The following is a 230,064-nucleotide window of genomic DNA, read 5'->3' on the forward strand; positions in this document are numbered from 1 at the left end:
ACCTGGGGGCTTATAAACTTCAAGCCGTCACCTCGCATTAATGTGAATTTGCAAAAATGAAGCTGAATAAAAAAGCCCTCTCTCTACTGACAGCCTCTTCATTCTTGATGTTGGAAAATGCGTCGGCAATAGAGTTTGATACTTCGCTATTGGCCGGCTCTTCGCGCGAGTCCGATCTTTCGCGTTTTTATATCAACAGCGATATGCCTGCGGGAACGCAGGAAGTTGATATTTATGTCAACAATAATTGGAAGGGGCGTTATTCACTGAATTTTGGTGAAACGAGAGATGACATAAACATCAGCTATCAAGATGCCGCGTTGCTGGGAATCGACATGGCGGATCTGCCCGCGCCTGAAAATGAGCGCGCCATGCTGCCGATCGCGAGCCTGGTTCGAGGCGGGAGAACCGAGCTGGACGTCGGCAGCCTGAGCTTAAGGCTGACGGTGCCGCAATCCCATGTGTTGCGTTCGGAAGCCGGTTATGTCGATCCCAAATTTTGGGATCGTGGCGTATCAGCATTGATGCTGGGTTACAACACGACCTACTACCGCGTGAAATCAAAGCAGGGCGGCAAAGAGGCCACCGACGATTTTTATACCGGGCTGGAGTCCGGCGTCAACCTCGCAGGCTGGCAATTCAGGGACAACAGTTCGTATCGCAAAGCGTCGGGCCAGGACGGCAAGTGGCAAAACAATACCCGTTATGTGCAGAAGGGGTTTGCCGGCATCAAATCCAATTTTACCGCCGGTGACTTTTATTCGCCGGGCGAGCTGTTTGATTCAGTGCGGATGCGTGGCGTGTCATTGGCTTCCGACATCAATATGCGGCCAAACTCGCAGCAGGGTTTTTCGCCGGTGGTGCACGGCGTCGCGCAAACCAACGCCTTGGTGAAAGTCATACAGAGCGGCAACGTGGTCTATCAAGAAAACGTGCCGCCGGGCGCGTTCGTCCTCGACAATATTCAGCCCACGGGTTCCGCGGGCGATCTGTTGGTGGTGGTAAAAGAGGCTGATGGCAGAGAACAGTCTTTCACCGTGCCTTTTTCCGCCGTGCCAAACATGCTCAAACAGGGCGTGAACAAATACAGCCTGCTGGTTGGTGAAGTGAAGCAGTCCAATACCGATTATCAGCCAGGCTTTGTGCAGGGCACGCTGCAATACGGTTTCAATAATCTGGTCACCGGTTACGCCGGGGGCATTATCAGCGATGATTACCGTTCTTACCTGCTGGGCAGCGGCTGGAATCTGCCGATCGGCGCGGTGTCGCTGGACGTCACCCATGCCAATACTTCCCTGAAAGATCGCCGCGAAAGCGGGCAAAGTTTCCGCATTGCCTACAGCAAATTCCTCGATGCTACCGCCACCAACTTTACTCTCGCGGCGTATCGTTATTCGACCAAGGGTTATTACAGTTTCAGCGACGCGATTTATGCGCATGAGGGATATCGCCAGTTCGAGACGCGCTTTAATGAGCTGCGGGAAAATGAAGAGGGCGGCGAGAGCGCCGATCTGGATATGAATACCTGGGATGCGCTGCGTTCCGCTCGGCCTCGCAACACCTTTAACCTGAACCTGAATCAGCGGTTGGATGACGGCTGGGGCACGGTCTATTTTTCCGGCACACAGCGTGATTATTGGACGCAAAACGGCAAAAGCCGGGAATATCAGCTTGGTTATTCCAATGCCTACGGCAAGGTGAGCTACAACGTTTCCGCCAGCCGGGTTCGGAATGCTTCGCGACAGGAAGAGACGCGTTACTATTTTTCGGTCAGCTTGCCGTTGGCGATATTCGACACCCCGGCGTACCTCAGCAGCGGAATGACGGCGACCAACTCCCGTTATCAACAGAGCAATATCAGCCTGAGCGGCAATGCGTTGGAGTCGAATCGCTTAAGTTACGCCGTTGCCGCCAGCAATCAGCGCGGCGGCAACAATATGGGCAGCGCCAACGTGGCATATCGCACGAGTTTCTCTACCTTGGGCGCATCATACAGTGAGTCTTCCGGCTATCGGCAGGCGGGTTTGAGCGGCCGCGGCAGCCTGGTGGCGATTCCCTGGCACGTGCTGGCATCCAATGAGTTCGGCAACACCATGACGGTGGTGGAAGCGCCAAAGGCCGCCGGCCTGATGGTCAACGGCGATGAAAGCATCGTCACCAACAGCGCGGGGTTGGCGCTGGTACCGTACGCCACTCCATACCGGGAAAACTCGGTGACGCTGTCGGACACCGGCAACAGCAGCGGCGCGGAGATCATCGGCAATATCGCCAACAGCGTGCCTTACGCCGGTGCGGTTAACTACCTGCGGTTTGAAACCGACCAGCGTCAGTCCTATACGCTGCGCGCTTATAAACACGATGACAAGCCACTGCCGTTCGGCGCGGAAGTGCTGGATGACGCTGGGGAATCCATCGGCTATGTCGGCCAGGCCAGCATGCTGTACCTGCGCGCCGATCGCGAGCCGAAAGCGTTGACAGTGCGCTTGCGCAACGGCAGCTGCCGGATAGAGCGGCCTGCGCTGGCGCCGGATGCCGCACCTGGCGTATGCCAATAACACGGGATATGGACGATGAAATTCAGAAGCGTTGCTTTGTTGCTGCTGTCCGGGCTGTTTTGCAATTACGGCTATGCAGCTTGCTATGAAAAAACCAGCATGGGATACGGTACGCCGATATCTATCGACTTGTCGGACAAGCTGAGTGCAAAAAATCCGGTCTGGCAAGGCGAATACGCCACCCAATATGTCGGGAGCTTTAAGTGTTCGGGAGGCCTTTTCCAAAATTATGAGTTCGCCTATACCTCACTGTTGCCTACCGGCTCTAAAAACCCAGTGATTATCGGGTTTAACAATGGCAAGCAGTGGGTGCGCGCCGAAATTGTCAATGAGATAGACGGCGTAAAGTTAAAAGGAGCCGGAACTTATTCGGCCAGCGAGTTGAACCAGCCGATGACGTTGCGTTTCTCGTTGGTCGACAAGAAGGGCACCGCCGTGCCCGGCGACACCAAACAGTTTGATAGCGCACTGCTGGTTTCCGACGTGACCGGTATTGGTCCTTTGACCTGGATTATCAAAATGACGGGCAAGCTGCTCACTTGGATCCTGAGCGGGTTTCAGGATTGGCCCATTGATGAGCGCGATATGTATGCCCAACCGCTCATTCTGCGCTACGCGCCCAAAATGACCACCTGCAGTTTTGACAATGCCGGGCTGCAGGTCATGCTGCCAAAAACCGGCATCGCCCAATTGGGGAAAAATGCTCAGGCCGGCTATACCCCGTTTACGTTGAACATGAGCTGCGAGAACATGCATCAAGCGGGTATCGCCGATCGCGGCGTCGACATGTTTTTATCCAGCAACAACCTGTTGCCTGCCGATGGCACGGTGCTGACCGATAAGAATCCTGGCGCTGCGCAAGGGGTGGGTATTCGGCTGGTGCAGGCTGATAAGCCGGGCTCGCCGGTCATGCTTTCGACCTCTCCGAACGATCGCGGCAATGCAACGTCCTTATTTAATGTGGCGGTCGGCCAGGCATTGGCAAGCCATTTCTCTATTCGTATGGGCGCTTATTATTATCCTTATGATATTTCCGGCGCCACTCAAGGGGAAATTAATGCTTCGGCGACGCTGAACATTATTTACGACTGAAATGGAGACGCGCCGCTGCGCGCCTTCAGTGGTTGTTTCGATGATGCATTGTTAATGTGATGGTGAGCGGTAATAGTTGTATGCGTGTAACGGTTCTTAGCGATGACTATTTTTTTTCGTTGGGTATGAAAGTGATGTTGAGCCGTGAATACGGCAATGAGTTGTTTGTGCAGGGGCGGCATTTGCCGCGCTATGGACAGATTAGGCCCGCATATTTTCAAGCTGGCTTGTTTATACTCTCTTTCTCTTCGATAGGGCGAGTGTTGGAAATACTCTCTATCGCGCGGAATCCTGAATTTAAGGCGCTGATATTTACGCCGCTTCGTTGTGGCCAGCTGCTCAATGTTAATTGCATCGAGAAAAATGCCGGCATGGCGGAGATAGTGAAGGAGATCGATCGGGTTTTGGCTCGTAATTGGGGGACTTCGATGTCGCCAAGAGAGTTTCTTGTATTATCGCTGCTGTTGAAGGGGGCAACGATGGCGACGATTGCCAACGTGCTGGCGATCAGTGAAAAAACGGTGAGCCAGCATAAAATGAATGGGCTGCGCAAGCTGGGATTCGAACGGCTGGGGCAGCTTATTTAGGTGAAAGCCGCTACGGCCAGGCGGGAGAACGGCGCTGACGACATACGGTCTTTCGGCGGCGGGCACCGAGTGCATGATGTTTCTGGGTGGGGATTTTCCCGCCTTTTTTATTGCGGCCAATTGGGCGTCGCGCAGGACGATCAATCCTCCTCTGCTTTAAGCGCCCGGCGGCTATGCCCGTTAGGGCGCGTCGGCCTTTTCCACTGCGGCTTCCAGCCGTAATTTCATATCACCGCCGCCGTAACGGTGCGGCCTTTCACCGTATTTCATCGTGAAAAAACACGGTGTTCGGCGTTCTTTGCTGGTGAGTAAAATGGCGATCTTCCCGCTTCATAGGGGGATTTTGCCTGAAAATAAAGAATTTACATTCTACGGTTTTATAACTCATTGTATTTTATTGTTTATTTTATAGGGTGAATCTTAATTAACACGTGAGGCTAAGCTGGTCGATTATTGCTCTAAAAATGAGAATTTTTTAAGTTTCTCGACCTATTCTTTATTCTCGCGCTTATAAGTAATTTATCGCTATAGGAATTTTAAAATATATTTTATTCCTTTGTTTTATGTATTGTTTTGTCTTTTTGTGTAAATGGATTTATGTTCTGAAAAATAATCAATGTATAGATTTTAAATCTTATAAATAGTTATATTTCAAATCAATATATTATAATTTTGCGATTTTTGGTTTTAAAGTCTATTTGTGGGTGGTGTTTTTCAAGAGGTTGCGGTTGTTGCATTTATATATATATTTAGCCTCGTGAAAGGCTTTCATATCACTAGCGAACATAAATTTTTATTTGCTGTATATGCGCCGAATTCCTCATGGCAGAGAATTGGCGATGGTGCTTTCATTTCACAGCCGGGGCGATATGCGAAGGGGCAAGAATAAACCTTTGCAGTGCTTTGGTTTCGATCATATGCCAAATGTATTTTTGGATTCTATTCATTTGCTCTTTAGCCACTGGAGGCTATTGGCATATGTCATCAGTTATATAAGGAGAATCACCTATGGCATCTTTAAACTTTCAAAAAGAAGCCGTTGCCCTTACATACGCGGTGCTCGGCGTAAAACTCGATGCTGCGACTTATGACTCCGTCGGCAGCAGCATTGAGAAAAATCAACTGTCGGCCGAAGACTATGTCGGCGCATTGCTGAAATCTCCCGCTGGCGCCGAGAAGTACGCAGGCCAAAGTGATTTGGATATTTTGAGCAGCATTTACGCCGATACCTACGGTAAACCGGCGCCGGAAGGTTATCTGGACGACATGCTGGCGCAAAATGGCCTGGAAGGCGCGATCGCATCGGTCATCACCGACCTGCTGAACTACAATGGCGTCGACGCCGACATGTTGGCGACTCAGGAGCATTACGACCAGCAGCTGGATGAGATCCTTTATCCGTCTTATACCGTCGCCGGCGGCGCTGATGGCGTCTCCGACATTCTGGCGCTGTACTACCTGGTCGGCATCGACCCGGTGATGGGCACCGTCAATTCGCTGGGCAGCCAAATCAATAGTGGCGCCCTGACGTTTGAACAGGCGGCGTCCAAGTTCATCAACGATCGCCCGGCGCTGTCGTCGATGGCGAACGACGCGTTCGTCAACACACTGTTCGCCGAAGCCTACGGCCGCGAGCCGACTGCGGCAGAGTTTGAACAGTACACGACGTACCTGAACAACGGCGGCGATAAAGGCCAGGTGCTGGTCGATATGATCAACGATCTGCGCGGTACCGTCTCCTCTGACGACGCGGCGGCGCAGCAGCAGTTCCTGAACGACACCACCCCGCATGCGCCGGGCGAGATCGCCGATCTGGCGACGCTGGAAATCGTGGCGTCGATCTTCCTGGCGATCCCGCAGCGCAACGTTGACGCGCAGGGCCTGGACGACTGGAGCAGTTACCTGGAACGCGAAGGCAACTCGATGAGCTCGCTGACGGCGAAGCTGATCACCTCCGCCGAGTTCCAGAAAAAAGGCGCCTCGCTGAACGGCGACGAGTTCATTCAGCACGTGTACACTGCGGTGCACGGCGTGCCGGCCAATGCATCCCAGCTGCAGAAGTACGCGCAGTTCGGTTCCGACAAGACGAAAATCACCGTCTCTATCATCAACGATCTGCGCAACTCGACCGCGACCGATAACGCGACCGTGAGCCAGCAGCATGCGTTTGAGCACGATATCGGCACCAGCCTGGCGTATAAAACCTCGGCTCTGCTGTCCGCTTCTTCAACGGACGGCAACGCCACCGGCACCGTCAACACCGGCAAGGGCCACGTGCTGAGCAATGCGGAAACCGCGGTGCTGGTGAATGCGGTGTTGGACGCCAACGCGGACACCACCGTCAACCTGAAGTTCGCCGATCATCTGGCTAACCTGACCATCAACGGCGGCAACGCCACCACGGTCAACCTGTCGGACAACGGCGTCAATAAGGGTGTGGACATCATCGTCAACAACGGCAATGTGATCCTGAACGCCGGCTCAGGCGACGATCACGTGCTGGTGACCTCCGTGGCCAACATCGCCGAAGGCACCGGGAAATTCAACCTGGGCGCCGGCAACGACGTGCTGAAATGGGCCGGCAACGCCACCAATGGCGTAAACGTGGTCAGCAAAGACATTAGCGCCAACGGCGGCGACGGCGTGGACACCATCTCCGCCAACTTCATCACCAAACAGCTGACCACCACCTCCAGCTCCAACTGGCTGGGAACGTCTTACAAAACCACCATCACCACCAACGCCGGCCAGTTCAGCAACTTTGAGAAGATCGATCTGGGCGGCTATGTCGGCGGTACCGGCGCGACGCTGAACGGCGGTTATGTGGGCGTTGATACCGGCCACCAGTTCGATTTCGGCGTGATCAACGGCAAGGCGACGGCGGATGAGATCAAGAACGTTGGCAAGCTGACCAACGTTTCCGCTTCTTCATCACTAGGCACGCAGGGCTTCGTGCTGTCGAGCATGGCGGACAACGTCAGGGTGATTAACATCGCCAGCACCAAAGGCGGCAACGCGGCGCAGCTGGAAGTGACCGGCAACGCCACCGCCGCCAGCAGCCTGGGCTTTACGTTCCTGGAGAATGCGACCAGCAAGTTCGACATTAACTTCACCGCTAAAAGCGACAGCGATGTCAACGCCGGCTCCATCTCGCTGAACAGCAGCAGCAGCTTGCTGTTCGGCACGGCGCTGGAGACGGTGAACATTAACTCCAGCGGCACCGGCGATTTCAGCAACATCCTGAACCTGGCGAGCAGCAATCAGGTGAAGACGGTGAAAATTTCCGGCGATCACTATCTGGATCTGCACGTCAGCGCCGATAACGGCAGCTTGCGTAACATCGATGCGTCTTCCAACTCAGCTGGGGTGACCATCACCTCCGAAGTGGCGGGAACGGGCCAGGGCTTCATTCTGGACTTCCTGGATCTGCTGCCGTTCAGCTCGCTGACCAAGACGATCGCCGCGATGTTTGGCCTGAAGCGGGATGACGTGCATGTCACTGGCTCCAGTCAGGACGACGTGATCAGCGTGATGGGCAACACCAACGTGACCGGCGGCGCGGGGCATGACACCTTCAAACTGCTCAGTAGCACCACCGAGGCGGCGGTGACTATCAAGGACTTCAACATGTATGAAGATACCCTGGTGGATACGCAGTCCGGCATGACGATGTCCGGCAAGGGCGACATCAACGCCAACAACGGCACCCAGGTGGCGGATTACGGTTCCGTGTCCGGCGCGGCCAGCTGGATTGCCGGCATTCTGGGCGGCATCATTACCGGCGCCATTGTGGGCGTGACCAACATCATCAACCAGATCCTGGGGCTGGATAAGCAGCCGTTGTCAGAGGTCGGCATCGTCAGCGCGGACGGCGGCAGCTATGTGATCGTCGATAAGAATGGCGACGGCAAGCTGGATAAAGGCGATACCTTCGTCTTCCTGGATGGCGTTGATCATAATGAAGCGATGAAGCTGTACTACGCGAATGACATCAGCCTCAACGGCGTGGCATCTCAGTCAACCGAATTTGCCTGATAGTTCATTGCGTTATTCTACAAGGCAGGGATTTCCCTGCCTTTTTTCTTGTCCGCTAGTGAGCCCTGGATGATTGTTTGCTTACGCGAAGGGGCTATTACTTCTTACGTCCGCTATTAATGCGCGCCGCTGCGGCGTCTTATCGCTCCTTTCCACTATGATCTGACCTTTCTGCGACGTTTACGAGCTGGTGGCAATCCTACGACGATATTCATTAGTAACCGTTACTTTTCTACGCTGGGGATATCGGCGGGATAAAGGGTGGGGCAACGGCAGCTGCCGGGAAGGGGAGATAAAAAAGCCCTATATAGATAGGGCAAAGACACACAACAACACCAGGGAAACTTTCCAACATCTTATATTATAGCTGCCTATATATACAGACAATTTTGTCCTAAATGTGTAAGCGATTCTTATTATGCCGAATGGTTTTTCACTCTGCCGGCTCCGTCGGCCATCTGATCCCCAGCCTGTTTTTCGCACCGGCGTGCACGCCGAATCTGCACGCGGCAGCCGGCAGCGTGGCGTTAATCATCGACAGTGGTCTTCAGCTTCCTGAAGAGAGGGAAAGATAGTTGTAAAATGGGAATACAGCACTGATAGACAGCGCCCTGCGGATGGCATGTGAGGCGCGGGGCAACCACATGATGTCATGTTCCATAGCGATCAGTGAGGTCAGCATACAGGACTGAGATATCAACAACTTTTATGTCGTGACAGAATAAAACAAAGCGTCACTAGACGGGGAAACTGCTGGGGTAATAGCCCTATGAAACGCAGCTTCCGCAGTCTGAAAACAGAATGGGTGCCTACGAATGATTACGCAGAAAAGGGCGAGTCCCCGCAGCAAATTAATGATTATATATTGAACTACTGTAATAGAATCAGACCTCACCATGATAACGGTGGGCTGACACCGGAAGAGTCGGAGAACAGATGCCATTTTTACTGTAACACCGCGGCCAAGATGATTTGACCACTACATTCGCAAGGGACTTGATGTGGGGGAGAGTTGAGTAGATTTGTGTTGAATGGAACGATTCGAGATGTGTGATTTTATGCGGGCTGATAATGCAAAAACGGACCTCCGTGGAGGTCCGTTGATATGAATAGGATGCCCGGACTCGGACAACCGGCGCTGGCGCCGCGTTGAACAGCGCTTTAGCGCTGGCCCGCAGGGTGAGGCCGTAAGATCGAATAATCGAACGCAGTTCGATGGAGAGTCCGTACCCCAGAAAGCGAAAAACCCGCCATAGGCGGGTTATTCTAAATATGGTGCCCGGACTCGGAATCGAACCAAGGACACGGGGATTTTCAATCCCCTGCTCTACCGACTGAGCTATCCGGGCAACGGGGCGCATTAAACCGTATTGGCCGGATGGCGTCAATCGCTTTCTGTCACAAAGCCGATCGGTTGCTCTATTTTCAGGCAGCAAGCCCGGAGGGGCGGGGGACGGGGGGATATCCGCATTCAATAAATATGCATATAAAACGTGTATTTATACCATCTTAAAACGCGCGATTTTTGGTTTTTCAATTAAATAACAATGAATTATGCTTTAATCAATGGACGTTCAATCAAGGCGATTCTCGCTTGAACCCTGCAACGAATCATGCAATCATTGCGCAAATTTTAGCACTCTCCGTTCCCTGACGGTGTTTCCGCTTCTTATAAGCCAGAGGGTTATTGGCATGACTGGTTTTGTTGCTCAAGCGCTGCTGCGCACCAGACATCTGACACCGCCACCGTTCCGCCGTTGTTTCCTCCGCACGTCATCCGCCCGAATACGCCTGCCGGCCATGCGGTAAGGCCGCCTGACGCTCGCTGTTAGGCATGCGTAAAGCCAGCGCTGCGGCCCTGATTTTACTGATGCCTGTCGGACGCTGCCAAGACCAGTTCCCCCGATAGCCGCCTGATGATCCCCGATCATGAGCCGGTCACGCACGCCGCTTATGCTGCCGTGCCCGGGTATCGCTTTTACCGGGATAACCGCGTTATCTCATTACCGTGCCGGTGGCACACCCTCATCCTTCACCGTTTGAGAGTCAGCATGATGAAAGAATTGAAAATCGCGACCAGCGCCAGCCTGGTCGCCACCATTGAGACGCTGCGCCAGATCGTGCGCGTAGAGCAGACGGACTACACTGACGTGGCGGCGGCGGTGGTGTCGGTCGCCGACGTGAACGCCGGCATTCTGGCGCGCTTGCAGGCGACGGGGTTCGACATTCCGACCTTCGTGGCGGTGGAAGGGGACGAGCATCTCTCGCCGGACTATCTGCCGTTTGTCAGTGGGGTTTTCGCGCTGCTGGCCGGCGCCAGCAAGCCGTTCTACATGGCGCAGCTGGAGGCCGCCGCCGACGCCTACGAGCAGGCGCTGCTGCCGCCGTTCTTCAAAACGCTGAAGACCTACGTCGAGATGGAAAACTCAACCTTCGCCTGCCCGGGGCATCAGGGCGGCGAGTTCTTCCGCAAACACCCGGCCGGCCGGCAGTTTTTCGATTTCTACGGCGAGACCCTGTTCCGTTCCGATATGTGCAACGCCGACGTCAAGCTGGGCGATTTGCTGATCCACGAAGGCTCGGCCAAGGATGCGCAAAAGCACGCGGCGCGGGTGTTCAACGCCGATAAAACCTACTTCGTGCTCAACGGCACCTCGGCGGCCAACAAGGTGGTGACCAACGCGCTGCTGACCCGCGGCGATCTGGTGCTGTTCGATCGCAACAACCACAAATCCAACCACCATGGGGCGCTGATCCAGGCCGGCGCCACGCCGATCTATCTGGAAACCGCCCGCAACCCGTTCGGCTTTATCGGCGGCATCGATGCGCACTGCTTCGACGAACGCTATCTGCGCGAGCAGATCCGCGAGGTGACGCCGGAGAAAGCCGCGGCGGCGCGGCCGTTCCGGCTGGCGATCATTCAGCTCGGCACTTACGACGGCACGATTTACAACGCTCGCCAGGTGATCGACACCATCGGCCACCTGTGCGATTACATTCTGTTCGACTCCGCCTGGGTGGGTTACGAAGGCTTTATTCCGATGCTGAAAGAGTGCTCGCCGCTGCTGCTGGAGCTGGACGAGCACGATCCGGGCATTTTCGTCACCCAGTCGGTGCATAAACAGCAGGCAGGGTTCTCGCAGACCTCGCAGATCCATAAGAAAGACGACCATATCAAAGGGCAAAAGCGCCACTGCAACCACAAGCACCTGAACAACGCGTTCATGCTGCATGCGTCGACCAGCCCGTTCTATCCGCTGTTCGCCGCGCTGGACGTCAACGCCAAGATGCACGCCGGCCCCGCCGGGCGCCGCATGTGGATGGACTGCGTCAAGCTGGGCATCGAGACGCGCAAACAGCTGCTCACGCGCTGCTCGCAGCTGAAGCCGTTTATTCCGCAGCAGGTGGCGGGCAAAGACTGGCAGGATCACGATACCGATCTGATCGCCAACGACGCGCGCTTCTTCACCTTCGTGCCGGGGGAGACGTGGCACGGCTTCGAAGGCTATGCCCAGGATCAGTATCTGGTGGATCCGTGCAAGCTGCTGCTGACCACGCCGGGGATTGACGCCGCGACCGGCCAATACACCGAGTTCGGCGTGCCGGCCACCATTCTGGCCAACTTCCTGCGCGAGAACGGCATCGTGCCGGAGAAGTGCGATCTCAACTCGATCCTGTTCCTGCTGACCCCGGCGGAGAACCCGGCCAAGATGGAACAGCTGGTGGAGATGCTGGCGCAGTTCGAACGCTATGTCGAAGAGGATGCGCCGCTGAGCGTGGTGCTGCCGACGGTGTACCGCAAGAACGAGCAGCGTTACCGCGGCTACAGCATCCGCCGGCTGTGTCAGGAGATGCACGATCTGTACGTCAGCTTTGACGTCAAGCAGCTGCAAAAGGAGATGTTCCGTCAGGATCATTTCCCGCCGGTGGTGATGAACCCGCAGGACGCCAACGTGGAGTTTATCCGCGACAACGTCGAGCTGGTGCCGATCGGCCAGGCGGAAGGGCGCATCGCGGCGGAAGGGGCCCTGCCGTATCCGCCGGGCGTGCTGTGCGTGGTGCCGGGCGAAGTGTGGGGCGGCGCGGTGCAGCGCTACTTCCTGGCGCTGGAGGAGGGTATCAACCGCCTGCCGGGCTTCTCGCCGGAGCTGCAGGGGGTCTACATCGAGAAAAAAGATCACGGCTGGAAGCGCATCTTTGGCTATATGATCAAGCAGTAAAAAAAGGGCCGGTTCGCACCGGCCCTTCTCCTATCCACGCGGGAAGCGCTACTTTCTGCGGTAGCTCTTCTGTGCGGTATTCACTTTCACCAGATAGCGGCGCGACTCGGCGGCCGGGTGCTTGGTGGTCAGCGTTTGGTACACGTCGCCCGGCTGCATGCCGTTGATGATGCCCACCGCGCGCGTCCTGTCGCTGGAGAACACCCGCAGCACGCTGCCGGCGCCGCCGTTGTAGGCGGTGATCACCGCATAACGGCGCGAGGTCGGGTTCTGAATGCCACCCAGGTAGTTGTTCTGCAGGATCGCCAGGTAGGCGGTGCCGGTGTCGATGTTGTTCTCCGGATCGAACAGGTAGCTGCGGCTCGGGGTGCCCCATTTGCCGCGCATCTGGAACACATCCTTACCGGCGGTGTGCTGCACCACCTGCATCAGGCCCAGCGCGTCCGAACCGCTCACCGCATAGGGGTTGAAGCTCGATTCGGTCTGCATGATCGCCAGAATCAGCGACTCGTCCACGCCGTATTTTTCCGACGCCTTGCGCACCATCGGCAGATATTTATGCGCACGTTTGTCCAGGTGGTTTGGCACCAGCTGGATGGTGACCGAGTAGATGACGTGCAGGCCGGAGGTGCGTTTTTGCAGCTTGGTCTGCAGCAGGTAATCGGCGAAGTGCGCCGCGCGCCATTCCCAGCGGATCGGCGCGCCTTTGTTATCCAGCACCTGGCCGTACAGGAACGGCTCTTTGCTGATCTGGATATCGTTGGCGTCGGAATAGAGATCGATGGAACCCGGATCGTCACCCATCAGCAGCGTGCTGATGATCGCCTGGCGCAGGTGCGCGGCCGGATCGGTGGTGGCGATGGTTTCGATGGTGATGGCACCGGTGTCGAAGTTGATGTGGCTGCGGGTTTGGTATTGGTCGGTATATTTGACGTAGTCTTTCGGCCCGGCGATCAGAACTTCGTTCAGACCCCAGATGTTCTCGATGTTGTGAGCGAATTGCCCCATCAGAATGTCGAAGCCGTTGGTGTCTTTGATCCAGGCTTCGTTGATTTCTTCACTTTTTTTGCCGGAACAGGAGATCAGCAAAGGCGCTATTACGAGCAAAGCTAAAATTTTCTTCATCTTAAAGCCGTTTGGAAGAAGTATAAGAGGATTGAAGCGGGCCAGCGCCTGGCCCCAACAGCGTTATTCGCTCGGCGGCGTATAGCCTTCGATGTGCACGTCGTGCCCTTCGAACAGGAATTTGATCATTTCCTCTTCCAGCAGTTTGCGATCATCCACGTTCATCATGTTCAGCTTCTTCTCGTTGATCAGCATGGTCTGCTTCTTCATCCACTCGCCCCAGGCTTCCTTGGAGATCTCGTTGTAGATGCGCTTGCCGACGTCGCCGGGATAAAGCTGGAAGTCCTGGCCCTCGGCGTCGCGCTGCAGGAAAGTACAAAAAATGGTGCGGCTCATGCTAATTCCTCGTCGATGGCGCTATCGCCATATAAGTTTTGTTGGATCGGGGGCTGCTTCGCCAGCTGTTGCAACAGGCGATCCACCGGCGCTGCCAGCCCGACCGACGGCGGCTGCGCTAAGTTATACCAGAGACCCGCGCCCTCATCCATGCCGCTGCCCGCCGCGTCGAGCGACAGCCACATCGGCACGATATCGAGATGGAAATGGCTGAACGTGTGGCGAAACGCGGTCAGCTGTTCCAGGCGCTTGCCTTTCAGACCGCGCTGCTGCAGCCAGAGTTCCAAATCCACGCGCGCGCTGAACTGTGGGAAGCAGAACAGGCCGCCCCACAGGCCCACCGCCGGGCGCTGCTCCAGCCACACGCGGTCGCCGTGCTGCAGCAATAAGAAGTAGGCGGTTTTTTCCGGCAGGGTCTGTTTGGGTTTCTTGCCGGGGTAGTTGGCCCAGCTGTGATTGGCGTAAGACAGGCAGCCGACGTTGAGCGGGCAGAGTTCACACTTGGGCTTGGAACGAGTGCAAACCATGGCGCCCAGATCCATCATCGCCTGGTTGAACTGGCCGACGCCCTGCGCCGGGGTGACCTCTTCGCTGATTTTCCACAGTCGGTTTTCGACTTCTTTCTTCCCCGGCCAGCCTTCCACCGCGTAGCAGCGAGCCAGCACGCGCTTCACGTTGCCGTCGAGGATCGGATAGTGTTGGCCCAGCGCCAACGACAGCACCGCGCCGGCGGTGGAGCGGCCGACGCCCGGTAAATCGGCGATTTCTGCGAAGGTTGTCGGGAACTCGCCGCCGTGCTGTGCGACAATGGTCTGCGCCGCCTTGTGCAGGTTGCGGGCGCGGGCGTAATAGCCGAGGCCGGTCCACAGATGCAGCACTTCGTCCAGCGGAGCCTCCGCCAGCGCGCGCACGTTGGGAAAACGGGTCATAAAGCGCTGAAAATAAGGAATGACGGTGGCAACCTGAGTCTGTTGCAACATCACCTCGGAGAGCCATACTTGATAGGCGGTTTTCTCCAGCTGCCACGGCAGGGTCTTGCGACCGTAGCGCTGGTACCAGTCAAGCACCACCTGTGCGAATTGTTGTGCTTGCATCATGAGCAGCGTCGTTATCCGGCAGAAAATGAAGCGAGATTGCAGCATAGAGTCATGATGCTGTAAACCGGAACTTTCCGACGCCGCACGGCGGGTACAGAAGATGAACACTTGCTAAACCAATGTATCTTTGCATAATGCGCGTTTCCCTAATTGGCAGCCAAACAGACAGAAAGCACTATGATTAATGACGTCATCTCCCCGGAATTTGATGAGAACGGCCGCGCGATGCGCCGTATCCGCAGTTTTGTCCGCCGCCAGGGGCGGCTGACCAAAGGCCAGCAGCACGCGCTGGAGAACTATTGGCCGGTGATGGGCGTGGAGTATCAGGCTGACGCTGTCGATCTCGCCGCGCTGTTCGGCCGCGAAGCGCCGACGGTACTGGAGATCGGTTTTGGCATGGGCGCCTCGCTGGTGACCATGGCGGGCAACAATCCGCAGCAGAACTTTTTAGGGATCGAAGTACACTCGCCGGGCGTGGGCGCCTGCCTGGCCGACGCCCACGAGGCGAAGCTGAGCAACCTGCGCGTGATGTGCCACGATGCGGTTGAAGTGCTGGAAAACATGATCCCGGACGGCTCGCTGGACATGGTGCAGCTGTTCTTCCCCGATCCGTGGCACAAGGCGCGCCACAACAAGCGCCGCATCGTGCAAACGCCGTTTGTCGAACTGGTGCTGCGCAAGCTGAAGACCGGCGGGGTCTTCCACATGGCTACCGATTGGCAACCCTATGCGGAACATATGTTAGAGGTTATGAACGGGGTCGCAGGCTACCGTAATCTTTCCAGCGATAATGATTACGTGCCGCGTCCGGATTCGCGCCCGCTGACGAAATTTGAATTACGCGGCCAGCGCCTGGGACATGGCGTTTGGGACTTGATGTTTGAGAGGAAAGAATAATGGCTAAGAACCGCAGTCGTCGTTTACGTAAAAAGTTGCACATTGAAGAATTTCAGGAACTGGGTTTCTCCGTAGCCTGGCGCTTTGCCGAAGGCACGTCGGTGGAAGACATCGACAGCACGCTGGATACCTTCATCGATGAAGTGATCGAGCCGAACGGCCTGGCGTTTGACGGCAGCGGCTACCTGCAGTGGGAAGGTCTGATCTGCCTGCAGAAGATCGGCCACTGCACCGACGAGCATCGCGAACTGGTGAAAAACTGGCTGGAAGCGCGCAAACTGACTGACGTTAAGGTCAGCGATCTGTTCGATATCTGGTGGGATTGATCGCGCTTGCCCGATGAGTGCGGCTTCGCGCCGCGCCGTTTTATTGATCTAAGGTGCCTTAACGGCGCCTTTGTTTTGCCCGGAGTGTGACCGAGGTGGTAACAACATTGGATAACGCGTTGCTGGAGGAGATCCTGCAACAGGTGCGCCCGCTGATTGGCCTGGGGAAAGTGGCCGACTACATCCCGGCGTTGGCGGAAGTGCCCGCCGACCGGTTGGCGATCGCCGTGTGCACGGTGGACGGCGAACTGTTCCAGGCCGGCGACGCCGCGGAGCGCTTCTCCATCCAGTCGATCTCCAAAGTGCTGAGCCTGACGCTGGCGCTGACGCGCTATCAGGAGCCTGAGATCTGGCGGCGCGTCGGCAAAGAGCCTTCTGGCCTGCCGTTCAATTCGCTGCTGCAGCTGGAGATGGAGCAGGGCAAACCGCGCAATCCGTTTATCAACCCCGGCGCGCTGGTGGTGTGCGACATGCTGCAAACCCGGCTCAGCGCCCCCAAACAGCGCATGCTGGAGGTGGTGCGTCAGCTGGCCGGCGAAGACGATCTGGCCTATGACCTGCGGGTGGCGCGTTCCGAATTCGAACACTCCGATCGCAATGCGGCCATCGCCTATCTGATGAAGTCGTTCGGCAACTTCGAAAACGACGTCATCACCGTGCTGCAAACCTATTTCCATTACTGCGCGCTGCGCATGAGCTGCGTGGAGCTGGCGCGCAGCTTCGTCTATCTGGCCAATCACGGCCGCGATCTCAGCGGCGAGGCGGTGATTAGCCCGCTACAGGCCCGGCAGATCAACGCCCTGATGATGACCAGCGGCATGTACGACGGCGCCGGCGAATTCGCCTATCGGGTGGGAATGCCGGGCAAGTCCGGCGTGGGCGGCGGCATCGTGGCCATCGTGCCGGACGAGCTGTCGATCGTCGTCTGGTCGCCGGAGCTGGATGCTTCCGGCAACTCGCTGGCGGGAACTGCGGCGCTGGAACTGTTGTCTCAACGTATCGGTCGTTCGATTTTTTAATCCCAGTCTGGATGGGAGTCAGGAGAAGCTATGTTGAAGAAAACCGGGTTAGCCTTACTGCTGCTGGCGGCGACTGCCGCGCAGGCCCACGCCGAGTACCAATGCAGCGTTAAACCCCAGGACGATGTGATCATCAGCCCGCAGAGCGTGCAGGTGAAAGGCGCCAGCGGCGACCTGCAAATTTCGCCGGATGGCGACGTGATCCGCAACGGCCAGGCGCTGAGCCTGAACGATAGTCAGCGGCAGAAAGCCTTCAGTTACCAGAGCGCCTTGCGCAAGCAACTGCCGTGGATCGACGACGGCGCGCAGAAACACCTGGAGAAAGCCCGCGCAGCGCTGGATAAAGTGATCGTCAAAGAGCTGGGCAGCAACAGCAACGTGCGCAACCGGCTGACCACCCTAAACGGCCAGCTGAAACAGCAGATGAACCGCATCATCGAGCACCGCAGCGACGGCCTGACCTTCCACCACAAGGCGATCGACCAGGTGGAACAGGATGGCCGCAACATCGTGCAGCAGAGCATGGGCGGCGTGCTGCAGGACAGCCTGAACGAAATGGGCGTCAAACAGGCCGCCAACAGCGGCGGTAACCCGCTGCAGGCGATCATGGGCAACCTGGGCGGCTTGCAGAAGGCGATCCAGAACGAATGGAACAACCAGGAGCAGGACTTCCAGAACTTCGGCCATGATGTGTGCAACCGCGTCACCGCACTGGAAACCCAGCGCAAGGATCTGCTGAAAGCGTTGAAGTAACGGATAGGCGTAGCCGCCGTGCGTTTTTGACCTCACGACGGCTATCTGACAAACTGGCTAAACTATAATCAATCGGCAAAAGGATTTTGCATTGATGCCAGTGATATTCCGTTATAAAGGCTACAGGTTCTTTTTTTATTCCAACGAGGGTGACCCGCTTGAGCCGCCGCATGTTCATATCAGAGACGCTGAGGCTGAAGCGAAATTCTGGTTGGTTCCTGGCGTGCAGTTGGCGCGTAATGACGGCTTTAACGCCAGAACGCTAAAAGAGCTGGCGGGTCTGGTTGATACCTATCAGGCATTGTTTTTGGAGGCTTGGCATGAGTATTTCGGCTAAACGCGTCAGCTTTGACGATGCGACGATGTGGGTCGAACTGAGCGACGCCCGAATTATTGGCGTGCCACTGGCCTGGTTTCCGCGTTTGTTGAATGCGACGCAAGAACAGCGGGCAGAGTATGAACTCAGCGCTCGCGGCATCCATTGGGATGCGTTGGACGAGGATGTTTCCGTTGAGGGATTGCTGAAGGGGCGTGGCGACGTGACGCATCGCCCTCATAATGCCGCCTGAACATGAAAAAAAGCGCTGATTATTCAGCGCTTTTTTTTACTCGTCGTCCGCCAGGAACAGTTCCAGCAGCGAGTTGAGGAACAGTTTGCCCTTCTCGGTGATCTGCCAGTGCTCTGCGGTTTCTTCCAGATAGCCTTTGGCCAGCGCCTCGTCCAACTGCGGGCGAATGACGCTTTCCGCCAGCCCGGTGTAGTTGACGAAGTCGGCGCGCGGCGCGGCTTCCAGCAAGCGGAAGCGGTTCATGAAGAACTCGAACGGCCGATCCGCCGCCGCCACCTCATGCTGCTTGTCCATGTAGTCGCCGCGCATAAAGCCGCGTGGGTGCTTGGTCTTGGCGGTGCGCAGGATGCGTCCGTCGCTGAAGGTCACCTTGCCGTGCGCGCCGCAGCCGATCCCCAGATAGTCGCCGAAGCGCCAGTAGTTGAGGTTGTGCTGGCATTGGTAGCCCGGCTTGGCGTAGGCCGAGGTTTCATACTGCTGATAGCCGGCGGCGCTCAGCAACTGGTGGCCGCGCTCGAAGATGTCCCACAGCGCATCGTCGTCCGGCAAAACCGGCGGGCGCGAACTGAACAGGGTGTTCGGTTCGATGGTCAGCTGATACCACGACAGGTGCGGCGGATTGAGGGCGATCGCCTGGCGCAAATCGTCCAGCGCCTCTTCCAGCGACTGATCCGGCAGGCCGTGCATCAGATCGAGGTTAAAGCTGCGCAGGCCAAGGCCGGTCGCCAGCGTCGCCGCGCGTTTGGCCTCTTCCGGGCCGTGGATGCGCCCCAGACGGTTCAGCTTCTCGGCGCTGAAGCTCTGCACCCCGATGGAGATGCGGTTGACGCCGGCGCGCTGGTAGCCGCTGAAGCGATCGGCCTCCACGGTGCCGGGATTGGCCTCCATGGTGATTTCGGCGTCGTCGGCGACGCGAATGCGCGCCCGCACCCCATCCAGCAAGGCCTGCATCGCCTCGGCGCTCAGCAGGCTGGGGGTGCCGCCGCCGATAAAGATAGTGCTGATTTCCCGGCCGCCGGCCAGCGGCAGGTCGGCATCCAGATCCGCTAACAGATGATCGACATACTCCTGATGCGGCACGTCACCCTTCAGCGCATGGGAGTTGAAGTCGCAGTACGGGCATTTCTGCACGCACCACGGGATATGGATGTAGAGACTCAGCGGGGGCAGCTTAAGCATTGCGCATGGCTTCCAACATCAGCTTCAGCGCCTTGCCGCGGTGCGAAATCGCCCGCTTCTCGTCGCGGCTCAGCTCGGCGGCGGTGCGGCCCAGCTCCGGCACGTAGAAGACAGGATCGTAACCGAAGCCGCCTTCACCGGCGGCCTGCTCGGTGATTTCGCCGGCCCAACTGCCGTGGAACACCAGCGGCGTCGGGTCTGCCGCATGGCGCAGATAGACCAGCACGCAATGGAATTGCGCGCCGCGCTGGCCCGGCGCCACGTCTTTCAACGCCGCCAGCAGCTTGTCGAGGTTCTGCCGATCGTCGGCATCTTCACCGGCATAGCGCGCGGAGTAGATACCCGGCGCGCCGCCCAGCGCGTCCACTGCCAGGCCGGAGTCGTCGGCGATCGCCGGCAGGCCGGTGACCTGTGCCGCATGGCGCGCTTTCAGAATGGCGTTTTCGATAAACGTCAGGCCGGTCTCTTCGGCGGACTCCACGCCCAGATCGGTTTGTGCGACCACGTCCAGGCCGAAATCGGCCAACAGGTCGGCGAGTTCGCGCACTTTGCCCGGGTTACCGGTGGCAAGAACGACTTTTTGCATAAATGACTACCTTGAAAATTATTCGATGAGCGCCGCGACCACGGCGGGGATCTGTTGCGGATTCACGATGCGTAACTGTTTATGCCGCCCCAGTTCGCCTTTCTCGATGGTGACGTTGCTTTTCGCCACTTTGAACTGCTTGGCGATAAACTTGATCAAATGGGCGTTGGCTTGGCCGTCGACCGGCGGGGCGGTGATGGCGACTTTCAGTTCGTCGCCATGCAAGCCGATAATTTGGTCGCGGCTGGCTTTCGGCTGAATATATAGCCTGATCGCCAGCCCGTCCAGCACCGGAGTGACTGCACTCACAGCAGGAACCAGATCTCACCGAACAGATCCATGCCCAGGTAGTTGATCAGATAGAGGATCAGGATCACCACCATGGCGGAAAAGTCGATGCCGCCCATCGCCGGGATGATGCGACGGATCGGCGCCATCAAGGGTTCGGTCAGTTGGTACATCACGTAGTCGATCGGGCTGCGGCCCTGGCTTACCCAGCTCATCAGCGCACGAATGATCATCACCCAGAAGATCAGGTAGCCGGCGGACTTCACCAGCGAGATCAGGCCGAACAGCAGGTTATACGGGCTGAGCGACATCGCGCCGCCCTGAATCAGCAGCAGCAGCGGGTACTTGATGGTCATCAGCAGGAACGCCAGCAGCAGCGAAGCGCTGTCGATGGGCCCCAGTGACGGGATGATGCGGCGCAGTGGGCTGACCACCGGCTGGGTGATCTTCACCACAAACTGTGAGAACGGGTTGTAAAAATCGGTGCGCGCCCACTGCATCCAAATGCGCAGCAACAGCACCATCACGTACAGATCAATAACGGTCTTGACCAGGAAAGTCAGCGTTAGCATGAAGTGGTCCTTCTCCTTAACTCGCGGTTATTTAAAATAATTTTTCCATCTCTTGGGCACGGGAAACGGCGGCCTGCATCGCTTGCGCCACGGTTTCCGGCAGTTGGCGTTCGTTGAACACCCGCAGCGCTTCGGCGGTGGTGCCGCCTTTGGAGGTCACCTGCTCGCGCAGCGTGCCCAACGGCGTATCCGGGTTGGCTTCAACCAGCGCGGCGGCGCCGGAAGCGGCCTGTTGTACCAGATCGCGCGCGGTCTGGCTGTCGAAGCCCATGCGCTCGGCCTCTTTTTGCATCGCTTCCATAAACAGGAAGAAATAGGCCGGGGCGCTGCCCGCGGCGGCGATCACGCCGTTGATGCCATTTTCGTCATCGACCCAGCAAACTTTACCGACCGACGCCATTAAATCGCCGGTGTAATCGCGATCCCGCTGGCTGACCTGCGCCGGCGCGTACAGCCCGCTCATGCCTTTGCCGACCAGCGACGGAGTGTTGGGCATGATGCGCACGATGTCCAGCTTGTCGCCGAGCAGCTGATAGAAACGGCTGACCTGAATACCGGCTGCGATCGACAGCACCAGCTTGCCGCTGAAGTCGACCTGTTCGCGCAGCGGCTGACACACGTCGGCCATCATCTGCGGTTTGACCGCCAGCACCACCACTTCGGCTTCACGCGCGCAGGCGACGTTGTCGCCGCTGCTGACGATGCCGTAGTCTGCAGCCAGCGCATCACGGTTTTTCGGCGAAGGGGCGCAGACGCTGATGGATTTGGCTGGATAGCCGCCCGCCACCAGGCCGGCGATGATTGCACGCGCCATGTTGCCGGCGCCGATAAAGGTAATCTTGCGATGTTGCATCAAATCCCTCGTCTGTGTGTCAGGCCTGCGAGTAGTCGCGGGCGCCAAAAATTGCGGTGCCGATGCGCACCAGGGTGCTGCCGGCAGCGATCGCCGCCGCCATATCGTCCGTCATGCCCATCGACAGCGTATCGGCCTGCGGATAACGCTGACGCAGGGCGAGAAATGCGTCGTTCATCCGGCTGAATACCGCCAGCTGCCGCTGATAATCCGCTTCCGGCGCCGGAATAGCCATCAGGCCGCGCAGCGTCAGGTTCGGCAGCGCGGCGATCGCTTCGGCCAACGCCGGCAGCTCGGCCAACGCAATGCCGGATTTGCTTTGCTCGTCGCTGATGTTGATTTGAATCAGCACGTTGAGCGGCGGCATGTCGGCCGGGCGCTGATCGCTCAAGCGCTGGGCGATGCGCAGCCGATCCACGGTATGGCACCAGGCGAAGTGTTCCGCCACCAGCCGACTCTTATTGGATTGCAGCGGGCCGATAAAGTGCCACACCAACTCGCCGCTTTGCGGCGACTCGGCGAAATGCCGGATCTTGTCTACCCCTTCCTGCACGTAGTTCTCGCCGAAGGCGCGCTGGCCAGCGGCGATGGCTTCTTCGATCGCCGCCACAGGTTTGGTTTTGCTGACGGCAAGCAGGGCAACTTCTTCTGGCGCCCGCGCGCAGTTTCGCGCGGCGGCCGCAATGCGGTTTCTGACATCCTGCAGGTTCTGTTGGATAGTGCTCATTATTGACCCGGGAGAGTGATATGGATATCGATGAATTCGTGGCCCTTAGTGTAAAGCATAATGCTTCCGATCTGCACCTTTGTGCCGGTCATCCGCCGATGTTGCGCATCGACGGTGAACTGCAGCCGCTGGCGGCGGCGCCAACGCTGACGGCGCAAGGCGTGCAGGCCCTTTGCAACGGATTGCTGAATGCGCAGCAGCGCGAGAGCCTGCGGCGGCTGGGGCAGGTCGATCTGGCGTTGCACCGGCCGAGCGGGGAGCGGCTGCGGGCCAACGTTTTTCAGCAAAGCGCGGGAATTTCTCTCGCGTTGCGGCGTATCGCCGGGCAGTCGCCTTCGCTTGCCGCGCTGGCGGCGCCGGCCATCGTCCCGGCGTTGCTGCGGCGCGCCGACGGATTGATCCTGGTCACCGGCGCCACCGGCAGCGGCAAGTCCACCACGCTGGCGGCGATGATCGACGAGATCAACCGGCACCAGTCGCGGCACGTTTTGACGCTGGAGGATCCGATCGAATTCCTGCACCGCAGCCGGCGATCGCTGATCCAGCAGCGGGAGATCGGCCGCGACAGCCACAGCTTCGATGCGGCGTTGCGCGCCGCGCTGCGCGAAGATCCGGATGTGATCCTGCTGGGCGAGCTGCGCGATACCGCCACCATCCGGCTGGCGCTCACTGCGGCGGAGACCGGCCACCTGGTGCTGACGACGCTGCACACCCGCAGCGCGCCGCAGGCGGTGGAACGGCTGGTGGACGTGTTTCCGGCGTAAGAAAAACCCTATGTGCGCGCCCAGCTGGCGGGCAGCCTGCAAGCGGTGATCGCGCAAAAGCTGATGAGGCGCCCTGGCGGCGGACGCGTGGCGATCTTTGAAGTGCTGACGGCGACGGCGGCGGTCAGCAACCTGATCCGCGAAGGGAAAACGCATCAGTTGGCGAGCGTGTTGCAAACCGGCGCGCAGTCCGGCATGCAAACCTTTGAGCAGGGTTTGCAGCAGCGGATCGACGCCGGTGTGTTGGGGGAGTGCGCGGGGGAGGGAACGGGCGTTTAGCCCAGCTGCCGTTCGAACCAGCTTTCGAGGATCACCACCGCGGAGGCGGAATCCACGCTGCCTTTATCAAGCGCGCGGAAGCCGCCGCGATCGAACAGGTTGGCGCGCGCCTCCACGGTGCTCAGGCGCTCGTCATGCAGATCGATCTGGATGCCGAAGCGACCGTGCAGGCGGTTGGCGAACTTGCGCGCCTGGGCGGTAACGGGCTGTTCGGTGCCGTCCATGTTCAGCGGCAGGCCGACCACCACCAAATCCGGCTGCCACTCCTTCAGCAGTTTTTCGATTTTCAGCCAGTCCGGCGAACCGTCCTGCGCTTTGAAAGCCGGCAGGGCGCGGGCGCTGCCGGTCAACTCCTGGCCAACGGCCGCGCCGATGCTTTTGGTGCCAAAGTCGAAGGCGATAATGGTGCGGTTACTCATCAGGCGTGTCCTGCGGGGTTGGCGATGCTGCGAATGTCGATACCCAAAAGGTTCCCCGCCTCGCGCCAGCGGCTGGCGATCGGCGTGCGGAACAAAATATCGGTGTTGGCTTCGATGGTCAGCCAGGCGTTTTCCAACACTTCCTGCTCCAACTGACCCTTTTCCCAACCCGCATAACCCAGCGCCACCAGCACGTCGTCCGGTTGCTCCGGCGTGCCGAGCGTTTCCAGCACATCTTTCGAGGTGGTGATCATGGTGTTGGGGGAAATTTGAATGCTGGCGCCGAAGCCGTGGCGCGGCGTATGCAGGATAAACCCGCGATCGTCCGCCAGGGGGCCGCCGGCGAACACCGGCTTGTCCAGGCTGATGGCCGGATCGCGCGCAGGCGGCATGATCTTCAGCTTGCTCAGCACCGTGGCTACCGTGAACTGCTCCACCGGTTTATTGATCACCAAACCCATGGCGCCTTCTTCATTGTGCTCGCAAATGTAAATCACCGAGCGTTTGAAGCGAGGATCCTGCAGCGTTGGCATGGCGATCAGAAAATGGTGCTGTAAATTCATGGCGTTAGTATAAGGTAATCAATGGGTGAGAAAATAAACAGCCGCCAGTATGCGGCTATACCCGCCGCCTTTCAAGCCGCGCGCAAAGGCGAGCTTTGGCGGGCGCGATGCAGAACAGCGGGCGGCATGCCGCCCGCATTGCGCATTACTTCGCCGCCAGGCGCTTTTCAATCGCGTCCATCAGCATGCCGGTAATCGAAATCGGGAATGCCGCCTCGATCTCGCGCGCGCAGGTTGGGCTGGTGACGTTGATCTCGGTCAGGCGATCGCCGATCACGTCCAGGCCGACGAAGATCAGCCCTTTCTCTTTCAGCGTCGGGGCGACGGCGCGGGCGATTTTCCAGTCGCTTTCGCTCAGCGGGCGCGCTTCGCCGCGGCCGCCGGCCGCCAGGTTGCCGCGGGTCTCGCCCTGCGCCGGAATGCGCGCCAGGCAGTAAGGCACCGGTTCGCCGTCCACCACCAGGATGCGCTTGTCGCCGTCCTTGATCGCCGGCAGGAAGTTCTGCGCCATGCAGAAACGGCTGCCGTGTTCGGTCAGGGTTTCGATGATCACCGACAGGTTAGGATCGTCCTGCTTCACGCGGAAGATAGACGCGCCGCCCATGCCGTCCAGCGGTTTCAGGATGATGTCGCCGTGCTGCTGGTGGAATTTGCGGATGTGCGCGGCGCTGCGGCTGACCAGCGTATCCGGCGTCAGTTCCGAGAACCAGGCGGTGAACAGCTTCTCGTTGCAGTCGCGCAGGCTTTGCGGCTTGTTGACCACCAGCGTGCCTTTAACTTCGGCGCGTTCCAGAATGTAGGTCGCGTAGATATATTCGGTATCGAACGGCGGATCCTTGCGCATCAGGATCACGTCCAGCTCGTGCAGCGCCAGATCCTGCTCGGCGCCGAAGCTGAACCAGCTCTCCTTGTCTTCCTTCACGCTCAGCAGGCGGGTGCGTGCGCGCCCGTCGCCGGCATGCAGATAGAGATCGTTCATCTCCATGTAGTGCAATTCGTAACCGCGGCGCTGCGCTTCGAGCAGCATGGCGAAGCTGGTGTCTTTCTTGATGTTGATGGAATCGATAGGATCCATCACGATGCCGAGCTTAATCATCTTTTCTCCTTTAACCCAGGTCGCCGAAGCGGACCTGCAGAGCGGTAATGGCGGTGAGCGCTGTGGTTTCGGTACGCAGCACGCGTGGTCCCAGCAGAATATCAGTAAATCCGTGGTCGGTGGTCATGGCGATTTCGTCGGCGGATAAACCGCCTTCCGGGCCGATCAGCAGGCGAACATGATCCACCGGCTGCGGCAGCGTGTTGATGCTATGGCTGGCGCGCGGGTGCAGGTTGAGTTTCAGGCTGCCGTCCTGCTCGGCGCACCAGGCCTCCAGCGACATCGCCTCGCGGATTTCGGGAATGCGGTTGCGGCCGCACTGTTCGCAGGCGGCGATGGCGATCTTTTGCCATTGCTGGATTTTCTTCGCCAGACGCTCGCCGTCCAACTTGACGCCGCAGCGCTCGGAAAACAGCGGGGTGATGACGTTGACGCCCAGCTCGATGGATTTCTGGATGGTGAACTCCATCTTCTCGCCGCGCGAGATCACCTGGCCCAGGTGCAGGTTGAGCGGCGATTCGATGTCATCCACGCGGCCGTCGCCGAGGCGCACCAGCACGCTCTTTTTGTCCACCCGGATTATTTCGGCGTCGAACACCTGGTTGCTGCCATCGAACAGTTGCAGCGCCTGGCCGGCGCTCATGCGCAGCACGCGCCCGACGTGGTTGGCGGCGTCCTCGCTGAGGGCGATCTCCGCCCGGTCGGTCAACGGCTGCGGATGGTAAATGCGGGGTATGCGCATGGGTAGTCTGATCCTGACGAAACGGCGCCGCGGGTTGGCGGCGCCATGAAAGATAAAGGCTATAGTAGGTTAGCTTTTCCGCTGCTGACAAGCCTGTTGAATATAGGGGTTGTGGTTGCCCTGCACCTTGGCGATACGTGCTTCGCGCTGACATTCCCATTGGCTCACCGGATATTGCCGGTTCCACACTTCAAACAGCTGGGTTTGCTGGCGTGACAGCCGCAGCTGGTAGCGATCGCGCATGTAGAAGTAGGTGCGGGCAATGGCGCCGCGGGCGCGGGCGGGCGGCTCCGCCTGTTTATTCTTGAAGTCCACCTTCATTGGGCACTGCCCGTACTGGCCTGCGCCGCCGTTCCATTGGCTGTACATGAAGTTGTTGCGGTCGCCGTTCACTTCGCCGATCGCCGGCTGCAGGTTGTGCAGATCGGTTTCTATCTGGCGATAGGTGGCGTCTTTGTTGCAGTTTTTGCGCCCGCCGTCTTGCCAGCACTGCAGCTGGTGGCCGAACTGCCAGGCCGGCACCACGTGTTCCCATTCAATGCGCTGCGCGCGTTGGGCGTTTTTACGCACCTGATAGCCGCAGCCGGCGAGATCGGGAATGCCCTTCTTGCCTTGCCACTCGATGCGGCAGCCGCAGTAAAAACTGCCCGGCGCATCCTGGTTAATCTTGGCCGCCGCCGTCTTGGCCTGAGAGAAGTTATTGATGCCGTGCGCCTGTGCGGCGCCTGCGGCGAAAACCGCCATAAACAAAATTCTGCGAAGCATATTCCAAAACAGCTCAAAATTGGAAAAGCAGGCAGGGTAACGGAACTTGTCGGCAGTGGCAAATGGCGATATTTACTTGTTTTAACGTATAAATCGTTTAACTAAAGGTTCTCGCTAGCAAGAAATTTCAGTTTTTCACCGCACCGGCGGCAGCGGTATTCGCTTTCGCCGCGCAGCACGCGGTTATGGCGGCGAATGGTGAGCTGGTGCTGCCCGCAGCCGCAGCGGTAGGGGAAGGTTTTGCTTTGCACCGAGGCGGTTTCGAAACGATGAGTGCGGCTGGCGGGCGTCAGCAGCACGCTTTCCATCATCCAGCGCCATTCGCGGCCGTGCGGCGCCACCCGGCCGAATTGGCGAAACACCAGCAGGTGCGCCAGTTCGTGCGGCACCACTTCATCGATAAACGGCTGTTGGTTTTCCAGCAGCAGCACCGGGTTCAGACGGATTTCCCAGCTTTGCAGCCAGGCGGTGCCCGCGCTGGTGCCGCGTTGCTGATAGACGATGCTGGGTTCGGGGAACTCGACGGCAAAATGCTGGCGGGCCAACTGCAGCTTTTCTCGCAGGCAGCGCATCACCGCTTGTTGCAGCGCGATGGGGATTCTCGGTTTGTTCATTGCGGCTAGCTTAAGCAATGGCGCGGCGGCTGACAATATGCCCCGGCGCAAATCCGCATCCGGCGCTTTTTCACCACATTGATAAGACGATCGCTGCCGATGGATTGTAATCAATGTGTTAACTGCGGGATAATAAAGCGTGCATGATGAGCCTGTACCCGCAGTTCTCACCGAGCAAGGTTGAAACGCCGCCTGTGGTAATTCCTTACGCAAAGAGCGGTTATTTTGCGATTTGGCGCAATAACTGACTGATTAAAAATACGTAAGGTGGAGGCAGTTTTTTGACAAGGCGCCGTGTCGCGCGCCGCAAGTGTGAATTTAACGCAGCTGATGTTGCAAGTGAGAGATCAATGTCGAATAAACCGTTCCACTATCAAGATCCGTTCCCGCTGAAGAAAGACGATACCGAATATTACCTGCTGAGCCGCGACCATGTTTCCGTGAGCGAATTTGAAGGCCAGGAAATTCTGAAAGTTGCCCCTGAAGCGTTAACCCTGCTTGCCCAGCATGCGTTCCACGACGCCTCGTTCATGCTGCGCCCGGCGCACCAACAGCAGGTGGCCGATATCCTCAAAGATCCGGACGCCAGCGAAAACGACAAGTACGTTGCGCTGCAATTTCTGCGTAACTCAGAAATCGCCGCCAAGGGTATTTTACCGACCTGCCAAGACACCGGCACGGCGATCATCGTCGGCAAAAAGGGCCAGCGCGTCTGGACCGGCGGCGGCGATGAAGAGGCGCTGTCGCGCGGGGTTTATAACACCTACATCGAAGAGAACCTGCGCTATTCGCAGAACGCCGCGCTGGATATGTACAAAGAGGTCAATACCGGCAGCAACCTGCCGGCGCAGATCGATCTCTACAGCGTGGACGGCGAAGAGTACAAATTCCTGTGCATCGCCAAGGGCGGCGGCTCCGCCAACAAAACCTATCTGTATCAGGAAACCAAGGCGCTGCTGTCGCCGGGCAAGCTGAAAAACTACCTGGTCGACAAGATGCGTACTCTGGGCACCGCGGCTTGCCCGCCGTACCATGTGGCGTTCGTCATCGGCGGCACCTCGGCGGAAGCGACGCTGAAAACCGTCAAACTGGCCTCGACCAAGTATTACGATGGCCTGCCGACGGAAGGTAACGAGCATGGCCAGGCATTCCGCGATCTGGAACTCGAAGCGGAACTGCTGCAAGAAGCGCAAAACCTGGGGCTGGGCGCACAGTTCGGCGGCAAATACTTCGCACATGATATCCGCGTCGTGCGCCTGCCGCGCCACGGCGCCTCCTGCCCGGTTGGCATGGGCGTCTCCTGCTCGGCGGACCGCAACATCAAAGGCAAGATCAACCGCGACGGCATCTGGCTGGAAAAACTGGAGCACAATCCGGGTAAATTCATTCCTCAGGAGCTGCGCCAGGCCGGGGAGGGCGAGGCGATCAAGGTCGATCTCAACCGCCCGATGGCCGAGATCCTCAAACAGCTGTCGCAGTATCCGGTTTCCACCCGCCTGTCGCTGAGCGGCACCATCATCGTTGGCCGCGATATCGCGCACGCCAAGCTGAAAGAGCGCCTGGATCGCGGTGAAGGCCTGCCGCAGTACGTCAAGGATCACCCGATCTACTACGCCGGCCCGGCTAAAACGCCGGAAGGCTATGCGTCCGGTTCCTTGGGGCCGACCACCGCCGGGCGTATGGATTCCTACGTCGACCTGCTGCAATCCCACGGCGGCAGCATGATCATGCTGGCGAAAGGCAACCGCAGCCAGCAGGTGACGGATGCCTGCCACAAGCACGGCGGCTTCTACCTCGGCAGCATCGGCGGCCCGGCGGCGGTGCTGGCGCAGCAGAGCATCAAGAGCCTGGAGTGCGTGGAGTACCCTGAGCTGGGCATGGAAGCGATCTGGAAAATCGAAGTGGAAGATTTCCCGGCGTTTATCCTGGTGGATGACAAAGGCAATGACTTCTTCCAGAAGATCCAGGCCGGTCAGTGTTCCAGCTGCCTGAAATAATCGCCTCTCCCCCTCCACCGCCCGCGGGCGGTGGAGGGGGTTGTGTAAAGTCCTGTAGCTTGCTGGACGCCGAGTTTTAACCTGTATACCCTACGCGAATAGCACTAAAATTCGACTAATGGAATATCGGCAACAGAAGGTTTCAGCAAGCACATGGGAACGCAGGAAAATCATATCAGGGAACTGCTGGTCTGGATTGAAGATAACCTGACCAATCCGCTGTCGTTGGATATCGTTTCCGCCAAGTCAGGCTATACGAAATGGTACCTGCAGCGCATGTTCAAGAAGCAGACCGGATTATCGTTAGCTTCCTACATTCGCGCTCGCCGCCTCTACATCGCCGCCTTCGCCTTGCGTTTCACGCAGAAGAGCATCCTCGATATTTCGGTCGAGTATCAATTCGATAACCAGCAGACGTTCTCGCGCTGTTTCAAGAAACACTTCGCCGAATCGCCCAGCGTGTATCGTCATGCCCGCAAACAGGACTTCAGCAATCTGGTGCGTTCGCTGGCGGCCAGCCAGCCTGGCGATATTCAGGTCGAACGCGTCAGCATCGCCAGAGGGCAATACGCCTTTCACGGCAAACAGTACGCTTATCACCTGGATATCGAAAAGTTGGATAAGTCGCATCTGCCGCAGCGCAGCGCGCTGCGGGCGCAGTTCTACACTTTGTTGGGCGAGCGTCCGGCGCAAATCTATTCGTTTACCCAACTGGTGCCGGACGGCGAGCGGGTCAGGGTCGACTATACCCTGGGCGTGACGGCGGACTACCCGCTGCGTGAAGGCGTGGCGCTGGAGCCGCTGCCGGAGATCCACGGCGAGTTTTGCCGTTTTCGCTATTCCGGCAAGCCGGTGGCGCTCAATGATCACATCATTCAAATCTACACGCAGGTGCTGCCCGAAATGGGGCTGGCCCGCGGCGACGGGCCGGACATGACGGTGTTCAGCTATTCGCTGAGCGGGAAAGAGGAGCTGCACCTGGAGCTGCAGCATCTGGTGCCGGTGGTGCCGCTGCACTGATCCCGTCGGCGGCCGGCAGCCGGTTTTTTTGCTGCACGATCGCCGCCATCACCGCCAGGGCGATTTCCGCCGGGGTTTTGCTGCCGAGCGGCAGGCCGATCGGCGCATGGATGCGTTCCAGATCCTGCGGCGTGAACTCGGCGATCTGCTGCAACCGCTGGCGCCGGCGCGCGCTGTTTCTGAGCGAGCCCATGGCGCCGATATAAAACGCCGGGGTGTGGATCGCTTCCATCAGCGTCAGATCGTCCATACGCGGATCGTGGGTCAGCGCCACGACGGCGGTATTGGCGTGGCAGCCCCCCTCTTCGATGAACTTGGCCGGAAACTGGCGCAGCAGCGTCACGCCGGGCTTCAGCTCGGCGGCGAAGTTGTCCAGCGCCTCCGGGCGGTTCTCGCACACCAGCACCTCAAACCCCAGCGCCACGGCGAAATCGGCGCAGTACAGCGCCACGCTGGACAGCCCGGCGATCAGCAGGCGCGGCGCGGCCGCGATGTGCAGGGTAATCTGCTCGAGCCGGCGTTCGACCTGAGTGGCGCTGGTGAAGTGGCTTTGCTCGAGGCTGTGGCAGGCGTTGGGCAGCGTCAGGCGTTTGAGCAACGCATGATGCCCTTCCAGCGCGCCGGCGATGCGCTGCAGGTAAGCGACGCTGGCTTCTCCCGCCGGCAGATACTCGATCAGCACGTCCAGCACGCCGCCGCACGGCAGCGCCACGTTGGGCGTCATGCCGCCTTCGCCGTAACGAATCACCTGGCTGGCCGCCTGATACTCCCCGGCGGCCACGCGCCGCAGAAAGTCCTCCTCCACGCACCCGCCCGACAATGAGCCGCTGTAGCGGCCGTCGCGGGTCGCCGCCATCAACGCGCCCGGCGAGCGCGGCGAAGAGCCATAGGTGCTGAGCACGGTGCATAACCAAACCGGCTGTTGTTGCAGCCAGCTTATCGCCTGGCTGACCACGGTGACATCAAGATGTTGCATAGGTGAATTTACTCGCTGGCCGGGAGTTGCGATGGAAGATCAATATCCCGCACGACGCCGGGGTGCTCAAGCGGCAGCAGGTGGACTGCCGCGCCTTGCAGCAGTTCACGCGCGCCATTATCGCCGCGCAGTTGGCAAAGTGGTTTGCGCAATCGGGCGGAAAAGCCGACCGGGTGACCGGGCTGTTGCGCATAACAGGGGCGCACGATCGGGTGCTGCCGTAAGGCATCCGCCACCCGTCGGAAAACGTCGGCGCCGACGAATGGCATATCGGCCAGGTGGATCAGCCAGCCCTGCCAGTGCGGCGTGGCCGCAACGCCTGCTGCGATCGAGTCGCCGAGGCCCGCGCTGGCGAGCAGGGTGACCGGCACCTGGTTGGCGGCGCAGGCTGCCAGTACCGGCAGATTATCCGGCCGGGTCACCACCTGTACCGGCAGGCCGGAGGCCAGCGCCTGGCATAGGGTGTGCTCGAACAGCGAACGCCGCTCGCCCGCCGCATCGGCAAACCCGGCGTTCAATTTGTTGCCCTGGCCGCCGGCCTGAATAAAGCGCTCTCCGCGTCCGGCGGCGGTAATGACAATGCCCGTGGTCATGGTTGAAGTCCGCGTTTGCGCAAATTATTTATTAGCCTACAAACTACCTGTGTTTTGTAAATGTTTTTTTGTTGAAAACAGCCTGTTAATCATCACATAATTTTAGTTATAAGCATATGCTTATGACGTCTACGGCAAGGTCGTCAGCGTTTGCGCAACAACACCGCGCACAAAAACCAATTACAAGAAAGACGTGAAGGACTTACTTATGAGCAATTTCAACCCGTCGCGGCGCCGCTTTATCAAAAGCGCCGTGATTGCGGGGGTCTCCGTGTACCTCGCCCCCCTGTACAGCCGCGCCTACGCCGCGCTGTTCGAGCAAAAAATCCTCCAGTCACCCAACTGGGATCCGCAGGCCAAGCGCGTCCGTTTCCGTATCGACGGCCGCGCCAAGGTCATGGGGCAGAAGGTGTTCGCACGCGATATCCGCGCGGTGGACATGCCGCACTGGCCGCAGAAACAGGCGCACGCCTTCATTCTGCGCGTGACCAAAGCCGACCGGCTGTTCGAAGGGGTCGATCTGTCGCTGCTGGGGGACGATCTGCAGCCCGATCGCCTGGTGACGGCGGAAGATCTGGCGCGCGATGGCCTGGCCTTTCCGGCGTTCTACGGTGACGACATGCTGCTGCCGAACGGCAAAACCCCTGCCTATCTCGGCCAGGCGGTGGCGATCCTGATCTATCACGACTTCGCCCGTTTCCGCTTCGCCAAGGACAAGCTGAAATTCCGTGAGGAAACCATCAAATACGGCGCGGTCACCGGCCCGCTGGAGCGCGATCCCTGGGGCAGTTTCCGTTACGTGCGGGTGGGGGGAGAACAGCCGTTCGACGACGATCGCTTCTCCAGCCTGAAGGATACGCCGATCTTCCCGGTATCGATGAAAAAACACCTGCCGGTGTGGCCGGAAGGGCGCGAGGGCGGCAAGCTGGATCAGGAAGGCATGCGCTATGCGGGCCTGATCGCCGACGAGTTGGCGAATCCGCCGGCCGACTGGCTGGTAATGTCGCGCCGCTACACCACGCAGTCGATCGACACCTCGGCGTTGGAGCCGGACAACGCCAACGGCTGGTTCGACGCGCAGACGCAAACCCTGCATCTGGTGGTGCCGACTCAGTCGCCGCAGGAAGTGGCCGACGAGATGCCGCGCATGCTGGCCAAGCGCAATCCGCCGGTGAAACAGCTGATCCTGCACCCGTGCTACACCGTGGGCTACGGCTCGAAAGATCACTATAACTTCCCGTATTACGGCGCGGTGGCGGCGATGTACGGCGACGGCCACCCGGTGCGCCTGGCCAATGACCGCTTCGAGCAGTTCCAGACGGCGCTGAAGCGCCATGCGTTCGACATGAACTACCGCATCGCGGTGAATAAGCAAACCGGCGTCATGCAGTCGTTCCTCGGTGACATGACCGCGGACGGCGGCGGCCGCAGCAACTTTACCCCTTCGGTGGTGATGGTCGGCGCAACCGCCGCCCAGTCGATTTACTACTTCCCGAAAAGCGATCTGTCGTCGGTCGGGCTGGCCTCACGCGCCATCGACGCCGGCTCGGCGCGCGGTTACGGCACGCTACAGAGCATGGCCGCCACCGAGATGATGGTGGATGAGCTGGCCGCCGAGCTGAAGATCGACCCGATCGAGTTTCGCCTGCGCAACGTGCTGAAATCCGGCATGAAAAACACCCAGGGGGCGATCCCGGCCGGTGCGATCCGCGCCGATGAAGTGCTGGAGAAGGCGGCGAAGCACGAGATGTGGCTCAAGCGCGCCGAACGCAAGGCCGAGTTTGAGAGCAGCCATCCCGGCAAGCGCTATGGCGTCGGCTTCGGCTGCGTGCAGAAAGATTTCGGCACCGGGGCGGAAACCTCGTTCGCCCGGGTGGAGCTGAGCGAAGATGGCCGCATCACGCTGCATCACAGCGGCGCGGAGATGGGCACCGGCATGTCGACCTCGCAGTCGGTATTGTGCGCGCAGTGGCTGGGCAAACCGGCCGACGAAGCCCACTTCTCGGTCACCGACTGGTCGGTATTGCCGATGGTCACCAGCGGCGATCCTTACCTGATGTCGCAGGAGGAGCAGGACAAGCTGCAAACCAACCCCAACTGGACGCCGAGCTACTGTTCGCCGTCGAGCGCCAGCAATTCGGCCTATTACTTCTCGCACAGCACCCGCGAAGCGGCGCGCCTGATCTTCGATCACGGCCTGTGGCCGGCGGCGATGGCGCTGTGGCAGGCCGGTATCGGCGGCGGCCAGGCAGCGCCGCTGGTGGTGCGGCGCGAAGATGCGCGTTGGGTCGAAGGCGGCCTGACGGCGGCGGGCATGTCGGTGCTGAGCCTCGAACTGCTGGCCAAGACGGCTTATCAGATGGGCGGCGTCACCGGCGCGGCGGTGCACGTCTTCAACCGCTGGCAGTGGGCGGAGGCCGATTTCACGTTGAACGGCAAAAGCGAACGCCTGCCGATCGACGGCATGGCGCTGCGCAACGCCAACGGTGAATTCAAGCCGCTGGCGCGCGGGCAGGTCTACTACCCGCCGACCCAGCGCAACAATGCGGCGGTGACCTACTACAGCGCCGTCGGCACGCTGGCGGAAGTGGCGGTGGATATCGCCACCGGCCAGGTGGAGTTGCTGAATCACCACTCGATCATGGAGTGCGGCAACCTGATCGTGCCGGAACTGGTTTCCGGCCAGCTGCAGGGCGGGCTGGCGATGGGCATCGGCCATGCGCTGCACGAATATTTACCGCTGTACGAAGACGGCCCGGGCAACGGCACCTGGAACTTCAACCGTTACCACCTGCCGCGCGCCAGCGACGTGGCGGTGTGGAAACAGAGCGGCGACATCCTGCCGGCGCTGTCGGAAACCGATCCGCCGAAAGGCATGGCGGAGGTGGTGATGATCCCGATCGTGGCCGCACTGGTCAACGCCATTGCCGACGCCACCGGCCACCGTTTCCGTGATTTGCCCGTTCGTGCAGAAAATATTCGTGAGGTATTACAATGAGCATTAAAACCCAGCCGATTTCCCTGACCATCAACGAGAAACAGTACGGCCCGATCGAGGTGCCGGAAGGCTTGATGATGATCGATTTCCTGCACGAGTATCTCGATTTGACCGGTTCGCGCCTCGGCTGCGGGCAGGGCATTTGCCATGCCTGCGTGGCGATTGTCGATCACCCGAGCGGCACCAGCGAAGAGGTGCGCACCTGCATCACCGGCGCGCATTTCTTCAACGGCAAGAAAGTGCGCACCGTCGAAGGCCACGCCAGGGTGGACGAACAGGGGGAGGTGGTTGAGCTGTCGCCGATCCAGCAGGCGTTTCTGGAGCACTACAGCTTCCAGTGCGGCTACTGCACGCCGGGCTTCGTCAACGCCGCCACCATTTTCGTGGAAAAGCTCAAGCGTGAGCCGATCGCCCGCGATCAGCTGGAGAACGCCATCGAGCAGGCGCTGGACAGCCACATCTGCCGCTGCACCGGCTACGTGCGCTACTACGAAGCGGTGCGCGACGTGGTGCTGAAAACGCCGGGCCTGCTGAAGGAGACGGCGCAATGAAAAAACGTCTCGCAGTGTTGATTGTGCTGGTGGCGATCGTGGTGATCGCGCTGCTGTGGTGGCGGGAAAACCGCCGTTACGACGGCCCGGTGCAGCAGGTGACCGCCAGCGCCGAACAGATCGCCCGCGGCCGCTATCTGGCGCAGGCCGCCGACTGTGCCGCCTGCCATACCGCCAGCGGCGGGGCGCCGTTGGCCGGCGGCTATCCGTTGGAAACGCCGTTCGGCACGATTTACGGCAGCAACCTGACGCCGTCGGCCGACCACGGCATCGGGCGCTGGAGCAAGGACGACTTCTTCCTGGCGCTGACGCAGGGCGTGGCGCCGGGCGGGCGGCACCTGTACCCGGCGATGCCTTACACCTCGTACAAGGGCATGTCGCGTCAGGACGCCGATGACATCTACGCTTACCTGATGACGCGCCCGGCGGTGGACGTGGCCATTCCGGCCAACGAGATGCCGTTCCCGTTCAACCAGCGCATGGCGCTGATCGGCTGGAACCTGCTGTTCCGCAGCCAGGATCCGCTGCCGGCCAGCTCGCAGGGCAGCTCGCCGCAATGGCAGCGCGGCCGCTATCTGGCCGATGTGCTGGGCCACTGTGGCGAATGTCACACGCCGCGCGGCGCGCTGGGGCAGATGGATCTCGGCAAGCCGATGCAGGGCGGCGATCTCGGCCGCTTCATGGCGCCGGACATTACGCCGCACGGTCTGGCGCAGCGCGGCTGGACGCCGCAGGACGTCAGCCGCTTCCTCGGCACCGGCCTTGCGCCGCAGGGTTCGGCCTTCAGTGAGATGCATATGGTGGTGGATCTCAGCACCCGTCATTTGACGCCGGAAGACCATCAGGCGCTGGCGCTGTATCTGATGGGCGAGCAGCCGCCGGCGGCGGTACCGGTGAAAATGGGCCAAGGCAGCGATGCCGGGCGCATGGCCTATCTGGATCAGTGCGCCGGCTGCCACGCGCGCGAAGGCGAGGGCAAACCGCACGTCGCGCCGGCGATGCGCGATAACGCCACGCTGCGCCAGGCGGACGGCAAGAATCTGATCGTGTCGGTGCTGGACGGCCTGCCGGCCCAGCAGTTCCCGAACGGTGAAAGCATGCAGAGCATGCCGGGCTTCGGCGAGCGTTTGAGCGATGCCGACGTGGCGGAACTGGTAAATTACCTGCGGGTGACCTGGGGCGGTTTGCCGGCGGACATCACCGCCGAGCAGGTGAAAGCGCTGCGCAAGTAAGCGGCGTTCAGGCAAAAAAATGGCCCGCATCTGCGGGCCGTTTTGTTTACTGCGCGGTCACGGGATTCAACGGCTGGTGACGCCGTCGACGCGCTGGCTGCGCTGTTTGATGGCGTAACCGACGGCCAGGATCGCCACCCACACCGGGATCAGCAGCACCGAGATTTGAATACCCGGCGTCAGGTACATGATCACCAGGATGCCGGCCATGAACAGCAGGCACAGGTAGTTGCTGAACGGGTACCAGAACGCTTTGAACTTCGGCACCACGCCTTCGCGGTTTTTGACGGCGCGGAACTTCAGGTGCGCCAGGCTGATCATCGCCCAGTTGATCACCAGCGCCGACACCACCAGCGCCATCAGCAGTTCGAAGGCGCGGCCCGGGATCAGGTAGTTAATCAGCACGCACAGCGCGGTAGCGAGGGCGGAGATGCCGATGGCCACCACCGGCACGCCGCGGCCATCGACCTTCAGCAGGCTTTTCGGGCCGTTGCCCTGCTGCGCCAGGCCGTACAGCATGCGGCTGTTGCAGTAGACGCAGCTGTTGTAGACCGACAGCGCGGCGGTGAGCACCACGATGTTCAGCACGGTCGCTACCAGGTTGCTGTTCAGCGCGTGGAAGATCAGCACGAACGGGCTGCCGCCTTCGACCACTTTGCCCCACGGGTACAGCGACAGCAGAATGGCCAGTGAACCGATATAGAAGATCAGGATGCGGTAGATCACCTGATTGGTGGCTTTCGGAATGCTTTTTTGCGGGTTGTCGGCTTCGGCGGCGGTGATGCCGACCAGCTCGAGGCCGCCGAAGGAGAACATGATCACCGCCATCGCCATCACCAGGCCCATGACGCCGTTCGGGAAGAACCCGCCCTGCGCCCACAGGTTGGTGACGGTGGCTTCCGGGCCGCCCATGCCGCTGAACAGCAGGTAGGCGCCGAACACGATCATGCCGATAATCGCCACCACTTTGATGATGGCGAACCAGAACTCCATCTCGCCGTAAACTTTGACGTTGGCCAGGTTGATGGCGTTGATCGCCAGGAAGAATACCGCGGCGGAAACCCAGGTGGGGATCTCCGGCCACCAGTACTGCACGTAGATGCCGACCGCGGTCAGCTCCGCCATCGCCACCAGGACATACAGCACCCAGTAGTTCCAGCCGGAGGCGAAGCCGGCGAAGTTGCCCCAGTATTTGTAGGCGAAGTGGCTGAAGGAGCCGGCGACCGGCTCTTCCACCACCATTTCCCCCAGCTGGCGCATGATCAGAAACGCGATGAAGCCGCCGATGGCGTAGCCGAGGAGCACTGACGGGCCGGCCATTTTTATTGTTTGAGCGATACCGAGAAATAACCCGGTGCCGATTGCGCCACCTAAGGCGATGAGCTGAATATGGCGGTTTTTCAGGCCGCGCTTCAGCTGGTCACCATGCTGTTGACCATCCATCAATCTAACCCTCTGTCGTTGTGAATGCCCACCTGCCTGTAAAGCAGTGGTTACGATGTGTGTTTTGTTTTATTTACGGCGTTATAGCTATTAATTCCACGGCGCCGCTACCGTTTGGCAGAGAATAATGTTATGCGCGTCGGTTTGCACCTGCTTTGTCGTGTGAGTGATTAAGATTGCAGCAGTTTAGGAAACAAAATGCGGGTTGTGTGACGGCAGGGGGGATTCAGTGCATGAAATAAGCAACAAATCACATAATGCGCAAAAATAACGTAGATCTGAACGGTGGGTCGCGTTCAAATAATGAACGAATCGCCGTTGCGCTGCTCGCCAAATAGCCATTCATTAAAGCGTAATAACCATGCAATAAAACTCGGGCAAAAAGTTTGCACTCTGCCTTGCGTAAGGTTTGGTAAAAGTTAAATCCCCAACCCGCCGCGTAAATGGTAATACCATCACGGCGTTACCGGTTTGCAGCGGGGTTTTCAGCGGGGTGTTAAAATGTGCGGGTAACCTGATTTCGATCAAGGCCCGTATGGACAGGAGGTGAATACTTTGTTACTTTACCGTCACGTTTTTGAAATTGGTATTACCAATTGACTCCGCGCCATTCGCAGAGAAGAATTCACTCATGGCCTACAGCAAAATCCGCCAACCCAAGTTGTCAGATGTTATCGAGCAACAGCTCGAATACCTGATCCTCGAGGGGACACTGCGCCCAGGCGAAAAACTGCCTCCGGAGCGCGAGCTGGCGAAACAATTTGATGTCTCCCGTCCTTCTCTGAGAGAGGCCATTCAGCGCCTTGAAGCGAAAGGGCTGCTCCTGCGCCGTCAGGGCGGCGGCACCTTCGTGCAAACTAATCTGTGGCAGAGCTTCAGCGATCCGCTGGCCGAGCTGCTGGCCGACCATCCCGAATCACAGTTCGATCTGCTGGAAACCCGTCACGCGCTGGAAGGCATTGCCGCCTATTACGCGGCGCTGCGCGGCACCGATGAAGATCTGGCGCGCATCCGCGACTGCCACATCGTGATTCAACAGGCTCAAGACAGCGGCGATCTCGACGCCGAAGCCGATGCGGTCATGCAGTATCAAATCGCCGTGACCGAAGCCGCTCACAACGTTGTGTTACTTCACCTGCTACGCTGCATGGGGCCGATGCTGGAACAGAACGTGCGTCAGAACTTTGAATTGCTCTACTCGCGCCGTGAGATGTTGGCAAAAGTGAGCAGCCACCGCGCCGGAATTTTTGAGGCGATTGTGGCACGCGAGCCGGAAAAGGCCCGTGAAGCCTCGCATCGCCACTTGGCGTTTATCGAGGAAATCTTGCTGGATCTCAGCCGGGAGCATACTCGGCGCGAGAGATCGCTGCGGCGTCTCCAGCAACGCAAGGATTAAGAGCTGTCCTCTTCAGGGTACACCAGCCTGCGGGGGTTAAGTTCGAGGTACTTAGTTAAGTACTTAAGCGGCAACTAAACTGATGGGCCTGTCTTCGTGTGTTTTGGCACAGAACACAGGAAGACAGGCTCCAAACAAACCATTAGACAGATAAGGAATACCACCATGTCAGAACGTTTAAACAATGACGTGGATCCGATCGAAACCCGCGACTGGCTGCAGGCGATCGAATCGGTCATCCGTGAAGAGGGTGTTGAGCGAGCTCAGTTTCTGATTGATCAGGTATTGGGAGAAGCCCGCAAAGGCGGCGTTAACGTTGCGGCCGGTGCTGCGGCGCACAACTACGTCAACACCATCGCGGTAGAAGACGAACCGGCTTACCCAGGCAACCTGGATCTGGAACGCCGCATTCGCTCTGCGATCCGTTGGAACGCGATCATGACCGTTCTGCGCGCATCCAAGAAAGACCTGGAGCTGGGCGGCCACATGGCTTCCTTCCAGTCTTCCGCGACCTTCTATGAAGTCTGCTTTAACCACTTCTTCCGCGCACGCAACGAGAAAGACGGCGGCGACCTGGTCTACTTCCAGGGCCACATCTCTCCGGGCGTTTACGCGCGCGCCTTCCTTGAAGGCCGCCTGACCGAAGAACAGATGAACAACTTCCGTCAGGAAGTGCACGGCAACGGCCTGTCCTCTTACCCGCATCCTAAGCTGATGCCGGAATTCTGGCAGTTCCCGACCGTATCCATGGGCCTGGGCCCAATCAGCGCCATCTATCAGGCGAAGTTCCTGAAATACCTGGAACACCGCGGCCTGAAAGACACCTCTGAGCAGACCGTTTACGCCTTCCTGGGCGACGGCGAGATGGATGAGCCGGAATCCAAAGGCGCCATCACCATCGCCACCCGCGAGAAGCTGGACAACCTGGTGTTCGTCATCAACTGCAACCTGCAGCGCCTGGACGGCCCGGTCACCGGTAACGGCAAGATCATCAACGAACTGGAAGGCATCTTCTCCGGCGCAGGCTGGCAGGTGCTGAAAGTGATCTGGGGCGGCCGTTGGGACGAGCTGCTGCGCAAAGACACCAGCGGTAAACTGGTTCAGCTGATGAACGAGACCCTGGACGGCGACTACCAGACCTTCAAATCCAAAGACGGCGCTTACGTGCGCGAGCACTTCTTCGGCCGTTACCCGGAAACCGCGGCGCTGGTCAAAGACATGACCGACGACGAAATCTGGGCGCTGAACCGTGGTGGTCACGATCCGAAGAAAATCTTCGCTGCACTGAAAAAAGCGCAGGACACCAAAGGCAAACCGACCGTTATCCTGGCCCACACCATCAAAGGTTACGGCATGGGTGAAACCGCGGAAGGTAAAAACATCGCTCACCAGGTGAAGAAAATGAACATGGAAGGGGTTCACCACTTCCGCGATCGTTTCAACGTGCCGGTTGCCGATGCTGACATCGAAAAACTGCCGTACATCACCTTCGAGAAAGATTCCGAAGAGTACAAATACCTGCACGAACGTCGCCAGGCGCTGAAAGGCTACGTGCCTACCCGTCTGCCGGAGTTCACCCAGAAGCTGGAAATGCCGGCGCTGGAAGATTTCAGCTCGCTGCTGGAAGAGCAGAACAAAGAGATCTCCACCACTATCGCCTTCGTGCGTGCCCTGAACGTGATGCTGAAGAACAAGTCGATCAAAGATCGCCTGGTGCCAATCATCGCCGACGAAGCGCGTACCTTCGGTATGGAAGGTCTGTTCCGTCAGATCGGTATCTACAGCCCGAACGGCCAGCAGTACACCCCGCAGGACCGTGAGCAGGTTGCTTACTACAAAGAAGACGAGAAAGGCCAAATCCTGCAGGAAGGCATCAACGAACTGGGCGCAGCCTCTTCCTGGCTGGCCGCAGCGACCTCCTACAGCACCAACGATCTGCCGATGATTCCGTTCTACATCTACTACTCGATGTTCGGTTTCCAACGTATCGGCGACCTGTGCTGGGCAGCGGGCGACCAACAGGCGCGCGGCTTCCTGATCGGCGGGACCTCGGGCCGTACTACCCTGAACGGCGAAGGTCTGCAGCACGAAGATGGCCACAGCCACATTCAGTCTCTGACCATCCCTAACTGCATCTCTTACGATCCAGCTTACGCGTACGAAGTGGCGGTGATCATGCACGACGGTCTGGTGCGCATGTATGGCGACAACCCGGAAAACGTGTACTACTACCTGACCACGCTGAACGAAAACTACCACATGCCTGCGATGCCGCAGGGTGCGGAAGAAGGTATCCGCAAGGGTATCTACAAGCTGGAAACGCTGGAAGGCAGCAAAGGCAAGGTGCAGCTGCTGGGCTCCGGCGCCATCCTGCGCCACGTGCGCGAAGCTGCGCAAATCCTGGCGAAGGACTACGGCGTGGGTTCCGACACCTACAGCGTGACCTCGTTCACCGAACTGGCGCGCGACGGCCAGGATTGCGAGCGCTGGAACATGCTGCACCCAACCGAAGCGCCACGCGTGCCTTACATCGCTCAGGTGATGAACGACGCGCCTGCGGTAGCCTCTACCGACTACATGAAACTGTTCGCCGAACAGGTTCGTACTTATGTGCCGGCCAGCGATTATCGCGTACTGGGCACTGACGGCTTCGGTCGTTCGGACAGCCGCGAAAACCTGCGTCACCACTTCGAAGTCGATGCATCCTACGTGGTGGTTGCTGCTCTGGGTGAACTGGCTAAACGCGGTGAGATCGAAGCTTCTGTGGTTGCTGACGCAATCAAGAAATTCGACATCAACCCGGAAAAAGTTAACCCGCGTCTGGCCTAAGAGGTACTGAATAATGTCTATCGAAATCAACGTACCGGACATCGGTGCAGATGAAGTCGAAATCACCGAGATTCTGGTGAAGGTCGGCGATAAAGTTGAAGCGGAACAATCGCTGATCACCGTGGAAGGCGACAAGGCTTCCATGGAAGTGCCCTCCCCGCAGGCGGGCGTGGTGAAAGAGATCAAAGTGGCGGTCGGCGATAAAACCGAAACCGGCAAACTGATCATGATCTTCGAAGCGGCAGGCGCAGCGGAAGCTGCTCCGGCGGCGAAAGCGGAAGAAAAACCGGCGGCGGCAGCAGCTGCTCCGGCTGCCTCTGCTGCCAAAGACGTTGCCGTGCCTGACATCGGCGCCGACGAAGTCGAAGTGACCGAGATCCTGGTGAAAGTGGGCGACAAGGTGGAAGCCGAGCAGTCCCTGATCACTGTGGAAGGCGACAAGGCTTCCATGGAAGTCCCTGCGCCGTTCGCGGGTACCGTGAAAGAGATCAAGATCGCGACCGGCGACAAAGTGAAAACCGGTTCCCTGATCATGGTGTTCGAAGTGGCCGGCGCCGCTTCCGCTGCCGCCCCGGCTGCGGCTGAAGCACCGGCTGCCGCTGCAGCGCCTGCGGCCTCTGCGGCCAAAGACGTCGCCGTGCCGGACATCGGCGGTGACGAAGTCGAAGTGACCGAAGTGATGGTCAAGGTAGGCGACAAGGTTGCCGCCGAGCAGTCTCTGATCACCGTGGAAGGCGACAAGGCCTCTATGGAAGTGCCAGCGCCGTTCGCGGGCACCGTGAAAGAGATCAAGATCGCGACCGGCGACAAAGTGAAAACCGGCTCCCTGATCATGGTGTTCGAAGTGGAAGGCGCTGCGCCTGCCGCTGCCGCCGCGCCAGCCGCTAAAGCGGACGCTGCGCCGGCGCCGGCCGCCGCTAAAGCCGCCGCTCCGGCTGCGAAAGCTGAAGACAAAGGCGAGTTCGCCGAGAACGCGGCCTACGTGCACGCGACTCCGGTCATTCGTCGTCTGGCGCGTGAATTCGGCGTTAACCTGGCGAAAGTGAAAGGCACCGGTCGTAAAGGCCGCATCCTGCGCGAAGACGTTCAGGCTTACGTGAAAGACGCGGTGAAACGCGCTGAAGCGGCCCCGGCTGCTGCCGGCGGCGGTCTGCCGGGCATGCTGCCATGGCCGAAAGTGGACTTCAGCAAGTTCGGCGAGATCGAAGAAGTCGAAATGGGCCGCATCCAGAAGATCTCTGGCGCGAACCTGAGCCGCAACTGGGTGATGATCCCGCACGTGACTCACTTCGACAAAACCGACATCACCGATCTGGAAGCGTTCCGCAAGCAGCAGAACGAAGAAGCGGCCAAGCGCAAGCTGGACGTGAAGTTCACGCCTGTCGTGTTCATCATGAAAGCCGTTGCTGCCGCTCTGGAGCAGATGCCGCGCTTCAACAGCTCGCTGTCCGAAGATGGCCAGAAGCTGACGCTGAAGAAATACATCAACATCGGCGTGGCGGTAGATACCCCGAACGGCCTGGTGGTTCCGGTGTTCAAGGACGTGAACAAGAAGAGCATCACCGAGCTGTCTCGCGAGCTGATGACCATCTCCAAGAAAGCGCGCGACGGCAAGCTGACCGCGGGCGAGATGCAGGGCGGCTGCTTCACCATCTCCAGCCTGGGCGGTATCGGGACGACTCACTTCGCGCCGATCGTCAACGCGCCGGAAGTGGCTATCCTGGGCGTCTCCAAGTCTGCGATGGAGCCGGTCTGGAACGGTAAAGAGTTCATGCCGCGCCTGATGATGCCGATGTCGCTGTCCTTCGACCACCGCGTTATCGACGGTGCCGATGGTGCGCGCTTCATCACCATCATCAACAACATGTTGTCCGACATTCGCCGTCTGGTGATGTAATGCAAAAGGGGCGCAGCATGCTGCGCCCCTGACGATTCTGTAGCAGTTTTGTCGGATTTTGCATAACTCGACAAAATTGTTGAGACACGGGTCACTCGAACACGCTTTGCAGATTATTAACAATTCTGTAAACTGCTCGCGGTGTAAGCGTCCCGGTGGATGAAGGGCGTTATGAGATCGATTAGCAATAAAAATGACGTCTGACCCGCCGGACAATCAATTAAGAGGTCATGATGAGTACTGAAATTAAAACTCAGGTCGTGGTACTTGGGGCGGGCCCGGCAGGTTACTCTGCAGCCTTTCGTTGCGCTGACTTAGGTCTTGAAACCGTTCTGGTTGAACGTTATTCCACTCTGGGCGGGGTTTGCCTGAACGTGGGATGTATCCCTTCCAAAGCACTGCTGCACGTTGCCAAAGTGATCGAAGAAGCCAAAGCGCTGGCCGAACACGGCATCGTTTTCGGCGAGCCGAAAACCGACATCGACAAAGTGCGCGTCTGGAAAGAAAAAGTCATCACTCAGCTGACCGGCGGTCTGGCTGGCATGGCCAAAGGCCGTAAAGTGAAAGTGGTCAACGGCCTGGGCAAGTTCACCGGCGCTAACACCCTGGTTGTGGAAGGCGAAAACGGCCCAACCACCATCAACTTCGACAACGCCATCATCGCCGCAGGTTCTCGTCCGATCCAACTGCCATTCATTCCTCATGAAGATCCACGCGTGTGGGATTCTACCGATGCGCTGGAACTGAAAACCGTCCCAGAGCGTCTGCTGGTTATGGGCGGCGGCATCATCGGCCTGGAAATGGGCACCGTATACCATGCGCTGGGTTCACAGATCGACGTGGTTGAAATGTTCGATCAGGTTATCCCGGCGGCAGATAAAGACGTGGTGAAAGTCTTCACCAAACGTATCAGCAAGCAGTTCAACCTGATGCTGGAAACCAAAGTGACCGCGGTAGAAGCCAAAGAAGACGGCATCTACGTCACGATGGAAGGTAAAAAAGCGCCGGCAGAACCACAGCGTTACGACGCGGTGCTGGTGGCGATCGGCCGCGTGCCGAACGGCAAACTGCTGGATGCCGGCAAAGCCGGTGTTGAAGTTGACGAGCGTGGCTTTATCAACGTCGACAAACAGCTGCGCACCAACGTGCCGCACATCTTCGCCATCGGCGACATCGTCGGCCAGCCGATGCTGGCGCACAAAGGCGTGCACGAAGGCCACGTCGCCGCAGAAGTTATCGCCGGCATGAAGCACTACTTCGATCCGAAAGTGATCCCATCCATCGCTTACACCGAGCCGGAAGTGGCGTGGGTGGGTCTGACCGAGAAAGAAGCGAAAGAGAAAGGCATCAGCTACGAAACCTCCACCTTCCCGTGGGCGGCTTCCGGCCGTGCGATCGCTTCCGACTGTGCAGACGGCATGACCAAACTGATCTTCGACAAAGAAACTCACCGCATCATCGGTGGCGCGATTGTCGGCACCAACGGCGGCGAGCTGCTGGGTGAAATCGGTCTGGCTATCGAGATGGGCTGCGACGCGGAAGACATCGCGCTGACCATCCACGCTCACCCGACCCTGCACGAATCCGTGGGCCTGGCGGCGGAAATCTACGAAGGCAGCATCACCGATCTGCCTAACCCGAAAGCCAAGAAGAAGTAATTCTGCTGGTTTGACCGGTCATCAAGCGGCTCCTGAAAAGGGGCCGTTTTTTTTGCTCAGATGCAGAACGCGGTTTTTTGTGGCCGCTGCGCCAAATTCCGATTCTTATGCTTATATCCACTCTAATTATATGGATATAATGTCCTGCTAGTCCGGCAGCCGATTACGCTGCGCTCAACGATTCAGCAAAGATTTAATGTTGCTTTTATGTGAACGAATTAACAACCGTTTCAAATCCTGATATGCTGGCTGAGCGGAACCGGGCACTGTACCTTACAGTCCAGGACATCGACAGCAGTGCCCCGTCAGGATAGATGGCATCAATATCGCCGTGCGCTCTACCCATCAGTCTTTCATGCTGTAACGCTGTTTGACCGTGCTTGTTTGCCCCAATCACCGTTTCGGGGCCTTTACGGGCCGATCGCCTAGCCACAGAGTGAAACCCAAAGGGTATAAACCCGGTTTGCATATACGCCAGGCACAATAAATGACAATGAGAGCGAGGAGAACGTCGTGCTAGAAGAATACCGTAAGCACGTAGCCGAGCGTGCTGCTGAGGGCATCGCCCCTAAGCCGCTAGACGCCACCCAAATGGCCGCGCTGGTCGAACTACTGAAGAATCCGCCAAAAGGCGAAGAAGAATTCCTGTTAGACCTGCTGATTAACCGTGTTCCACCGGGCGTCGACGAAGCCGCCTACGTCAAAGCAGGTTTCCTGGCGGCCATCGCCAAAGGTGAAGCGACATCCCCCCTGGTTACCCCCGAGAAAGCCATTGAACTGTTAGGCACCATGCAGGGTGGCTATAACATTCATCCGCTGATCGAAGCGCTGGACAACGAGAAGCTGGCGCCGATCGCCGCCAAAGCGCTGTCCCACACGCTGCTGATGTTCGACAACTTCTACGACGTGGAAGAGAAGGCCAAGGCCGGTAACCCGCACGCCAAACAGATCATGCAGTCCTGGGCCGACGCCGAATGGTACCTGTCGCGCCCGGAGCTGGCGGAAAAGATCACCGTCACCGTGTTCAAAGTCACCGGCGAAACCAACACCGACGACCTGTCTCCGGCGCCGGACGCCTGGTCGCGCCCGGACATCCCGCTGCACGCGCTGGCGATGCTGAAAAACGAACGTGAAGGCATCGTGCCGGATCAGCCTGGCAGCGTCGGCCCGATCAAACAGATCGAGCTGCTGAACAAGAAAGGCTTCCCGCTGGCCTACGTCGGCGACGTGGTCGGCACCGGCTCCTCCCGTAAATCCGCCACCAACTCGGTGCTGTGGTTCATGGGCGACGACATCCCGCACGTGCCGAACAAGCGCGGCGGCGGCGTGGTGCTGGGCGGCAAGATTGCGCCTATCTTCTTCAACACCATGGAAGATGCCGGCGCTTTGCCGATCGAAGTGGACGTGTCCGAGCTGAACATGGGCGACGTGATTGACGTTTACCCGTACAAAGGTGAAGTGCGCAACCACGAAACCGGCGCGCTGATCGCCAACTTCGAGCTGAAAACCGACGTGCTGCTGGATGAAGTGCGCGCCGGCGGCCGTATCCCGCTGATCATCGGCCGCGGCCTGACCACCAAGGCGCGCGAAGCGCTGGGCCTGCCGCACAGCGACGTGTTCCGCATCGCCAAACCGGTTGCCGCCAGCAGCAAAGGCTTCTCGCTGGCGCAGAAAATGGTCGGCCGCGCCTGCGGCGTCGCCGGCATTCGCCCTGGCGAATACTGCGAACCGAAGATGACCTCCGTCGGCTCTCAGGACACCACTGGCCCGATGACCCGCGATGAGCTGAAAGACCTGGCCTGCCTCGGCTTCTCCGCCGATCTGGTCATGCAGTCGTTCTGCCACACCGCTGCGTACCCGAAACCGGTCGACGTGACCACGCACCACACGCTGCCTGATTTCATCATGAACCGCGGCGGCGTCTCGCTGCGCCCGGGCGACGGCGTGATCCACTCCTGGCTGAACCGCATGCTGCTGCCTGACACCGTCGGCACCGGCGGCGATTCCCACACCCGCTTCCCGATCGGCATCTCCTTCCCGGCCGGTTCCGGCCTGGTGGCGTTTGCCGCCGCGACCGGCGTGATGCCGCTGGATATGCCTGAGTCGGTGCTGGTGCGCTTCAAAGGCAAAATGCAGCCGGGCATCACCCTGCGCGATTTGGTGCACGCCATCCCTTACTACGCGATCCAGCAAGGTCTGCTGACCGTCGAGAAGAAGGGCAAGAAAAACATCTTCTCCGGCCGCATTCTGGAGATCGAAGGCCTGCCGGATCTGAAGGTCGAGCAGGCGTTTGAGCTGACTGATGCGTCCGCCGAACGTTCCGCCGCCGGTTGTACCATCAAGCTGGACAAGGCGCCGATCGAAGAGTACCTGAACTCCAACATCGTGCTGCTGAAGTGGATGATCTCCGAAGGCTACGGCGATCGCCGTACGCTGGAGCGCCGTATTCAGGGCATGGAAAAATGGCTGGCGGATCCGCAACTGCTGGAAGGCGATGCGGATGCGGAATACGCAGCGGTGATCGACATCGATCTGAACGAGATCAAAGAGCCGATCCTGTGTGCGCCGAACGATCCTGACGACGCACGCCTGCTGTCCGACGTGGCCAACAGCAAGATCGATGAAGTGTTCATCGGCTCTTGCATGACCAACATCGGCCACTTCCGCGCGGCCGGCAAGCTGCTGGATCAGCACAAGGGCCAGTTGCCGACCCGTCTGTGGGTGGCGCCGCCAACCAAGATGGATGCGGCTCAGCTGACCGAAGAAGGCTACTACAGCGTCTTCGGCAAGAGCGGCGCGCGTATCGAGATCCCGGGCTGCTCACTGTGCATGGGCAACCAGGCGCGCGTGGCGGACGGCGCGACGGTGGTTTCCACCTCAACCCGTAACTTCCCGAACCGTCTGGGCACCGGCGCTAACGTCTATCTGGCGTCTGCCGAACTGGCCGCGGTAGCGTCCCTGCTGGGCCGCCTGCCGACGCCGGACGAGTACCAGACCTATATGGCGCAGGTCGACAAGACGGCGGCGGATACCTACCGCTACCTGAACTTTGACCAGCTGGGGCAGTACACCGAAAAAGCCGACGGCGTGATCTTCCAAACCGCCGTTTAAGCCGCTATATTGCGCAACTGTTTAACGGGAGGCCTTGGCCTCCCGTTTTATTTTGCTCAGTTGCCAACTTTGCGAGCGCTCACTGAGTTAGTCCGCCATTTATGTTTACACTAAGAAAAAGGGCTCAGGAGGGCATGCTATGGATTACGAATTTCTGCGTGACGTCACCGGTCAGGTGATCGTCAGATTTTCGATGGGGCATGAGGCGATTGGCCACTGGATCAACGAAGAAGTCAAAGGCGATTTCAACCTGCTGGACCGCATTGAAGCCGGTGCGGCCGAGGTCAAAGGCAGCGAGCGTCAATGGCAGCTGGAAGGCCATGAATATACGCTGCTGATGGATGGTGAAGAAGTGATGATCCGCGCCAATCAGCTGGAGTTCGAGGGCGATGAAATGGAAGAGGGGATGAACTATTACGACGAAGAAAGCCTCTCATTCTGCGGCGTTGAGGATTTCCTGCTGGTGTTGAAAGCCTATCGTTCTTTCATGCTGAAGTACTAAGCATCAGGGCGCGGCGTGCCGCGCCCTTTCCATCACAGATGCGGAATATTGCGGCCGTAATAGATTTCCTGCATCTCTTTCCATAACAGATCGGTGATCTGCTTGCGTTCGGCGGCGCTCAACGCCTCCGGCTCCGCGTTAAACAGGTAGTGCTTCAGATCGAAGTCCTTCAGCAACATCTTGGTATGGAAGATATTTTCCTGGTAAACGTTCACGTCCATCATGTGGTACAGCGCCTTGATGTCTTCCGACATAAAGTTCTGGATCGAATTGATCTCATGATCGATGTAATGTTTCACGCCGTTCACGTCGCGGGTAAAACCGCGCACGCGATAGTCCATGGTGACGATGTCGGATTCCAACTGGTGAATTAAGTAGTTCAGCGCCTTGAGGGGCGAAATGACGCCGCAGGTCGAGACCTCGATATCGGCGCGGAAGGTGCACAACCCGCCTTCCGGATGGCTTTCCGGGTAGGTGTGCACGCAGATATGGCTCTTGTCCAGGTGCGCGACGACCGTATTCGGCAGTGGACCGGGGTGTTCCGACGTATCGACGTCTTTCGGATCGATCGGCTCTTCGCTGACCAGGATGGTGACGCTGGCGCCCTGCGGCTCGTAGTCCTGACGCGCGATGTTCAGAATATTGGCGCCGATGATCGAGCAGGTTTCGCTCAGGATCTCGGTTAACCGGTTGGCGTTATATTGTTCGTCTATGTAGGCGATATAGCCGTCGCGATCGTCCGCGGTTTTGGCGTAACAAATATCGTAAATACAAAAACTCAGGCTCTTGGTCAGGTTGTTGAAGCCGTGCAGTTTTAGCTTATGCAATTTGGGCCACCTCCTTTATCTTCTCGCTTAACGTGTTACGTTCAGGGCATTGAGCAAATATTGCGGCAGGGCAAAGCTGCCGACGTGAATTGCCGGGTTGTAATAACGGCAGTGTAGGCCGCTTTGGTTAAAGCGCTGTTGCAGGGCAGGCAGATCGCGCTGGCGCAGCGCCGGGTCCTGGCTCGCCCAGGCAAAGGTCATGATGCCGCCGTAATAGGTCGGGATCGCCGCCTGATAGAAGCTGACGTCGCTAAAGTAGCGGCTCAGTTTGGCGTGGCTGTTGACCGCCTCGTCCTGCTGCAGGAAACAGACGCCGTTCTGCGCGACGAAAATGCCGCCCTCATTCAGGCAGCGGGCGCAGCCTTCATAAAACGCCGAGGTGAACAGGCTTTCGCCGGGGCCGATCGGATCGGTGCAGTCGGAGATGATCACATCGAACGTTTCGTCGGTTTGATTCACGAAGTTGACGCCGTCGTCGATCACCAGCTTGAAGCGCGGATCGTCATAGGCGCCGGCGCTGTGGTTGGGCAGGTATTGGCGGCAGAACTCGACGACGCCGGCGTCGATCTCGACCATGGTGATCTGCTCCACGCCAGGGTGCCGGCTGACTTCGCGCAGCATGCCGCCGTCGCCGCCGCCGATGATCAGCACTTTCTTCGCCCGGCCGTGCGCCAGCAGCGGCACGTGGGTCAGCATTTCGTGATAGATGAACTCGTCACGCTCGGTGGTTTGCACCACGCCGTCTAGCGCCATCACGCGCCCCAGCTCCGGGTTCTCGAAGATCACCAGATCCTGATGATCGGTCTTCTCGCGGTACAGCACCTTCTCTACCGAGAAGTACTGGCCGAAGCCCGTATGCAGCGTTTCGTACCAAATTTCTTTCTGGGTCATGTGCGGGAAACTCCGTAATAACAGCCATGAAAAATCGGCGCAACATCATAGCTAACTCTGCCTGGCGATGCACGGTTGAATTTCAGACAGAGAGAGCGTTAAGCGGATGGGAGAAGGGGAAAGAATTAATTGGCGTAGGCCAGCAGGCTCAACGAGTCGCGCGCCAGCGATTTGCACTTCTTGGGCGTTGGAATGGCGATGCCGCTGAGATCGCGATAGCTGTCTTCGCCCAGCGCCTTCATATTGAAACTGTTGTAGTTGCTCAAATCCCAGCGGTTTTGTTGCGCGAAATAGACAATGGCGCGTTTGATTTGCGCGTTTGGCAAATCGTTGTAGCCGCAATCATTTTTCAAATAAATAAATACCGCCGTCAGATCGGCCAGATCTTCCGCCTCGGATTCATTCAGCGCCAGACTGGCGTTGGAGAAGCCCAGCATCGCCAGCAACAGCATCGATAACGTTGTTTTTTTCATCATGAAATAGGCCTGTTTGTCGTCTGCTGACGTTACCACACTTGTCTGTAAAGGCACCAAATTTTATTGCCGGCGGGCCGGCGTCGCGCTTGCCAGTCACACTCTCTTGATTGTGAGGCATAGCTTAAAATACCGCCAGGAAAGGCTTGACCTTCCGCCAGGGGGAAGGTTTAGGCTGGCGGCATTGAGTTATGTCACTGAGAAAAGGGAGTCAGCGATGTTACGCCGTGATTTTATTAAATTAACCGCCGCGCTGGGCGCGGCGAGCGCATTGCCGTTATGGAGCCGAGCCGCCTGGGCGGCCGATAGGCCGGCCCTGCCGGTACCGCCGTTGTTGACGCCCGACGCGCAGGGAAAGATTGCGCTGGCGCTGCAGGCGGGGGAAACCCGCTGGTTGCCCGGCGCCGCCACCAAAACCTGGGGATTCAACGGCGCGCTGCTCGGGCCGGCGGTGAAGCTGCAGCGTGGCCAGCCGGTGACGGTCGATATCAAAAACCGCCTGGCGGAGGCCAGTACCGTCCACTGGCACGGCCTGGAAATTCCCGGCGACGTCGATGGCGGCCCGCAGGCGCTGATCCATCCTGGCGCGACGCGCACGGTGAATTTCACCGTTGATCAACCGGCGGCCACCTGCTGGTTCCACCCGCATACGCACGGTAAAACCGGCAGCCAGGTGATGATGGGGCTGGCGGGGCTGGTGCTGCTGGAAGACGACGAAAGCGCCAAACTGCCGCTGCCGAAAACCTGGGGGCAGGATGATATTCCGGTGATCCTGCAGGATAAGCGGCTGGGCAAAGACGCGCAGATCGAATACCGCCTGGACGTGATGAGCGCGGCGGTGGGCTGGTTTGGCGATCGCATGTTTACCAACGGCGCGCAGTATCCGCAACATCTGGCGCCGCGCGGTTGGCTGCGTTTGCGTTTCCTCAACGGTTGCAACGCCCGTTCGCTGAATCTGGCGGCCAGTGACAACCGTCCGCTGTACGTCATCGCCAGCGACGGCGGTTTCCTGGCGGAGCCGGTGAAGCTGACCGAGCTGCCGATGCTGATGGGCGAACGCTTTGAAGTACTGGTCGATGCCTCCGACGGGAAAGCATTCGATATCGTGACGCTGCCGGTGAAGCAGATGGGCATGACGCTGGCGCCGTTCGATCAACCGCTGCCGGTGCTGCGCATTCAGCCCTCGCTGGCGCAGGGCATTAAAGCCATGCCGGACAGCCTGGTGAAGCTGCCGACATTGCCTGCCACTGCCGGCATCCAGGAGCGTTGGCTGCAGCTGATGATGGATCCGCAGCTGGATATGCTGGGTATGCAGGCGCTGATGGATCGCTATGGCCACCAGGCGATGGCCGGCATGAGCATGAATCATGGCGCGACGGGTGGCGCAGACATGCAAGGCATGGACCACGGTAACATGAAAGGCATGGAAAAGGGCGGCATGCAGGGCATGGATCACGGCAACATGAAAGGCATGGATCATGGCAAGATGGCCGGGATGGATCACGGCGGCGCGCAGGGCAAAGCCAAACCGTTCGACTTCAGCCACGGCAACATGATCAATGGCAAGGCCTTCGACATGACCAAGCCGATGTTCGCCGCCAAACGCGGCCAGTATGAGAAATGGACCATTTCCGGCGAGGGCGACATGATGTTGCATCCGTTCCACATTCACGGCACCCAGTTCCGTATCCTGTCGGAAAACGGTAAACCGCCGGCGGCGCATCGCAGCGGCTGGAAGGACACGGTGCGCGTCGAAGGGTGGCGCAGCGAAGTGCTGGTGCGCTTCGATCATCCGGCCAGCAGCGAACATGCGTATATGGCCCACTGCCACCTGCTGGAACACGAAGATACCGGCATGATGATGGGCTTTACCGTCGACGAATGATCGCGGCCCGGCGCTCATGTGGCGGCGCGCTCGCGTCGCCACCGGCGAAAGGCTATGCTAAACTCTGCGCCTTTCTTCCGGCAACTGACCTGAATACTATGAAACACACTGTAGACGTAATGATTTCCGAGCAGGAAGTTAAGACCCGTATCGCCGAACTTGGCCGCCAGATCACCGAGCATTACCGCGACAGCGGCAGCGACATGGTGCTGGTCGGGCTGCTGCGCGGCTCCTTCATGTTCATGGCCGATCTGTGCCGCGCGATCGACGTGCCGCACGAAGTCGACTTTATGACCGCCTCCAGCTACGGCAGCGGCATGTCCACCACCCGCGACGTGAAGATCCTCAAGGATCTGGACGAAGACATTCGCGGCAAAGACGTGCTGATCGTGGAAGACATCATCGATTCCGGTAACACGCTGAACAAAGTGCGCGAGATTTTGGCGCTGCGCGGGCCGAAGTCGCTGGCGATTTGCACCTTGCTGGACAAACCTGAGCGCCGTGAAGTGCAGGTGCCGGTTGAATATGTCGGCTTCTCGATCCCGGATGAGTTCGTGGTGGGGTATGGCATCGACTACGCTCAGCGTTATCGTCACCTGCCGTACGTCGGCAAAGTGGTGCTGCTGGACGAGTAATTGGATGTGGGGCGCGGCAAGCCGCGCCCGCGGCGGGGTTATACGCCTTTATCCTGCTTCAGTTTGGCTATCGCTTTGCGGTAGCCCATCTCCAGGCTCTCGCGGCTGGTCGCCAGCACTTCCATATCGCGCAGGCGGCCGTCCTGAATGCCGTACACCCAACCGTGGATCATCACCTTCTGGCCGCGCTTCCAGGCCGATTGCATGATGGTGGAGTGGCCCAGGTTGTACACCTGTTCAATGACGTTGATCTCGCACAGCATGTCGAAACGCTGTTCCGGCGGCAGCTCGCCCAGCAGCGAGCTGTGCTTGTACCACAGATCGCGAATGTGCAGCAGCCAGTTGTCGATCAAACCCAGCTCCGGGTTTTCCACCGCCGCCTGCACGCCGCCGCAGCCCAGGTGGCCACAGATGATGATGTGTTCGACTTCCAGCACATCTACCGCATACTGCACCACCGACAGGCAGTTAAGATCGGTGTGGATAACGAGGTTCGCCACGTTGCGATGGACGAACAGTTCACCCGGCTCGAGGCCGGTCAGGCGTTCTGCGGGAACGCGGCTGTCAGAGCAACCAATCCATAAGAAGCGGGGCTTTTGCGCCTGGGCTAAACGTTCAAAAAAATCCGGGTCTTCCTGACTGATATTGGCCGACCAGGCCTGGTTGTTGGCGATAAGCTCTTCGATTTCTTTCATGGAGGTGATTGACCCGTAACGGACAGATTGCGTTGGGGTAATATAGGGTAAGCGTCACAATTTGGAAATCGGAACAGTGGTGCAGCCTCATTTAGCGCACGGATTCGACGCAGTGAAAACGTCGCCGATGCTAGGATTATCGTTAGTGTTTCAAGCCTCGCAAACAGGGGAGTGGCGGCATACTCATCGTTATAAGGTACTATTTTACATATGAATTATGCACTGGAATTAGCGCAGCTGACCAAGACTTACGCCGGTGGCGTCAAGGCGCTGCGCGGCATCGACCTGAGCGTCGAAGCGGGGGACTTTTATGCCCTGCTGGGGCCAAACGGCGCCGGAAAGTCCACCACCATCGGCATCATCAGCTCGCTGGTGAACAAAACGGCCGGCAGCGTACGGGTATTCGGTTACGACATCGATAAAGACATCGTCAACGCCAAGCGCCAGCTCGGCCTGGTGCCGCAGGAGTTCAACTTCAATCCGTTTGAGACCGTGTTGCAGATCGTGGTGAATCAGGCGGGCTACTACGGCGTCACGCGGCGTGAAGCGATGGCGCGCGCCGAAAAATACCTCAATCAGCTGGATCTGTGGGGCAAGCGCAACGAGCGTGCCCGCATGCTGTCCGGCGGCATGAAGCGCCGCCTGATGATCGCCCGCGCGCTGATGCATCAGCCGAAGCTACTGATCCTCGATGAGCCGACCGCCGGGGTGGATATTGAGCTGCGTCGCTCGATGTGGGGCTTCCTGAAAGATCTGAACGCCCAGGGCACCACCATTATCCTCACCACCCACTATCTGGAAGAGGCGGAAATGCTGTGCCGCAACATCGGCATCATCCAGAACGGGGAACTGGTGGAAAACACCTCGATGAAGGGGCTGCTGGCCAAGCTGAAGTCGGAAACCTTCATCCTCGATCTGGCGGCGAAGAGCCCGCTGCCGAAGCTGGACGGTTACCACAGCCGCCTGACGGATACCTCGACGCTGGAAGTGGAGGTGATGCGCGAGCAGGGGCTGAACGGCCTGTTCGCCCAGCTGAGCGCGCAGGGCGTGCAGGTGCTGAGCATGCGCAATAAGGCGAACCGCCTGGAAGAGCTGTTTGTCACCCTGGTTAACGGCAATGGAGAGAAAGCATGACGCGTTTGTATTGGGTGGCCTTACAGAGCATCTGGGCCAAAGAGGTAAACCGGTTCGCGCGCATCTGGATCCAGACCCTGGTGCCGCCGGTGATCACCATGACGCTGTACTTCATCATCTTCGGTAACCTGATCGGCTCGCGCATTGGCGATATGCACGGCTTCAGCTACATGCAGTTCATCGTGCCCGGCCTTATCATGATGGCGGTGATCACCAACTCCTATGCCAACGTCGCCTCGTCGTTCTTCAGCGCCAAGTTTCAGCGCAACATTGAGGAACTGCTGGTGGCGCCGGTGCCGACCCACGTGGTGATCGCCGGCTATGTCGGCGGCGGCGTGGCGCGCGGCATCTGCGTCGGCGTACTGGTGACCATCATCTCACTGTTCTTCGTGCCGCTGCAGGTGCACGCCTGGTGGGTGATTGCGCTGACGCTGCTGCTGACGGCGATCCTGTTCTCGCTGGCGGGGCTGATCAATGCGGTGTTCGCCACTACTTTCGACGACATCAGCCTGATCCCGACCTTCGTGCTGACGCCGCTGACTTACCTGGGCGGGGTGTTCTACTCGTTGTCGCTGCTGCCGCCATTCTGGCAGGCGGTGTCCAAGCTGAACCCCATCGTTTATATGATCAGCGGCTTCCGCTACGGTTTCCTCGGCATCAACGACGTGCCGCTGGCGTTCACCATGGCGGTGTTGGTGGCGTTTATCGCGGTGTTTTACCTGCTGTCCTGGTACCTGATCGAGCGCGGCCGCGGCCTGCGCAGCTGATCGTATCGCGCCCTCGCTTTCCCGGCGGGGGCGCTTTTCTTGATTTGGCGCAGGCGGCGCGTAAATCAATAGAATTGCTCAAATAACCGCTAGTTCCCCGCTGTTCAAATCGTGCTATGCTGGCGCTCCACATTTCCTCCACTTTTGTCATTACGCACTCGTAAGCAGAACATCATCATGCGGTCTCAATACACGTTAACGGCTGGGTTGCTCGGCATTCTGATGTCGTTGGTTTCCCCTGTGAGCCTGGCTAGTCTGCTGTCGGAAGACAGCGCGGTTAAATCTGAATACATGGAAGCGCAGCGCGATAGCGAAGTCTATGCGTTGGTGGGCGAGCATGTGATCCCGGTAGGGGAAGTGAAGCGCGGGCAACTGCTCCAAGTCTTCCCGGCGGATGCGGAATACTACGAATTCAAATTCGGGCACGGTACCGGCTTTATCGATAAAGACGACGTGCGTGAATTGAAGAAGTCGCGCAAGGTGCAAGACGATCTGGGCGAGCTGAACAAACCGCTGACCAACCAGAATCTGATCACGCAAAAAACGATCGACGTATACACCGCAGCGGACAAGGACAGCGAGGTATTGGGCACGCTGGAAGGCAACCTGCGCTATCCGATCATCGGCAAGCTGAAGGATCGCCTGAACAACACCTGGTACGAAGTCAACATCGGCGAGCGGCTGGGGTTCATTAATGAGTTGGACTGCGAGATCGATAACGGCATACCGGTGCTGACTTACCACCACCTGCTGAAAAACGAAGAGAACAAACGCTTCCGCCACACCTCGACCACCACTTCAGACGTGGCGTTCAGCAACCAGATGACCTACCTGAAGCAGGCGGGCTACGACACCATTTCGCTGTACCAGCTGGAAGCTTACCTGAAAAATCAGATCAACCTGCCGGGCAAGGCGGTCGTGCTGACCTTCGACGACGGGCTGAAATCGGTGTATCGCTACGCTTACCCGGTATTGAAGGATTACGGTTTCCGCGCCACGGCGTTCATCATCTCTTCGCGCATCAAACGCCATCCGCAGAAATGGAACCCGGACTCGCTGCAGTTTATGAGCGTCTCGGAGCTCAAGCAGATTCAGGACGTGTTCGACGTGCAGTCGCATACCCATTTCCTGCACCGCACCGACGGTAATCGCCAGCCGATTTTGCTGAGCCGTTCGCTGCACAATATCGAGTTTGATTTTGAGCGCTCACGCCGCGCGCTGTCGCAGTTCAATCCGCACGTGCTGTATCTGTCTTACCCGTTCGGCGGCTATAACCAACGGGCGATTCAGGCGGCGCAGGACGCCGGTTTCCATCTGGCGGTGACCACGGTGCAGGGCAAGGTAAAGCCGGGGGATAACCCCTATACGCTAAAGCGGCTGTATATTCTGCGCACCGACTCGATCCAGACCATGGCGGATCGGATAGCCAACAAGCCGGGCACGGTGGTGGTGCAATAAGGAAGAACGGGCGCGCAAGGCGCCCGTTTTATTGTCAGGCGACCTGAACCGGCACGGCTTTCGCCTTGCGCTGCAGGTTGTTGTCACCTTCGAAATAGGCGACTTTCGGGTGGTGTTGGCGGGCGTCGGCGTCGGTCATTTGCACATAGGAGCAGATGATCAGTTTGTCGCCGACGCAGGCGCAGCGCGCGGCGGCGCCGTTGACCGAAATGATGCGCGAACCGCGCTCGGCGGCGATGGCGTAGGTGGAGAAGCGCTGGCCGTTATCCACGTTGTAAATATCGATCGCTTCATATTCCAGAATGCCGGCGGCCTCCAGGAAATCCTGGTCGATGGCGCAGGAGCCTTCATAGTGCAAGTCAGCCTGAGTGACTTTGACGCGATGCAGCTTGCCTTGCAGCATAGTACGTATCATAGCTTTACCTAACTGAATATCGGCCTTCACAGGCGCTGGGGTTGAACATCTCTCCTGCATCCCTGCAATCTCTATCGTCACCGATTGCTCCGCCATTGTCTACCAATGGTCAGGCATTCTGGGTGACGATAGTATAAAAAACGGCTTACAGCGTCAGGTCGACCTGCTGGTTGTCGATAAGACGCGCCTTGCCCAGCCAGGCTGCCATCAGCACCACCGCTCGCCGGCTGTCCACCGTCAGCGGCTGCAGGCTGTCGGCGTCGCGAATAAACAGCTCATCCGGCGTAAAGCCGGCGGCGCGCAGCTGCTCGGCGGTCTGCTCCAGCAGCGCTTCGATCTGGCGCTCGCCATTGGCCAGCTGTTGCGCCAGCGCGTTCATGATCTTGCTTAGCTGCGGCGCTACCTTGCGCTCTTCGGCGGTCAGGTAGCCGTTGCGCGAGCTGAGGGCCAGGCCGTCTTTGGCGCGCACGGTCGGCACGCCGACGATATCGATGTCGTAACCCATGTCCGCCACCATTTTGCGGATCAACGCCAGCTGTTGGTAATCCTTCTCGCCGAAACAGGCCAAATCAGGCTGCACCAGGTTGAACAGCTTGCTGACGATGGTGGAAACGCCGCGGAAGTGGCCCGGCCGGCTGGCGCCTTCCAGGATGGTGGAGATGCCCGGCACGTCGACGTAGGTCTGCTGCTCCAGGCCCTGCGGATAAACCGCGGCCGGGGCCGGCGCGAACACCAGATCGACGCCGCGGCGGGTCAGCTTTTCGCTGTCTTCCTGCAGCGTGCGCGGGTAGCGCGCCAGATCGTCCGGGCGATCGAACTGCATCGGGTTAACGAAGATGCTCACCACCACCACGTCGGCGCGGGCGCGCGCTTCATCGACCAGCGTCATGTGGCCGTCGTGCAGGTTGCCCATGGTCGGCACCAGCGCGATGCGTTTGCCTTCCTGGCGCCAGCGGCGGATCTGCTGACGCAGCATCGGCAGGGTTTCGATAATAATCATTGGGTGACTCCTGGAACCATCGCTTAGTTAAAAGAGTGTTCAGCCGCCGGGTAGAGGCCTTGCTCCACTTCCTGAATGTAGTGCTGCACCGCCGTGCGGATATCGCCGCTCTGCGCCAGGAAGTTCTTGGCGAACTTCGGCGTGTGGCCGCCGGTGATGCCGAAGGCGTCGTGCATCACCAGGATCTGGCCGTCGGTGCCGTTGCCGGCGCCGATGCCGATGACCGGAATGGACAGCGCTTCGGTGATCTGGCGCGCCAGCTCGGTCGGCACGCATTCCAGCACCAGCAGCTGAATGCCGGCCAGTTCCAGATTCTGCGCGTCCTGCAACAGCTGCTTGGCGGCCAGTTCGTCGCGCCCTTGCACCTTATAACCGCCGAACACGTTGACCGACTGCGGCGTCAGGCCCAGGTGGCCGCATACCGGCACCGCGCGCTCGGCGAGCATTTTCACCGTGTCGCACAACCAGCTGCCGCCTTCCAGTTTCACCATGTTGGCGCCGGCGCGCATCAGCTCGGCGGCGTTGGCGAAGGTCTGTTCCGGGGTGGCGTAACTCATGAACGGCAGATCGGCCAACAGCAGGCAGGCCGGCGCGCCGCGGCGCACGGCGCGCGTGTGATAGGCCACGTCGGCGACGGTGACCGGCAGCGTGGAGTCGTGGCCCTGCAGCGTCATGCCCAGCGAATCGCCCACCAACAGGACTTTGATGCCTTGCTCTTCAAACAGTTTGGCAAAGCTGGCATCGTAGGCGGTAAGGGTAGCAAACTTGCGTTGCTCCTGTTTCCACTGGCGCAAGTGGGTCACGGTGGTGGGTTTCATCACAACGTCTCCTGAAACGGGCCGTGCGGCGTACGCAGGCCCAGGCTGCAAAAAAGTGCAGTCATTCTACTGTAACCCGATCGGGGTGGGTAGCGCGGATCGCCATGCTTAAGCGGTTCTTAAGAACCTTGTGGTGCAATGGCGCCAAGACTCAAAAGGGATACTCATGCGAATTCTGTTGATCGAAGATGACAAACTGATCGGGGACGGCATCAAGGCCGGGCTGACCAAACTCGGCTTCAATCTGGACTGGTTCACCGACGGCGCCGTCGGCAAAAATGCGCTGGACAGCGCGCCGTACGACGCGGTGATCCTCGATCTCAGCCTGCCGGGCCTCGACGGCCTGGATCTGCTGCGCCAGTGGCGCCAGGCCGGGCAGGACGTGCCGGTGCTGATCCTCACCGCCCGCGATGCGCTGGAGCAGCGGGTCAGCGGGCTGCAAAGCGGCGCCGACGATTATCTGTGCAAGCCGTTCGCGCTGGCCGAAGTGGCGGCGCGCCTGCAGGCGCTGATCCGCCGTCGCCACGGCCAACTGATGCCGCAGCTGACGCACGGCAACGTGGTGTTCGACAGCGCCACCCGCAGCGTGAGCTGCAACGGCGAACCGGTGACGCTGACGCCGCGCGAATTGGCGGTGCTGGAGCTGTTTTTGCACAACAAAGGGCGGGTGCTGGCGCGGCCGTTGATTCAGGAGAAACTGTACAACTGGGACGACGAAGTGAGCAGTAACGCGGTGGAGGTGCATATTCACCACCTGCGGCGCAAGCTGGGTAACGGCTTCATCCGTACCATCCACGGCGTGGGTTACACGCTGGGGGATGCGCCGTGAAGCGTCTCAGCCTGCGGCTGCGTCTGATCCTGATCTTCAGCCTGCTGGCGCTGCTGACCTGGTGCACCGCCAGCGTGGTGGCCTGGGTGATGTCGCGCAACACCATCAACGAAGTGTTCGACACCCAGCAGATGCTGTTCGCCAAACGGCTGGCGACCGCCAACCTCGGCGATCTGTTGGCCGATGAAAGCGCGCGCAGCCTGCCGAAAACCAAGAAGCTGGTGCATCACGGCAAGCGCGGCGAACAGGACGACGACGCGCTGGCGTTCGCCATCTTCGATCGCCAGGGCAAGATGCTGCTCAACGACGGCGAGAACGGTGCCGACTTCCTGTTTGACGGGGAGCGTGAGGGTTTTACCGACGGCGAGCGCAAAGGCGATGACGACAGCTGGCGCCTGGTGTGGCTGACCAGCCCGGACGGGCGCTATCGCATCGTGGTCGGCCAGGAGTGGGATTACCGGCGCGATATGGCGCTGGGCATGGTGACCGGCCAACTGGTGCCCTGGCTGGCGACGCTGCCGGTGCTGATGCTGCTGATCGCGCTGATGGTCGGGCGCGAGCTGCGGCCGTTGCGCACGGTAGCCGCCGGTTTGCGCCGGCGCGCGCCCGATGATGCGACGCCGCTGGACGCGCGCCAGGTGCCGCCCGAGGTGCGCCCGCTGGTGGATGCGCTCAATGCGCTGTTTGCCCGCATCAACGCTTTGCTGGTGCGGGAGCGACGCTTCACCTCCGATGCCGCGCACGAGTTGCGCAGCCCGCTGGCGGCGCTGCGGGTGCAGACCGAAGTGGTGCAGCTGGCGGGGGACGATGCGCCGATGCGCGAGCACGCGCTGGACAATCTGACGCTCGGCATCGATCGCGCCACCCGGCTGGTGGATCAGCTGTTGACGCTGTCGCGGCTGGATTCGCTGTCGGATCTGGCCGAACTGGCGCCGATCGACTGGAACAATCTGGTGACGATGACCCTGGCGGAACAGGATCGGCAGGCGCATGCGGCGGGCGTGACGCTACGCTATGAACATCGGGGAACGCCGCCGCCGCGTCAGGGAGAAACCTTGCTGCTGTCGCTGCTGTTGCGCAATCTGCTGGACAACGCGGTGCGCTATACCCCGCAGGGCGGCGTCGTCACCGTGACGTTGAGCGAACGTTCGCTGACGGTGGAGGACGACGGTCCGGGTGTCACCACGGAGCATCTGGCGCGGCTCGGAGAGCGCTTCTATCGCCCGCCGGGGCAGGAACAGACCGGCAGCGGGCTGGGGCTCTCGATCGTACAGCGTATTGCCGGCTTGCATGGTTTACAGATCAGTTTCGCCAATCGCCCGGCGGGGGGATTTGTCGCGCGGTTGGCGCTGTAGGCGGGTCAGGATTTCGGTTTTGCGAGTGCCACAGCGCCATGCCGTTTTCCGGCACGCGCTTGAGGCAGCTGGCGAGCGGTTCGCCATCGGGGAAAATCAGATCGGGGGCGATTTCCGCCAGCGGGTAGAGCATGAATTCGCGCTCTTTCAGGCCGTAATGCGGCACCGTCAGGCGATCGGTATGGATCACCTTGTCGCCGTACAGCATGATGTCCAGATCGAGCGTGCGCGGCCCCCAGCGTTCATCCTTGCGCACGCGCCCCTGATTGCGTTCTATCGCCTGGGTATGGTCGAGCAGCTGTTCGGGCGGCAACAGGGTATCCAGCGCCACCACCGCATTGAGAAAGTCCGGCTGGTTTTGCGGCCCCAGCGGCTTGGTGCGGTAAAACGAAGAACAGGTGACCAGCCGGGTGCGCGGGAGATGCTCCAGCGCCTCCAGCGCGGCGTTAACCTGTTGCAGCGGCTGCGCCAGGTTGCTGCCCAGCGCGATATAAACGCGGATCATTATGCCCCTTCTTTACGCGGTGCCCGGCGGCGAGGGCGGCGTTGGCGCGCGCGACGCGGCGCCGGATCGTCACCCAGGGTGCTCAGCATGGCTTTCTGCCGCGCCGGCGTGGCGTCCTGGAACTCGCCCCACCACTCGGCCAGACGCAGCATTTCCTGATTGTCTTCCACTTCCGCACGCAGCGCCAGCAAATCATAGGCGGCGCGGAATTTCGGATGTTCCATCAGTTTGTGCGCGCGTTTGCCCTGGCGGCGGGACAGGCGCAGCTGCAGCTGCCAGATATCGCGCACCAGCGTGGTGATGCGTTTCGGGATGGCCAGCGAGCGGCACTGCTCGTCTAGTACGTCGTTCATTGCCAGCGCGAAGGCGTCGTAGTAGGCTAGGCCGCTTTCCTGCGCCAGCTTCTGCGCGTGCTCCAGCAGCGGGTACCACAGCATGGCGGCGAACAGGAACGCCGGGTTGACGCGCATGTCGTTCTGCAGACGGTGATCGGTGTTCTTCAGCACCTGCACCAGAATGCGCTCCATCGGCGTATCGTGGTTCGGCGTGAAGTTACGGGCGATCAGCGGGAACAGCGGTTGGAACAGCTGGTATTCGCACAGCTTCAGGTAGGTCTGGAAACCGTAACCCGCCTGCAGCAGCTTGAGGGATTCTTCGAACAGACGCGCCGGCGGGATCTCATGCAGCAGCGAGGCCAGGCGCGGGATCGGCTCGGCGGTCTCTTCGCTGATGCGCATGTCCAGCTTGGCGGCGAAGCGCACCGCGCGCAGCATACGCACCGGATCTTCGCGGTAGCGAGTTTCCGGATCGCCGATCAGGCGGATCACGCCTTGCTTCAGATCGTTCAGGCCGCCGACGTAATCGCGCAGGGTGAAATCCGCCACGCCGTAGTACAGGCTGTTGATGGTGAAATCACGGCGCTGGGCGTCTTCCTCGATCGAACCGAAGATATTGTCGCGCAGCAGCATGCCGTTTTGCGCCTGCTGGGAGGAATTCTTGTCGGATTCCTGATTCTGTTCGTGGTGACCGCGGAAGGTGGCCACTTCGATGATCTCCGGCCCGAACATCACGTGCGCCAGGCGGAAACGGCGGCCGACCAGGCGGCAGTTGCGGAACAGCTTGCGCACTTGCTCCGGCGTGGCGTTGGTGGTGATGTCGAAGTCTTTCGGCTTTTTGCCGAGCAACAGATCGCGCACCCCGCCGCCGACCAGATAAGCCTCGTAGCCGGACTTGTTCAGGCGATAAAGCACTTTCAGCGCATTTTCGCTGATGTCTTTACGGGAGATCGCGTGCTGTTCGCGCGGGATCACGGTCATCGAGTCGTTGCTCTCGGCGATAGGAAAAGGCGGACGCTTGCGCGGCGTTGAGCGGCGGGCAGGGGCGTTGCTGCCGTTATCGGCGGCGCGCGGCTGCGGCGCAGGGCGGCTTGGCGCCGCGGCACGCTCTTCGCGGACTACGTTTTTATCGCCGGCCGCCGCGTCGTCGCGGGGCAGCTTGTCATCGCGGGTCAGTACCTTACGACAGAAGTTGGCTACTCGGGTAAAAATGGTACACCTCGATAGTGACTGATAAAAATGGAGCTAACAAAAAATAGCGGCTAATCATAGCTCACCATGGCTCCTTTGAGAATGCCGGCGTGTTTTCATCCAGAGGGATAGCCTCCTGACGCGGCACGTTTTCCAACCGCCAGTGTTCGATCGCCCAGCTCAATAATAATGGCAGGTCAAGATCTTGCCAGCTTTCCGGCAGCGGTTGGCGCAGAAATTTCAGCGCGGCGATCAGCACCGGGCGCGGATCGCCGGCGGGCAACGCCGGCGCATGATTTTGCTTCGACAGCTTGATGCCGTTGGCGCCCAGAGCCAGCGGCAGATGCACATAGGCGGGCACCGGCACCTGCAGCTGGCGGTAGAGGGCAATTTGGCGCACCGTCGGTTCGATCAGATCGGCGCCGCGGACAATCTCGGTCACTCCCTGAAAATGGTCGTCGATCACCACCGCCAGGTTGTAGGCGAACAGCCCATCGCGGCGGCGAATGATAAAGTCTTCCCCCGCCAGCGCCGGATCGGCGTGCAATTCTCCCTGCAGGCGATCGTTGAACCGGTAAACGGGGGCGGTCTGACGCAAGCGGATAGCGGCACCCTGCGGGCCGAGCTGCAAATCGCGGCAGTGGCCGTCGTACAATCCGCCGATGTGCTGGATGCGGCTGCGGGTGCAGGTGCAGTAATAGCTGAGCCCCTGGCGCTGCAACAGATCCAGCGCGGCGCGATAGGCGTCGTGACGTTGGGATTGATAGATGACCTGGCCGTCCCAGTGGAGACCATAATGTTCCAGCGCGGACAGGATGCGAGCGGCGGCGCCGGGGACTTCGCGCGGCGGGTCGATATCTTCGATGCGAACCAGCCACTGCCCACGTTGGGCGCGAGCCTGAAGGTAGCTTCCCAGAGCGGCAATCAGCGAACCGAAATGCAGATCCCCGGAAGGCGATGGGGCAAAGCGCCCCACATAATGACTTTCTTGCATATCAGAGGGGAGAGGTTCCCTTTTCTCTGTGCGGCGCACGCGGGTGCGCACGCCGCAGCGATAACAACGGTATTAGCCGGCCATCTGCTTTTCGCGGATCTCAGCCAGCGTCTTGCAGTCGATGCACAGATCGGCGGTCGGACGCGCTTCGAGGCGACGAATACCGATCTCCACGCCACAAGATTCGCAGTAGCCGAAATCATCGTCTTCCACTTTCTTCAGCGTTTTTTCGATCTTTTTGATCAGTTTGCGTTCACGGTCACGGTTACGCAGTTCAAGGCTGAACTCTTCTTCCTGAGTGGCACGGTCGGCCGGATCAGGGAAGTTGGCTGCCTCTTCTTGCATATGCGATACAGTACGGTCCACTTCGTCCCTGAGCTGGTTGCGCCACGCTTCAAGAATGCGCTTGAAATGCGACAACTGGGCGTCGTTCATGTACTCTTCGCCCGGCTTCTCTTGGTACGGCTCCACCCCAGCGATGGCGAGAATGCTCAAGGACGAGGTTTTACGGTTTTGCCCTTCTTGCATGTTGCTTCTCCTACATACACACGCACTATCGAATCCCCAATGCGGGGGAAAAACAGGCCGCTATAAATAACAGAAGGAAGGTAGGTTGGCAATTATTCCTGTCGCCCGCTTGACAATCGTGTGAAGGAGGGCGTATTTGGCGATCGTGCTGGCCGGTTGTCTATTTATAGGGACCCGACTGCGCTAATCGATAAAAAACGGCAGCTTATCGCAGAGATAAATACCGTCAGGTGATAACTTTGCCCCGTAGCAAACCACTTCCACTCCCAACTGCCGGACCTGTGCCAACAGCGCCGCATAGCGCTCATCTATATGATGTGCCGGTGCGACCTGCTCAATACCGCTGTGTAACACGGCAAAGAACAACACCGCCCGTTGCCCGCTTTCAACCACGCTGAGCAACTCACGCAGGTGCTTTTGCCCTCTGAGCGTTACCGCATCAGGAAAGTAACCACGTTGTTGTTGCAGTAATGTGACTGACTTAACTTCAATATAGCAGTTAACCCGATTTTCTGCCTGTAATAACAAATCGATACGGCTGTTTTCACCGCCGTATTTCACCTCGCCGCTGATTTTACTGTAACCGGATAATTCATTGATTAAATTATGTTCAATCGCCTCGCGCACCAGCGCGTTGGCGCGCAGGGTATTGACGCAGATCCAGTGCCCTTGTTGGGTATGGGTCAACTCCCAACTGTGGGCGTATTTGCGCTTGGGATTGTCCGAGGTGGAGTACCAAACGGTATCGCCGGGCGTGGCGCAGCCGGTCATGGCGCCGGTATTGGCGCAGTGCAGCGTAAAGGTTTCCCCTTCCGGGGTGATCACGTCCGCCAGAAAGCGTTTGTAACGTTTGATCAGCGTAGCGGAACGCAGCGGTGGAGAGAAAATCATGCGGATGCCTGTTTGGCCAGCGGCCACTGTTCGAGGTGTTGATAGCGGGTGCGGCCGTTTTCGAACACCGACTCATATAAGGAAAAGGCGTCGGCGCTGAACGCCCAGCCCGGCGTCGCCGGCGGGAGCGCCACCGGCTGAGTGGCGGCGCGCAGCAGCGTGATGTGCGGATGGAACGGCAGCGCGCTTTGATGGCAGCCGTTGCGGGCGGCCTGCGAACGCAGCAGCTCGGCCAGCTGCAGCAGCCCGCGCGGCGCGCGGCGGGTGCCGAGCCAGACCACGCCGGGGCGCGGCCAATGGCCGAGATCGTCGAGCCGCATGCTGAAGCCGGGTTGCACGATGCGGCCGGCCAGTTTGCGCAGCGCCAGTTCTTTCTGCGCGCTGACCTCGCCGAGAAACGCCAGCGTCAGGTGCAAATTGGCCGCCGCCACCGGCCGGCCGGCCCCCGGCGCAAACGCCTCGGCGCGCCAGCGGATCACCTGCTGTTGCAGGGCGTCAGGCAAGGACAGGGCGAAAAACAGGCGGCGCGAATTGGACATAAGGACTCGGCAAATGCATGACAAAACGGTCGGGAACAGCGGTAAACGTTACTGGTAGCGGCCCCGCGAGCGGCGCGGCGCACGAATGAGCTCCGTACTATAGCTAACGACGCCGCAGTTTGAAAGGCTACGGGGACAAAGCTAATGCTACACTGTACGCCGTTTAACGCTAACCACTACGGAGAATTCAGTGTCTTCATTGCCCGTCAGCGCAGTGCTCGATGAGTTGCTGGCTGCGCTGCAGTCTGCCCCGCAGGTGCTGTTGCACGCCCCGACCGGCGCCGGTAAATCCACCTGGTTGCCGCTGCAGATCCTGGCTAAGGCCGGGTTGCCGGGGCGCATTATCATGTTGGAGCCGCGGCGGCTGGCGGCGAAAAACGTCGCCTATCGCCTGGCGCAGCAACTGGGGGAGGAGCCTGGTCAGACCGTGGGCTACCGCATGCGCGCCGAAAGCAAAAGCGGGCCGCAAACCCGACTGGAAGTGGTGACGGAAGGCATTCTCACCCGCATGCTGCAGCAGGATGCCGAGCTGCAGGGCGTGTCGTTGGTGATCCTCGATGAGTTCCATGAACGCAGCCTGCAGGCCGATTTGGCGCTGGCGTTGCTGCTCGACGTGCAGCAAGGGCTGCGCGACGATCTGAAACTGCTGATCATGTCGGCCACCTTGGATAACGCTCGCCTGTCGCAGTTGCTGCCGGAAGCGCCGGTAGTGGTGTCTGAGGGGCGCAGTTTCCCGGTTGAACGCCTGTATCAGCCGTTGGCCAGCCATCAGCGGCTGGAGGACGGCGTAGCGGCGGCGGTGAAGCGGTTGCTGGCCGAACAGCCGGGATCTTTGCTGCTGTTCCTGCCGGGCGTGGCGGAGATCAATCGGGTGCTGGAGCGATTGACCGGCGAGGTGGAGAGCGATACCGATCTTTGCCCGCTGTATGGTGCCTTGCCTCTGGCGCAACAGCAAAAAGCGATTCAGCCGGCGGCGCCTGGCCGCCGCAAGGTGGTGCTGGCGACCAACATCGCCGAAACCAGCCTGACGATCGAGGGCATTCGGCTGGTGGTGGACAGCGGCCTGGAGCGCGTGGCGCGTTACGACGTGCGCAACGGTTTGACACGGCTGGCGACGCAGCGCATCAGTCAGGCCTCGATGGTGCAGCGCGCCGGGCGCGCCGGGCGCCTGGAGCCAGGCCTTTGCTGGCATCTGTTCGTCAAAGAACAGGCGGAACGCGCGGCGGAACATGCCGAACCGGATATTTTACAGAGCGATCTCACCGGCTTCTGGCTCGAACTGTTGCAGTGGGGTTGCCACGATCCGGCGCAGCTGACCTGGCTTGATGCGCCGCCGGCGGCGGCATTGGCGGCGGCCAGGGCGCTGTTGCGCCGGTTGGGGGCTACGGATGACGGCGACAAACTCACCGCGCCGGGGCGCCAGATGGCCGCGTTGGGGTGCGAGCCTCGGCTGGCGGCGATGCTGGTTGCCGGCGCGACGCTGAGCGCCGACGGCCTGGCGGCGGCGGCGTTGTTGGCGGCGTTGCTGGAAGAACCGCCGCGCGGCGGGCAGATGGATATCGGTTATTGGCTGAGCCGCCCGCAAGCGAACTGGCGGCAGCGCGCGGCGCAGTTGGCCAAACGCCTGCCGCAACGTGCGGGGCAAGTCGACGTCGAGTTGGCGCCGCGCCTGTTGGCGTCGGCATTTGCCGATCGCATCGCCCAGCGCCGTGGCCAGGACGGCCGCTACTTGCTGGCTAACGGCATGGGGGCGGCGATGAACCAGGATGAGGCGCTGTCGCGCGCGCCCTGGCTGATCGTCCCCAGCCTGTTGCAGGGCCACAACAGCCCCGATGCGCGTATCCTGTTGGCGTTGCCGGTGGACATCGAAGCGCTGGCGGCGCAGCTGCCGGCGATCGTCACGCCGCGTACGGCGGTGGAGTGGGATGAAGAGAAGGGCACGCTGCGCGCCTGGAAGCGCCAGCAGATCGGCCGTCTGACGCTGCGTGCCCAGCCGCTGGCCAAACCGGCGGACGAAGAGCTGCAGCAGGCGCTGCTCGATTGGGTGCGCGCGCAGGGGCTGGCGGTGCTCAACTGGGAGGGCGCCGCCGAACAATTGCGGGTGCGCCTGCAGTGCGCGCAAGCCTGGCTGCCGGAGGCGGAGTGGCCGGCGATGGATGAAGAGCCGCTGCTGGCGGCGCTGGATCAGTGGCTGCTGCCGTCGCTGAATGGCGTGCGCGATCTGCGCGGCTTGAAGCAGGTCAACATCGCCGAGGCGCTATCCCGCCTGCTGGACTGGCAGCAAAAGCAGCGGCTGGATAATGCGCTACCCACTCATTACACTGTGCCGACCGGCAGCCGCCTGCCGATCCGTTATGAGGCCGGCAAACCGCCGGCGCTGGCGGTGCGTTTGCAGGAGATGTTCGGCGAGCAGCGCAGCCCGATGTTGGCGGAGGGTCGCATCCCGGTGGTGCTTGAGTTACTCTCACCGGCGCACCGGCCGTTGCAAATCACCGGCGATCTGGCGGCCTTCTGGCAAGGCGCCTACCGCGAGGTGCAAAAAGAGATGAAGGGCCGCTACCCGAAACACGTGTGGCCGGACGATCCGGCCACGGCGGTACCGACGCGCCGAACGAAGAAATATCAGTAGGTCGCGATCATTCAAGGTTTGGAATTCAGATGTTTCTTCTGGTCAGCGCTGCGGCGTCGGCACAGATTAAGCGACTAATCACGGCCGGCAGTGTCGGCAAGCTCGGAGAACAACAGCCATGGCTGGGGATGACCGCGAGCCCATCGGGCGCAAAGGAAAACAACCAAAAAGCACCGCGTCGCGCAAGCCGCCGCGCCGTCGCCGAGACGACGATTATGACGATTACGAAGAAGACGAGTATGACGATGATGAGTATGAAGAGGAGGAGGAACGCATGCCGCGTAAGGTAAAAGCGACTCCGCCGCGTAAAAAACGCCGCTGGCTCGGCCTGATTATCAAACTGATCCTGGTGCTCGCCGTCCTGTTGGCGATCTACGGCGTCTATTTGGATTCCCAGATCCGCAGCCGCATCGACGGCAAAGTCTGGCAATTGCCGGCGGCGGTGTACGGCCGCATGGTCAACCTGGAACCGGGCATGCCGTACAGCAAGAAGGAGATGGTCAACCTGCTGGAAGGCATGCAGTATCGCCAGGTCAGCCGCATGACGCGTCCGGGCGAGTTTACCGTACAGGCCAACAGTATCGAGATGCTGCGCCGCCCGTTCGACTTCCCGGATGGTAAAGAAGGGCAGATCCGCGCCCGCCTCGATTTCCAGAACAACCGCCTGGCGAAGATCGAAAACCTGGACAGCGGCCGCAGCTTCGGCTTCTTCCGCCTCGATCCGCGTCTTATCACCATGCTGCAGTCGCCGAACGGTGAACAGCGCCTGTTCGTGCCGCGCTCCGGTTTCCCGGATCTGTTAGTGGATACGCTGATTGCCACGGAAGACCGCCACTTCTATGAGCATGACGGCATCAGCCCGTACTCCATCGGCCGCGCGGTGCTGGCCAACCTGACCGCCGGCCGTGCGGTGCAGGGCGGCAGTACCCTGACGCAGCAGCTGGTGAAGAACCTGTTCCTGACCAACGAACGTTCGTTGTGGCGTAAGGCCAACGAAGCCTATATGGCGCTGTTGGTCGATTACCGTTACAGCAAAGACCGCATCCTGGAGCTGTATCTGAACGAGGTGTACCTCGGCCAGAGCGGCAGCGACCAGATCCGCGGCTTCCCGCTGGCCAGCCTGTATTACTTCGGCCGCCCGGTGGACGAGCTGAGCCTCGATCAACAGGCGCTGCTGGTCGGCATGGTCAAGGGCGCGTCACTGTACAACCCGTGGCGTAACCCGAAACTGGCGCTGGAACGCCGCAACCTGGTGCTCAAACTGCTGCAGAACCAGGGTGTGATCGACGGCGAGCTGTATGACATGCTGAGCGCGCGTCCGCTGGGCGTACAGCCGAAAGGCGGCGTCATTACGCCACAGCCGGCGTTTATGCAGATGGTGCGTCAGGAACTGCAAACCAGGCTGGGCGATAAAGTGAATGACTTGTCCGGGGTGAAGATCTTCACCACGCTGGATCCGGTGTCGCAAGACGCGGCGGAAAAAGCGGTCGAAGACGGCATCCCGGCGCTGCGCGCCGCGCGTCACCTGCAGGATCTGGAGGCGGCGATGGTGATCGTCGATCGCTTCAGCGGTGAAGTGCGCGCCATGGTCGGCGGCGCCAACCCGCAGTTCGCCGGTTTCAACCGCGCCATGCAGGCGCGCCGTCTGGTCGGCTCGTTGGCCAAGCCGCCGACGTATCTGACCGCGCTGTCCGAACCGGATAAATACCGCCTCAACACCTGGCTGGCGGATGCGCCGCTGTCGCTGAAACAGCCGAACGGCGCCGTCTGGCAGCCGAACAACTATGATCGCAAATTCCGCGGTCAGGTGATGCTGGTGGATGCGTTGGCCAACTCGCTGAACGTGCCGACGGTGAACCTCGGCCTGTCGGTCGGGCTGGATCAGATCAGCGCCACGCTGCAACGCCTGGGCATCCCGAAAGCGGAGATCAACCCGGTGCCTTCGATGCTGCTGGGGGCGATCGGCCTGACGCCGATGGAAGTGGCGCAGGAGTACCAGACCATCGCCAGCGGCGGTAACCGTGCGCCGCTGTCGGCGGTGCGTTCGGTGATCGCCGAAGACGGCACGGTGCTGTACCAGAGCTTCCCGCAGGCGGAGCGCATGGTGCCGGCGCAGGCCGCTTACCTGACGCTGTACGCGATGCAGCAGGGCGTGGCGCGCGGGACCTCCCGCTCGCTGTCGGTGAAGTTCCCGAACTACAACCTGGCGGCGAAAACCGGTACCACTAACGATCTGCGCGACAGCTGGTTCGCCGGCATCGACGGCAAGGAAGTGGCGATCGCCTGGGTCGGGCGCGATAACAACGGCCCGGCCAAGCTGACCGGCGCCAACGGCGCGTTGACCCTGTATCGCCGCTATCTGGAAAACCAGACGCCGCTGCCGCTGATGCTGCAGCCGCCGGAAGGCATTAACCAGATGAGCATCGACTCTGCCGGCAACTTTATCTGCGGCGGCGGCAGTTGGCGCACCATCCCGGTCTGGACCGACAATCCGCAGGGATTGTGCCAGGCCAGCCAGGCGGCGGTGCAGCAACAGCAGCAACAGCAACAACCGGCGGCGGGTGAGCAAAAAGATGGCGATGGCGTCGCCGGCTGGATCAAGGATATGTTCGGCCAGTAATCGCTACCGGGGCGTCGGCCCCGGTGAAAGTTTTTTCTTTGTTATTAAGCCCGTAACCTTGGTTGCGGGCTTTTTTATTTTTCCGCTCGTTTTATTTCCCTGTTAACCGCAAGGCTAAGCGCCTAATCCTTAACCTATTTGCCCTATGAATTCGGCTTGCAGTTTAATTTGGCTTCTGCATAAAATGCGACGCTTATAATAATTATTATCGTTTACATTCGTCATTTAATAATTCATCAGAGAAATAAATCATGCTTACCAAGCGTCTTTCATCATCCGCGGCCAAGCAGGGCCGTCTCCCCGTCAACGCGTTAGCGATCACCGTCGCTGCGGCGTTGGGCACGCTGGCGATGCCGGCTTTTTCCGCCGACGCCAAGCCGGCCGCCAAGGAAGACACGATTACCGTTGTGGGCGGTAGCAACACCGCCCAGCAGGAAAGCGCCTGGGGGCCGGTCGGCACCTATGTCGCCAAGCGCAGCGCCACCGGCACCAAAACCGATACGCCGATCGAGAAGAACCCGCAGTCCGTTTCCGTGGTAACGCGTGAAGAGATGGACATGCGCCAACCGGATACGGTGAAGGGCGCACTGGCCTATGCGCCGGGCGTATTCGCCAGCCGTGGCAGCTCCACGACCTATGACGCGGTGGCAATCCGCGGCTTCCCGGCCACCAACACCACCCAGTATCTGGATGGCCTGCGGTTGCTGGGCGACAACTACAGCGAAGCGTCCATCGATCCTTATTTCCTCGAACGCGCCGAACTGCTGCGCGGCCCGGTCTCGGTGCTGTACGGCAAAAGCAACCCGGGCGGTTTGGTCTCGATGGTCAGCAAGCGGCCAACCACCGAGCCGCTGCGCGAAATCCAGTTCAAGATGGGCAGCGACAACCTGTTCCAGACCGGTTTCGATTTCAGCGACGCGCTGGACGATCAGGGCATCTATTCCTATCGCCTGACCGGTCTGGCGAAAGACAGCGATACGCAGCAAAACATGAGCAAAGAGAAGCGCTATGCGATCGCGCCGTCCTTTAGCTGGCGCCCGGATGACAAAACCAACTTCACGCTGCTGGCCAACATTCAAAACGATCCCTATACCGGTTATTACGGCTGGCTGCCGAAGCAGGGCACGCTGATCCCGTTGCCGGACGGCAGCAAACTGCCGACCGATTTCAACGAAGGTGAAGCCAGCAACTATATGGCGCGCAAGCAGCGGATGATTGGGTACAGTTTCGAACACGCCTTCAACGATACCTGGGCGGTGCGCCAGAACCTGCGTTATATGCAGGTGGACACCGATATGAAGAGCATCTACGGATTTGGCTTGTCATCACCGACGACGATCAATCGCGCTTATGTTCAGTCGAAAGAGCACCTGAACAATTTTGCGGTTGATACTCAGGCGCAGGCGAAGGTGAAAACCGGCGATATCGACCATACGCTGTTGTTTGGCGTAGATTATTCGCGTATGCGCAACGATATCAATTCCGACTATGGTTCCGCAGACGGCCTGAGCATGACCCAGCCGCAGTATGGCAATGATGTGGTCAATATCAACTTCCCATACAAGTATTTGAACCGTCAGGAGCAAACCGGCCTGTATGTGCAGGAGCAAGGGGAGTGGAACCAGTGGCTGTTGACGCTGGGCGGGCGCTATGACTGGGCGAAAACGTCGGCCAATAACCGCGTTCTCGGGTACACCAACGAACGCTCCGATGGGCAGTTTACCTGGCGCGGCGGATTGAATTACCTGTTCGACAACGGCGTGACGCCGTATTTCAGCTACAGCGAGTCGTTTGAACCAACCCTCGATACGTCAATCAACGGCCAGACCTTTAAGCCCTCTATCGGCAAACAGTATGAGGCCGGTGTGAAATACGTGCCGAAGGATCGCCCAATCGTGCTGACCGGCGCGCTGTACCAACTGACTAAGAACAACAACCTGACGCCGGATCCGGATAACGCGCAGTTCAGCGTGCAGAGCGGCGAGATCCGCTCGCGCGGCGTGGAGCTGGAAGCCAAGGCGGCGTTGAACGCCAACGTCAACCTGATCGCCTCCTATACCTATACCGATGCGAAGTACACCAAGGACAACACTTACCAGGGTAAACCGACCGTCGAGGTGCCGAAACACATGGCTTCGCTGTGGGCGGATTATACCTTCCACGAAACGGCGGTGAGCGGCCTGACGCTGGGCTCCGGCGTGCGTTATGTGGGTTCCAGCTCGAGCTTCAACAGCGATAACTCCGCCTTTAAGGTGCCGGATTACACGCTGGTGGACGCTACCATTAAATACGATCTGGCGCGCTTTGGCCTGCCGGGTTCGTCCGTGGGCGTCAACATCAACAACCTGTTCGACAAGACCTACGTGTCGAGCTGCTACCGCGACTACGCCTGCTACTGGGGCGCAGAACGCCAGGTGGTCGCCACCGCAACCTTCCGTTTCTAACCGGATAGCCGGGGCGGCGCCGCGTCGCCCCGGACAAAGCAGGATCTATGCAGGACAAACTTCTTAATCCCGGCGCGACCTTCGCGCTGGATAACGCCAGTTTCGCCGTCCCCGGCCGGGTGCTGCTGCAACCGCTGTCGCTCAGTTTTCCCCAGGGCAAAGTCTGTGGCCTGATCGGCCATAACGGTTCCGGTAAATCCACCCTGTTGAAACTGCTCGGGCGGCACCATGCGCCCAGCGGCGGCCAGGTCTTGCTCAATCAGCAGCCGTTGGTGCAGTGGGACAGCAAATCCTTCGCCCGCCAGGTGGCCTACCTGCCGCAGCAGTTGCCGGCGGCGGAAGGCATGACGGTGCGCGAGCTGGTGGCCGTCGGCCGTTATCCGTGGCATGGCGCGCTGGGGCGTTTTGGCGCCAACGATCGTCAACAGGTGGAAGAGGCCATCGCGCTGGTGGGCTTGAAGCCGTTCGCCAACCGGCTGGTGGACAGCCTTTCCGGCGGCGAGCGCCAACGCGCCTGGCTGGCGATGATGGTGGCGCAGGACAGCCGCTGCCTGCTGCTCGACGAGCCGACTTCGGCGCTGGATATCGCGCACCAGGTCGAGGTGCTGGCGCTGATCCAGCGCTTGAGCCGCGAACGCGATCTTACGGTGATCGCCGTACTGCACGACATCAACATGGCGGCGCGCTACTGCGACCATTTGGTGGCGCTGCGCGGCGGTGAAATGATCGCCCAGGGCGGCCCGCTGGAGCTGATGCAGGGGCCGGTGCTGGAGCAAATTTACGGTATTCCTATGGGCACGTTGCCGCATCCGAGCGGCGGCGCGCCGGTGAGTTTTGTCTACTGATGTCCTCTGCATTCACTTCTTCTCACGATCCGCTGCGCCGCCGTTTGTTGATGGCGCTGGCGCTGTCGCCGCTGTTGGGTTCGTTGCCCGGCCGAGCGGCGGATGCGCCGCCGGATATCGCGCGCGTTGCGGCGCTGGAATGGTTGCCGATCGAGCTGCTGTTGGCATTGGGCGTGACGCCGCTGGCGGTGGCCGATGTGCATAACTATAACCTGTGGGTGGCGGAGCCAAAGCTGCCGGCGACGGTGGTCGACGTCGGCCAGCGCACCGAACCGAACCTCGAACTGCTGCAGCAACTGCAGCCTTCGCTGGTGTTGTTGTCGCAAGGCTATGGCCCGACGCCGCGCAAAATCCAACCCATCGCGCCAACCATGAGCTTCGGCTTCAACGACGGCAGCGGCAAACCGCTGACCGTCGCCCGCCAGTCGCTGCTGGCGCTGGGTCAGCGGTTGGGCATAGAAAGCCGGGCGGTAAACCACCTGGCGCAGTTCGACAGCTTTATGCAGGACGCGCGTCAGCGCCTGCAAAGCTACACCCGGCAACCGCTGCTGTTGTTTTCTCTGATCGACACGCGCCATGCGCTGATCATCGGCCAGAAAAGTCTGTTCCAGGAAGCGATGGATCAACTCGGCATTCGCAATGCCTGGCAGGAGCCAACCGACTTTTGGGGCACGGCGGTGGTGGGGATTGAACGATTGGCCACGGTGCGTAACGCCCGGGTCATTTATCTCGATCACGGCAATCAGGCGATGATGGACAAGGTCAGCGCGACGCCGCTGTGGCAGTCGTTGCCCTTCGTGCGGCAAAACCAGCTGCGGCAGGTGCCGGCGGTGTGGTTCTATGGCGCTACGCTGTCGACGATGCGGTTTTGCCGCCTGTTGGCGCAGGCTCAGGAGAGTGCGTCATGAATGCGGGCATCCGGAAATTGCCGCTGACGCTGATCTTGCTGTTGCTGGCGGCGGCAGGCGGTTTGACGATATATAACCTGGTGCAGCAGCTGCCGCCGGCGCAATGGGTGCGGGCGCTCAGCGCGCCGGACATCGACGACGTGCGGCAAATGCTGTTCCATTACAGCCTGCTGCCGCGGTTGACGGTGTCGCTGTTGGCCGGCGCCGGTCTGGGGTTGGTTGGCGTGCTGTTCCAGCAGGTGTTGCGCAATCCGTTGGCGGAACCGTCGACGCTCGGCGTGGCCGCCGGCGCGCAGCTCGGCCTGACCATCGCCACGCTGTGGGTGCTGCCGGGGGGCGAGTTCACCCGCCAGTTGGCCGCTATGATGGGGGCGATTGTGGTGGGCGGGCTGGTGTTCGGCGTCGCCTGGGGCAAGCGGATGTCGCCGGTGACGCTGATTCTGGCCGGGCTGGTGCTGGGACTTTACTGCGGCGCGGTCAACAGCCTGCTGGCGCTGTTTCATTACGATCAACTGCAGGGCATGTTCCTGTGGGGCACCGGCGCGCTGAACCAACAGGACTGGAGCGCGGTGCAGTTCCTCCTGCCGCGTTTGCTGGTGGCCGGTGCGCTGGCGGCGCTATTGCTGCGCCCGCTGACGCTGCTGGGACTGGACGACGGCGTGGCGCGCAACCTGGGCCTGGGGCTGTCGATGGCGCGCTTCTGCGCCCTGGGGCTGGCCATTATCTTCAGCGCCATGCTGGTGAGCGCGGTGGGCGTTATCGGCTTTATCGGCCTGTTTGCGCCGCTGATGGCGAAGATGCTGGGCGCGCGCCGTCTGGCGCACCGCATGATGCTGGCGCCGTTGCTGGGGGCGCTGTTGCTGTGGCTGACCGATCAGGTGATGCTCGGGGTGACGCAGGTGTGGCGCGAGATCCCGACCGGTGCGGCCACCGCGCTGTTCGGCGCACCGCTGCTGTTGTGGCTGTTGCCGCGTTTGCGCAGCGCCGCCACGCCGCCGCCGATGAACCTTGGCGACAAGGTGCCTGCCGAGCGCGGGAATCTGCCCGGCTGGATCCTGCTGGGTGGCCTCGTATTGCTGATCGGCCTGACGCTGGCGCTGATGCTGGGTAAAAATGCCGGCGGCTGGCACTGGAGCCTGGGGGCAGAACTGGACTCCCTGCTGCCGTGGCGCTGGCCGCGGGTGCTGTCGGCGTTGGCGGCGGGCATGATGCTGGCGGTCGCCGGCACGCTGATCCAGAAGCTGACCGGCAACCCGATGGCCAGCCCGGAAGTGTTGGGCATCAGTTCCGGCGCCGCTTTTGGCGTCGTGATGATGTTGTTTATGGTGCCGGGCGACGCCTTCGTTTGGCTGCTGCCCGCCGGCAGTCTGGGGGCGGCCGTTACGCTGCTGATCATCATGATCGCCGCAGGCCGCGGCGGTTTCTCGACGGAACGCATGCTGCTGGCCGGCATCGCGCTCAGCACCGCCTTTACCACCGTCATCTTCCTGCTGTTGGCGAGCGGCGATCCGCGTATGGGGGGCTTGCTGACCTGGCTCTCCGGCTCGACCTATTCGGTGGAGCCAGCGCAGGCGCTGCGCACCGCGCTGGTGGCCGCCGGCCTGATGGTATTGGCGCCGCTGTGCCGCCGTTGGCTGACCATCCTGCCGCTCGGCGGCGCTACCGCTCGTTCGGTGGGGATCGCCTTGACACCTGCGCGATTGACCATCCTGTTGCTGGCCGCCACGCTGACCGCCATGGCGACTCTGACCGTGGGGCCGCTGAGCTTTGTCGGGCTGATGGCGCCGCATATGGCGCGCATGCTGGGCTTCCGCCGCGCGCTGCCGCAGATGGTGATCGCCGCGCTGCTGGGCGGCTTGCTGATGGTGTTTGCCGACTGGTGCGGGCGGATGCTGCTGTTCCCGTATCAGATCCCCGCCGGGTTGCTGGCGACCTTTATCGGCGCGCCGTACTTCGTTTATCTGTTGCGCAAGCAGACGTCGTAATCGGCATCTCGGCCGTGCTTTTTCTGCCATCAAGGGCTCAGCGGCGCTGAGCCTTTTTTTATTTTTCATGGTGTTGTAAGGCGCTGCGAGCGGCTGCGCAAAAATGATATTGCGTGCGAAAAGGAACACGAGGCGTGGTGGTGAGATGAATATACTGCGGGCGGGTGCTCTGGATCTTTGTCTCTGGAGCCCGAGCGAAAGATACAAAGAGAAAAGCCCCGAGTCGATATTCATCAACCCGAGGCCTACTCTAACGCATCACAACGTTAAGTTAGCCTCTTACCCGCCGCGAGGCAAGGAGAAGAAGGCATGATGCCGAACAAACGGAGCCTGTTAAAATTGGTGGTTATTTGTGCCACGGTAATATCACTGGCATGGATAACCCGCAGCTCGCTGTGTGAGCTGCGGATCCGATCGGGCACTACGGAGGTTGCGGCCATTTTGGCTTACGAATCCGAACGGTAAGGCAACCCGGCGGCGGGGGCTTTGCCTCCGCTTGCTGGCAGTCGATGCGTTGATCCGGGAGCACCCATCCGCTCAAAAAAAAACGGCGAGACTTGGCTCGCCGTTTTTCATGTTGATGTCGGGGCTTATTTCAGGCCGGCGGCATCGCGCAGCAGCTCAGCCTTGTCGGTCGCTTCCCACGGGAAGTGCTCGCGGCCGAAGTGGCCGTAGGCGGCGGTTTCGCGGTAGATCGGCTGCAGCAGATCCATCATCTGGATCAGGCCGTATGGGCGCAGATCGAAGAATTCGCGCACCAGCAGCGTCAGCTGTTCGGTTGGCACTTTCTCGGTACCGAAGGTTTCCACCATGATGGAAGTCGGTTCCGCTACGCCGATAGCGTAAGAAACCTGGATCTCGCAGCGATCGGCCAGGCCGGCGGCGACGATGTTTTTCGCCACGTAGCGCGCCGCGTAAGCCGCGGAACGGTCAACCTTGGACGGATCCTTACCGGAGAAGGCGCCGCCGCCGTGGCGAGCCATGCCGCCGTAGGTGTCGACGATGATCTTACGGCCGGTCAGGCCGCAGTCGCCCATCGGGCCGCCGATAACGAAACGGCCGGTCGGGTTGATGTGGTATTTGGTGCCCGCCGTCAGCCATTCAGCCGGCAGTACCGGCTTGATGATCTCTTCCATCACCGCTTCTTGCAGATCTTTCAGCGCGATGTCTTCGGAATGCTGAGTGGACAGCACCACGGCGTCGATGCCGATGATTTTGCCGTCGTCGTATTGGAAGGTCACCTGGCTCTTCGCGTCCGGGCGCAGCCACGGCAGGGTGCCGTTTTTACGCACTTCGGACTGGCGCTGCACCAGACGGTGCGCGTAGGTGACAGGCGCAGGCATCAGCACGTCGGTTTCGTTGGTGGCGTAGCCAAACATCAAGCCCTGATCGCCGGCGCCCTGCTCGAGAGGATCGGTACGGTCAACGCCCTGATTGATATCCGGGGATTGCTTGCCGATGGCGCTCAATACTGCGCAGGAGTTGGCGTCAAAGCCCATGTCCGAATGAACGTAGCCGATCTCGCGCACGGTCTTGCGGGTGATCTCTTCGATATCGACCCAGGCGCTGGTGGTGATTTCACCGCCGACCAGGACCATGCCGGTTTTCACGTAGGTTTCGCAGGCGACGCGCGCCTTCGGATCTTGTTCCAGGATGGCGTCGAGGACGGCATCGGAGATCTGATCGGCGATTTTATCGGGATGCCCTTCGGAGACGGATTCGGACGTGAAGAGGTGTTTAGCCATTGTGTTCTTTACCTTGCATAAGACGGGTTAGAAATTACTGCACAGCGCTGGAGATCCGGCATCGAAGCGAAGGGTCTTCCGCTGATGGCGCGAGATGCATCCTGCAACGCCCCTCAGGCAAAGCCGTTAAGCAGTTTATCAGTTAACCAGTATAGATGGATTAACATCTGGACGTCTATTTTAGGTCAGGGTTTAGCCAGATTGCCAGTAATTTTTTGCGCTTTCGCTCTTTTGCGCAAACGGGTTGGCGCCATTTTCATCGCTTGAAACAGTTTTCGGCGAATTTTCATTTTGCTTTTTCACCTGCTTACCGGTATAAACTGCGCGCGCGGTTCATTTGCTGCACAGTACGGCGGTCTGGCGTGGGGGAAGGTACGATAAACTTCCGCTTTGCATTCGCCGGCATTGCGCTATTATCCGTCGCGGGCGTTCGCCATGGCGCCGCCGCTTCATCGAACGGTCACGTTCTTACACTATTTTAGAGGCTGGGTCGTTCACTCCGAACGGCGCGCGTGGAGGTGGTTGGATTAATGATCCGTTGTCTACCGGTTGTTGGTTCCCAACAGCAGTGCCGTTCTGGCGCACATTCTTCTGCTATTTCCCGTCTTGTCTCTCTGTCACTTACCAGGTGCGATAAACACTTGGCCGCTACTCAGGATTCTCGGGCCGGCTAACGGTCGTCTGAAGAACTGAACAAGGGTAGCCTGCAGCCTTCCTGTGGGATGTTTCTTGGCCCGATTCACGAGGTTTGAACAGGGTGTCTTACAATTATATGAGTGATAAACCGATCGCTGACCGCGAACGGCAGTTCTCTTCGCTGCCGCCGGCGCGGCTTGTTGGGTTGTTCTCGCGGGTTGTAGCTGCGATAGTGGCTGACGGTTTCGTCAGTACGGAATGTGAGGCGAACCATGTCTGATGATCTGTTGATTCACCGTCCGCCGGTTGCGGGCGAGTCTTTATCTTTGCGCTCCATGCAGGAGGTTGCCATGAATGATCGTAATGCCAGCAAGATGCTGCGTACTTATAACGTCGCCTACTGGGGCAACAATTACTATGACGTCAACGAGCTGGGCCATATCAGCGTGTGCCCGGATCCGGATGTCCCGCAGGCGCGCGTCGATCTGGCAGAACTGGTGAAAACGCGCCAGCAAGATGGCCAACGTCTGCCGGCGCTGTTCTGCTTCCCGCAGATCCTTCAGCATCGCCTGCGTTCGATCAACGCCGCGTTCAAACGCGCGCGCGAGTCCTTCGGTTACCAGGGCGGCTATTTCCTGGTGTATCCGATCAAGGTGAACCAACATCGCCGCGTGATTGAATCGCTGGTGAATTCCGGCGAACCGCTGGGGCTGGAAGCCGGCTCCAAGGCCGAGCTGATGGCGGTGCTGGCGCATGCCGGCATGACCCGCTCGGTGATCGTCTGTAACGGTTATAAAGATCGTGAATACATTCGCCTGGCGCTGATCGGGGAAAAACTGGGGCACAAGGTGTACCTGGTGATCGAAAAGATGTCCGAGATCAACCTGGTGCTGGAAGAAGCCGAACGCTTGAACGTCATACCGCGCCTGGGCGTGCGTGCGCGTCTGGCGTCGCAAGGCTCCGGCAAATGGCAGTCGAGCGGCGGCGAAAAGTCCAAATTCGGTCTGGCGGCGGTGCAGGTGCTGAAGCTGGTGGAGACCCTGCGCGAAGCGGGCCGTCTCGACAGCCTGCAGTTGCTGCACTTCCACCTGGGCTCGCAGCTGGCCAACATTCGCGATATCGCCACCGGCGTGCGCGAATCGGCGCGCTTCTACGTTGAGCTGCACAAGCTGGGCGTCAACATTCAGTGCTTCGACGTGGGCGGCGGTTTGGGCGTCGACTACGAAGGCACCCGTTCGCAGTCCGATTGCTCGGTCAACTACGGCCTGAACGAATACGCCAACAACGTGATTTGGGGCATCGGCGACGCCTGTAACGAACACGGCCTGCCGCACCCGACGGTGATCACCGAGTCCGGCCGCGCCGTGACCGCGCACCACACGGTGCTGGTCTCCAATGTGATCGGCGTAGAGCGCAACGAATTCAGCGAACCGCAGCCGCCGGAAGCCGATGCGCCGCGCGCGCTGGAAAGCATGTGGGAAACCTGGCTGGAAATGAACGAGCCGGAAAACCGCCGCTCGCTGCGCGAATGGTTGCACGACAGCCAGATGGATCTGCACGACGTGCATACCCAATACGCGCACGGCATGCTGGACCTGACCAAGCGCGCCTGGGCCGAGCAGCTGTATCTGAACATCTGCAACAAGATCCAGCAGCAGCTCGATCCGAGCAACCGCGCGCACCGCCCGATCATCGACGAATTGCAAGAGCGCATGGCGGACAAGTTCTACGTCAACTTCTCGCTGTTCCAGTCGATGCCGGATGCCTGGGGTATCGATCAACTGTTCCCGGTGCTGCCGCTGGAAGGGCTGGATAAGCCGCCGGAAGGCCGTGCGGTGCTGCTCGACATCACCTGCGATTCCGACGGCACCATCGACCATTACGTCGACGGCGACGGCGTGGCGACCACCATGCCGATGCCGCCGTACGATCCGGAGAACCCGCCGGCGCTGGGCTTCTTCATGGTCGGTGCGTATCAGGAGATCCTCGGCAACATGCACAACCTGTTCGGCGACACCGCCTCGGTTGACGTGTACGTGTTCCCGGACGGCAGCGTCGAGACCGAATTGTCCGACGAGGGCGACACCGTGGCGGACATGCTGGAGTACGTGCAGCTCGATCCGAGCGCGCTGCTGTCCAAATTCCGCGATCAGGTCAAAGAAACCGATCTGGACAGCGAGCTGCAGGCGCAGTTCCTGGAAGAGTTTGAAGCCGGCCTGTACGGCTACACGTATCTGGAAGACGAGTAACCGCCCTCTTCAGGGGGGCGATGTCGGCCCCCTTGAAGCACGAACAAAATGCGGCCATAATCTGCCGTATCGGTAGCACCGAAACACACATCGAATAAATCCCTTTCTCGTCGGGCTAACGACGCGGGAGGGATTTTTTTTTGTAACGGCCCGGCGTCTGCGCCCGGCAACTTGTTGAACTACGAGGGTTTACTATGAGCACCTTAGGCCATCAGTCCGATAATTCATTAGTGTCCAACGCCTTTGGTTTCCTGCGCTTTCCGCTGAACTTCATGCCTTACGACAGCGATGCAGAGTGGGTCATCACCGGCATTCCGTTTGACATGGCGACCTCCGGCCGCGCCGGCGGCCGTCATGGCCCGGCGGCCATCCGTCAGGTGTCCACCAACCTGGCCTGGGAAGGCAATCGTTGGCCGTGGAGCTTCGATCTGCGCGATCGCCTGAATGTGGTTGACTGCGGCGACATCGTGTTCAACTTCGGCGATGCGCAGGACATGAGCGACAAGCTGCAGGCGCACGCGGAGAAACTGCTGAAGGCCGGTAAGCGGATGCTCTCGTTCGGCGGCGACCACTTCGTCACCCTGCCGCTGCTGCGCGCGCACGCCAAGCATTTCGGCAAGCTGGCGCTGGTGCACTTCGACGCCCATACCGATACCTACGCCAACGGCAGCAAGTTCGACCATGGCACCATGTTCTATCATGCGCCGAACGAAGGCCTGATCGATCCGCATCACTCGGTGCAGATCGGCATTCGCACCGAGTTCGATCATGACAACGGCTTTACCGTACTGGACGCCGCGCAGGTGAACGATCGCAGCGTGGACGACCTGCTGACGCAGATCAAAGGCATCGTCGGCGATATGCCGGTGTACCTGACCTTCGATATCGACTGTCTGGATCCGGCGTTCGCACCGGGCACCGGCACGCCGGTGATCGGCGGGCTGACCTCCGATCGCGCGCTGAAACTGGTGCGCGGCATGCAGTCGCTGAACATTGTCGGCATGGACGTAGTGGAAGTGGCGCCGGCTTATGACCAGTCCGAGATCACCGCGCTGGCCGCGGCGACGTTGGGTCTGGAGATGCTGTACCTGCAGGCGGCCAAGAAACACGCCTGACGCCAGGCCACGCCTCGCTGAAAAAGCGGCTCCCATCGAATTGGGGCCGCTTTTTTTATTTCGTTTGTCGCCATCCGCGCGGCGATTTTCAGCCTGTTGCAACGCCTTTGCGCAATCCTGCGCAGAAATGAAAAAGAGTCAGGAAAAAGGGAGCCGGGATAGCGGGGTGGATGAATATACTGCGCGCGGGTGCTCTGGATCTTTGTATCTGGAGCCTGCGTGAAAGGTACAAAGAGAAAAGCCCCGAGTGATATCCATCAACCCGAGGCCTACTCTAACGCCCAACAACGTTAAGTTAGCCTCTTACCCGCCGCGAGGCAAGGAGAAGAAGGCATGATGCCGAACAAACGGAGCCTGTTAAAATTGGTGGTTATTTGTGCCACGGTAATATCACTGGCATGGATAACCCGCAGCACGCTGTGTGAGCTGCGGATCCGATCGGGCACTACGGAGGTTGCGGCCATTTTGGCTTACGAATCCGAACGGTAAGGCAACCCGGCGACGGGGGATGTCCCCCGTCTGCTGGTTGTTGGCGTCCAGATCCCTGAGCACCCTCTCAACGCTTTCGGTTTTTCCTCCCTTGCGGTCATCAACAGAAAGTTAATAAATTAATTTTATTTGTTTTTTATACGTTTCTCTGTGCAAGCCCAGCAATGGCATGAGGTTTGTCATCAATCTCCGCTTTTTTTATTTCGTTTGTCGCCATCCGCACTGCGATTTTCAGCCTGTTGCAACGCCTTTGCGCAATCCTGCGCAGAAATGAAAAAGAGTCAGGAAAAAGGGAGCCGGGATAGCGGGGTGGATGAATATACTGCGCGCGGGTGCTCTGGATCTTTGTCTCTGGAGCTTCTGCGAAAGATACAAAGAGAAAAGCCCCGAGTCGATATTCATCAACCCGAGGCCAACTCTAACGCCAGACAACGTTAAGTTAGCCTCTTACCCGCCGCGAGGCAAGGAGAAGAAGGCATGATGCCGAACAAACGGAGCCTGTTAAAATTGGTGGTTATTTGTGCCACGGTAATATCACTGGCATGGATAACGCGCAGCACGCTGTGTGAACTGCGTATCCGATCGGGCACTACGGAGGTTGCGGCCATTTTGGCTTACGAATCCGAACGGTAAGGCAACCCGGCGACGGGGGATGTCCCCCGTCTGCTGGTTGTTGGCGTCCAGATCCCTGAGCACCCACTTAAAGCATTCGGTTTTCCGCTACGGAGGAGAGGGGAACGGGGTTATGCCCGCTTCACCTGCCGCGCCAGCAACATGCGGCCAAACAACACGCCGCCGGCCAGCAGCGTCAGCAGCTGCGAAGCGATCAGCACCGCAAAGCCTGAAGACACCTTACCCTGGCTGGCCATCACCATGCCCATCACCATCGGCACAAACGCCGAGAACAGATTGCCGATGCCGTTGATCAGCCCATAGGCGCTGCCGACCGCCTCCGGCCGCGCATAATGCTGCAGCAGCGTGGGGATCGCCGCGCCCTGCACGCCCCAACAGGCGTTGGCCGCCAGCAGAAAGAAGGCGATCCAGCCAAGCTGATGGCTGTTCATTACGCCATAGATGCACAGTGCGGTCGCCGCGCCGCCAAAGACGAAGATCAGCGGCGCCTGATAAGGACGGATGCGATCGAGCAACGCGCCGCCGAGGTATTTGGAGGCGATGCTGACGATGAAAGGCAGCGCGGCCATCCAGCCCATTTGCTTGATGGAGAACCCCTTTTCATCGGTCAGGTAAGCCGGCAGCCAGGCGCTGGAGCCCCACAGGTAACTGAGCGTGGCGATCTCGATCAGCAGGATCCAGCCGAGCATCGGCGTGCGCCAGGCCAGCGCAAAGGTGTGCCAGACGCGGCTTAGCACCGGTTGCGGATCGGCGGGGCGTGAAGATGAAGATAAGGCGAGCGGATGAACGAACAACCGCACCAGCGCCAGGCCCAGCAGCAGGTTGAGCAGCGCCAGCAGGTGAAACGACATCGCCCAGCCGAAGTGCGCCATCAGAAAACTCACCAGCGGAAAGCCGATCACCAGCCCCAACGAGACGCCCAGCGCGCTGACCGCGTTGGGCTTGCCGCGCTCGTCGGCGGCGAAATGATCGCTGATGTACATGGTTTTCAGCGAGAACAGCGGCCCTTCGCTGACGCCAAGCAGCGCGCGCACCACGCACAGCAACAGCAGCGATCCCGCCAGCGGCGAGGCGGCGGTGAGCAGCGCCCACAGCACCACGCTCAGCGTCAGCGCACGGCGGTAACCCATCAGCGTTTCCAGAAACGGCGTCAGCAACATGGCGGAGAGGCCGTAACCGAGTAAAAACACCGTCATCAGTGTGCCCTGGTGAGCGCGGTCACCGCCGAGTTGAAAGTGTTGCAGGAAGTCGGGATTGACCAACATCACGGCGATATTAACTCGATCCGCATAGGCGATAACGATCAGAAACAGCAGGGCGATCACCCCAAACCAGCGTTGACGTTGTTGCACGGCGCGTTCCTCAGTGCGAGCGGTTGACGAATTCAGGCAGCAGTAAACTCACCCGAGGATGCCATTTGGCGCAAACGCGGGGATGGGGCTGATTGATGTAAATTTATTGTTATCAAATAGGGTGTAAAAGACAGAGAGAAAACACTTTTACGCGCAATACGCCGCCGGGATCAACGCATTTTTTGCCATAAATTAGCGAGGGAGCGCACAACTGACATAGGTTTTTCATATCGGTGCATGATTTCGTGATCTTTCCCGCATTTGTCATTTTTAAACAACCTTTCATTAACATTTGCTGTTCCGCTCGCTTGACGAAAGTTTCGCCAGACTTATAGTGGCTGTATTAAATAAGAAACTGAGTTTCATATATGAAACAATCAGATAGAGGATAAAAGCAATGAGCTGGAAGAATGTGTGCGAAGTGTCTCAGGTGAAAGAAGATTTTCCTTTCTCCGGCAAAGTGGAAGGAAAGGAGATCGGGGTGTACCTGCTCGACGGTAACTACTACGCGCTGGAAGACGTCTGCCCGCATGCTTATGCCTTGCTCAGCCAGGGGTTTGTAGACGACGGCAAGGTTGAGTGCCCGCTGCACGAAGCGCTGTTTGACGTGCGTACCGGCCAGTGCCTGCGCGAGCCGGGCGGCCGCGATCTGCAAACCTATCCCACCCGGGTGGTCGACAACCAAATCCAGATCACTTTTATCGCGGAGGAGTAATCATGCAGCACATCACCGATTTCAATCCCTGGCTGCCGGACACCCAACAGGTGACGCCGGCCCGCGAAGGCGGCAACGGTCAAATCCATCAGCCGGGCCAGTTCCGCAATGTCATCTGGCAAAACCGCGCCCGGGTGCCGGACGGCTTCGAAACCGCCCTGGTGGCGGCGCTGGAAACGATCTTCGGTCAGGGGGCGGAAGAGCTGGAGCAGATCGTCAGCGCGTTGAATCAGCGTCGTCTGTTCGATCGCAGCGGCCAGCCGTGGAATGAGGCGACGTTCCGCGAATTCCTTCACGTTAACGGTTTCTGAGCGACACCCGGGAGAAGACAATGACAGCAAACACAACATCCTCCGAACAGAGCTTGCAGGACTATCTTGACCAGGGGCTGCGCGGCATGTGGTATCCGGTGCTGGCCAGCTGGGAAGTGGGCAACAACCCGGTTGGTATCACCCGCCTGGAGCAGCAAATCGTGGTGTGGCGCGACGCTGAAGGCCAGATCCATGCGCTGGAAGACCGCTGCCCGCACCGTGGCGCGCGGCTTTCCATGGGGTGGAACCTCGGCGATCGCATCGCCTGTTGGTATCACGGGGTGGAAGTCGGCGGCGACGGGACGGTGAAAGACGTGCCGGCGGTGGATCGCTGCCCGCTGGTGGGGCAAAAATGCCTGCGATCTTACCCGGCCAAAGAAGCCTATGGCGCGGTGTTCCTCTATTTCGGCGTGACGGCGGATGAAGCGCCGGCGGAGCTGACTTTCCCGCAAGAGCTGGCGGACGAAGCGTCGTACAGTCATTTTCTGTGCACCGCCAGCTGGAACTGCAACTACCAGTACGCCCTGGAAAACGTGATGGATCCGATGCACGGCACCTACCTGCACTCCTCTTCACACTCGATGGCGGAAGGGGATCGCAAGGCGGACATGGCGCTGGAGCCGACCGACAGCGGCTTCATCTTCAAGAAAAACGGCCAGATCGGCGTCAACTTCGACTGGGTGGAATTCGGCAACAGCGGCGCGTATTGGATGCGCCTGTCGATCCCGTACAAGAAGCGCTTCGGGCCGGGCGGTCACTTCTGGATCATCGGCATGGTGGTGCCGGAGGACAAGGATCACTGCCGGGTATTCTTCTGGCGCATTCGTAAGGTCAAGGACTGGCAGCGCGACATGTGGCGCTTCATGTACCGCAATCGTCTGGAATCGTTGCATTGGGACGTGCTCGAGCAGGATCGCATCGTGCTTGAGAACATGGCGCCTAACGCCCGCGGCCGCGAATATCTGTACCAGCACGACGTCGGTCTTTCTCGTCTGCGCCGCCTGATGCAGAAAGAGGCGCAAAAACAGCTGGCGACGCTGCGCGAGCGGGAGGCGGCGCAGTGAACGGCCTGCTGAACGGTAAACGCATCGTGGTCACCGGCGCGGCGCGCGGCCTGGGCTACAGCTTCGCCACCGCCATCGCCGCTGCCGGCGCGCAGGTGGTGATGTGCGATATTTTGGCGGATGAGCTGGCGGCGAGCGGCGCCGCGCTGCGTGAGCAGGGCGCTCAGGTGGAAACGCAAACCATCGATCTGGCGTCACCGGATTCGATCCGTTCGGCGTTCGAGAAGATCGCCGGCGGCGGCGGGATCGACGGCCTGGTGAACAACGCGGCGCTGGCGACCGGCGTCGGCGGCAAAACCATGATGGAATACGATATCGAACTGTGGGATCGGGTGATGCAGGTCAATGTGCGCGGCACCTGGCTGGTGAGCCAGGCGGCGGTGCCGCTGCTGGCGCGCAACCCGCACGCCAAGATCGTCAACGTGGCGTCGGACACCGCGCTGTGGGGCGCGCCGCGCCTGATGGCCTATGTTGCCAGCAAAGGCGCGCTGATCGCGATGACCCGATCGATGGCGCGTGAGCTGGGTCCGCAGGGCATCTGCGTCAACGCCATCGCGCCGGGCCTGACGCGGGTGGAAGCTACCGAGTATGTCCCCGCCGAGCGCCACCAGCTGTACGAGCAGGGGCGCGCGTTGGCCGGGGCGCAGCACCCGGACGATGTGAACGGTACGGTGCTTTATCTGCTGTCGCCGCTGGCGGATTTCGTCACCGGTCAACTGCTGCCGGTCAACGGCGGCTTCGTATTCAACTGACGGCCCGCAGGGCAGGCGCACAGCGCAGGAGCGAGAGATGGCGGACGAGCAAGCATGTAAATATCTGATCCCGGGGCTGGATCGCGGGTTGCAGTTGCTGCTGGCGTTTGGCGAGCAGCATAAGGAGATGACTTTCGCCGAGTTGCATCGCCTGGTCGATATGCCGAAGGCCACCGCTTATCGCGTGGTGCAGACGCTCGAACACCTGGGCTTTCTGGAGCGCAATCCGCGCACCAACACCTTTGCGCTCGGCATCAAGGTGCTGCGCCTCGGCTTCGAATATATCGCGTCGCTGGACGTGGCGCAGGCCGGCCAGCCGGTGATCGAGCAGCTGCGCGATCGCAGCCAGTGCAGCAGCCATCTGGCGATCCGCGACGGGCGTGACGTGATCTATATCGCCCGCGTCAGCGCCGCCGGTTCGCAGATCAATCAGGTCAGCGTCGGCACCCGCTTGCCGGTGCACCAAACCTCGCTCGGCCGCATGTTGTTGACCAGCGCGACTCGCAGCGAGTTCGAACAACTGTATCCAGACGCGCAGCTGCCGGGCAATGCGCCGGGCACTCCGGCGGATCGCGAAACGCTGTGGCAGATGGTGCAGCAAGACAAGGCGCGCGGCTATGTGATCGGCGAATCGTTCTTCCGCCACGGCATCTCCTCGATTGTCTACCCGATCTTCAACCGCGAGCAGCGGGTCGAGGCGGTGGTCAGCATCATGGTGCCGTCCGATGAGATCCCGAAAGCGGATCGCGAGCGGCTGCGCATGGAAGTGCGCGACGCGGCGGAGAAAATTTCCGGCTTCCTCGGCGCGCCGCCGCAGGCCAACGTCGGCTAACCGACAGGACCGACTCTTTTACTCAGGCAGGGACAAGGCCCGTAGCAAACAGGGGCCGGGGTTCACTCATGCCTGAAAACCGTATGCAGCGAGAACGTGAGGCTGAACAATGAGCGTAATCGGAATCGAAAAACTGGAATTTGGCGTCGAAGATCTGCCAACCTGCGAAAAATTCATGCAAGACTTCGGCCTGCAGTCCGCCACGCAACATTGGGGCGAAGCGCAGCGCGAATTCACTACCCTGAGCGGGGCGCGGGTTGTCCTGCATCCGCTGCAAAGCGCGGCGCTGCCTGCGGCGTTTGAAGGCGGTTCCACCCTGCGCCGCATGACCTGGGGCGTGGCCTCGCCCGCCGATCTGGCGCGCCTGCAGCCGCGTTTGGCGCTGATGCCCGGCTTCCGTCAGGTGGGAGAAGAGCTGGAGTGCCTCGATCCCAACGGCATGACGCTGCGCTTCGTCGTCAGCCGCCAGCAGGCGGTCGAGGTGCCGGTCACGCCGATCAACCAATGGGGCGACGTGCGCCGCATCGATCAACCCAGCCCGGTCTATTCGCAGGCGCAGCCGATCAACATTGGCCACGTGGTGTTCTTCGTTGAAGATCTGGCGGCGACCGAGCGTTTCTACCGCGAGCTGTTGGATTTCCAGGTTTCCGATCGCTATATCGATCGCGCCGTCTTCCTGCGCACCCAGGCGCGCGGCGGCCACCATAACCTGTTCCTGCTGAAGCTGCCGAACCGCCCACGCGGCCTGAACCACGTGGCGTTCACCGTGCGCGATATCCACGAAGTGATCGGCGGCGGCATTGCCATGAACAAAGAGCAGTGGAGCACCTTTATCGGCCCCGGCCGTCACCCGATCTCCTCGGCCTATTTCTGGTACGTCAACAGCCCGACCGGCGGCGCGTTCGAGTACTACACCAACGACGATTATCTGACGGAAAACTGGCAGCCGCGCGAGCTGGAACATTCGCTGGTCTCCTTCACCGAATGGGCGGTAGAGGGCGGCATCGATCACGACACGCGCCGCCAGCATAAAAAGGCGGAGGCTTTATGAACCGGCCGGAGCAGGCGGGCATCGTCATCGTCGGCGGCGGCCAGGCCGGCGGTTGGGCGGCCAAGACGCTGCGCGACCGGGGTTACAGCGGCCGGCTGACGGTTGTCAGCGACGAACCCTACGATTTTTACGAGCGGCCGCCGCTGTCGAAAGCGGCGCTGCTGGATGCCGCGGCGCCCCTCAGCCGGCTGTTCAGCGAACAGACGGTGGCGGAGCTGAATATCGACTGGCGCCGCCCGCTGCGCGCCGAGTCCATCGACGCTGAACAGCAAATCGTTACGCTCAGCGACGGGCAACGGCTGCAGTTCGAGCAGTTGCTGATCGCCACCGGCGGGCGGCCGCGTTTGCCGAGCGCTGCCTGGGCGCAGCACCCGCGCGTGATGACGCTGCGTTCCTGGGACGATGCGGCCCGGTTGCGGCAGGGGCTGCAGGGCTGCCGTCGCCTGGCTATCGTCGGCGGCGGTTGGATCGGGCTGGAGATCGCCGCTTCCGCGCGGCGTCTCGGCGCCGAGGTGACGGTGTTTGAACGCCAGCCTGCGCTGTGCATGCGCAGCGTCGGCGCCGATGTCTCACAGGCGTTGCTCGAACTGCATCGCCGGCAGGGCGTCACGGTGCTGTGCGGCTGCGGCGAGATCTCGCTGGAAGATCGCGACGGCGCCGCCTGGATCGGCAGCGAAGTCAGCGATCCGCAGGTCTTCGATCTGGTGGTGGTGGGGATCGGCGTCGAGCTGAATCTCGAACTGGCGCGCAGCGCCGGGCTGGCGATCGAGTCCGGCATTGTGGTCGACGGCCAGGGGCGCACCAGCCATCCGGCGATCTTCGCCGCGGGCGATGTGGCGCGTCACCCGACGCTTGGCCTGTGCCTGCAGTCCTGGGCCTACGCGCAAAATCAGGCCATCAGCACCGCCTGCGCGATGCTCGACGCCTTCGCCGCCCCGTATGACGACGTGGCCTGGCTGTGGTCGGATCAATATGACGTCAATATCCAGATCCTCGGCGTGCCGAGCGGCGGTGTGCACCATGTGGTGCGCCGCACGCCGCAGTCGCAGGTGTTCTTCACGCTGAACGCCGATCGGCAGCTGGTGCAGATGGTGGCGTTCAACGACGCGCGTACCATCAAGCTCGGCAAGCGTTGGTTGGCGAGTGGCCGGGTGCTGGATCCGCAGCAACTGGCGGATGCGGAGTTTTCTTTGATGGCGTTGAAATAACGCCCGAACCTCGGGAGCGTTTTATGACTACGCAAGACATTGACGCCCGCGCTGGACGGGTGGGGGAAACCGTTGCCGAAAATCCGCAGCAGCGGGTGCGCTGGTCGGTACCGATCGCGCTGTTTGCCTGCGTGCTGCTGGCTTTTTTCGACAAGATCAGCATCGCGGCGCTGTTTTCCGACGCCGAGTTTCAGCAGGCGTTGGGCATCGGTTTTGACCCGGCGCGGCTGGGCTTGCTGATGAGCGCGTTTCTGTTCTCCTACGGCATTTCCTCCATGCTGCTCAGCGGCATCGGCGATCGGCTTAATCCGGTCAAGGTATTGATTGGCATGATGGTGGTGTGGGGCGTGCTGATGGTGTTGATGGGGCTGGTGCGTTCCTATCACGCCATGATGACGCTGCGCATTCTGCTCGGCATCGCCGAAGGGCCGCTGCTGCCGATGGCCTACGCCATTATTCGTCAGGCTTTCCCGCCGCAGCTGCAGGCGCGCGCCACCATGCTGTGGTTGCTCGGCACGCCGCTGGGGGCCGCGCTCGGCTTCCCGGTCACCCTGTACATCCTCAATACCTTCGACTGGCAGGCCACCTTCTTTTTTATGGCGTTTCTGACGCTGCCGGTGATGTTGCTGGTGCTGTTCGGCATGCGCCACCTGAACGTCGCGCGTCCGGCGGCGGCGGCCAAGCCGGCGGTGTCCGAACGCAAACAGCACCGCCGCGAGCTGTTGCGCAGTCCGCATTTCTGGATGATTTGCCTGTTCAACATCGCCTTCCTGACCTACCTGTGGGGCATGAACGGCTGGCTGCCGAGCTACCTGATCAAGGGCAAAGGCATTCATCTGGAGCATGCCGGTTACCTCTCTTCGCTGCCGTTCATCGCCATGCTGCTCGGCGAAGTTCTGGGCGCCTGGCTGTCGGACAAGCTGGATCGCCGCGCGCTGGCCTGCTTCCTGTCGCTGTGCGGCGCCGGCCTCGGTCTGGCGGTGGTGTTGCACCTGCAGGGCACCTACAGCGTGATCGCCGCCATGGCCTTCAGCACCTTTATGTGGGGCGCCGGCGCGCCGAATATTTTCGCGCTGTTGGCGAAGGCCACCAGCAGCAAGGTGAGCGCCACCGCCGGCGGCATCTTCAACGGGTTGGGCAATTTTGCCGGTGCGCTGGCGCCGGTGCTGATGGGGGCGTTGATCGCCGCCACCGGCAATATGGATAACGGCCTGCTGTTCCTGGTGGTGATGGCGTTCGTCGGCTGCCTCATTCTGCTGCCGTTGCTGAGAAAGTACTGATTAATCAATCGATTCAACAGAGGAGTGACAACATGTCTCAGGTTGAGAACAAAGCCGGCGTCAAGCCGCAGGATCTGTCGATGGAAAACTGGGTGGAGTCGCGCATCGCCCGTTTCGAGGGCCGCAAATATGACTGGAACGCGCTGAAATTCCAGGCCGACTTCGACCCGAAATACCGCCGCGCGCAGATGCGTTACATCGGCACCGGCGCTACCGGCGTGGCCAGCGATGCCAACACCATTCCGGCAGGCAACTTCACCTTCTCCACCATGGTGTTGCCTTCGAAGTGCGAGGGCCCGCTGCACCTGCATGACGACGTGGAAGAAGTGTTCTTCATGCTGAAAGGCAGCATCACGCTGATGATTCAGGATGGCGAAGAGTATTACGAAACCAGGCTGAAAGAGCGCGATCTGATCTCGGTGCCGGCGGGGGTGTATCGCGGCCTGTTCAACCACGGCGAGGAAGAGGCGCTGATGTGCGTGATGCTCGGCACCGCCAAGCCGGAGATCCCGACCTATCCGGCGGATCACCCGCTGTCCAAAGTGAAGCGCAACTGATGAACGGCCTGGCGCAACGCCAACGGGCGCGCTGCGGGGCGTACACCCTTAGCTGGCGCGAGGCCGGGCAGGGGCGGCCGGTGGTGTTGCTGCATGGCATCAGCTCCGGATCCGCCTCGTGGATCAAGCAGTTCAACGATAACGGCCTGACGGACGGCCACCGTCTGGTGGCGTGGGATGCGCCGGGCTACGGCGGCAGCCTGCCGTTGGCGGATCCGCAGGCCGATGCCGCCGGTTATGCGGCGGCGTTGGCGGCGCTGATTGATGAGCTGCAGCTGGTGCAGCCGCTGATCGTCGGCCATTCGCTGGGGGCGCTGATCGGCAGCGCCTATGCCGCCGGCTATCCGGATGGGCTGTGCGGGCTGGTGTTGGCGGATCCGGCGCAGGGCTATGCCACGGCGCCGGAGGAAAAGCGTCGGCAGGTGTACGGCCAGCGCCAGCAGATGATAGAGACGCTGGGGCCGGTGGGCTACGGCGAGCAGCGGGCGGCGGCCTTGCTGCGTGAAGGGGCGGATCCGCAGGATATCGCCTGGGTGCGCAACGGCATGCAGCAGCTCGATCCCGACGGTTTTCTGAGTGCCGCCTGGATGCTGGCCAACGATGATATCGGCCGCTATCTGGCGCGCTATCGCGGCCCGCTGGAGGTGTGGTGCGGCGAACAGGATCGCATTACGCCACCGGAGAAGGCGGCCGAGCTGGCGGGTGAACAGGACGCGGCGCTGCGTCTGATCGCCACCGCCGGTCATGCCAGCTACCTCGATGCGCCGGCGTGTTTCAACCGCTATCTGCGGGACTTTACGGGAGCAATCCAACGATGAATTTTCAGCTTGAGGATCGGGTGGCGGTGGTGACCGGCGGCTCGTCGGGCATCGGTTTCGAAACCCTGAAGCTGCTGCTGGCCGAAGGGGCGAAAGTGGCGTTCTGCGGCCGCGATCCGGACAAACTGGCCGGCGCAGCAGCCAGCCTGCGCGCGGACTTCCCGCAGGCGGATATCCTGGCGCTGCGCTGTGACGTACTGGACGCGCAGCAGGTGGCGCAGTTCGCCGCTCAGGTGACGGCGCATTTCGGCGGCGTGGATCTGCTGATCAACAACGCCGGTCAGGGCTTCGTCGCCCATTTTGACCAGACGCCGCGCGAGGCCTGGCTGCATGAGGCCGAGCTGAAGCTGTTCGGCGTGATCAACCCGGTGCAGGCGTTCTTACCGGCGCTGGAACGATCGGCGATCGCGTCTATCACCTGCGTCAACTCGCTGCTGGCGCTGCAGCCGGAAGAGCACATGATCGCCACCTCGGCGGCGCGTGCCGCGCTGCTCAACATGACGCTGACGCTGTCGAAAGAGTTGGTGGGCAAAGGCATTCGCGTTAACTCGATCTTGCTGGGGATGGTGGAGTCGGGCCAGTGGCGCCGCCGTTTCGACGATCGCAGCGATAAAGATCAAAGCTGGGAGCAGTGGACGGCGGCGATCGCCGAACGCCGCGGCATCCCGATGAAGCGCCTCGGCAAGCCGCAGGAGCCGGCGCAGGCGCTGCTGTTCCTCGCTTCACCGCTGGCTTCCTTTACCACCGGCGCGGCGCTGGACGTTTCCGGCGGTTTTAACCGCCATGTGTAGCAAGGGCCGAGAAAGATGAAGAAGATCATGATGATTGGTTACGGCGCAATGGCGAAGGAAGTGATCGCCCGTTTGCCTGAAGGCGTGGAGGTCGGCTGGATCCTGGCGCGCGCAGCTCATCATGCGGCGATCGCCGAGGCCTTCGGCGGGCGGGTGCAGGCGCTGACCCATCCGGAGCAGTGTTCGCAGCGGCCGGATTTGGTGCTGGAGTGCGCCAGCCAGCAGGCGGTGGCGGAGTTTGGCGAGGCGGTGCTGCAGCGCGGTTGGCCGCTGGCGGTGATCTCGACCGGCGCGCTGGCGGACGCCGCATTGCAACAGCGGCTGCAGCAGGTTTGCCGCAGGCATCACGGGCAACTGATCGTGCTGTCCGGCGCGGTGGCGGGGATGGACGGGCTGGCGTCGGCGCGTGAAGGCGGGTTGGAGAGCGTGACCTATCAGGCCAGCAAGAGCCCGGCCAGCTGGCGCGGCAGCCCGGCGGAGCAACTGATCGACCTCGATGCGGTGCGCGAGGCGCAGGTATTTTTTGAAGGCTCGGCGCGCGAAGCGGCGCGTTTGTTCCCGACCAATGCCAACGTGGCGGCCACTATTGCGCTCAACGGTCTGGGGATGGACGCCACCCGGGTGCGCCTGCAGGTCGATCCCGCCACCCGGCGCAATACCCATCGCCTGCAGGTGTGCGGCGACTTTGGCGAGTTTCACATTGAGCTGAGCGGTAACCCGCTGGCGAGCAATCCCAAAACATCAACCCTGGCGGCGCTGAGCGCGGTACAAGCCTGCCGCCGTCTGGTGGACGGCGGTTTTATTGCCTGAACGGCAGGAGCGGAGCATGGAACGATTGAATATTTTTGTCGCCGGGCGCTGGCGTGAAGGGCGTGGCGAAGAGATGGCTTCGGTATTCCCGGCCGATGGCAGCGTCAACGCGCGGCTGCGCGCCGCTAACGTCGAGGACGTGAACGAGGCGGTGGAAGCGGCGGAACGCGCCTGGCGCGCGCCGGAGTGGCGCGGACTGGTGCCGCACCAACGCGCCTCGATTCTCTACCGCGTCAGCAACCTGATCCTGGCGCAGCAGGAACAGCTGGCCGAGCTACAGACTCGCGACAACGGCAAACCGCTGGCGGAAACCCGCGGCCTGGTGGCCAGCGCGGCGGCGACCGCGCGCTATTTCGCCGCCGCCTGCGAGGTGTTGGAAGGCGAGCTGCCGACCCCGCGCAGCGCCGAGGTGATGACCCTCAGCCAGTATCAACCGATGGGAGTGATCGCCGCCATTACGCCGTGGAACTCACCGATCGCCAGCGAAATGCAGAAGGTGGCGCCGGCGCTGGCGGCGGGCAACGCGGTGGTGCTCAAACCGGCCGAAGCCACGCCGCTGATGGCGCTGAAGCTGGCCGAGCTGTTCGAACAGGCGGGACTGCCGGCCGGGCTGCTCAGCGTGTTGCCGGGCAAAGGTTCGGTGATCGGCGAGGCGTTGGCGCGCCATCCGCTGGTGAAGAAGATTTCCTTTACCGGCGGGACCAGCACCGGGCGCCATTTGGCGCACATCGCCGCCGACAAGCTGATCCCCACCTCGCTGGAGCTGGGGGGCAAATCGCCGACCATCGTGCTGGAGGACGCCGATCTGGAACAGGCGGCGCGCGGCATCTGCTACGGCATTTTCAGCTCCGCCGGCCAGGCGTGCATCGCCGGCTCGCGCCTGTTCGTACACCGTTCGCTGTATCAGCCGCTGCTGGCGCGCTTGACCGAACTGAGCGCGGGATTGCGCATCGGCAACCCGCTGGTGCCGGGCGTGCATCTTGGCCCGCTGATCAGCGCCAAACATCGGCAAAGCGTGGCGGACTACGTGGCGCTGGCGCGGCAGGAGGGCGGCCGGGTGGTCATCGGCGGCGAAGCGCCGGCCGATCCGCAACTGGCGAGCGGCAGCTATTACCTGCCGACCATTATTGAAGGCTTGAACAACGACGCCCGCGTTTGCCAGGAAGAGATCTTCGGCCCGGTGCTGGTGGCGCTGCCGTTCGACGACGAGCAACAGCTGATCGAACAGGCCAACGACTCGGTGTATGGCCTGGCGGCCGGCATCTGGAGCCGCGACTTCCCTCGCGCGATGGCGCTGGCGGAGCGGCTGGAAACCGGCACCGTCTGGGTCAATACCTACAAAACGTTCTCGATTTCCACGCCGTTCGGCGGTTTCAAGGAGAGCGGGTTGGGCCGCGAAAAGGGCCTGAACGGCATCAAGGCCTACATGCAGCAGAAAAGCGTGTATCTGGCGCTGAGCCATCAGGTGAACCGCTGGAGCGACTAGGCCGACACCTCTACGCATAACCCTAATAACGATTACCCTAAGAAGGCAGATGATGAGCGATAAAATCACGGTTGGCGAGGCGATAGCCCGGACTCTGGAACAGTACGCGGTGTCGGCGATGTACGGCATCATTTCGATTCATAATCTGCCGATCGCCGATGCGGTGGGGCAGCGCGATAAAATTCGCTTCGTGCCGGCGCGCGGCGAAGCGGGGGCGGTCACCATGGCCGACGCGCACGGGCGCTTCTCCGGCCTGGGCGTGGCGTTGACCAGCACCGGCGCCGGCGCCGGCAACGCGGTGGGGGCGATGATTGAGGCGCTCAACGCCAACACGCCGCTGTTGCATATCACCGGCCAGGTGGAAAAAGCCTATCTGGATGCCGACGCCGGTTTTATTCATGAAACCCGCGATCAGCTCGGCTTCCTGCGCGCCTGCTCCAAGCGCGCTTACCGTGTCAATTCGCCGGAGCAGGCGGTGGCGGTGATCCAGCGAGCGATCCTGGATGCGCAAACCGTGCCCTGCGGCCCGGTGGCGGTCGAGATCCCGATCGATATTCAAAGCAGCCTGGTGTCCCGTTCGGTGCTGACCGAGCCGTTGGCGCCGGCGCCATTGCCGAAGGCGGACGATGCGGCGGTGGAACGGCTGCATCAGCGGCTGAAACAGGCCAAGCGTCCGCTGCTTTGGTTAGGCGGCGGCGCCTTGGCCTGCGGCGATGCGGTGCGCAAGCTGGCGGACGCCGGCGTGGCGGTGATCTCCAGCACCCACGGGCGCGGCATTCTGCCGGACAGCCATCCGCGCAGCCTGCGGGCGTTCCACAACTCGCCGAGCATCGAGGCGATCCTGACGCAGTGCGATCTGACGCTGGTGGCCGGTTCACGGCTGCGCAGTAATGAAACCCGCACCTGGACGCTGCCGCTGCCGCGCCCGCTGGTGCAGATTGACATCGATCCGGCGGCGGCCAACCGCAACTACCTGGCCGATGAGCAGATCAACGGCGACTGCGCGGCGCTGCTGGCGGCGCTGGCGGCGCGGTTGGCCCCCGGCGAAAAGGTCAACGCCGAGTGGGATGCCGAAATCGCGGGGGCGGTGCAGCAGGCGGAGAGCGCGCTGCGCCAGCAGTCCGGTGAATACGCCAAACTCAATGACGCCATCGACGCCGCACTGCCGCAGGACGGATTGCTGGTGCGCGATATCACCGTTTCCGGCAGCGTCTGGGGCAGCCGTCTGTTCCGTGCGATCTCGCCGCTGTGCAACATTCACTCGCTGGCCGGCGCTATCGGCATGGGGCTGCCGATGGCGATTGGCACCGCGATTGCCAACCCGCAGCGCAAGGTGGTGGGGCTGGTGGGCGATGGCGGTTTGGCGCTGGGCCTGGGGGAACTGGCGACCATGGCGCAGGAACAGGTGAACATCACCCTGCTGATCATGAACGACGGCGGCTATGGCGTGATGCGTGGCATTCAGGACAAGTATTTCGCCGGGCGCCAGTATTACAACGAGCTGCATACGCCGGCCTTTACCCAGATCGCCGAAGCGATGGGGTTGAAAGCCTGGAAGGTGGACGCGGCGTCGCAGTTCAACGGCGTGCTGGCCGAGGCGATCAATTACCCGGGACCGTCGGTGGTCGAGGTGGACATGAAGCAGGTCGGGCCGCTGACCTTCGCCGGGCCGCCGCAGAAAACGCTGTATTGAGACGATAAAAAAACGCCCGGCGGTTGCCGGGCGTTCTCGTGGTTATTTCTCTGCCGCGATGCGATCGCGAATGTGCTGCGCGCGCGCTTGGGAAGACGGGTGATCGTCGAACATGCTGCTCTGACGACCGGCTTCCATTTGGGCCAGTTTTTCGAAGCTGGTGGCCAGGCCGTTCGGATCGATACCGCGTTTTTTCAGCAGATCGAACGAGTAATCATCCGCTTCGCTTTCCTGCTTCTGCGAGAACTGGGCGCTGACCAGCTTCTCGCCGATATCCGCCAGCTGCGACTGCGACAGCGAGCCGATGACGCCGCCGGCGGAGGACGCCGCGGTGCGCAGCGCCACGGTGCCGTAAGCCACCTGCATCGCTTTACGGGTGTGGCCCAGCGCCACGTGGCCCATTTCGTGGCCCAGCACGCCTTCCACTTCGTTGTCGTTCATGATGTCCATCAGGCCGCTGTAGACGCGAATGCAGCCGTTGGCCATCGCCCAGGCGTTGACGTCTTTGGTCACGTAGACCTTGTAGTTGGCCGGGGTGCCGTTGATGTTGTCGCCCAGTGCCGCAGCGATTTTGTTGAGGCGCTTGGCATAGGTGCTGTCGGCCGGCGCGATTTGTGCCTTGCTGTCCATCTCGGCGCAGGATTTATCACTCAGGGCCTTAACGTCGTTGTTGCTCAGGGTCGCCGCCTGGAACGCCTGCGCGCCGGACTGCATCAGGGTTTCGGTATTCAGGTTTTGACAGCCGGTTGCCAGGGTGGCAATGCCCAACGCAATCAAAGAGGTACGAATTTTCATAACGCCATCTTCCTGTGAAGGTAACAAGGTAAAAGAGTCATTTTGCCTGGAGGAAATCGTGTCGCAAGAGCCTAGTGTACGCCAGCCGGAGCGAGAATAGTGTTATTCCGAAAAAGCGTCCAATCGTGCTAATAAGTGGTGAACTCGCTCTCATTTGGCATTAGGGATTGCCGTTGTGATGTGGAGTCTGAGAAAATAGGGAACTTGACTGCTTTTTTTATCCGACCTGGAGTAAAACATGTCCTCTCGTAAAGAGCTTGCCAACGCTATCCGCGCACTCAGCATGGACGCCGTACAAAAAGCAAATTCCGGCCACCCGGGGGCCCCTATGGGCATGGCGGACATCGCCGAAGTCCTGTGGCGTGACTACCTCAACCACAACCCGACTAACCCGCACTGGGCTGACCGCGACCGTTTCGTGCTCTCCAACGGCCACGGCTCCATGTTGATTTACAGCCTCCTGCACCTCACCGGCTACGACCTGCCGATGCGCGAGCTGGAAAACTTCCGTCAGCTGCATTCCAAAACCCCGGGCCACCCGGAGTACGGCTACACCCCGGGCGTTGAAACCACCACCGGCCCGCTGGGCCAGGGCATCGCCAACGCCGTCGGCTTCGCCATCGCCGAACGCACCCTGGCGGCGCAGTTCAACCGCCCCGGCCATGACATTGTCGACCACCACACCTACGCCTTCATGGGCGACGGCTGCATGATGGAAGGCATCTCGCACGAAGTCTGCTCCCTGGCCGGCACCCTCAAGCTCGGCAAACTGACCGCCTTCTACGATGACAACGGCATCTCCATCGACGGCCACGTCGACGGCTGGTTCACCGACGACACCGCCCTGCGCTTCGAAGCCTACGGCTGGCACGTGGTGCGCAATGTCGACGGCCACAACCCGGACGCCATCAAGGCGGCGATTGAAGAAGCGCGCAAGGTGACCGACAAGCCGTCGCTGCTGATGTGCAAGACCGTTATCGGCTTCGGTTCGCCGAACAAGGCCGGCACCCATGACGTGCACGGCGCCGCGCTGGGCGCCGCCGAAGTGGCCGCCACCCGCGAAGCACTGGGCTGGAAATACGCCGCCTTTGAAATCCCGCAGGACATCTACGCCCAGTGGGACGCCAAAGAAGCCGGTCAGGCCAAAGAAGCGGCCTGGAACGACAAGTTCGCCGCCTACGCCAGGGCCTTCCCGGAACTGGCCGCCGAGTTCAAGCGCCGCATGAACGGCGAGCTGCCGGCCGACTGGAAAGCCGACGCCAAGGCGTTCGTGGAAAAACTGCAGGCCAACCCGGCCAACATCGCCAGCCGCAAGGCGTCGCAGAACGCGCTGGAAGCGTTCGGCAAGGTGCTGCCGGAGTTCCTGGGCGGCTCCGCCGACCTGGCGCCGAGCAACCTGACCCTATGGTCCGGCTCGAAAGCGCTGAACGTTGACCCGGCGGGCAACTACATTCATTACGGCGTGCGCGAGTTCGGCATGACCGCCATCACCAACGGCATCGCGCTGCACGGCGGCTTCCTGCCGTACTCGGCGACCTTCCTGATGTTCGTGGAATACGCCCGCAACGCGGTGCGCATGGCGGCGCTGATGAAGCTGCGCAACGTGTTCGTCTACACCCACGACTCCATCGGTCTGGGCGAAGACGGCCCGACCCACCAGCCGGTGGAGCAGCTGGCGAGCCTGCGCGTGACCCCGAACATGAGCACCTGGCGCCCGTGCGACCAGGTGGAATCGGCGGTGGCGTGGCAGTACGGCATCGAGCGTAACGACGGCCCGACCACGCTGGTGTTCTCGCGCCAGAACCTGACCCAGCAGCCGCGCACCGCAGAGCAGCTGGCGAACGTGTACCGCGGCGGCTACGTGCTGAAAGACTGCGCGGGCACGCCGGACGTCATCCTGATCGCCACCGGCTCCGAAGTGGGCATCACGGTGGAGGCGGCGGACAAACTGACCGCGGCGGGCCGCAAGGTGCGCGTGGTGTCGATGCCGTCGACCGACGCGTTCGACAAGCAGGATGCGGCGTACCGCGAGTCGGTGCTGCCGGCGGCGGTAACGGCGCGCGTGGCGGTGGAAGCGGGTATCGCGGACTACTGGTACAAGTACGTGGGCCTGAACGGCGCCATCGTGGGCATGACCACCTTCGGTGAGTCGGCGCCGGCGGAGCAGCTGTTCGCCGAGTTCGGCTTCACCGTGGACAACGTGGTGGCGAAGGCGCAGGCGCTGCTGAAGTAAGCCGCCGGGCGCAAGCCGATAAAAAAGCCGGTCATCATGACCGGCTTTTTTTATGGGCGGAAATCGCGATTACGACGCGGCCTTGACGCTTTCGGCGCTGCGCAACCGGTCGTAAGCCGCCGCCAGCAACAGCACCAACAGCGTAGGCTGCAGCCAGACCAGACCCTGCTCGGCCAGCGGCAGCTTATCGAACCAGGCGGGCAGCAGGCCGCTGAAGCTTGAAGCCTTCAGGCCATCGGCCAAGCCGAACACCAGGCTGGTGGCGATCACCGGCGCGAAGACGCGCCTGGCGCTGCGCCAGCGGTTCTGGCTGAAGCTGAGCAACACCAGCGCGATGCAGGGCGGGTAGATCGCCGTCAGCACCGGCAGTGAGACGCGGATCAGATTGGCCAGCCCCATGTTGGAAACCAGCATGGCGAAGAGGGCGAGGATGACCACCAGCGCGCGATAAGAGAGCGGCAGGTAGCGTGAGAAAAAGTCCGCGCAGGCGCAGGTCATGCCAACCGCCGTTACCAGGCAGGCGATGAACATCAGCACCGCCATAAAGACGCTGCCCAGATCGCCGAAGGTGTGCTGTACATAGGCGTGCAGGATTGCCGCGCCATCCTGAGCGCCATTCTCGATCAGGCTGCCGCTGCCGGCGCCGAGTTTGAACATGCAGATATAGACCAGCGTCAGGCCGACGCCGGCGATCAGGCTGGCCCACAGCGTATAACGCAGCAGCAACCCGCTGTCGCTGACGCCGCGCGAGCGGGCGGCGGTAACGATAATCGAACCGAACATCAGCGCCGACAGCGTGTCCATGGTTTGATAACCCTGCACGAAGCCGGTGGAAAACGCCGCGGCCTGATAGCTGCCGACGGCGGAGAGCGGCGCGCCTGCGGGCCAGATCAGGGCGGCGATGCCGAGCGCGGCCAGCGCCAGAATTTTCAGCGGCGCCAGAATATGGCCGACGTTATCGAGCAAGCGGCCGGGATACAGCGACACGAGCATCGCCAGGGTAAAGAACAGCAGGCTGTAGATGAACTGCGGCAGGGCGCCGTCGCCGGTGAAAGGCGCAATGCCGAGGGCGAAAGAGACATTGGCGGTTCGCGGCGTGGCGAACAGCGGGCCGAGCGCCAGATAGCAGACGGTCGCCAGCAGCAGGCCGGCGGTGCGGCCGATGGGGCCGGTAAGCAGGCTGATGCTGCCGCCGACGCGCGCCAACGCGATCACGGCGATCACCGGCAGGGCGACGGCGGTCACCATAAACCCGAGGGCGGCCGGCCACAGATGTTCGCCGGACTGCAGCCCCACCAGCGGCGGGAAAATGATGTTGCCGGCGCCGACAAACAGGGCAAAGGTCATAAAGCCCAGGGCGATAATGTCTTTCGGGGATAAACTCTTGGTCATAACGGTATGGCACTGCCTGTATTCATGAAATAAACGGCCCGCCTGCAGAGGGCTGGCGCGTGGGGCAGCGAGCGCCCGCAAAAATTTTCGTCCGGCAGGATATAATAATTCGGCGACAAAAACCTGATTAATCCAGCGCTGTTTATCCTGGCGTGAACCGGCCGCACAGAGGGATCATGGCGGCCGGCCCGGCAGCGCGTTAGCTCGCGCGCGCCACCATGTCTATCGACAGCGGGATTTCGATATGCGGCTTGAAAGAGTCATACGCGAAGGAGACGTGGCCGTCTTCGACCGGTTTACGGGTGAAAAAGATCAGCATATCGCGGGTTGAATCCTTACGTTTGTCCTGCGCTTTTACCGGAGAGAGGCTGTGTTTGCGCTCGTGGTCGACAATCAGCAGGGTGTCGAGGAAATGCCGATGCTGTATTTCGCCCAAAACCCATTCGGGCCGGGCCCGATCGAATTTGATCCCGCTGGTTTCGCGCATATCGTGAATAAAGGTCTTGGCGCTGTCATCGGTCATGTTGTCGCAGCCGAGGAAGGTTGTCATGGTGTGGTCGACGCCGTCGCTGTGCACGCCTTCCAGCGCCGGTTCGCCCAGCATCTGCGGCGTGGTGACGGTGCGCAGGTTGAATACGGTGCAGACGAACTTGTTGATCTTCTGATTAAGCCGGGGGCGCGGCGCCACGCCCACGCCATCGATCACGTAGGCTTTGAATTTCATCAGCGCCTGAAAGGCCGTATTCAACTGCAGATCGTCGTTGATGCCGCGGAAATGGCGCACCTTTCCCGAATCGTAGCGGATGAAGTCTTCCTCGACCGAGAGCACGAAAGGCTGGAACTCCAGCCGCTCAATCCGGGCGCGATCGAAGTCGAAACAGAAGCGGCCGTTTCTGGACTTGCGGAAAGGCAGCGTGGGATCATCCGCCAGATTGGCGCTGACCTGCTGCAGCCTGGCGAAATCTTCCGGCCGCGCGCCCAGCGCCAGCAGGATTGCCTGCATGGTAGCGCCGGGGATAAAGGCTGAACGGTGTTCCTGGTATGCCTTCTTAACTTCATCAAGCAGAGATAACTGTCGCATTTCTCGGTGGCCTCACGAATGATGGGGCGGTTATAAAATCTTGCTGCCGATCTCCACGTCGAAATCGGGTTTCAGCAAGACGGTGCCTTGATCCCTGGTGACCGCGGCAAGAACCAGCACTTCGGATTTAAATCCGGCAACCCGCCTGGCGGGGAAATTAACGACGGAGATGACTTTTCTGCCAAGCAGGTCATCTTCCTGATAGTTTTCGCATAATTGTGCCGAGCTGTTTTTAATGCCAATTTCCTCGCCGAAATCAATGCGCAGCTTATAGGCGGGTTTTAACGCCTTGTCGTTATATTCCACGGAAATAATTTCGCCAATACGCATATCCAGTTTCATAAAGTCAGTGATTTCGGCCATGAGTCAGTCCCGTTAATTAAATGGCTTCAGAAAGGCTAGCAAAGGGGAATTATCCCGACAATGTCGCCAAGAGGGGAATATTTATACCCGATGTAGCAATTAATTTACATTGTCGTAACGTAGCGTAATTAATTATAAGCTTGATGAATTATATGAAATTGAAACTTCATTATTCACCGGTAATTATGTGCACCATCTGAACTTGGGCGTCCGCTCGGCACTGTTAAGCCCGTGTTAAATTGGTTAGTATGCCTTTATTCATCAACCGCATTTTTTCAGGTAGTGATATGGAAATAACCCCGCGTGAAAAACGCGATCGGCGAAAGGCATTTATCGCGCCGTTTTTCCTGATATTAATTTGGTCGACGGGTTTTATTGCCGCGCGGGCGGTGGCGGATCATGCCGATCCCAACCTTTTCCTGACCTTTCGCTTTTTGATCGCCGCCGCGGTATTCGCTTTGCTGGCATTGCATTGCGCCTGGCCCAAGGGGCGGCAGTTCGTGATGCACCTGCTGACCGGCATGTTGATGAATGGCGTTTATCTCGCTGCAAGCTGGTGGGCGGTAGCGAACGGCCTGGCGGCCGGGGTGATGTCGCTGATCGGCGGCTTGCAGCCGCTGTTCACCGCGCTGATTTTCGCGTTGGTGCTGCGCAAATCGATAGGGTTGCGCTCCTGGGCCGGGCTGGCGATCGGCTTTATCGGCGTTGCGCTGGTGCTTTCTCCCCGGCTGACCGGCATTGATGTCGGCAATATGGCGCTGTTGCCGATCCTGATGGGGTTTGGCAGCATCGTCGCGCTGACGATCGGCATCATGGTGCAGAAGTCTTCGCTGGCGGCGGCCGATCTGCGGGCGGCGGGCGCCATTCAGCACCTCGGCGCGGCGATCGTGACCGGCGCGTTGGCGGCCGTGATGGGCTCCGGCGCCTGGGACAATTCGCCGACGCTGTGGTTCTCGCTGCTGTGGTCGGCCGGCGTGTTGTCGCTGGGCGGCACCGCGCTGTTCATCTGGATGGTGCGCCACGGTGATTTGACTCGCATTACCGCGCTGATGCTGCTGGTGCCGCCGGCGGCAGCGCTGCAGGCTTATGCGCTGTTTGGCGAGGCGCTGTCGCTGGTGCAGTTGGCGGGGTTTGCCCTGACCCTGCTGGGGGTAGCCATCGTACAGCGAATTCGTCTGCTGCGGCGTTCTCGCCTGGCCGAATAGTTTGCGACTGGAAGCGCCGTAAAGCCCGCGCTGCCGGGCTTTTTATTGGCTGAAAAACGTCCAACCTCACAAAACCGAAAGATAACAAAGCAACGCCGTTGCCTCGTCACAGTTATTAACTATATGTTAATTTTTGGTTTATTAAATGTGATCAGGGGATGGATGATGATGATGAAAAAAATCAGCGCGACCGTAGCGGCAATCACCTTGCTGGGCTCCGTTTCCGCCTATGCGGCCTTCCCGGCGGGCTACCCCGCCGACTATCAGAAACTGGTCGACGGCGCGAAGAAAGAAGGCAAGGTGGTGATTTACTCGACCACCGACACCAAGGCGGCGGCGCCGTTGATCCAGGGGTTTGAGGCGTTGTATCCGGGCATCAAGGTCGAATACAACGACATGAACAGCACCGAACTGTATAACCGCTTTATCAGCGAGCAGGCGGCCGGCGGCACCAGCGGCGACGTGGTGTGGAGCTCGTCGATGGACACCATTTTGAAACTGGCGGGCGATTACGCGCAGGAATATGCCTCCCCCGAGCAGGCTCAGCTGCCGAAATGGGCGGTATGGCAAGAGAAGGTGTATGGCACCACCTACGAGCCGGTGGTGTTTATCTATAACAAACGCCTGATCCCGCAAGGCGATGTGCCGGATTCGCATGCGGCGCTGGCCAAGCTGATCGCCGGCCAGACGGACAAATTCAAGAAGAAAGTCACCACCTACGACATCGAAAAATCCGGCGTCGGCTTCATGCTGTCGGTGCAGGACTTCAAGGCCGATCCTAACTACTTCAAAACGCTGGCCGATGTGGCCAAGGGCGGGTTGGCGGTGCAATCCTCCACCGGCACCATGATGGAACGCGTTTCCTCCGGTGAAAACCTGATCGGCTTCAATATCCTCGGTTCATACGCCGAGGCCCGCGCCAAGAGCGACCCGTCGCTCGGCATTGTCTATCCGAAAGACTATACCCTGGTGCTGTCGCGCGTGAGCTTCATCAGCAAAGAGGCCGGCAACCCTAACGCCGCCAAGCTGTGGTTCGACTACGTGCTGTCGGAGAAAGGGCAAAATATTCTCGCCAATCAGGCGGATATCCCCTCGATCCGCAACGACATCGAAGGCAAGAACGACATCGATGGCATGACCAAGCTGTTGGGTAACGCGCTCAAGCCGATCCCGGTCGATGACAGCCTGCTGGAATATCTGCAGCCGGCCAAGCGTCTCGACTACATCAAACAATGGCGCGCCGCCGCGGCGAAATAACAGGGACTGCATTCGGACGCGCGCCTGTCGCACGGGCGCGCGCCCTTTGGTCGTCGTTTACAACCATAGGGAGCATTTATGCAAGCATGGCGCAGAAAGTGGCAGAGCCTGCCGCGCGGCCTGGTGGTGTTGATAACCGCGCTGGTTATCTATGTCCCCCTGTCGTTTATCATCATTCAAAGCTTCCTCTCGGCACCGTTTTTCTCTCCTTCCAAGGTCTTCAGCCTTGAGGCCTTCGAGTTCATCTTTACCGACCCGGATTTCTACAAGGCGCTGAAAAGCGGTTTTATTCTGGCATTCGGCCTGGTGATTATCGCCATCCCGCTCGGTGGTATTTTGGCCTTCCTGATGGTGCGCACCGATCTGCCGGGGCGGCGAATCATCGAACCGCTGATTCTGGTGCCGATCTTCGTGTCGCCGATGGTGCTGGGTTTCGGTTACGTGGTGGCGGCGGGGCCGGTAGGCTTCTTCTCGCTGTGGGCGGAGGCGCTGCTGGGCTTCGTGCCGTGGAACATCTACTCAATGGCCAGCATCGTGGTGATAGCCGGATTGACGCACGTGCCCCACGCGTATCTGTACATCTCCTCGGCGCTGCGCAGCGTGGGCTCCGACGTTGAAGAAGCGGCGCGCACCGCCGGCGCCACGCCGCTGCAGGTGATGACCGCCGTCAGTCTGCCGATGGTGCGGCCGTCTATCTTGTACGCCGGGGTGCTGCTGTTCTTCCTCGGGCTGGAAGTGTTCGGCCTGATGCTGGTGCTGGGCGATCCGGAAGGCAACCTGGTGCTGGCGACCTACCTGTACCAGTTGACCAACAAGCTGGGCACGCCGTCTTACCATCTGATGGCGGCGGTGGCGGTGGTGCTGATTTGCATCACTATTCCGTTGGTGATGCTGCAGCGCCGGCTGATGCGCACTGCCAACCGCTTTGTCACCGTCAAGGGCAAAGCCTCGCAGGCCCGCGCTCTGCCGCTGGGTAAATGGCGCTGGGTGGCCGGCGCGGTGGTGGTGTTCTGGCTGACCGTGACCATCGGCGTGCCGCTGATCGGCGTGGTGCTGCGCGCCTTTATCTCCAACTGGGGCGTGGGCGTGTCTGTCTGGGACGAACTGTCGATCAACACCTTTCGCACTATCTGGGCGCAGCCCAACCTGCTGCGCGCCATCGTCAACTCGATGGCGATCGGGGTGATCGGCGGAGCGCTGGCGGTGGCGTGCTACCTGTTTATCGGCATCGCGATGCACCGCAAGCCGGATGGCGCCACGCGCTTCCTCGACTACAGCGTGCTGGTGCCGCGCGCGGTGCCGGGGCTGCTGGCCGGTCTGGCATTCCTGTGGGTGTTCCTGTTCCTGCCGATGTGGCTGGACAAATCGCTCAAGGAAGGCTGGCTGTCGGCGTTGCCGATGGCCGAATGGCTGCGTGCTAACTGGATTGTCTGGCTGCGTTCGCTGCGCAGCACCATATTCAGCGTCTGGCTGGCCTACACCGTGGTGTGGATGGCCTACGGCCTGCGGCTGATCTCTTCCACGTTGCTGCAGGTGGGGCCGGAGCTGGAAGAGGCGGCGCGCAGCGCCGGCGCCAGCCGCGGCCAGATCACCCGCCACGTCACCATTCCGCTGTCGCGCTATGGCCTGATCGGCTCCTGGCTGCTGATGTTCCTGATTTTTGAACGCGAATATTCCACCGGGGTGTATCTGCTGTCTCCGGGCACGGAAACCATCGGCTCGATGCTGGTTTCTCTGTGGGCCGCGGGCGCTATCGATATCGTCGCCGCGCTGTCGTTCATCAATATTCTGCTGGTGGTGCTGGGGCTGGGGATCGCCTTGCGCTTTGGAGTGAAATTACATGATTGAACTTTCGGTAGAGAATCTGCATTTGACCTATGGCGACAACCCGGTGCTGAAAGGGGTGTCGATGGATCTGAAACGGGGCGAAGTGGTCTCGCTGCTGGGCCCGTCGGGCAGTGGCAAAACCACGCTGCTGCGGGCGGTGGCCGGGCTGGAGAAACCGAGCCAGGGGCGGATCGTCATCGGCAACAGCGCGGTGTACAACGGCAGCGCGCGCAGCGAAATTCCCGCCGAAGAGCGCAACCTGGGGCTGGTGTTTCAGTCCTATGCCCTGTGGCCGCATAAAACGGTGTTTGAGAACGTCGCTTACCCGCTGAAGCTGCGTAAGACCGGCTCGGCGGAAATCGCCCAGCGGGTACAGGCGGTGCTGGATCAGCTCGGGCTGGGGCATTTAGCCAAGCGGCACCCGCACCAGCTTTCCGGCGGCCAGCAGCAGCGCGTGGCGATCGGGCGTGCGCTGGTCTACAACCCGCCGGTGATCCTGCTGGATGAGCCGCTGTCCAATCTCGACGCCAAGCTGCGCGAAGAGGCACGGGTATTCCTGCGCGAGCTGATCATCAAGCTCGGTCTGTCGGCGCTGATGGTGACCCACGATCAGAACGAGGCGATGGCCATTTCCGATCGCATCCTGCTGCTCAATAACGGCAAAATCGAACAGCAGGGCACGCCGCAGGAGATGTACGGCTCGCCCACCACGCTGTTCACCGCCGAGTTCATGGGCAGCAACAACCGCTTGCCGGGCAAGGTTGTCGCGCTGGAAGGCGACCGGGCGCGCATCGAAGGCAAGGATTGGGCTCTGTGGGGCAAAGCGGGCGCAGGCGTGCAGGTCGGGCAGGAGGGCACGGCGGTGATCCGCGTGGAGCGCGTGCAGTTGGGCGAAGATCCGCAGGGCAACCAGCTTGAGCTGCCGTTGTTGACCAGCATGTATCTCGGCGATCGTTGGGAATACCTGTTCCGCACCGTGGCCGAAGACTTCGTGGTGCGCGCCTATGGCCACGAGGCGCGCGATCGGGCGCTGTGCCGGCTCTCCCTGCCGGCCGAGCATCTGTGGATATTCCCGAAAGCCTAACCAGGACGCCCGCCGATGCGGGCGCTTCGTTTACAAATCCAGCACCAGCCGGCTGCCTTTGGCGCGCGAGCAGCAGATCAACAGGGTTTGCTGCGCCGCGCGTTCTTCGTCGCTGAGATACTGATCGCGGTGGTCGGCTTCCCCCTCGACGATGCGGGTTTCGCAGGTGCCGCAAATGCCTTCGCGGCACAGGCACTCGACCCTGGCTGCCTTGCTGTTTTCCAGCGCCTGCAGGATGGTCATGTCTTCCGCCACTTCAAGTTCAATACCCGACCGGGCCAGCACCAGCGTAAAGGCACCGCCCGCCGTGTCTTCGGCGGCAAAGGCTTCGCTGTGTAAACGCGCGGCGTCGATACCCCGTTCGGCGGCGATCCGGTAGACCGCTTCGTTCAGCGCCGCCGGGCCGCAGACGTAGATATGGGCGCCGGGTTCCACGTCGGCCAGCGTGCGCGCCAGATCCAACCGGCCGCCAAGGCTGGAGACATGGCAACTGACGTGGTCGGCGAACGGCGCTTGCGTCAGCTGCTGCTGGAAGGCATTGTGCTCTTCACTGTGGAAGCAGTAGTGCAGATGGTAGCGGTGGCCGCTGCGTTGCAGCTCATGCAGATGGGCCATAAACGGCGTGATGCCGATGCCGCCGGCGATCAGCACGTGATGCCGTGCCTCCGGCGCCAGCGCGAACAGGTTATTCGGGGTGCTGATGGTCAGCGTATCACCGATCGCCAGCCGATCGTGCATGAAGTCGGAACCGCCTTTGGAAGGGGACTCACGGCGCACGGCGATCTGGTAACGGTCGAGCTCGAACGGTGAACTGAGCAGCGAATAAGCGTTGCTGTAGCGCCGCTCGCCGTCCTGCATTTGCACGATGATGTGGCTGCCGCCGCTGAAGGCGGGCAGTGGCCGGCCTTGCGGATCCGCCAGGGTAAAGCGCTTGACCTGTGCGGTGACGGTTTCGATGTCGACGACGCGAACATCAAGCATCTGATAGCTGGTCATTCATTGGCTCCAAAGCGCGGGCGTCCCCGCGCATAAAAAAGTTATACCGCCTGGCACAGGTATTTGAGCTCCAGATAGTCTTCGATGCCGTATTCGGAGCCTTCACGCCCCAGGCCTGACTGTTTCACTCCGCCGAACGGCGCCACCTCGTTGGAGATAAGCCCGGTATTGATGCCGACCATGCCGTACTCCAGCCGCTCCGAAACGCGCCAGATGCGCGCCGCATCGCGGGTGTAGAAGTAGGCGGCCAAGCCGTAGATGGTATCGTTGGCCTGGCGGATCGCCTCGGCTTCGTCATCGAACACCACCAGCGGCGCGACCGGGCCGAAGATCTCTTCCTCCAGCAGCAGCGAGCCGGGCTGCACGTCGCCCAGCACCGTCGGGGTGAAGAAGTTGCCGCCCAGCGCGTGCGGCGTGGCGCCGGTCAGCACCTGGGCGCCTTTGCTCAGCGCATCATCGAGCAGCTCCAGCACCTTGTCGCGCGCCTTGCGGTTGATCAGCGGGCCTATTTGCACGCCCGGTTCGAAGCCGTTGCCGACCTGCAGCGCCGCTACCCGGGTGACAAATTTTTCGGCGAACTGGGCGTAAACGCCGCGTTGTATGTAGAACCGGTTGACGCACACGCAGGTCTGCCCGGCGTTGCGGTATTTGGCGATCAGCGCGCCTTCCACCGCGGCATCGATGTCCGCATCGTCAAACACGATGAACGGCGCGTTGCCGCCCAGTTCCAGCGACACCTTCTTGATGGTGTCCGAGCTCTGGCGCATCAGCAGCCTGCCCACCGGCGTGGAGCCGGTAAAGCTGAGTTTGCGCACCTGCGGGTGGCGGGTCAGCTCGGCGCCGATCGCCTGCGAGTTGCCGGTCACCACGTTGAACACCCCGGCGGGAATGCCGGCGCGCTCGGCCAACTCGGCCATCGCCAGCGCCGAGTAAGGGGTCTCGTTGGCGGGTTTGACCACCAGCGTACAGCCGGCCGCCAGCGCCGGCGCGGCCTTGCGGGTTATCATCGCCGCCGGGAAGTTCCACGGCGTGATCGCCGCGCACACGCCGATGCCCTGCTTCAGCACCATCAGGCGTTTATCGCTGCTCGGCGAAGGAATGATGTCGCCGTTGGTGCGCTTGGCCTGTTCGGCGAACCATTCGATAAAGGAAGCGGCGTAGCGGATCTCGCCCAGCGATTCCGCCAGCGGTTTGCCTTGCTCCAGCGTCATCAGGCTGGCCAAATCCTGCTGGTGTTCCAGCATCAGTTCGAACCAGCGGCGCAGCAGCTGCGCGCGCTGTTGCGCCGGCAGCGCGCGCCAGCCTTCCAGCGCCTGCTGGGCGGCGTCGATCGCCGATTGGGTTTCGGCCGTCGCCATGTTGGGCACGCTGCCGATGAGTTGGCCGGTGGCGGGATCGCTCACCGGCAGGGTTTCCTGGTTGTCGGCGTCGCGCCATTGGCCGTTGATGTAGGCCTGTTGGCGGAATAGCGCCCGATCGGAAATATTCACGAGAACCTCACAAGTCAGGGGAAGGGGCCCTTGGGCCCCGTCGCATCAGGGTTGATAAACCTGCGCCAGCAGGTTGTGGAAGTGGGCGATGCCGTGCTCGCTGACGCCGCTGCCGGCGCCGTCGGCCATGATGCGCCCCTGCCCGCGATAGCCGCGCGATTTGAGGCCTTTTTGCACGCTCTCCACCAGCCGCAAATCTTCCGGGCGGAACACGTCGCGGTACCAGTCGATCAGTTTGAGCTGTTCGTCGCTCAAATCGGCGTTGGTGAAGTAAATGTCGTAGTGCTGCAGGGTGGTTTCCGCATCGACCGGGAACTCATAGATCACCGTCATCATGCCTTCCAGCGGCGGCATGTTGAACATGGTGCACGGCCACAGCCAGATGCCGTGGAAGCTGGCTTCTTTACCCTCTTCAAACTTGAACGACTGCTCGGAAGGGCGGGCGTAGCCGAACTGCAGCGTCCAGTTGCCGTGCAGGGTGTGCCAGTAGCGGTCGAACTGCACCGAATCGGCGAAGCCGGGGTGCGCCGGGCCGCAGTGGTAGCACTCGAGGTAGTTGTCGACGATGTTCTTCCAGTTGGCCGGAGTGCGGGTGACGAAGCGCGCCGCCAGCTTGAGATCGTCGACCTGTGGGCAGGCCTCGCGCACTTTGGCGCCGAGGCCCGGCAGCTGGTCTTCCACCGTGCCGGCCTGCGAGTCCAGATTGACGTAAATAAACCCGGCATACTCTTCGACCCGCACCGGCACCAGATGCGAGTTTTCCTTATCGAAGTTCTGCACGTTTTCGCAGTTGCGCGCGTGCGCCAGTTCGCCGTCCAGCTTGAACGCCCAGGCGTGATAAGGGCAGGTGATGACGTTTTTCGCCCGGCCGTCGCCCACCAGCAGCTGGTGGCCGCGGTGCGGGCAAACGTTGTAAAAGGCGCGCAGCACTTTGTCGCGGCCGCGCACCACCAGAATGTTTTCACCGATGATCTCACGGGTGATGTAGTCGTTCGGTTGGGCGAGCTCGCTGCGGTGCGCTACGCAGATCCAACTGGTGGCGAACACCTGCTCTTTCTCGTGTTCGAACGCCGCCTGGTGGGTATAGAACCGGGCCGGAATGGTGTAAGCCTCGCGGGCGTCGGCGCAGAAATCTTTCGGTAAGGTAAATTCAGGGATCAGAGTGCTCATAAGTTAACCTTCCTCTTTTCTTATTGTCATTTCGCCATAGGGCGCGGTTGATACGACGATGGAGCGGAGAGTTCGGCGGCCGGCGGCGCGTCTGGCAGCGCCGGTGGGCTGCTTTCGATCAGGTGCGCCGGGATGGCCGCGTAGTCCTGTTTCAGCCAGCGGGCAAAGCCGTAGGTTTTCACCAGCAGCACCAGCAGGAACGGCAGCGCGGTCAGGATCACTGTGGTTTTCATGGTGTCCAGCGAGGCGCCGGTAAACAGGATCGACAGCGGGATCAGGGTGATCACCACGCACCAGAACAGGCGCAGCATCGGGCTGGGATCTTGCCCCTCCTGCAGGTTGCGGGTGCTGGTGGCGGCCATGGTGTAGGCCACGGCGTCCATGTGCGAGGCCAGGAAAATGATCATGATGAACAGATAGGCGGCCAGGAACAGCTTGCCGAGCGGCAGCGCCGTCAGCAGCATCTGCACGGCGGTTTCGCCGCCCTGGGTGCTGAGGATCTCCGGCACGTTGAGCTGCCCGCTGATGAACTGGTGCATGGCGTAGCTTTCCAGCGAACCGAAGAAGAACCAGCAGCCGAGGGTGCTGCCGAGCAGCAGCGCCCAGATCACTTCTTTAATCTTGCGGCCGCGCGAGACGCGGGTGACGAACATCGCCACGCCCGGGGTATAGGAGATCCACCACAGCCAGTAGAACACCGTCCAGCTGCGGCTGAAGCTGCCGTCGCCCATCGGATCGGTGAACAGGCTCATCTGCAGGAAGTTTTGCGCCGTCAGGCCGATGGCGTTGATGGTGTTGTTGATGGTGAACTCGGTGGGGCCGACCAGCAGCACCAGCCCGGCGAAGGCGAAAGCGCCCCAGCCGACCATTTTGCTCAGGCGCTGCATGCCGCCGTCGATGCCGATGTAAGAGCTGAGACAGAAGATCACCGCCGCCAGCAGGATCACCGTCGCCTGTACCGTGAAGTTATCCGGGATGCCGGTCAATGCCGTCAGCCCGCGGGTAAAGGTGGAGGCGGTCAGCACCAGCGAAATGGTGAGGGCGCCGACGGTGGCGACCAGGAAAATCAGATCCACCAACCGCCCGATCGGGCCGTTGGCGCGCACGCCGGTGATGGCGGCAATGATCCCCGACAGGCTGAGCCCTTTGTTCTTACGCACGTGGAAGTGGTAGGCCATGATCAGCGAGGCGAGGGCGTAGGTCGCCCAGGCGCTCAGGCCCCAGTGGAAGAAGGAGTAGCTGATGCTGTATTCCAGCGCCTTTGGGGTGCGCGGCGCGATGTTCAGCCCCGGCGTCTGGTAATAATACGCCCATTCCATCACCCCCCAGTACAGGGTGGACGAGCCCAGACCGGCGCAGATGAACATGAACAGCCAGGCCAGCGTGGAGTATTGCGGTTTGCCTTCGCCGAGGCGGATGTTGCCGTATTTGCTCAACGCCAGATACAGCACCACCAGCAGGGCGATCAGCACCAGGATTTGAATGGTTGAACCGAACAGCCGGGTGACGCCGTTGAAAATGGTGTTGGCAATAAGCGCGGATTGAGCCGGAAAGAGCATCAGGCAAATGGCGATCAGCGCAATACTGCACAGACTGATGGCGATGAGCGTGACATCCTTTTTAGGGGTGCTCTGCATGGGAGTGAACTCCTGTTATCGGTGGTGGGCCGGTGCGCGAAGCGTAGGGTGCGCCCGGGCCTTGTTGGTTTGAACCCTTTGTTTTGTTACACCGCGAGGAGCAAACGCCCCGACAGAACGCCACCGGAAATGTTTACTCTTCATTAACATTTTTGAGTGTGCACAAATTACAGGAGGGCCACAATTGGGGCATCTGTAAAAGGATAAAACACAGTATGTAAACAATTTGTTGTGATCTTGACCGGGGTATTGGCGTGCTTTCTGCGGTGATTTTCAGCGGATTTGCGGCGGCGATCGAAGCGGAAAAACGGACGTGGCGAAGCAGGGCGCGAAAGAGCGCCCTGCGCGGGAAAATCAACGGCGTTTAGCGTTGCAGCAGGGCGGCGATCGCCTGGCCGACTTGCTGGGTGGAGGCGTCGCCGCGCATGTCCGGCGTGCGCGGCCCATCGGCGATGATGCGTTCGATCGCCTGCAGGATGCCATCGTGCGCCTGGCGGTAGCGGGCATCGCCGTCGCCGAGGAAGTCCAGCATCATCGCGCCGCTCCAGATCATGGCGATCGGGTTGGCGATGTTCTTGCCGAAAATGTCCGGCGCCGAGCCGTGCACCGGCTCGAACAGCGACGGGAAATTGCGTTCCGGGTTCAGGTTGGCCGACGGCGCGATGCCGATGGTGCCGGTACAGGCCGGGCCGAGATCCGACAGGATATCGCCGAACAGGTTGGAAGCCACCACCACGTCGAAGCGTTCGGGGTTCAGCACGAAGCGCGCGCACAGAATATCGATGTGCTGTTTGTCCCAGGCGATATCAGGGTATTGGCGCGCCATCTCCGCCACGCGCTCATCCCAGTACGGCATGCTGATGGCCATGCCGTTGGACTTGGTGGCGGCGGTCAGGCGTTTGCGCGGGCGCTGTTGCGCCAGCTCAAAGGCGTACTTGAGGATGCGGTCCACGCCCTGACGGGTGAACACCGATTCCTGGATCACCATCTCGCGTTCGGTGCCTTCGAACATCCGTCCGCCGAGCGAGGAGTATTCCCCTTCGGTATTTTCGCGCACCACGTAGAAATCGATGTCTCCCGGCTGCTTGTTCGCCAGCGGGCAGGGCACGCCGGGAAACAGTCGCACCGGGCGCAGGTTGACGTATTGCTCGAAGTCGCGGCGAAATTTCAGCAGTGAACCCCACAGCGAAATGTGGTCGGGCACCGTATCCGGCCAGCCGACGGCGCCGAAATAGATGGCGTCGAAGCCCTTGAGCTGCTCAAACCAATTGTCCGGCATCATCTGGCCGTGGTGCTGGTAGTAGTCGCAGCTGGCCCACTCGAAGGTGTCGAATTCCAACGACAGATCCCAGCGCGCCGCCGCCGCCTGCAATACCCGTATGCCTTCCGGCAACACTTCCCGTCCGATACCGTCCCCGGGGATAGCGGCAATCTTGTAAGTTTTGCTCATACAGAGGTCTCATTTGTAGGTAGGGGAGATTGACAACACTCTTATCCTATAATTGACTAACTGTTAATCAATCGCGAAAACGGTGAAACATAAAACACGAATCATGAACAATATGCCGATCCTGAGTGACCTGCGCGTGTTCGTGCTGGTGGCGCGCCGCGCCGGGTTCGCCGCCGCCGCTGAAGAGCTGGGCGTTTCGCCTGCCTTTATCAGCAAGCGCATCGCGCTGTTGGAGAAGGCGCTGGACGTGTCGTTGCTGCACCGCACCACGCGGCGGGTGGCGATCACCGAAGACGGCGAACGCATCTACGAATGGGCGCAGCGCATTCTCAACGATGTCGATCAGATGATGGACGAACTGTCCGAGGTGCGCCAGGCGCCGCAGGGCATGCTGCGCGTGGTCAGCAGCTTCGGCTTCGGCCGGCGTTTCGTGGCGCCGGCGCTGTCGGCGCTGGCGCGGCAGTACCCGCAGCTGGAACTGCGGCTCGACGTGTCCGATCGGCTGGTGGATCTGGTCAGCGAAGGATTCGATCTGGATATCCGCATCGGCGACGATATCGCCCCCAATTTGATTGCGCGCAAGCTGGCGGACAATCAGCGCATCCTGTGCGCTTCGCCGGCGTACCTGCAGCGCCACGGCGTGCCGAAAAATCCGGCTGAGCTGGCGGGCCGTTCCTGTCTGGTGATCAAGGAACGCGATCACCCGTTCGGGCTGTGGCGGCTGCAGGGGCCGGGCGGCGAAGAGACGGTGAAGGTGACGGGGGCGCTGGCGTCGAACCACGGCGAAATCGTGCACCAGTGGTGCCTGGACGGGCAGGGCGTCGCGCTGCGTTCCGCCTGGGACGTGAAAGAGAACATCGACAGCGGCAGGCTGGTGCACATCCTGCCGGAGTATTATCAGCCAGCCAATATCTGGGCGGTGTACGTTTCCCGGCTGGCAACGTCGGCGAAAGTGCGGGTGACGGTCGAATTTTTGCGCGACTATTTTCGTGAGCACTATGGCGAAACGGGGCCGGCGAGCGAAAATCCGTCGCGGTCTTGAGGCCAAAAATGTGCGCCAGATCATCTTATGCTCGTAAAACTCCCCTCCGTTACCTGAGGAACTGTTGCACCTGTTCCTTTTGCCAAAACTTTGGTTTATGCTCAGCTGAAGCGTTTCAGTTGAAGCACTCTTCAACAGAAATGCCGATGTGACGGCGGTGAAAAACCGCTGAAGCGCGGGAATAATGCAAACTCGGCGATTCACAGCGGGCGGTACGATCCACTACTCTATGCGGGTTAGTGAGACAACCAGTCAGCGCCGGGCGGCGCCGGTGAGTCACCCGGCGTGGACGGCCCTTTTTCAGGAGCAGCATGACCATCCGCATAGCGATAAACGGCTTTGGCCGCATCGGCCGCAGCGTATTGCGCGCACTGTACGAATCGGGACGACGGGCGGAAATCTCCGTGGTGGCGATCAACGAGCTGGCGAACGCCGAAGGCATGGCCCATCTGCTGAAGTACGATTCCAGCCACGGCCGCTTCGCCTGGGATGTGCGGCAGGAGTGCGACACGCTGAGCGTCGGAGACGACGCGATTCGCCTGTTGCACCAGCCGGCGGTGGAGCAGTTGCCCTGGGGCGAGCTGGGCGTCGACGTGGTGCTGGACTGCAGCGGCGTGTACGGCAGCCGGGCGGATGGCGAAGCCCATCTGGTGGCGGGGGCGAAGAAAGTGCTGTTCGCCCACCCGGGCGGCAACGATCTGGACGCCACCATCGTGTTCGGCGTCAACCATCAGACGCTGCTGGCGGAACATCGCATCGTGTCCAACGCCTCGTGCACCACCAATTGCATTATTCCGGTGATCAAGCTGCTGGACGACGCCTACAGCATCGAATCCGGCACCGTGACCACCATTCACTCGGCGATGAACGATCAGCCGGTGATCGACGCGTATCACGCGGATTTGCGGCGCACCCGCGCGGCGAGCCAGTCGATCATTCCGGTCGATACCAAGCTGGCCGCGGGCATCACCCGTATCTTCCCGCAGTTTTGCGATCGCTTCGAGGCTATCTCGGTGCGCGTGCCGACCATTAACGTGACGGCTATCGATCTGAGCGTCAGCGTGAGCGCCGCGGTGAAGGTGGCGGAGGTCAACCAGCTGTTGCAAAAGGCCGCACGGGAATCATTTCGTGGTATAGTTGACTACACGGAATTACCATTGGTCTCGATTGATTTTAACCATGACCCGCACAGCGCTATCGTCGACGGTACGCAGACCCGGGTCAGCGGGCAGCACCTGATAAAGACCTTGGTCTGGTGCGACAATGAATGGGGCTTTGCCAATCGGATGTTGGATACAACACGGGCAATGGCCGCCAGCGGTTTCTAGTACGGCGGCGCCGGCGTGATTGGCGCGCTGCTCAGGCAATTTTATAGAGATTCAATAAAGAGGGTTCACCATGTCTGTAATTAAGATGACCGATCTGGATCTGGCGGGTAAACGCGTACTGATCCGCTCCGATCTGAACGTGCCGGTAAAAGACGGTAAAGTGACTTCCGACGCGCGTATCCGCGCTTCCCTGCCGACTATCGAAGCTGCGCTGAAGCAAGGCGCCCGCGTGATGGTAACCTCCCACCTGGGTCGTCCTACCGAAGGCGAGTACAACGAAGAATTCTCCCTGCTGCCTGTGGTCAACTACCTGAAAGACCACCTGAAATCCCCAGTGCGTCTGGCGAAGGATTATCTGGATGGCGTCGACGTCGCCGAAGGCGAACTGGTGGTGCTGGAAAACGTCCGCTTCAATAAGGGCGAGAAGAAAGACGACGAAACCCTGTCCAAGAAATACGCGGCGCTGTGCGACGTGTACGTGATGGACGCATTCGGCACCGCGCACCGCGCGCAGGCTTCCACCCACGGCGTGGGCAAGTTCGCGCCTGTCGCCTGTGCCGGCCCGCTGCTGTCCGCCGAACTGGAAGCGCTGGGCAAAGCGCTGGGCAACCCGGCCCGTCCGATGGTCGCCATCGTGGGCGGTTCTAAAGTGTCCACCAAACTGACCGTGCTGGATTCCCTGTCCAAAATCGCCGATCAGCTGATCGTCGGCGGCGGCATCGCCAACACCTTCGTGGCGGCGCAGGGCAACAACGTGGGCCAGTCCCTGTACGAACCTGACCTGATCCCGAACGCGCAGAAACTGCTGGAAACCTGCGACATTCCGGTGCCGACCGATGTGCGCGTAGCGACCGAGTTCTCCGAAACCGCAACCGCGACCGTGAAGCCGGCGAGCGAGATCCAGGACAACGAGCAAATTCTGGATATGGGCGACGTCTCTGCCGAGCGTCTGGCCGTTATCCTGAAGAACGCCAAGACCATTCTGTGGAATGGCCCGGTTGGCGTATTCGAGTTCCCTAACTTCCGTAAGGGCACCGAAATTGTCGCCCGCGCGATCGCCGATAGCGACGCTTTCTCTATCGCTGGCGGCGGCGACACTCTGGCAGCCATCGATCTGTTCGGTATCGCTGACAAAATTTCCTACATCTCCACCGGCGGTGGCGCATTCCTGGAATTCGTTGAAGGGAAACCGCTGCCTGCAGTCGTGATGCTGGAAGAGCGCGCTAAGCAGTAATTCAGACAACGGGAGGCGAAAGCCGCCCGTTTGTTTTATACCGCGCGGCTAACGCTGCGCGGCGTGAAAACATCGATTTACATCCATCTACGGCCGACGAAACAGGACAAAGTAACATGTCTAAAATTTTTGATTTCGTAAAACCGGGTGTCATCACGGGTGATGACGTTCAGAAAGTCTTCGCAGTTGCTAAAGAGAACAACTTTGCGCTGCCAGCGGTAAACTGCGTGGGTACCGACTCCATCAACGCAGTGCTGGAAGCCGCGGCTAAAGTGCGCGCGCCGGTCATCGTTCAGTTCTCCAACGGCGGCGCAGCGTTTATCGCCGGCAAAGGCGTGAAGACCGATGTGCCTCAGGGCGCTGCGATTCTGGGCGCTATCTCCGGCGCACACCACGTTCACCAGATGGCTGAACACTACGGCGTGCCGGTGATCCTGCACACCGACCACTGCGCGAAGAAACTGCTGCCATGGCTGGACGGCCTGCTGGACGCCGGCGAGAAGCACTTCGCCGCTACCGGCAAACCGCTGTTCTCTTCCCACATGATCGATCTGTCTGAAGAATCTCTGGAAGAAAACATCGAGATCTGCAGCGCCTACCTGAAGCGCATGGCCAAAATCGGCATGACGCTGGAAATCGAACTGGGCTGCACCGGCGGTGAAGAAGACGGCGTGGACAACAGCCATATGGACGCTTCCGCGCTGTACACCCAGCCGGAAGACGTGGCTTACGCGTACGAAAAACTGAACGCCATCAGCCCACGCTTCACCATCGCAGCCTCGTTCGGTAACGTGCACGGCGTGTACAAGCCAGGTAACGTTAAGCTGACTCCGACCATCCTGCGCGATTCTCAGAAATACGTTTCCGAGAAATTCAACCTGCCGCATAACAGCCTGAACTTCGTGTTCCACGGCGGTTCCGGTTCCAGCGATGCGGAAATCAAAGAGTCCGTCAGCTACGGCGTGATCAAGATGAACATCGACACCGACACCCAATGGGCGACCTGGGACGGCATCCTGCAGTACTACAAAGCGAACGAAGCTTACCTGCAGGGCCAGCTGGGCAACCCGAAAGGCGCCGATCAGCCGAACAAGAAATACTACGATCCACGCGTCTGGCTGCGCGCAGCACAGACCAGCATGGTGACGCGTCTGGAGCAGGCCTTCAAAGATCTGAACGCGGTAGACGTTCTGTAATCTTCGCCAGCTGTTGCACGATGCAAAAGGCTCCCTGCGGGGAGCCTTGTTGTTTATGACAAGCCTGATGGCGTTGCCTGGCTCGCCGTTGGCAAAATATAAAAAATAAGGAAAATCAATTTATTGATTTTCGGCTGATGATCACAAAGGAGGAAAAACCACGTTTTTTCCTCCTTTGTTTGTGATTAAAAGGCTCCCTGCGGGGAGCCTTTTTCGTTTTCAGCTCAGCAAGCCGGCGCCGACGTTGATAGACAGGCCCAGGATCAGCATGTTGAACGCGAAGGAGATCACCGACTGCAACAGGGTGATCTTGCGCACCTCTGCCGCGCCGACCGCCACATCGGCGGTCTGCGACGCGACCGCGATGGTGAAGGAGAAGTAGGCGAAATCCAGATAGGTCGGCTCGGTGAGGTTGCCGGGGAACAGCAGCGGCAAAGGATCCTGCTGTGCGCCCTGGCGATAAAACTGATGAGCATAGTGCATGGTGAAGGCGGTCGGCAGCAGCAGCCAGGAAACCGCCAGCGTTCCGCCGGTTAGTGCCAGATGCAGGGTTTTCAGCGAGTCGCTGGCCTGTTTGGCGCTGCTCAATTCGAACAGGATCGCCAGAATGCTCACCAGACAACCGAAACTGACCAGCGCCAACACCGTGCTGGCGCTTTCGTCCTGCCGCCGGGCGATCTGGCGAATGTGCTGCGGCGTGCTGACCAACATCAGCCGCCAGAGAAACAGCAGATAGAGCCAGGCCAGCGTATTCCAGCCGATCATCAAACGCTGCAACAACGAGAGCTGGGCGGGCAGCAGCAGGAAGCACAACAGCCCGGCGCCGACGGAAAACAGCAGCCTGGGCCGCACTTGCCAATAGTGTTTAAGCGAAGAGCGAATGTGCATGAAGAACGGATCTCTTGTCGTGAAATGGCCAACGCGCTGTTTTCAGCATAGAAGAAGCGGCGGGCGGTTTCGGCTATTTTTAACGCTGACGGTTGGCATGAGCCTTTAATGTTGGTTACCCTTAGGCGGTGGTTTCCTACTGGCTGCCGAAGCCAGTGTATTTTTGCGAGTTTCTCCCGTTAGGGACTGAGTTAGGACGACACGAATGAAAGATTTGAATGTAGTAGACGGCATCAACGGTGCCGGCGACTGGTTGGTGAAGAACCAGGATCTGTTGATCCAGTATGCGGTGAATATTGTCGCCGCCATCGTTATCCTGATCATCGGTTCGATCGTGGCCCGCGTGGTCGGCAATGCGCTGAACCGCGTAATGAAGCTGCGCGGCATCGACGCCACGGTGGCGGACTTCCTGTCGGCGATCGTACGTTACGGCGTGCTGGCGTTCACCTTCATCGCGGTGCTGGGGCGCGTCGGCGTGCAGACCACCTCGGTGATCGCCGTGCTGGGTGCCGCCGGTTTGGCCGTCGGCCTGGCGCTGCAAGGCTCGCTGTCGAACTTCGCCGCCGGCGTGCTGCTGGTGATCTTCCGCCCGCTGCGCGTGGGGGAGTATGTCGATCTGGGCGGCGTGGCCGGTACCGTCGATCAGGTGCAGATTTTCTCCACCACCCTGCGTACCGCAGACAACAAAACCATCGTGGTGCCGAACGGTAAAATCATCGCCGGCAACATCATCAACTACTCCCGCGAACCGAACCGCCGCGTGGACATCGTGGTAGGCGTGGCCTACAACGCCGATATCGATGTGGTGAAGAAGGTGTTGGGCGACGTGATCGCCGCCGACAAGCGCATCATGCACGCCAAAGGCGTGACCGTGCGTCTGAACGAGATGGCGCCGTCCTCTCTGAACTTCGTGACCCGTTCCTGGACCACCAACGCGGAATACTGGAATGTGTACTTCGATCTGATGGAAAACTTCAAGCGCGCGCTGGATGCCCACAACATCGGCATTCCGTTCCCGCAAATGGACGTGCACCTGTATCGCACCGAAGACGCTTCCGCCAAGGCGGAATAACGCAGAAGGGGGCCTTGGCCCCCTTTTTGATTGCAGGCCGAGACGTCACTGATGGCGTCTCGGCCTTTTATTTTCCGCGAGTTCAGATGCCGGCCGCCGGTTCGGTGAGTGGCGCGCGGCGGCGCAGGCTGAGGCGATAAAGCAGGAAGATGGCGACTGCGCCCAGCAGCGCCGGCAGCGCCAGCCAGAGGAAGAACACTTCCGGCGAACCGGCGGCGGTCATCATCCAGGCGCCGAGCATCGAGCCGACGATCGAGCCGAAGCGGCCATTGGCCATGGCCCAGCTGACGCCGGTCACGCGGGCTGCGGTCGGGTAAAGGGTGGCGGAAACCAGATTCAGGCCGTTTTGCGCGCCGGCCACGCCGAAGCCTATCAGGAACACGACGGCGGCCAGCGTGTATGCGTCGCCCATCAGGTAACCGGTAGCGCCGATCACCAGCGCGGCGCCCAGGTAGGAGAAGGCCAGCACGCGATAGGGCCCGACCCGATCCATCAGCAGCGCCATCAGGATGGCGCCCAGGGTGCCGCCGAGCGGCACCATCGCGCCGATGCGCGAGGCGTGGGCGATATCGAAACCGGCGTCTTTGAGGATCGTCGGCAGCCAACTGGTGAGCAGGTAGAACACGAACAGCGAACAGAAGAATGCCGCCCACAGCAGCAGGGTGCGCACGGCGCGCCCTTCGATAAACAGGTGCGAGATCGGCGACCTGGCCTGCGCCGGGCGCTCGTCATCGAAAATGGATCCCCCCGTCCAACGCTGGCCGGTGATACGCTCGACCACCCGGCGCAGCCGATCGGCATGTTTGGCGCTGGCGGCCATAAAGCGCACCGACTCGGGCATCTGCCAGGCCAACAGCGGCAGCAGCGCCAACGGTGCAATGCCGCCGACCAGCAGCAGGCCGCGCCAGCCGAACGCTGGAATGATCTGCCCGGCCAGCAGGCCGCCCAGGGCCAATCCGGCGGTAAAGCCGCTCCAGCTGAGGGTGACCAGCAGCATGCGGCGGCGCGCCGGTGAGTACTCCGAGCTGAGGGTAATGCAGGTCGGTATCGCGCCCCCGAGGCCAATGCCGGTGATGAAGCGCAACCAGGTCAGGGATTCTATCGATTGCGTATAGGCCGAAGCCAGGGTGCAGCCGCCAAACACCAGCACCGCGACGAGCAGCACGCGTTTGCGGCCTATGGCGTCGGCGATCGGCCCGAACAGCAGGCTGCCGATCAGCAGGCCGAACAGCCCCGCGCCGAAGGCGGGAGAAAGCTGCGAGGGTTGCAGGCCCCACTCTTCACGCAGCGCCGGAGCGATATAGCCGATGATGGCGGTATCGAAGCCGTCCAGCAGGGCGATCAGGAAACACAGGGTAAGGATGAGGATTTGATAAGGCGAGATCCTGGCGCGATCGATAATTTCGCTGATGCGAGCGGTATCTGGGCTCATGAGGGTTCCACTGTTATTAAGCTGTTGTGGGCTGGCTGAGGGGCCGTTCAGGCCGCTGTGGCTGGCATCGCGTAGAAACCCGAGTATACACCAGAGGGGGGACGTTGCGGGGAGAGGGAGTCGATGATCATCGCCCACCACAGGAGGCTCCTGCGGCGGGCGCTGGCGCGGTTATTTGGCCAGCAGTTCCCGGCGCACGATCTCGGCGCCCGCACTCAAGGCATTCAGCTTGCCGCTGGCGACCTGACGAGGCAGAGGAGCCATGCCGCAGTTGGTCGACGGGTAGAGCTTGTCGGCATCGACAAACTGCAGCGCTTTGCGCAGCGTAGCGGCCACTTCTTCCGGCGTCTCAACGGTATGGTTCGCCACATCAATGGCGCCAACCATCACTTTCTTACCGCGAATCAGTTCAAGCAGATCCATCGGGACGTGCGAGTTATGGCACTCAAGCGAGATGATATCGATAGTAGACGTTTGCAGCTTGGGAAACGCCTCTTCATATTGCCGCCACTCCGAGCCCAGCGTCTTTTTCCAGTCGGTATTGGCCTTAATGCCGTATCCATAGCAGATATGTACGGCCGTTTCACACTTAAGCCCCTCAACGGCCCTTTCCAGGGCGGCGATGCCCCAGTCATTCACCTCGTCAAAGAACACGTTAAATGCGGGCTCATCAAACTGAATAATGTCGACGCCGGCGGCCTCGAGCTCTTTGGCTTCCTGATTGAGGATCTTGGCGAATTCCCAAGCCAATTTTTCGCGGCTTTTATAGTGGTTGTCATAGAGCGTGTCGATCATGGTCATCGGCCCCGGCAGGGCCCATTTAATCGGCTGCTTGGTCAGCTGGCGTAAAAATTTGGCGTCTTCAACGAAAACGGGCTTTTGACGCGAGACCGCCCCCACCACGGTTGGCACGCTCGCCTCATAGCGATTGCGGATTTTAACCACTTCGCGTTTCTCGAAATCGACGCCGCTGAGGTGCTCGATAAACGTCGTGACGAAGTGCTGGCGCGTTTGCTCGCCATCGCTGACGATATCGATGCCGGCCTGTTGTTGCTCTGCCAGCGACAAACGCAGAGCGTCCTGTTTCCCTTCGATTAATTCTTCATTCTGCAATTTCCAGGGCGACCACAGGGTTTCCGGCTGGGCCAGCCAGGAAGGTTTAGGCAAGCTGCCGGCGGTCGAGGTAGGGAGCAATATTTTCATAATAGATGACCTGTATTTAAGTGAATCAAAGCGCGTAGTGAGCAGACCATTGCTCAAGAATGGGCTTGTAGGGCTTGATAAATTGCTCTTCCGTAAATTTCCCCTGCTCAATCGCTAACCGGCTACGCTCTTCGCGATCGTAAACAATCTTGGTTAATGAATGATCCTGGTTATTCAGGCTTGGCTGATAGCATTGCCCTGCCGCCGAGTTGGCATTGTAAATTTCAGGCCGATAGATTTTTTGGAAGGTCTCCATCGTGCTGATGGTGCCAATCAGCTCCAGATCGGTGTAATCGCTCAGCAAATCCCCAGGGAAATAAAACGCCAGGGGCGCGACGCTATTTTTCGGCATGAAATAGCGCACCTGCAGGCCCATTTTTTTAAAATACCGGTCGGTCAGCGAAGCGCCGTCTTGCCGATACTCGTCGCCCAAGACCGGGTGTTGATTGCCCGTCCGATGATAGGTGTCTTTGCTGGACACGCTGAGGCAGATCACCGGCGGTTTGCTGAAATTCTCATGGTATTCGTTTGAATTGACGAAGTGCTTAAAGATATTGCCGTGCAAATCGCCGAAATCATCCGGAATGGTAAATTCCGCCGTGTTTTTATTGTGCGCCGGCAGCAAGACGCTAAAGTCGTAATCGCGCACGTAAGAGGAGAAATTGTTCCCGACGATGCCCTCGATACGCGTTTGCGTTTTTTTATCAAGGATGTTGGTTTTCAGGATTTCTATTACCGGGAAGCTGGCGCTGTGATCTTCAATGCGCATCTCAACCGAAATGATTTCAAGCTCGACCGCATAGCGATCGGCCTTGGGGTTATCCCAATGCGCCAACGAATTGAAGCGGTTGTTAATCATCACCAGCGTGTTGCGCAGGTTCTCCCGGCGGTTTTCCCCTCTGGCCAAATTGGCGAAGTTGGTGGTGATACGCGTATTTTCAGAAGGGTTATAATCTTCATCGAAAGAACTGCTCTTAATCGTAAAGGTAAAGTCTCTATTCATCGTCTTATAGCATCCTGTTATATGATATGAGGGCTGGGTTTATCCATTTATTTCAATGGCTTGTTTTTCTATTTTTTCATTCAGCCGATTTCATATTGTCTGTCGTTAATGAGGTCTATTTTTGCCAGAGTCCCGGTGGGAGTGAAAGAGACTTAATTTCATTACCACATGAGCCACATTCATGATCTGGGGTTCAGGTGGGGTTGCCGCCGTTGCCCTGCGTTGCAAGCCGCCCGGCAAGCTGGTGCAGCCTGAAAAATTACGGGTATAATCCCACCATGACCCCACGGCTTCAGACACGAACATGACAAAACTCACCTTACAAGAGCAGATGCTCAAAGCGGGCTTGGTAACCAGCAAGAAAATGGCCAAAGTCCAGAGAACGGCTAAAAAATCACGCGTTCAGGCGCGCGAGGCCAGAGAGGCGGTGGAAGAGAATAAAAAGGCGCAGCTTGAGCGCGATAAGCAATTGAGCGAGCAGCAAAAGCAGGCCGCGCTGTCCAAAGAATACAAGGCGCAGGTGAAGCAGTTGATCGAGATGAACCGCATCGTCCTGGCGAAAGGCGATATCGGTTTCAACTTCACCGACGGTAACCTGATCAAGAAAATCCTGGTGGATAAAGCGACCCAGACGCAGCTGATCAATGGCCGCCTCGCCATTGCCCGCTTGGTTGTCGAGAGCCGCGAAGAGTGTGAATACGCGATTATCCCCGCGAGCGTCGCCGATAAAATCGCGCAGCGCGATGCGGCCAGCATAGTGCTGCACAGTGCGCTGAGTCAGGAAGAGCAGGATGAAGACGATCCGTACGCCGACTTTAAAGTGCCCGACGATTTGATGTGGTAAGCCGCGTTCAGAACGGCGCGGCGTGACGAGCGGCTATCCGCTCTCCGCTGATGGGGTGCACAAAGTCCAGCTCGCTGGCGTGCAGCATCAGCCGCGGTGTCTGCTCGGTACCCGGCAGCAGGCGCCCGCCATACAGATCGCAACCTAAAATAGGATGGCCCAATTGCCGGCTGTGAATACGCAGCTGGTGGGTGCGTCCGGTCTCCGGGGTGAGCTGCACCCGCGTCAGCGGCAGCGAGATCCCGCCTTCCGTTTCACGATAAAAACGTTCGACGACCCGATAGCGGGAGCGGGCGGGCTTGCCGTGGAGGGCGCAAATCGACATCAGCGGGAAAAGCGCCGGATCTTTGGCGATCGCCGCGTCTATTACCCCTTCGTTATCCGCCAGATGGCCGCAGAGCAGCGCGCTGTACACTTTACCGACGGTGCGCTCGCTGAACTGCCGGCAGAGCGCGGCGTTGACGGCCTTATTGCGGGCCACCACCATCAACCCGGACGTGCCGAAATCCAGGCGGTGCGCCAGGGCGCAGCCGGGGAACAGCTGTACCAGCCGGTGGTGTACCGAATCGAGATTCTGCGGATTCTTGCCCGAGAGGCTGAGCAGCCCGGCCGGCTTATTGATCAGCGCCAGATGATCGTCCTGATAGAGGATCTCTATCTGGTTATGGCATGGCGGGGCGATAAAGGTATCGGTGATCGTAGACATCGGGCGGCCGGCTGGAGGGTGGGGGCGGATGATAGCGAATTTCGCGTCGATGAGCGAATTTGACGGCGCAATCCCGCCGCTTGGAGTATTAGTGCTTCTGATACTGGATTAGAAACATCAATTTCACCTAATGATCGCTTCCTCGTATGATGCGCGTGTTGACCGATACGCGCCCACGTCCGGCGCCTTTTATCATTCGAGGAATTTCCCATGTTAGCCGTCTTCCTGCAGGGTTTTGCCCTGAGCGCCGCCATGATCCTGCCGCTGGGCCCGCAGAACGTATTCGTGATGAATCAGGGCATTCGCCGTCAGTACCATTTGATGATCGCCTCATTGTGCGCACTGAGCGATATCGTGCTGATCTGCGCCGGTATTTTCGGCGGCAGCGCGTTGCTGACCCGCTCGCCGCTGCTGTTGGCGCTAGTCACCTGGGGCGGTGTGGCGTTTCTGCTTTGGTACGGCTGGGGCGCGTTCCGCTCCGCCTTCAGCCCGCAACCGGCGCAGGCCGCGGCGCAGGAGCTGGCGCAGAGCCGCTGGCGCATCGTGGTCACCATGCTGGCGGTCACCTGGCTGAATCCGCACGTCTATCTGGACACTTTCGTGGTGCTCGGCAGCCTGGGCGGACAGCTGACGGCGGACGTGCGTTCCTGGTTCGCGCTTGGCGCGGTCAGCGCGTCGGCGGTGTGGTTCTTCGGCCTGGCGCTGCTGGCCTCCTGGCTGGCGCCGTGGCTGAATACGCAGCGGGCGCAGCGCATCATCAATGCGCTGGTCGGTCTGGTGATGTGGGGCATCGCGCTGCAGCTGGCCTGGCAGGGGGCAAATTTATAAGAATTTGTCACTAATCCGAATTCAAAACGCCGTGCGATATGCTACGTTTGATGCCAGGAATCCGGCGGTTCTCGCAGGGAAAAGCCGGCGATCAGAGACAGCCTGTCATTAAGGAGACACTGTGAAGCTAAAAGCATTGGCTATGGCCGCAATGGTCGGATTAGGGACGCTACCGATGGCGCTGCAGGCGGCTGAATTGCCTGAAGGGCCGCACGTCGTCACCTCCGGCACCGCCAGCGTGGACGCCACGCCGGATATCGCCACCCTGGCGATCGAGGTAAGCGTTTCCTCCAAAGACGCCGCCCAGGCGAAGAAGCAGGTAGACGAGCGCGTGGCGCAGTACTTTGATTTCCTGCAGAAAAACAACATCGAGAAGAAAGACATCAGCGCCGCCAACCTGCGCACTCAGCCGGAATACGACTACCTGAAAACCGGCGAGTCGGTGCTGAAGGGCTACCGGGCGGTGCGCCAGGTGCAGGTCACCCTGCGCCAGTTGGACAAGCTGAACGAGCTGCTGGACGGCGCGCTGAAATCCGGCCTGAACGAGATCCGCGCGGTGGAGCTGGGCGTCGCCAAGCCGGACGTGTATCGCGAGCAGGCGCGGCAAAAAGCGATCGAGAACGCGACTCAGCAGGCAGAATCCCTGGCCAAGGGCTTCCACGCCAAGCTGGGGCCGGTGTACAGCATTCGCTACCGGGTCGCCAACTACCAGCCGATGCCGGTGGCGCGGATGTATAAGGCGGCCGGCGCGGCGGCGGAAAACGACGCGGCGCAAACCTATGAACAGCAAAGCATTCACTTCGACGATCAGGTGGATGTGGTGTTCGAGCTGCAGCGTAACGCCGCGCAGTAAGGGTGTGGTATTGAAGAAAAGGTTCGCCGCGGGCGAACCTTTTTTCGTTTTAATCCTGGCGCAGCACCTGGTGACCGTGCTCCAGCAACGCGTCGGTCACTTTACGCATCATGCGGCTCTCCGGCGCGAAGCGGTGCCAGTACAGCATGCGGCGCTGGTACAGCCCCGGCGTCAGATCGATCAGTTCACCGGATGCCAGCTCCTTTTCGATCTGCAGATGCGGGATCATACAGCAGGTGGTGCCCTGACGCGCCAGCTGCACGAAGGCTTCCGATGAGTTCACGATGTGGCAGGGCACGCTGCCCGGCGACAGATCGAAGTTCTGCTGCAGGAATGCCTGGTGCATGTCGTCGAGATGGTCGAAGGCCACCGCCGGCGCTTTCAGCAGTGCGGAACGGGTGACGCCGTTCGGGAAATAGCGCTCGGCGAAGCCGCTGGAGGCCACAAACAGGTAGTCCAGCGCCCCCAGCCGATCCACCAGGCAGCTCGGCAGCGGCTGCGGCTGAATACTCACCGCGCCCACCACTTCACCGCGGCGCAGCCGCTCCTGGGTGCGGGTTTCATCTTCCACCTGCAGATTCAGGCGAATGGGGGAGTCCGCCAGCACCGGTTTCAGCGCCGGCAGCAGCCAGGTCGCCAGACTGTCGGCGTTGACCGCCAGCGACAGCAGCAGCGGCGTATCGACGCCGGTGTCGTTGCCCAGCCACTCTTCTTCCAGCAGCTCCACCTGATGCAGCAACGCCAGCAGCTTTTGCCCCTGTTCGGTCGGGCGCGGCGGCACGGTGCGGACCAGCAGCGGTTGGCCGAACAGGTTTTCCAGCTGTTTGATGCGTTGGGATACCGCCGATTGCGTGATGCAGAGTTTTTGCGCGGCGCGCTCGAAGCCGCGCTCACGGATCACCGCGTCCAGCGCTTGCAGCGTACGATAGTCTGGGCGTTTCATCGGAAAGATATCCCTTAAATTAGAATGATACCGGCACTATGCCACATTTTGCGCGCGGCGCAGGTGGAAAAATCACGCCACCAACTCGCCGCCAAGCGGGTAAAAATGCGGGCTGCGGTAAATAAGTGTGATCCTGCCGGCGTGAAAAACAGCGTTTTACCCTATAATACGCACACGTTTTCGTACAGAGGCAAGGGACATATTATGACGCAGGACGAACTGAAAAAAGCGGTAGGCTGGGCGGCGCTGGAATACGTGACGCCGGGCACCATCGTCGGGGTCGGCACCGGCTCTACCGCTGCCCACTTTATTGACGCGCTGGGCTCCATCAAGCACCAGATTGAAGGCGCGGTGTCCAGCTCCGACGCCTCCACCGCCAAGCTGAAAAGCCTCGGCATCCATGTGTTCGACAGCAACGAAGTGGACTCGCTCGATATCTACGTGGACGGCGCGGACGAAATCAACGGCCACATGCAGATGATCAAAGGCGGCGGCGCGGCGCTGACGCGCGAGAAGATCATCGCCGCCATCGCCAAGAAATTCATCTGCATCGTCGACGCCAGCAAGCAGGTGGATGTGCTGGGCAAGTTCCCGCTGCCGGTGGAAGTGATCCCGATGGCCCGCTCCTATGTGGCGCGCGAGCTGGTGAAACTCGGCGGCCTGCCGGAGTATCGCCAGAACGTGGTGACCGACAACGGCAACGTGATCCTCGATGTGCATAACCTGAGCATCACCGACGCCATCGCTTTGGAGAACAAGATCAACGGCATCGCCGGCGTGGTGACCGTGGGGCTGTTCGCCAACCGTGGCGCGGACGTGGCGCTGGTCGGCACCCCGGAAGGCGTGAAAGTGGTCAAATAAGCTTCTGCCGTTTGTGGCCCGGCGGTGCCGGGCCGCATAATTCTTCGGTTAAAATATCTTTTCTGAAAAACGGCAAATTTGGTGACTTATGTCACATTGTGAAAACTGACTCCCCAAAGCTTCTGCCGAAAACTTTCCCTATGGCATTTTCTGCCGTAAACCGCCATCAACGCTGCGCCTTGTCCTGCCGGGCAGGCAATCGTTTGTATTGCCGCCCGCGTTATTTTTGTTATGTTGGATGGGAGCTGTGTCGTCACAGCCGCTTCTGAAGTCTGAACATAGGGTCGGGTAAATGGCAAAAGTATCATTGGAGAAAGACAGGATTAAATTCCTGTTGGTGGAAGGGGTTCATCAGAGCACGGTCGATAATTTGCGTGCCGCCGGTTATACCAACATCGAATACCACAAGGGTGCGTTAGACACCGAATCGTTGAAGGCATCCATCCGCGATGCACACTTCGTCGGCATCCGATCGCGTACGCATCTGACTGAAGAGGTGTTCGCCGCCGCAGAAAAACTGGTGGCGGTGGGCTGCTTCTGCATCGGCACCAACCAGGTTGATCTGAAAGCGGCGACCAAACGCGGTATTCCGGTCTTCAACGCCCCCTTCTCCAATACCCGATCCGTGGCCGAAATGGTGCTGGGCGAGCTGCTGTTGATGCTGCGCGGCATTCCGGCCGCCAACGCCAAGGCGCACCGCGGCGTGTGGCACAAACTGGCCGTGGGCTCCTATGAGGCGCGCGGCAAAAAGCTGGGCATCATCGGCTACGGCCATATCGGCACCCAACTGGGCATTCTGGCCGAAGGGCTGGGCATGAAGGTGTTCTTCTACGACATCGAGAACAAGCTGCCGCTGGGCAATGCGCAGCAGGTGCGCCATCTGTCCGATCTGCTCAATATGAGCGACGTGGTGACGCTGCACGTGCCGGAAACGCCATCGACCAAAAATATGATGGGGGCGGAAGAACTGGCGCTGATGAAACCGGGCGCCATTCTGATCAACGCCTCGCGCGGCACCGTGGTGGATATTCCCGCGCTGTGCGACGCGCTGGCCAGCAATCACCTGGCGGGCGCGGCGATCGACGTCTTCCCGGAAGAGCCGGCGACCAACAGCGATCCGTTCAACTCGCCGCTGTGTGAGTTCGACAACGTGCTGCTGACGCCGCACATCGGCGGTTCCACTCAGGAAGCGCAAGAGAACATCGGCGACGAAGTGGCCGGCAAGCTGGCGAAATACTCCGACAACGGATCGACTCTGTCCGCCGTCAACTTCCCGGAAGTGTCGCTGCCGGCGCATGGCCCGAACGCCAGCCGCCTGCTGCACATCCACGAAAACCGTCCGGGCGTGCTGACGCAGATTAACCAGATCTTTGCCGAAGAGGGAGTTAACATCGCCGCACAGTATCTGCAAACCGGGCCGGAAATCGGCTATGTGGTGATCGACATCGAAGCGGAAACCGCGCGCGCCGACGCCGCGCTGCAGCGTATGAAAGCCATCGACGGCACCATCCGCGCCCGCCTGCTGTTCTGATTCGGCGGCATGCCGCAACGAAAAAGGCCGGAGCGATCCGGCCTTTTGCTATTTTGGCTCGTGCCACGCCCAGCTGCAGAGCGGGGTGAGGATTTCCGGCAGCGGGATATCCCAGTGTTCGGTCGGCAGATGCTCCACCTGCTGGCAATCATGGGCCAGGCCGATGGGATAGGGGCCGCCGCTGCGCCAGTTTTGCAGGGTGCGATCGTAAAAGCCGCCGCCCATGCCCAGACGCTGCCCGGTATGATCGAACGCCACCAGCGGTGTCAGCACCACCTCCAGTTCACCCTGCGGCAACACCTTGCGCACATCGAGGCGCGGTTCGAGAATATTGAAGCGATTGCGCACCAGCGGCGTTTCCGGCGCATAGCGCAGGAACAGCAGGTGGCCCGGGCTGAACGGATGCAGCACCGGCAGGTAAACCCGTTTGCCGAGCGTCCACAGCCGCTCGATCAGCGGTCCGGTATCGAGTTCGCCGTCAAACGACAAAAACACCGCGATGCTGTGCGCCGCCTGAATGCGTTCATGCGTGACGAGGCGTTCGGCTATCTTTTCTGCGGCAAAGCGTTGCTGGCCCGGCGTAAGCTCGCGCCGACGTTGGCGAATGAGTTGACGAATGGTTTGGCGCTGCTGCGCGAATTGGGGTTGAAAAGGCATCGTATCAGGCTTGCTCTGTGTGGTGTTCAGCACACATAAACCGCTGAGAAGGGGAATCTCCGAGATGCCGTCGCAGGCTGTAACCCTTGAACCCATGGTTCAAGGTGAACGTGCCGTCGCAATCTTAAGGCTTCTCGGCGCACCGAGCGTGCTCACCGATCGCGGAGCAACACATTCTGTTTGTACTAAATATCGGCTCAGGGGACTGGCCCGCTGGCGAACATCTCAGAGAAATTTTGTACTCGTTGCCGAAACTTTGATTTCAACAACTTAAGTTATTCGAATTGTGCATCCTGACGTTCAGAGATGCGACCTTGTTCAAGCAGCGCTTGTTCAATGGTCTGCTGCAGCATCCGTATGCGTTGTTCCATATTGGACGCGTAGTCACGGGTTTTCAACCGTTCTTGAGCAAGTTCGTGACAGACGTTCAATGCCGCGATGAAAACCAGTTGCTCAGTATTGGAGACTCTAGTGCGAACTTTAAGATCTTGCAACCGTTGGTTAAGATCGTCCGCCGCCATATTCAACGCATCTTGTTGTTCTGGCGGGCAATTGACTCTTAACGAGCGGCCAAAAATTTGAATATCTACCGGTTGTGCAGACATGCCACCTTCCTGCCTAAATTTCGCGCCAGCCTTGTCCGCCCTGGCCGGGCCGTCAAAGCGGGCGCCACTATATATACCTCGGTACCAAGATACAACCCCTTTTTCAGTACCTGGTTGTAATCTACTGTGGCGCACATTGCCAGTCAAAAAAGGGTTTCAAAATGCGTATTTACCGCACTTCCGTCACCCGCCGGCGCAGTGTGAAACCTGCCACATCGCGATTATAACTAGCCACTGAGGTGTCGCGCTTATCTGGTATAGCGACGGACCTTGGTGGTAGCATAACACGAACTTATCCTGCCAACGATGACGAATGCGCATGTCTATACAGAATACATTTCCAAGTTACCAATCTTTAACCGTGGCCCTCAACCAGCAGTCGGTGGCGTTGACCGCGGCAGAAATGCACGGCCTGATCAGCGGCCTGCTGTGTGGCGGCAGCCGTGACGCCGGCTGGCAGGCGCTGGTGCACGATCTGACCAACGAAGGCGTCGCCTTCCCACAGGCGCTCAGCCAACCGTTGCAGCAGCTGTATGAAGCGACGCGTGACACGCTGGAAGATGACGAATTCCTGTTCCAACTGATGCTGCCTGAAGGGGAGATCGTCAGCGTGTTCGATCGCGCCGACGCGCTGGCCGGTTGGGTCAACCACTTCCTGCTCGGTCTGGGCATGATGCAGCCGAAGCTGGCTCAGGTGAAAGACGAAGTCGGTGAAGCGATCGACGATCTGCGCAACATCGCGCAACTGGGCTACGACGAAGACGAAGATCAGGAAGAATTGGAACAGTCGTTGGAAGAAGTGGCGGAGTATGTGCGGGTCGCCGCCATCATGTGCCACGGCGAATTCACCCGTCACAAACCGACGGCGCCGGAAAATATCAAACCGACGCTGCACTAAACGTTCTATCGCCCCTCCGCCGGCGGTGCGGATGGCAATGATTTCAGGAGAAGGTAATGACTCAGCAGGAATTCAACAACCGCCGCCAGGCGCTGTTGGCGAAAATGGCGCCGGCCAGCGCGGCGGTTATTTTCTCTGCGCCGGAAACGACGCGCAGTGCAGATTCAGACTATCCCTACCGGCAGAACAGTGATTTTTGGTACCTGACCGGCTTCAATGAGCCGGAAGCGGTGCTGGTGCTGATTAAAAGCGACGAAACGCACAACCACAGCGTGTTGTTCAACCGGGTGCGCGATTTGACGGCGGAAATCTGGTTTGGCCGCCGCCTGGGGCAAGACGCCGCACCGGCAAAGCTGGGTGTGGATCGCGCGCTGCCGTTCGATGAAATCAATGACCAACTGCACCTGCTGCTCAACGGCCTGGATGTGGTCTACCACGCGCAGGGCGAATACGCCTATGCCGATCAGATCCTGTTCGGCGCGTTGGACAAGCTGCGCAAGGGGTTCCGCCAGAACCTGCAGGCGCCTGCCACCGTGACCGACTGGCGGCCGTGGCTGCACGATATGCGCCTGTTCAAATCGCCGGAAGAGCTGGCGGTGATGCGCCGCGCCGGCGAGATCAGCGCGTTGGCGCATACTCGCGCGATGGAAAAATGCCGCCCGGGCATGTTCGAATACCAGCTGGAAGCGGAAATTCATCATGAGTTCACCCGCCTCGGCGCCCGTTACCCGTCTTACAACACCATCGTCGGCAGCGGCGAAAACGGCTGTATCCTGCACTACACCGAGAACGAGAGCCAGATGCGCGACGGCGATCTGGTGTTGATCGACGCCGGTTGCGAGTACCAGGGGTACGCCGGCGACATCACCCGCACCTTCCCGGTCAACGGCAAGTTCAGCCGGCCGCAGCGCGCGGTGTACGACATTGTGCTGGCGTCGCTGCAGCGCGCTTTGGAACTGTTCAAACCCGGCACCAGCATTCGCGAAGTCAATGACGAAGTGGTGCGCATCATGGTGGTCGGGCTGGTGGAGCTGGGCGTATTGAAAGGTGAAGTCGACCAGTTGATCGCCGAGCAGGCCCACCGTCAGTTCTTTATGCACGGGCTGAGCCACTGGCTGGGTCTCGACGTGCACGACGTTGGCCACTACGGCACGCCGAGCCGCGATCGGCTGCTGGAGCCGGGCATGGTGCTGACCGTGGAACCGGGGCTGTATATCGCGCCGGATGCGGACGTGCCGGCGGAGTACCGCGGCATCGGCATCCGCATCGAGGACGACATCGTGATCACCGCCGACGGCAATGAAAACCTGACCGCCACCGTGGTGAAAGACGCCGATGCCATCGAGGCCTTGATGGCGGCGGCAAGGTCATAGCATGAGCGTCATTATCGTTGGTGGCGGTATGGCGGGCGCGACGCTGGCGCTGGCTATCTCGTCGCTTACTCAGGGAAGAATGGCGGTGGATTTGGTCGAGGCGACCCGGCCGGACGACCGCAGCCATCCTGGCTTTGACGCCCGTGCCATCGCTTTGGCGCAGGGCACCTGCCAACAGCTGGCGCGCATCGGCGTTTGGCCGGCGCTGCGCGACTGCGCCACGCCGATCACTCAGGTGCACGTCAGCGATCGCGGTCACGCCGGTTTCGTTAATCTGCAGGCGCAGGATTATCAGGTCGATGCGCTCGGCCAGGTGATCGAACTGCACGACGCCGGGCAGCGGCTGTTCGCGCTGCTGGCGAAGGCGCCGGGCGTCACGCTGCACTGCCCCGCGCGGGTGGTGGACGTGATTCGCACCGCGGAGCGGGCGGAAGTGCTGCTGGACAACGGCCAGCGTCTGCGCGGGCAGCTGCTGGTGGCGGCCGACGGCTCGCGTTCGGCGCTGGCGCAGGCCTGCAACGTGCAGTGGCGGCAGGAGGACTATCCGCAGTTCGCCACCATCGCCAACGTCACCACGGCGGAAGATCCGCAGGGGCGCGCCTTTGAACGCTTTACCCGTTATGGGCCGCTGGCGCTGTTGCCGATGTCGCAGGGGCGCAGTTCGCTGGTGTGGTGCCATGCGCGCGAAGATCGCGCCCGGGTGGATGCCTGGGACGACGCGCGTTTTATCGCCGAGCTGCAACAGGCCTTCGGCTGGCGGCTGGGGCGCATCCTCAAGGCCGGTAAGCGGCACAGTTATCCACTTGGCCTGCTAACCGCCGATCGTCATGTCAGCCACCGGCTGGCGCTGGTGGGTAACGCGGCGCAGACGCTGCATCCGATCGCCGGGCAGGGGTTCAACCTTGGTCTGCGCGATGTGATGTCGCTGGCGGAAACGCTGGCGGAAGCGATGAACAGCGGCGAAGACGCCGGCGGTTATGCGCTGCTGAGCCGCTATCAGCAGCGGCGGCAAAACGATCAGCAGGCGACGATCGGCGTGACCGACGGATTGATCCGCCTGTTCGCCAACCGTTATGCCCCGCTGGTGGTCGGCCGCAATCTGGGGCTGATGGCGATGGAGCGTTTGCCGGCGGTGCGTGACGCCTTCGCCAAGCGCACATTGGGCTGGGTGGAACGTTAGACACAGAATCGGGCGCCCTGTGGCGCGCCCAAAAACGCGGCGTGGCAAGGCGTCGCGCGTTATTTAAGGAAATCGAGCAGCATGCAATCATTTGACGTGATTATCGCCGGTGGCGGTATGGTGGGGCTGGCGTTGGCCTGCGGCCTGCAGGGCAGCGGGCTGCGCGTGGCGGTGTTGGAGCAGCGCCAGCCGGATATGGCGCCGCCGTCGGAGCAGCCTGCGCTGCGCGTTTCCGCCATCAATGCCGCCAGCGAGCGTTTGCTGCAGCATATCGGCGTGTGGGACGACATCCTCCAGCAGCGCGCCAGCGCCTACAACGCGATGGAAGTGTGGGATCGCGACAGCTTCGGCAAAATCGCCTTCCGCGGCGACGAGTGCGGTTTCAGCCATCTCGGCCACATCATCGAAAATTCGGTGATCCAGCAGGCGCTGTGGAAGCGCGCCGAAAGCCTGTCGGACATCACGCTGATTACCCCGGCCGCGCTCAAGCAGGTGGCGTGGGGCGAGAATGACGCCTTCATCACGCTGGAGGACGGCCGTATGCTGACCGCCCGGTTGGTGATTGGCGCCGACGGCGCCCAGTCGTGGCTGCGCCAGCATGCCGATATCCCGCTTACCTTCTGGGACTATCGCCACCACGCGTTGGTGGCCACCATCCGCACCGAAGAGCCGCATCAGGCCACGGCGCGGCAAATTTTCCACGGCGACGGCATTCTGGCGTTCCTGCCGTTCAGCGATCCGCATTTGAGCTCCATCGTCTGGTCGGTCGCGCCGGAAGACGCTGAGCGTCTCAAGCAGCTGGAGCCGGAACAATTCAACCGCGAACTGGCGATGGCCTTCGATATGCGTCTGGGCGCCTGCAGCCTGGAAAGCGAACGGCTGGCGTTCCCGCTGACCGGCCGCTATGCGCGCAGCTTCGCGGCGCACCGCCTGGCGCTGGTGGGCGATGCGGCGCATACCGTGCATCCGCTGGCCGGACAGGGCGTGAATCTGGGCTTTATGGACGCCGCCGAGCTGATTTCCGAACTGCGCCGCCTGCAGCGGCAGGGCAAGGATATTGGCCAGCACCTCTATCTGCGCCGCTATGAGCGCCGCCGCAAACACGGCGCGGCGGTGATGTTGGCCAGCATGCAGGGGTTCCGCGAACTGTTCGACGGCAACCACCCGGCCAAAAAGCTGCTGCGCGACGTGGGGCTGCGGCTGGCGGACAGCTTGCCTGGCGTCAAGCCTAAGCTGGTGCGTCAGGCGATGGGCCTGAACGATCTGCCCGAGTGGCTTGCCTGATCCCTTCCTTCTGCGGGCCCGCAGCGGGCTCGCGCTTCTCGCCTTATGCCATCGCGTTTCCTTATATAACCCTTCATTTGAAATAATCTAATTTCAGCCGCTTTTTATCATTACTTTTTCTAATTCCATGTTCGGTTATCAAAAGTCCGGATCCCATGTGCGGCCATAGGTTTGTTATATAAGTTCGGCATTTTGCCGCTTTAATTGTTAATTTTGTGCCTTAAGGCGCATTTTTCCAGTGAAAAACTCTGCAAACTAGCCCGGCATTTTACCGCCCCGGAACAGCAATGAGCCTATTTTAACTTATGGTTAATGTGGTCGTTCGGTGATAAGTTCGGGGGAAAGGTATCGTTTGCGTCACGGCGGTTGCACGCAGTTTTCGCCCGTCCCGGCGCAGCATTTGTGTTGAGCAGTCAGTGCGCCATGGCGATCGGGCCGCGAGCCAGGCTCCGCCGCATTGCGTGGCAGCACCCTAACTTCTAGCGACGAGTGGAAAGAGGGAAAAGATGGCAAAGCAAACCCCACTGTACGACCAGCACGTGGCGTGCGGTGCGCGCATGGTAGACTTTCACGGCTGGATGATGCCGCTGCACTACGGCTCGCAGCTCGATGAGCACCACGCGGTGCGTCAGGATGCCGGCATGTTCGACGTGTCTCACATGACCATCGTGGATCTGCACGGCGCTCGCACCCGCGAGTTCCTGCGCTACCTGCTGGCGAACGACGTCGCCAAACTGACCCAACCCGGCAAGGCGCTGTACACCGGCATGCTGAATGCCTCCGGCGGCGTGATCGATGACCTGATCGTTTATTTCCTCACTGAAGACTATTTCCGCCTGGTGGTGAACTCCGCCACCCGCGACAAAGACCTGGCCTGGATCGAAGAGCACGCCGCGCCGTATGGCGTCGCGCTGACGGTGCGAGACGATCTGGCGCTGATCGCGGTGCAGGGCCCGCAGGCCAAAGAGCGCGCCGGCACCCTGTTCACCCCGGAACAAAAAAGCGCGGTCGAAGGCATGAAGCCATTCTTCGGCGTGCAGGCCGGCGAGCTGTTCATCGCCACCACCGGTTACACCGGCGAGGCCGGCTATGAGATCGCGCTGCCGAAAGAGCAGGCGGCGGATTTCTGGCAAAAATTGCTGGCCGCGGGCGTCAAGCCGGCCGGTCTGGGCGCGCGCGACACTCTGCGCCTGGAAGCGGGCATGAACCTCTACGGGCAAGAGATGGATGAAGGCGTTTCGCCGCTGGCCGCCAATATGGGCTGGACCATCGCCTGGCAGCCGGAAGATCGCCGTTTCATCGGCCGCGAAGCGCTGGAACAACAGCGCGAGCAGGGCACCGAGCAACTGGTCGGCTTGATCATGACGGAAAAAGGCGTATTACGTAATGAGCTGCCGGTGCGTTTCACCGACGCGGCGGGGCAAACCCACGAAGGCGTGATCACCAGCGGTTCGTTCTCCCCGACGCTGGGCTTCAGCATCGCGCTGGCGCGCGTGCCGGCGGGCATCGGCGAGCAGGCCATCGTGCAGATCCGCAACCGCGAGATGCCGGTCAAAGTGACCAAGCCCGGTTTCGTTCGCGCCGGCAAGCCGCTGACAAATTGATTTTTTATTGATTGATTCTTTTATTTCTTCGAAGGAGTAACCGGCGATGAGCAATGTGCCAACAGAATTGAAATACGCATCCTCTCACGAGTGGGTTCGCGCAGAAGGTAACGGCGTTTACACCGTAGGCATCACCGAACACGCGCAGGAACTGCTGGGCGATATGGTGTTTGTCGATCTGCCGGAAGTGGGCCGCACAGTCGCCGCCGGTGAAGACTGCGCCGTGGCGGAATCCGTCAAGGCGGCGTCGGACATCTACGCGCCAATCAGCGGTGAAATCGTGGCGGTGAACGCCGAGCTGGAAAGTTCCCCGGAGCTGGTGAACAGCGAACCTTACGGTGACGGCTTCCTGTTCCAGATTAAAGCCTCCGACGAAGGCGAGCTGGCGAACCTGCTGGACGCCGCAGCTTATCAGGCCTCGATCGACGAGTAATCGTGCCCACGCCCCAGGCCTTTCGGCCGGGGCGTTTTAGTTACCGTTCAAGCTATATCCCGTATCACGCAAGCATTCAGGAATTTGTAGCAATGACTCAGACACTCAGCCAACTCGAACACAGCGAAGCGTTCATCGAACGCCACATCGGCTCTTCTGCGGAACAACGCCAGGAGTTGCTGGCAGCGGTGGGCGCTCGCTCGCTCAGCGCGCTGATCCAACAGATCGTGCCGGCGGACATTCAGCTGCCGGGGCCGCCGCCGGTTGGCGACGCGGCGACCGAACACCAGGCGCTGGCTGAGCTGAAGGCGATCGCCTCGCAGAATCAGCGCTACAAATCCTATATCGGCATGGGCTACAGCGCCGTGCTGACGCCGCCGGTGATCCTGCGCAACATGCTGGAAAATCCGGGCTGGTACACCGCTTACACCCCCTATCAGCCGGAAGTGTCGCAGGGCCGTCTGGAAGCGCTGCTGAACTTCCAGACTGTGACCCTCGATCTGACCGGCCTGGATCTGGCCTCCGCATCGCTGCTGGATGAAGCCACCGCCGCCGCTGAGGCGATGGCGTTGGCCAAACGCGCCAGCAAGCTGAAAGACGCCAACCGCTTCTTCGTGGCTGACGACGTGCATCCACAGACGCTGGACGTGGTGCGCACCCGCGCCGAAACCTTCGGCTTCGACGTCATCGTCGATAAAGCGGAAAAAGTGCTGGAGCTGGACGGCGTGTTCGGCGTGTTGCTGCAGCAGGTGGGCACCACCGGTGAACTGCACGACTACAGCGCGCTGCTGGCCGAACTGAAATCGCGCAAAATCATCACCAGCGTGGCTGCCGACATCATGGCCCTGGTGCTGCTGACCGCGCCGGGCAAGCAGGGCGCCGACGTGGTGTTCGGCTCCGCGCAACGCTTCGGCGTGCCGATGGGCTACGGCGGCCCGCACGCCGCCTTCTTCGCCTGCCGCGACGAGTTCAAGCGCTCGATGCCGGGCCGCATCATCGGCGTTTCCCGCGATGCCGCCGGCAACACCGCGCTGCGCATGGCGATGCAGACTCGCGAGCAACATATCCGCCGCGAGAAAGCCAACTCGAATATCTGTACCTCGCAGGTGCTGCTGGCCAACATCGCCAGCCTGTATGCGGTGTATCACGGCCCGCAAGGCCTGCAGCGCATCGCCGGGCGCATCCATCGCCTGACCGACATTCTGGCCGCCGGGCTGCAGAAGGCCGGCCTGACGCTGCGTCACCACACCTGGTTCGACACCCTGACCGTCGAAGTGAAGGACAAGGCCGCCGTGCTGGAGCGCGCGCTGAGCTTCGGTATCAACCTGCGTACCGACATTCACGGCGCCGTCGGCATCACGCTGGATGAAGCCACCTCGCGTGAAGACGTGCAAACGCTGTTCGCACTGCTGGCCGGCGACAATCACGGTCTGGACATCGACGCGTTAGACGCGGCGGTGAGCAAAAACAGTCAATCGATCCCGGCCGCCATGCTGCGCCAGGATCCGATCCTGACCCACCCTGTATTCAACCGCTATCACAGCGAAACCGAGATGATGCGTTACATGCATCGCTTGGAGCGTAAGGATCTGGCGCTGAACCAGGCGATGATCCCGCTGGGTTCCTGTACCATGAAATTGAACGCCGCGGCGGAAATGATCCCGATCACCTGGCCTGAATTCTCCGAACTGCACCCGTTCTGCCCGCCGGAGCAGGCTGCCGGTTACCAGCAGATGATCGGCCAACTGTCCCAGTGGCTGGTGCAGCTGACCGGCTATGATGCGGTGTGCATGCAGCCGAACTCCGGCGCGCAGGGCGAATACGCCGGCCTGCTGGCGATCCGCCGCTACCACGAAAGCCGCAACGAAGCGGGCCGTCACGTCTGCCTGATCCCGAGCTCGGCGCACGGCACCAACCCGGCCTCCGCCCAGATGGCGGGCATGAGCGTGGTCGTGGTGGCCTGCGACAAGAACGGCAACATCGATCTGCACGATCTGCGCGTCAAGGCGGAGCAGGCAGGCGAAGAACTCTCTTGCATCATGGTGACCTACCCGTCGACCCACGGCGTGTATGAAGAAACCATCCGTGAAGTGTGCCAGATCGTGCACCAGTTCGGCGGTCAGGTGTATCTGGACGGCGCCAACATGAATGCCCAGGTGGGCATCACCACGCCGGGCTACATCGGCGCGGATGTTTCGCACCTCAACCTGCATAAAACCTTCTGCATCCCGCACGGCGGCGGCGGCCCGGGCATGGGCCCTATCGGCGTGAAAGCGCACCTGGCGCCGTTTGTACCGGGCCACAGCGTGGTGCAGATCGACGGCGTAACCACCCAGCAGGGCGCGGTCTCCGCGGCGCCGTTCGGCAGCGCCTCCATCCTGCCTATCAGTTGGATGTACATCCGCATGATGGGCGCGGAAGGCCTGAAGCAGGCCAGCCAGATGGCGATCCTGAACGCCAACTACATCGCTACCCGTCTGAAAGACGCATACCCGATTCTGTATACCGGCCGCGATCACCGCGTGGCGCACGAATGCATCCTCGACATTCGTCCGCTGAAGGAAGAGACCGGCATCAGCGAAATGGACATCGCCAAGCGCCTGATCGACTTCGGCTTCCACGCGCCGACTATGTCGTTCCCGGTGGCGGGCACGCTGATGGTCGAGCCGACCGAGTCGGAAAGCAAAGTGGAGCTGGATCGCTTTATCGATGCGATGCTGGCGATCCGCAGCGAAATCGACCGCGTCGCCAAAGGCGAATGGCCGCTGGAAGACAACCCGCTGGTGAATGCGCCGCACGTGCAGGCGGAGCTGGTCAACGACTGGCAGCACCCGTACAGCCGCGAGCTGGCGGTGTTCCCGGTGGCCGGCGTACGCGAGAACAAGTACTGGCCGAGCGTTAAGCGTCTGGACGACGTGTACGGCGACCGTAACCTGTTCTGCTCTTGCGTGCCGATGAGCGATTACGAATAACACGTTCGGCAAAGTTTGTGTTTGGGGGACACCGCATGATGCGGTGTCCCTTTTTATTTTATCGCGGCCTATTCTTTCCGGTACGTTCCCACGATTTGAGGAGTCATCATGCAAGCGGCAATCGTAACAGCGCTGGGGCAAGCCCCGGTTTTCGGCACCTTTGAGGAGCCTCAGGCGCAGGCGAATGAAGTGCCGATCGACGTTCTGGCGGCCGGCATCAAGCAGCTGGATCGCGCCACCGTCGCCGGCACTCATTATTCCAGCCCGAAGCAATTGCCGATCGTGCCTGGCACCGACGGCGTAGGCCGTACAGCGGACGGGCAACGGGTGTACTTCGCCTCTTTCCGTCGCCCTTACGGCGCGATGGCAGAGCGTAGCGTCGCGTCCTGGACGGTGCCGGTGCCGGAGGCGGTGGACGACGCCACGGCGGCGGCGCTGATCAATCCGGCCTTCGCCGCCTGGCTGCCGCTGCGCTGGCGAGCGGATCTGCAGCCCGGAGAAACGGTGCTGATCATCGGCGCTACCGGCACCTCGGGCAAACTGGCGGTTGCAGCGGCGCGTCAGGCGGGGGCCGGGCGCATCGTTGCCGCCGGTCGGCGCCTGAGCGTGCTGGAGGCGTTGGGTGTGGACGCCACGGTGGATCTGAGCCTGCAGGGCGAGGCGCTGGCGCAGGCCTTCGCGGCGGCGGCGGGGCCGGGTGGTTATCAGGTGATTGTCGATTACATCTGGGGCCCGGCGACCGAAGCGCTGCTGGCGACGCTCAATAATCACGATCTCTCGTCTTACGCCGGGGGGCGCGGCATTCGCTTGGTCAACGTCGGCTCGATGGCCGCGCCGGACATCCGGCTGCCGGCGGCGGTGCTGCGCAGCAATCAGCTGCAGATCCTCGGCAGCGGCACCGGCAACTTCCCGCCGATCCCGGAGATGCAGCGCTACGCGACCGAGATTTTGGCGCTGGCGGCGACCGGAGCGCTCACTATCGAGACGCAGGAGCACGCGCTGGCGGATATCAACGAGGTGTGGGATCTGAACAAGAAAAGCGACGTGCGTTCGGTGATACGCATCGCCCGTTAATCCCCGGCTGCTAGCGGCAGAGGCAGACCAGGTGAATGTCCTCCGGCTCACGGGCGAACAATTCGGTATCCGGATGTTCGATGAGCCGGCAACCCTGCGCCAGATAGAAGTCTACGGTGCTTTTGTTGGGAATGGAGGAGACGTACAGCCCGGCGGCGCCTTCTTGCGCCGCCTGCCGCAGACAGAGCTGGAACAGCTGCTTGCCTAACCCCTGGCCGCGTTGGTGCGCGCTGACGTAAAAGAACAGCAGCTGGCGCAGATCTTGCCGCGGGCCGCGCGGTTCGGTGTCCAGCGCCGCCGCTGCCACGATCTCCTCGCCTTCGAACAGCGCGAAGAACGCGCCGCCGCGATCGAAGCACGCTTCGTGGATCGGCGTATAGGTTTCCCGATCGTGCGGATCCCAGCCGCGCACATCGTAGTAGTCCGGGTAGGGGTGCAGCTTGCCATCCTGCAGGCGATACAGGGTGTCGATAATTTCGCTGCGGTCGATATCCCACAGCCGGTCGAGTTGCTGCCGTTGCAGCAGTACAGGGGCGATCATGCTCGTGGTTAACTCTCAATCTGTGGCCGGTAACTTTCCGGCAAATCGATGATAAAGCCGATGCCGCGATCGTCGAGGCCTTCGGTGACGCGCAGCTGCGCGCCGATTTTGTCGGCCAGGTTGCGGGCGATGGCCAATCCCAGCCCGCTGCCGGTCTGCTGCGTGCCGGGCACGCGGTAAAAGCGCTCAAACAGGCGCGGAAGGTGCTCTTCGCTCACCCCGGGGCCGTTGTCGCGCAACGTAATATAGCAGCCGAGCGGCGCCAGCGAGCGGATATTGGCTTCGATGCGGCTGCCGGGCGGCGCGTATTTGAGCGCATTGTCCAGCAGATTGGTGAAGATGGCGATCAGCGCATGGCGGTCGGTACTCACCACCACCTCCTCGCTGCCGTCGAGCGACAGTTCGACATCTTTTTCCAGCGCATAGGGGACGTGCTGCGCGATGCATTTTCCAATTTCGGCGTAGATATCCACCGCCTCAATCTTCAGCGGAAAATCTTCCGCCTCCAGCTTGGCCAGGTTGATCAGCTGGCGCGACAGCGACGCCGCCCGATCCAGCCCTTGCTGCATGTCGCCGATGATTTCCCGGCGCTCCTGCTGCTCGCTGACCTGGGTCAGCAAATGCAGCTGCGCCAGCACGGCGGCGATCGGCGTGCGCAGCTCATGCGCGGCGTCGGCCATAAATCGTTTCTCGCGCTGATTGGCGGCGTCGATGCGCGCCATCAGTTTGTTAACCTCCATCACCACCGGCCGGATTTCCTGATACTGCTCGCTGACGTTGATCGGCGACAGATTGCCGGGCTGACGATCGGAAATGGTTCGGGCGATCTGGCGCAGCGGCCGCAGGCTGAAATAGGCCGTAAACAGCAAAGTGATGATGATGGCCGCCAGAATGCCCAGCAGCGGTACGGCGGTGCTCTCCGCCGGGTTGCCGAACAGCGTGGTGCGATCGTTAAACGATTCGCCGACGATCACCCGGTACTGGCGATTCTCGCTCCAGCTGCCGGCGAGATGCCAGTTGGCGCCGGCGTAATTGACCGAGCCGGACAGCACCGAAGGCGGCAGGCGCAGCGGCTCTCCCTGCGTTTGCGAACTGTAAAGCACCCGGTTGTCTCGATCGTAAACCACAAACAGCGGGTGATAGTCGATTTCATCCTGCATGCCGTTATTGATGGAATCAATGTACATGCCTTCAATGGTCTTGATGATGCCGCGGTAATCGATATGGTCAGTGCCGGTTTCGTCGAGAATATTGGCGATGCCTGCAGCGACGATGCGTTGCTGGTTATCGAAATATTTCTCCATGTCGGGGTAATACCAATATTTCACCCAGGCGACGAGGATCCCCCACAATAATAAAATGGCCAGCACCTGGAAAATAATGGTGCGCATAAAGAAGGATTTGAAACCGATCATTTCGCTACTCTTTCTTCAGCAAATAGCCAATGCCGCGTACGGTAATAATTCTTTCTTTACCGATCTTGCGCCGTAAATTATGCATGTGCACTTCCAGCGAGTTGCTTTCCACGCTGTCGCCGTGGCCGAACAGCCGCTGTTCCAACACCGCTTTGCGCACCACGGTGCCGGCGCAGCGCATCAGTTCGTGCAGCAGGTGATACTCTTTTTTCGACAGCATCAGCAGTTCGTTATCCAGCATGACCTGATGGTTGACCGGATCGAGATACAGCGCGCCGAGGCTCCAGGTTTGTGACGCGAAGCCCGCCATGCGCCGGTTGACCGCCTTGACGCGCGAGATGAGTTCGGGCAGCGCAAAGGGTTTGGCCAGAAAGTCGTCCGCGCCGGAATCCAGGCTGTTCACCAGGCTTTCAATGCGGTCGCGGGCGGTCAGGATGATGATCGGGATATTTTGCCCGGCGGCGCGCCAGGCGATCAGCCTCTGCAAACCGTCACCGTCCGGCAGCGTGAGATCCAGCAGCATCAAATCGAACCCGCCGGATGAAAGTTTATTTTCCGCGTCGACGAGCAGGCGCACCCAGCACAAATTAAAGCCGGCCAGCTCCAATGCTCGGCACAGCGCCTTGCCTAATTGCAGGTCGTCTTCCACCAACAGTATGTTCACGTTATTTCCGCTGAGATCCTTGAGTCGCGCTTATCTAACTATAACGCTGACGGGAAGACAACGGGGAAACCTGCGCTGCCTGCACGTTCTTAAGCAAACCTTAATCTGGCTTTAATCTCGCGTTAAGGGAACGAGGGGGGATTTCAGTTATTTTGCTGCCATTCGAAATCATGGTTGAGGGAGCGAAACATGCAGACTGACGGTTCCCCGCTCGCGGGCGCCTCGCGGCGGCTGATGTATTCAGGCGTGGCGATGCTGCTCGTGCTGTTGATGCTGTCGTTTCGCGGCGATGTGCACAGCCCTGCTCACAAAGGCCTGCATGCTTCCGGTTTGCAGCGGGGCCATCAGGTGGCGGTAACGGACGCCTCCGGCTGCGCGAAATATCGGATTAAAAAGCTGCTGCGCCGCCTGGCTCAGCTCTGAAGCGTTTTCTAGAGCGCCGCTCTATACTCTGACTGGCAAACGGGGAGCCTGTGCGCAGGCCGTTATTTTTATATCGCCAACCAGAGAAAAAATACGATGACGAAAGTGGCATTGGTGACTGGCGCAAGCCGGGGAATTGGCCGCGCGACCGCTTTGCTGCTGGCCCGGCAGGGCTATGCGGTGGGCGTGAATTACCTGCGTGACGAAAGTGCGGCGCGGCAGGTGGTGGCGGAGATTGAAACGCAGGGCGGTAAGGCGCTGGCATTGCAGGCTGACGTGGCCGACGAAGCGCAGGTGATGGCGATGTTCGGCGCACTGGATGCCGGGCTGGGCACGCTCAGTGCGCTGGTCAACAACGCCGGCATTCTGTTCCAGCAGGCGAACATTGAACAGTTGACCGCCGAGCGCATCAATCAGGTGCTCGGCACCAACGTTACCGGTTACTTCCTGTGTTGCCGCGAGGCGGTGAAGCGCATGGCGCTGCGCTATGGCGGGCGGGGCGGCGCCATCGTCAACGTTTCCTCCGCGGCGTCCCGACTGGGGGCGGCGGGAGAGTACGTCGACTATGCCGCCTCGAAAGGCGCCGTCGATACGCTGACCATCGGGTTATCGCGGGAAGTGGCGGCGCAGGGCATTCGCGTCAACGGCGTGCGGCCCGGATTCATCTATACCGAGATGCACGCCAGCGGCGGCGAGCCTGGCCGGGTGGATCGCGTGAAGGACAGTTTGCCGATGCAGCGCGGCGGCCAGCCGCAGGAAGTGGCGGAGGCGATCGCCTGGTTGCTGTCTGACGCCGCATCTTACGTGACCGGCACCTTTATCGAGGCCGCAGGCGGGCGTTGAACGCATCCGTAGGGTTTTGACATCCCTCCGGATGCGAGGTATTTTGATTAAATAACAATCAAAATGTAGTTACAAAAATGTATGTTTATTTTGAATGGAATCAGGATAAAAATCACAGTAACCAGCGCAAACACCGTGTCAGTTTTGAGATTGCGCAACGGGTTTTTCTGGATCCCAACCATTTGGCTGTGTTGGAAAGGATCGAGGGTGGAGAAGAACGTTGGCAAACGATCGGCATGGTCGGATCCTGCTTGCTGTTGCTGGTGGCACATACGACGATCGAAACGGATGTCGAAGGCGATACAGTAGAGATCGTGCGTATCATTTCAGCACGCAAGGCCGATGCCAAAGAGAGGGGAAGATATGAAGCGCAAAAATTCCGCCAAAAATCTGGCCCATAGCGTACTCCCGCCGTTGACGGAGGAGCAGAAAGCGCAAATTGCTTCACTGAGTGCGTTGCCGGACGAGGACATCGATTATGCCGATGCGCCGGCACTGGATGAGGAAAAGTGGCAGGCTGCGGTTCAGGGGCGTTTTTATAAACCGATGAAAGTATCGAAAACCATCCGCATCGATGCGGATGTGTTGGCCTGGCTTCAGCGGCCAGGCAAAGGCTATCAGAAACGCCTGAACGCCGTGTTGCGTGAGGCGATGTTGAAAGAGCATGAACACGGGGAATAATGTGTGCCAGGCGGCTAACGATCCGGTGAGGTTCTCACCGGATTTTTTTTGCTGTTTTTTCAGGTAATGCGTTATCAACGCCGGCGGTCTAATTGCGGCGCTCGGTCAAAACCACACAAACGGTCATTAACGGTCATGCTGCGGAGCGTGGAATTGTGACCGTTTACCGTTTCTCTCCTGTTTACCTCAGGCGTACGCGCATCATAACTGCCTGTTACTCCACACTTTCGTAATTATTCATTTCATTTCCTTCCCGATTTTTTTGACAACTATCACATCGCGATCGTTGACCGATCGCAGGGCGATGCGCTTTGCGTCCGCGCGCAAAACGCGACGCGGCAAATCGATATCGTAATCAACGTTGTGGAGGAGAAAAGAAACATGCTGCCTGTAGAACGTCATCGCTTTATCACCGAAGTCTTGAGCCAGCGCGGCCGCGTGATGGTGCAGGAGGTGGCGCAGCTGTGCCACATCTCTATCGAGACGGCGCGGCGTGATCTGGCCTTGCTTGAACGGCGCGGCCTGCTGCTGCGCAGCCACGGTGGCGCGGTGTTCGTCGAGCCGCCGGCGGTGGAGAAAACCTATGTGCCCGCCGAGATAGACCAGGGGGAATCTTTCCGCCAGCGCAGCAACGAGGCGCCGGAACAGAAGACGCGCATTGCCAAACGCGCGCTGGAATTTATCGCGCCGGGGGACTGCCTGCTGCTGGACAGCAGTTCCACCAGTTGGTTTTTGGCGCGCCAACTGCCGGATATCTCGCTGGTGGTGCTGACCAACTCGCTGCACATCATCCAGACGCTGGCCTGCAAGGCCAACGTGCGCACCATCGGCCTGGGAGGCGAGTATTCCGCCAAGTACGAGGATTTTATCGGCGTGCTGGCGGAGCAGATGCTGAAGGAGTTCGTGATCAACAAGCTGTTTTTCTCCTGCCACGGCATCTGCCAGGACGGCGGCATCCGCGAAAGCAATGAGCACCATGCGCGGCTGAAGCAGCAGATGCTGCTGGCGTCGGAACGCAAGTTCCTGCTGGTGGACAGCAACAAGTTCGGCCGCCGCTCGTTCGCCCGCATTTGCCATTACCGGGAAATAGACACGCTGATCACCGACAGGCTCAGCGACGACGAATTTCGTCAGGAACTGGCCTGGAACAACGTCGACGTGATTGAAGTTTCACCCGCCGCGAAAAGGGCGGCGCGATAACAACAATGAAAACCCTTATTACAGCCAACACTTGTGGAGAGAGAACAATGAAAAAATCCGTACTGGTCGGTCTGTTTGCCTCGCTGCTGCTGTCGGTCTCCGCGCAGGCGGCGGACAAGCTGAAAATGGGCGTGGTGGTGAAGATCGGCGGCATTCCCTGGTTCAACGCCATGGAGGCCGGCATCAAAAGCGAGAGCGCCAAACGCGGCATCGACGCCTGGATGGTTGGGCCGACGGCGGCGGATCCGGCGCTGCAAGTGCGCGCCATCGAGGATCTGATCGCGCAGAAGGTGGACATCATCGGCGTGGTGCCGAACGACGCCCGGGTGCTGGAGCCGGTGCTCAAGCGCGCGCAGGAGGCGGGCATCAAGGTGATCGTGCACGAATCCCCCGGCCAGAAGTACGCCGACTGGGATTTTGAGCTGGTGGACGCCTCGCAGCACGGGGTCAACCACATGAAAGCACTGGCCGCCTGCATGAAAGAGCAGGGCAAGTACGCGGTATACGTCGGCAGCCTGACGGTGCCGCTGCACATCACCTGGTCGGACTCGGCCATCAACTACCAGAAGCAGCACTACCCGAACATGCAACTGGTGGGCGACAAGTTCGGCGTGGGGGAATCGCTGGATGACAGCGTGCGCACCACCAACGATCTGATGGCCAAGTATCCCGATCTGAAAGGCGTGCTGGCGTTCGGCTCGCAGGGGCCGATCGGCGCCGGGCGCGCGGTGCTCAACCGCGGCAAAAGCAACGATATCTGCGTCATCGGGCCGTTCAGCCCGGGCCAGGGCGCTTCGCTGGTCAATCGCGGCGCCATCAAGGGCGGTTATATCTGGAATCCGATGGTGGCCGGCGAAGTGTTCGTGCGCATCGCCGACATGATGCACAAGGGGGAGAAAATCACCGACGGCATGACCATCGAAGGCATGGGCAAGGTGCAGGTGGATGCGCAGCAGCACACCATTCTCGGCAACGCCACCGAAAGCCTGGATAAGCAAAACCTGCCGAAGCTGGTGAAGATGGGGCTGTAATCATGGCGATTTCCGGCAATACGGCAACGCAGGGCGCGCCGCTTATCGAACTGCAACAGCTGTCGATGACCTTTGGCGGGCAGCGTGCGCTGAACGATATTTCATTGGCGCTGATGCCGGGGGAGGTGCACTGTCTGGCCGGCACCAACGGCTGCGGCAAGAGCACGCTGATCAAGGCGATCGCCGGCGTCTATCAACCGGACGACGGCAGCCGCATTACCCTCGATGGGCAAACCTTCGGCCGGCTGTCGCCGGATCAGGCGCGCGCCTTCGGCATTCAGGTGATCTATCAGGATCTGTCGCTGTTTCCCAACCTGACGGTGGCGGAAAACATCGCCTTCGAACACAACCTGCGCGGGTTGCTGGGTTGGCACCGCCCGGCGCGGCTGCGGCGCGCCGCCGAACGCCAGCTGCAATCGCTGAGTTTCAATCTGGATCTCGACAAACGGGTGGCGGAGCTGCCGATCGCGCAGCGCCAACAGGTGGCGATCTGCCGCGCGCTGGTGGCGCAGGCGCGGCTGGTGATCATGGACGAACCGACCGCTTCGCTGACCCGCACCGAGGTCAACCAACTGCTGCGCACGGTGGACTATCTGAAAGCGCAGGGCATCTGCGTGGTGTTCGTCAGCCACCGGCTGGACGAGGTGCTGGAGATCTCGGATCGCGTCACGGTGATCCGCGACGGCAACAAAGTCGGCACCTGGCCGGCGGCGGAGATCACCGGCGATCGTCTGACCGAGCTGATGACCGGTCTGAAGCTGGACTATCACCTGAAAGCGCCCAGCCTGAATAAGGATCGGGTGATGCTGGAGGCGGATCGCCTGAGCCGCGCTGGGCAGTATCAGGATGTGAGTTTCCGTCTGCATCAGGGGGAGGTGCTCGGTCTGTGCGGGCTGCTCGGCTCCGGGCGTACCGAGCTGGCGCTGAGCCTGTTCGGCATGACCCGGCCGGACAGCGGCAAACTCTACCTCGACAGCAAACCGGTGCGCTTTCGCGGCCATGAGGACGCGATCAAGGCCGGCATCGGCTACGTCTCGGAGGATCGCCTGACGCTGGGTCTGGTGCAGCAACAGTCGGTGGCGGATAACGCGGTGCTGACCATTCTCGATAAGCTGCGCGGGCGTTTTCGCCTGATCGACGACTACCGCAAGAATCGCATCGTCGCGGAGTGGATCGCCAAGCTCGGCGTGCGGGTGGCGGATCCGGATCAGGCGGTTTCGACGCTGTCCGGCGGCAATCAGCAAAAGATCGTGCTGGCCAAGTGGGTGCTGACCCAGCCGCGGATCTTGATCCTCGACTCGCCGACCGTCGGTGTCGACGTCGGTGCCAAGGCCAGCATCTACCAACTGATCCATCTGCTGGCGCAGGAGGGGATCGCCATTTTGCTGATCTCCGACGAGGTGCCGGAGGTGTATTACAACTGCGATCGGGTGCTGCACTTCAGTGGCGGCAGCGTGATCGGCGAATACCTGCCGGGGCAGGTGAGCCAGCAACAGCTGGCGGAGGCGGTCAATGCGTAGATTCAGTTTGAAACCGCGCGGCAACGAAGGCTATCTGGCCTGGGTGTTGCTGCTGACGGTCATGGTCTTTTCACTGCTCAGCGATCGGTTTTTAACGGTGCAAAACCTGCTCGATCTCAGCGAAAGCTATGCGGTGAGCGGTATTTTCGCCCTCGGCCTGTTTGTAGTGCTGGTGACCGGCGGCATCGATATCTCCTTCGCCGCAGTCGCCTCGGTGGTGCAGTACCTGATCGCCACGCTGGCGACCCACTACGGCCTGGCCAGCCCGGCGGGCAGCATTCTGCTGGCGTTGGCGATCGGCGCCGTGCTGGGCATGGTCAACGCGCTGTTGATCTACTGCCTGCGCATCGTCTCGATCATCGTCACCATCAGCATGCAGGCGTTGTTGTTCGGCATGCTGATGTGGCTGACCAACGGCCGCAGCCTGTACGCATTGCCGGACTGGTGGACGCTGCCGCGCAGCGTGCTGCCGTTCCAGCTGGGTGAACAGAGCTATCAGCTCGGTTTGCCGACGCTGGTGATGCTGGCGGTGGCGCTGTTGACCTGGCTGCTGCTGAACAAAACGCACCTCGGGCGCCAGCTGTTTGCCGTGGGCGGTGATGCGGAATCGGCGCGGCGCATCGGCATCCGCGTTGGCCTGCTGCATTTGTTCGCCTATGGCTATCTGGGCGCGATGGCGGCGATCGGCGGCCTGGTGCAGGTGTATCGCATGGGGGAAGTGGTGCCCAACGCGCTGGTGGGCGGGGAGCTCGACGTGCTGGCGGCGGCGGTGCTGGGCGGCGCCAGCCTGAACGGCGGCAAGGGCAGCGTGGTCGGCACGCTGATGGGCGTCTTCCTGATCGGCGTGCTGAAAAACGGCCTCAACCTGATCGGCGTGTCCAGCTACTTCATGAACGTGGTGATCGGTCTGGTGATCGTCGCGGCGATCACCGTCACCCACTACAAAAAACGCAAAGAAACCGACGTCGGTTTCGCCTGAGGAGCGCCTGATGGGCAACAACCTGAAATTTCGTCCGGACGGGGTCGCCGTCGGTCTGCTGGCATTGCTGCTGGCGGTGGTGCTGGCCTTTAGCCTGCTGATGCCGGGGCGCTTCTTCAGCGGCGCCACCTTCACCAGTGTGGCCTTCCAGCTGCCGGAGCTGGGCCTGCTGACGCTGGCGATGTTCATCCCGATCCTCAGCGGTGGCCTGAACCTGTGCATTATCGCCAGCGCCAACCTGACCAGCCTGCTGATGGCCTGGCTGTTCATCAGCTACCTGCCGGCGGATGCCGGGCTGGGTTTGCAGGCGCTGTGGCTGGCATTGGCGCTGGCGGCGGCGATGCTGTTGGCCGGGCTTATCGGCGCGGCGACCGGCGCGCTGGTGGCCTACGTCGGCGCGCATCCGATTCTGGTGACGCTGGCCACCATGACCACGGTCAACGGCATCGGCATTTACCTGACGCGCGGCGCGGCCCTGAGCGGCATGCCGGAGATCGTGCGGTTTATCGGCGCCGAGCGCGTGCTGGGCGTGCCGGTACCGCTGTGGATCTTCCTGGTGGTCGCCGCCTTGCTGGCGCTGTTCTTGCAGAAAACCCGGCTCGGCAAATGCATCTACATGAGCGGCAGCAACATCAACGCCACCCACTTCAGCGGCGTGAATACCCATCGGGTGTTGATCGCCATTTACACCCTCTCCAGCCTGCTGTGCGTCATTGCCGGGCTGGTGATGATGGCGCGCTTCAACTCGGCGCGCATGGGTTACGGCGACTCCTACCTGCTGCTCACGGTGCTGGCGATCATTCTGGGCGGCACCGATCCGTTCGGCGGTTTTGGCCGGGTCAGCGGCGTGGTGTTGGCGCTGATCGTGCTGCAGGCGATCGCGACCGGTTTGAACCTGATGAACGTCAGCCCGCATTTCAGTCTGGCGATGTGGGGCGCGGTGCTGATCGCGGTGCTGGCGCTGAAGTTTTTCCGCCATCGCTATCAGCAGCGGCGGGCGATGCGCCGCAGCGCGGCCCAGGCCAGAATCGCGGCGGGCCACTGATCCCTTTTCCCTTTTGCGCAGGATAACGCTAATGAAATACCAGATTTCACCTTCACTGATGTGCATGAACCTGATGGATATCCGGCAGCAATTGGCGGTGCTGAATCGCCGCGCCGATATGCTGCATATCGACATCATGGACGGGCACTACGTTAAAAACATCACGCTGTCGCCGTTCTTTATCGAACAGATCCGCCCGCATACCTCGTTGTTGCTGGACGTGCATTTGATGGTGGAGAACCCAACCGATTTTATTGAGCCGATCGCCCGCGCCGGGGCGGACTTTATCTGCCCGCACGCCGAAACCATCAACCGCGACGCGTTCCGTGTGATCAATCAAATCCGCGCGCTGGGCAAAAAAGTGGGGGTGGTGCTGAACCCGGCCACGCCGGTGGAGTTTATTCGCCACTACCTTCACCTGCTGGACAAGGTCACCGTCATGACCGTCGATCCGGGCTATGCCGGGCAGCCGTTCATTCCCGAAATGCTGGACAAGATCCGCCAGTTGCGCGATCTGAAAAGCCAACAAAATCTGCGCTATCTGATCGAGATCGACGGATCCTGCAACCAGCGTACTTATCGCGATCTGCTGGGCGCCGGCGCGGAAGTGTTGATCGTCGGCAGCTCCGGGTTGTTCAATCTCGATCCGGATCTGGAGGCGGCATGGGAAAAAATGCTGGATCAGATGCGGCAGGCGGCCTGAGGCGGGGGACATGATGCGGCATTTTCTTGGCGTTGACGTCGGCGGCACCAATACCCGCCTGCTGTTGATGGATGATGAAGGCGAGTTTAGCGGTTACCGCAAGATGGCGACCGCCGATTGGGCGCAGCGGGCCGATCCGCTGGCGGCGCTGGGCGATCTTATCGCCCGGCATTGCGAGGATCGTCAGGTGGCGCAGGTGATGCTCGGGTTGCCGGGGAGCCTCAGCCGCGATCGCTCGCGGGTGCTGTCGCTGCCGTTCATTCCGGCGCTGGATGCCCAGCCGGTGGCGGCGCTGTTGGCCGATTTGCTGGCGCTGCCGGTGCGAATGGACAAGGACGTCAACCATCTGCTGTGGTGGGATTTGCAGCAGCTGCCGGCGCTGCCGCAGGTGGCGGTAGGGCTGTATCTGGGCACCGGCATGGGCAACAGCCTGTGGCTGAACGGCGATTTTTACCACGGGGCGCATGGCGCCGCCGGCGAGTTGGGGCACATTCCCTGGCCGGGCCATCTGGGCGAGTGCCCGTGCGGCAAACGGGGCTGCGTCGAGAGTTTGACCTCCGGCCATTGGCTGACCGGCTGGGCGCGCGCCAACGCGGCGCAAACGCCGTTCGACCGGCTGTTCGAACGCCATGGCGATCATCCGGATTTGCAGCGTTTCGTTGAACGATTGGCGCAGACCATCGCCATCGAAATGAACGTGATCGACCCCCAACGGCTGATCCTGGGCGGTGGCGTGATCGCCATGAGCGGTTTTCCGTTGGCGCGGCTGGAGCAAGAGATCCGCCGTCATCTGCGCGGGCCGCAGCCGGCACAGGGATTGGCGATCTCCATCAGCCGCCTGACCGATGAAACCGGCAGCAAAGGCGCCTGTCTGGCCGCCCGGCGCCACCTCCAATTGAGCAGGGAGTACCAGCAATGAAAGGCAAAGTCTGCGTGTTCGGTTCGTTCAACCTGGATATCGTCGCCGGCATGGCGCGGTTTCCACAGCCCGGCGAATCGCTGATCGCCCGTAACAGTATGATGGGGGCGGGCGGCAAGGGCGCCAACCAGGCCACCGCCGCGCTGCGCGCCGGGGCGCGGGTGCATTATATCGGCAAGGTGGGGCGCGACGACTTCGGCACCTTCGCCCGGCGTCATCTCGCTGCCGCCGGTTTCGATGCGGTGACGCTGTTCTCGACCGGCGATTGCCCGACCGGCAATGCGCTTATCTACGTTGCCGGCGAGGATGCGGAGAACATGATCGCCGTCGATCCCGGCGCCAACCTGACGGTCAGCGAGGACGAGGTGCGCCAGTGCCGCCCGGCGATCGCCGCGGCGGATATTCTGTTGACCCAGCTGGAGAACAACCTGCCAGCGATCGAACAAGTGATCGCCATCGCCCGCGAGGCGCGGACGTTCATCATTCTCAACCCGGCGCCGTTTCAGCCGGTGCCGGACAGCCTGCTGGCGCAGGTCGATCTGCTGACGCCCAACGCCACCGAATGCACGTTGCTGACCGGCGTGCCGGTGCGGGATGTGGCTTCGGCGCGTCAGGCGGCGCAGGTGCTGCACGCCAAGGGCATTCGTTTGCTGATCGTGACCTTGGGCACGCAGGGGGCGTTGTTCTCGGACGGGGAACACAGTGAGCTGATCCCGGCGTTTCCGGCGCAGCCGAAAGACACCACCGGCGCGGGGGATGCGTTTAACGGCGCTCTGGCGGCGCAGCTGGCGAATCAGGTGCCGTTAGCCGATGCGGCGCGCTTCGCCGCCGCCTACGCGGCGGTCTGCGTGGAACGCGCCGGGGCGGCGGGATCGATGCCGAGTTATGAGGAGGCGTTGGAACGCCAGCAGGCGTTCGCTTGACGTTGACGGGCTGCGGCGCAGAGGCGGCAGCCCGGCTCCCTTACTTCAACCAGCCTTTGCGCTGCGCGTCCCGCAGATGTTGCTCCATATGGTGCCACAGCTCGGGGTGTACGTCGGCGATCGACGCATTGCGCGCCAGCACCTGCTCCAGGCTGATGCCGTTTTCTACCCAGCTCTGGCCTTCATTGTGCAGATTCATCAGCATCGGCATGGTGCGATCCAGCAGTAAGGCAAAGCGCGCATCGGCGCTTTCGCCGTCTTCATATTCCTGCCATAAAGCGGTGAAATACTCGCGCTGAGCCTCCGGCAACATGCCGAACAGACGGCGCGCCGCCGCCACTTCCTGATCGTGGATCGCCGCGCGGGCCGCCAGATCGTAGACCAGCACGTCGCCGGCGTCGATTTCCACGATGTCATGCAGCAGCGCCATCTGGATCACGCGCTGAATGTCTACGTCATCACCGGCGTAGGGCGCCAGGCTCATGGCGGCGATGGCGAAATGCCAGCTGTGTTCGGCGGAGTTTTCCTGGCGCTGGGTGCCCAGTACCTTGGTGCGGCGTTGCACGCCTTTCAACTTATCGATTTCCATCAGGAACTGGATGGCCTGGGTCATTGAACCGAAATCTAACGCGGGTACAGCGGATGACATGGTGTAAACCTCAAGGTGGGTGGGTTGAAGCCTGACGATTGTAGACCAGCGGGCGGGGGATTTCGATGGTTACACGCGTTCACATTTTTATTTTAGCGTACACGTGTACACTGGAATTATTCTCAGTTAAGCTGCTTTGCGTTAATTTCGCACAAAGCAGGGCATTTTGAGGGGTTGCGCGTTATGGGGAAAACGGACGTAGTGAAAGCCGGGAACAATAAGATTGTCACCGCGGCTTATCCGTGGGCGGAAGAGATCGCCAACAGCATCAGCCACGGCATCGGGCTGGTGTTCGGTATTGTCGGCCTGGTGTTGCTGCTGGTGCAGGCGGTGAATACCGGCGCCGATGCGACGGCCATCACCAGTTACAGCCTGTACGGCGGCAGCATGATCCTGCTGTTTCTCGCTTCTACGCTGTACCATGCGATCCCGCATCAAAAGGCCAAGCATTGGCTGAAAAAATTTGACCACTGTGCCATTTATCTCCTGATTGCCGGCACTTACACGCCGTTCTTGCTGGTAGGGCTGGATTCGCCGCTGGCGAAGGGCTTGATGGCGGTAATCTGGGGGTTGGCGCTGCTTGGCGTACTGTTCAAGCTGGCCTTCGCCCACCGTTTTGAAGCCCTGTCTCTGGTGACCTACCTGACGATGGGCTGGCTGTCGCTGATCGTGATTTATCAGCTGGTTACGCGGCTGGAGGCCGGCGGCGTCACGCTGCTGGCGATCGGCGGGGTGGTCTACACCCTGGGCGTGATTTTCTATGCCTCCAAGCGCATTCGCTTTGGCCACGCCATCTGGCACGGCTTCGTGCTCGGCGGCAGCGCCTGCCACTTCATGGCGATCTACCTGTACGTCTAAGCGTTGCCGCTACATCTGAATGCGTATTGAACAGGCGCCTCTTTTGTTTTAAAAAAGAGGCGCTTGCTTCTTTCGGGTATCCAGCAAGCCCTGTCTTTCATTTCTGAGCCCGCATACCGTTTCTCTAACCTCTGTTCAGGACTCATCAAGATGATCGTTCGCTTATCCAAAGCGCTGCTGGTCTGCGCTATCGCCTTGTTCGCTTCGCTGGTCGCCTTCGGTAACCTCACCGACTATGGCTCCAATTTCGCCTTCGTGCGCCACGTCTTTATGATGGATACCCTTTTCCCCGACGCCACCATTGGCTACCGCTCGATACAGACGCCATGGCTGCATCACGCCGGTTATATTTTCATCATTGCGTTGGAGAGTCTGACCGCGCTGCTGTGCTGGATTGGTGGCCTGCGCCTGCTGTGCGGCCTGAAACTGCCCGCCAACGCTTTCAACGGCCGCAAAAAATGGGCGGTAGCGGGGCTGACGCTGGGCTTCCTTACCTGGCAGGTCGGTTTTATGTCGATTGGGGGGGAGTGGTTCGGCATGTGGATGTCGCAGCAATGGAACGGCGTGCCGAGCGCGTTTCGCTTCTTCGTCACCATCATCTTGGTGCTGATCTATCTGGTGCAGCGCGACGGGGAGTTGGACGAGTAACGAAGATGGCCGCAGGCAGGGGGCCTGCGGCCGACGGATTATTTCTCTTCGGCCAGCGAGTAGGGCAACGGTTTGATCGCCAGCTGGCTGGCGGCATCGTCGCGCACCCGCAGCTTGCTGTCGGCATCCAGATCGTTGTTCATCACCACCTGCACCCACAGCGTACCGTCGGCTAACTGGCTCGACGCCAGTACGGTGCCGGTGCGACGCCAGTTTTCCCCCAGCTGCAGCTCCAGATCTTCCGCCGCCTGCGGGGCGCGAGCCGCTTTACCTTCCAGCCAGTAGAGCGCACGTTTGTTGGCGCCGCGGAACTTGGCGCGCGCCACCATCTCCTGACCGGTATAGCAGCCCTTGCTGAAACTGATGCCTTCCAGCGCCTGGAGGTTGGTGGCCTGCGGGATCAGCTGCGCGCTGTTGGCGGCGTCGATAACCGGATAACCGGCTTCGATCTCCAGCGCCAGCCACTGGTTGCTGTCATTCCGTTCCGCCTGGTCATGCAGTTTGCCGATCAGCTGTTCGGCCACGGCGGGGCGGGTCACCAGCAGAAAACGCTCCGCCGGCGCATTGAAGTGCAGAATCGTGGTCTCGCCGTCCTGCACCACCGGGTGCTCAGCGCTTGGCAGCGTGGCGAACAGGCCCGCCAGCGCGGCGCGCGCCTGGAAACCGGCGACACCCAGCAATACCGCGTCATTATCGGCGGCGATGGTGACTTTGGAGAACACCGCGTATTTTTTGATTTCCGCCAGTTGGCTGTCCAGCACGCTGCGGCGCTCCAGATAGGCGAAGCCTTCGCCACGGTGGAACAGACGCAGGTTGCTCCACATTTTGCCCTTGGCGTCGCAGTGGGCGCACAGCACGTGTTGATCGGCCGCCAGCGCGTCGATGTCCGCCGTCACCTGGCCCTGGAGATATTTCACCGTGTCCGGCCCGTTCAGCGTCACCAGCGCCCAATCTTCCAGCGAGATCAGCGTCAGGGGCAGATGGGTGGAAGCGGAGGGCTGACGGGGTGGGAATGAAATGTTATGCGCCATAGTAAGTTCCTGCTCAACGTTTAGCTTACCTGAAGGGTATTGGACCCATGGTAAAAGAGGCGGCGGGCTTTGCAAACTGTTATTCGCGCCGCGGCGCCGGGGGGCGCTTTTTTTGGCATTTTGCGCTTTATTGCGTTTTCCGCCACAAAGCGCCTTCCCGGCGTGTATGTCAAATTGTTACTCTATAGGCTTGCGGCCAGGGCACCCTTGCAGACAGATCCCCGGTTGATGGAATTATATTGCGACGGCGTTGCCATACAGTGTGTCATTTGAACCCTGCGCTGGCGCTGCCGCGCTGAAAAGAGGTGAGTCATAACAACATGGATATTAACAACAAAGCACGTATTCACTGGGCTTGCCGCCGTGGCATGCGCGAGCTGGACATCTCCATCATGCCGTTCTTCGAATACGAATACGACAGCCTGAATGACGCGGACAAGGCGCTGTTTATCCGCCTGCTGGAGTGCGACGATCCCGATTTGTTCAACTGGCTGATGAATCATGGCGCGCCGCAGGACGGCGAGCTGCAGAGAATGGTGACCCTGATCCAAACGCGAAATAAAGACCGTGGCCCAGTGGCGATGTGATATCCGCATTTCCTGGCGCACCCAGCTGTTTTCACTGTTGACCCACGGCGTTTTGATCCTGCTGATCCTGATTTCGCCCTGGCCGGAAGGCTTTGGCCCGCTCTGGCTGGTGCTGCTGACGCTGGTGGTGTTTCAGTGCATTCGCAGCCAGAAGCGCATCGCCGCGGTGCAGGGCGAGCTGCGGCTGCTGGCGGATCGGCGTTTCAGCTGGCACGGCCGCGAGTGGCGGCTGGCGAAAAAACCGTGGATGCCGGGTTACGGCATGCTGCTGACGCTACAGCCTATGGGGGGCAAAAAGCGCCGCCGGCTGTGGCTGGCTTCCGACTGCATGAGCAAAGAGGAATGGCGCCACCTGCGGCAGCTGTTGCTGTATCCGCCGGCGGGTGACGGTGAACAAGATTGATAGGGGGCGCCGGCGCGAATCATGCCGCCGGCGCTCGGCGTTGGGGGGAACGCCCGATAGCGGCTACAGCAGCGGCTCCATTTCCAACAGGATCTGTTCGCACCATTGCTGCAGGCGCTCTTCGCTCAGATCGTATTGGTTGACCTCATCGAGCGCCAGGCCGACGAAGTGTTTGCCGTCGGCGCTCAGCGGTTTGGGGCTGGTGAACTCGAAACCCTCAGTGGGCCAGAAGCCGATGAACTGTACGCCCAGCGGCGCGATGTGATCGTGCAGCATGCCCAGCGCGTCGAGGAACCACTCACCGTAACCGAGCTGATCGCCCATGCCGTACATGGCGACGATTTTGCCTTTCAGATCCAGCGCCGCCAGCTGCGGCCAGATCGCTTCCCAATCTTCCTGCAGTTCGCCGAAATCCCAGGTCGGGATGCCGAGGATCAGAATGGAATAGTCCTCCATCAGCTTGGGCGAGACGTCTTTCAGGTTGTGCAGGTCGACCAGGTCTTCACCCAGAATCTCACGGATTTTTTCTGCCGCCATTTCGGTGTAGCAGGTGCTGGAGCCGTAAAACAGACCAATCTTCATGTGTAAACCGTTACGTTGCTGTTTAGAGAATTGCAGCGAGTATACCTGATTTGCGCCGGCTTAAGGCATAATGGCGCGGGTGGAAATGCAACAAAGAGAGGACCGCGTGCAACAGCAAGACAATGCGCTGATTGAACAATTCCTGGATGCGCTGTGGCTTGAGCGCAATCTGGCGGAAAATACGCTGGCCTCCTATCGGCTGGATTTGCAGGCCCTGGGCGCCTGGCTTGGCCAGCAGAAGACCGATTTGCTGCAGGCGCAGGCGCTGGATCTGCAGGCGTTTCTCGCCGAGCGGGTGGATGGCGGTTACAAGGCCACCAGCTCCGCGCGTTTGTTGAGCGCCATGAGGCGCCTGTTTCAATATCTGTACCGCGAAAAGCTGCGCGCCGACGATCCCACCGCGCAGCTGGCGTCTCCCAAACTGCCGCAGCGCTTGCCGAAAGATCTGAGCGAGGCGCAGGTCGATGCGTTGCTGCAGGCGCCCTGCGTCGATCAGCCGCTGGAGCTGCGCGACAAGGCGATGCTCGAAGTGTTGTACGCCACCGGGCTGCGGGTTTCCGAACTGGTGGGGCTGCACATCAGCGACGTCAGCCTGCGTCAGGGCGTGGTGCGGGTGATCGGCAAGGGCAACAAGGAGCGACTGGTGCCGCTGGGCGAAGAGGCGGTCTACTGGATCGAAAACTATCTGGAGCACGGCCGCCCATGGCTGGTCAACGGCCAGACGCTGGATGTGCTGTTCCCCAGCACCCGCTGCCAGCAAATGACCCGACAGACGTTCTGGCATCGTATCAAACACTATGCCATCCTTGCGGGCATCGACAGCGAGCGTCTGTCGCCGCACGTGTTGCGGCACGCGTTCGCTACCCATTTGCTGAACCATGGGGCCGATCTCCGTGTCGTACAGATGTTGTTAGGGCACAGCGATCTCTCGACCACGCAAATTTATACTCATGTAGCGACCGAACGACTGAAACAGCTACATCAACAGCATCACCCGCGCGCCTGAGCGGCGGGTTCGAAAGGATTGGAATAATGAAAAAAGGTTTAATGCTGCTTTCACTGCTGGTGGCCTCGGTGGCCGGCGCCGCCCATGCCGATGACGCGGCGATCAAAAAAGCGCTCGCCAGCCTGGGCATCCAGCAGGCGGACGTGCAGCCTTCACCGGTCAACGGCCTGAAAACCGTGCTGACCGACAGCGGCGTGCTGTACGCCTCCGAAGACGGCAAGCACATCCTGCAGGGCCCGCTGTTCGACGTCAGCGGCAAAGAGCCGGTCAACGTGACCAACCAACTGCTGAGCAGCAAGATGGACGCGCTGAAAGATCAGATGATCGTGTACAAGGCGCCGAAAGAGAAACACGTGATCACCGTGTTCACCGACATCACCTGCGGTTACTGTCACAAGCTGCATCAGCAGATGAAAGAGTACAACGATCTGGGTATTACCGTGCGTTACCTGGCATTCCCGCGCCAGGGGCTGGCATCCCAGGCTGAAAAAGACATGCAGTCGATCTGGTGCACCGCCGACAAGGCCAAGGCGTTCGACGCCGCCATGAAGGGCGACGCCGTTTCTCCGGCGACCTGTAAAACCGACATCAGCAAGCATTACGAGCTGGGCGTACAGTTCGGCATTCAGGGCACGCCGGCCATCATCCTGGAAAACGGCATGATGATCCCGGGCTATCAGGGGCCAAAAGAGATGGCCGCCATGCTGGATGCGCACCAGGCCGCCACCAAAGCCGGTGGTTAATCGCCGGTGAGTATCAAAACGCAACTACGCCGCCGCCCGGCGGCGGACGACACGCATCTGCCCGCCAGTTTGCCGCCGCTGCTGCGCCGGCTTTACGCCCTGCGCGGCGTGCAGGCTGAGCAAGAGCTGGAACGCAGCGTCAAGGGCATGCTGCCTTGGCAACAGCTGGACGGTATCGACGACGCCGTCAGCCTGCTGCAACAGGCGCTGGCCGACGGCCGCCGCATCATGGTGGTGGGCGATTTCGACGCCGATGGCGCCACCAGCACCGCGCTGACGGTGTTGGCGCTGCGCAGCATGGGCGGCGCAGCCGTCGATTATCTGGTGCCAAACCGCTTCGAAGACGGCTACGGCCTGAGCCCTGAAGTGGTGGAGCAGGCGGCGGCGCGCGGCGCAGAACTCATTGTCACCGTCGATAACGGCATCTCCTCCCACGCCGGCGTCGACGTGGCGCACGCCAAAGGCATGCAGGTGCTGGTGACCGATCACCACCTGCCGGGCGAGACCCTGCCGGCGGCTGAAGCGATCGTCAATCCCAACCTGCGCGGCTGCGCCTTCCCGTCCAAATCGCTGGCGGGGGTAGGCGTGGCGTTCTACCTGATGCTGGCGCTGCGCGCCCGGCTGCGGGACAGCGGCTGGTTCGAGCAGCGCGCGCTGGCGATGCCGAATCTGGCGGAACTGCTGGATCTGGTGGCGCTCGGCACCGTGGCCGATGTGGTGCCGCTGGACGCCAACAACCGCATTCTGGTGTATCAGGGGTTAAACCGCATCCGCGCCGGCAAATGCCGACCGGGCATCCGCGCGCTGCTTGAGGTGGCCAACCGCGACGCCCGCCAGCTGGCGGCCAACGATCTCGGTTTCGCCCTCGGCCCGCGCCTCAACGCCGCCGGCCGGCTGGACGACATGTCTATCGGCGTGGCGCTGCTGCTGAGCGACGACATTGCGCAGGCGCGCATGCTGGCCAACGATCTCGATGCGCTGAACCAGACGCGCCGCGAGATCGAGCAGGGCATGCAGGTGGAGGCCCTGCAGCTGTGCGATCAGCTGGAGCGCACCAGCACCGAGCTGCCTTATGGGTTGGCGATGTATCACCCGGAATGGCATCAGGGCGTGGTGGGCATCCTCGCTTCGCGCATCAAAGAGCGTTTCCACCGCCCGGTGATCGCGTTCGCGCCGGCGGGCGACGGCATCCTGAAGGGCTCCGGCCGTTCGGTGCCCGGCTTGCACATGCGCGACGCGCTGGAGCGGCTGGATATGCTGAACCCCGGGCTGATGATGAAGTTCGGCGGCCACGCGATGGCGGCCGGGCTGTCGCTGGAAGAGGCCAAATTCGACGAGTTCCGCCAGCGTTTTGGCGAGCTGGTGGGGGAATGGCTCGATCCGGCGATGCTGGAAGGGGTTATCTGGTCCGACGGCGAACTGGCGATGCAGGAGCTGTCGCTGACCACGGCGGAGCTGCTGCGCGAGGGCGGCCCGTGGGGTCAGGCGTTCCCTGAACCGACCTTCGACGGCAAGTTCCGCATTCTGCAGCAGCGGCTGGTGGGCGAGAAACACCTGAAGCTGATGGTGGAACCGCTCGGCGGCGGCCCGCTGCTCGACGGCATCGCGTTTAACGTGGATACCACGCTGTGGCCGGACAGCAGCGTGCGCGAAGTGGAACTGGCCTACAAGCTCGACGTCAACGAGTTTCGCGGCAACCGCAACGTGCAACTGCTGATCCAGCATCTTTGGCCGCGCTGAAGTGAAATTGAACACAATTCGGGGATTGGGCTCTCCAATCCCCGGCATCCTTCCCGATCGCCACAAAAACTGACCAACTCGCTATAAACTGCCGCCCGGATCCGTTAGAATTAGCGGTTCCAATGGCATTCCGCCATCGACGACATCAACGTAAAAGAACGAAACCATGTTTGAAATTAACCCGGTAAAAAACCGAATTCAGGACCTGTCCGAGCGGACTGCGGTTCTTAGGGGGTATCTTTGACTATGATGCCAAGAAGGAACGCCTAGAAGAAGTCAACGCCGAGCTGGAACAGCCGGACGTCTGGAACGAGCCGGAGCGCGCGCAGGCGCTCGGCAAAGAGCGCGCCGCGCTGGAAGCCATCGTTGAAACCATCGATCAGCTGGAGCAGGGCGGCGAAGACGTCGGCGGGCTGCTGGAACTGGCGGTGGAAGCCGACGATGAAGAGACCTTCAACGAAGCGGTCGCCGAACTGGATCAACTGATGAGCAAGCTGGATCAGTTGGAATTCCGCCGCATGTTCTCCGGCGAATACGACAGCGCCGACTGCTACCTGGATATCCAGGCCGGCTCCGGCGGCACCGAAGCGCAGGACTGGGCCAGCATGCTGCTGCGCATGTACCTGCGCTGGGCCGAAGCCAAGGGTTTCAAGACCGAAGTGATCGAAGAGTCCGACGGCGACGTCGCGGGCCTGAAATCGGCCACCATCAAGATCATCGGCGACTACGCGTTCGGCTGGTTGCGCACTGAAACCGGCGTTCATCGCCTGGTGCGCAAGAGCCCGTTCGACTCCGGCGGCCGTCGCCACACCTCGTTCAGCTCGGTGTTCATCTACCCGGAAGTCGACGACGATATCGATATCGAAATCAACCCGGCGGATCTGCGTATCGACGTGTACCGCGCCTCCGGTGCGGGCGGTCAGCACGTCAACAAAACCGAATCCGCCGTACGTATTACTCACCTGCCAACCAACATCGTGGTGCAGTGCCAGAACGATCGTTCTCAGCATAAGAACAAGGATCAAGCGTTTAAACAGCTGCGAGCCAAGCTGTACGAGTTTGAGATGCAAAAGAAAAATGCTGATAAGCAGACGATGGAAGACAACAAGTCCGACATCGGCTGGGGCAGCCAAATCCGTTCTTACGTGCTGGATGACTCCCGCATCAAGGATTTGCGCACCAACGTCGAAACGCGTAACACGCAGGCCGTACTGGATGGCGACCTGGATAAATTCATTGAGGCAAGTTTGAAAGCCGGGTTATGAGGAATAGAAATGTCTGAACAACAAGTACAGGGCGCCGATCAGGCGCTGGATCTCAATAACGAACTGCAGTCCCGCCGCGAGAAACTGGCCGGCCTGCGTGAGAACGGCATTGCGTTCCCGAACGACTTCCGTCGCGACTCCACCTCCGACAAACTGCACGCCGCGTACGGCGATAAAGACAACGAAGAGCTGGAAGCGCTGGGCGTAGAAGTGACCGTCGCCGGCCGCATGATGACCCGCCGCATTATGGGCAAGGCATCCTTCGTTACGCTGCAGGACGTGGGCGGCCGCATTCAGCTGTACGTCGCGCGCGACGATCTGGCTGAAGGCGTGTACAACGAGCAGTTCAAGAAGTGGGACCTGGGCGATATCCTCGGCGCGCGCGGCAAGCTGTTCAAAACCAAGACCGGCGAACTGTCGATCCACTGCACCGAACTGCGTCTGCTGACCAAAGCGCTGCGCCCGCTGCCGGACAAATTCCACGGCCTGGCGGATCAGGAAACCCGTTACCGCCAGCGTTACCTGGATCTGATCGCCAACGAAGAATCGCGCAACACCTTCAAGGTGCGTTCGCAGGTGATGTCCGCTATCCGTAACTTCATGGTGGAACGCGGCTTCATGGAAGTCGAAACCCCGATGATGCAGGTGATCCCGGGCGGCGCGTCCGCGCGTCCGTTCATCACGCACCACAATGCGCTGGATATCGACATGTACCTGCGCATCGCGCCGGAACTGTATCTGAAGCGTCTGGTGGTCGGCGGCTTCGAGCGCGTGTTCGAAATCAACCGCAACTTCCGCAACGAAGGCGTTTCTCCGCGTCATAACCCAGAGTTCACCATGATGGAACTCTACATGGCTTACGCGGATTACAAAGACCTGATCGAGCTGACCGAGACCCTGTTCCGCACCCTGACCGAGAAAGTGCTGGGCACCTCTCAGGTGCAGTACGGCGACGAAGTGTTCGATTTCGGCAAGCCGTTCGAGAAGTTGACCATGACCGAGGCGATCAAGAAATACCGTCCGGAAACCGATTTGGCTGACCTGGCCGACATGGGCAAAGCGGTGGCCATCGCCGAATCCATCGGCGTCAAGGTTGAGAAGAGCTGGGGCCTGGGCCGCGTCGTGACCGAAATCTTCGAAGAAGTGGCGGAAAGCCATCTGATTCAGCCGACCTTCATCACCGAGTACCCGGCTGAAGTGTCGCCGCTGGCGCGCCGCAACGACGTGAACCCGGAAATCACCGACCGCTTCGAGTTCTTCATCGGCGGCCGTGAAATCGGCAACGGCTTCTCCGAGCTGAACGACGCCGAAGACCAGGCGCAACGCTTCGCCGACCAGGTGAACGCCAAAGACGCCGGCGACGACGAAGCGATGTTCTACGACGAAGACTACGTCACCGCGCTGGAGCACGGCCTGCCGCCGACCGCCGGTCTGGGCATCGGTATCGACCGCATGGTGATGCTGTTCACCAACAGCCACACCATCCGCGACGTGATTCTGTTCCCGGCGATGCGCCCACAGAAATAATTCCGTTTAGCGTGCAACAACCGGTGCAGGCAACTGCGCCGGTTTTTTTTCGTCTACGGGACTTAACCGCTTAAAACATCGACAGTTACGCGCCATCTCCGCTTGCCCGCCGCCGATAACCGGTTATAATGCCTGTCGCACACCGATGCGGGTGTAGTTCAATGGTAGAACGGCAGCTTCCCAAGCTGCATACGAGGGTTCGATTCCCTTCACCCGCTCCAATCTCCCTATGCATCACCCCATTGAGTTATAACCGTTTTTAGAAAAGCTGATTCTCAACGATTGCATCACCGTTTGGTGCGGGTTGGCTTGTGAGTCGCTCAAGCCATTGGCCTGGCATTTAACCGCGATAACACAACACGCCGCCCAATCCTGATGCGGGTGTGAGCCGCCGTTGCTGCCCACAGCGCGCCATTGCCGTTTAACTCCACTTCTGTTTAGCCCCGGATGGCAGGCGGTTGTCCGTTTCTTCGCAGGAGCGGTCGCATTCTTTCGGCAGCAGGAAGGTGATACTTCCTGCCAGCAACAGCGATGCCGCCAGCGCGCAAACCGCGACGTTCTGTCCGTACAGATAAATCATGACGCCTACCAGATAGGGGCCGCAGAACCCACCGAGGTTGCCCAGCCCGTTGATCACCCCGCGTGCGCTGCCCGCCACTTCCGCCGCCGCAATGCGTCCGGGAATTGACCAGAAGGGGCTGGTCGCCGCTTTAAGGAAGAAGCCGCACACCACCAGCGCGATATAGGCGGCCACCACGTGCTCATGCAGGATCACCGAGGCTATCAGCGCCGCCGCAAAACAGTACAGGGAGATCCTGACCCACAAACGGCGGTTACCGCTGCGATCGCTGAACATCGAAATCACATAAATCCCCGCCAGAGTGGCAACAAACGGCAGGATCGCCAATACCCCAACATTGGCCATGCTGCCACCGGTCAGGTTTTTCAAGATGGTGGGCAGCCACAACGTATACCCATAGTCTCCGGTCTGGTAAAAGAAATTCAGCACGACCAGGCGCATCAATCCCTTGTTGCGAAACACCGCTTTTAACGGCGCCTTCGCTGCCGGCACCCTCCCTTCCCGCGCTTTGCGCTCCCGGGCCAGTTCGGTCAATAAATAGTCGCGTTCCTTCGCCGGTAGCCAACGCGCCTCTTCCGGACGGTCACTGATCACCAGCCACCAAATGGTCAACACCACGACCGACAACAAGCCTTCGATAATGAACAGCCAGCGCCAGTCGAGAGTGGCAATAATCGCGCCGGAAACCGGGGCGGTCAGCATCCCCCCTAGTGGGGCAAACATCATGACGAAGGCATTGGCGCGCCCCAGTTCTTTTTCCGGGAACCAATTGCTTACCATGGTCAGCACGACGGGCAACATTCCTCCTTCGGAGATCCCGAGAATAAAACGCAGCACGAGCAGTTGATATTCATGGGTGACGAACCCGGTGGCGATAGAGACAATCGCCCAGGCCACGAGCGACCAGGCTATAAAACGTTTTCCGCTACCGTAAACCGCAAGTCGTCCGCCAGGGATTTGCAGAAATAAATAACCAATAAAAAAGATACCGCTGGCCACGCCAGCCATCTGGCTGGTAATGCCTAAATCCTGTTCCATGCCACCCGGCAGAGCAAAGCTGATATTAACGCGATCCATAAATGAAATAATACAGGTGATAAGGATCGGCGCGATAACCCGCAGCCAGCGAGTTCCTGGTATTTTATCGGTCATAATAGCATCTCGATGATATCCGCCATTCACAGAGAATATTGTGTTGGCGGATAAAAATGATCATTCGTAACTCAAACGATCATTTTTATTGAATTAACCCAGGAATATCCTGATGTGAAAAATAACCTGCCAGATTATCCAAAACGGATTGGCTCATTCCCTGACGGGTTTCTACGGTAGCGCTGGCCACATGGGGTTGAAGCAGAACATTCTCGAGAGCAAAGAACGCTGTCGGGACATGGGGTTCGTTTTCAAAGACATCCAGAGCGGCCCCGGCGATAACATGATTTTGTAACGCCTTTATCAGCGCCGCCTCATCGACCAGGCTGCCGCGGGCAATATTGATAAGCCAGGCGCGTTCGGGCATGGCGTTAAATACGCTGGCATCAATAATCCCGCGGTTTTCCGCACTGCCGGATGCCGCGATCACCAGGAAATCACTCTGTGCTGCGAGCGTGTGCAGATCGGCGCACCACTGGTAATCCAGGCCGTCTTTGCGCTGGCGGTCAGTATACAGGATGGTCATATCGAAGCCTTTCGCCCGGCGGGCGATGGCTTGGCCGATATTCCCCATGCCGAAAATACCGATGCGTTTACCACTCACTTTGGTCGCCAGCGGTGGCGGCGTCGTTTCCCAGCGGCCTTCGCGTACAAATCGGTCCCCTTGGCAGAGGCGGCGGCTGGCGGACAGCATTAGCCCCAGAGCCAGATCTGCCACATCATCGGTCAGCACGCCGGCGGTGATCCCGACGCTGATATGGCGTTCCCGGGTGTAGTCGAGATCGATAGCGTCGGTTCCCACGCCAAAGACAGCAATCATGCCCACCTGCGGCAATTGCTCCAGCGTCTCTCGGGTTACCCCCACATCACCACGGGTGACCACCGCCTGAACGTCTGCGCCATGGCGAACCAGGAAGGCTGGAATATCTGATTGTTCATAGAGACGGAATACCCGGTAGCGGGCGTCCAACGCGGCTTGCAAAGCATCCATCACCGGCGCGATAAGTAAAATGGTAGGTTGAGTGTCAGTGTGCATCGTTGCGATCCTGTCTGAAAAATAGGGGATACCCTGTATCAGACGTTTTTTTACCGCTTATTTTTGCGATCTGCATCACGCCAAAGAGTGTTAAAAAAGCATGTTACTGCTGGCGTGATCTCGTGTGCAATTTCGTGGTTTCTGTCAGTGACTATCGGGGAAAATAACTCATTATGCCCGTAGGGGGAGAAGGCTAAATCGATCGATTTTGGTGAAAGCGGTGAATATCCAGTGATTTTCTGCCGTGGATCACAGGATAAGTAACGTCGTTTCGTAACACTTAATTAAGTGACTTTTGTCACAGTTTTAAGCGGCTAAAAACCGTGAGATAGGTCATGACTTATTTCACCATGCCGAATAGCCTTTCAGGTGGAGTTTACTCACAGTGGTGATAGGTTGTAAATATTAACAACAAAGCGGTTTGCTTTGTTGCTTATTCATAGTGGCGCCCGTAGAACGATCTAATAGCGATTCTACCGTAATTACGCCGAGATTGCCTGTTGCCATGAAACTACCCAGCCATTGTTCTTGTCGGTGAAATACCGAATCGATATCTACCAGAGAAAATATTATGATTATTGATGCCTTAACCACTGCCGTAAATAATAAATTCTATCCGGCAGCCATTCGAAAAATGCTGGCCAGCATTATTGAAAGTGAGCCGTACAATTTACCTGTCGGCCACTATCAGGTGCAGGGTAAACAGATGTTCTTTAACGTCGTTGAAGGGGAAACCAAACTATTGGCCGACCAGAAGCCGGAGTTTCATCGCCAGTATCTGGATATCCATCTTGTCCTGGAAGGGCGAGAAGTGATTGGCGCCGGAGTTCTGGGGCTGCCTTTGCCCCTGAGTGAGCCATTTAACGAGGCGCACGACCTTGGGTTTAGCCCGGCGATCCCCGGTGAGACTCTCATCCACCTGCAACCCGGTGAACTGGCCGTTATCTTCCCGGGGGAGCTGCATCGCCCGATGAGTACCTGCACAACGCCGGCAGTTCTGCGTAAAATTGTGGCGAAAATCGACGGCGCCCTGCTGACGTAGCAAGACGTTCAGCGGCGGATGGTACCGCTACTTCAGGCTGCCCGGCGGAAAGCCTCGTTCATCCGCCGTCTGCAGCGATTCCGAAGAATACGCCTTTCCCGTCAAAGCCATAGCCCCTAACTTTTAAAAATTGAGTTGGGTTGAATAAATTTACGGCAGAGATTACGCCGTATTATTTACAGGGATATTTGCTTCAGGTTCAGATTACATCATTAAGGCCGGAGTTTACCTCTGTAGTCGATGTAGCCAATCTCATAACGCCTTGATCTTTTAATGCGGTTCCTCCCCATTAGCACAATTTTTTATTTTGGTTTGCCTGCGTTCTGATAGATATTAAAAAAACTATATAAAAATAAATTATTTCGGAGCTAATAATGTCGTTGCAAATCGTGCTTACCCGCAGGGAGGCGCTGGGGAAAATGGTGGGCGTCATCGTCGCCGCCAGCCTGTTGCCTTATTCAAATATAACCTATGCCGAACGGGCGCAAATTGCCGCCTCGCCCGTTGAATACGCGCAATTTTTGCAAATTTCGAGAAAAATTACCGAGTTTGACGATTTGGACGTCACACTCTCCGCCCGCTATTTTTCCGCACTGCGCGAACATTTTCCGCAGTTGAACTCGCAACTCAACGCCCTGTTCATCCTGAGCCAGCAAGCCACCGATGCGGAAGCCTTGAACCGACATGCGATTGAACAGGGGCAGAGGGAGCTTATCCAGGCGATCGTGACCGCGTGGTATACCGGAACCGTAGATCCTTCAAACGCTGAGCAGGGTCAGTTGATTAGTTATAAAGAGGCGCTGATGTATCGCACGGTTCAGGATGCCCTGATTGTGCCGACCTGGTGCAATTTTGGCCCGCTGTGGTGGACCGGCTTGCCGCCGGGCGTTACCCGCCAACCTTCCATTCCCGCAACAGATTTGCCTGCCGTAGCCGATAAAAAATATGAGGACCGCGTGTGAAAAGCCCAATAATTAATGCTTCCGGCGATGCAGAGGCCGATGTCGTCATTGTCGGTTCCGGTATTGTGGGCGGTCTGATGGCGGATGCTTTGGTGAGCCAGGGCTACTCGGTGCTGGTACTTGAGGCAGGCCCGCGCATTGAGCGCGCACAGGCTGTGGAAAACTGGCGCAATATGCCACTGCACAATCGTGCGGGGTCGGATTTTCAGGGGCTTTACCCGCAATCGGAGTACGCCACCGCGCCGCTCTATTTCCCGGAGAACGACTATATCAAACTGACCGGCCCCAATGGCTCAGGCTTTAAACAGGGCTATTTGCGTGTGGTGGGGGGAACTACCTGGCACTGGGCCGCTTCTTGCTGGCGCAACCATCCCAATGATTTTCGCATGAAATCCCTCTATGGCGTGGGGAGAGACTGGCCTATTTCCTACGAAGATATCGAACCGTGGTACGCGAAAGCCGAAGAGGAAATAGGCGTTGCCGGCCCGAATAATCCGGAGTGGCAGTCCCCTGCGGAACGCAGCGGGCCTTACCCGATGGACATGGTGCCCTGGGCCTACGGCGACAGACGCATTGCTGAGATTGTTAATCCTCACGGTTTTAAATCGGTACCCATTCCGCAAGGCCGCAGCACCCGGCCCTGGAACGGACGACCCACCTGCTGCGGCAATAACAATTGCCAGCCGATTTGCCCTATCGGGGCGATGTACAACGGCATTCACCACGTTGAACGGGCCGAACACAAGGGGGCGAAGGTGATCCCCGAGGCGGTGGTGTACAAAATTGACACCGACGACAATAACCGCGTCACCGCCGTTCACTGGTACGACACGGCGCATAACTCCCATCGGGCGATCGGTAAAACGTTCGTTCTGGCCTGCAATGGGATTGAGAACCCGCGCTTATTGCTGCTGGCGGCCAACGAAAAGAACCCGAACGGCATCGCGAACAGCTCGGATCAGGTGGGGCGCAACATGATGGATCACTCTGGCCTGCACTGCTCCTTCCTGGCGCGAGAGGCCCTGTGGGTTGGCCGCGGCCCGGCGCAGAGCAGCTGCATGGTGGGGTACCGTGACGGCGCGTTCCGCAGCGACCACTCCGCCAACAAGATCATCATCAACAATATCAACCGGGTGATCCCCTCCGCCCTTGAAGTCCTGAAAACGGGCAAGGTCGGCAAGGCGCTGCAGGATGAAGTGCGCGATCGCGCCAGCCGCTCGGTGGATCTCTCCATCAGCCTGGAACCGCTGCCGGACCCGAACAACCGTCTGACCCTGAGCCCTACCCGCAAAGACAAGCATGGCCTGGCCTGCCCGGACATCCACTACGACGTTGGCGATTACGTGCGCAAAGGGCTGGAAGTGGTCAAAACCCAGCTACGGCAGATTGGCGACTTGTTCGATGCGCAAGAGTTTGTGATTAACGACAAGCTGAATGCCAACAACCACATTATGGGCGGCACGATCATGGGCAGCGATCCCACGAACTCGGTGGTGAACGGCAATTGCCGCGCCCACGATCATGACAACCTTTGGATCCCGGGTGGAGGCGCCATGGTTTCAGCCAGCGTTGTCAACACCACGTTGACGATGGCGGCGCTTGGACTCAAGGCGGCCAATGACGTACTGCGCGCCCTGGAGAGCAAATGAATAAAATCACCCACTCGCTGGCAGCGACGCTGCTGCTGGGAAGCGGCTTCGCGGCGCATGCCCAGGACGGCGATCTGATCGCTAGAGGGCAAGCGCTGGCTATTGCCTCGGACTGCATGGCCTGCCATACGAATACGCAGCAGCAGGGCAAGCCTTTTGCCGGGGGGTACGGCATTGCTTCTCCCATGGGCACTATCTACGCCACCAATATAACCCCATCGGTAAAATACGGCATCGGCGGCTATTCTGAAGCGGCGTTTGCCGAGGTTCTGCGCTCTGGGATCCGGCAAGATGGGACGTATCTCTATCCGGCAATGCCTTACACCGCCTATACCCGTCTGAGTGATGACGAGATCCACGCGTTGTATACCTATTTCATGCATGGCGTTGCCCCGGTCGATGAGCCGGCCAAGCGCCAAACCGATCTGCCGTTTCCGTTCAACATCCGCCTCTCCATGGCGGTGTGGAACATGCTTTATTTGGACGATCGGCGTTTCACCCCGGATGTGACGAAAGGTGAGGCGTGGAACGAGGGGGCTGCGCTGGTGCAGGGCCCGGCTCACTGCGGAACCTGTCATACGCCGCGTAATGTGCTGATGGCGGAAGACAATTCGCGCTTCCTGATGGGGGCATCGTTGGGGGCTTGGTACGCGCCGAATATCACCGCCAATCGCCAGGAAGGGATCGGCGACTGGAGCGAGCAGGAGTTAGTGGACTACCTGAAAACCGGTCGGGCGGAAGGGCGCGCACAAGCTGCGGGGCCAATGGCTGAAGCCGTTGAGCACAGCTTCCAATACCTGACCGACCGGCAGCTGCGGGCGATTGCAACTTACCTGAAGACCGTGCCGTCACAGGGCGAGGGGCGCCAGGGCAATGGCCTTGGCCAGGCGCACTACAACGTTGAGCCCCATCTCCGCGGCATGAATTCGCCCAACGCCAACCACACGCTCAATAGCGGCGAGGCGCTCTACAGCGGCTACTGCGCCAGTTGCCATCAGCCGGACGGCAGCGGCAGTTTGAACCAGGCCTACCCTTCGCTATTCAACAACTCCACCACGGCCGCGAGCAATCCGTCAAACCTGATTGCCGCCATTTTGCAGGGGGTTGATCGCCGGGTTGACGGCAAGCACGTACTGATGCCGAGCTTTGGCGCCGGTTCCTATGTCGGAGAGCTGACGGATAAGCAGGTTGCCGATATCGCTAACTTCGTGCTGCAGAAATACGGCAACAGCACGCTGAGCGTGACTGAGGAGGACGTGAGTGAGGTGCGCGCCGGGGGCCCGAAACCGCTGTTGGCGCGCGCACAGCCGATGATTCTGCCTGGCATGGCCGTCGCGGCGGTCGTCATTATTCTGCTGGTCCTATTCTGGCTCCGGCGCCGCAAGGCACGTTAAGGGGGCGTTCGGTCAGGTGGGTGGCGCCATCTGGCCGAATTTCTGGTCGGGATAGCGAGTGACGTTCTTCTGGCGAAGCGGGCAATTATGGCCAGTGCTGAAGTGACTGGCGAGGAAAGCTATATTGTCTCCCCCATTGACAGGCGGAAGTGGAGATCGACACGTTCAATGGTCGGCAGCCCTTTAATTTTTTTTATTATGATTTCTGTCGCCACTTTTCCCATCTCATACCGTGGCGTCAGTACGCTGGCTAACCGAGGGGTGATGATCTGCCCGATCTCAAGACCGTGAAATCCGGCAATGGCAATTTGCGCTGGAACGCTGATACCGTTTGCCAGGCATTCCTGTAACACGCCCACGGCCAGATCGTCGTTGGTACAGAGAATTCCATCCATATCCGGATACATTTGGCTCGCAAGCGTCATCATGCCTGTCCCAATTGAAATGGAAGAGATCTTATTGGGGGAAATACGACCGGTAGGTAAATCATGGTTAGCCATTGCCTGACAGTATCCCGTGTAACGCTGTTCATCGCGGATATCAGACATTGAACCAAAATAGATAATGCGTTTTTTACCGCTTGCCAGCAACATGGTGGTCATATCGTAGCCGGCTTTCACATTATCAAAACCCACGTTAATTCGATCTGCATTGCCTGACAGCCCCATGATTTCAGCAACGGGTATTTTTGCCGTCTTCAGGAATTTTTCCGCCCGCAGACTATGAACCGACTCGGTCAGCAGCAGCCCTTTTATCTTAAAAGCCAGGATCGCGGCAATTTGCTCCTCTTCGCGTTTGCTGTTGTAGTCATAATTGACGACCAGCGTCTGATAACCCTGTACAGACGTCACGGATTCAATGCCGGCGAGGACATCAGCAAATATCAGATTGTTAAAAGAAGGAACCAGAACGCCGATGAGGGGAGGGCTATTGGAATAGAGGGCGGGATTGTCAGGATCGGCCTGATAGCCGACTTCCTCGATCACGGCGGCGATGCGCGCAGCGGTTTCCGGTTTAACCCTGTCCGGCGTGCGCAGATAGCGGCTGACCGTCATTTTGGTGACACCAGCCAGTACAGCAATGTCATTTAACGTAATGCGCTGCGACTTCACCATTCATACTCATCTGATCCAGACCGTGTTTGTCATTATGCCCACTGCCGAGTCAAAAGAGAATGCGCGCAATGTGCTGCCTCCGTCGTATCCGGTGACAACCGCACGATGCGCCGATCCAGGTCTTTTTTCCCGTTCTGGCATTATATGTTCTTTATCTTCGCATTTCGTAACGCGGGGAAAGAAAGGCATGCATCTGTGCGCCGTGGACGCGGTGGAAGAAAAGACCGGCAGTTTGATACCTTATTCGGCCCGCCCAATAAGATGAACGGGCCGATATGGCCGGGTTAACTGAGAATATCTTCGGCGATCACGTTGAACAGCGTATCGATCTCGCCCCGAGTGTTGTAGTGCATCATGCCGATGCGCAGCACGCCGCCGTCCTGCAGCCCCAGCTGTTGTACCAAGCCCAACGCATAGAAATGCCCGCTGCCGGCGCAGATGTTGTGCTGCCCCAGGCGGCGGGCGATCGCGTCAGGCGTATGGCCGCTGAAGGTCAGGGCGAAGGTCGGCGTGCGGCGCGCGCTGTCCGCCCGGGGGTTGCCATAAAGCCGCACGCCGTCGAGTTGTTGCAGCCGCTGCAGGAAGTGGCTGCACAACGCCTCTTCATGCTGGTGGTAGGCGGCGAAGCTCTCCTGCAGACGCTGCCTTAACGGCGCACCGGGCGTGCCCCACTGCGCCAGATACTCGATAGCGGCCGCGACGCCGGCCAGCGCTTCGAAGCTTTGCGTGCCGGTCTCGAAACGGCCGGGGCCGACGTCGGTGGCCGGCTCGACCTTGTAAGGGCGCAGGCGCTGCAACCACTGCGGCGCGATGTAGGCCATGCCGACGTGCGGGCCAAAGAACTTGTAGGCGGAGCACACCAGGAAGTCACAGCCCAGCGCCTGCACGTCAATCAGGTTGTGCGGCGCATAGTGCACGGCGTCGACATACACCTGCGCGCCGACCCGATGCGCGGCTTCGACGATGGTTTTGATATCGACGATGCTGCCGGTGACGTTGGAGGCGTAGCTGACCGCCACCAGACGGGTGTTGGCGTTGATGCGCTCGCACACTTTCGCGGCATCCAATGCGCAGTCGGCGCTCTCCAGCGGTATCTGATGCACCGCGGCTCCTTTGTCAGCGGCAGCCTGCTGCCAACTGGAGACGTTGGCGTAGTGATCCAGTGCGGTGACGATGACTTCATCGCCGGCCTGCCAGTCGCGGCTGATGATGCGGCTGAGATGGAAAGTCAGCGTGGTCATGTTCATGCCGAAGACGATGTTGTCGGGCGACGGCGCATTTAACAAGGCGCGCACCGATTCCCGCGCCTGGCCCATCACCTCGCCGGTGACCCGGCTCGAGAAATAGTGGCCGCCCAGGTTGGCGTTGTACCTTCCCAGGTAGTCGGTCATTTTTTCCAGCACGCCCCGTGAAACCTGCGCACCGCCGGGGCCGTCGAAAAAGATGGCCGGTTTGCCGTCGATCTGCTGTGACAGCGCGCTGAACTGGGCGCGGGCGAGCTCGGGGGTAAAGGTCATGCTTTCTCCCCCCGCGCGGTGAGGACAAAGAGATCCAAATGACCTTCTTCTTCCGGGCTCACGGCGTTGATCGGCGTGGCGTTGTGCCACAGTTTGCTGTCCGCCAGCAGCACGGCTTCACCGTCCGCCAGCGCTTTTTTAAAGAAAGGGTCGTGGTGGCTGTCGTCATACAGCATGATTTCACCGCCGACGATGTTGTGCCGGTGAATGGCGATCATCGCGATATGGTCGAAACCGTCCTGGTGAATGCCTTCCGGCGCCACCTGGGTGTCTTTCTCGATGGCGACCACGCGCATCTGGTGGATCTCTATCTCGGCGCCTTCCGGCAGTTCGTTGCTTTCTGCAAACAGGTTGCACATCTCCGCCATGCCGGCGCTCTGCAACACGGCGCTGTCGATAGGTTCGAAGCGGCGAACCACATTGCCCTGGAAGTGGTTGATCTGATCCGACTGCATGAAGGTGCGCGGCCCCACTTCGACGACGTTGGGGTTGAGGTATTTAACGACCGAATAACGGCGCAGGCGATATTTGCCGTCGGCGTGTTGCGTGTGGGGCAAGGAGGAGAACGATGGCATCAGCTGTTGGGTGGCTTGCGGGCTTAGTACAGTCATACTTATTACGTTTTCGTGTTTCTGTAACATAATCACCTCTAATAATAATAATTTCTGATGTTGTAGGGGGTAATTCGATTGAATTGTAGACGACTCTATAACCAACGCAATTTAGCGGTGGCGAGGTGTGACGGCGGTCGTAAAGTGGGGTGAACAGCAGAGAGATAAAATAGCGAAAAGTCGGCTGGCTCTACGATGAAACGGCGCGGCAGCTTGCCCGCACCGACAGGTATGAAGCGATGAGCGCGCGGCCCTTATGCTTAGAACGTCTCGAAATACAGCTCGCGCAACAGCCAGGATATTTCGTTATTGGTGCGGTTCAGGACGTCAATTCTGTGAACCCCTATCGCTTCTGCGCGCAGATCGAGCAGCAAGTTGCGAATCTGCCGGAATAACGGGGTTTGCGGGTTGGGTTTGGCCAACTGCTGGCCGCACAGTTTGATACCGGCGTCGCAACCGGTGGCGATGTCCGTCAGGCAGCACGAGCAGGTGGTATTTTGGCGCGCCATATTGCGGCATTGTTGCCCGATTACCTGATTGAAATGGCGTAATTGCAGGCAGACTTCCCGCGAGTTCAACGGGTTGGAATGGGTTGTCATCGGTTTCAGCTCCCTTGTCTGCGCCTATATTGGCACTTACCGATGAAGATAACCACGGACAAGCCGAGGGGGTATCGCCTTGTTTTGTCTGGAAGCGACAAAAGCGATGAGGCCCGCGATGGCGGGCCGGTAGCGTCAGGCGCGTTTAAACAGATTCGCCGCCTGGAACAGCGCAAAGGAGCTGACCAGCATCTCGATGCCGACGATCGCCGTCACCAGCGTGACCGACGCCGCCGGGCCTGAGCCGATCAGCATCCAGGCGATGATCAAATCGAGTACGCCAATGACGAACTGCAGCCAGTTGCCCGGCAATCCGCGGCGCATATAGCCGGCCGCCAGGCGCGCGATGCCGCCGAGCGCGAACAGCACGGCAAGGTAGACCGCCAGCGCCAGAATGCCCGCCAGCGGGCTGGTGATGAACACATAACCGATAATCAGGTAGGCCACGCCCAGCAGAATGCCGCCGATCATCGGCCAAGTATTCTGCGCCCGGTTGGCGATCATGGCGATAATCAGCCCGGCGCCGCTCAACAGCAGCAGGACGCCGACCACGATGCTCAACGCCGCGCCGGAGGCGAAAGGGTTGACCAGGCACAGGATGCCGCCCGCCAGCAGCAGGAAGGCGATGATCAGCAGGGTGGTGCGTTGCTTTTTGAGCAGTTCTTCGCTCAGGAGGGGGAGATTATTGCGGTCGAGGTTCAACATGACAGTACTCCATTTCGTCGTTGGGTAATTAATCAGTCATCCTTACCTGTTTAGCATAGACCGTCTGGGGGTTTTTGACTGACCCGGCGCAAATGTTACACTGTGCGGCTGACGCGTATCAGAACCGAAAAGACGATTGGGGACAGGATTTGAGCACAGGAAGCAAGCTGGCGAGGTGGCGCCGCATCGCGGTGTGTCTGACATTGGGGCTGCTGTTGGCCGGATGTTCGGGTAAAAACACCTACAACCGCGACTACGACAAACTGCCGAAGGGCAGCTACACCGGTAAGTCCTACACCGTCAAACGGGGCGATACGCTGTATTACATCGCCTGGATCACCGACAGCGAAGTCAGCGATCTGGCCAGAATCAACAAGATACGCCCGCCTTATAGCCTGGAAGTGGGGCAAAAGCTGCGGCTGAGCGGCAGCGCGCCGACCAAAACCGCCGCCACGCGCCGTAAAACATCTTCCTCCGCGATCGCCAAGCAAACGCCGCCGCCGGGCGCCGCACGTTGCTGGCGCTGGCCGACCAGCGGCCGGATCGTGCAGGCGTACTCCAATGCCGATGGCGGCAACAAGGGCATCGACATCGCCGGTAAACGCGGCCAGCCGATCTATGCTTCCGCCAAGGGCAAAGTGGTGTACGTCGGCAACCAACTGCGCGGCTACGGCAACCTGATCATGATTAAGCACGGCGAAGACTTTATTACCGCCTACGCGCACAACGACACTACGTTGGTGCGCAACGGCCAGGATGTGAAAGCGGGGCAGAAGATTGGCACTATGGGCAGCACCGGCACCGATTCGGTGTTCCTGCATTTCCAGATCCGCTATCGCGCCACCGCGCTAGATCCGCAGCGCTATCTGCCGCCGCAGGGTTCGTCGCCATCCTGTTAACGTCAATCCGGCTCCTTGCAGAGCCGGATGTCAGCTATTTCAGCGGCAGATAAAGATCGGTCACCAGTTCATATTCCGCCACCTCGTGCACGAAGTTGTGGTAGTGGAAATAGAGCGGGAAATCGCGCAGCTCCTCGCCGCTGGCCGGCAACCACTCGCTGTAAAGATAGCGGGCGCTTTCCGAGAGCCCATCCAGCGATCCGAGATGGCGCAGCACCGCGCAGCGCCCGGCCGGCAGCGTGCCGTTCACCACGCCGAAGGCGTTGTCCTCCGGGATCGGCGCAGTGACCTCTCCGCAGATGTAGAAGCGGAAGTCCTGCGCTTCGGTGGTGGCCGGATCGTGCGGCGCGATACCGTAAGTGCGGCTGCTTCTGACCGGCGACAGACCGCTGGTTTTGCGCCACTCGATAAAGCGTGCGGCGGTTTCGTTGACCAGCGCGGATGGGCCGCGATGTTCGATCATCGCCACCGGCGTGGCCGGGAAGTCGAGAATGTCTACCTTCATGGGTTGTTTCCTTTTGTGTTTCGGCTCGGGAAAGCGCTGTTGCCAATCGATCCAGGCCGGCCGTTTGCGAAACTGGCTTGGCGTTTGGCTGAACGCCTGTTTGAAGGCGCGGCTGAAGGACTCCGGGTTTTGAAAACCGGCGTCCAGCGCGATGTCAATCACCGGCTCCAGCGGGTTATACGCCAGGCGGTACGAGGCGCGTTTGAGCCTCATCCACTGGATATAACGCCACACCGAGATGCCACAATACGCGCTAAACTGGCGTTGAAAGTGAAAACGCGAAAAGTGGGCCACTTCGCTCAGTTTTTCGACGGTGAGCGCCTCGTCCAGGTGGCGGTCGATATAGTCAAAGACCAGCGCAAAGCGCTTTGCATACGTCTGGGTCATGTGATTGTCTCCTCCATGCCTGAACTTTGCCCGAGCCGCCGCCGCTTCTCCTGACGGATGATGCTGAGTTATCGCTGCAGGAAAAGGGAATGGTGCGGCGTTCGCCGCCGGCCAGGCCAAACTCATAACCCCCGCGCGGCTGTGCGCCGCGATCCCGACCGAGAAGATGAATATTACATGATGGATCGTTCCCGTTTGCTGAAATTCCTGCTGCCCTATCTGTGGCCGAAAGATAACCCGCGGCTGCGTTGGTATCTGGTGGTGGCCTTCGTGTTCATGGTGGCGGCCAAGGTCAGCACCACGCTGGTGCCGCTGGCCTACAAAGCGATGGTTGATGCGCTGAGCGGCGAGACGGCGAAAATGCTGGCGGTGCCGCTGGGGCTGATCGTCGCCTACGGCGTGGCGCGGGTGGGCGGCGCGCTGTTTGAGGAACTGCGCAACGTGATGTTTATCCACGTCAGCCAGAACGCCACGCGCCTGTTGGGCGTGCGGGTGTTCCGCCAGCTGCATGCGCTGAGCCTGCGTTTCCATCTGGAGCGCCAGACCGGCGGATTGTCGTTGTCCATCGAGCGCGGCACTCAGGCGGTGTCCACGGTGCTGTCGCGGCTGCTGTTCTCCATCGTGCCGATCCTGTTCGAGCTCTCGCTGGTCACGGCGATCATGTGGCATATGCTGAACGGCTGGTTCGCGCTGGCGATCCTGACAACGGTCGGCTGCTACATCCTGTTCACCGTGCTGGCGGTCAGCTGGCGCACCCGCTTTCGCCGCGAGCTCAACAAGGCCAACGCCGACGCCAACAGCAAATCCATCGACAGCCTGCTGAACTATGAGACCGTGAAGTACTTCGGCAATGAAGAGTTCGAGGCCGAGCGTTTCGACCTGTCGCGCCGGCTGTACGAATACGCCGCCATCAAGAACCAATTCAGTTTTACGGCGATCAACCTGGGGCAAACCGCCATTATCTCGATCGGACTGATCGTGATGATGACCATGGCGGCGCGGGGCATTACGCAGGGGACGATGACGGTCGGCGACTTCGTGCTGGTCAACGCCTATCTGCTGCAGCTGTATCAGCCGCTGAACTTCTTCGGCTTTATTTATTCCGAGGTGCGTCAGGCGCTGATCGACATGGAGAACATGTTCGATCTGCTGCAGGAACCGCGTGAGATCGTCGATAGCCCGGATGCGCAGCCGCTGCGCCTCGATCGCGGCGAAGTGAGGTTCGACGCGGTCAGCTTCGGTTACGACACGCGCCGGCCGATCCTCAAGCAGGTGAGTTTTACCATTCCGGCGGGCCACACGGTGGCGGTGGTCGGCGCCTCCGGCGCGGGCAAGTCCACGCTGTCGCGCCTGCTGTTCCGCTTTTACGACGTGCAGGGGGGCGCCATTACCCTCGACGGCGAGGACATTCGCCAACTGACCCAGGCCAGCCTGCGGCAGGCGATCGGCATCGTGCCGCAGGATACGGTGCTGTTCAACGATACGTTGCGTTATAACATCGGTTACGGCAAAACCGGCTCCAGCGATGAAGAAATCGAGCGGGCGGCGCGGCTGGCGCATATCCATGATTTTATCGTCGGTCTGCCCGACGGTTACGACACCCGGGTGGGCGAGCGCGGGCTGAAGCTGTCGGGCGGGGAAAAGCAGCGGGTGGCGATTGCGCGCACCATTCTGAAAAATCCGGCCATCCTGGTGTTTGACGAGGCGACCAGCGCGTTGGATACCCAGACCGAGCGCGAAATCCAGGGGCACCTGCGCGAGGTGAGCCGCAACCACACCACGCTGGTGATCGCTCATCGGCTCTCCACCGTGGTGGACGCCGATGAAATTATCGTGCTGGAGGCGGGGGAGATCGTCGAGCGCGGGGGGCACGAGGCGTTGCTGGCCGCGAACGGCCGCTACGCCGCCATGTGGCAAACCCAGTACAGTGAAGAGCAGGAACCGCACTGACGGAGCCGTTCACGTTCACCCCTGCGGCTGAGCGGCGTTGAGCCGCTGAGCCACGTAGTCGCAGGCGATGCGGCAGTCCCGCTTTAGGTCGGTCTCGTCGCCGGCCAGGCTGCCGCGCAGCCAAAGCCCATCGATCATCGCCGCCAGCCCGCGCGCCGCGTCGCGCGCCTGCTGCAGCGGCAGCTCGCGGCGGAACTGGCTGCAAATATTGGAATAGAGCCGCCGATCGTTGGCGCGCTGCAGGCGGCGCAACACCGGCTGATGCATGCTGGCGGCCCAGAAGTCGAGCCAGGCGCGCATGGAAATGGCGTTGGTTTGGCTGGGGTGGAAGTTGCCCTGAATGATGGCGCACAGCTGCGATTGGCTGTCGCTCGCCGCTTGCGCGCGGCACTCGGCCACCGCGTCACGCAGATCGCGCAGGATCTTGCGCATGGTGGCGCTCAGCAACCCCTCTTTATCGCCAAAATAGTGGCTGACGATGCCGGTCGACAGCCCGGCTTCTTTCGCGACCTGAGACAGGGTGACGCCGGCCAGCCCGACGACGTTTATGGTCTCGAAGGCGGCGTTAATCAACTGCTCCTTACGCTGCTCCGGAATGTCTCTTCGGTACATATTTTCCTCAACTGATAGGCCAATCACACTTTGGATTTGATTGATTGAACGGTCAATCAATACTCTATATGCTGCGAAAATGTCAAATAAATGACGATGAAATGTTAATTAAAAGTTGCATTTAAATCGTCTGTCTTTCGCATCATGGAAGCCTGCCAATGACAACAAAAACTCCTCCATCGCTTGACGAAGAACCTGTCAGATTGAATGTCCCGGTATTTTTCGGCTCGGCGGCGGTGATCCTGCTGCTGGGATCGCTGGTCGTGCTGTTTCCCGCAGCCAGCAAACAGTGGTTGAACGTCGCGCAAAGTTGGGTCGCCGACGTGTTCGGCTGGTACTACATGCTGTTGATGGTCGCCTGCATGGTGTTCGTCTTCTGGCTGGCGCTGTCGCGCTTCGGCCATATTCGCCTCAGCCAGGATGACGAACCGCCGCAGTTCAGCTATCCCTCGTGGGTGGCGATGCTGTTCTCGTCGGGCATCGGCATTGCGCTGGTGTACTACGGCGCCTATGAACCGTTGGATCATTTTTTGTCGCCACCGGAAGGCAGCGGCGGCACCGTGCAGGCGGCGCGGCAGGCGATGGCGCTGACCTTTTTGCATTGGGGGCTGCACGGCTGGGCGCTGTATGCGCTGATCGCCACCGCGCTGGCCTATTTCGCCTATTGCCGCGGCCTGCCGCTGGCGCTGCGCTCTGCGTTATACCCGATCTTCGGCGAGCGCACCCACGGCGGCGCCGGCCATCTGGTGGACAGCTTCGGCATTCTGGTGACGGTGATTTCGATGGTAACCAACCTGGGGATCGGCGCGCTGCTGGTGAACTCGGGGCTGTTTTATCTGTTCGATATTCCGCAAAACACCGGCGTGCTGCTGGCGCTGATCGTGGTGATGATGGTGGTGGCCACGCTGGCGGCGGTCACCGGCGTCGAGAAGGGCATTGCGATGCTGTCGAACATCAACGTCGGCTTCCTGTGCCTGTTGCTGCTGTTCGTGTTTCTGGCCGGCCCGACGCTGAATCTGCTCAACGGCATGTTGCAGAACCTCGGCGATTATCTCACTTCGCTGGTCAGCCGCAGCTTCGATATGTATCTGTACGGCAAGGCGCGCCAGTGGCAGGGCGCCTGGACGTTGTTCTATTGGGCCTGGTGGGTGGCGTGGGCGCCGTTTGTCGGGCTGTTCATCGCGCGCATTTCCAAAGGGCGCACCATTCGTGAATTGATCTTCGGCGTGTTGCTGATCCCGCTGGGCTTCACGCTGGCGTGGCTGTCGATCTTCGGCAATACCGCCATCAGCCTGGTGTTGGAAGGCGGGCAGGCGATCCTCGGGCAGGTGGCGCAAAGCGATCCGCCGATGGCGGTGTTCAAGCTGTTCGAATACCTGCCCTATACCCAGCTGACCGCCGGTTTTGTGGTGGTGATCAGTTTCGTGCTGTTCCTGACGCCGGTTGATTCCGGTACGCTGATGATAGCGAACCTCTCCTGCCAGGGCGGTTCCGCCCACGATGACGCGCCGGCCTGGCTGCGGGTATTTTGGGCGGCGGTCACCACGTTGATCTGCGCCGGGTTGCTGTACGCCGGCAGTTTCAGCGCGATGCAGACCGCGGTGGTGCTGTGCGGCCTGCCGTTCTCGGCGGTGATCGTGTTGTACATGGTCAGCCTGCGCAAGGATCTGCGCGGTTACGCCATGACGCCGGCGCTCCCTTGAGGCGGCTTATTCGTCCGCGCGCGGCCGGTGATGCACGTATTCGATAATCGTGCCGTCCGGCAGGCGCGCATTGAAACAGGCGCCGGTGGGCACTTCCACCGGGCCAAAGAAGATATCGGCCCCGGCGGCCAGCAGCCGCTGGTGGTAAGGATAAATGTCATCGACCAGCAACGTGCCGACGGTGCTGCGGAAAGGACGCAGGCTTTCTTCCGAGCCTTCCAGGATCAGAAACGGCCCCACCGCCGCCAGCACCAGCCGATGTTCGGGAAAGTCGAAACGCATATCCGCTTCCACGCCGTGCAGCCGCTCGTAAAACGCAATGACGCGGTCAATCTCGCCTTCGTCGACGTAGACCCGGATCAGCACGCGCGGCTCGCGCAGCGATGAAGAGTCGGCGGTTTTGCGCCAAAAGCCCGCTTCTGTCAGTTTTGCCGTCATTGCTCATTCCTCATGGTGGCTCGTTTCCCCGTCATCATGCCGCCGTTTGGCCGCAGGGATTAGACTGAGTTGTTATGAACTAGCAGCGGCGGAAATAAAAAAGCCCCGGTAACGGGGCAAAGACCCGCTCAGGTCGGAATAGCGGGCTAAAGCGGGCGTCAGGCGCGATGGAATTCCGGCAACACCAGTTGACCGATCTCCTGCATCGTCTCTTTCAGCGGCCGCTGGTTGCGGCGGAAATGCAGGCCGATGTGGTTGACCCCGGCGTCACGCATGGCGCTCAGTTCCTGAATCAATCCATTGCGGCCGCTCTTGATGCCGAAGCGATGGCGCTGAATCGGCGCGTCGGCGTTATCGGTGAGGTCGAGATGAATAAAGCTGACGTAGGGCTTGTCACCGGCTACGTTACGCCAGAGTTTGACTCGCGAAACGTGGTCCGCAGGCGTGCCGGGATATGACAGCCAGCCATCCATATTTTTGCCCACCCACTCGGGCGTTTGTTGCGCCAGCCCGGCGACCAGCAGCGGCGGCGGCGGCGTGGCCGGCAGCAGGCGCAATCCGGGCTGTAGCGCGCTGTCGGCTTCACCTTTGAGAATGCCGACGCTGGTGCGGAAGTTTTCACCGCGCGCGGCGTAATCGGCGCCGAACAGCGGGTACTCCACGGGGCGATCGCCGCTGGCGACGCCGAGCAGCAGACGATCGCCGCTCAGCGTTTGCAGCGTGGAAGCCGCTTTGCGCACCAGCCAAGGCTGGCGCAGCGGCAGCACCACGGCAGCGGTGCCCAGCAGAATATTACGCGTCAGGCTGGACAGGTAGCCGAGGTAGGTAAAGGTCTCAAACACCTGCGCGGCGTCGCCGAAGTCAGGATCGTACAGCGGCACGTCGCGAACCCAGGCGGCGCGAAAGCCGAGCTCATCGGCCAGCTTGATGCGCGCAGCGTGTTCACTCATGTCCGGCACGCCGAACGGCCGCCCGTCCTGCTGGCGTTTCAGCTGCCCGCTGGTGGACCAATCATTGTCCAACGGCAGCTCAATGCCGATGGAAAGCGGCTCCCGGGTTAGTCTTTCGATGCTCATGTGTCACTCCGTCTCAGGCCTTGCGGCGCGGTGTCGAACGATGGCACGAAGTGTTGCATGGCGATTAATTGAGATAAACAGCCCTAATCGCAATAGATAATTGCTGTTGCGAGCATAATTACCTTGCAGGATACGGCATGATTGCCGTGATTTACGTCACGCTCTGCGCTTTTGCTATTGTCCAGACGGGGTTATATAACCCCGCCGTTGGCCTTTCCCTCGTAAGAGTTAGTTTTTTCTGCGGCCTTAAAATAAAACTAGATGATTCAATAGATAAAAATGGCTCTGAAGCGCGTGCGGGGATCATTCAATGCCGATGAAAAATTAATAAACCTGAAGCGTCATCGATGGGATTATTCGCAAATAACGCGCAAACAGGCTTTTTTTAATCGCAAGAAAGTACCGGACATTATTTTATATGTATCAAGAACAGAAGGATAAATAACCTGAAGGTGATAATGCGATATTGAAATAGTACCCGTTCAGAATTTCATTTGTCTCTCGGAGAGCGCCGGTTGACAGACCGCCGGCTTGCGATAATTTTATGTCATTAACATGTTAATGAGTTGTTGTCGTGACGGAGGGCCAATTTCTCTCTTGGCCGAGCGCTTAACACACTTATGCCATGGCGGGTCGCCATTCATAAGTTAACTTATGGACAAATGACGCTATGAATACATCGCCAGAGCCTCGCAGCGCATTAAGTGAAGAGAACCGGTTGCTGATTATTTTATTTTTCGTTTTCGGCTGCGTGTTTGTCGACCGTCTGACCATCTCGTTTCTGTTTCCGATGATTGCCGCCGACCTCAAGCTCAGCAACGTGCATCTCGGCACCCTGTCGGCGGTGCTGGCGTTAACCTGGGCGCTGTCTGGCGCCGGGCTGGGGGCGATAGCCGATCGTTTTAATATCCGTAAACCGATGCTGATCCTGTCGATCCTGGTGTTTTCGCTGTTCTCCGCGCTGTCGGGGTTGGTCAGCGGCTTTGCCATGCTATTGATCTTCCGGGCGTTGATGGGGATCGCCGAAGGGCCGGTATTGCCGATCGCACAGTCGTTGATGGTGGAAAAATCGCAGCCGCAGCGCCGCGGTTTCAACATGGGATTGATCCAGGGCGCGGCGCCGGGATTGTTGGGCGGTATTATCGCGCCGCCGCTGATCATCTATCTGGCGCAGAAGTGGGGCTGGAGCATGGCGTTTCACCTGACCGCCGTGCCGGGCATCATTCTGGCGTGGCTGATCTATCGCTATGTGAACGGCAAGAAGGATCCCGATTTCAGCGCCGCGCCGGCGGCCGACAAGGGGACGAACAAAGGTGCTTACGGCGAGCTGTTCAAAATCAAGAACGTGGCGCTGTGCATTCTGATCTCCTGTGTGTTCGTCACCTGGTTCATGATCATCATTACCTTCACCCCCAACTTTTTGGTGACCGACCGCGGCTTCGGCGAAGGCACGATGGGCGGCATCATGAGCGCCATCGGCGCCGCCTGGGTGTTCTGGGGCGTGGCGGTGCCGGCGATTTCCGATCGCTTCGGCCGCAAGCCGACGCTGATCTTCTTTTCGCTGCTGGCGGTGTGCTGCCCGCTGTTTTTGAGCTACGTCGATAACCCGTGGCTGCTGGGCGTGCTGGTGTTCCTGTCTTATACCGGCCTTGGCTGTTTCACGCTGTTTATGGCCACCATCCCGTCTGAAACGGTGTCGCCGGCGCGCATCGCTACCGCGTTGGGGCTGGTGATGGGGATTGGCGAGGTGATTGGCGGCTGCCTGGCGCCGTTTATCGCCGGGCTGATCGCCGATCGCTACGGGCTGGTCAGCGTGATGTGGCTGGCGGCCGCCGGCGCCGTGTGCGCCGGCGTACTAAGTTGTTTTCTCGATGAAACTGCTCCTGCCGTGGTGAACCGCCGAGCGGTGAAACCGGCGGGCGTCGCCGATGTCTGAGGCGGTTTTCATCCCATTCAATCAAGGAGAGCGAAGATGTCAGCAGAACCATCCGTACTGAATCAAAATGCCGAACCGGACTGGAAGAATTACGACGATTTCGCGCGCGGCATCGACACCAACCGGCTGCCGGGCACTCAGGACTGGCGCGGCAAAACGTTGCAGATCGCCTTTGAAGACGGCGGGGAAATCACGCTGCGTTTCAGCGCCGATCGGCAGCGGGTGCTGTGGGCCTGGGGCGGGGAGAGCGGCGAGGACGCTTACGAAGAGGTGCAAACCTCCGCCGCGCGCTATTTCTTCAATATTCCGCTGCAGACGCCGGGCAACGAATGCCTGACGCTGGTGCTCAACCGCGACAGCGGCCGGGCGCTGCTGGTGCGCAGCACGTTGCTGCCCGAGCAAACGGTGGAAAAGGGATCCCGCCTTAAGCAAAGCTTCCACGTTGGGCAGATTGCCGGCGTCACGCCGGGCGGCGTCGCGCCGCATCTGACCCGCGAGCTGATCGGTTATCGCACGCTGAATGTCTACAGCCCCAACCACTATTACGAACACTTCTACGTCAACACCGAGCGCTACGCCTGGCAAAACCTGCGCGGCGAACAATTCGGCCACGGCGACATGGACTACGCCACTTACTACAAGTTTGAGGACGAGATGTTCCTGTTCACCTTCCGGGAAAAGATTATCCCGGTGTGCTCGGTGTTCTTCTTCGACTTTGTCTCCGGGCGCTGCACCGGCACCTTCCTCGGGTTGGACGCCGCCGGCCGGGTGTTGGTGTCACCGGCCGGGGCGTTCATCAGCAAGATGAGCTACAACGCCTACCCGGAAGGGGTACAGCCGCTTTGATTCAGGCGTTTCTGACCAGCGATCCGGCGTTGATCTCCGCAATGGTTTTCGCGCCGGTGAGCGTCATGGCGACGCGCATCTCTTTGTCGATCAGATCCAGCAAGTTAGCCACCCCGGCTTCGCCGGCCGCCGCCAGTGCATAGACGAAGGCGCGCCCCAGCAGCACGCTGTCGGCGCCCAGCGCGATCATGCGCACCACGTCCAGGCCGCTGCGGATGCCGGAGTCGGCCAGCAGAGTGATGTCGCCTTTCACCGCGTCGGCGATCGCCGGCATGGCGCGCGCGGTCGACAGCACGCCGTCCAGTTGGCGGCCGCCGTGGTTGGAGACGATGATGCCGTCGGCGCCGAAGCGCACCGCGTCTTTGGCGTCTTCCGGATCAAGAATGCCTTTGATGATCATCGGGCCGTCCCAGAATTCGCGGATCCACTCCAGATCTTTCCAGGAAATCGACGGATCGAAGTTGGCGCCCAGCCAGCCGATGTAGTCTTCCAGGCTGGTCGGTTTGCCGCGGTAGGCCGAGACGTTGCCCAGATCGTGCGGCTTGCCGAACAGGCCGACATCCCAGGCCCACTGCGGATGGGTAAACGCCTGCAGCACGCGGCGCAGGGCGGCGTTAGGGCCACTCATCCCCGAATGGGCGTCGCGATAACGGGCGCCCGGCACCGGCATGTCGACGGTGAACACCAGCGTTTTCACGCCGGCGGCCTTGGCGCGCTCCAGCGCGTTGCGCATAAAGCCGCGATCTTTCAGCACGTAGAGCTGGAACCACATCGGCCGATCGATCGCCGGCGCCACCTCTTCGATCGGGCAGACCGACACGGTGGACAACGTGAACGGAATGCCTTTTTTGGCCGCAGCGCGCGCGGCCTGCACTTCGCCGCGGCGGGCGTACATGCCGGTCAGCCCCACCGGCCCCAGCGCCACCGGCATCGCCAGCTGCTCGCCGAACAGCGTGGTCTCCAGGCTGAGTTCGGACATATTGCGCAGCACGCGCTGGCGCAAGGCAATATCGGCCAGATCCGCGGTATTGCGCTTCAGCGTATGCTCCGCGTAGGCCCCGCCGTCGATGTAGTGAAACAGAAACGGCGGCAGTTTGGCCTGGGCGGCGGCCCGGTAGTCGGTTGACGCTGAGATGATCATAGTGTTTACCTTCTTGTCTTGCTTGCGATAACGAGTTGTCGGTCAGAGCGTGAGGATCGCCGCCATACCGGCCGCAATCCCGCCGTACGCCAGCATCGGCAGTACGGTCTTTCTGATGATTTTGCCTTCGGCGTTGCCGATCCCGAGGATCGAACAGACCGCGATAATGTTGTTCAGGCACACCATGTTGCCCATGGCGCCGCCGACGGACTGCAAGGCCAGCGTCAGGTTGACGTCGAGGCCGCTGCTCTGGGCGATCGACTGCTGAATACCGCCGAACGTCAGGTTCGAAACGGTATTGGAGCCGGAGAAGAACGAGCCCAGCGCGCCGAGGAACGACGAGAACAGCAGCCAGCTGCCGCCGGTCAGCGCCGCCAGCGCTTTACCGATCAGGATCACCGGCGCGTTGTCGCCGCCCTGCATCATCAGGTTGACCATCACCAGCGCGCCGAACAGGGCGATAAAGGGCCGCGCGATGCGCCCGCCGGTTTCGCTGAACATTTGCCACATCTGGCCGCCATTCAGACGGAACAACGGAATGCACAGCAGCACCACCAACAGGAACGGGATCAGCGCCGGGACATACAGCGTTTTGTAGCCGGCGGCGGCGGAGGTGCCCAGCACCTGCTGCAGTTCGACGATCAGCGCCCGGCTGATGCGCAGCTCTCCGAGCCAGCCGAGGTTTTCCCGCCACAGCAGCGCGGTGTTGTTGAGCAGCGCTTTGAGGCCCAGCTGGTGGACGCGCGTCACTATCAGAATAGCAATCAGCAGCAGGGTCGGGGTCATGGCCTTGACCACCTGCATGAACGGCACCGCCTGCCCGGCGCTCTGCGGTTTGTCGCCGCGGGCGAGGCCGATTCCGCCGCGCGCCAGCAGCACCGAGAGCGCCAGGCCGATTGCACCGCCGACCAGCGCCGGGAACTCATAGTTCACCTGGGCCAGCAACAGATAGGGCACAGTGCAGCTCAGCACGCTGAGCAGGATAAACGGCAGGTTGCGGCGGATATCCCGCCAGGAAACGATAAAGCGCAGCGCCAGCAGAGGAATGACGAAGCCGGCGACGAAGTGGATCAGCGCGGTTTGCCGGCCGATCTCCAGCAGGCTGGCGTCCGACAGGCCGAGATTGGCAAAGCCGAACCAGGTAGGGGTGCCCACGGCGCCGAAGGAAACCGGTACCGAGTTCATCACCAGCGTCAGCAGGGCGACGCGCAGCGGGTTGAAGCCCAGCCCGATCAGAATCGGCGCGGCGATGGCGGCCGGGGTGCCGAAGCCGCTGGCGCCCTCGATCATAAAGGCGAACGCCCAGCCGATAATCATCAGTTGGGCCACGGGATTGGGGCTGATGGTTTCCAGCCAGCGGCGCACCACGTTTTCCGCGCCGCTTACCTGCATCAGTTTATTGAGCAGGATGGCGCCGGCAATGATGGTGATCGGCGTCAGCGTCGACACCAGCGCGGTGATGATATTGGCATGCAGCAGCCGCAGCGAGGCATCGAACCATAGGAGCTGTACGACATACACCACGGCGGCCGTCAGCGGCAGGGCGAGGTAAGAGGGCACGCCATTCCTTTTGGTCATCATCCAAATCAGCAGGACGATGGGCGCAATACTGAAAAGCAGGGGCATAAGATCCTCAGGGTTATTATTTTTATGGGCAGAGATATGTAGCTGAAAGGTTAATTACCGCAACATTTTCATTCTAATCACAACGTTGGCGACGATGCCATGCGGTAATTTTTTAACATCGGCGAACGGCGCCGGCGGTGGGAAACTGGCCGGCAGGAGGCGTTAAATTAACTGCTTTAAAATCAGTTTGATAGGAAGTAATTTTGTGTGATGAATGCGTGAGTTCACATTAATTAAGCGGTAATGTTCAATAGTTCATGTCCAAAAATGCGGTAATCCCCGCGTCTTTTTACGGCCGCAGGGAAATAATCAGAGCAGGGATCTCAAAAATAATGGCTGATATTTTGGTAGGAACCGATGATATGTTCGATCAGCAGACGGGTTTTTAACGGCAGATTGCGGGTGTAAGGATAAACGGCGTAAATGCCCAGCACTTTGCCGCAGTGGCCGGCCAGGATCTCCATCAGTTTACCGTCCTGCAAATCTTCATACACCATGCATCGCGGCACCATGGCGATGCCGTGGCCGCCGATCACCGCTTTGCGGATCGCCCGCGCATTGTTGGCCGACAGGTTGCCGTTAACCTGCAGCTCGTAGATGTCGTTGCGCCCCGGCCGCTTCATCAGCCAGTTGGCGGTGCCGCTCTCCTGGTAGGTGTAGGTCAGGCAGTTGTGGCTCAGCAGATCGTCGGCGCTGCGCGGTTCCGGGTGGCTTTCCAGGTAGCCCGGCGAGCAGACGATCACCCAGCGGGAATCGAAGATCGGCCGGGCAATCAGGCTGGAATCCGGCATGGTGCCGGTACGGATCGCCAGATCGATGCCTTCTTCCACCAGATCGACGAAGCGGTTTTCCAGCCGCATTTCGACCTTCAGGCTGGGATGCTGGGCGCAAAATTCCGCCACGCTTTCGCTCAGCAACAGCTCGCCCGAAATGGTCGGCACCGACATACGGATGGTGCCGGTCAACTCTTCGCTCTTTTCGCTGACGGCGTACAGCGCCTCCTGCACTTTGGCGCCGATCTCTTTGGCCTGCTGGTAGAGCGCCTGGCCGCTTTCGGTCAGCGTCAGGCTGCGGGTGGTGCGGTACAGCAGGCGGGCACCCAGCGATTTTTCCAGCCGCCCGATGCGTTTGCTGACCACCGAGCTGGTGATGCCGGCGCTCTCCGCGGCCTTGCTGAACGAGCCGCAGTCGACAATCAGGGCAAACAGAATCAGGTCGTTGGCGTATTCGTGAGTGGCGAGCATAATCGGCTGTTCCCTTCAGCGGCAAGTGGCGCCAGTGTAAGTCTCTCGTTTCAATAAGCAATCATCAAAATGCCCTTGGCGTCGAATTCAGAGGCTGCGCGAGCAATGAGAATTCGTCTTGATCTCATTCTCGCGCCGCTTACAATGCCTGCCAGATCGCGACTTCAGAGGTTTTTTCATGGAACTGCTACGGGTGGTTTATCACCAGTATCGTTGGCCATTTCTGGCGGTTATGGCATTGACCATGACCAGCGCCGGCTTGGGTATCGGTATCATTGCGTTTATCAATCAATACCTGATGGACGCCGGCGGCGATGCATTGGCTGTGCTGCCGATGTTTCTCGCTCTGCTGGCATTGCTGATGGCGGTCACGCTGGGATCGCAATTGGCGCTGACGACATTGGGCCATTACTTCGTCTACCGCCTGCGCGGGCAGTTAGTGAAGCGCATCCTGGATACCGATATTGAACGCCTTGAACAGTTAGGCAGCGCCTCATTGTTGGCCAGTCTCTCCAGCGATGTCCGCAATATCACCGTCGCCTTCGTGCGCTTGCCCGAACTGGTGCAAGGGGTGATTTTAACTCTGGGATCGGCGGCCTATCTGGGGTGGCTATCACCGAAAATGCTGGCGGTGACGGCGGTGTGGGTCGCGGTCACCGTGGTGGGCAGCGGTTGCCTGGTCTCGCGGGTTTATCGCCATATGGCCAGTTTGCGCGAGTCGGAAGAGCGCCTCTATCATCATTACGAATCGGTGATTGACGGTCGCAAGGAACTGACGTTAAACCGCAAGCGAGCGCAGGCGCTGTACGAACAGACCTATCAACCCGATGCGCAAGCTTACCGCCACCATATCATTCGCGCCGATACCTTCCATCTGAGTGCGCTCAACTGGTCAAATATCATGATGTTGGGGGCGATCGGACTGGTGTTCTTTATGGCTAACAGCCTGGGATGGGCGAACTCGGCGGTGGCCGCCACGTATTCCCTGACGCTGCTGTTCTTGCGCACGCCATTACTGCAGGCGGTCGGGGCGTTTCCGACGCTGGTCAGCGCCGAAGTCGCTTTCAACAAGCTGAAGACGCTGCGCCTGGCCGAGTACCAACCGGCGTTCCCTGCCGCCGTCGGCCGTTCCTGGCAGACGCTGGAGCTGCGCGACGTGGTTTTTCACTATGCCGATACGGAGCAACAGCCCGGTTTTGCCGTCGGGCCGCTTAATCTGACGCTGCGGCGTGGCGAGCTGATCTTTTTGATCGGCGGCAACGGCAGCGGCAAGTCAACGCTGGCGATGCTGTTGACCGGGTTGTACCGGCCGGTGAGCGGGCACATCGTTCTGGATGGCGTCGCGCAGAGCGCGGCGGATATGCCGGACTATCGTCGGCTGTTTTCGGCGATTTTCACCGATTTTCATCAGTTCGATCGTTTGCAAGGGCCGGAAGGCGGCGAACCCGATGCGGAACTGGTCGCCGGCTGGCTCGAGCGGTTGAATATGAAAAGCAAGCTGCAGTTCGACGGCGCCAGGGTGACCAACCCGCAACTGTCGCAGGGGCAGCGCAAGCGTCTGGCTTTGCTGCTGGCCGTGGCGGAACAGCGCGATATCTTGCTGTTGGATGAATGGGCCGCGGATCAGGATCCGCAATTCCGGCGCATTTTCTATCGCGAGCTGTTGCCAGAACTGCGCGCGCTGGGCAAAACGGTGTTTGCCATCAGCCATGACGATCACTATTTCGAACATGCCGATCGGCTGCTTGAGATGCGCTCGGGTCATTTACGTGAGCTGACCGGCAGCGAGCGTGAACACGCCAGCCGGGATTCCGTCAGCAGAATCGGTTAACTCGCGCCGGCCCGAGCGAGACCAACGCGGGCCGGTGCTTCTCTCCGTATGATCCCAGTGCGTCGCTTCATTTTATCCCCCGCCTTCAGCGCTGTCTGTTGCCGATTTGGCTTATGACCAGTCAAATAATTGATAGTTGAATTATTTACCAGTGGTTTAATTTTGACCTTTCAAGGTATGGCACATTGCACGTTCGTTCGCCTATCAATTCAAGTTATCGCCTGCCGATAACAGTGATATCCACGGTGCCGTTCTTACTGAGGCGGTGATGCAGGTCTATGGTTATCAGCTATTTTTTAAATTTCCATAGGAAAAAATGACTTTATCGATCGTTAAAACAGATCAATAATTGTTATTTGAATGGTTTAATCTATTAGTTGAGGGCGCTGTGGTGAGCAAGGATGGATCGGATATCAAACGTAGAGCATGGCTGTGTGTGTTTATCGGTAGCGGGCTGTTCTGGCTGTTAACCGTCGCCGTGATTTACTGGTTACTGAGTTAGCAGGTTAAGCAGGAAGGCGATTCGTGAACAAAAAGCAGGCTAAAAACCGTGAGGGCGCTGAGCGTCGCGCACAGTCCAAAATTCCGCCGTCATGGGAGCTTAGCGATGAGCAGTGGGCCTTTATTGAAGACTTGTGGCAGGATGCCGACTCTGAGCAGGCGCGACCCCATCGCCCAGCGGCGTTAGCCGATCACGCGGCTGCGGCCGGCCAGCGCGCCGAACAGCATTTGCAAGACGGTCAGGCCCAGCAGGGCGATCAACGGCAAGCGCCAGCCTTCCGTCAGATCGTGCAGCAGGCCGAATAGGGTGGGCCCCAGCGCCGCCAACAGATAACCGACGGATTGCGCCATACCCGACAGCAGCGTCGCCTGATGATGATGCTGACTGCGCAATCCAAAGAACGACAGCGCCAGCACCAGCGAACTCCCCGCCCCCAACCCGGCAAACGTCAGCCACACCAGTGAACTGGCGGGTTGCACCAATAATCCCCCGACGCCGATGAAGATCAGCAGCGAACTGCCCAACGCTATCGCTCGCTGATCGCGCGCCCGCGGCAAAATCACCACCATGACAAAGTTGGCGACGATCGCCACCACCTGGTAAACGAACAGTTCGAAACCCGCCTGCTGAGCGGAGGTGCCGTGGCTGGCGGCAAAAGCGCTGAACCAGCCGATGATGGTGTAGAAGGCGATCGATTGCAGCCCCATGAACATCGCCACTTGCCAACCCAGCGCGCTGCCCCAGGGAGAGCGATAGCGTTGCGGATCCGTCGGCTGCGGCCCTTTAGTGGCGGGTGTGGCGGAGCGCCGCAGCTGCGGCAACCACACCAGCAGCGCCAACAGCGCAGGCAAGCCCCAGCATAACAAGGAGAACCGCCAGCCAAGGTCGGCCAGCGAAGCCAGTGGCACGGCTAAACCGGAAGCGATGGCGGCAACCAGCGACATCACCGCCGCATAGGCGGCGATCATCGCGGCGGCGCGATGTGGGAAATCTCTTTTCACCAGCGTTGGCAGCACCACGTTGGCGAAGGCGATGGCGGCGCCGATCAGGATGCTGCCCGGCCATAGCATGACGTCTTGCGGCAGGGAGCGCAGGGCGATGCCGCAGATCAGCAGCGCGAGGGCGAGGCCCAGGGTGCGCTCGATACCGAGGCGTTTCGCCAGCGCCGGGGTCAATGGCGAGAGGATGGCGAACAGGATCAGCGGCAGCGAATTGATCAGGCCGGCGGCGGTGGCGGACAACGCCAGCTGTTGCTGGATCTGCTCCAGCAGCGGGCCGACGCTGGTCAGGGCGGCGCGCAAATTGGCCGCGATCAGCATAATGCCGACGATCAGCAGAATAGGGCGGTGTAACCGGCGACGCGGGGTCGCGGTGGACGCTGGGGGTGAAGCGGGTTGCGGCATGGGTTCCTCGCACCAGGGCATGCAGTCAATCAGTGCTGCATGGCGTGATGCGTTGATTGACGTTAACGCTTACGTACCGAAAATCGACGGTATCCGTTCGCCAGTGTAGGGAAGATGTCTCGTGCTGACAAGGGGACGGCCCGGCGGGATGGTGGCGGTTAATCCCCGCCGGCCGACGGATAATTGCCATTATGTGATCCTGGTCACTGAGTGAACTAAAAGTCATGGCGCGGGGCGCACCATGCGCCGCTTTCGCTTTCCGTGCAGCCCACGCCTCAGCGCTCCGGGGGTTATCGCCCGTCATGGCATTTCACTTTTTCCCCCTTCCGCTTTTAGGCTTTTCGATCCGTTTCGATTCGAAAGGTTTTTTGGCGGTTTTTTTGCTAAAACGGGGCTGTAAGCCCGATCACAATTTCATTGCTTTCGCTTTGCTGTAATGCCAGCGCAGTAGAGCGAAAGCCATCTTCTCCCCGGCGATGCCGGAAACCTGAGGACCGCAGCTCATGCCAGTGAATACCGCAAAGCGACGTGAACACATTATCGATCTGTTATGCGAACACGGCAGCGTGCGCGTGGAGCAGCTCAGCAAACAGTTTGCGGTATCCACGGTGACGATCCGCAACGATCTGCGCTTTCTGGAACGAAAAGGGTGTGCGCTGCGCGCTTACGGCGGCGCGATGCTCAATCAGCAATTCGCTTTCGATCGGCCGCTGCGGGACAAAGGGCGGTTGAATCGCGACGTCAAAACGCTGATCGCCAACGCGGCGGCCGGCTATGTGCGCGACGGCGATGCGCTGATCCTCGATTCCGGTTCAACCACCGCGCAGATCGTGCCGTTTCTGAAGGGACGGCGCGATCTGGTGGTGATGACCAATGCGCTGAACATTGCCTACGAGCTTTCGGGAAACGACGGGGTGGAGGTCATGGTGCTGGGGGGCAGCGTGCGCCGCAACTCTTACTCGCTCTACGGTCCGGCTGCCGAGCAGCAATTGCGTCAGTACCGCTTCGACAAACTGTTTTTGGGCGTCGACGGGTTCGATCTGAGCGCCGGCATCACCACGCCTCACCCCGGTGAGGCGCACCTCAATCGCGTAATGTGCGAGGTGGCGCGCGAGATTATCGCGGTGGCGGATGCCAGCAAATTCGGTCGCAAGAGCTTTTGCATGATTCGCGAAGCCGGACAAATCCATCGGCTGATCACCGACAGCCGTCTTCCGGACGATTACGAGCGGGCGTTAACCGAGCTGGGCGTTGAGGTCATCATCGCCGATCGGTAGCACGGCGCCTGCATGGGGGCTTCATGCAGCAGTTGTTACAGCTTGTCGAGCAGCACAAGGCCGGTATGCCGGTCGGGATTTTTTCCGTCTGTTCCGCCCATCCCTGGGTTCTGAAGGCCGCGCTGCGGCAGGCTAAAAGCCGCGGCACGCCGGTATTGGTGGAGGCGACCTCCAACCAGGTCAATCAGTTCGGCGGCTATACCGGCCAAACGGCGGCCCAGTTCCGCGATGCGCTCTGGCGTCTGGCGGATGAGGTTGGCCTGGCGCGCGAGCGCGTGTGGCTGGGCGGCGACCATCTGGGGCCCAACGCCTGGCAAGATCGTCCGGCTCAGGAAGCGATGACGCTGGCGGAAACCTTGATCGACGATTACGTTCGCGCCGGATTTCGCAAAATTCACCTCGATTGTTCCATGTCGTGCGCCGATGATCCCTCGCCCCTGGGAGATGCGGCGGTCGCCGAGCGGGCGGCGCGTTTGTGCGCGGTAGCGGAACGCGCCTGGGCGCAGAGCGGCGGCGAAGCGCCGGTCTATGTGATCGGCACCGAGGTGCCGGTGCCGGGCGGCGCGCAGGAGGCGTTGGCGGGCCTGCAGGTCACCACGCCGCAGGCGGTGGCGCAAACCCTGGAAACACACCGTATCGCCTGGCAAAAGGCCGAGCTGAACGATGCCTGGCAGCGAACCATCGCGCTGGTGGTGCAGCCGGGCGTCGAGTTCGATCACCACAGCGTCGAACGTTACCAGCCGCAGCGCGCCGACGCACTGAGCCATTTCATCGAACGGCAGCCGGGCATGATCTATGAAGCGCACTCCACGGACTACCAACCGCCGCAGGCCTATCGCCAGCTGGTGCGCGATCATTTCGCCATTCTGAAGGTGGGGCCGGCGCTGACCTTTGCGCTGCGCGAAGCGCTGTTCGCTCTCGATCGCATCGAACGCGAATGGCTGGGGGAACGCCAGTCGGCGCAGCTGTGCGCCACGCTGGAGCAGGTGATGCGCGAGCAGCCGCAGCAGTGGAGCCGCTATTACCACGGCACGCCGCACCAACAGTACCTCGATCGCCACTACAGCCTGAGCGATCGGGTGCGTTACTACTGGCCGCAGCCGCAGGTGCAGCAGGCGGTCGACGGCTTGCTGGACAACCTGCGGCGCAGCCCGGCGCCGCTGGCGCTGCTCAGCCAGTATCTGCCGGAGCAGGCGCGGGCGCTGAACGCCGGCGAATTGAGCGCCGATCCGCAGGAGTGGGTGCTGCACAAAGTGACGCAGGTGCTCGACGATTACCACGCCGCCTGCTATCCGGAGGGCCGCTGATATGCCGAACATTTTAATGACCCGCATCGACAATCGCCTGGTACATGGCCAGGTGGGCGTGACCTGGACCAACACCCTTGGCGCCAACCTGGTGGTGGTGGCCAACGACGAGGCCGCCGCCGATCCGGTGCAGCAGAACCTGATGGACATGGTGGTGGCGGAAGGGGTGCAGACCCGTTATTTCACGCTGCAGAAAACCATTGACGTGATCCACAAGGCGGCGGATCGGCAGAAGATCTTTCTGGTGTGCAAAACGCCGCAGGACGTGTTGACGCTGGTGCGCGGCGGGGTGCCGATCCGTTTCGTCAACGTCGGCAATATGCACTTCGCCGAGGGAAAGCGGCAGGTGCACAAAACGGTGTCGCTGGACGACGGCGACGTGGCCGCGTTCCGCGCGCTGGCTGAACTGGGCGTGGAGTGCGAAGTGCGTCGGGTGCCTGATGAAGCGGGCGAGGCGATCGGCAAACTGCTCTTTTGAGCCAGGGGGAAAGCATGTTGACGGATGCGTTATTGATTGCGCTGTTGGCGGGGTTGGCGGGTGTTGACCTGTTCGACGGTCTGACCCACTTCCACCGGCCGGTAGTGATGGGGCCGCTGGTGGGGCTGATTTTGGGCGATGTCTATACCGGGTTGCTGGTGGGCGGCACGCTGGAGCTGGTGTGGATGGGGATGGTGCCGCTGGCGGGCGCCCAACCGCCGAACGTGGTGATCGGCGGGGTGATCGGCACCGCATTCGCCATTCTGACCAAGGCCGATCCTAAAGTGGCGATCGGCGTGGCGGTGCCTTTCTCGATTGCGGTGCAGGGCTGCATCACGCTGCTGTTTACGCTGTTTTCACCGATGATGCACCGCTGCGATCGCATGGTGAAAGCGCTGAACTGGCGCGGCATCGAACGGGTGAATTACCTGGGCATCAGCATTCTGTTCATCTTCTATTTCGTGGTGGCGTTCCTGCCGATTTACTTCGGCGCCGATGCGGCCAGCGCCATGGTGCAGAAGGCGCCGGGCTGGCTGCTGGACGGGCTGGCGGTGGCGGGCGGCATGATGCCGGCGATCGGTTTCTCGCTGCTGATGAAAGTGATGATGAAAAAAACCTACGTGGCCTATTTTATCCTCGGTTTCATCTCGGTCACGTTTCTCAAGCTGCCGATCCTGGCGGTGGCGCTGGGGGCTCTGGCGATCGCTCTGATCGACTTCTTCAACACGCAACGCGGCGCGGCAGAGGCAACCACCCGGCCCGCTCCGCAGGAGGACGCCGAAGATGGCATTTAACGATTCCGACGATCTGCTGGCGCAAAAAGCCGAGCAGCGTATGGCGCAGGCGCTGGCCACCAGCCAGGTGGAACAGGACGATTATCTGGACAGCCAGCCCGCCGAAGCGCTGACGCGCGGCGACATCAACCGCATGGCCTGGCGTTCGCTGCTGTTGCAGGCGTCGTTCAACTACGAGCGCATGCAGGCGGGCGGCTGGCTGTATCAGCTGATCCCCGGGCTGCGCAAGATCCACCGCAACCCGCAGGATCTGGCCAACTCGATGAAGATGCACATGGAATTTATCAACGTGCACCCGTTCGACGTCACCTTCCTGTCCGGTTTGGTGTTGGCGATGGAGCAGAACAAGGAGAAGATCTCCACCATTCGCGCAGTGAAAGTGGCGCTGATGGGGCCGCTCGGCGGTATCGGCGACGCGCTGTTTTGGTTGACGCTGCTGCCGATCTGCGCCGGTATAGGCGCTTCGCTGGCATTGGAGGGCAGCCTGTTCGGGCCGATCGTCTTCCTGCTGCTGTTTAACCTGTTCCACTTCGGCCTGCGCTTCGGGCTGGCGCACTACGGCTATCAGGCCGGCACCAGCGCGCTGGCGCTGTTGAAGACCCATACCCGGCGTATTTCTCACGCCGCTTCCATTGTCGGCATGACGGTGATTGGCGCGCTGGTGGCCTCGTATGTGCATCTGTCCACGCCGCTGGTGATGCATGCCGGCAAGGCCAGCGTGGCGCTGCAGACCGACGTGCTGGACAAGCTGATGCCCAACTTGTTGCCGCTGTGTTTCACGCTGCTCATTTTCTTCCTGATGAAGCGCGGATTCTCGCCGGTGAAGCTGATTGGCGTCACCGTAGTCATCGGCGTGGCGGGCAAATTTATCGGTATTCTGTGAGGAGCGGGCTATGCCAGGCATTGTGATTACCGGCCACGGCGGCTTTGCCACCGGGCTGTTGCAGGCGGTGGAACAGGTGGTGGGGCCGCAGCCGCACTGCGCGGCGGTCGATTTCCCCGAACAGATGAGTACCGCGCAGCTCAACGACGCCCTACGCTCGGCGCTGGCGGCGGTGGCGCAGCCGGACGGCGTGGTGTTCCTGACCGATATGCTCGGTGGTTCGCCGTTTCGCAGCGCCTGCGAGCTGGCGGATGCGCAGGGCGATTGTGAAGTGCTCACCGGCGTCAATATGCAGCTGGCGGCGGAAATGATGCTGGAGCGCGATGGACTGAACCTGGATGAATTTCGCGAGGTGGCGCTGGCGTGCGGTAAACGCGGCCTGACCAGCCTGTGGCATGAGCGTCGCCGGGTGAAATGCGAAGACGTGCAAACCGACGGCATCTGAACGAAAACCGGGCGCGGGCGCGCCCGGCTCCGTGAGTTAGGCCGGCAGCGGGCTCAGCGCCAGGCGCGCCGGTTGATCTTCGCTGCGGCTGAAGCGCCAACAGGTCTGGTGGTACTTCGCCACGCTGTTGCGATGCGCCACGCTGATCAGCGTCACGTCCGGCAGTTCATCCACCAGCAGGCAGTACATCAACTGTTCGGTTTCGTCGTCCAGCGCGCTGGTGGCCTCGTCGAGGAACAGGATGCTCGGGCGAATCAACAGGGCGCGGGCGAACGCCAGCCGCTGTTGCTCACCCGGCGACAGGCGATGGCTCCAGTTGGCGGCGGTATCCAGCCAGCGCTGCAGATGTTTCAGGCGGCAATTTTCCAGCACCCGCATCAGCTGCGCGTCGCTGTATTGTGTCGCCTGGCTCGGGTAGCTCAACGCTTCGCGCAGCGTGCCGATCGGAATGTAGCTGCGCTGCGGCAGGAACAGCGTGTTGGCGTTGGCCGGCAGCCCGATGACGCCCGCGCCATAAGGCCAGATACCGGCGATGGCCCGCAGCAGCGTTGACTTGCCACAGCCGGAAGGGCCGACAATCAGCAGGCGATCGCCGCGTTGCAGCGTCATCTCGGCGCCGGCCAGCAGCGGCTGGCCGTCGGGCAAGTGCAGGCTGAGGTTGCTCAGCGTCAACGGATGGGCGGCGTCTTCCCGCAGCTGAATGCCGCGCGGCTGATGATGCACCTGATCGACGGCGGCGTTGAAGCCGGCCAGACGGTTGACGCAGGCTTTCCAGGTCGCCAGATCGCTGAAGGCGTCGATAAACCACGACAGCGCACCCTGCACCTGACCGAAGGCCGAGGAGATTTGCATCAGGCCGCCCATCTGAATGGCGCCGGAGAAGTAGCGTGGCGCCGCCACCAACATGGGAAACACGATGGCGAACTGGCTGTAGAAGTTGGTGGCGATGTTCAGCCGCCGGGTGATGCGCATAATTGCCCACCAGTTGTTGCGAATGGTGTCGAAACGATCGCCCAGCTGCTGTGCCTCGCGAGGTTCGCCGTGGTACAGCGCGATGGCGTCGTTGTTTTCGCGGATGCGGATCAGGCCGAAACGGAAGTTCGCCTCGTACCGTTCCTGATTGAAGCCCAGCATGACCAGCGGTTTGCCGACCCACCAGATCAGCAGCGATCCCAGCACCGCATACAGCAGCGCGAACCACACCATATAACCGGGCAGCGTGATGGCGTGCTGGCCGAGCGCGAAGGTCATCGGCCCGCTGACGTGCCACAAGATGTCGATAAAGGAAAACAGCGTCACCAGGCTGGAGAGCAGCCCGAGCGACAGCGACAGGGTATATTGGGTCAATACGTTGAGATCTTCGGCGATACGCTGATCGGGGTTATCGACGATCTGCTGCTGCTCGGTGTGATAATACGCCTGGTGCGCCAGCCATTTCCCCATGAACTTTTCCGTCATCCAGCGCCGCCAGCGCATCTGCAGCCCCTGAGTCAGGTAGATCTTGTAGACCGCCAGCACGATGAAGATCAGCGCCAAATAGGTAAATCGCCACAGCTGTGCCTTGAATACCGGGTAGTTTTTGTTCTGCAGCGCATCGTAGAACACCTGGTTCCACTGGTTGATCAGCACGCTGATATAGACCAGGCCGAGTGACAGGATGACGATGGCGATCAGCATCATCCAGGCGCGCCATCGCTCCTCAGACACCCAAAAGGGTTTGATCAGCTGCCAAACGGCGTGTTTCTGCAAGGGGGTTGCGTTCATAACGGCTCGATAATTGCGGTATTTCGTTCAGCATGGGCCGCGGGCCGGTAACAAACAAACTGCGACTGTAAGCAGTTTTGACCTCGCTAACCGTTTGAAATAAGGCGGTTGAATCGTCAGCGGTGCGCAGATGGGCGCAATTGCGGCATACACTCCGCCGCCGGGCGGTTATACTGGCGCCGAATTTTTGCAGAAAGGATAAACGATGAAGGCTTGGGTTCCCCTGTTGCTGACCTGCGGCGTCTTCGCCAGCGCCCGGGCCTGGGCGCACATTGACGAGCCGGACATCGCCGCCGACTGTCAAAAGGTGGCGAGCTACGCCGAACTGGGAAAAAAGGCCTATCAGCGGCAGGATTACGCCAAAGCCGCCGACATCTTTCGCGATCAGGCGGCCTGGAGCGAGTTTTGCGGCCTGAGCGAGCAGGCGGTCGCCACGGCTTACAACAACGTGGCGTTGTCGCTGATGCACGCCGGCGAATTGCTCAAGGCGCAGGCCTATCTGGCGCTGGCGCCGCACGATGACAAATCGCAGCACAACCTGAGCCTGTTGCGCCAACGGCTGGCGCAGCGGCCGCAGCCGCAGGGGCCGGGCGGCGTGTACTGGCAATACGCCGGGCGCGGCGTGTGGAGCGAAGTGGTGGTTAAGCCGCAGGGCGAGCGCTGGCTGATCGATTTCTCCGGCTACGCCATGCCGCAGATGGGGTTGTATTACGGCCCGAACATGGGCGACTTCTCCGCCGAGCTACCGATCGCACACGGCAAGGCCGTCTACCACCAGCACGAGTCGGACAGCGCACAGGTCTGCGACGTGACGATGGCGTTTGGCGAACAAGCGCTGGAGATGCATACGCGGGGGGATTGCGGGTTCGGCCACAACGTGCGGGCGGAAGGGCGGTACGTGCGGGTCGAATGACCCGCCCCGGCGAGCGGGGCGAGAAGGGTTATGCCAGCGCGGCGGCGCCCAGCAGGTTCTTCCAGGCTTCCACATTGCCCAGATAATTGCCGGCCGGCAGCAGATGCAGGCGGCCATCACTATCCTGCAGCGCAAAGGTCGGGAAGCCCTGGCCTTGCACTTTGGCCAGCAGCGCCCGGCTTTCCGCGATGTGTTGCGCGGTCGGCGCACCGCTGTTGAAACGCATTTCGGCGATAAACGCCGCCGAAGGCAACCCCAGCTCTTTCGCCAACGCTTCCAGCACCGGTGTATCGGCGATGCGCCGGCCTTCCTGATAGTGCGCCTGCTGAATGCGGTGCAGCATGTCCAGCCCGCGTCCCGCCAGCTTTTCCGCCGCCAGGATAGCGGTGATCGGCGGTTCGGAATCCATCACCGCCGTGGTGTCGCGCAGCAGGCCGTTGAAATAGGCTTCGCCAAAAGGCTGTCCCGTCATCTCGGCGATGCGTTTGTCGTGTGGAATGACGTAGTTGCGCCATTCATCGGTGATTTGGCGGCGGTTGTTACCGGTCATCATGCCGCCGGCGTGCGGCACAACCTTCAACCCGGGGAGACTTTGAGCCGCTTTCACCAGCGGCGCGGCGCCGTAGCACCAGCCGCACAGCGGATCGAAAATGTAATGCAGAGTGGTTTCGGTCATTTTTACTCCTCGCCTGGCGCGCGGCAGTTCACCGCGGCGCCAGGGCTGGTTCAATCACTTACGGGCGCTTATTGCGGCCACTTCATCTCGCCTTTCAGCACTTTCGCGCTCAGTTCCAGGCTCGATTCGTCTTTCAGCGTCGGGTAGTGTTTTTTCATCGCTTCAATCAGCGCGGCGGAATCCTTGGCCTTCGGCAGTTCGGCTTCCAGCGTGGTCAGGTATTTCTGGGTAAAGTGCACCGATGCCAGCGTCTGTGCGGCGCCCGGCAGGAAGTGGCCCGGCACGACGACCTGCGGCTTCAGCGCTTCGATGTTTTTCAGCGTCTGCTGCCAGTGCTGGCGCGATTCCACGGTCTGGTTGTCGGCGATCCACGGATGGATATTGTCACCGGCGACCGCGACGCCGCCCACGACCGCTTTCAGCGCCGGGATCCACACGAAGGTGCGATCGGGGGTCGGGCCGTTCAGGCCTTTCACTTCCACTTTCTGGCCGTCGATGGTGAAGCTGTCGCCCTGCAGCGGCTGCGGCACGATCACGGTTTTCGGCGCGTTGTCTTTCAGGATCGGGCCCCAATAGGCGACTTTGCCGTCTTTGGTGGCGTTGATGTCCTTGATGGTGCCTGGCGAAGCGATGATTTTCGCCTCCGGGAAGGCCGCCTTAATCACGTCCAGACCGAAATAGAAATCCGGGTCTGAGTGGCTGATATAAACGGTGGTCAGCTTCTTGCCGGTCGCCTTGATCTTTTTCACCAGCTCTTCGGCATCGTTACGCTGGAACTGAGCGTCAATCAGCGCCACTTCGTGTTGGCCGCTGACGATTTCGGAAGACACCGGGAACACGCTTTTCTCGCCCGGGTTATACACTTCCATGGTCAGGGTATCGGCAGCGGTGGCGTAAGTGCTCAGGGTGGCGACGCCGGTGAAGGCCAGAGTTAACAGTGATTTCTTAAACATGGGCAGAGGTCCTTAGGTATCGGTTAATGTTGTAACGATGTTAGGTTGCATAAAGCGATAGAAAAACCGGATAATAAGCAATTATTCGTTGCATAAATCGGACTAATCATGGATCGCATTACCGCCGCTGAAGTTTTTGTCACCATCGTCGATCGCGGCAGCATGATCGCCGCCGCGGAAACGCTGGAGATGTCGCGCGCGATGGTGACGCGCTACCTGGCGCAGATGGAGCAATGGGCCGGGGCGCGTTTACTGCACCGCACTACCCGTAAGCTTAGTCTGACCGATGCCGGTGAGCGTACTCTGGAACGTTGCCGACAAATGCTGGCGCTGGCGGGGGAGATCGACCTGGTGGAGGAAGGGCAGAGCGACGAACTGCGCGGCCTGCTGCGCATTACCTGTTCGCAGTCGCTCGGGCAAACGGCGCTGGTGGGGGCGGTCGCTCAGTATCTGAAGCGTCACCCGCAGGTGGCGGTCGATCTGCAGATGAACAACCGGGCGGTGAACCTGGTGGAAGAGCGCATCGATCTGGCGCTGCGCATCACCAACGAGCTGGATCCCAACCTGATCGCCCGTCCGCTGTCCACCTGTGCATCGGTGGTGTGCGCTGCGCCGGCGTATCTGGCGGCACACGGCACCCCGCGCCAGCCGCAGGATCTGGCGTTGCACAACTGTCTGACCTACTCCTATTTCGGCAAAAGCCTGTGGCACTTCGACGCTCAGGGGGTGAAATCGGCGGTGGCGGTCAGCGGCAACCTGAGCGCCAACGAGTCGGTGGTGTTGATGGCCGGCACGGTGCAGGGCGCGGGCATTTCCATGCAGCCCTATTATTCGGCGGCCCCGCTGCTGGCCAGCGGCGAACTGGTCGAATTGTTGCCGGATTACCGGCCGCAGTCGATGGGCATCTACGGCATCTACACCTCGCGTCGCCAGATGCCCGCCACCTTGCGCACCATGCTGGACTTTCTGGTGGAGTGGTTCGCCACCGATCCGCAGTGGCAGGCGACGCTGCGCTAAGGCCTCGGCAATATTCCCTGGCCGCTTTCAGCGTCTGACAGCGGCGGCCAGCCGGGCGGAGAAGCGTGCCGCCTGCTGATGCAGATGGTCGATAAAGGCCGTGACCAGCGCCGATGAAGGGCGGTGCAGCGGCCGGATCAGGCTGACGGTGAACGGCACGTCGATGCTGAACGGCCGCACGTGCACGCCGCTGCCGGCATAGTCGAGCGCCGTCAGCGGGTTGACGATCGACACCCCCACGCCGGCTCTCACCATGGCGCACACCGACGCCGCACTGTGCGTTTCCATCACCATGCGGCGCTCGACGCCCTGTTCGCCGAACAGCGCATCCAGCAAGTGACGATAGCTGTCGGTGCTCGACAGGCTGATAAAGTTCTGCCCGGCGAAGTCCTGCGGCGTCAGCTGGTCTTTTACCAGCAGCGGGTGGCCCGTCGGCAGCACGCACACTTCGTTCAACGTCATCAGCGTCACCCGTTCGGTGCCCGCCGGCGTGAGGGTGGTTTCCGTCAGCCCGAGATCGTGGCGTTGGGCAGACAGCCACTCTTCCAACAGCGGCGACTCTTGCGGGATCACGCTGAAGCTGACTTCCGGATAACGTTCGATAAAGGGCCGGCACACCGCCGGCAGCAGCGATTGGGAGAATACCGGCAGGCACACGATCGACAGCTGCGCCTGTTGAAACTGGCGGATGCCGGCGGCGGCGTTGACGATGCGATCGAGGCCGTAATAGGAGCGCTGTACCTCTTCGAACAACCGTAACCCTTGCACGGTGGGGGACAAACGCCCACGCACCCGGTCGAACAGCTGCAGCCGAATCAGCTTTTCAAAGCGCGCCAGCTCGCGGCTGACGGTCGGTTGCGAGGTTTGCAGCAGGGCTGCCGCCTCGGTCAGGTTGCCGGTGGTCATCACCGCCCGAAAGATTTCGATCTGCCGCAAAGAGATACTGTGCATGGCGAGGCCGCTCGACTGTAGAGAAAGCCATATCATAAATGAATAGACTACGGCTAAATAGATATTTTCCACTCGATTCAGCGTGCGGCACTATGGCGTTATCTGCCGTCATTTTCGAATTGGGAATATCGCCATGCCACGCCCGTTGCACGACACCTCCACCGCATTGAACGCCGCTAACCTGCTGGCCTTGCCGCAGCGTTTCGGTTGCCCGGTCTGGGCCTATGATGCGGACATCATCAGCCAGCGCATCGCTCAGCTGCGCCACTTCGACACCATTCGTTTCGCGCAGAAGGCCTGTTCGAACATTCATATTTTGCGCTTGATGCGCGAGCAGGGCGTGAAGGTGGATTCGGTGTCGCTGGGCGAGATCGAACGGGCGCTGCAGGCCGGTTTTCAACCGGGCGGCGAACCGAGCGAGATCGTGTTTACCGCGGACGTGTTGGATCATGCCACGCTGGCGCGCGTCAGCGAATTGAAGATCCCGGTTAACGCCGGTTCCATCGACATGCTGGATCAGCTCGGCCAGGTTTCTGCAGGGCACCCGGTGTGGCTGCGCGTTAACCCGGGATTTGGCCACGGCCACAGCCAGAAAACCAACACCGGCGGCGAGAACAGCAAGCACGGCATCTGGTATGCCGACCTGCCGCAGGCGGTGGAGAAAATTCGCCGCTACGGCCTGAAGCTGATCGGCGTGCATATGCATATCGGCTCCGGCGTCGATTACCAGCATCTGGAGCGCGTCTGCGATGCGATGGTGCAGCAGGTGATCGATCTCGGTCATGACATCAGCGCCATTTCCGCCGGCGGCGGCCTGTCTATCCCGTATCAGTACGGCGAAGAGGCGATCGATACCGAACACTATTTCGGTTTGTGGAACCGGGCGCGTGAACGCATCGCCGCGCATCTGGGGCATCCGGTGCAGCTGGAGATTGAACCGGGGCGTTTCCTGATGGCGGAAGCGGGCGTCTTGGTGGCCGAAGTGCGGGCGGTAAAAGACATGGGCAGCCGCCACTTCGTGCTGGTGGACGCCGGTTTTAACGATCTGATGCGCCCGGCGATGTACGGCAGTTACCACCATATTTCGCTGTTGCCGGCCGATGGGCGCGATACCTCGGGGCAAGCGCTGCGCGACACGGTGATCGCCGGGCCGCTGTGCGAATCCGGCGACGTGTTTACCCAGCAGGCGGGCGGCGGCGTGGAAACCCGTGAGCTGCCGCCGGTGCAGATCGGCGATTATCTGGTGTTCCACGATACCGGCGCCTACGGCGCGTCGATGTCCTCCAACTACAACAGCCGTCCGCTGTTGCCCGAAGTGCTGTTCGAAAACGGCGAGCCGCGTTTGATCCGCCGCCGCCAAACCATCGAAGAACTGATCGCGCTGGAGCTTATCTGATCAGCGGGCGGGCGCCCGGCGCCCGCTTCACAGCGTCATGCGGCGGTGCTGGCCATTGGGCAATTGCACATCCAGCGACAGCGTGCCGCCCATCGCCTCGATATAGCGTTTGAGCGACGACAGTTTGATTTCGCTGCCGCGCTTTTCCAAATTGGCGACGGAGGGTTGGCTGATGCCGAGCCGCTTCGCCAATTCAACCTGAGAAACCGCCAACTCTTCCCTCAGCATCGCCAGCCGCAGCTCGAAAATCTCCTGGTCCGCTTTTTGCCTGGCGGCGGCAACGACGGCGGGATCGAGTTTATCGATCAGTTGGGATAAAGGTTTGGCCATCTGCACTACCTCCGGGTTGCCAGATAATGTGAAAACTCCATGGCGGCGATGGGCAACATGCGCTGGTAAAAGCGTTTGTCGCCGGTTTTATCGCCGCCGCACAGCAATACCGCTTGCCGCTGTGGATCAAAGGCGAAAAACACCCTGAAAGGGCGCCCGCGATGTTGAATGCGCAGCTCCTTCAACTGCCGGACTGCGTCGGAAAAATGCAGCGTATCGGCATGCGGCCGCGCCAATTGCGGGCCGAACGTCTGCAATTTGTAGATCGCCGCCAGGATGCTTGTTTGCTGGGCGTTGTTCAGCGCTAAAAACCAGTCGTCAAACCGTTCGACGGTCACCACTTGCCACATGACGCGCTCCGAATATAGCGTTTATGCTATATAGTGTAAAGGTTATTGTGCCAACAATATGCACGAACGCTGGGAGCGGAAAAAATCCAAAAGCGGGAAATGCGGCGGGTTGCGCAATCTGAGCGCATGGGTGATGGCTCACCCATGCGGCGGTGCGAATTACGGCTGTTCGTGCGCGTTGTTGAGGGTGGCGACAGAGTGGCGGCGCACCAGCGTCGGGCTGAACATGTTGGTGATTTCCGGCAGCGGTTGGCGATTGGCCAAGGCTAGGGCCAGCTCCGCCGCCTGGGTCGCCATCGCCACGATCGGGTAGCGAATGGTGGTCAGGCGCGGCCGAAGATAGCGCGAAATCAGCACGTCGTCGAAACCGATCAGCGAAATTTCCCCCGGTACGTCGACGCTGTTATCGCTCAGCACCGAAAGCGCGCCGGCGGCCATCGGATCGTTGTAACAGGTAATGGCGGAGAACGAACGGCCGCGGCCGAGCAATTCGGTCATCGCCTGTTCGCCGCCGATTTCGTCCGGTTCGCCATAGGCGATCAGCTTTTCATCCACCGCGATACCGTGTTCCCGCAGCGCGTCGAGATAGCCCTGCAGCCGGTCGGTGGCGTCGGAAATCTGGTGGGTGGAGCAGATGATGGCGATGCGCTGATGCCCTTGCTGGATCAGATGACGGGTTGCCAGCCAGGCGCCGTAGCGATCGTCGAGCGCCACGCAGCGCGTTTCGAAGCCCGGCAGCGTGCGATTGATCAGCACCATGCCCGGGATCTGTTGCATCCAGCCGCAAAGTTCCTGATCGCTCAGCCTTTTGGCGTGCACCACCAGCGCTTCGCAGCGGTGCCGCACCAGCTGTTCAATCGCCTGACGCTCTTTTTCGGCGTCGTGGTAACCGTTGCCAATCAGCAGAAAATTGTGGGTGGCGTAGGCCACCTGCTCGACCGCTTTGACCATCGCGCCGAAGAAGGGATCGGAAACGTCGGAGACGATCAGCCCCAGCGTCTCGGTGGATTGCTGCGCCAGCGCCCGAGCGTTGGCGTTAGGGTGATACTGCAGCTGTTCCATCGCGGCCTGCACCGCGGTGCGCGACCCTTCGCTGGCCTTGGGGGAATTGTTTATCACGCGGGATACCGTGGCCACGGAAACCCCCGCCAGCCTGGCAACATCCTTTATCGTAGCCATATCAGTCAACACATCCTGGGTAATCGCTTACATCCCCCAGTTTTGCGGAAAAAAATCGGGGCTGCAAGCGGTCTCGTGCGCAACTTGTGGCGGCGGTTGCAGAATCTCTTCGAGTCTGTACGCATAACCAACTGCTACCGAACGATAGCGCAATTTGTACGTTGGCACCGGCGGTGGGCTTGAGGTAACGTCTGTGCATTCCGATTTGCGCCGAGAACGCCATGTCCATTAAACGCTATCCGCAGCTCGCCCATTGGGGCGCTTATACCGCCGTGGTTGAAGACGGCCGGCTTATCCGTTGTGAACCCTTCGTCGACGATCCCGACCCTTCGCCGCTGCTCGATTCCATCGCGCCGATGGTTTACTCCGACAAACGCATTCGCAAGCCGGCGGTGCGCCGCTCGTGGCTGCAAAAGCGCGAGGGCAGCGACCGTACGCTGCGCGGCAGGGAAGATTTCGTCGAGGTGGACTGGGAATTGGCGCTCGATTTGGTGGCGCAGGAGAATCGCCGGGTGCGCGAGCGCTACGGCGCCTCCGGGTTGTTTACCGGCTCTTATGGCTGGTCGTCGGCCGGGCGGCTGCACCATGCCCGCTCGCTGGTGCGGCGATTCTATTTCAGCGGCGGCGGCGGGGTCGATCAGCAGGGCAACTACAGCTGGGGCGCAGCGCAGTTCTTTCTGCCGTATGTGATCGGCACTTTCTCGCCGTTGACCGGGCGCGTCACCAGTTGGCCGAGCGTGGTGGAGCATTGCGAGCTGTTTGTGGCGTTTGGTGGGTTGGCGCTGAAAAACGCTCAGGTCTCTTCCGGCGGCGCGGCGGAACATGCGCTCAAGCCCTGGCTGCAAAAGCTGGCGCGCAAGGGCACGCCGGTGGTCAACATCAGCCCGATGCGCGATGATTGCCCCGAGTTCGTCAATGCGGAATGGATCCCGATCCGGCCGAATACCGACGTGGCGCTGATGCTGGCGCTGGCTTACGAAATCCAGCGGCTGGGCGCGCAGGATGAAGCCTTCCTGCACAGCCACTGCGTGGGTTATCAACAGTTGGCGGATTACCTGAACGGCGTGAGCGACGGCGTGGCGAAAACGCCGGCTTGGGCCAGCGCCATCACCGGCATTCCGACGGCGCGCATAGCGTTGCTGGCGCGGCAGCTGATCGGCGTGCGCAGTTTTATCACCTGTTCCTACTCCGTGCAGCGCGCGCATCGTGGCGAGCAACCGTACTGGATGATGATCGCGCTGTCGTCGATGCTGGGTCAGGTGGGGCTGCCGGGCGGCGGTTTTTCGTTCGGCCACGGCTCAATGAACGGCGTCGGCAACCCGCGCGTGGATACCCCCGCGCCGACCATGCCGGTAGGGGATAACCCGGCCGGGCTGGCGATCCCGGTGGCGCGCATCTGCGACATGCTGCTGCACCCCGGCGAAGCCTATCAATTTTGCGGCGAGACGCGGCATTATCCGGATATCCATCTGGTGCACTGGGCCGGCGGCAACCCGTTCCATCACCATCAGCAGTTGAACCGACTGGTGGAAGGTTGGCAGAAGCCGGATACGGTGATCGTCCAAGATATCTGGTGGACGGCGGCGGCCAAAATGGCGGATATCGTGCTGCCGGTCACCAGTTCGCTGGAGCGCAACGACATCGGCGGCTCGTCGCGCGATCGCTACGTGCTGGCGATGCACCAGGCCATTGCGCCGCAGCATCAGGCGCGCAACGATTTCGATATCTTCGCCGATCTGGCCGAGCGTCTCGGTTATCGCGAGCGCTTTACCGAAAACCGCGATGAGCGGGCCTGGATCGAAGCTATCTACCGGCAATGCGGCGCGGCGCAGCAGCGCGCCGGCGTCGCCTGGCCCGAGTTTGAGGCGTTCTGGCAACGGGGCTATGTCGAGCTGCCCGCGCCGGCCAAAGAGTTTGTATTTTTTGACGCATTCCGCGCCGATCCCCTGGTTAACCCGCTGCAAACGCCCAGCGGCAAGATCGAATTGTTCAGCGAGCGGATCGCCGGCTATCGCTACGAAGATTTCGCTCCGCATCCGCAGTGGCGGCCGCCGGTGGAGTGGCTGGGTGCGCCGCAGGCCAAAAACTGGCCGCTGCACCTGATCTCCATTCAGCCGAGCGATCGCCTGCATAGCCAGATGGATCCGGCGCCGCTGGCGCAGGGCAACAAGACCGCCGGGCGCGAAACCCTGTATATGCATCCGGACGATGCGGCGCCGCGCGGCGTGGCGGACGGCGCCGAAGTGCTGGTCAGCAATGCGCGCGGCAGCTGTCTGGCGGGGGTATCGCTCACCGATGGTGTGACGCGCGGCGTGGTGTTGATGGCGACCGGTGCCTGGTTCGAGCCGGGTTTCGACGCGCAGCGCCGGCCGGTCGAGCAGGCGGGCAACCCGAACGTGCTGACGCTGGATATCGGCACCTCGCCGCTGACGCAGGGGCCGAACGCCATGAGCTGCCTGGTCGAGGTCAGCGCGCGATGAGTGAAGATTTCACGTCTGGGTCACTGGCTCGTCGTTGTTATATTTATTTTCGTCGCTGTGGGAAGGTTTAAGTTTCATTGAGTTATTACAGCAGATCGCGGGAAATTTACAGCTGGTTGCATTTGGAGCAGAACTCTTGCGATTCGGCGGTAGTTTCCTGCACGCCATCTCTCTAGAGTAGGTGATCCCAGAGGTATTGATTGGTGAGAAATCAGCATACTCTGTATGTTGAAGCCATTTTCAATTGCACCAACCTACGCGGATGCGTAGGTTTTTTTTTGCCTGCCATATAGTATTCTTTTCCCTACAACGATTTACGCCTCCATGGCCAAGGGAGAAGGGCATGATCTTTTCACTGCTGCGCGCGCTGTTTCGCCTGTTGTTTCGGGTACGGGTCGAAGGGGACGTCCAGCACTTCGAACGGCAAAAACTGCTGATTACGCCGAACCACGTCTCTTTCCTCGACGGCGTACTGCTGGCGCTGTTCCTGCCGATAAAACCGGTGTTTGCGGTCTATGCCAGCATCGGCGAGAGCTGGTTTATGCGCTGGCTGCGGCCTTACATCGATTTCGTCTCGCTCGATCCCACCAAGCCGATGGCCATCAAGCAGCTGGTGCGCATGGTCGAACAGGGGCGGCCGATCGTGGTGTTCCCTGAAGGGCGCATCACCGTAACCGGCGCGCTGATGAAAATCTACGACGGCGCGGCGTTTATCGCCGCCAAATCGGGCGCCACCGTGGTGCCGGTGCGGATCGACGGCCCCGAATTCAGCCCGTTCGGCCGCATGGCCGGGGTGTTCAAGATCCGCTGGTTTCCGCAAATCAGCATCCGCATCTTGCCGCCGACCACGCTGCCGATGCCGGAGGCTCCGCGTGCGCGCGAGCGGCGGGCGCTGGCGGGCGATCGGCTGATGCAGATCATGATGCGGGCGCGCATGGAGACGCGCGAACCGCAGACGCTGTTCCATGCCTTGCTGGCGGCGCAGCAGCGCTATGGGCGGCGCAAGCCCTGCATCGAAGACATCGCTTTCAAAGAAGACAGTTACCAGACGCTAGTCAAGAAATCGCTGGGCGTCAGCCGCATTCTGCAGCGCTTTACCGCCGAAGGGGAGCACGTCGGGCTGCTGTTGCCCAACGCCACCATCACCGCGGCGGCGATCTTCGGCGCTTCGCTGCGCAACCGCATTCCGGCGATGCTCAACTACACCGCCGGCGCCAACGGCCTGAACAGCGCGATGACCGCCGCCGGCATCAAGACCATCGTCACCTTGCGCCAGTTCCTGGAGAAGGGCAAGCTGACCCATCTGCCGGAGCAGGTGACGCAGGCCAACTGGGTGTATCTGGAGGATCTGAAAGACACCGTTACGCTGGCGGACAAGCTGTGGATCCTGCGGCACTTGCTGCAACCGCAGCGCGCGGCGTTGCCGCAACGCCCGGAGGATGCGGCGCTGATCTTGTTCACGTCCGGCTCCGAAGGCCACCCCAAGGGCGTGGTGCACTCGCATGCCAGCCTGCTGGCCAACGTAGAACAAATTCGCACCATCGCCGATTTCACACCGCGCGACCGTTTCATGTCATCGCTGCCATTATTCCACTCGTTCGGCCTGACGGTGGGGCTGCTGACGCCGCTTCTCACCGGCAGCCGCATTTTCCTCTACCCCAGCCCGCTGCACTATCGCGTGGTGCCGGAGTTGGTGTATGACCGTAACTGCACGGTGCTGTTCGGCACGGCGACCTTCCTCAACAACTATGCGCGCTTCGCGCATCCGTATGATTTCGCTCGCCTGCGCTATGTGGTGGCCGGCGCGGAGAAACTGGCGGACAGCACCAAACAGATCTATCAGGATAAATACGGCATCCGCATTCTGGAAGGCTATGGCGTGACCGAGTGCGCGCCGGTGGTGTCGATCAACGTGCCGCTGGCGACCAAGGTGGGCACCGTCGGGCGCATCATGCCGCAGATGGAGGCGCGCTTGATCGCGGTGCCGGGCATCGATAACGGCGGCCGCCTGCAGCTGAAGGGGCCGAATATCATGAAAGGCTACCTGCGGGTTGAACGTCCCGGTGAGCTGGAACCGCCGGCGGCGGAAGATGCGAACGGTGTGCTGCAGCCGGGTTGGTATGATACCGGCGATATCGTCAGCCTGGATGAGCAGGGTTACTGCACCATTCGCGGCCGCGTGAAGCGCTTCGCCAAGCTGGCGGGCGAGATGGTGTCGCTGGAGAGCGTCGAACTGCTGGCGCAACGGCTGTCGCCGGAAAAACTGCATGCCGCCACGGTCAAAAGCGACAGCAGCAAAGGCGAGGCGCTGGTGCTGTTCACCACCGATCCCGCCATTACCCGCGAGGCATTGCTGCGGGTGGCGCGCGAGCTGGGCAGCCCGGAGCTGGCGGTGCCGCGCGATATTCGCCTGTTGAAAACGCTGCCGGTGCTCGGCAGCGGCAAACCTGATTTCGTCACCCTGCGTCATATGGCCGAACAGCCGGAGAGTGCCTGATGAATCCTTCGACCGAATCCCCTTTGTTGTCACGCGGCATGATCGCGGTGATCAGCGCGCAGTTCCTCTCGGCGTTCGGCGACAATGCGTTGCTGTTCGCCACGCTGGCGCTGATCAAGCAGCAGCTGTATCCGGACTGGAGCCAGCCGATCCTGCAGATGGCCTTCGTCGCCACCTACATCATCCTGGCGCCGTTTGTCGGCCAGGTGGCCGACAGCTTCGCCAAAGGGCGGGTGATGATGTTCGCCAACGCGCTGAAGCTGGCGGGGGCGTTGGTGATCTGTTTTGGGGGGAACCCGTTTCTGGGTTACAGCCTGGTCGGCGTGGGAGCCGCCGCGTATTCTCCGGCCAAATACGGCATTCTGGGCGAGATCACCAGCGGCGAGAAGCTGGTCAAGGCTAACGGCCTGATGGAGGCCTCGACCATCGCCGCCATTCTGACCGGTTCGGTGGCCGGCGGTATTCTGGCGGACTGGCACGTGGTCGCGGCGCTGGCGGCCTGCGCGTTGGTTTACGCGGGGGCGGTGGTCGCCAACCTGTATATTCCACGTCTGGCGGCGGCGCGCCCAGGGGCTTCATGGCGGCCGCGGGCCATGACGCACAGTTTCTTTACCGCCTGCGTCACATTATGGCGCGATGGGCAGACGCGTTTCTCATTGATTGGCACCAGCCTGTTTTGGGGGGCCGGCGTGACGCTGCGTTTTCTGTTGGTGCTGTGGGTGCCGGTGGCGCTTGGCATCGCCGATAACGCCACGCCGACGCTGCTGAACGCCATGGTGGCCGTCGGCATCGTGGTGGGCGCCGGCGCCGCCGCGCGCTTCGTCACGCTGAAGACGGTGAAGCGCTGCATGCCGGCCGGGATCCTTATCGGCGTCGCGGTCGCGGTGTTTGCGTTGCAAACGACCATGCTCAATGCCTACGTCTTGCTGGCGATCATCGGCATGCTGGGGGGCTTCTTCGTGGTTCCGCTCAATGCGTTGCTGCAGGAGCGGGGCAAACATTCGGTCGGCGCCGGCAATGCGATCGCGGTGCAAAACCTGGGTGAAAACGCCGCCATGTTGCTGATGCTGGGCCTGTATTCTTTGGTCGTGAAGCTGGGCGTGCCGGTGGTGGGCGTCGGCGTAGGGTTTGGCGTGGTGTTTGCGCTGGCGATTAGCGCGTTGTGGTGGTCGCAGCGGCGGTGAAACGGGGCGCAGCCTGGCTGCGCCCTCAGGGGGATTAAGGCGCCGGAATGGTAAACCGGGTGTGGATTTCTTCGAGCGCCTGCAGCACGTCCTCATCCAGAATCACGTCGAGGCTGTCGAGGTTGATTTTCAACTGCTCCACCGAGGTGGCGCCCAGCAGAGTGCTGGCGACGAACGGCTGCTGACGCACGAAGGCCAAGGCCATCTGCGAAGGATCCAGCCCGTGTTTTTTGGCCAGCGCCACGTATTCGGCGATCGCCAACTGGGTTTGCTGCCCTGAATAACGGTTGAAACGGGTGAACAGCGTATTGCGCGCGCCGGCCGGTTTTGCGCCGTTGAGGTATTTACCGCTCAGGGTGCCGAACGCCAGGCTGGAATAGGCCAGCAGTTCCACCCCTTCGTGCTGGCTGATCTCGGCCAGGCCAATCTCAAAGCTGCGGTTCAGCAGGCTGTACGGGTTTTGAATCGACACGATGCGCGGCAGCTCATGTTTCTCCGCCAGCTGCAGGTAGCGCATCACGCCCCAAGGCGTTTCATTGGAAACCCCGATATAGCGGATCTTGCCGGCGCGCACCTGCTCGGTCAGCGCTTCCAGCGTTTCCAACAGCGTGACCGTAGCTTTGTCCTCGGTGTATTGATAGTTGAGTTTGCCAAAGCAGTTGGTAGCGCGCTGCGGCCAGTGCAATTGATAAAGATCGAGATAATCGGTGTTCAGCCGCTTGAGGCTGGCGTCGAGCGCGGCGCGGATGTTTTTGCGATCCAGCGCCTGCTGCGGACGGATGCTGCTGTCGGTGCCGCGCACCGGGCCCGAAACTTTGCTGGCCAGGACGATTTTTTCGCGATTGCCGCGCGCCTTGATCCAACTGCCGATATAGCTCTCGGTCAGGCCCTGGGTTTCCGGACGAGGCGGCACCGGGTATAGTTCGGCGGTATCTATCAGGTTCACGCCTGCGGCCAATGCATAGTCCAGTTGCGCATGGGCGTCGGCTTCGCTGTTCTGTTCGCCAAAGGTCATGGTGCCCAGTCCCAGCATGCTCACTTCTAAAGAACTGTGGGGAATACGGTGGTATTGCATTAACGGCCTTCCTTTCTTGTTAGCGCTGACGGGCCGCGCGGCCCGGTGAAACAGGAGCCCAATTCAGAAGACGGCGCAAAGTCCGTCGGGCGGCGATGTCGCCTTTCCTGACTATAACCAAGCGGTGAAGATGGGGGAAGCGGATTCAGTGCGGAGACGAATGAGGGCTATCGCGCTTGAACGGGCGATAGCCGGCGAGCGGTGATTAGCGTTCGATAACCTGGGAAACCTGATCGCCGTTGATCTGGCGGTGGTTGCCTTTCTCGTCTTTATAACTGATGAGTCCGGTGTCTTCGTCGATCTCTGGCTTGCCTTGCGTCAGGATCATGTTGCCGTCTTTGGTCGCCATGACGTAGTCGCTGGAACATCCCGCCAAACCGGCCGCCATCACCAGCGCAGACACTGCCATTACCCACTTTTTCATCCTGCGGATCCTCGATTATGCAAAAACAATGTTCTTTCAAGATTAGCAAACTCTTGGCCGGGGGCGTCTCAGATAAGTCTTTATCTGATAAGAAGAAGTGAAATGAGAGGTCAACGAAGCGATGGAAGCCGCCGATGGCGGTTTCCGTATCGCGTTATTCCGGCGCGTGATTTTTTTTGCTGCGCATCAGATTGAGCGCTTCTACCGACATGGAGAAGAACATGGCGAAGTAGATGTAGCCTTTCGGCACGTGCACCTGGAAACTTTCCAGCATCAGCGTGAAGCCCACCAGGATCAGGAACGCCAGCGCCAGCATTTTCACCGACGGATGGCGGTTGACGAATTCGCCGATCGGCCGTGCGGCGAACATCATCACGCCGACGGCGATCACCACCGCCGCCATCATGATGAACAGGTGATCGGAAAGGCCCACGGCGGTAATCACCGAATCCAGACTGAAGATGATATCCAACAGCATGATCTGTACGATCGCGCCGAAGAAGCTGTGCACCTTGGTGTGGTGCTCTTCTTCCGACCCTTCGATGGTTTCGTGGATCTCTTTGCTGGCTTTCCAGATCAGGAACAGTCCCCCCAGCAGCAGGATCAGATCGCGGGCGGAAATGGCGTGATCCAGCACGGTGAACAGCGGGTGCGTCAAGCGGATCACCCAGGCGATGGAGGCCAGCAGCGCCAGGCGCATCAGCATGGCGGCGGCCAAGCCCATTCGGCGAGCTTTGTTCTGTTGCGCTTTGGGCAGCTTCGCCACCACCAGCGACAGAAAAATGATGTTATCAATACCCAGTACGATCTCAAGAATGGTTAGCGTACCTAACGCTAACCAGGCATTGGGATCCATAATCCATTCGAACATTGCCCGACACACCTTAATACTTAATAAATGCAAAGCGTGAATTATACGCGTTTATCGTGGCGCTGACAGGTTTAGCTAAACCAGAGTTAAACGAAATCGCTTAGATTGAGAAATGTCTTGCCAGCAGCGCGCCGGTAAAACCCTTTTTCAGATAGAAACCGCGCGGCAGCGTCATGATAGGTTGCCCCTGTTCGCCGATGGCTTCGGTGAGCGCCTTGTTGTTGGCCGCTTTGGGGCGCAGTTGCAGCACTTCGCCGTGGCGTGCGGTGATGCGTTCTACGTGACCGAGCACAATCAGATCCATCAGCTCTTCCCAATCGCGGCGCAGCATCTCTTCTTCAGCAAGGCTTGGGCTCCATAGCAGCGGCGAACCGACGCGGCGCTGCGCCAGCGGGATTTGCCGTTCGCCTTCTACCGGTATCCACAACACGCGCGCCAGCTTGTGGCGAACGTGGCTGCTGGCCCAGGTGACGCCGCTGTTGCCGGTGAGCGGGGCGACGCAGACGAAAGTGGTCTCCAGCGGTTTGCCGGCGGCGTCGACAGGAATGGTTTTCAGCTCAATGCCCAGCTCAGGAAAATCCTGTTCCGGTTTGCTGCCGGCCATGGCGCCGAGATACAGCTCCAGCAGCATGCCCACCCAGCCTTTATCGCGTTTCAGATCCTTGGGGATCGGCAATTGCGCACGGGCGGCCAGTTCGCCAAAGCTGAAGCCGGCCAGCGCCTGAGCGCGCTCGAACAGCTGCCGTTCATTTTCCGGCGGGGGCGGCAAAGGGGATAAAAATGCCATAAATCAAGCCTGTCGAATTTGGTTGAAAAACGTACTGCAATTATACACGGCGAGCGATAACCGCTATCGCCTGGGGAAAAGAATAATAGTAGCATGATTTTACATGACTTTTTTTCTTTCCTTACGCGGGCGACAATGCACTTGCGGGGCTTGTTCACCTGAAGCCACCGACAATAAACAGGATCTTACACCTATTTATCCACAGATTTATGGGATAACCCAAATTTTTACCGATCACTGGTTCAATTTACAGCCTTGACTCAGGCGGATTTTTACGAATTTGTCCGTTTTGTGCGTAACTTGCCCGGATAATCTGTGGATAAAAACGGCGTTGGTGGATCTTTCGCCAGGGTAAGATCCTTACCGTGCATAGATCACATTTTTGCCCTATGCGTCACTGTGAGATATTGGTTAACTATATGTTTTTAAGTTTAATATTTGTTTTTAGGTATGAGGGGGGATTTTAGGGGGCTAGAGTTTTACCGGCTTATCCCTCGAGTTCTGCACACACCTATCCACAGAAAAAGTGAATAAAACTGGTCTGAAAGGCTGGGGTATGTTTATAACTTTGCCTATATCTGTGAGTTATCCCAATGTTATCCGGCCCGCAGCGCCGTAAAGCAGTGGTTTACCGCCTGTAGCTTGTGTGAAACAATCAGGACATCTATGCGAATTTAAGCTTATCGAGGTAGTCCGGTGATCGATGATGATGGCTACCGCCCGAATGTTGGTATCGTAATCTGTAATCGTCAGGGGCAGGTCTTATGGGCCCGCCGTTACGGTCAGCACTCCTGGCAGTTTCCCCAAGGTGGGATTAACCCTGGCGAAACTGCGGAGCAGGCGATGTACCGTGAGCTGTTCGAAGAAGTGGGGCTGAGTAAAAAGGATGTGCGCATCCTGGCTTCGACCCGCAACTGGTTGCGCTATAAATTGCCGAAACGTTTGGTGCGTTGGGACACAAAGCCGGTTTGTATCGGCCAAAAGCAAAAATGGTTTTTGTTGCAGCTACTGTGCAATGACGCTGATATCAATATGCAGCGCAGCAGCACGCCGGAGTTCGACGGTTGGCGCTGGGTGAGCTTCTGGTATCCGGTGCGCCAGGTGGTGTCGTTTAAACGCGACGTCTACCGCCGGGTGATGAAAGAATTCGCCGTGACCGTGATGCCGATGCAAGAGCAGGCGGCGCCGCGGCAGGCCCCCGCTTATCGCCGAAAGAGAGGTTAAGTTAAGCCGACTATGCTCACGCGCTTGCGAGAAATTGTAGAGAAGGTGGCCGCGGCGGCCAGTCTGACGGATGCGCTGGATCTGCTGGTCAATGAAACCTGTCTGGCGATGGACACCGAAGTGTGTTCCATCTACCTGGCGGACAACGATCGCCGCTGTTACTACCTGATGGCCACGCGCGGGCTGAAAAAGCCGCGTGGGCGCACTATCGCATTGGCGTTTGACGAGGGCGTCGTCGGGTTGGTCGGCCGCCGAGCCGAGCCTATCAACCTGGCCGATGCCCAAAGCCACCCCAGTTTTAAATACGTTCCGCAGGTGAAAGAGGATCGTTTCCGATCCTTCCTCGGGGTGCCGATCATTCATCGGCGCCAGCTGCTGGGGGTGCTGGTGGTGCAGCAGCGCGAGCTGCGCCAGTTCGATGAAAGCGAAGAGTCTTTCATGGTCACCCTGGCCACGCAGATGGCCGGGATCCTGTCACAGTCGCAGCTCAACGCCATTTTCGGCCAGTATCGCCAAACGCGCGTGCGCGCGCTGGCGGCCTCGCCCGGCGTGGCGGTGGCGGAAGGGTGGCAGGACAGTAGCCAACCTTCGCTCGATCAGGTTTACCGCGCGTCGACGCTGGACACCGCCAGCGAGCGCGAGCGCCTGACGCTGGCGCTGGAAGAGGCCGGCGCGGAGTTTCGCCGCTTCAGCAAGCGTTTTGCCGCCAGCTCGCAAAAAGAGAGCGCGGCGATCTTCGATCTTTATTCTCACCTGTTAAACGACGCCCGCCTCAAGCGCGAACTGTTCGCCGAAATCGACAACGGCTCGGTGGCGGAGTGGGCGGTGAAACAGGTGATAGAAGCCTTTGCCGAACAGTTCGCCAAACTGCAGGACACCTATATGCGCGAGCGCGGCAGCGACCTGCGCGCGCTGGGCCAACGCCTGCTGTTCCACCTCGACGACACCACCCAGGGCGCCACCCAGTGGCCGGCGCGTTTTGTGCTGGTGGCGGATGAGCTGACCGCGACATTGCTGGCTGAAGTGCCGCAGGATCGCCTGGTCGGCGTGGTGGTGCGCGACGGCGCCGCCAACTCGCATGCGGCGATTTTGGTGCGTGCGATGGGCGTGCCGACGGTGATGGGCGCCGACATCCAACCTTCTCTGCTCAGCCAGCGGTTGCTGATCGTCGACGGTTATCGCGGTGAACTGTTGGTCGATCCTGAGCCGGTGTTGGTGCAGGAATATCAACGGCTGATCAGCGAAGAGCTGGAGCTGAGCAAGCTGGCGGAAGACGACGTCGAGCAGCCGGCGCAGTTGAAAAGCGGCGAGCGTATCCAGGTGATGCTGAACGCCGGCCTCAGCCCGGAACATGAACAGCTGTTGGGCGGCCGAGTGGATGGCGTGGGGTTGTACCGCACCGAAATCCCGTTCATGTTGCAAAGCGGTTTCCCGTCCGAAGAAGAACAGGTCGCGCAGTATCAAGGCATGCTGCAGCTTTATCCGAGCAAGCCGGTGACGCTGCGCACCCTGGATATCGGCGCCGACAAGCAACTGCCCTATATGCCGATCAGCGAAGAGAACCCTTGCCTGGGGTGGCGCGGCATCCGCATCACTCTGGATCAGCCGGAGATCTTTTTGATTCAGGTGCGCGCCATGCTGCGCGCCAATGCCGGCACCGGCAACCTGGGTATTTTGCTGCCGATGATCACCAGCCTTGAAGAGGTCGACGAAGCTAAACGCCTGATTGACCGAGCCGGGCGCGAGGTGGAAGAGGTGCTCGGCTACGCGATCCCGAAACCTAAAATCGGCGTGATGCTGGAAGTGCCATCGATGATTTTCCTGATCCCGCATTTGGCAGGGCGCGTTGATTTCATCTCGGTCGGCACCAACGACTTGACCCAGTACCTGCTGGCGGTGGATCGCAACAACACTCGGGTTGCCGCGCTGTATGACAGTTTGCATCCCGCGATGT

General features: G+C 60.3%; 206 protein-coding genes, 2 tRNA genes, 1 other RNA gene and 3 pseudogenes (2 of these 212 only partly in view). 128 read left to right on the forward strand and 84 right to left on the reverse strand.

Translation table 11 applies throughout. The annotated features are described in order from the left end of the window. From ACMGF7_RS11335 to ACMGF7_RS11360, 6 genes and pseudogenes are all read left to right on the forward strand, one after another. Window positions 1–41, forward strand: the 3' end of a protein-coding gene (locus ACMGF7_RS11335; protein ID WP_049241570.1) for a molecular chaperone. 655 nt of this gene lie to the left of the window's left edge; the window shows 41 of its 696 coding nt (coding positions 656–696); the start codon falls outside the window, past its left edge; its stop codon occupies window positions 39–41. 15 nt (window positions 42–56) lie between these two features. Further along, window positions 57–2,555 carry a fimbria/pilus outer membrane usher protein gene (locus ACMGF7_RS11340; protein ID WP_164095646.1) on the forward strand — a complete coding sequence of 833 codons (2,499 nt, stop codon included), beginning with the start codon at window positions 57–59 and terminating at the stop codon, window positions 2,553–2,555. Between the two features lie 15 nt (window positions 2,556–2,570). Continuing rightward, window positions 2,571–3,647: a fimbrial protein gene (locus ACMGF7_RS11345; protein WP_049241550.1), complete on the forward strand. Its 1,077-nt coding sequence runs from the start codon at window positions 2,571–2,573 to the stop codon at window positions 3,645–3,647. Between the two features lie 80 nt (window positions 3,648–3,727). Further along, on the forward strand, window positions 3,728–4,234 hold the full coding sequence (locus ACMGF7_RS11350) for a response regulator transcription factor (protein WP_164095645.1): 507 nt from the start codon (window positions 3,728–3,730) through the stop codon (window positions 4,232–4,234). Between the two features lie 1,008 nt (window positions 4,235–5,242). Next, a complete protein-coding gene (locus ACMGF7_RS11355; RefSeq protein WP_164095644.1) occupies window positions 5,243–8,269 on the forward strand; it encodes a DUF4214 domain-containing protein in 3,027 nt (1,008 codons plus the stop codon). A gap of 581 nt (window positions 8,270–8,850) precedes the next feature. Then, window positions 8,851–9,245, forward strand: a pseudogene (locus tag ACMGF7_RS11360) (integrase core domain-containing protein); the annotation flags it as partial. Between the two features lie 297 nt (window positions 9,246–9,542). On the opposite strand, the gene ACMGF7_RS11365 reads toward ACMGF7_RS11360, so the two are convergent. Next, window positions 9,543–9,618, reverse strand: a tRNA-Phe gene (locus ACMGF7_RS11365). Between the two features lie 705 nt (window positions 9,619–10,323). Between ACMGF7_RS11365 and speF the strand changes: the two genes are divergently transcribed. After that, window positions 10,324–12,489 carry an ornithine decarboxylase SpeF gene (gene speF, locus ACMGF7_RS11370; protein ID WP_420286755.1) on the forward strand — a complete coding sequence of 722 codons (2,166 nt, stop codon included), beginning with the start codon at window positions 10,324–10,326 and terminating at the stop codon, window positions 12,487–12,489. A 48-nt stretch (window positions 12,490–12,537) separates the two neighbouring features. Here speF and mltC read toward each other — a convergent pair whose 3' ends face one another. The 3 genes from mltC to mutY form a co-directional block, all read right to left on the reverse strand. Continuing rightward, window positions 12,538–13,614: a membrane-bound lytic murein transglycosylase MltC gene (mltC, locus tag ACMGF7_RS11375; protein ID WP_004937402.1), complete on the reverse strand. Its 1,077-nt coding sequence runs from the start codon at window positions 13,612–13,614 to the stop codon at window positions 12,538–12,540. 63 nt (window positions 13,615–13,677) lie between these two features. Beyond that, window positions 13,678–13,950: an oxidative damage protection protein gene (locus tag ACMGF7_RS11380; RefSeq protein ID WP_004937404.1), complete on the reverse strand. Its 273-nt coding sequence runs from the start codon at window positions 13,948–13,950 to the stop codon at window positions 13,678–13,680. Further along, window positions 13,947–15,047 (reverse strand): A/G-specific adenine glycosylase, encoded by a 1,101-nt coding sequence (gene mutY / locus ACMGF7_RS11385; protein ID WP_274852139.1) that lies wholly within the window; start codon window positions 15,045–15,047, stop codon window positions 13,947–13,949. Before mutY ends, ACMGF7_RS11380 begins: the two co-directional genes overlap by 4 nt. Window positions 15,048–15,224: 177 nt before the next feature. Between mutY and trmB the strand changes: the two genes are divergently transcribed. From trmB to ACMGF7_RS11415, 6 genes are all read left to right on the forward strand, one after another. Beyond that, entirely contained in the window at window positions 15,225–15,944 is a 720-nt protein-coding gene (gene trmB, locus ACMGF7_RS11390) for a tRNA (guanosine(46)-N7)-methyltransferase TrmB (RefSeq protein WP_004937410.1), read from the forward strand. Next, complete coding sequence (locus tag ACMGF7_RS11395; RefSeq protein WP_004937412.1) at window positions 15,944–16,270, forward strand: YggL family protein; 327 nt, start codon at window positions 15,944–15,946, stop codon at window positions 16,268–16,270. The genes trmB and ACMGF7_RS11395 overlap by 1 nt, the downstream gene beginning before the upstream one ends. Before the next feature lie 95 nt (window positions 16,271–16,365). Next, a complete protein-coding gene (gene glsB / locus ACMGF7_RS11400; protein WP_420286437.1) occupies window positions 16,366–17,289 on the forward strand; it encodes a glutaminase B in 924 nt (307 codons plus the stop codon). 30 nt (window positions 17,290–17,319) lie between these two features. Beyond that, on the forward strand, window positions 17,320–18,042 hold the full coding sequence (locus ACMGF7_RS11405) for a DUF2884 domain-containing protein (protein WP_015379052.1): 723 nt from the start codon (window positions 17,320–17,322) through the stop codon (window positions 18,040–18,042). A gap of 94 nt (window positions 18,043–18,136) precedes the next feature. Continuing rightward, window positions 18,137–18,379: a DUF4160 domain-containing protein gene (locus tag ACMGF7_RS11410; protein ID WP_004937418.1), complete on the forward strand. Its 243-nt coding sequence runs from the start codon at window positions 18,137–18,139 to the stop codon at window positions 18,377–18,379. Continuing rightward, entirely contained in the window at window positions 18,363–18,611 is a 249-nt protein-coding gene (locus ACMGF7_RS11415) for a DUF2442 domain-containing protein (RefSeq protein WP_004937422.1), read from the forward strand. Before ACMGF7_RS11410 ends, ACMGF7_RS11415 begins: the two co-directional genes overlap by 17 nt. A gap of 36 nt (window positions 18,612–18,647) precedes the next feature. Here the strand turns inward: ACMGF7_RS11415 and hemW are convergent, their stop codons facing one another. The 6 genes from hemW to ACMGF7_RS11445 are packed head-to-tail and all read right to left on the reverse strand — an operon-like array spanning window position 18,648 to window position 22,816. Beyond that, window positions 18,648–19,790, reverse strand: a complete 1,143-nt coding sequence (hemW, locus tag ACMGF7_RS11420) for a radical SAM family heme chaperone HemW (protein WP_048796774.1) — start codon at window positions 19,788–19,790, stop codon at window positions 18,648–18,650. Beyond that, the gene (locus ACMGF7_RS11425; protein WP_049239920.1) at window positions 19,783–20,376 is read right to left on the reverse strand and encodes an XTP/dITP diphosphatase; all 594 of its coding nucleotides are present in this window, start codon (window positions 20,374–20,376) and stop codon (window positions 19,783–19,785) included. Before ACMGF7_RS11425 ends, hemW begins: the two co-directional genes overlap by 8 nt. 18 nt (window positions 20,377–20,394) lie before the next feature. Then, on the reverse strand, window positions 20,395–20,685 hold the full coding sequence (gene yggU, locus ACMGF7_RS11430; protein WP_004948014.1) for a DUF167 family protein YggU: 291 nt from the start codon (window positions 20,683–20,685) through the stop codon (window positions 20,395–20,397). Next, window positions 20,682–21,236, reverse strand: coding sequence for a YggT family protein (locus ACMGF7_RS11435; RefSeq protein WP_049189057.1), 555 nt, complete (start codon window positions 21,234–21,236; stop codon window positions 20,682–20,684). The genes yggU and ACMGF7_RS11435 overlap by 4 nt, the downstream gene beginning before the upstream one ends. 31 nt (window positions 21,237–21,267) lie before the next feature. Next, on the reverse strand, window positions 21,268–22,089 hold the full coding sequence (proC, locus tag ACMGF7_RS11440) for a pyrroline-5-carboxylate reductase (protein WP_004937440.1): 822 nt from the start codon (window positions 22,087–22,089) through the stop codon (window positions 21,268–21,270). A gap of 19 nt (window positions 22,090–22,108) precedes the next feature. Next, a complete protein-coding gene (locus ACMGF7_RS11445; protein ID WP_015379048.1) occupies window positions 22,109–22,816 on the reverse strand; it encodes a YggS family pyridoxal phosphate-dependent enzyme in 708 nt (235 codons plus the stop codon). Between the two features lie 20 nt (window positions 22,817–22,836). On the opposite strand from ACMGF7_RS11445, the pseudogene ACMGF7_RS11450 reads away from it, so the two are divergent. Next, window positions 22,837–23,859: pseudogene (locus tag ACMGF7_RS11450) on the forward strand (type IV pilus twitching motility protein PilT). On the opposite strand, the gene ruvX reads toward ACMGF7_RS11450, so the two are convergent. The 6 genes from ruvX to ACMGF7_RS11480 form a co-directional block, all read right to left on the reverse strand. Then, complete coding sequence (ruvX, locus tag ACMGF7_RS11455) at window positions 23,856–24,278, reverse strand: Holliday junction resolvase RuvX (RefSeq protein WP_015379046.1); 423 nt, start codon at window positions 24,276–24,278, stop codon at window positions 23,856–23,858. The pseudogene ACMGF7_RS11450 and the gene ruvX overlap by 4 nt on opposite strands. Then, a complete protein-coding gene (locus ACMGF7_RS11460; RefSeq protein ID WP_420286438.1) occupies window positions 24,278–24,841 on the reverse strand; it encodes a YqgE/AlgH family protein in 564 nt (187 codons plus the stop codon). The genes ruvX and ACMGF7_RS11460 overlap by 1 nt, the downstream gene beginning before the upstream one ends. A 145-nt stretch (window positions 24,842–24,986) precedes the next feature. Further along, the gene (gene gshB, locus ACMGF7_RS11465) at window positions 24,987–25,937 is read right to left on the reverse strand and encodes a glutathione synthase (RefSeq protein ID WP_016930084.1); all 951 of its coding nucleotides are present in this window, start codon (window positions 25,935–25,937) and stop codon (window positions 24,987–24,989) included. Window positions 25,938–25,947: 10 nt separating this feature from the next. Next, the gene (rsmE, locus tag ACMGF7_RS11470) at window positions 25,948–26,679 is read right to left on the reverse strand and encodes a 16S rRNA (uracil(1498)-N(3))-methyltransferase (protein WP_004937458.1); all 732 of its coding nucleotides are present in this window, start codon (window positions 26,677–26,679) and stop codon (window positions 25,948–25,950) included. A gap of 69 nt (window positions 26,680–26,748) precedes the next feature. After that, a complete protein-coding gene (gene endA / locus ACMGF7_RS11475; protein WP_015379043.1) occupies window positions 26,749–27,444 on the reverse strand; it encodes a deoxyribonuclease I in 696 nt (231 codons plus the stop codon). A gap of 101 nt (window positions 27,445–27,545) precedes the next feature. After that, window positions 27,546–28,058 carry a SprT family zinc-dependent metalloprotease gene (locus ACMGF7_RS11480; protein WP_004937462.1) on the reverse strand — a complete coding sequence of 171 codons (513 nt, stop codon included), beginning with the start codon at window positions 28,056–28,058 and terminating at the stop codon, window positions 27,546–27,548. Between the two features lie 350 nt (window positions 28,059–28,408). Here ACMGF7_RS11480 and fumA point away from each other — a divergent pair, with 350 nt between their 5' ends. Both fumA and ACMGF7_RS11490 read left to right on the forward strand, forming a co-directional pair. Next, on the forward strand, window positions 28,409–30,055 hold the full coding sequence (gene fumA / locus ACMGF7_RS11485; RefSeq protein ID WP_004937467.1) for a class I fumarate hydratase FumA: 1,647 nt from the start codon (window positions 28,409–28,411) through the stop codon (window positions 30,053–30,055). Window positions 30,056–30,208: 153 nt separating this feature from the next. Then, window positions 30,209–31,075, forward strand: coding sequence for a helix-turn-helix domain-containing protein (locus ACMGF7_RS11490; protein WP_015379042.1), 867 nt, complete (start codon window positions 30,209–30,211; stop codon window positions 31,073–31,075). On the opposite strand, the gene ACMGF7_RS11495 is transcribed toward ACMGF7_RS11490, so the two are convergent. Together ACMGF7_RS11495 and ACMGF7_RS11500 are read right to left on the reverse strand one after the other, a co-directional pair. Next, window positions 30,999–32,051: an XdhC family protein gene (locus tag ACMGF7_RS11495; RefSeq protein WP_172574946.1), complete on the reverse strand. Its 1,053-nt coding sequence runs from the start codon at window positions 32,049–32,051 to the stop codon at window positions 30,999–31,001. The genes ACMGF7_RS11490 and ACMGF7_RS11495 overlap by 77 nt on opposite strands. 8 nt (window positions 32,052–32,059) lie before the next feature. Beyond that, window positions 32,060–32,644 carry a nucleotidyltransferase family protein gene (locus tag ACMGF7_RS11500; RefSeq protein ID WP_049239916.1) on the reverse strand — a complete coding sequence of 195 codons (585 nt, stop codon included), beginning with the start codon at window positions 32,642–32,644 and terminating at the stop codon, window positions 32,060–32,062. 208 nt (window positions 32,645–32,852) lie between these two features. On the opposite strand from ACMGF7_RS11500, the gene ACMGF7_RS11505 reads away from it, so the two are divergent. From ACMGF7_RS11505 to ACMGF7_RS11515, 3 genes are read left to right on the forward strand one after another with little or no spacing between them, the layout of a single operon-like run. Next, window positions 32,853–35,642, forward strand: coding sequence for a xanthine dehydrogenase family protein molybdopterin-binding subunit (locus tag ACMGF7_RS11505; RefSeq protein ID WP_197798883.1), 2,790 nt, complete (start codon window positions 32,853–32,855; stop codon window positions 35,640–35,642). After that, window positions 35,639–36,193, forward strand: coding sequence for a (2Fe-2S)-binding protein (locus tag ACMGF7_RS11510; protein WP_015379038.1), 555 nt, complete (start codon window positions 35,639–35,641; stop codon window positions 36,191–36,193). Before ACMGF7_RS11505 ends, ACMGF7_RS11510 begins: the two co-directional genes overlap by 4 nt. Next, complete coding sequence (locus tag ACMGF7_RS11515; protein ID WP_049239915.1) at window positions 36,190–37,425, forward strand: cytochrome c; 1,236 nt, start codon at window positions 36,190–36,192, stop codon at window positions 37,423–37,425. The genes ACMGF7_RS11510 and ACMGF7_RS11515 overlap by 4 nt, the downstream gene beginning before the upstream one ends. Window positions 37,426–37,491: 66 nt before the next feature. Here the strand turns inward: ACMGF7_RS11515 and ACMGF7_RS11520 are convergent, their stop codons facing one another. Continuing rightward, the gene (locus tag ACMGF7_RS11520) at window positions 37,492–38,868 is read right to left on the reverse strand and encodes an amino acid permease (RefSeq protein WP_420286439.1); all 1,377 of its coding nucleotides are present in this window, start codon (window positions 38,866–38,868) and stop codon (window positions 37,492–37,494) included. Between the two features lie 631 nt (window positions 38,869–39,499). Between ACMGF7_RS11520 and pdhR the strand changes: the two genes are divergently transcribed. The 6 genes from pdhR (at window position 39,500) to yacL (ending at window position 50,261) form a co-directional block, all read left to right on the forward strand. Then, complete coding sequence (pdhR, locus tag ACMGF7_RS11525) at window positions 39,500–40,264, forward strand: pyruvate dehydrogenase complex transcriptional repressor PdhR (protein ID WP_004937490.1); 765 nt, start codon at window positions 39,500–39,502, stop codon at window positions 40,262–40,264. A gap of 165 nt (window positions 40,265–40,429) precedes the next feature. Continuing rightward, entirely contained in the window at window positions 40,430–43,093 is a 2,664-nt protein-coding gene (gene aceE / locus ACMGF7_RS11530) for a pyruvate dehydrogenase (acetyl-transferring), homodimeric type (protein WP_033632104.1), read from the forward strand. Between the two features lie 13 nt (window positions 43,094–43,106). Beyond that, window positions 43,107–44,990 carry a pyruvate dehydrogenase complex dihydrolipoyllysine-residue acetyltransferase gene (gene aceF / locus ACMGF7_RS11535; protein ID WP_075684628.1) on the forward strand — a complete coding sequence of 628 codons (1,884 nt, stop codon included), beginning with the start codon at window positions 43,107–43,109 and terminating at the stop codon, window positions 44,988–44,990. A 233-nt stretch (window positions 44,991–45,223) separates the two neighbouring features. After that, complete coding sequence (gene lpdA, locus ACMGF7_RS11540; RefSeq protein WP_004937500.1) at window positions 45,224–46,648, forward strand: dihydrolipoyl dehydrogenase; 1,425 nt, start codon at window positions 45,224–45,226, stop codon at window positions 46,646–46,648. A gap of 513 nt (window positions 46,649–47,161) precedes the next feature. Then, entirely contained in the window at window positions 47,162–49,759 is a 2,598-nt protein-coding gene (acnB, locus tag ACMGF7_RS11545; RefSeq protein ID WP_004937504.1) for a bifunctional aconitate hydratase 2/2-methylisocitrate dehydratase, read from the forward strand. 139 nt (window positions 49,760–49,898) lie between these two features. Continuing rightward, complete coding sequence (gene yacL / locus ACMGF7_RS11550; RefSeq protein WP_004937507.1) at window positions 49,899–50,261, forward strand: protein YacL; 363 nt, start codon at window positions 49,899–49,901, stop codon at window positions 50,259–50,261. A 32-nt stretch (window positions 50,262–50,293) separates the two neighbouring features. Here the strand turns inward: yacL and speD are convergent, their stop codons facing one another. The 3 genes from speD to ACMGF7_RS11565 all read right to left on the reverse strand — a co-directional run bounded on the left by speD (window position 50,294) and on the right by ACMGF7_RS11565 (window position 52,452). After that, window positions 50,294–51,088 carry an adenosylmethionine decarboxylase gene (gene speD, locus ACMGF7_RS11555; RefSeq protein WP_004937510.1) on the reverse strand — a complete coding sequence of 265 codons (795 nt, stop codon included), beginning with the start codon at window positions 51,086–51,088 and terminating at the stop codon, window positions 50,294–50,296. A 27-nt stretch (window positions 51,089–51,115) separates the two neighbouring features. Continuing rightward, window positions 51,116–51,979: a polyamine aminopropyltransferase gene (speE, locus tag ACMGF7_RS11560; protein ID WP_004937512.1), complete on the reverse strand. Its 864-nt coding sequence runs from the start codon at window positions 51,977–51,979 to the stop codon at window positions 51,116–51,118. A 125-nt stretch (window positions 51,980–52,104) separates the two neighbouring features. Next, window positions 52,105–52,452 (reverse strand): YacC family pilotin-like protein, encoded by a 348-nt coding sequence (locus ACMGF7_RS11565; protein WP_004937515.1) that lies wholly within the window; start codon window positions 52,450–52,452, stop codon window positions 52,105–52,107. Window positions 52,453–52,669: 217 nt separating this feature from the next. Between ACMGF7_RS11565 and cueO the strand changes: the two genes are divergently transcribed. Both cueO and hpt read left to right on the forward strand, forming a co-directional pair. Next, complete coding sequence (gene cueO / locus ACMGF7_RS11570) at window positions 52,670–54,337, forward strand: multicopper oxidase CueO (RefSeq protein WP_164095571.1); 1,668 nt, start codon at window positions 52,670–52,672, stop codon at window positions 54,335–54,337. Between the two features lie 98 nt (window positions 54,338–54,435). After that, a complete protein-coding gene (gene hpt / locus ACMGF7_RS11575; protein WP_048234659.1) occupies window positions 54,436–54,972 on the forward strand; it encodes a hypoxanthine phosphoribosyltransferase in 537 nt (178 codons plus the stop codon). Between the two features lie 38 nt (window positions 54,973–55,010). On the opposite strand, the gene can is transcribed toward hpt, so the two are convergent. Then, a complete protein-coding gene (can, locus tag ACMGF7_RS11580; RefSeq protein ID WP_015379031.1) occupies window positions 55,011–55,667 on the reverse strand; it encodes a carbonate dehydratase in 657 nt (218 codons plus the stop codon). Window positions 55,668–55,877: 210 nt separating this feature from the next. Here can and ACMGF7_RS11585 point away from each other — a divergent pair, with 210 nt between their 5' ends. The 3 genes from ACMGF7_RS11585 (at window position 55,878) to ACMGF7_RS11595 (ending at window position 59,026) form a co-directional block, all read left to right on the forward strand. Further along, on the forward strand, window positions 55,878–56,801 hold the full coding sequence (locus tag ACMGF7_RS11585) for an ABC transporter ATP-binding protein (protein ID WP_021504747.1): 924 nt from the start codon (window positions 55,878–55,880) through the stop codon (window positions 56,799–56,801). Further along, window positions 56,798–57,568, forward strand: coding sequence for an ABC transporter permease (locus ACMGF7_RS11590; protein WP_004937535.1), 771 nt, complete (start codon window positions 56,798–56,800; stop codon window positions 57,566–57,568). Before ACMGF7_RS11585 ends, ACMGF7_RS11590 begins: the two co-directional genes overlap by 4 nt. A gap of 177 nt (window positions 57,569–57,745) precedes the next feature. Next, window positions 57,746–59,026: a polysaccharide deacetylase family protein gene (locus ACMGF7_RS11595; protein ID WP_015379029.1), complete on the forward strand. Its 1,281-nt coding sequence runs from the start codon at window positions 57,746–57,748 to the stop codon at window positions 59,024–59,026. Between the two features lie 34 nt (window positions 59,027–59,060). On the opposite strand, the gene panD is transcribed toward ACMGF7_RS11595, so the two are convergent. The 3 genes from panD to panB form a co-directional block, all read right to left on the reverse strand. Beyond that, entirely contained in the window at window positions 59,061–59,441 is a 381-nt protein-coding gene (gene panD, locus ACMGF7_RS11600; protein WP_004937544.1) for an aspartate 1-decarboxylase, read from the reverse strand. A 145-nt stretch (window positions 59,442–59,586) separates the two neighbouring features. Beyond that, a complete protein-coding gene (panC, locus tag ACMGF7_RS11605) occupies window positions 59,587–60,441 on the reverse strand; it encodes a pantoate--beta-alanine ligase (protein WP_048325348.1) in 855 nt (284 codons plus the stop codon). A 23-nt stretch (window positions 60,442–60,464) separates the two neighbouring features. Further along, window positions 60,465–61,259 (reverse strand): 3-methyl-2-oxobutanoate hydroxymethyltransferase, encoded by a 795-nt coding sequence (gene panB, locus ACMGF7_RS11610; RefSeq protein WP_004937548.1) that lies wholly within the window; start codon window positions 61,257–61,259, stop codon window positions 60,465–60,467. A 166-nt stretch (window positions 61,260–61,425) separates the two neighbouring features. Between panB and qseB the strand changes: the two genes are divergently transcribed. Continuing rightward, entirely contained in the window at window positions 61,426–62,088 is a 663-nt protein-coding gene (gene qseB / locus ACMGF7_RS11615; RefSeq protein ID WP_004937550.1) for a quorum sensing response regulator transcription factor QseB, read from the forward strand. Beyond that, on the forward strand, window positions 62,085–63,443 hold the full coding sequence (gene qseC, locus ACMGF7_RS11620; RefSeq protein WP_164095569.1) for a quorum sensing histidine kinase QseC: 1,359 nt from the start codon (window positions 62,085–62,087) through the stop codon (window positions 63,441–63,443). The genes qseB and qseC overlap by 4 nt, the downstream gene beginning before the upstream one ends. Before the next feature lie 28 nt (window positions 63,444–63,471). Here qseC and folK read toward each other — a convergent pair. The 6 genes and pseudogenes from folK to thpR all read right to left on the reverse strand — a co-directional run. Further along, window positions 63,472–63,948: pseudogene (gene folK / locus ACMGF7_RS11625) on the reverse strand (2-amino-4-hydroxy-6-hydroxymethyldihydropteridine diphosphokinase); the annotation flags it as partial. Next, window positions 63,948–65,495 carry a polynucleotide adenylyltransferase PcnB gene (gene pcnB / locus ACMGF7_RS11630; RefSeq protein ID WP_075201870.1) on the reverse strand — a complete coding sequence of 516 codons (1,548 nt, stop codon included), beginning with the start codon at window positions 65,493–65,495 and terminating at the stop codon, window positions 63,948–63,950. The pseudogene folK and the gene pcnB, both read right to left, overlap by 1 nt. 61 nt (window positions 65,496–65,556) lie before the next feature. Further along, window positions 65,557–66,468 carry a tRNA glutamyl-Q(34) synthetase GluQRS gene (gluQRS, locus tag ACMGF7_RS11635; protein WP_164095568.1) on the reverse strand — a complete coding sequence of 304 codons (912 nt, stop codon included), beginning with the start codon at window positions 66,466–66,468 and terminating at the stop codon, window positions 65,557–65,559. 72 nt (window positions 66,469–66,540) lie between these two features. Further along, on the reverse strand, window positions 66,541–66,996 hold the full coding sequence (gene dksA, locus ACMGF7_RS11640) for an RNA polymerase-binding protein DksA (RefSeq protein ID WP_004937569.1): 456 nt from the start codon (window positions 66,994–66,996) through the stop codon (window positions 66,541–66,543). Between the two features lie 183 nt (window positions 66,997–67,179). After that, window positions 67,180–67,887, reverse strand: a complete 708-nt coding sequence (gene sfsA, locus ACMGF7_RS11645; RefSeq protein WP_004937572.1) for a DNA/RNA nuclease SfsA — start codon at window positions 67,885–67,887, stop codon at window positions 67,180–67,182. Beyond that, a complete protein-coding gene (gene thpR / locus ACMGF7_RS11650) occupies window positions 67,884–68,426 on the reverse strand; it encodes an RNA 2',3'-cyclic phosphodiesterase (RefSeq protein ID WP_015379023.1) in 543 nt (180 codons plus the stop codon). The genes sfsA and thpR overlap by 4 nt, the downstream gene beginning before the upstream one ends. Window positions 68,427–68,616: 190 nt before the next feature. Here thpR and hrpB point away from each other — a divergent pair, with 190 nt between their 5' ends. The 7 genes from hrpB to ACMGF7_RS11685 all read left to right on the forward strand — a co-directional run bounded on the left by hrpB (window position 68,617) and on the right by ACMGF7_RS11685 (window position 80,322). Next, window positions 68,617–71,055, forward strand: coding sequence for an ATP-dependent helicase HrpB (gene hrpB, locus ACMGF7_RS11655; protein ID WP_197763854.1), 2,439 nt, complete (start codon window positions 68,617–68,619; stop codon window positions 71,053–71,055). 118 nt (window positions 71,056–71,173) lie between these two features. Continuing rightward, window positions 71,174–73,675, forward strand: coding sequence for a bifunctional glycosyl transferase/transpeptidase (gene mrcB / locus ACMGF7_RS11660; protein ID WP_016930056.1), 2,502 nt, complete (start codon window positions 71,174–71,176; stop codon window positions 73,673–73,675). Between the two features lie 251 nt (window positions 73,676–73,926). Then, the gene (gene fhuA, locus ACMGF7_RS11665) at window positions 73,927–76,119 is read left to right on the forward strand and encodes a ferrichrome porin FhuA (protein WP_049239907.1); all 2,193 of its coding nucleotides are present in this window, start codon (window positions 73,927–73,929) and stop codon (window positions 76,117–76,119) included. 47 nt (window positions 76,120–76,166) lie between these two features. Next, entirely contained in the window at window positions 76,167–76,964 is a 798-nt protein-coding gene (fhuC, locus tag ACMGF7_RS11670) for a Fe3+-hydroxamate ABC transporter ATP-binding protein FhuC (protein WP_049239906.1), read from the forward strand. Continuing rightward, window positions 76,964–77,872: a Fe(3+)-hydroxamate ABC transporter substrate-binding protein FhuD gene (gene fhuD / locus ACMGF7_RS11675; protein WP_021504740.1), complete on the forward strand. Its 909-nt coding sequence runs from the start codon at window positions 76,964–76,966 to the stop codon at window positions 77,870–77,872. Before fhuC ends, fhuD begins: the two co-directional genes overlap by 1 nt. Continuing rightward, a complete protein-coding gene (gene fhuB / locus ACMGF7_RS11680; protein ID WP_164095565.1) occupies window positions 77,869–79,857 on the forward strand; it encodes a Fe(3+)-hydroxamate ABC transporter permease FhuB in 1,989 nt (662 codons plus the stop codon). The genes fhuD and fhuB overlap by 4 nt, the downstream gene beginning before the upstream one ends. Before the next feature lie 312 nt (window positions 79,858–80,169). Then, window positions 80,170–80,322 (forward strand): Hok/Gef family protein, encoded by a 153-nt coding sequence (locus ACMGF7_RS11685; protein WP_004937594.1) that lies wholly within the window; start codon window positions 80,170–80,172, stop codon window positions 80,320–80,322. Window positions 80,323–80,447: 125 nt separating this feature from the next. Here ACMGF7_RS11685 and metK read toward each other — a convergent pair whose 3' ends face one another. Beyond that, window positions 80,448–81,602, reverse strand: coding sequence for a methionine adenosyltransferase (gene metK, locus ACMGF7_RS11690; RefSeq protein WP_049241925.1), 1,155 nt, complete (start codon window positions 81,600–81,602; stop codon window positions 80,448–80,450). 908 nt (window positions 81,603–82,510) lie between these two features. On the opposite strand from metK, the gene speA reads away from it, so the two are divergent. The 4 genes from speA (at window position 82,511) to ACMGF7_RS11710 (ending at window position 86,724) form a co-directional block, all read left to right on the forward strand. Next, window positions 82,511–84,487, forward strand: coding sequence for a biosynthetic arginine decarboxylase (speA, locus tag ACMGF7_RS11695; protein WP_004937600.1), 1,977 nt, complete (start codon window positions 82,511–82,513; stop codon window positions 84,485–84,487). Between the two features lie 194 nt (window positions 84,488–84,681). After that, window positions 84,682–85,602 carry an agmatinase gene (speB, locus tag ACMGF7_RS11700; protein WP_004937606.1) on the forward strand — a complete coding sequence of 307 codons (921 nt, stop codon included), beginning with the start codon at window positions 84,682–84,684 and terminating at the stop codon, window positions 85,600–85,602. Between the two features lie 336 nt (window positions 85,603–85,938). Beyond that, complete coding sequence (locus ACMGF7_RS11705) at window positions 85,939–86,091, forward strand: Hok/Gef family protein (protein ID WP_004937610.1); 153 nt, start codon at window positions 85,939–85,941, stop codon at window positions 86,089–86,091. Window positions 86,092–86,571: 480 nt separating this feature from the next. Then, a complete protein-coding gene (locus ACMGF7_RS11710; RefSeq protein WP_004937610.1) occupies window positions 86,572–86,724 on the forward strand; it encodes a Hok/Gef family protein in 153 nt (50 codons plus the stop codon). 110 nt (window positions 86,725–86,834) lie between these two features. On the opposite strand, the gene ACMGF7_RS11715 is transcribed toward ACMGF7_RS11710, so the two are convergent. Continuing rightward, window positions 86,835–88,076, reverse strand: coding sequence for an MFS transporter (locus tag ACMGF7_RS11715; RefSeq protein ID WP_273890485.1), 1,242 nt, complete (start codon window positions 88,074–88,076; stop codon window positions 86,835–86,837). Between the two features lie 397 nt (window positions 88,077–88,473). On the opposite strand from ACMGF7_RS11715, the gene ACMGF7_RS11720 reads away from it, so the two are divergent. The 14 genes from ACMGF7_RS11720 to ACMGF7_RS11785 all read left to right on the forward strand — a co-directional run bounded on the left by ACMGF7_RS11720 (window position 88,474) and on the right by ACMGF7_RS11785 (window position 101,444). After that, the gene (locus ACMGF7_RS11720; RefSeq protein ID WP_004937614.1) at window positions 88,474–88,791 is read left to right on the forward strand and encodes a non-heme iron oxygenase ferredoxin subunit; all 318 of its coding nucleotides are present in this window, start codon (window positions 88,474–88,476) and stop codon (window positions 88,789–88,791) included. A 2-nt stretch (window positions 88,792–88,793) separates the two neighbouring features. Continuing rightward, on the forward strand, window positions 88,794–89,102 hold the full coding sequence (locus ACMGF7_RS11725; RefSeq protein WP_420286440.1) for a recombinase-like helix-turn-helix domain-containing protein: 309 nt from the start codon (window positions 88,794–88,796) through the stop codon (window positions 89,100–89,102). Window positions 89,103–89,122: 20 nt separating this feature from the next. Continuing rightward, window positions 89,123–90,166 carry an aromatic ring-hydroxylating oxygenase subunit alpha gene (locus ACMGF7_RS11730; RefSeq protein WP_033632121.1) on the forward strand — a complete coding sequence of 348 codons (1,044 nt, stop codon included), beginning with the start codon at window positions 89,123–89,125 and terminating at the stop codon, window positions 90,164–90,166. Then, window positions 90,163–90,918, forward strand: coding sequence for an SDR family oxidoreductase (locus ACMGF7_RS11735; protein WP_273875612.1), 756 nt, complete (start codon window positions 90,163–90,165; stop codon window positions 90,916–90,918). The genes ACMGF7_RS11730 and ACMGF7_RS11735 overlap by 4 nt, the downstream gene beginning before the upstream one ends. Window positions 90,919–90,955: 37 nt before the next feature. Then, a complete protein-coding gene (locus ACMGF7_RS11740; protein ID WP_004937625.1) occupies window positions 90,956–91,750 on the forward strand; it encodes an IclR family transcriptional regulator in 795 nt (264 codons plus the stop codon). Window positions 91,751–91,859: 109 nt separating this feature from the next. Next, window positions 91,860–92,801, forward strand: coding sequence for a VOC family protein (locus ACMGF7_RS11745; protein ID WP_164095831.1), 942 nt, complete (start codon window positions 91,860–91,862; stop codon window positions 92,799–92,801). Next, entirely contained in the window at window positions 92,798–94,009 is a 1,212-nt protein-coding gene (locus tag ACMGF7_RS11750) for an NAD(P)/FAD-dependent oxidoreductase (protein WP_164095830.1), read from the forward strand. The genes ACMGF7_RS11745 and ACMGF7_RS11750 overlap by 4 nt, the downstream gene beginning before the upstream one ends. A gap of 23 nt (window positions 94,010–94,032) precedes the next feature. Continuing rightward, a complete protein-coding gene (locus ACMGF7_RS11755) occupies window positions 94,033–95,289 on the forward strand; it encodes an MFS transporter (protein WP_164095829.1) in 1,257 nt (418 codons plus the stop codon). A 32-nt stretch (window positions 95,290–95,321) separates the two neighbouring features. Continuing rightward, on the forward strand, window positions 95,322–95,846 hold the full coding sequence (locus tag ACMGF7_RS11760; protein ID WP_004937634.1) for a cupin domain-containing protein: 525 nt from the start codon (window positions 95,322–95,324) through the stop codon (window positions 95,844–95,846). Next, entirely contained in the window at window positions 95,846–96,664 is an 819-nt protein-coding gene (locus ACMGF7_RS11765; protein WP_197800814.1) for an alpha/beta fold hydrolase, read from the forward strand. The genes ACMGF7_RS11760 and ACMGF7_RS11765 overlap by 1 nt, the downstream gene beginning before the upstream one ends. Beyond that, on the forward strand, window positions 96,661–97,455 hold the full coding sequence (locus tag ACMGF7_RS11770; RefSeq protein WP_004937639.1) for an SDR family oxidoreductase: 795 nt from the start codon (window positions 96,661–96,663) through the stop codon (window positions 97,453–97,455). Before ACMGF7_RS11765 ends, ACMGF7_RS11770 begins: the two co-directional genes overlap by 4 nt. Before the next feature lie 15 nt (window positions 97,456–97,470). Continuing rightward, the gene (locus ACMGF7_RS11775; protein ID WP_197800813.1) at window positions 97,471–98,265 is read left to right on the forward strand and encodes an aspartate dehydrogenase; all 795 of its coding nucleotides are present in this window, start codon (window positions 97,471–97,473) and stop codon (window positions 98,263–98,265) included. Between the two features lie 16 nt (window positions 98,266–98,281). After that, window positions 98,282–99,751, forward strand: a complete 1,470-nt coding sequence (locus ACMGF7_RS11780; protein WP_004937646.1) for an aldehyde dehydrogenase — start codon at window positions 98,282–98,284, stop codon at window positions 99,749–99,751. A 52-nt stretch (window positions 99,752–99,803) separates the two neighbouring features. Beyond that, entirely contained in the window at window positions 99,804–101,444 is a 1,641-nt protein-coding gene (locus ACMGF7_RS11785; RefSeq protein WP_021504733.1) for a thiamine pyrophosphate-binding protein, read from the forward strand. Between the two features lie 42 nt (window positions 101,445–101,486). Here the strand turns inward: ACMGF7_RS11785 and ACMGF7_RS11790 are convergent, their stop codons facing one another. Further along, window positions 101,487–102,239, reverse strand: a complete 753-nt coding sequence (locus ACMGF7_RS11790; RefSeq protein WP_004937650.1) for a M48 family metallopeptidase — start codon at window positions 102,237–102,239, stop codon at window positions 101,487–101,489. 238 nt (window positions 102,240–102,477) lie between these two features. Between ACMGF7_RS11790 and tkt the strand changes: the two genes are divergently transcribed. After that, the gene (gene tkt / locus ACMGF7_RS11795; RefSeq protein WP_154870965.1) at window positions 102,478–104,472 is read left to right on the forward strand and encodes a transketolase; all 1,995 of its coding nucleotides are present in this window, start codon (window positions 102,478–102,480) and stop codon (window positions 104,470–104,472) included. Between the two features lie 69 nt (window positions 104,473–104,541). On the opposite strand, the gene brnQ is transcribed toward tkt, so the two are convergent. The 3 genes from brnQ to ACMGF7_RS11810 form a co-directional block, all read right to left on the reverse strand. Continuing rightward, window positions 104,542–105,864 carry a branched-chain amino acid transport system II carrier protein gene (gene brnQ / locus ACMGF7_RS11800; protein ID WP_164095826.1) on the reverse strand — a complete coding sequence of 441 codons (1,323 nt, stop codon included), beginning with the start codon at window positions 105,862–105,864 and terminating at the stop codon, window positions 104,542–104,544. A 199-nt stretch (window positions 105,865–106,063) separates the two neighbouring features. After that, the gene (locus ACMGF7_RS11805) at window positions 106,064–106,945 is read right to left on the reverse strand and encodes a 2OG-Fe dioxygenase family protein (RefSeq protein ID WP_197764010.1); all 882 of its coding nucleotides are present in this window, start codon (window positions 106,943–106,945) and stop codon (window positions 106,064–106,066) included. Between the two features lie 30 nt (window positions 106,946–106,975). Next, on the reverse strand, window positions 106,976–107,308 hold the full coding sequence (locus tag ACMGF7_RS11810; RefSeq protein WP_004931561.1) for a tRNA-binding protein: 333 nt from the start codon (window positions 107,306–107,308) through the stop codon (window positions 106,976–106,978). Between the two features lie 287 nt (window positions 107,309–107,595). Here ACMGF7_RS11810 and ACMGF7_RS11815 point away from each other — a divergent pair, with 287 nt between their 5' ends. From ACMGF7_RS11815 to ACMGF7_RS11830, 4 genes are all read left to right on the forward strand, one after another. After that, window positions 107,596–108,513, forward strand: a complete 918-nt coding sequence (locus ACMGF7_RS11815; protein ID WP_004931563.1) for a DMT family transporter — start codon at window positions 107,596–107,598, stop codon at window positions 108,511–108,513. A gap of 168 nt (window positions 108,514–108,681) precedes the next feature. Beyond that, window positions 108,682–109,770, forward strand: coding sequence for an ABC transporter substrate-binding protein (locus ACMGF7_RS11820; RefSeq protein ID WP_041922370.1), 1,089 nt, complete (start codon window positions 108,682–108,684; stop codon window positions 109,768–109,770). 78 nt (window positions 109,771–109,848) lie between these two features. Beyond that, the gene (locus ACMGF7_RS11825; RefSeq protein WP_004931567.1) at window positions 109,849–111,618 is read left to right on the forward strand and encodes an ABC transporter permease; all 1,770 of its coding nucleotides are present in this window, start codon (window positions 109,849–109,851) and stop codon (window positions 111,616–111,618) included. After that, window positions 111,611–112,681: an ABC transporter ATP-binding protein gene (locus ACMGF7_RS11830; protein ID WP_049240099.1), complete on the forward strand. Its 1,071-nt coding sequence runs from the start codon at window positions 111,611–111,613 to the stop codon at window positions 112,679–112,681. Before ACMGF7_RS11825 ends, ACMGF7_RS11830 begins: the two co-directional genes overlap by 8 nt. A 30-nt stretch (window positions 112,682–112,711) precedes the next feature. On the opposite strand, the gene ACMGF7_RS11835 is transcribed toward ACMGF7_RS11830, so the two are convergent. The 5 genes from ACMGF7_RS11835 to ACMGF7_RS11855 form a co-directional block, all read right to left on the reverse strand. After that, window positions 112,712–113,677, reverse strand: a complete 966-nt coding sequence (locus tag ACMGF7_RS11835) for a PDR/VanB family oxidoreductase (RefSeq protein WP_420286441.1) — start codon at window positions 113,675–113,677, stop codon at window positions 112,712–112,714. A gap of 41 nt (window positions 113,678–113,718) precedes the next feature. Next, the gene (locus tag ACMGF7_RS11840; RefSeq protein WP_197764012.1) at window positions 113,719–115,167 is read right to left on the reverse strand and encodes a succinate-semialdehyde dehydrogenase; all 1,449 of its coding nucleotides are present in this window, start codon (window positions 115,165–115,167) and stop codon (window positions 113,719–113,721) included. Between the two features lie 45 nt (window positions 115,168–115,212). Beyond that, complete coding sequence (locus ACMGF7_RS11845) at window positions 115,213–116,337, reverse strand: aromatic ring-hydroxylating oxygenase subunit alpha (RefSeq protein ID WP_420286442.1); 1,125 nt, start codon at window positions 116,335–116,337, stop codon at window positions 115,213–115,215. Between the two features lie 26 nt (window positions 116,338–116,363). Next, on the reverse strand, window positions 116,364–117,974 hold the full coding sequence (locus ACMGF7_RS11850; RefSeq protein WP_197764014.1) for a BCCT family transporter: 1,611 nt from the start codon (window positions 117,972–117,974) through the stop codon (window positions 116,364–116,366). A 364-nt stretch (window positions 117,975–118,338) separates the two neighbouring features. Beyond that, the gene (locus ACMGF7_RS11855) at window positions 118,339–119,424 is read right to left on the reverse strand and encodes a tartrate dehydrogenase (RefSeq protein ID WP_197764015.1); all 1,086 of its coding nucleotides are present in this window, start codon (window positions 119,422–119,424) and stop codon (window positions 118,339–118,341) included. A gap of 82 nt (window positions 119,425–119,506) precedes the next feature. Here ACMGF7_RS11855 and ACMGF7_RS11860 point away from each other — a divergent pair, with 82 nt between their 5' ends. The 4 genes from ACMGF7_RS11860 (at window position 119,507) to fbaA (ending at window position 124,224) form a co-directional block, all read left to right on the forward strand. Further along, the gene (locus ACMGF7_RS11860; RefSeq protein WP_274517900.1) at window positions 119,507–120,466 is read left to right on the forward strand and encodes a LysR substrate-binding domain-containing protein; all 960 of its coding nucleotides are present in this window, start codon (window positions 119,507–119,509) and stop codon (window positions 120,464–120,466) included. A gap of 311 nt (window positions 120,467–120,777) precedes the next feature. After that, the gene (epd, locus tag ACMGF7_RS11865) at window positions 120,778–121,794 is read left to right on the forward strand and encodes an erythrose-4-phosphate dehydrogenase (RefSeq protein ID WP_420286443.1); all 1,017 of its coding nucleotides are present in this window, start codon (window positions 120,778–120,780) and stop codon (window positions 121,792–121,794) included. Between the two features lie 70 nt (window positions 121,795–121,864). Continuing rightward, window positions 121,865–123,028: a phosphoglycerate kinase gene (pgk, locus tag ACMGF7_RS11870; protein WP_015378994.1), complete on the forward strand. Its 1,164-nt coding sequence runs from the start codon at window positions 121,865–121,867 to the stop codon at window positions 123,026–123,028. A 116-nt stretch (window positions 123,029–123,144) separates the two neighbouring features. Next, on the forward strand, window positions 123,145–124,224 hold the full coding sequence (gene fbaA / locus ACMGF7_RS11875) for a class II fructose-bisphosphate aldolase (protein ID WP_004931586.1): 1,080 nt from the start codon (window positions 123,145–123,147) through the stop codon (window positions 124,222–124,224). Between the two features lie 219 nt (window positions 124,225–124,443). On the opposite strand, the gene ACMGF7_RS11880 is transcribed toward fbaA, so the two are convergent. Continuing rightward, a complete protein-coding gene (locus tag ACMGF7_RS11880) occupies window positions 124,444–125,112 on the reverse strand; it encodes a DUF1345 domain-containing protein (protein ID WP_044030526.1) in 669 nt (222 codons plus the stop codon). Between the two features lie 205 nt (window positions 125,113–125,317). On the opposite strand from ACMGF7_RS11880, the gene mscS reads away from it, so the two are divergent. Next, on the forward strand, window positions 125,318–126,184 hold the full coding sequence (mscS, locus tag ACMGF7_RS11885; protein WP_015378992.1) for a small-conductance mechanosensitive channel MscS: 867 nt from the start codon (window positions 125,318–125,320) through the stop codon (window positions 126,182–126,184). An 82-nt stretch (window positions 126,185–126,266) separates the two neighbouring features. Here the strand turns inward: mscS and ACMGF7_RS11890 are convergent, their stop codons facing one another. The 3 genes from ACMGF7_RS11890 to ACMGF7_RS11900 all read right to left on the reverse strand — a co-directional run bounded on the left by ACMGF7_RS11890 (window position 126,267) and on the right by ACMGF7_RS11900 (window position 129,822). Further along, window positions 126,267–127,616 carry an MFS transporter gene (locus ACMGF7_RS11890; RefSeq protein ID WP_273875381.1) on the reverse strand — a complete coding sequence of 450 codons (1,350 nt, stop codon included), beginning with the start codon at window positions 127,614–127,616 and terminating at the stop codon, window positions 126,267–126,269. A gap of 171 nt (window positions 127,617–127,787) precedes the next feature. Next, window positions 127,788–128,819, reverse strand: a complete 1,032-nt coding sequence (locus tag ACMGF7_RS11895; protein WP_202670389.1) for a methionine synthase — start codon at window positions 128,817–128,819, stop codon at window positions 127,788–127,790. Between the two features lie 25 nt (window positions 128,820–128,844). Beyond that, window positions 128,845–129,822, reverse strand: coding sequence for a DUF1852 domain-containing protein (locus ACMGF7_RS11900; RefSeq protein ID WP_049240092.1), 978 nt, complete (start codon window positions 129,820–129,822; stop codon window positions 128,845–128,847). Window positions 129,823–130,126: 304 nt separating this feature from the next. Here ACMGF7_RS11900 and ACMGF7_RS11905 point away from each other — a divergent pair, with 304 nt between their 5' ends. Continuing rightward, complete coding sequence (locus ACMGF7_RS11905) at window positions 130,127–130,666, forward strand: DUF2058 domain-containing protein (protein WP_004931599.1); 540 nt, start codon at window positions 130,127–130,129, stop codon at window positions 130,664–130,666. A 7-nt stretch (window positions 130,667–130,673) separates the two neighbouring features. Here ACMGF7_RS11905 and ACMGF7_RS11910 read toward each other — a convergent pair whose 3' ends face one another. After that, window positions 130,674–131,372 (reverse strand): RluA family pseudouridine synthase, encoded by a 699-nt coding sequence (locus ACMGF7_RS11910; protein WP_164095822.1) that lies wholly within the window; start codon window positions 131,370–131,372, stop codon window positions 130,674–130,676. A 210-nt stretch (window positions 131,373–131,582) separates the two neighbouring features. Here ACMGF7_RS11910 and argO point away from each other — a divergent pair, with 210 nt between their 5' ends. Both argO and ACMGF7_RS11920 read left to right on the forward strand, forming a co-directional pair. After that, window positions 131,583–132,200, forward strand: a complete 618-nt coding sequence (argO, locus tag ACMGF7_RS11915; RefSeq protein ID WP_004931603.1) for an arginine exporter ArgO — start codon at window positions 131,583–131,585, stop codon at window positions 132,198–132,200. Window positions 132,201–132,321: 121 nt separating this feature from the next. Continuing rightward, entirely contained in the window at window positions 132,322–133,053 is a 732-nt protein-coding gene (locus tag ACMGF7_RS11920) for an oxidative stress defense protein (protein ID WP_031300626.1), read from the forward strand. A 49-nt stretch (window positions 133,054–133,102) separates the two neighbouring features. Here the strand turns inward: ACMGF7_RS11920 and ACMGF7_RS11925 are convergent, their stop codons facing one another. Next, on the reverse strand, window positions 133,103–133,996 hold the full coding sequence (locus ACMGF7_RS11925) for a LysR family transcriptional regulator ArgP (protein ID WP_004931613.1): 894 nt from the start codon (window positions 133,994–133,996) through the stop codon (window positions 133,103–133,105). 204 nt (window positions 133,997–134,200) lie between these two features. Between ACMGF7_RS11925 and rpiA the strand changes: the two genes are divergently transcribed. Together rpiA and serA are read left to right on the forward strand one after the other, a co-directional pair. After that, window positions 134,201–134,857 (forward strand): ribose-5-phosphate isomerase RpiA, encoded by a 657-nt coding sequence (rpiA, locus tag ACMGF7_RS11930; protein ID WP_025304157.1) that lies wholly within the window; start codon window positions 134,201–134,203, stop codon window positions 134,855–134,857. Between the two features lie 292 nt (window positions 134,858–135,149). Beyond that, window positions 135,150–136,388, forward strand: a complete 1,239-nt coding sequence (gene serA, locus ACMGF7_RS11935) for a phosphoglycerate dehydrogenase (protein WP_004931617.1) — start codon at window positions 135,150–135,152, stop codon at window positions 136,386–136,388. A gap of 48 nt (window positions 136,389–136,436) precedes the next feature. On the opposite strand, the gene ACMGF7_RS11940 is transcribed toward serA, so the two are convergent. The 3 genes from ACMGF7_RS11940 to zapA form a co-directional block, all read right to left on the reverse strand. Then, window positions 136,437–137,045 (reverse strand): 5-formyltetrahydrofolate cyclo-ligase, encoded by a 609-nt coding sequence (locus ACMGF7_RS11940; RefSeq protein ID WP_044030530.1) that lies wholly within the window; start codon window positions 137,043–137,045, stop codon window positions 136,437–136,439. A gap of 52 nt (window positions 137,046–137,097) precedes the next feature. Beyond that, a non-coding RNA gene (gene ssrS / locus ACMGF7_RS11945) (6S RNA) lies at window positions 137,098–137,280 on the reverse strand. 40 nt (window positions 137,281–137,320) lie between these two features. Further along, a complete protein-coding gene (gene zapA / locus ACMGF7_RS11950) occupies window positions 137,321–137,650 on the reverse strand; it encodes a cell division protein ZapA (RefSeq protein WP_004931621.1) in 330 nt (109 codons plus the stop codon). Between the two features lie 319 nt (window positions 137,651–137,969). Here zapA and ACMGF7_RS11955 point away from each other — a divergent pair, with 319 nt between their 5' ends. The 8 genes from ACMGF7_RS11955 (at window position 137,970) to ACMGF7_RS11990 (ending at window position 148,468) form a co-directional block, all read left to right on the forward strand. Further along, a complete protein-coding gene (locus ACMGF7_RS11955; protein ID WP_004931622.1) occupies window positions 137,970–138,548 on the forward strand; it encodes a YecA family protein in 579 nt (192 codons plus the stop codon). 56 nt (window positions 138,549–138,604) lie between these two features. Next, window positions 138,605–139,921, forward strand: a complete 1,317-nt coding sequence (gene pepP, locus ACMGF7_RS11960) for a Xaa-Pro aminopeptidase (protein WP_049240090.1) — start codon at window positions 138,605–138,607, stop codon at window positions 139,919–139,921. 1 nt (window position 139,922) lies between these two features. Further along, window positions 139,923–141,101 carry a 2-octaprenyl-6-methoxyphenyl hydroxylase gene (gene ubiH / locus ACMGF7_RS11965; protein ID WP_049240089.1) on the forward strand — a complete coding sequence of 393 codons (1,179 nt, stop codon included), beginning with the start codon at window positions 139,923–139,925 and terminating at the stop codon, window positions 141,099–141,101. Window positions 141,102–141,182: 81 nt separating this feature from the next. After that, window positions 141,183–142,385, forward strand: a complete 1,203-nt coding sequence (gene ubiI, locus ACMGF7_RS11970) for an FAD-dependent 2-octaprenylphenol hydroxylase (protein WP_004931629.1) — start codon at window positions 141,183–141,185, stop codon at window positions 142,383–142,385. Window positions 142,386–142,891: 506 nt separating this feature from the next. Further along, window positions 142,892–143,989: a glycine cleavage system aminomethyltransferase GcvT gene (gene gcvT / locus ACMGF7_RS11975; RefSeq protein ID WP_004931631.1), complete on the forward strand. Its 1,098-nt coding sequence runs from the start codon at window positions 142,892–142,894 to the stop codon at window positions 143,987–143,989. A gap of 46 nt (window positions 143,990–144,035) precedes the next feature. Next, window positions 144,036–144,422 carry a glycine cleavage system protein GcvH gene (gene gcvH / locus ACMGF7_RS11980; protein WP_004931633.1) on the forward strand — a complete coding sequence of 129 codons (387 nt, stop codon included), beginning with the start codon at window positions 144,036–144,038 and terminating at the stop codon, window positions 144,420–144,422. 92 nt (window positions 144,423–144,514) lie between these two features. Then, the gene (gcvP, locus tag ACMGF7_RS11985; protein WP_015378983.1) at window positions 144,515–147,394 is read left to right on the forward strand and encodes an aminomethyl-transferring glycine dehydrogenase; all 2,880 of its coding nucleotides are present in this window, start codon (window positions 144,515–144,517) and stop codon (window positions 147,392–147,394) included. Between the two features lie 108 nt (window positions 147,395–147,502). Beyond that, on the forward strand, window positions 147,503–148,468 hold the full coding sequence (locus tag ACMGF7_RS11990; RefSeq protein WP_048324709.1) for a quinone oxidoreductase family protein: 966 nt from the start codon (window positions 147,503–147,505) through the stop codon (window positions 148,466–148,468). A gap of 10 nt (window positions 148,469–148,478) precedes the next feature. Here the strand turns inward: ACMGF7_RS11990 and ACMGF7_RS11995 are convergent, their stop codons facing one another. The 3 genes from ACMGF7_RS11995 to ACMGF7_RS12005 are packed head-to-tail and all read right to left on the reverse strand — an operon-like array spanning window position 148,479 to window position 151,088. Continuing rightward, the gene (locus tag ACMGF7_RS11995) at window positions 148,479–149,006 is read right to left on the reverse strand and encodes a GNAT family N-acetyltransferase (protein ID WP_049240107.1); all 528 of its coding nucleotides are present in this window, start codon (window positions 149,004–149,006) and stop codon (window positions 148,479–148,481) included. An 11-nt stretch (window positions 149,007–149,017) separates the two neighbouring features. Continuing rightward, window positions 149,018–150,424, reverse strand: a complete 1,407-nt coding sequence (locus tag ACMGF7_RS12000; protein ID WP_021505718.1) for an ATP-binding protein — start codon at window positions 150,422–150,424, stop codon at window positions 149,018–149,020. 4 nt (window positions 150,425–150,428) lie between these two features. Further along, entirely contained in the window at window positions 150,429–151,088 is a 660-nt protein-coding gene (locus ACMGF7_RS12005) for a response regulator (protein WP_004931642.1), read from the reverse strand. Between the two features lie 189 nt (window positions 151,089–151,277). Here ACMGF7_RS12005 and ACMGF7_RS12010 point away from each other — a divergent pair, with 189 nt between their 5' ends. The 12 genes from ACMGF7_RS12010 (at window position 151,278) to rbsK (ending at window position 161,355) form a co-directional block, all read left to right on the forward strand. Continuing rightward, window positions 151,278–151,511, forward strand: a complete 234-nt coding sequence (locus tag ACMGF7_RS12010) for a hypothetical protein (protein ID WP_004931645.1) — start codon at window positions 151,278–151,280, stop codon at window positions 151,509–151,511. A 96-nt stretch (window positions 151,512–151,607) separates the two neighbouring features. Further along, window positions 151,608–152,354: an SDR family oxidoreductase gene (locus tag ACMGF7_RS12015; protein WP_031300616.1), complete on the forward strand. Its 747-nt coding sequence runs from the start codon at window positions 151,608–151,610 to the stop codon at window positions 152,352–152,354. 77 nt (window positions 152,355–152,431) lie between these two features. Then, window positions 152,432–152,755, forward strand: coding sequence for a BrnT family toxin (locus ACMGF7_RS12020; RefSeq protein ID WP_072056098.1), 324 nt, complete (start codon window positions 152,432–152,434; stop codon window positions 152,753–152,755). Then, the gene (locus ACMGF7_RS12025) at window positions 152,718–153,035 is read left to right on the forward strand and encodes a BrnA antitoxin family protein (protein ID WP_004931651.1); all 318 of its coding nucleotides are present in this window, start codon (window positions 152,718–152,720) and stop codon (window positions 153,033–153,035) included. The genes ACMGF7_RS12020 and ACMGF7_RS12025 overlap by 38 nt, the downstream gene beginning before the upstream one ends. A 381-nt stretch (window positions 153,036–153,416) precedes the next feature. Further along, window positions 153,417–154,235, forward strand: coding sequence for a DeoR/GlpR family DNA-binding transcription regulator (locus ACMGF7_RS12030; RefSeq protein WP_004931653.1), 819 nt, complete (start codon window positions 153,417–153,419; stop codon window positions 154,233–154,235). 47 nt (window positions 154,236–154,282) lie between these two features. Next, window positions 154,283–155,266 (forward strand): substrate-binding domain-containing protein, encoded by a 984-nt coding sequence (locus ACMGF7_RS12035; RefSeq protein ID WP_025304134.1) that lies wholly within the window; start codon window positions 154,283–154,285, stop codon window positions 155,264–155,266. 2 nt (window positions 155,267–155,268) lie between these two features. After that, on the forward strand, window positions 155,269–156,786 hold the full coding sequence (locus ACMGF7_RS12040) for a sugar ABC transporter ATP-binding protein (protein ID WP_082997434.1): 1,518 nt from the start codon (window positions 155,269–155,271) through the stop codon (window positions 156,784–156,786). Further along, complete coding sequence (locus tag ACMGF7_RS12045) at window positions 156,779–157,765, forward strand: ABC transporter permease (protein ID WP_021505710.1); 987 nt, start codon at window positions 156,779–156,781, stop codon at window positions 157,763–157,765. Before ACMGF7_RS12040 ends, ACMGF7_RS12045 begins: the two co-directional genes overlap by 8 nt. A 10-nt stretch (window positions 157,766–157,775) precedes the next feature. After that, a complete protein-coding gene (locus ACMGF7_RS12050; protein ID WP_049240086.1) occupies window positions 157,776–158,810 on the forward strand; it encodes an ABC transporter permease in 1,035 nt (344 codons plus the stop codon). Window positions 158,811–158,841: 31 nt separating this feature from the next. Continuing rightward, on the forward strand, window positions 158,842–159,513 hold the full coding sequence (alsE, locus tag ACMGF7_RS12055) for a D-allulose 6-phosphate 3-epimerase (protein WP_021505708.1): 672 nt from the start codon (window positions 158,842–158,844) through the stop codon (window positions 159,511–159,513). A 10-nt stretch (window positions 159,514–159,523) separates the two neighbouring features. Beyond that, window positions 159,524–160,432, forward strand: coding sequence for an allose kinase (gene alsK / locus ACMGF7_RS12060; protein WP_420286444.1), 909 nt, complete (start codon window positions 159,524–159,526; stop codon window positions 160,430–160,432). Continuing rightward, window positions 160,429–161,355: a ribokinase gene (rbsK, locus tag ACMGF7_RS12065; protein WP_021505706.1), complete on the forward strand. Its 927-nt coding sequence runs from the start codon at window positions 160,429–160,431 to the stop codon at window positions 161,353–161,355. The genes alsK and rbsK overlap by 4 nt, the downstream gene beginning before the upstream one ends. Window positions 161,356–161,395: 40 nt before the next feature. Here the strand turns inward: rbsK and ACMGF7_RS12070 are convergent, their stop codons facing one another. Next, a complete protein-coding gene (locus tag ACMGF7_RS12070; protein WP_033632167.1) occupies window positions 161,396–162,004 on the reverse strand; it encodes an HD domain-containing protein in 609 nt (202 codons plus the stop codon). 183 nt (window positions 162,005–162,187) lie between these two features. Here ACMGF7_RS12070 and trhA point away from each other — a divergent pair, with 183 nt between their 5' ends. Together trhA and ACMGF7_RS12080 are read left to right on the forward strand one after the other, a co-directional pair. Further along, window positions 162,188–162,862: a PAQR family membrane homeostasis protein TrhA gene (gene trhA, locus ACMGF7_RS12075; protein WP_021505704.1), complete on the forward strand. Its 675-nt coding sequence runs from the start codon at window positions 162,188–162,190 to the stop codon at window positions 162,860–162,862. 150 nt (window positions 162,863–163,012) lie between these two features. Continuing rightward, window positions 163,013–163,510 carry a DUF2165 family protein gene (locus ACMGF7_RS12080; protein ID WP_044030541.1) on the forward strand — a complete coding sequence of 166 codons (498 nt, stop codon included), beginning with the start codon at window positions 163,013–163,015 and terminating at the stop codon, window positions 163,508–163,510. Between the two features lie 38 nt (window positions 163,511–163,548). Here the strand turns inward: ACMGF7_RS12080 and ygfZ are convergent, their stop codons facing one another. Beyond that, window positions 163,549–164,541: a tRNA-modifying protein YgfZ gene (gene ygfZ / locus ACMGF7_RS12085; RefSeq protein WP_197799254.1), complete on the reverse strand. Its 993-nt coding sequence runs from the start codon at window positions 164,539–164,541 to the stop codon at window positions 163,549–163,551. 320 nt (window positions 164,542–164,861) lie between these two features. Here ygfZ and sdhE point away from each other — a divergent pair, with 320 nt between their 5' ends. Together sdhE and ACMGF7_RS12095 are read left to right on the forward strand one after the other, a co-directional pair. Further along, window positions 164,862–165,128 carry an FAD assembly factor SdhE gene (gene sdhE, locus ACMGF7_RS12090; RefSeq protein WP_004931679.1) on the forward strand — a complete coding sequence of 89 codons (267 nt, stop codon included), beginning with the start codon at window positions 164,862–164,864 and terminating at the stop codon, window positions 165,126–165,128. Further along, window positions 165,109–165,531, forward strand: a complete 423-nt coding sequence (locus tag ACMGF7_RS12095) for a protein YgfX (protein ID WP_049240083.1) — start codon at window positions 165,109–165,111, stop codon at window positions 165,529–165,531. The genes sdhE and ACMGF7_RS12095 overlap by 20 nt, the downstream gene beginning before the upstream one ends. A gap of 63 nt (window positions 165,532–165,594) precedes the next feature. Here the strand turns inward: ACMGF7_RS12095 and fldB are convergent, their stop codons facing one another. Further along, window positions 165,595–166,113, reverse strand: a complete 519-nt coding sequence (gene fldB, locus ACMGF7_RS12100; protein ID WP_004931683.1) for a flavodoxin FldB — start codon at window positions 166,111–166,113, stop codon at window positions 165,595–165,597. 106 nt (window positions 166,114–166,219) lie between these two features. On the opposite strand from fldB, the gene xerD reads away from it, so the two are divergent. The 6 genes from xerD (at window position 166,220) to ACMGF7_RS12130 (ending at window position 172,615) form a co-directional block, all read left to right on the forward strand. Then, window positions 166,220–167,119: a site-specific tyrosine recombinase XerD gene (gene xerD, locus ACMGF7_RS12105; protein ID WP_049240106.1), complete on the forward strand. Its 900-nt coding sequence runs from the start codon at window positions 166,220–166,222 to the stop codon at window positions 167,117–167,119. 26 nt (window positions 167,120–167,145) lie between these two features. Continuing rightward, window positions 167,146–167,862, forward strand: a complete 717-nt coding sequence (dsbC, locus tag ACMGF7_RS12110) for a bifunctional protein-disulfide isomerase/oxidoreductase DsbC (RefSeq protein ID WP_004931688.1) — start codon at window positions 167,146–167,148, stop codon at window positions 167,860–167,862. Between the two features lie 6 nt (window positions 167,863–167,868). Beyond that, the gene (gene recJ / locus ACMGF7_RS12115; protein WP_015378966.1) at window positions 167,869–169,602 is read left to right on the forward strand and encodes a single-stranded-DNA-specific exonuclease RecJ; all 1,734 of its coding nucleotides are present in this window, start codon (window positions 167,869–167,871) and stop codon (window positions 169,600–169,602) included. A 166-nt stretch (window positions 169,603–169,768) separates the two neighbouring features. Next, window positions 169,769–170,867 (forward strand): peptide chain release factor 2 gene (gene prfB / locus ACMGF7_RS12120; RefSeq protein ID WP_096242572.1). Its coding sequence is split into 2 segments (ribosomal slippage): window positions 169,769–169,843 and window positions 169,845–170,867, totalling 1,098 coding nucleotides; the frame shifts between segments, so codons are not numbered across the junction. 9 nt (window positions 170,868–170,876) lie between these two features. Continuing rightward, entirely contained in the window at window positions 170,877–172,394 is a 1,518-nt protein-coding gene (gene lysS / locus ACMGF7_RS12125) for a lysine--tRNA ligase (RefSeq protein ID WP_049240082.1), read from the forward strand. 147 nt (window positions 172,395–172,541) lie between these two features. Continuing rightward, window positions 172,542–172,615: transfer RNA gene (locus ACMGF7_RS12130), tRNA-Gly, on the forward strand. A gap of 200 nt (window positions 172,616–172,815) precedes the next feature. Here ACMGF7_RS12130 and ACMGF7_RS12135 read toward each other — a convergent pair. Further along, window positions 172,816–174,126, reverse strand: a complete 1,311-nt coding sequence (locus ACMGF7_RS12135; RefSeq protein WP_044030560.1) for an MFS transporter — start codon at window positions 174,124–174,126, stop codon at window positions 172,816–172,818. A gap of 85 nt (window positions 174,127–174,211) precedes the next feature. Continuing rightward, entirely contained in the window at window positions 174,212–175,162 is a 951-nt protein-coding gene (locus tag ACMGF7_RS12140; RefSeq protein WP_021505698.1) for a 2-hydroxyacid dehydrogenase, read from the reverse strand. 571 nt (window positions 175,163–175,733) lie between these two features. Here ACMGF7_RS12140 and ACMGF7_RS12145 point away from each other — a divergent pair. The 4 genes from ACMGF7_RS12145 to ACMGF7_RS12160 all read left to right on the forward strand — a co-directional run bounded on the left by ACMGF7_RS12145 (window position 175,734) and on the right by ACMGF7_RS12160 (window position 180,209). Next, window positions 175,734–176,204, forward strand: coding sequence for a YhcH/YjgK/YiaL family protein (locus ACMGF7_RS12145; protein WP_015378962.1), 471 nt, complete (start codon window positions 175,734–175,736; stop codon window positions 176,202–176,204). 374 nt (window positions 176,205–176,578) lie between these two features. Next, complete coding sequence (locus ACMGF7_RS12150; protein ID WP_154871753.1) at window positions 176,579–177,166, forward strand: sugar dehydrogenase complex small subunit; 588 nt, start codon at window positions 176,579–176,581, stop codon at window positions 177,164–177,166. Beyond that, entirely contained in the window at window positions 177,163–178,815 is a 1,653-nt protein-coding gene (locus tag ACMGF7_RS12155; protein WP_025304112.1) for a GMC family oxidoreductase, read from the forward strand. The genes ACMGF7_RS12150 and ACMGF7_RS12155 overlap by 4 nt, the downstream gene beginning before the upstream one ends. Then, complete coding sequence (locus ACMGF7_RS12160; RefSeq protein WP_164095821.1) at window positions 178,812–180,209, forward strand: c-type cytochrome; 1,398 nt, start codon at window positions 178,812–178,814, stop codon at window positions 180,207–180,209. The genes ACMGF7_RS12155 and ACMGF7_RS12160 overlap by 4 nt, the downstream gene beginning before the upstream one ends. A gap of 119 nt (window positions 180,210–180,328) precedes the next feature. Here ACMGF7_RS12160 and ACMGF7_RS12165 read toward each other — a convergent pair whose 3' ends face one another. The 5 genes from ACMGF7_RS12165 to ACMGF7_RS12185 all read right to left on the reverse strand — a co-directional run bounded on the left by ACMGF7_RS12165 (window position 180,329) and on the right by ACMGF7_RS12185 (window position 184,756). Beyond that, window positions 180,329–181,321, reverse strand: coding sequence for a LacI family DNA-binding transcriptional regulator (locus ACMGF7_RS12165; protein ID WP_031300612.1), 993 nt, complete (start codon window positions 181,319–181,321; stop codon window positions 180,329–180,331). Between the two features lie 287 nt (window positions 181,322–181,608). Further along, window positions 181,609–182,841 (reverse strand): cysteine desulfurase-like protein, encoded by a 1,233-nt coding sequence (locus tag ACMGF7_RS12170; protein WP_021505696.1) that lies wholly within the window; start codon window positions 182,839–182,841, stop codon window positions 181,609–181,611. Beyond that, window positions 182,838–183,452, reverse strand: a complete 615-nt coding sequence (locus ACMGF7_RS12175) for a 2OG-Fe dioxygenase family protein (protein WP_239504348.1) — start codon at window positions 183,450–183,452, stop codon at window positions 182,838–182,840. The genes ACMGF7_RS12170 and ACMGF7_RS12175 overlap by 4 nt, the downstream gene beginning before the upstream one ends. 260 nt (window positions 183,453–183,712) lie before the next feature. Beyond that, window positions 183,713–184,051 (reverse strand): hypothetical protein, encoded by a 339-nt coding sequence (locus ACMGF7_RS12180; RefSeq protein WP_048324755.1) that lies wholly within the window; start codon window positions 184,049–184,051, stop codon window positions 183,713–183,715. Window positions 184,052–184,186: 135 nt separating this feature from the next. Next, a complete protein-coding gene (locus tag ACMGF7_RS12185) occupies window positions 184,187–184,756 on the reverse strand; it encodes an HdeD family acid-resistance protein (protein WP_004931723.1) in 570 nt (189 codons plus the stop codon). A gap of 149 nt (window positions 184,757–184,905) precedes the next feature. Between ACMGF7_RS12185 and actS the strand changes: the two genes are divergently transcribed. Then, entirely contained in the window at window positions 184,906–185,655 is a 750-nt protein-coding gene (gene actS, locus ACMGF7_RS12190; RefSeq protein ID WP_025304102.1) for an amidase activator ActS, read from the forward strand. 34 nt (window positions 185,656–185,689) lie between these two features. Here the strand turns inward: actS and ACMGF7_RS12195 are convergent, their stop codons facing one another. Next, a complete protein-coding gene (locus ACMGF7_RS12195; protein WP_049240075.1) occupies window positions 185,690–186,547 on the reverse strand; it encodes an AraC family transcriptional regulator in 858 nt (285 codons plus the stop codon). Window positions 186,548–186,727: 180 nt separating this feature from the next. Here ACMGF7_RS12195 and ACMGF7_RS12200 point away from each other — a divergent pair, with 180 nt between their 5' ends. Further along, window positions 186,728–188,497, forward strand: a complete 1,770-nt coding sequence (locus ACMGF7_RS12200) for an ABCB family ABC transporter ATP-binding protein/permease (protein ID WP_420286756.1) — start codon at window positions 186,728–186,730, stop codon at window positions 188,495–188,497. Between the two features lie 15 nt (window positions 188,498–188,512). On the opposite strand, the gene betI is transcribed toward ACMGF7_RS12200, so the two are convergent. Then, window positions 188,513–189,109 (reverse strand): transcriptional regulator BetI, encoded by a 597-nt coding sequence (gene betI / locus ACMGF7_RS12205; protein WP_049240074.1) that lies wholly within the window; start codon window positions 189,107–189,109, stop codon window positions 188,513–188,515. Between the two features lie 158 nt (window positions 189,110–189,267). Between betI and ACMGF7_RS12210 the strand changes: the two genes are divergently transcribed. Then, on the forward strand, window positions 189,268–190,812 hold the full coding sequence (locus ACMGF7_RS12210; RefSeq protein WP_044030569.1) for a BCCT family transporter: 1,545 nt from the start codon (window positions 189,268–189,270) through the stop codon (window positions 190,810–190,812). Between the two features lie 6 nt (window positions 190,813–190,818). On the opposite strand, the gene ACMGF7_RS12215 is transcribed toward ACMGF7_RS12210, so the two are convergent. Together ACMGF7_RS12215 and ACMGF7_RS12220 are read right to left on the reverse strand one after the other, a co-directional pair. Further along, the gene (locus ACMGF7_RS12215; RefSeq protein ID WP_164095820.1) at window positions 190,819–191,250 is read right to left on the reverse strand and encodes a VOC family protein; all 432 of its coding nucleotides are present in this window, start codon (window positions 191,248–191,250) and stop codon (window positions 190,819–190,821) included. Between the two features lie 158 nt (window positions 191,251–191,408). Next, a complete protein-coding gene (locus ACMGF7_RS12220) occupies window positions 191,409–192,326 on the reverse strand; it encodes a TIGR03571 family LLM class oxidoreductase (RefSeq protein ID WP_049240072.1) in 918 nt (305 codons plus the stop codon). 137 nt (window positions 192,327–192,463) lie between these two features. Here ACMGF7_RS12220 and ACMGF7_RS12225 point away from each other — a divergent pair, with 137 nt between their 5' ends. From ACMGF7_RS12225 to ACMGF7_RS12235, 3 genes are all read left to right on the forward strand, one after another. Next, window positions 192,464–192,646, forward strand: coding sequence for a hypothetical protein (locus tag ACMGF7_RS12225; protein ID WP_154747461.1), 183 nt, complete (start codon window positions 192,464–192,466; stop codon window positions 192,644–192,646). A gap of 350 nt (window positions 192,647–192,996) precedes the next feature. Continuing rightward, window positions 192,997–194,262 carry an MFS transporter gene (locus ACMGF7_RS12230; protein ID WP_420286445.1) on the forward strand — a complete coding sequence of 422 codons (1,266 nt, stop codon included), beginning with the start codon at window positions 192,997–192,999 and terminating at the stop codon, window positions 194,260–194,262. A 36-nt stretch (window positions 194,263–194,298) separates the two neighbouring features. After that, window positions 194,299–195,108 (forward strand): MoaF C-terminal domain-containing protein, encoded by an 810-nt coding sequence (locus tag ACMGF7_RS12235; RefSeq protein WP_049240070.1) that lies wholly within the window; start codon window positions 194,299–194,301, stop codon window positions 195,106–195,108. Between the two features lies 1 nt (window position 195,109). Here ACMGF7_RS12235 and lldD read toward each other — a convergent pair whose 3' ends face one another. The 3 genes from lldD to ACMGF7_RS12250 all read right to left on the reverse strand — a co-directional run bounded on the left by lldD (window position 195,110) and on the right by ACMGF7_RS12250 (window position 199,119). Further along, window positions 195,110–196,249, reverse strand: coding sequence for an FMN-dependent L-lactate dehydrogenase LldD (gene lldD, locus ACMGF7_RS12240; RefSeq protein ID WP_033632193.1), 1,140 nt, complete (start codon window positions 196,247–196,249; stop codon window positions 195,110–195,112). A gap of 42 nt (window positions 196,250–196,291) precedes the next feature. Beyond that, complete coding sequence (locus ACMGF7_RS12245) at window positions 196,292–197,875, reverse strand: L-lactate permease (protein ID WP_164095817.1); 1,584 nt, start codon at window positions 197,873–197,875, stop codon at window positions 196,292–196,294. Window positions 197,876–198,198: 323 nt separating this feature from the next. Further along, complete coding sequence (locus ACMGF7_RS12250) at window positions 198,199–199,119, reverse strand: LysR family transcriptional regulator (protein ID WP_049240068.1); 921 nt, start codon at window positions 199,117–199,119, stop codon at window positions 198,199–198,201. Window positions 199,120–199,297: 178 nt separating this feature from the next. On the opposite strand from ACMGF7_RS12250, the gene ACMGF7_RS12255 reads away from it, so the two are divergent. Both ACMGF7_RS12255 and ACMGF7_RS12260 read left to right on the forward strand, forming a co-directional pair. Beyond that, window positions 199,298–200,950: a multidrug ABC transporter permease/ATP-binding protein gene (locus tag ACMGF7_RS12255; RefSeq protein WP_049240104.1), complete on the forward strand. Its 1,653-nt coding sequence runs from the start codon at window positions 199,298–199,300 to the stop codon at window positions 200,948–200,950. Between the two features lie 391 nt (window positions 200,951–201,341). Continuing rightward, window positions 201,342–201,452, forward strand: a complete 111-nt coding sequence (locus ACMGF7_RS12260; RefSeq protein WP_405050898.1) for a YmiA family putative membrane protein — start codon at window positions 201,342–201,344, stop codon at window positions 201,450–201,452. Between the two features lie 182 nt (window positions 201,453–201,634). Here the strand turns inward: ACMGF7_RS12260 and ACMGF7_RS12265 are convergent, their stop codons facing one another. Beyond that, on the reverse strand, window positions 201,635–202,855 hold the full coding sequence (locus ACMGF7_RS12265; RefSeq protein ID WP_049240067.1) for a CynX/NimT family MFS transporter: 1,221 nt from the start codon (window positions 202,853–202,855) through the stop codon (window positions 201,635–201,637). Between the two features lie 503 nt (window positions 202,856–203,358). Here ACMGF7_RS12265 and agaR point away from each other — a divergent pair. Genes agaR through agaF form a run of 6 tightly spaced genes read left to right on the forward strand, consistent with a single transcriptional unit; the run spans window position 203,359 to window position 208,039 of the window. Further along, the gene (gene agaR / locus ACMGF7_RS12270; protein WP_004931804.1) at window positions 203,359–204,132 is read left to right on the forward strand and encodes a transcriptional repressor AgaR; all 774 of its coding nucleotides are present in this window, start codon (window positions 203,359–203,361) and stop codon (window positions 204,130–204,132) included. A 23-nt stretch (window positions 204,133–204,155) separates the two neighbouring features. Further along, complete coding sequence (locus ACMGF7_RS12275) at window positions 204,156–205,439, forward strand: D-tagatose-bisphosphate aldolase, class II, non-catalytic subunit (protein WP_197799246.1); 1,284 nt, start codon at window positions 204,156–204,158, stop codon at window positions 205,437–205,439. A 1-nt stretch (window position 205,440) separates the two neighbouring features. Continuing rightward, window positions 205,441–205,917, forward strand: coding sequence for a PTS N-acetylgalactosamine transporter subunit IIB (gene agaV / locus ACMGF7_RS12280; protein WP_004931808.1), 477 nt, complete (start codon window positions 205,441–205,443; stop codon window positions 205,915–205,917). Window positions 205,918–205,931: 14 nt separating this feature from the next. Then, a complete protein-coding gene (agaW, locus tag ACMGF7_RS12285; RefSeq protein WP_015378935.1) occupies window positions 205,932–206,711 on the forward strand; it encodes a PTS N-acetylgalactosamine transporter subunit IIC in 780 nt (259 codons plus the stop codon). Beyond that, on the forward strand, window positions 206,701–207,594 hold the full coding sequence (locus ACMGF7_RS12290) for a PTS system mannose/fructose/sorbose family transporter subunit IID (protein WP_015378934.1): 894 nt from the start codon (window positions 206,701–206,703) through the stop codon (window positions 207,592–207,594). The genes agaW and ACMGF7_RS12290 overlap by 11 nt, the downstream gene beginning before the upstream one ends. Window positions 207,595–207,604: 10 nt before the next feature. Then, window positions 207,605–208,039 (forward strand): PTS galactosamine/N-acetylgalactosamine transporter subunit IIA, encoded by a 435-nt coding sequence (agaF, locus tag ACMGF7_RS12295; protein ID WP_049240063.1) that lies wholly within the window; start codon window positions 207,605–207,607, stop codon window positions 208,037–208,039. Between the two features lie 36 nt (window positions 208,040–208,075). Here agaF and ACMGF7_RS12300 read toward each other — a convergent pair whose 3' ends face one another. Then, window positions 208,076–209,803: an ABC transporter ATP-binding protein/permease gene (locus ACMGF7_RS12300; RefSeq protein ID WP_197799244.1), complete on the reverse strand. Its 1,728-nt coding sequence runs from the start codon at window positions 209,801–209,803 to the stop codon at window positions 208,076–208,078. Between the two features lie 205 nt (window positions 209,804–210,008). Between ACMGF7_RS12300 and ACMGF7_RS12305 the strand changes: the two genes are divergently transcribed. Then, window positions 210,009–210,716, forward strand: a complete 708-nt coding sequence (locus tag ACMGF7_RS12305; protein WP_164095814.1) for a tetratricopeptide repeat protein — start codon at window positions 210,009–210,011, stop codon at window positions 210,714–210,716. A gap of 28 nt (window positions 210,717–210,744) precedes the next feature. Here ACMGF7_RS12305 and ACMGF7_RS12310 read toward each other — a convergent pair whose 3' ends face one another. After that, window positions 210,745–211,392, reverse strand: a complete 648-nt coding sequence (locus ACMGF7_RS12310; RefSeq protein WP_015378930.1) for a DsbA family protein — start codon at window positions 211,390–211,392, stop codon at window positions 210,745–210,747. Between the two features lie 68 nt (window positions 211,393–211,460). Beyond that, window positions 211,461–212,345, reverse strand: coding sequence for an MBL fold metallo-hydrolase (locus tag ACMGF7_RS12315; protein ID WP_004931820.1), 885 nt, complete (start codon window positions 212,343–212,345; stop codon window positions 211,461–211,463). A 108-nt stretch (window positions 212,346–212,453) separates the two neighbouring features. On the opposite strand from ACMGF7_RS12315, the gene ACMGF7_RS12320 reads away from it, so the two are divergent. Then, window positions 212,454–213,362, forward strand: coding sequence for a LysR family transcriptional regulator (locus ACMGF7_RS12320; protein ID WP_015378928.1), 909 nt, complete (start codon window positions 212,454–212,456; stop codon window positions 213,360–213,362). A 27-nt stretch (window positions 213,363–213,389) separates the two neighbouring features. Here ACMGF7_RS12320 and ACMGF7_RS12325 read toward each other — a convergent pair whose 3' ends face one another. Then, a complete protein-coding gene (locus ACMGF7_RS12325; RefSeq protein WP_164095812.1) occupies window positions 213,390–214,313 on the reverse strand; it encodes a LysR family transcriptional regulator in 924 nt (307 codons plus the stop codon). Window positions 214,314–214,446: 133 nt separating this feature from the next. On the opposite strand from ACMGF7_RS12325, the gene lysA reads away from it, so the two are divergent. Beyond that, on the forward strand, window positions 214,447–215,709 hold the full coding sequence (lysA, locus tag ACMGF7_RS12330) for a diaminopimelate decarboxylase (RefSeq protein ID WP_004931826.1): 1,263 nt from the start codon (window positions 214,447–214,449) through the stop codon (window positions 215,707–215,709). Window positions 215,710–215,736: 27 nt separating this feature from the next. On the opposite strand, the gene ACMGF7_RS12335 is transcribed toward lysA, so the two are convergent. From ACMGF7_RS12335 to galR, 3 genes are all read right to left on the reverse strand, one after another. Beyond that, a complete protein-coding gene (locus ACMGF7_RS12335; protein ID WP_004931828.1) occupies window positions 215,737–216,039 on the reverse strand; it encodes a helix-turn-helix domain-containing protein in 303 nt (100 codons plus the stop codon). 5 nt (window positions 216,040–216,044) lie between these two features. After that, complete coding sequence (locus ACMGF7_RS12340) at window positions 216,045–216,389, reverse strand: type II toxin-antitoxin system RelE/ParE family toxin (RefSeq protein WP_004931830.1); 345 nt, start codon at window positions 216,387–216,389, stop codon at window positions 216,045–216,047. Between the two features lie 159 nt (window positions 216,390–216,548). Then, a complete protein-coding gene (galR, locus tag ACMGF7_RS12345; protein WP_004931832.1) occupies window positions 216,549–217,568 on the reverse strand; it encodes an HTH-type transcriptional regulator GalR in 1,020 nt (339 codons plus the stop codon). 221 nt (window positions 217,569–217,789) lie between these two features. Here galR and ACMGF7_RS12350 point away from each other — a divergent pair, with 221 nt between their 5' ends. The 3 genes from ACMGF7_RS12350 (at window position 217,790) to lplT (ending at window position 223,729) form a co-directional block, all read left to right on the forward strand. Next, complete coding sequence (locus ACMGF7_RS12350; RefSeq protein ID WP_420286446.1) at window positions 217,790–220,048, forward strand: molybdopterin guanine dinucleotide-containing S/N-oxide reductase; 2,259 nt, start codon at window positions 217,790–217,792, stop codon at window positions 220,046–220,048. A 343-nt stretch (window positions 220,049–220,391) separates the two neighbouring features. Beyond that, window positions 220,392–222,545 carry a bifunctional acyl-ACP--phospholipid O-acyltransferase/long-chain-fatty-acid--ACP ligase gene (gene aas, locus ACMGF7_RS12355; RefSeq protein WP_420286447.1) on the forward strand — a complete coding sequence of 718 codons (2,154 nt, stop codon included), beginning with the start codon at window positions 220,392–220,394 and terminating at the stop codon, window positions 222,543–222,545. Beyond that, entirely contained in the window at window positions 222,545–223,729 is a 1,185-nt protein-coding gene (gene lplT, locus ACMGF7_RS12360; protein ID WP_033632223.1) for a lysophospholipid transporter LplT, read from the forward strand. Before aas ends, lplT begins: the two co-directional genes overlap by 1 nt. Before the next feature lie 34 nt (window positions 223,730–223,763). Here the strand turns inward: lplT and ACMGF7_RS12365 are convergent, their stop codons facing one another. The 4 genes from ACMGF7_RS12365 to mutH all read right to left on the reverse strand — a co-directional run bounded on the left by ACMGF7_RS12365 (window position 223,764) and on the right by mutH (window position 226,886). Then, window positions 223,764–224,804, reverse strand: a complete 1,041-nt coding sequence (locus ACMGF7_RS12365; protein WP_049240057.1) for an NADP(H)-dependent aldo-keto reductase — start codon at window positions 224,802–224,804, stop codon at window positions 223,764–223,766. Between the two features lie 205 nt (window positions 224,805–225,009). Next, on the reverse strand, window positions 225,010–225,228 hold the full coding sequence (locus tag ACMGF7_RS12370) for a YgdI/YgdR family lipoprotein (protein WP_004931843.1): 219 nt from the start codon (window positions 225,226–225,228) through the stop codon (window positions 225,010–225,012). Between the two features lie 154 nt (window positions 225,229–225,382). Beyond that, on the reverse strand, window positions 225,383–226,099 hold the full coding sequence (locus tag ACMGF7_RS12375) for a TerC family protein (protein ID WP_049240056.1): 717 nt from the start codon (window positions 226,097–226,099) through the stop codon (window positions 225,383–225,385). A gap of 100 nt (window positions 226,100–226,199) precedes the next feature. Next, the gene (gene mutH / locus ACMGF7_RS12380; RefSeq protein WP_004931848.1) at window positions 226,200–226,886 is read right to left on the reverse strand and encodes a DNA mismatch repair endonuclease MutH; all 687 of its coding nucleotides are present in this window, start codon (window positions 226,884–226,886) and stop codon (window positions 226,200–226,202) included. Window positions 226,887–227,582: 696 nt separating this feature from the next. Here mutH and rppH point away from each other — a divergent pair. Further along, window positions 227,583–228,110, forward strand: a complete 528-nt coding sequence (gene rppH / locus ACMGF7_RS12385) for an RNA pyrophosphohydrolase (protein ID WP_004931849.1) — start codon at window positions 227,583–227,585, stop codon at window positions 228,108–228,110. A gap of 12 nt (window positions 228,111–228,122) precedes the next feature. After that, window positions 228,123–230,064: the 5' portion of a phosphoenolpyruvate--protein phosphotransferase gene (gene ptsP / locus ACMGF7_RS12390; protein WP_049240055.1), read on the forward strand. It continues 305 nt past the right edge of the window; only the first 1,942 of its 2,247 coding nucleotides appear in the window; the start codon lies at window positions 228,123–228,125; the stop codon falls past the right edge of the window.

This window comes from Serratia sp. BNK-17, from assembly GCF_048684935.1.
GTDB classification, from domain to species: Bacteria; Pseudomonadota; Gammaproteobacteria; order Enterobacterales; family Enterobacteriaceae; genus Serratia; species Serratia nematodiphila.

Coding starts and splice junctions, on each gene's coding strand:
- ACMGF7_RS11340 (WP_164095646.1), top strand. CDS start 57: ATGAAGCTGAATAAAAAAGCCCTCTCTCTACTGACAGCCTCTTCATTC.
- ACMGF7_RS11345 (WP_049241550.1), top strand. CDS start 2,571: ATGAAATTCAGAAGCGTTGCTTTGTTGCTGCTGTCCGGGCTGTTTTGC.
- ACMGF7_RS11350 (WP_164095645.1), top strand. CDS start 3,728: ATGCGTGTAACGGTTCTTAGCGATGACTATTTTTTTTCGTTGGGTATG.
- ACMGF7_RS11355 (WP_164095644.1), top strand. CDS start 5,243: ATGGCATCTTTAAACTTTCAAAAAGAAGCCGTTGCCCTTACATACGCG.
- speF (WP_420286755.1), top strand. CDS start 10,324: ATGAAAGAATTGAAAATCGCGACCAGCGCCAGCCTGGTCGCCACCATT.
- mltC (WP_004937402.1), bottom strand. CDS start 13,614: ATGAAGAAAATTTTAGCTTTGCTCGTAATAGCGCCTTTGCTGATCTCC.
- ACMGF7_RS11380 (WP_004937404.1), bottom strand. CDS start 13,950: ATGAGCCGCACCATTTTTTGTACTTTCCTGCAGCGCGACGCCGAGGGC.
- mutY (WP_274852139.1), bottom strand. CDS start 15,047: ATGATGCAAGCACAACAATTCGCACAGGTGGTGCTTGACTGGTACCAG.
- trmB (WP_004937410.1), top strand. CDS start 15,225: ATGATTAATGACGTCATCTCCCCGGAATTTGATGAGAACGGCCGCGCG.
- ACMGF7_RS11395 (WP_004937412.1), top strand. CDS start 15,944: ATGGCTAAGAACCGCAGTCGTCGTTTACGTAAAAAGTTGCACATTGAA.
- ACMGF7_RS11405 (WP_015379052.1), top strand. CDS start 17,320: ATGTTGAAGAAAACCGGGTTAGCCTTACTGCTGCTGGCGGCGACTGCC.
- ACMGF7_RS11410 (WP_004937418.1), top strand. CDS start 18,137: ATGCCAGTGATATTCCGTTATAAAGGCTACAGGTTCTTTTTTTATTCC.
- ACMGF7_RS11415 (WP_004937422.1), top strand. CDS start 18,363: ATGAGTATTTCGGCTAAACGCGTCAGCTTTGACGATGCGACGATGTGG.
- hemW (WP_048796774.1), bottom strand. CDS start 19,790: ATGCTTAAGCTGCCCCCGCTGAGTCTCTACATCCATATCCCGTGGTGC.
- ACMGF7_RS11425 (WP_049239920.1), bottom strand. CDS start 20,376: ATGCAAAAAGTCGTTCTTGCCACCGGTAACCCGGGCAAAGTGCGCGAA.
- ACMGF7_RS11435 (WP_049189057.1), bottom strand. CDS start 21,236: ATGCTAACGCTGACTTTCCTGGTCAAGACCGTTATTGATCTGTACGTG.
- proC (WP_004937440.1), bottom strand. CDS start 22,089: ATGCAACATCGCAAGATTACCTTTATCGGCGCCGGCAACATGGCGCGT.
- ACMGF7_RS11445 (WP_015379048.1), bottom strand. CDS start 22,816: ATGAGCACTATCCAACAGAACCTGCAGGATGTCAGAAACCGCATTGCG.
- ruvX (WP_015379046.1), bottom strand. CDS start 24,278: ATGAGTAACCGCACCATTATCGCCTTCGACTTTGGCACCAAAAGCATC.
- ACMGF7_RS11460 (WP_420286438.1), bottom strand. CDS start 24,841: ATGAATTTACAGCACCATTTTCTGATCGCCATGCCAACGCTGCAGGAT.
- gshB (WP_016930084.1), bottom strand. CDS start 25,937: ATGATTAAGCTCGGCATCGTGATGGATCCTATCGATTCCATCAACATC.
- rsmE (WP_004937458.1), bottom strand. CDS start 26,679: ATGCGCATACCCCGCATTTACCATCCGCAGCCGTTGACCGACCGGGCG.
- endA (WP_015379043.1), bottom strand. CDS start 27,444: ATGCTTCGCAGAATTTTGTTTATGGCGGTTTTCGCCGCAGGCGCCGCA.
- ACMGF7_RS11480 (WP_004937462.1), bottom strand. CDS start 28,058: ATGAACAAACCGAGAATCCCCATCGCGCTGCAACAAGCGGTGATGCGC.
- fumA (WP_004937467.1), top strand. CDS start 28,409: ATGTCGAATAAACCGTTCCACTATCAAGATCCGTTCCCGCTGAAGAAA.
- ACMGF7_RS11490 (WP_015379042.1), top strand. CDS start 30,209: ATGGGAACGCAGGAAAATCATATCAGGGAACTGCTGGTCTGGATTGAA.
- ACMGF7_RS11495 (WP_172574946.1), bottom strand. CDS start 32,051: ATGCAACATCTTGATGTCACCGTGGTCAGCCAGGCGATAAGCTGGCTG.
- ACMGF7_RS11500 (WP_049239916.1), bottom strand. CDS start 32,644: ATGACCACGGGCATTGTCATTACCGCCGCCGGACGCGGAGAGCGCTTT.
- ACMGF7_RS11505 (WP_197798883.1), top strand. CDS start 32,853: ATGAGCAATTTCAACCCGTCGCGGCGCCGCTTTATCAAAAGCGCCGTG.
- ACMGF7_RS11510 (WP_015379038.1), top strand. CDS start 35,639: ATGAGCATTAAAACCCAGCCGATTTCCCTGACCATCAACGAGAAACAG.
- ACMGF7_RS11515 (WP_049239915.1), top strand. CDS start 36,190: ATGAAAAAACGTCTCGCAGTGTTGATTGTGCTGGTGGCGATCGTGGTG.
- ACMGF7_RS11520 (WP_420286439.1), bottom strand. CDS start 38,868: ATGGATGGTCAACAGCATGGTGACCAGCTGAAGCGCGGCCTGAAAAAC.
- pdhR (WP_004937490.1), top strand. CDS start 39,500: ATGGCCTACAGCAAAATCCGCCAACCCAAGTTGTCAGATGTTATCGAG.
- aceE (WP_033632104.1), top strand. CDS start 40,430: ATGTCAGAACGTTTAAACAATGACGTGGATCCGATCGAAACCCGCGAC.
- aceF (WP_075684628.1), top strand. CDS start 43,107: ATGTCTATCGAAATCAACGTACCGGACATCGGTGCAGATGAAGTCGAA.
- lpdA (WP_004937500.1), top strand. CDS start 45,224: ATGAGTACTGAAATTAAAACTCAGGTCGTGGTACTTGGGGCGGGCCCG.
- yacL (WP_004937507.1), top strand. CDS start 49,899: ATGGATTACGAATTTCTGCGTGACGTCACCGGTCAGGTGATCGTCAGA.
- speE (WP_004937512.1), bottom strand. CDS start 51,979: ATGACCCAGAAAGAAATTTGGTACGAAACGCTGCATACGGGCTTCGGC.
- ACMGF7_RS11565 (WP_004937515.1), bottom strand. CDS start 52,452: ATGAAAAAAACAACGTTATCGATGCTGTTGCTGGCGATGCTGGGCTTC.
- cueO (WP_164095571.1), top strand. CDS start 52,670: ATGTTACGCCGTGATTTTATTAAATTAACCGCCGCGCTGGGCGCGGCG.
- hpt (WP_048234659.1), top strand. CDS start 54,436: ATGAAACACACTGTAGACGTAATGATTTCCGAGCAGGAAGTTAAGACC.
- can (WP_015379031.1), bottom strand. CDS start 55,667: ATGAAAGAAATCGAAGAGCTTATCGCCAACAACCAGGCCTGGTCGGCC.
- ACMGF7_RS11585 (WP_021504747.1), top strand. CDS start 55,878: ATGAATTATGCACTGGAATTAGCGCAGCTGACCAAGACTTACGCCGGT.
- ACMGF7_RS11590 (WP_004937535.1), top strand. CDS start 56,798: ATGACGCGTTTGTATTGGGTGGCCTTACAGAGCATCTGGGCCAAAGAG.
- ACMGF7_RS11595 (WP_015379029.1), top strand. CDS start 57,746: ATGCGGTCTCAATACACGTTAACGGCTGGGTTGCTCGGCATTCTGATG.
- panD (WP_004937544.1), bottom strand. CDS start 59,441: ATGATACGTACTATGCTGCAAGGCAAGCTGCATCGCGTCAAAGTCACT.
- panC (WP_048325348.1), bottom strand. CDS start 60,441: ATGATTATTATCGAAACCCTGCCGATGCTGCGTCAGCAGATCCGCCGC.
- panB (WP_004937548.1), bottom strand. CDS start 61,259: ATGAAACCCACCACCGTGACCCACTTGCGCCAGTGGAAACAGGAGCAA.
- qseB (WP_004937550.1), top strand. CDS start 61,426: ATGCGAATTCTGTTGATCGAAGATGACAAACTGATCGGGGACGGCATC.
- gluQRS (WP_164095568.1), bottom strand. CDS start 66,468: ATGCAAGAAAGTCATTATGTGGGGCGCTTTGCCCCATCGCCTTCCGGG.
- dksA (WP_004937569.1), bottom strand. CDS start 66,996: ATGCAAGAAGGGCAAAACCGTAAAACCTCGTCCTTGAGCATTCTCGCC.
- sfsA (WP_004937572.1), bottom strand. CDS start 67,887: ATGATTTTCTCTCCACCGCTGCGTTCCGCTACGCTGATCAAACGTTAC.
- thpR (WP_015379023.1), bottom strand. CDS start 68,426: ATGTCCAATTCGCGCCGCCTGTTTTTCGCCCTGTCCTTGCCTGACGCC.
- mrcB (WP_016930056.1), top strand. CDS start 71,174: ATGGCTGGGGATGACCGCGAGCCCATCGGGCGCAAAGGAAAACAACCA.
- fhuA (WP_049239907.1), top strand. CDS start 73,927: ATGCTTACCAAGCGTCTTTCATCATCCGCGGCCAAGCAGGGCCGTCTC.
- fhuC (WP_049239906.1), top strand. CDS start 76,167: ATGCAGGACAAACTTCTTAATCCCGGCGCGACCTTCGCGCTGGATAAC.
- fhuD (WP_021504740.1), top strand. CDS start 76,964: ATGTCCTCTGCATTCACTTCTTCTCACGATCCGCTGCGCCGCCGTTTG.
- fhuB (WP_164095565.1), top strand. CDS start 77,869: ATGAATGCGGGCATCCGGAAATTGCCGCTGACGCTGATCTTGCTGTTG.
- ACMGF7_RS11685 (WP_004937594.1), top strand. CDS start 80,170: ATGCCGAACAAACGGAGCCTGTTAAAATTGGTGGTTATTTGTGCCACG.
- metK (WP_049241925.1), bottom strand. CDS start 81,602: ATGGCTAAACACCTCTTCACGTCCGAATCCGTCTCCGAAGGGCATCCC.
- speA (WP_004937600.1), top strand. CDS start 82,511: ATGTCTGATGATCTGTTGATTCACCGTCCGCCGGTTGCGGGCGAGTCT.
- speB (WP_004937606.1), top strand. CDS start 84,682: ATGAGCACCTTAGGCCATCAGTCCGATAATTCATTAGTGTCCAACGCC.
- ACMGF7_RS11705 (WP_004937610.1), top strand. CDS start 85,939: ATGCCGAACAAACGGAGCCTGTTAAAATTGGTGGTTATTTGTGCCACG.
- ACMGF7_RS11710 (WP_004937610.1), top strand. CDS start 86,572: ATGCCGAACAAACGGAGCCTGTTAAAATTGGTGGTTATTTGTGCCACG.
- ACMGF7_RS11720 (WP_004937614.1), top strand. CDS start 88,474: ATGAGCTGGAAGAATGTGTGCGAAGTGTCTCAGGTGAAAGAAGATTTT.
- ACMGF7_RS11725 (WP_420286440.1), top strand. CDS start 88,794: ATGCAGCACATCACCGATTTCAATCCCTGGCTGCCGGACACCCAACAG.
- ACMGF7_RS11730 (WP_033632121.1), top strand. CDS start 89,123: ATGACAGCAAACACAACATCCTCCGAACAGAGCTTGCAGGACTATCTT.
- ACMGF7_RS11740 (WP_004937625.1), top strand. CDS start 90,956: ATGGCGGACGAGCAAGCATGTAAATATCTGATCCCGGGGCTGGATCGC.
- ACMGF7_RS11745 (WP_164095831.1), top strand. CDS start 91,860: ATGAGCGTAATCGGAATCGAAAAACTGGAATTTGGCGTCGAAGATCTG.
- ACMGF7_RS11750 (WP_164095830.1), top strand. CDS start 92,798: ATGAACCGGCCGGAGCAGGCGGGCATCGTCATCGTCGGCGGCGGCCAG.
- ACMGF7_RS11755 (WP_164095829.1), top strand. CDS start 94,033: ATGACTACGCAAGACATTGACGCCCGCGCTGGACGGGTGGGGGAAACC.
- ACMGF7_RS11760 (WP_004937634.1), top strand. CDS start 95,322: ATGTCTCAGGTTGAGAACAAAGCCGGCGTCAAGCCGCAGGATCTGTCG.
- ACMGF7_RS11765 (WP_197800814.1), top strand. CDS start 95,846: ATGAACGGCCTGGCGCAACGCCAACGGGCGCGCTGCGGGGCGTACACC.
- ACMGF7_RS11770 (WP_004937639.1), top strand. CDS start 96,661: ATGAATTTTCAGCTTGAGGATCGGGTGGCGGTGGTGACCGGCGGCTCG.
- ACMGF7_RS11775 (WP_197800813.1), top strand. CDS start 97,471: ATGAAGAAGATCATGATGATTGGTTACGGCGCAATGGCGAAGGAAGTG.
- ACMGF7_RS11780 (WP_004937646.1), top strand. CDS start 98,282: ATGGAACGATTGAATATTTTTGTCGCCGGGCGCTGGCGTGAAGGGCGT.
- ACMGF7_RS11785 (WP_021504733.1), top strand. CDS start 99,804: ATGAGCGATAAAATCACGGTTGGCGAGGCGATAGCCCGGACTCTGGAA.
- ACMGF7_RS11790 (WP_004937650.1), bottom strand. CDS start 102,239: ATGAAAATTCGTACCTCTTTGATTGCGTTGGGCATTGCCACCCTGGCA.
- tkt (WP_154870965.1), top strand. CDS start 102,478: ATGTCCTCTCGTAAAGAGCTTGCCAACGCTATCCGCGCACTCAGCATG.
- brnQ (WP_164095826.1), bottom strand. CDS start 105,864: ATGACCAAGAGTTTATCCCCGAAAGACATTATCGCCCTGGGCTTTATG.
- ACMGF7_RS11805 (WP_197764010.1), bottom strand. CDS start 106,945: ATGCGACAGTTATCTCTGCTTGATGAAGTTAAGAAGGCATACCAGGAA.
- ACMGF7_RS11810 (WP_004931561.1), bottom strand. CDS start 107,308: ATGGCCGAAATCACTGACTTTATGAAACTGGATATGCGTATTGGCGAA.
- ACMGF7_RS11815 (WP_004931563.1), top strand. CDS start 107,596: ATGGAAATAACCCCGCGTGAAAAACGCGATCGGCGAAAGGCATTTATC.
- ACMGF7_RS11820 (WP_041922370.1), top strand. CDS start 108,682: ATGATGAAAAAAATCAGCGCGACCGTAGCGGCAATCACCTTGCTGGGC.
- ACMGF7_RS11825 (WP_004931567.1), top strand. CDS start 109,849: ATGCAAGCATGGCGCAGAAAGTGGCAGAGCCTGCCGCGCGGCCTGGTG.
- ACMGF7_RS11830 (WP_049240099.1), top strand. CDS start 111,611: ATGATTGAACTTTCGGTAGAGAATCTGCATTTGACCTATGGCGACAAC.
- ACMGF7_RS11835 (WP_420286441.1), bottom strand. CDS start 113,677: ATGACCAGCTATCAGATGCTTGATGTTCGCGTCGTCGACATCGAAACC.
- ACMGF7_RS11845 (WP_420286442.1), bottom strand. CDS start 116,337: ATGAGCACTCTGATCCCTGAATTTACCTTACCGAAAGATTTCTGCGCC.
- ACMGF7_RS11850 (WP_197764014.1), bottom strand. CDS start 117,974: ATGCAGAGCACCCCTAAAAAGGATGTCACGCTCATCGCCATCAGTCTG.
- ACMGF7_RS11855 (WP_197764015.1), bottom strand. CDS start 119,424: ATGAGCAAAACTTACAAGATTGCCGCTATCCCCGGGGACGGTATCGGA.
- epd (WP_420286443.1), top strand. CDS start 120,778: ATGACCATCCGCATAGCGATAAACGGCTTTGGCCGCATCGGCCGCAGC.
- pgk (WP_015378994.1), top strand. CDS start 121,865: ATGTCTGTAATTAAGATGACCGATCTGGATCTGGCGGGTAAACGCGTA.
- fbaA (WP_004931586.1), top strand. CDS start 123,145: ATGTCTAAAATTTTTGATTTCGTAAAACCGGGTGTCATCACGGGTGAT.
- ACMGF7_RS11880 (WP_044030526.1), bottom strand. CDS start 125,112: ATGCACATTCGCTCTTCGCTTAAACACTATTGGCAAGTGCGGCCCAGG.
- mscS (WP_015378992.1), top strand. CDS start 125,318: ATGAAAGATTTGAATGTAGTAGACGGCATCAACGGTGCCGGCGACTGG.
- ACMGF7_RS11890 (WP_273875381.1), bottom strand. CDS start 127,616: ATGAGCCCAGATACCGCTCGCATCAGCGAAATTATCGATCGCGCCAGG.
- ACMGF7_RS11895 (WP_202670389.1), bottom strand. CDS start 128,819: ATGAAAATATTGCTCCCTACCTCGACCGCCGGCAGCTTGCCTAAACCT.
- ACMGF7_RS11900 (WP_049240092.1), bottom strand. CDS start 129,822: ATGAATAGAGACTTTACCTTTACGATTAAGAGCAGTTCTTTCGATGAA.
- ACMGF7_RS11905 (WP_004931599.1), top strand. CDS start 130,127: ATGACAAAACTCACCTTACAAGAGCAGATGCTCAAAGCGGGCTTGGTA.
- ACMGF7_RS11910 (WP_164095822.1), bottom strand. CDS start 131,372: ATGTCTACGATCACCGATACCTTTATCGCCCCGCCATGCCATAACCAG.
- argO (WP_004931603.1), top strand. CDS start 131,583: ATGTTAGCCGTCTTCCTGCAGGGTTTTGCCCTGAGCGCCGCCATGATC.
- ACMGF7_RS11925 (WP_004931613.1), bottom strand. CDS start 133,996: ATGAAACGCCCAGACTATCGTACGCTGCAAGCGCTGGACGCGGTGATC.
- rpiA (WP_025304157.1), top strand. CDS start 134,201: ATGACGCAGGACGAACTGAAAAAAGCGGTAGGCTGGGCGGCGCTGGAA.
- serA (WP_004931617.1), top strand. CDS start 135,150: ATGGCAAAAGTATCATTGGAGAAAGACAGGATTAAATTCCTGTTGGTG.
- ACMGF7_RS11940 (WP_044030530.1), bottom strand. CDS start 137,045: ATGCCTTTTCAACCCCAATTCGCGCAGCAGCGCCAAACCATTCGTCAA.
- zapA (WP_004931621.1), bottom strand. CDS start 137,650: ATGTCTGCACAACCGGTAGATATTCAAATTTTTGGCCGCTCGTTAAGA.
- ACMGF7_RS11955 (WP_004931622.1), top strand. CDS start 137,970: ATGTCTATACAGAATACATTTCCAAGTTACCAATCTTTAACCGTGGCC.
- pepP (WP_049240090.1), top strand. CDS start 138,605: ATGACTCAGCAGGAATTCAACAACCGCCGCCAGGCGCTGTTGGCGAAA.
- ubiH (WP_049240089.1), top strand. CDS start 139,923: ATGAGCGTCATTATCGTTGGTGGCGGTATGGCGGGCGCGACGCTGGCG.
- ubiI (WP_004931629.1), top strand. CDS start 141,183: ATGCAATCATTTGACGTGATTATCGCCGGTGGCGGTATGGTGGGGCTG.
- gcvT (WP_004931631.1), top strand. CDS start 142,892: ATGGCAAAGCAAACCCCACTGTACGACCAGCACGTGGCGTGCGGTGCG.
- gcvH (WP_004931633.1), top strand. CDS start 144,036: ATGAGCAATGTGCCAACAGAATTGAAATACGCATCCTCTCACGAGTGG.
- gcvP (WP_015378983.1), top strand. CDS start 144,515: ATGACTCAGACACTCAGCCAACTCGAACACAGCGAAGCGTTCATCGAA.
- ACMGF7_RS11990 (WP_048324709.1), top strand. CDS start 147,503: ATGCAAGCGGCAATCGTAACAGCGCTGGGGCAAGCCCCGGTTTTCGGC.
- ACMGF7_RS12000 (WP_021505718.1), bottom strand. CDS start 150,424: ATGATCGGTTTCAAATCCTTCTTTATGCGCACCATTATTTTCCAGGTG.
- ACMGF7_RS12010 (WP_004931645.1), top strand. CDS start 151,278: ATGCAGACTGACGGTTCCCCGCTCGCGGGCGCCTCGCGGCGGCTGATG.
- ACMGF7_RS12015 (WP_031300616.1), top strand. CDS start 151,608: ATGACGAAAGTGGCATTGGTGACTGGCGCAAGCCGGGGAATTGGCCGC.
- ACMGF7_RS12020 (WP_072056098.1), top strand. CDS start 152,432: ATGTATGTTTATTTTGAATGGAATCAGGATAAAAATCACAGTAACCAG.
- ACMGF7_RS12025 (WP_004931651.1), top strand. CDS start 152,718: ATGAAGCGCAAAAATTCCGCCAAAAATCTGGCCCATAGCGTACTCCCG.
- ACMGF7_RS12030 (WP_004931653.1), top strand. CDS start 153,417: ATGCTGCCTGTAGAACGTCATCGCTTTATCACCGAAGTCTTGAGCCAG.
- ACMGF7_RS12035 (WP_025304134.1), top strand. CDS start 154,283: ATGAAAAAATCCGTACTGGTCGGTCTGTTTGCCTCGCTGCTGCTGTCG.
- ACMGF7_RS12040 (WP_082997434.1), top strand. CDS start 155,269: ATGGCGATTTCCGGCAATACGGCAACGCAGGGCGCGCCGCTTATCGAA.
- ACMGF7_RS12045 (WP_021505710.1), top strand. CDS start 156,779: ATGCGTAGATTCAGTTTGAAACCGCGCGGCAACGAAGGCTATCTGGCC.
- ACMGF7_RS12050 (WP_049240086.1), top strand. CDS start 157,776: ATGGGCAACAACCTGAAATTTCGTCCGGACGGGGTCGCCGTCGGTCTG.
- alsE (WP_021505708.1), top strand. CDS start 158,842: ATGAAATACCAGATTTCACCTTCACTGATGTGCATGAACCTGATGGAT.
- alsK (WP_420286444.1), top strand. CDS start 159,524: ATGATGCGGCATTTTCTTGGCGTTGACGTCGGCGGCACCAATACCCGC.
- rbsK (WP_021505706.1), top strand. CDS start 160,429: ATGAAAGGCAAAGTCTGCGTGTTCGGTTCGTTCAACCTGGATATCGTC.
- ACMGF7_RS12070 (WP_033632167.1), bottom strand. CDS start 162,004: ATGTCATCCGCTGTACCCGCGTTAGATTTCGGTTCAATGACCCAGGCC.
- trhA (WP_021505704.1), top strand. CDS start 162,188: ATGGGGAAAACGGACGTAGTGAAAGCCGGGAACAATAAGATTGTCACC.
- ACMGF7_RS12080 (WP_044030541.1), top strand. CDS start 163,013: ATGATCGTTCGCTTATCCAAAGCGCTGCTGGTCTGCGCTATCGCCTTG.
- ygfZ (WP_197799254.1), bottom strand. CDS start 164,541: ATGGCGCATAACATTTCATTCCCACCCCGTCAGCCCTCCGCTTCCACC.
- sdhE (WP_004931679.1), top strand. CDS start 164,862: ATGGATATTAACAACAAAGCACGTATTCACTGGGCTTGCCGCCGTGGC.
- fldB (WP_004931683.1), bottom strand. CDS start 166,113: ATGAAGATTGGTCTGTTTTACGGCTCCAGCACCTGCTACACCGAAATG.
- dsbC (WP_004931688.1), top strand. CDS start 167,146: ATGAAAAAAGGTTTAATGCTGCTTTCACTGCTGGTGGCCTCGGTGGCC.
- lysS (WP_049240082.1), top strand. CDS start 170,877: ATGTCTGAACAACAAGTACAGGGCGCCGATCAGGCGCTGGATCTCAAT.
- ACMGF7_RS12135 (WP_044030560.1), bottom strand. CDS start 174,126: ATGACCGATAAAATACCAGGAACTCGCTGGCTGCGGGTTATCGCGCCG.
- ACMGF7_RS12140 (WP_021505698.1), bottom strand. CDS start 175,162: ATGCACACTGACACTCAACCTACCATTTTACTTATCGCGCCGGTGATG.
- ACMGF7_RS12145 (WP_015378962.1), top strand. CDS start 175,734: ATGATTATTGATGCCTTAACCACTGCCGTAAATAATAAATTCTATCCG.
- ACMGF7_RS12150 (WP_154871753.1), top strand. CDS start 176,579: ATGTCGTTGCAAATCGTGCTTACCCGCAGGGAGGCGCTGGGGAAAATG.
- ACMGF7_RS12160 (WP_164095821.1), top strand. CDS start 178,812: ATGAATAAAATCACCCACTCGCTGGCAGCGACGCTGCTGCTGGGAAGC.
- ACMGF7_RS12170 (WP_021505696.1), bottom strand. CDS start 182,841: ATGACCTTTACCCCCGAGCTCGCCCGCGCCCAGTTCAGCGCGCTGTCA.
- ACMGF7_RS12175 (WP_239504348.1), bottom strand. CDS start 183,452: ATGACTGTACTAAGCCCGCAAGCCACCCAACAGCTGATGCCATCGTTC.
- ACMGF7_RS12180 (WP_048324755.1), bottom strand. CDS start 184,051: ATGACAACCCATTCCAACCCGTTGAACTCGCGGGAAGTCTGCCTGCAA.
- ACMGF7_RS12185 (WP_004931723.1), bottom strand. CDS start 184,756: ATGTTGAACCTCGACCGCAATAATCTCCCCCTCCTGAGCGAAGAACTG.
- ACMGF7_RS12195 (WP_049240075.1), bottom strand. CDS start 186,547: ATGACCCAGACGTATGCAAAGCGCTTTGCGCTGGTCTTTGACTATATC.
- ACMGF7_RS12200 (WP_420286756.1), top strand. CDS start 186,728: ATGGATCGTTCCCGTTTGCTGAAATTCCTGCTGCCCTATCTGTGGCCG.
- betI (WP_049240074.1), bottom strand. CDS start 189,109: ATGTACCGAAGAGACATTCCGGAGCAGCGTAAGGAGCAGTTGATTAAC.
- ACMGF7_RS12210 (WP_044030569.1), top strand. CDS start 189,268: ATGACAACAAAAACTCCTCCATCGCTTGACGAAGAACCTGTCAGATTG.
- ACMGF7_RS12215 (WP_164095820.1), bottom strand. CDS start 191,250: ATGACGGCAAAACTGACAGAAGCGGGCTTTTGGCGCAAAACCGCCGAC.
- ACMGF7_RS12220 (WP_049240072.1), bottom strand. CDS start 192,326: ATGAGCATCGAAAGACTAACCCGGGAGCCGCTTTCCATCGGCATTGAG.
- ACMGF7_RS12225 (WP_154747461.1), top strand. CDS start 192,464: ATGATTGCCGTGATTTACGTCACGCTCTGCGCTTTTGCTATTGTCCAG.
- ACMGF7_RS12230 (WP_420286445.1), top strand. CDS start 192,997: ATGAATACATCGCCAGAGCCTCGCAGCGCATTAAGTGAAGAGAACCGG.
- ACMGF7_RS12235 (WP_049240070.1), top strand. CDS start 194,299: ATGTCAGCAGAACCATCCGTACTGAATCAAAATGCCGAACCGGACTGG.
- lldD (WP_033632193.1), bottom strand. CDS start 196,249: ATGATCATCTCAGCGTCAACCGACTACCGGGCCGCCGCCCAGGCCAAA.
- ACMGF7_RS12245 (WP_164095817.1), bottom strand. CDS start 197,875: ATGCCCCTGCTTTTCAGTATTGCGCCCATCGTCCTGCTGATTTGGATG.
- ACMGF7_RS12250 (WP_049240068.1), bottom strand. CDS start 199,119: ATGCTCGCCACTCACGAATACGCCAACGACCTGATTCTGTTTGCCCTG.
- ACMGF7_RS12255 (WP_049240104.1), top strand. CDS start 199,298: ATGGAACTGCTACGGGTGGTTTATCACCAGTATCGTTGGCCATTTCTG.
- ACMGF7_RS12265 (WP_049240067.1), bottom strand. CDS start 202,855: ATGCCGCAACCCGCTTCACCCCCAGCGTCCACCGCGACCCCGCGTCGC.
- agaR (WP_004931804.1), top strand. CDS start 203,359: ATGCCAGTGAATACCGCAAAGCGACGTGAACACATTATCGATCTGTTA.
- ACMGF7_RS12275 (WP_197799246.1), top strand. CDS start 204,156: ATGCAGCAGTTGTTACAGCTTGTCGAGCAGCACAAGGCCGGTATGCCG.
- agaV (WP_004931808.1), top strand. CDS start 205,441: ATGCCGAACATTTTAATGACCCGCATCGACAATCGCCTGGTACATGGC.
- agaW (WP_015378935.1), top strand. CDS start 205,932: ATGTTGACGGATGCGTTATTGATTGCGCTGTTGGCGGGGTTGGCGGGT.
- ACMGF7_RS12290 (WP_015378934.1), top strand. CDS start 206,701: ATGGCATTTAACGATTCCGACGATCTGCTGGCGCAAAAAGCCGAGCAG.
- agaF (WP_049240063.1), top strand. CDS start 207,605: ATGCCAGGCATTGTGATTACCGGCCACGGCGGCTTTGCCACCGGGCTG.
- ACMGF7_RS12300 (WP_197799244.1), bottom strand. CDS start 209,803: ATGAACGCAACCCCCTTGCAGAAACACGCCGTTTGGCAGCTGATCAAA.
- ACMGF7_RS12305 (WP_164095814.1), top strand. CDS start 210,009: ATGAAGGCTTGGGTTCCCCTGTTGCTGACCTGCGGCGTCTTCGCCAGC.
- ACMGF7_RS12310 (WP_015378930.1), bottom strand. CDS start 211,392: ATGACCGAAACCACTCTGCATTACATTTTCGATCCGCTGTGCGGCTGG.
- ACMGF7_RS12315 (WP_004931820.1), bottom strand. CDS start 212,345: ATGTTTAAGAAATCACTGTTAACTCTGGCCTTCACCGGCGTCGCCACC.
- ACMGF7_RS12320 (WP_015378928.1), top strand. CDS start 212,454: ATGGATCGCATTACCGCCGCTGAAGTTTTTGTCACCATCGTCGATCGC.
- ACMGF7_RS12325 (WP_164095812.1), bottom strand. CDS start 214,313: ATGCACAGTATCTCTTTGCGGCAGATCGAAATCTTTCGGGCGGTGATG.
- lysA (WP_004931826.1), top strand. CDS start 214,447: ATGCCACGCCCGTTGCACGACACCTCCACCGCATTGAACGCCGCTAAC.
- ACMGF7_RS12335 (WP_004931828.1), bottom strand. CDS start 216,039: ATGGCCAAACCTTTATCCCAACTGATCGATAAACTCGATCCCGCCGTC.
- ACMGF7_RS12340 (WP_004931830.1), bottom strand. CDS start 216,389: ATGTGGCAAGTGGTGACCGTCGAACGGTTTGACGACTGGTTTTTAGCG.
- galR (WP_004931832.1), bottom strand. CDS start 217,568: ATGGCTACGATAAAGGATGTTGCCAGGCTGGCGGGGGTTTCCGTGGCC.
- ACMGF7_RS12350 (WP_420286446.1), top strand. CDS start 217,790: ATGTCCATTAAACGCTATCCGCAGCTCGCCCATTGGGGCGCTTATACC.
- aas (WP_420286447.1), top strand. CDS start 220,392: ATGATCTTTTCACTGCTGCGCGCGCTGTTTCGCCTGTTGTTTCGGGTA.
- lplT (WP_033632223.1), top strand. CDS start 222,545: ATGAATCCTTCGACCGAATCCCCTTTGTTGTCACGCGGCATGATCGCG.
- ACMGF7_RS12365 (WP_049240057.1), bottom strand. CDS start 224,804: ATGCAATACCACCGTATTCCCCACAGTTCTTTAGAAGTGAGCATGCTG.
- ACMGF7_RS12370 (WP_004931843.1), bottom strand. CDS start 225,228: ATGAAAAAGTGGGTAATGGCAGTGTCTGCGCTGGTGATGGCGGCCGGT.
- ACMGF7_RS12375 (WP_049240056.1), bottom strand. CDS start 226,099: ATGTTCGAATGGATTATGGATCCCAATGCCTGGTTAGCGTTAGGTACG.
- mutH (WP_004931848.1), bottom strand. CDS start 226,886: ATGGCATTTTTATCCCCTTTGCCGCCCCCGCCGGAAAATGAACGGCAG.